237 protein-coding genes, 1 tRNA gene, 4 pseudogenes, 9 riboswitches and 1 other annotated feature (2 of these 252 running past the window's edge) are annotated in these 225,062 nt (G+C 44.5%); of the genes and pseudogenes, 174 read left to right on the top strand and 68 right to left on the bottom strand.

The window, feature by feature from the left end:
• Both bacA and DMO16_RS25170 read right to left on the bottom strand, forming a co-directional pair.
• On the bottom strand, nt 1-698 hold the 5' portion of the coding sequence (gene bacA, locus DMO16_RS11005; protein WP_129477449.1) for an undecaprenyl-diphosphate phosphatase. 106 nt of this gene lie to the left of the window's left edge; 698 of the gene's 804 nt are visible here — the first part of the coding sequence; it begins with the start codon at nt 696-698; its stop codon lies beyond the left edge, outside the window.
• 198 nt (nt 699-896) lie between these two features.
• A complete protein-coding gene (locus tag DMO16_RS25170) occupies nt 897-1,808 on the bottom strand; it encodes a peptidoglycan-binding protein (protein ID WP_074440434.1) in 912 nt (303 codons plus the stop codon).
• Between the two features lie 295 nt (nt 1,809-2,103).
• Between DMO16_RS25170 and DMO16_RS10995 the strand changes: the two genes are divergently transcribed.
• A complete protein-coding gene (locus DMO16_RS10995) occupies nt 2,104-3,054 on the top strand; it encodes an aldo/keto reductase family protein (RefSeq protein ID WP_061967448.1) in 951 nt (316 codons plus the stop codon).
• 89 nt (nt 3,055-3,143) lie between these two features.
• On the opposite strand, the gene DMO16_RS10990 is transcribed toward DMO16_RS10995, so the two are convergent.
• Entirely contained in the window at nt 3,144-3,296 is a 153-nt protein-coding gene (locus DMO16_RS10990; RefSeq protein WP_425590032.1) for a Spo0E family sporulation regulatory protein-aspartic acid phosphatase, read from the bottom strand.
• A gap of 207 nt (nt 3,297-3,503) precedes the next feature.
• Between DMO16_RS10990 and DMO16_RS10985 the strand changes: the two genes are divergently transcribed.
• From DMO16_RS10985 to DMO16_RS10970, 4 genes are all read left to right on the top strand, one after another.
• Nucleotides 3,504-5,063: a Na+/H+ antiporter gene (locus tag DMO16_RS10985; RefSeq protein WP_129477446.1), complete on the top strand. Its 1,560-nt coding sequence runs from the start codon at nt 3,504-3,506 to the stop codon at nt 5,061-5,063.
• Nucleotides 5,064-5,136: 73 nt separating this feature from the next.
• Nucleotides 5,137-5,394, top strand: coding sequence for a phage holin family protein (locus DMO16_RS10980; protein ID WP_061967450.1), 258 nt, complete (start codon nt 5,137-5,139; stop codon nt 5,392-5,394).
• Between the two features lie 113 nt (nt 5,395-5,507).
• Nucleotides 5,508-7,172: a hypothetical protein gene (locus DMO16_RS10975; RefSeq protein WP_129477444.1), complete on the top strand. Its 1,665-nt coding sequence runs from the start codon at nt 5,508-5,510 to the stop codon at nt 7,170-7,172.
• Nucleotides 7,165-9,939 (top strand): DEAD/DEAH box helicase, encoded by a 2,775-nt coding sequence (locus tag DMO16_RS10970; RefSeq protein WP_129477442.1) that lies wholly within the window; start codon nt 7,165-7,167, stop codon nt 9,937-9,939. Before DMO16_RS10975 ends, DMO16_RS10970 begins: the two co-directional genes overlap by 8 nt.
• A gap of 250 nt (nt 9,940-10,189) precedes the next feature.
• Here the strand turns inward: DMO16_RS10970 and DMO16_RS10960 are convergent, their stop codons facing one another.
• Together DMO16_RS10960 and sigY are read right to left on the bottom strand one after the other, a co-directional pair.
• On the bottom strand, nt 10,190-10,501 hold the full coding sequence (locus DMO16_RS10960) for a YxlC family protein (protein WP_129477440.1): 312 nt from the start codon (nt 10,499-10,501) through the stop codon (nt 10,190-10,192).
• On the bottom strand, nt 10,476-11,003 hold the full coding sequence (sigY, locus tag DMO16_RS10955) for an RNA polymerase sigma factor SigY (protein WP_240482185.1): 528 nt from the start codon (nt 11,001-11,003) through the stop codon (nt 10,476-10,478). The genes DMO16_RS10960 and sigY overlap by 26 nt, the downstream gene beginning before the upstream one ends.
• Before the next feature lie 194 nt (nt 11,004-11,197).
• Here sigY and DMO16_RS10950 point away from each other — a divergent pair, with 194 nt between their 5' ends.
• The 4 genes from DMO16_RS10950 to DMO16_RS10935 all read left to right on the top strand — a co-directional run bounded on the left by DMO16_RS10950 (nt 11,198) and on the right by DMO16_RS10935 (nt 14,721).
• Nucleotides 11,198-11,968 (top strand): SDR family NAD(P)-dependent oxidoreductase, encoded by a 771-nt coding sequence (locus DMO16_RS10950; protein WP_129477438.1) that lies wholly within the window; start codon nt 11,198-11,200, stop codon nt 11,966-11,968.
• A gap of 152 nt (nt 11,969-12,120) precedes the next feature.
• A complete protein-coding gene (locus DMO16_RS10945; protein WP_061967465.1) occupies nt 12,121-12,399 on the top strand; it encodes an HU family DNA-binding protein in 279 nt (92 codons plus the stop codon).
• 163 nt (nt 12,400-12,562) lie between these two features.
• Nucleotides 12,563-14,413, top strand: coding sequence for a PAS domain-containing sensor histidine kinase (locus DMO16_RS10940; protein WP_129477436.1), 1,851 nt, complete (start codon nt 12,563-12,565; stop codon nt 14,411-14,413).
• A gap of 47 nt (nt 14,414-14,460) precedes the next feature.
• Nucleotides 14,461-14,721 carry a hypothetical protein gene (locus tag DMO16_RS10935; protein WP_129477434.1) on the top strand — a complete coding sequence of 87 codons (261 nt, stop codon included), beginning with the start codon at nt 14,461-14,463 and terminating at the stop codon, nt 14,719-14,721.
• Nucleotides 14,722-14,857: 136 nt separating this feature from the next.
• Here the strand turns inward: DMO16_RS10935 and DMO16_RS10930 are convergent, their stop codons facing one another.
• Both DMO16_RS10930 and DMO16_RS10925 read right to left on the bottom strand, forming a co-directional pair.
• Entirely contained in the window at nt 14,858-15,148 is a 291-nt protein-coding gene (locus DMO16_RS10930; protein ID WP_129477432.1) for a hypothetical protein, read from the bottom strand.
• A 226-nt stretch (nt 15,149-15,374) separates the two neighbouring features.
• Nucleotides 15,375-16,751 carry an FAD-binding oxidoreductase gene (locus tag DMO16_RS10925; protein WP_061967474.1) on the bottom strand — a complete coding sequence of 459 codons (1,377 nt, stop codon included), beginning with the start codon at nt 16,749-16,751 and terminating at the stop codon, nt 15,375-15,377.
• A 129-nt stretch (nt 16,752-16,880) separates the two neighbouring features.
• Here DMO16_RS10925 and DMO16_RS10920 point away from each other — a divergent pair, with 129 nt between their 5' ends.
• Together DMO16_RS10920 and DMO16_RS10915 are read left to right on the top strand one after the other, a co-directional pair.
• Entirely contained in the window at nt 16,881-17,393 is a 513-nt protein-coding gene (locus DMO16_RS10920) for a BsuPI-related putative proteinase inhibitor (protein WP_129477430.1), read from the top strand.
• 245 nt (nt 17,394-17,638) lie between these two features.
• Entirely contained in the window at nt 17,639-19,798 is a 2,160-nt protein-coding gene (locus DMO16_RS10915) for an ATP-dependent Clp protease ATP-binding subunit (protein WP_129477428.1), read from the top strand.
• Nucleotides 19,799-19,852: 54 nt separating this feature from the next.
• Here DMO16_RS10915 and DMO16_RS25430 read toward each other — a convergent pair whose 3' ends face one another.
• Entirely contained in the window at nt 19,853-19,936 is an 84-nt protein-coding gene (locus DMO16_RS25430; protein WP_353051312.1) for a putative holin-like toxin, read from the bottom strand.
• 310 nt (nt 19,937-20,246) lie between these two features.
• On the opposite strand from DMO16_RS25430, the gene DMO16_RS10910 reads away from it, so the two are divergent.
• The gene (locus tag DMO16_RS10910; RefSeq protein WP_129477426.1) at nt 20,247-20,513 is read left to right on the top strand and encodes a hypothetical protein; all 267 of its coding nucleotides are present in this window, start codon (nt 20,247-20,249) and stop codon (nt 20,511-20,513) included.
• Nucleotides 20,514-20,527: 14 nt separating this feature from the next.
• Entirely contained in the window at nt 20,528-21,157 is a 630-nt protein-coding gene (locus tag DMO16_RS10905; RefSeq protein ID WP_129477424.1) for a hypothetical protein, read from the top strand.
• Between the two features lie 185 nt (nt 21,158-21,342).
• Here the strand turns inward: DMO16_RS10905 and DMO16_RS10900 are convergent, their stop codons facing one another.
• Entirely contained in the window at nt 21,343-22,170 is an 828-nt protein-coding gene (locus DMO16_RS10900) for a GDSL-type esterase/lipase family protein (RefSeq protein WP_129477422.1), read from the bottom strand.
• A gap of 144 nt (nt 22,171-22,314) precedes the next feature.
• Nucleotides 22,315-23,169 (bottom strand): DUF1206 domain-containing protein, encoded by an 855-nt coding sequence (locus tag DMO16_RS10895; RefSeq protein WP_061967487.1) that lies wholly within the window; start codon nt 23,167-23,169, stop codon nt 22,315-22,317.
• A gap of 148 nt (nt 23,170-23,317) precedes the next feature.
• Here DMO16_RS10895 and DMO16_RS24580 point away from each other — a divergent pair, with 148 nt between their 5' ends.
• From DMO16_RS24580 to DMO16_RS10820, 16 genes are all read left to right on the top strand, one after another.
• Complete coding sequence (locus DMO16_RS24580) at nt 23,318-23,707, top strand: hypothetical protein (protein WP_206738091.1); 390 nt, start codon at nt 23,318-23,320, stop codon at nt 23,705-23,707.
• Nucleotides 23,708-24,096: 389 nt separating this feature from the next.
• The gene (locus DMO16_RS10885) at nt 24,097-25,479 is read left to right on the top strand and encodes a glycine--tRNA ligase (protein ID WP_061971403.1); all 1,383 of its coding nucleotides are present in this window, start codon (nt 24,097-24,099) and stop codon (nt 25,477-25,479) included.
• A gap of 50 nt (nt 25,480-25,529) precedes the next feature.
• Nucleotides 25,530-25,634: riboswitch (TPP riboswitch) on the top strand.
• Nucleotides 25,635-25,727: 93 nt separating this feature from the next.
• Complete coding sequence (locus tag DMO16_RS10880) at nt 25,728-26,360, top strand: thiamine phosphate synthase (protein ID WP_061967489.1); 633 nt, start codon at nt 25,728-25,730, stop codon at nt 26,358-26,360.
• A complete protein-coding gene (gene thiO, locus DMO16_RS10875; protein ID WP_129477420.1) occupies nt 26,344-27,474 on the top strand; it encodes a glycine oxidase ThiO in 1,131 nt (376 codons plus the stop codon). Before DMO16_RS10880 ends, thiO begins: the two co-directional genes overlap by 17 nt.
• A gap of 6 nt (nt 27,475-27,480) precedes the next feature.
• The gene (gene thiS / locus DMO16_RS10870) at nt 27,481-27,681 is read left to right on the top strand and encodes a sulfur carrier protein ThiS (RefSeq protein WP_129477417.1); all 201 of its coding nucleotides are present in this window, start codon (nt 27,481-27,483) and stop codon (nt 27,679-27,681) included.
• Between the two features lie 5 nt (nt 27,682-27,686).
• Nucleotides 27,687-28,451, top strand: coding sequence for a thiazole synthase (locus DMO16_RS10865; RefSeq protein ID WP_129477415.1), 765 nt, complete (start codon nt 27,687-27,689; stop codon nt 28,449-28,451).
• Nucleotides 28,451-29,473: a thiazole biosynthesis adenylyltransferase ThiF gene (locus tag DMO16_RS10860; RefSeq protein WP_061967496.1), complete on the top strand. Its 1,023-nt coding sequence runs from the start codon at nt 28,451-28,453 to the stop codon at nt 29,471-29,473. Before DMO16_RS10865 ends, DMO16_RS10860 begins: the two co-directional genes overlap by 1 nt.
• A 7-nt stretch (nt 29,474-29,480) precedes the next feature.
• Nucleotides 29,481-29,585, top strand: a riboswitch (TPP riboswitch).
• 555 nt (nt 29,586-30,140) lie between these two features.
• Nucleotides 30,141-31,430 (top strand): acetylornithine deacetylase, encoded by a 1,290-nt coding sequence (locus DMO16_RS10855; protein ID WP_129477413.1) that lies wholly within the window; start codon nt 30,141-30,143, stop codon nt 31,428-31,430.
• Nucleotides 31,423-32,112, top strand: coding sequence for a thiaminase II (gene tenA, locus DMO16_RS10850; protein WP_129477411.1), 690 nt, complete (start codon nt 31,423-31,425; stop codon nt 32,110-32,112). Before DMO16_RS10855 ends, tenA begins: the two co-directional genes overlap by 8 nt.
• A 23-nt stretch (nt 32,113-32,135) precedes the next feature.
• Complete coding sequence (locus tag DMO16_RS10845) at nt 32,136-32,885, top strand: ABC transporter ATP-binding protein (protein ID WP_129477409.1); 750 nt, start codon at nt 32,136-32,138, stop codon at nt 32,883-32,885.
• On the top strand, nt 32,860-33,660 hold the full coding sequence (locus DMO16_RS10840; protein ID WP_061967503.1) for an ABC transporter permease: 801 nt from the start codon (nt 32,860-32,862) through the stop codon (nt 33,658-33,660). The genes DMO16_RS10845 and DMO16_RS10840 overlap by 26 nt, the downstream gene beginning before the upstream one ends.
• A complete protein-coding gene (locus DMO16_RS10835; RefSeq protein ID WP_129477407.1) occupies nt 33,635-34,645 on the top strand; it encodes an ABC transporter substrate-binding protein in 1,011 nt (336 codons plus the stop codon). The genes DMO16_RS10840 and DMO16_RS10835 overlap by 26 nt, the downstream gene beginning before the upstream one ends.
• A 57-nt stretch (nt 34,646-34,702) precedes the next feature.
• Complete coding sequence (locus DMO16_RS24280) at nt 34,703-34,843, top strand: hypothetical protein (protein WP_156412539.1); 141 nt, start codon at nt 34,703-34,705, stop codon at nt 34,841-34,843.
• Nucleotides 34,844-34,921: 78 nt separating this feature from the next.
• Entirely contained in the window at nt 34,922-35,278 is a 357-nt protein-coding gene (locus DMO16_RS10830; protein WP_164988903.1) for a GNAT family N-acetyltransferase, read from the top strand.
• Between the two features lie 162 nt (nt 35,279-35,440).
• Nucleotides 35,441-35,692, top strand: coding sequence for an HPr family phosphocarrier protein (locus DMO16_RS10825; RefSeq protein ID WP_061967510.1), 252 nt, complete (start codon nt 35,441-35,443; stop codon nt 35,690-35,692).
• A gap of 233 nt (nt 35,693-35,925) precedes the next feature.
• Nucleotides 35,926-36,035: riboswitch (SAM riboswitch) on the top strand.
• Nucleotides 36,036-36,130: 95 nt separating this feature from the next.
• Nucleotides 36,131-36,238, top strand: a riboswitch (SAM riboswitch).
• A 98-nt stretch (nt 36,239-36,336) separates the two neighbouring features.
• Entirely contained in the window at nt 36,337-37,572 is a 1,236-nt protein-coding gene (locus DMO16_RS10820) for a homoserine dehydrogenase (RefSeq protein WP_164988902.1), read from the top strand.
• A 56-nt stretch (nt 37,573-37,628) separates the two neighbouring features.
• Here the strand turns inward: DMO16_RS10820 and yjcZ are convergent, their stop codons facing one another.
• Nucleotides 37,629-37,811: a sporulation protein YjcZ gene (yjcZ, locus tag DMO16_RS10815; RefSeq protein WP_061971408.1), complete on the bottom strand. Its 183-nt coding sequence runs from the start codon at nt 37,809-37,811 to the stop codon at nt 37,629-37,631.
• A 207-nt stretch (nt 37,812-38,018) separates the two neighbouring features.
• Nucleotides 38,019-38,501 carry a glutathione peroxidase gene (locus tag DMO16_RS10810; protein ID WP_129477401.1) on the bottom strand — a complete coding sequence of 161 codons (483 nt, stop codon included), beginning with the start codon at nt 38,499-38,501 and terminating at the stop codon, nt 38,019-38,021.
• Between the two features lie 242 nt (nt 38,502-38,743).
• Between DMO16_RS10810 and DMO16_RS10805 the strand changes: the two genes are divergently transcribed.
• Entirely contained in the window at nt 38,744-41,134 is a 2,391-nt protein-coding gene (locus DMO16_RS10805; RefSeq protein WP_129477399.1) for a M14 family metallopeptidase, read from the top strand.
• 38 nt (nt 41,135-41,172) lie between these two features.
• Here DMO16_RS10805 and DMO16_RS10800 read toward each other — a convergent pair whose 3' ends face one another.
• Together DMO16_RS10800 and DMO16_RS10795 are read right to left on the bottom strand one after the other, a co-directional pair.
• Nucleotides 41,173-42,369 (bottom strand): MFS transporter, encoded by a 1,197-nt coding sequence (locus tag DMO16_RS10800; RefSeq protein WP_061967518.1) that lies wholly within the window; start codon nt 42,367-42,369, stop codon nt 41,173-41,175.
• A 70-nt stretch (nt 42,370-42,439) separates the two neighbouring features.
• Nucleotides 42,440-43,354, bottom strand: coding sequence for a DMT family transporter (locus DMO16_RS10795; protein ID WP_129477397.1), 915 nt, complete (start codon nt 43,352-43,354; stop codon nt 42,440-42,442).
• A 794-nt stretch (nt 43,355-44,148) separates the two neighbouring features.
• Between DMO16_RS10795 and DMO16_RS10790 the strand changes: the two genes are divergently transcribed.
• Nucleotides 44,149-44,883: an MBL fold metallo-hydrolase gene (locus DMO16_RS10790; protein ID WP_129477395.1), complete on the top strand. Its 735-nt coding sequence runs from the start codon at nt 44,149-44,151 to the stop codon at nt 44,881-44,883.
• Nucleotides 44,884-44,920: 37 nt separating this feature from the next.
• Here DMO16_RS10790 and DMO16_RS10785 read toward each other — a convergent pair whose 3' ends face one another.
• On the bottom strand, nt 44,921-45,712 hold the full coding sequence (locus DMO16_RS10785) for a hypothetical protein (protein WP_129477393.1): 792 nt from the start codon (nt 45,710-45,712) through the stop codon (nt 44,921-44,923).
• A 154-nt stretch (nt 45,713-45,866) separates the two neighbouring features.
• Here DMO16_RS10785 and DMO16_RS10780 point away from each other — a divergent pair, with 154 nt between their 5' ends.
• Both DMO16_RS10780 and DMO16_RS10775 read left to right on the top strand, forming a co-directional pair.
• Nucleotides 45,867-46,139 carry a hypothetical protein gene (locus tag DMO16_RS10780; protein ID WP_061967529.1) on the top strand — a complete coding sequence of 91 codons (273 nt, stop codon included), beginning with the start codon at nt 45,867-45,869 and terminating at the stop codon, nt 46,137-46,139.
• Nucleotides 46,140-46,246: 107 nt separating this feature from the next.
• Nucleotides 46,247-46,627 carry a hypothetical protein gene (locus DMO16_RS10775; protein WP_061967531.1) on the top strand — a complete coding sequence of 127 codons (381 nt, stop codon included), beginning with the start codon at nt 46,247-46,249 and terminating at the stop codon, nt 46,625-46,627.
• A gap of 117 nt (nt 46,628-46,744) precedes the next feature.
• Here DMO16_RS10775 and DMO16_RS10770 read toward each other — a convergent pair whose 3' ends face one another.
• Nucleotides 46,745-47,125: a hypothetical protein gene (locus DMO16_RS10770; RefSeq protein ID WP_425590031.1), complete on the bottom strand. Its 381-nt coding sequence runs from the start codon at nt 47,123-47,125 to the stop codon at nt 46,745-46,747.
• 184 nt (nt 47,126-47,309) lie between these two features.
• Here DMO16_RS10770 and DMO16_RS10765 point away from each other — a divergent pair, with 184 nt between their 5' ends.
• Nucleotides 47,310-47,855, top strand: coding sequence for an NADPH-dependent FMN reductase (locus DMO16_RS10765; RefSeq protein WP_061967533.1), 546 nt, complete (start codon nt 47,310-47,312; stop codon nt 47,853-47,855).
• Nucleotides 47,856-48,189: 334 nt separating this feature from the next.
• A complete protein-coding gene (locus DMO16_RS10760) occupies nt 48,190-48,357 on the top strand; it encodes an aspartyl-phosphate phosphatase Spo0E family protein (RefSeq protein WP_090231865.1) in 168 nt (55 codons plus the stop codon).
• Here the strand turns inward: DMO16_RS10760 and DMO16_RS10755 are convergent.
• Nucleotides 48,354-48,542: a hypothetical protein gene (locus tag DMO16_RS10755; RefSeq protein ID WP_061967537.1), complete on the bottom strand. Its 189-nt coding sequence runs from the start codon at nt 48,540-48,542 to the stop codon at nt 48,354-48,356. The genes DMO16_RS10760 and DMO16_RS10755 overlap by 4 nt on opposite strands.
• Before the next feature lie 214 nt (nt 48,543-48,756).
• Between DMO16_RS10755 and DMO16_RS24895 the strand changes: the two are divergent.
• A pseudogene (locus tag DMO16_RS24895) lies at nt 48,757-49,196 on the top strand (hypothetical protein); the annotation flags it as partial.
• A gap of 105 nt (nt 49,197-49,301) precedes the next feature.
• On the opposite strand, the gene DMO16_RS10745 reads toward DMO16_RS24895, so the two are convergent.
• A complete protein-coding gene (locus tag DMO16_RS10745; RefSeq protein WP_129477391.1) occupies nt 49,302-50,771 on the bottom strand; it encodes an aminoacyl-histidine dipeptidase in 1,470 nt (489 codons plus the stop codon).
• Between the two features lie 188 nt (nt 50,772-50,959).
• Here DMO16_RS10745 and DMO16_RS10740 point away from each other — a divergent pair.
• From DMO16_RS10740 to DMO16_RS10680, 14 genes are all read left to right on the top strand, one after another.
• Nucleotides 50,960-51,035, top strand: a tRNA-Arg gene (locus DMO16_RS10740).
• 162 nt (nt 51,036-51,197) lie between these two features.
• On the top strand, nt 51,198-52,109 hold the full coding sequence (gene cyoE, locus DMO16_RS10735; protein ID WP_129477389.1) for a heme o synthase: 912 nt from the start codon (nt 51,198-51,200) through the stop codon (nt 52,107-52,109).
• Between the two features lie 186 nt (nt 52,110-52,295).
• Nucleotides 52,296-53,495, top strand: coding sequence for an ATP-grasp domain-containing protein (locus DMO16_RS10730; RefSeq protein ID WP_164988900.1), 1,200 nt, complete (start codon nt 52,296-52,298; stop codon nt 53,493-53,495).
• A 107-nt stretch (nt 53,496-53,602) separates the two neighbouring features.
• Nucleotides 53,603-54,046: a general stress protein gene (locus DMO16_RS10725; RefSeq protein ID WP_061967551.1), complete on the top strand. Its 444-nt coding sequence runs from the start codon at nt 53,603-53,605 to the stop codon at nt 54,044-54,046.
• 106 nt (nt 54,047-54,152) lie between these two features.
• Nucleotides 54,153-54,272, top strand: a riboswitch (SAM riboswitch).
• Nucleotides 54,273-54,352: 80 nt separating this feature from the next.
• Nucleotides 54,353-54,463: riboswitch (SAM riboswitch) on the top strand.
• Nucleotides 54,464-54,552: 89 nt separating this feature from the next.
• Entirely contained in the window at nt 54,553-55,584 is a 1,032-nt protein-coding gene (locus tag DMO16_RS10720; RefSeq protein ID WP_061967553.1) for a methionine ABC transporter ATP-binding protein, read from the top strand.
• Nucleotides 55,574-56,236, top strand: a complete 663-nt coding sequence (locus tag DMO16_RS10715; protein WP_061967556.1) for a methionine ABC transporter permease — start codon at nt 55,574-55,576, stop codon at nt 56,234-56,236. Before DMO16_RS10720 ends, DMO16_RS10715 begins: the two co-directional genes overlap by 11 nt.
• Before the next feature lie 24 nt (nt 56,237-56,260).
• Entirely contained in the window at nt 56,261-57,085 is an 825-nt protein-coding gene (locus tag DMO16_RS10710) for a MetQ/NlpA family ABC transporter substrate-binding protein (protein WP_129477385.1), read from the top strand.
• A gap of 24 nt (nt 57,086-57,109) precedes the next feature.
• Nucleotides 57,110-58,330 (top strand): M20 family metallopeptidase, encoded by a 1,221-nt coding sequence (locus tag DMO16_RS10705; protein ID WP_129477382.1) that lies wholly within the window; start codon nt 57,110-57,112, stop codon nt 58,328-58,330.
• A 181-nt stretch (nt 58,331-58,511) separates the two neighbouring features.
• On the top strand, nt 58,512-59,336 hold the full coding sequence (locus DMO16_RS10700) for an aldo/keto reductase (protein WP_129477380.1): 825 nt from the start codon (nt 58,512-58,514) through the stop codon (nt 59,334-59,336).
• Between the two features lie 196 nt (nt 59,337-59,532).
• On the top strand, nt 59,533-59,679 hold the full coding sequence (locus DMO16_RS24275) for a hypothetical protein (RefSeq protein WP_156412540.1): 147 nt from the start codon (nt 59,533-59,535) through the stop codon (nt 59,677-59,679).
• A 38-nt stretch (nt 59,680-59,717) separates the two neighbouring features.
• The gene (gene aceA, locus DMO16_RS10695; RefSeq protein ID WP_425590030.1) at nt 59,718-61,001 is read left to right on the top strand and encodes an isocitrate lyase; all 1,284 of its coding nucleotides are present in this window, start codon (nt 59,718-59,720) and stop codon (nt 60,999-61,001) included.
• A 170-nt stretch (nt 61,002-61,171) separates the two neighbouring features.
• Nucleotides 61,172-62,056, top strand: a complete 885-nt coding sequence (locus tag DMO16_RS10690; RefSeq protein WP_061967565.1) for an ABC transporter ATP-binding protein — start codon at nt 61,172-61,174, stop codon at nt 62,054-62,056.
• Nucleotide 62,057: 1 nt separating this feature from the next.
• On the top strand, nt 62,058-63,278 hold the full coding sequence (locus DMO16_RS10685) for an ABC transporter permease (RefSeq protein WP_061967568.1): 1,221 nt from the start codon (nt 62,058-62,060) through the stop codon (nt 63,276-63,278).
• A gap of 104 nt (nt 63,279-63,382) precedes the next feature.
• On the top strand, nt 63,383-63,619 hold the full coding sequence (locus DMO16_RS10680) for a DUF2164 domain-containing protein (RefSeq protein ID WP_129477376.1): 237 nt from the start codon (nt 63,383-63,385) through the stop codon (nt 63,617-63,619).
• Nucleotides 63,620-63,653: 34 nt separating this feature from the next.
• Here the strand turns inward: DMO16_RS10680 and DMO16_RS10675 are convergent, their stop codons facing one another.
• Nucleotides 63,654-64,109: a hypothetical protein gene (locus DMO16_RS10675; RefSeq protein WP_061967572.1), complete on the bottom strand. Its 456-nt coding sequence runs from the start codon at nt 64,107-64,109 to the stop codon at nt 63,654-63,656.
• Nucleotides 64,110-64,263: 154 nt separating this feature from the next.
• Between DMO16_RS10675 and DMO16_RS10670 the strand changes: the two genes are divergently transcribed.
• From DMO16_RS10670 to DMO16_RS25425, 3 genes are all read left to right on the top strand, one after another.
• Nucleotides 64,264-64,923, top strand: coding sequence for a type 1 glutamine amidotransferase domain-containing protein (locus tag DMO16_RS10670; RefSeq protein ID WP_129477374.1), 660 nt, complete (start codon nt 64,264-64,266; stop codon nt 64,921-64,923).
• 136 nt (nt 64,924-65,059) lie between these two features.
• The gene (locus DMO16_RS24270; RefSeq protein WP_061967576.1) at nt 65,060-65,392 is read left to right on the top strand and encodes a hypothetical protein; all 333 of its coding nucleotides are present in this window, start codon (nt 65,060-65,062) and stop codon (nt 65,390-65,392) included.
• A gap of 545 nt (nt 65,393-65,937) precedes the next feature.
• Nucleotides 65,938-66,060, top strand: a complete 123-nt coding sequence (locus DMO16_RS25425) for a hypothetical protein (protein ID WP_425590029.1) — start codon at nt 65,938-65,940, stop codon at nt 66,058-66,060.
• A 215-nt stretch (nt 66,061-66,275) separates the two neighbouring features.
• Here the strand turns inward: DMO16_RS25425 and DMO16_RS10655 are convergent, their stop codons facing one another.
• Entirely contained in the window at nt 66,276-66,857 is a 582-nt protein-coding gene (locus DMO16_RS10655; protein WP_129477372.1) for a hypothetical protein, read from the bottom strand.
• 293 nt (nt 66,858-67,150) lie between these two features.
• Between DMO16_RS10655 and DMO16_RS10650 the strand changes: the two genes are divergently transcribed.
• From DMO16_RS10650 to DMO16_RS10640, 3 genes are all read left to right on the top strand, one after another.
• Nucleotides 67,151-67,915 (top strand): transporter substrate-binding domain-containing protein, encoded by a 765-nt coding sequence (locus DMO16_RS10650; RefSeq protein WP_061971416.1) that lies wholly within the window; start codon nt 67,151-67,153, stop codon nt 67,913-67,915.
• 106 nt (nt 67,916-68,021) lie between these two features.
• On the top strand, nt 68,022-68,630 hold the full coding sequence (locus DMO16_RS10645; RefSeq protein WP_061967580.1) for an amino acid ABC transporter permease: 609 nt from the start codon (nt 68,022-68,024) through the stop codon (nt 68,628-68,630).
• Nucleotides 68,631-68,660: 30 nt separating this feature from the next.
• The gene (locus DMO16_RS10640; protein WP_129480368.1) at nt 68,661-69,383 is read left to right on the top strand and encodes an amino acid ABC transporter ATP-binding protein; all 723 of its coding nucleotides are present in this window, start codon (nt 68,661-68,663) and stop codon (nt 69,381-69,383) included.
• Nucleotides 69,384-69,442: 59 nt separating this feature from the next.
• Here DMO16_RS10640 and DMO16_RS10635 read toward each other — a convergent pair whose 3' ends face one another.
• The 5 genes from DMO16_RS10635 to DMO16_RS10615 all read right to left on the bottom strand — a co-directional run bounded on the left by DMO16_RS10635 (nt 69,443) and on the right by DMO16_RS10615 (nt 72,627).
• Nucleotides 69,443-69,730, bottom strand: a complete 288-nt coding sequence (locus DMO16_RS10635) for a DUF3817 domain-containing protein (RefSeq protein ID WP_061967582.1) — start codon at nt 69,728-69,730, stop codon at nt 69,443-69,445.
• A gap of 96 nt (nt 69,731-69,826) precedes the next feature.
• Nucleotides 69,827-70,249, bottom strand: a complete 423-nt coding sequence (locus DMO16_RS10630; protein ID WP_129477369.1) for a GNAT family N-acetyltransferase — start codon at nt 70,247-70,249, stop codon at nt 69,827-69,829.
• Nucleotides 70,250-70,354: 105 nt separating this feature from the next.
• Nucleotides 70,355-71,605 carry a hypothetical protein gene (locus tag DMO16_RS10625; protein WP_129477367.1) on the bottom strand — a complete coding sequence of 417 codons (1,251 nt, stop codon included), beginning with the start codon at nt 71,603-71,605 and terminating at the stop codon, nt 70,355-70,357.
• A gap of 2 nt (nt 71,606-71,607) precedes the next feature.
• Nucleotides 71,608-72,012 carry a DUF6114 domain-containing protein gene (locus DMO16_RS10620; RefSeq protein WP_129477365.1) on the bottom strand — a complete coding sequence of 135 codons (405 nt, stop codon included), beginning with the start codon at nt 72,010-72,012 and terminating at the stop codon, nt 71,608-71,610.
• Between the two features lie 18 nt (nt 72,013-72,030).
• Complete coding sequence (locus DMO16_RS10615; RefSeq protein ID WP_129477363.1) at nt 72,031-72,627, bottom strand: DUF6230 family protein; 597 nt, start codon at nt 72,625-72,627, stop codon at nt 72,031-72,033.
• Nucleotides 72,628-72,823: 196 nt separating this feature from the next.
• On the opposite strand from DMO16_RS10615, the gene DMO16_RS10610 reads away from it, so the two are divergent.
• Nucleotides 72,824-74,320 (top strand): LuxR C-terminal-related transcriptional regulator, encoded by a 1,497-nt coding sequence (locus tag DMO16_RS10610; RefSeq protein WP_129477361.1) that lies wholly within the window; start codon nt 72,824-72,826, stop codon nt 74,318-74,320.
• 60 nt (nt 74,321-74,380) lie between these two features.
• Here the strand turns inward: DMO16_RS10610 and DMO16_RS10605 are convergent, their stop codons facing one another.
• The gene (locus tag DMO16_RS10605) at nt 74,381-76,477 is read right to left on the bottom strand and encodes a DNA topoisomerase III (protein WP_129477359.1); all 2,097 of its coding nucleotides are present in this window, start codon (nt 76,475-76,477) and stop codon (nt 74,381-74,383) included.
• 183 nt (nt 76,478-76,660) lie between these two features.
• Between DMO16_RS10605 and DMO16_RS10600 the strand changes: the two genes are divergently transcribed.
• The 9 genes from DMO16_RS10600 to DMO16_RS10565 all read left to right on the top strand — a co-directional run bounded on the left by DMO16_RS10600 (nt 76,661) and on the right by DMO16_RS10565 (nt 85,525).
• Nucleotides 76,661-78,337 carry a methyl-accepting chemotaxis protein gene (locus tag DMO16_RS10600; RefSeq protein ID WP_129477357.1) on the top strand — a complete coding sequence of 559 codons (1,677 nt, stop codon included), beginning with the start codon at nt 76,661-76,663 and terminating at the stop codon, nt 78,335-78,337.
• 103 nt (nt 78,338-78,440) lie between these two features.
• Nucleotides 78,441-79,274 carry an aldo/keto reductase gene (locus DMO16_RS10595; protein ID WP_129477355.1) on the top strand — a complete coding sequence of 278 codons (834 nt, stop codon included), beginning with the start codon at nt 78,441-78,443 and terminating at the stop codon, nt 79,272-79,274.
• A 183-nt stretch (nt 79,275-79,457) separates the two neighbouring features.
• Complete coding sequence (locus tag DMO16_RS24265; protein WP_164988899.1) at nt 79,458-79,625, top strand: hypothetical protein; 168 nt, start codon at nt 79,458-79,460, stop codon at nt 79,623-79,625.
• Between the two features lie 106 nt (nt 79,626-79,731).
• The gene (gene msrA, locus DMO16_RS10590) at nt 79,732-80,277 is read left to right on the top strand and encodes a peptide-methionine (S)-S-oxide reductase MsrA (protein ID WP_176716371.1); all 546 of its coding nucleotides are present in this window, start codon (nt 79,732-79,734) and stop codon (nt 80,275-80,277) included.
• A 310-nt stretch (nt 80,278-80,587) separates the two neighbouring features.
• The gene (locus tag DMO16_RS10585) at nt 80,588-81,340 is read left to right on the top strand and encodes an IclR family transcriptional regulator (RefSeq protein ID WP_129477353.1); all 753 of its coding nucleotides are present in this window, start codon (nt 80,588-80,590) and stop codon (nt 81,338-81,340) included.
• A 21-nt stretch (nt 81,341-81,361) separates the two neighbouring features.
• Nucleotides 81,362-82,315 (top strand): sugar kinase, encoded by a 954-nt coding sequence (locus tag DMO16_RS10580; RefSeq protein WP_061967604.1) that lies wholly within the window; start codon nt 81,362-81,364, stop codon nt 82,313-82,315.
• A 19-nt stretch (nt 82,316-82,334) separates the two neighbouring features.
• Nucleotides 82,335-82,967 carry a bifunctional 4-hydroxy-2-oxoglutarate aldolase/2-dehydro-3-deoxy-phosphogluconate aldolase gene (locus DMO16_RS10575; RefSeq protein WP_129477350.1) on the top strand — a complete coding sequence of 211 codons (633 nt, stop codon included), beginning with the start codon at nt 82,335-82,337 and terminating at the stop codon, nt 82,965-82,967.
• Between the two features lie 15 nt (nt 82,968-82,982).
• A complete protein-coding gene (dgoD, locus tag DMO16_RS10570; RefSeq protein WP_129477348.1) occupies nt 82,983-84,131 on the top strand; it encodes a galactonate dehydratase in 1,149 nt (382 codons plus the stop codon).
• Between the two features lie 59 nt (nt 84,132-84,190).
• Complete coding sequence (locus DMO16_RS10565; protein ID WP_129477346.1) at nt 84,191-85,525, top strand: MFS transporter; 1,335 nt, start codon at nt 84,191-84,193, stop codon at nt 85,523-85,525.
• A 47-nt stretch (nt 85,526-85,572) separates the two neighbouring features.
• On the opposite strand, the gene DMO16_RS10560 is transcribed toward DMO16_RS10565, so the two are convergent.
• Complete coding sequence (locus DMO16_RS10560; RefSeq protein WP_061967612.1) at nt 85,573-86,724, bottom strand: amidohydrolase; 1,152 nt, start codon at nt 86,722-86,724, stop codon at nt 85,573-85,575.
• 193 nt (nt 86,725-86,917) lie between these two features.
• On the opposite strand from DMO16_RS10560, the gene DMO16_RS10555 reads away from it, so the two are divergent.
• The 11 genes from DMO16_RS10555 (at nt 86,918) to DMO16_RS10520 (ending at nt 94,850) form a co-directional block, all read left to right on the top strand.
• Nucleotides 86,918-87,367 carry an Lrp/AsnC family transcriptional regulator gene (locus DMO16_RS10555; protein ID WP_241840540.1) on the top strand — a complete coding sequence of 150 codons (450 nt, stop codon included), beginning with the start codon at nt 86,918-86,920 and terminating at the stop codon, nt 87,365-87,367.
• A gap of 56 nt (nt 87,368-87,423) precedes the next feature.
• Nucleotides 87,424-87,579 (top strand): hypothetical protein, encoded by a 156-nt coding sequence (locus DMO16_RS24260; protein WP_164988898.1) that lies wholly within the window; start codon nt 87,424-87,426, stop codon nt 87,577-87,579.
• 25 nt (nt 87,580-87,604) lie between these two features.
• On the top strand, nt 87,605-88,639 hold the full coding sequence (locus DMO16_RS24885) for a TolB family protein (protein ID WP_241840538.1): 1,035 nt from the start codon (nt 87,605-87,607) through the stop codon (nt 88,637-88,639).
• Nucleotides 88,630-89,607, top strand: a complete 978-nt coding sequence (locus DMO16_RS24880; protein WP_241840536.1) for an alpha/beta hydrolase family protein — start codon at nt 88,630-88,632, stop codon at nt 89,605-89,607. The genes DMO16_RS24885 and DMO16_RS24880 overlap by 10 nt, the downstream gene beginning before the upstream one ends.
• On the top strand, nt 89,579-90,229 hold the full coding sequence (locus DMO16_RS10545) for a pyroglutamyl-peptidase I (protein WP_129477342.1): 651 nt from the start codon (nt 89,579-89,581) through the stop codon (nt 90,227-90,229). Before DMO16_RS24880 ends, DMO16_RS10545 begins: the two co-directional genes overlap by 29 nt.
• On the top strand, nt 90,205-91,410 hold the full coding sequence (locus DMO16_RS10540; protein ID WP_061967621.1) for a M20 family metallopeptidase: 1,206 nt from the start codon (nt 90,205-90,207) through the stop codon (nt 91,408-91,410). Before DMO16_RS10545 ends, DMO16_RS10540 begins: the two co-directional genes overlap by 25 nt.
• A 162-nt stretch (nt 91,411-91,572) precedes the next feature.
• Entirely contained in the window at nt 91,573-92,415 is an 843-nt protein-coding gene (locus DMO16_RS10535; protein ID WP_129477338.1) for an STAS domain-containing protein, read from the top strand.
• An 18-nt stretch (nt 92,416-92,433) separates the two neighbouring features.
• Nucleotides 92,434-92,604: a hypothetical protein gene (locus DMO16_RS24255; protein ID WP_156412543.1), complete on the top strand. Its 171-nt coding sequence runs from the start codon at nt 92,434-92,436 to the stop codon at nt 92,602-92,604.
• 155 nt (nt 92,605-92,759) lie between these two features.
• Nucleotides 92,760-93,383, top strand: coding sequence for a YhbD family protein (locus DMO16_RS10530; RefSeq protein WP_129477336.1), 624 nt, complete (start codon nt 92,760-92,762; stop codon nt 93,381-93,383).
• Between the two features lie 13 nt (nt 93,384-93,396).
• Entirely contained in the window at nt 93,397-94,119 is a 723-nt protein-coding gene (locus tag DMO16_RS10525) for a polymer-forming cytoskeletal protein (RefSeq protein ID WP_240482187.1), read from the top strand.
• A 20-nt stretch (nt 94,120-94,139) separates the two neighbouring features.
• A complete protein-coding gene (locus tag DMO16_RS10520; protein ID WP_129477334.1) occupies nt 94,140-94,850 on the top strand; it encodes a cytoplasmic protein in 711 nt (236 codons plus the stop codon).
• A 46-nt stretch (nt 94,851-94,896) separates the two neighbouring features.
• Here DMO16_RS10520 and DMO16_RS10515 read toward each other — a convergent pair whose 3' ends face one another.
• Together DMO16_RS10515 and DMO16_RS24565 are read right to left on the bottom strand one after the other, a co-directional pair.
• Nucleotides 94,897-95,727, bottom strand: a complete 831-nt coding sequence (locus DMO16_RS10515) for a protein phosphatase 2C domain-containing protein (protein WP_241840668.1) — start codon at nt 95,725-95,727, stop codon at nt 94,897-94,899.
• Complete coding sequence (locus DMO16_RS24565; RefSeq protein WP_206738089.1) at nt 95,717-95,863, bottom strand: hypothetical protein; 147 nt, start codon at nt 95,861-95,863, stop codon at nt 95,717-95,719. Before DMO16_RS24565 ends, DMO16_RS10515 begins: the two co-directional genes overlap by 11 nt.
• Before the next feature lie 92 nt (nt 95,864-95,955).
• Here DMO16_RS24565 and DMO16_RS10505 point away from each other — a divergent pair, with 92 nt between their 5' ends.
• Complete coding sequence (locus DMO16_RS10505; protein ID WP_129477331.1) at nt 95,956-96,639, top strand: diphthine--ammonia ligase; 684 nt, start codon at nt 95,956-95,958, stop codon at nt 96,637-96,639.
• Here the strand turns inward: DMO16_RS10505 and DMO16_RS10500 are convergent.
• The 3 genes from DMO16_RS10500 to DMO16_RS10490 form a co-directional block, all read right to left on the bottom strand.
• Entirely contained in the window at nt 96,626-96,877 is a 252-nt protein-coding gene (locus DMO16_RS10500; RefSeq protein WP_129477329.1) for a hypothetical protein, read from the bottom strand. The two genes, DMO16_RS10505 and DMO16_RS10500, sit on opposite strands and share 14 nt — an antisense overlap.
• A gap of 94 nt (nt 96,878-96,971) precedes the next feature.
• A complete protein-coding gene (locus tag DMO16_RS10495; RefSeq protein WP_061967634.1) occupies nt 96,972-97,793 on the bottom strand; it encodes a serine/threonine protein kinase in 822 nt (273 codons plus the stop codon).
• Nucleotides 97,794-97,798: 5 nt separating this feature from the next.
• Nucleotides 97,799-97,987, bottom strand: coding sequence for a hypothetical protein (locus DMO16_RS10490; RefSeq protein ID WP_061967637.1), 189 nt, complete (start codon nt 97,985-97,987; stop codon nt 97,799-97,801).
• A gap of 148 nt (nt 97,988-98,135) precedes the next feature.
• Here DMO16_RS10490 and DMO16_RS10485 point away from each other — a divergent pair, with 148 nt between their 5' ends.
• The gene (locus DMO16_RS10485; protein ID WP_129477327.1) at nt 98,136-98,390 is read left to right on the top strand and encodes a DUF3949 domain-containing protein; all 255 of its coding nucleotides are present in this window, start codon (nt 98,136-98,138) and stop codon (nt 98,388-98,390) included.
• A 60-nt stretch (nt 98,391-98,450) separates the two neighbouring features.
• A complete protein-coding gene (locus tag DMO16_RS10480) occupies nt 98,451-98,984 on the top strand; it encodes a GNAT family N-acetyltransferase (RefSeq protein ID WP_241840534.1) in 534 nt (177 codons plus the stop codon).
• 45 nt (nt 98,985-99,029) lie between these two features.
• On the opposite strand, the gene DMO16_RS10475 is transcribed toward DMO16_RS10480, so the two are convergent.
• Nucleotides 99,030-100,388, bottom strand: a complete 1,359-nt coding sequence (locus DMO16_RS10475; RefSeq protein ID WP_241840532.1) for an alkaline phosphatase — start codon at nt 100,386-100,388, stop codon at nt 99,030-99,032.
• A 333-nt stretch (nt 100,389-100,721) separates the two neighbouring features.
• On the opposite strand from DMO16_RS10475, the gene helD reads away from it, so the two are divergent.
• Complete coding sequence (helD, locus tag DMO16_RS10470; protein WP_129477325.1) at nt 100,722-103,058, top strand: RNA polymerase recycling motor HelD; 2,337 nt, start codon at nt 100,722-100,724, stop codon at nt 103,056-103,058.
• Between the two features lie 77 nt (nt 103,059-103,135).
• Here helD and DMO16_RS10465 read toward each other — a convergent pair whose 3' ends face one another.
• Nucleotides 103,136-103,357 (bottom strand): hypothetical protein, encoded by a 222-nt coding sequence (locus tag DMO16_RS10465; RefSeq protein WP_061967645.1) that lies wholly within the window; start codon nt 103,355-103,357, stop codon nt 103,136-103,138.
• Nucleotides 103,358-103,586: 229 nt separating this feature from the next.
• Between DMO16_RS10465 and DMO16_RS10460 the strand changes: the two genes are divergently transcribed.
• The 19 genes from DMO16_RS10460 (at nt 103,587) to DMO16_RS10370 (ending at nt 128,647) form a co-directional block, all read left to right on the top strand.
• The gene (locus tag DMO16_RS10460; protein WP_061967647.1) at nt 103,587-104,219 is read left to right on the top strand and encodes an SDR family oxidoreductase; all 633 of its coding nucleotides are present in this window, start codon (nt 103,587-103,589) and stop codon (nt 104,217-104,219) included.
• A 125-nt stretch (nt 104,220-104,344) separates the two neighbouring features.
• Nucleotides 104,345-104,800, top strand: coding sequence for a DinB family protein (locus tag DMO16_RS10455; protein WP_129477323.1), 456 nt, complete (start codon nt 104,345-104,347; stop codon nt 104,798-104,800).
• 441 nt (nt 104,801-105,241) lie between these two features.
• A riboswitch (TPP riboswitch) is annotated at nt 105,242-105,352 on the top strand.
• A gap of 137 nt (nt 105,353-105,489) precedes the next feature.
• Nucleotides 105,490-107,247, top strand: a complete 1,758-nt coding sequence (gene thiC, locus DMO16_RS10450) for a phosphomethylpyrimidine synthase ThiC (RefSeq protein ID WP_129477321.1) — start codon at nt 105,490-105,492, stop codon at nt 107,245-107,247.
• Nucleotides 107,248-107,524: 277 nt separating this feature from the next.
• Nucleotides 107,525-107,902 carry a hypothetical protein gene (locus DMO16_RS10445; RefSeq protein ID WP_129477319.1) on the top strand — a complete coding sequence of 126 codons (378 nt, stop codon included), beginning with the start codon at nt 107,525-107,527 and terminating at the stop codon, nt 107,900-107,902.
• 286 nt (nt 107,903-108,188) lie between these two features.
• A complete protein-coding gene (locus tag DMO16_RS10440; RefSeq protein WP_129477317.1) occupies nt 108,189-110,654 on the top strand; it encodes a beta-galactosidase in 2,466 nt (821 codons plus the stop codon).
• Nucleotides 110,655-110,676: 22 nt separating this feature from the next.
• Nucleotides 110,677-111,723 (top strand): Gfo/Idh/MocA family protein, encoded by a 1,047-nt coding sequence (locus tag DMO16_RS10435; RefSeq protein WP_129477314.1) that lies wholly within the window; start codon nt 110,677-110,679, stop codon nt 111,721-111,723.
• Between the two features lie 12 nt (nt 111,724-111,735).
• Nucleotides 111,736-112,500: a sugar phosphate isomerase/epimerase family protein gene (locus DMO16_RS10430; protein WP_129477312.1), complete on the top strand. Its 765-nt coding sequence runs from the start codon at nt 111,736-111,738 to the stop codon at nt 112,498-112,500.
• A 4-nt stretch (nt 112,501-112,504) separates the two neighbouring features.
• Nucleotides 112,505-113,608, top strand: coding sequence for a Gfo/Idh/MocA family protein (locus DMO16_RS10425; protein ID WP_129477310.1), 1,104 nt, complete (start codon nt 112,505-112,507; stop codon nt 113,606-113,608).
• A gap of 16 nt (nt 113,609-113,624) precedes the next feature.
• Nucleotides 113,625-114,251: a YesL family protein gene (locus DMO16_RS10420; protein WP_129477308.1), complete on the top strand. Its 627-nt coding sequence runs from the start codon at nt 113,625-113,627 to the stop codon at nt 114,249-114,251.
• The gene (locus DMO16_RS10415; RefSeq protein WP_129477306.1) at nt 114,251-114,889 is read left to right on the top strand and encodes a prolyl oligopeptidase family serine peptidase; all 639 of its coding nucleotides are present in this window, start codon (nt 114,251-114,253) and stop codon (nt 114,887-114,889) included. Before DMO16_RS10420 ends, DMO16_RS10415 begins: the two co-directional genes overlap by 1 nt.
• Before the next feature lie 73 nt (nt 114,890-114,962).
• Nucleotides 114,963-115,988 carry a LacI family DNA-binding transcriptional regulator gene (locus tag DMO16_RS10410; RefSeq protein WP_129477303.1) on the top strand — a complete coding sequence of 342 codons (1,026 nt, stop codon included), beginning with the start codon at nt 114,963-114,965 and terminating at the stop codon, nt 115,986-115,988.
• A 45-nt stretch (nt 115,989-116,033) separates the two neighbouring features.
• On the top strand, nt 116,034-117,380 hold the full coding sequence (locus DMO16_RS10405; RefSeq protein ID WP_164988897.1) for an ABC transporter substrate-binding protein: 1,347 nt from the start codon (nt 116,034-116,036) through the stop codon (nt 117,378-117,380).
• A 63-nt stretch (nt 117,381-117,443) separates the two neighbouring features.
• A complete protein-coding gene (locus DMO16_RS10400; RefSeq protein WP_129477299.1) occupies nt 117,444-120,440 on the top strand; it encodes an extracellular solute-binding protein in 2,997 nt (998 codons plus the stop codon).
• Nucleotides 120,441-120,450: 10 nt separating this feature from the next.
• Nucleotides 120,451-121,461, top strand: coding sequence for a carbohydrate ABC transporter permease (locus DMO16_RS10395; RefSeq protein WP_241840530.1), 1,011 nt, complete (start codon nt 120,451-120,453; stop codon nt 121,459-121,461).
• Between the two features lie 29 nt (nt 121,462-121,490).
• Nucleotides 121,491-122,363: a carbohydrate ABC transporter permease gene (locus DMO16_RS10390; RefSeq protein ID WP_129477297.1), complete on the top strand. Its 873-nt coding sequence runs from the start codon at nt 121,491-121,493 to the stop codon at nt 122,361-122,363.
• 12 nt (nt 122,364-122,375) lie between these two features.
• Nucleotides 122,376-124,430: a YIP1 family protein gene (locus DMO16_RS10385; RefSeq protein WP_129477295.1), complete on the top strand. Its 2,055-nt coding sequence runs from the start codon at nt 122,376-122,378 to the stop codon at nt 124,428-124,430.
• Nucleotides 124,423-126,750 carry a DUF5696 domain-containing protein gene (locus tag DMO16_RS10380; protein ID WP_129477293.1) on the top strand — a complete coding sequence of 776 codons (2,328 nt, stop codon included), beginning with the start codon at nt 124,423-124,425 and terminating at the stop codon, nt 126,748-126,750. Before DMO16_RS10385 ends, DMO16_RS10380 begins: the two co-directional genes overlap by 8 nt.
• Nucleotides 126,747-127,649: a carbohydrate ABC transporter permease gene (locus DMO16_RS10375; RefSeq protein WP_129477291.1), complete on the top strand. Its 903-nt coding sequence runs from the start codon at nt 126,747-126,749 to the stop codon at nt 127,647-127,649. Before DMO16_RS10380 ends, DMO16_RS10375 begins: the two co-directional genes overlap by 4 nt.
• Complete coding sequence (locus DMO16_RS10370) at nt 127,646-128,647, top strand: carbohydrate ABC transporter permease (protein WP_129477288.1); 1,002 nt, start codon at nt 127,646-127,648, stop codon at nt 128,645-128,647. Before DMO16_RS10375 ends, DMO16_RS10370 begins: the two co-directional genes overlap by 4 nt.
• 38 nt (nt 128,648-128,685) lie before the next feature.
• Here the strand turns inward: DMO16_RS10370 and DMO16_RS10365 are convergent, their stop codons facing one another.
• Nucleotides 128,686-129,915: a glucoamylase family protein gene (locus DMO16_RS10365; protein ID WP_129477286.1), complete on the bottom strand. Its 1,230-nt coding sequence runs from the start codon at nt 129,913-129,915 to the stop codon at nt 128,686-128,688.
• A 145-nt stretch (nt 129,916-130,060) separates the two neighbouring features.
• On the opposite strand from DMO16_RS10365, the gene DMO16_RS10360 reads away from it, so the two are divergent.
• The 8 genes from DMO16_RS10360 to DMO16_RS10325 all read left to right on the top strand — a co-directional run bounded on the left by DMO16_RS10360 (nt 130,061) and on the right by DMO16_RS10325 (nt 136,178).
• A complete protein-coding gene (locus DMO16_RS10360) occupies nt 130,061-130,852 on the top strand; it encodes an SDR family oxidoreductase (RefSeq protein WP_129477284.1) in 792 nt (263 codons plus the stop codon).
• 401 nt (nt 130,853-131,253) lie between these two features.
• Nucleotides 131,254-132,111, top strand: a complete 858-nt coding sequence (locus tag DMO16_RS10355; RefSeq protein WP_129477282.1) for a DUF1028 domain-containing protein — start codon at nt 131,254-131,256, stop codon at nt 132,109-132,111.
• A gap of 118 nt (nt 132,112-132,229) precedes the next feature.
• Nucleotides 132,230-132,673 carry a hypothetical protein gene (locus tag DMO16_RS10350; protein WP_206738088.1) on the top strand — a complete coding sequence of 148 codons (444 nt, stop codon included), beginning with the start codon at nt 132,230-132,232 and terminating at the stop codon, nt 132,671-132,673.
• Nucleotides 132,674-132,776: 103 nt separating this feature from the next.
• Nucleotides 132,777-133,235 carry a GNAT family N-acetyltransferase gene (locus tag DMO16_RS10345; RefSeq protein ID WP_129477278.1) on the top strand — a complete coding sequence of 153 codons (459 nt, stop codon included), beginning with the start codon at nt 132,777-132,779 and terminating at the stop codon, nt 133,233-133,235.
• 72 nt (nt 133,236-133,307) lie between these two features.
• Nucleotides 133,308-133,955, top strand: coding sequence for a GntR family transcriptional regulator (locus DMO16_RS10340; protein WP_129480365.1), 648 nt, complete (start codon nt 133,308-133,310; stop codon nt 133,953-133,955).
• A gap of 15 nt (nt 133,956-133,970) precedes the next feature.
• The gene (locus DMO16_RS10335) at nt 133,971-134,942 is read left to right on the top strand and encodes a DMT family transporter (protein WP_129477276.1); all 972 of its coding nucleotides are present in this window, start codon (nt 133,971-133,973) and stop codon (nt 134,940-134,942) included.
• 78 nt (nt 134,943-135,020) lie between these two features.
• Nucleotides 135,021-135,440: a hypothetical protein gene (locus DMO16_RS10330; RefSeq protein WP_061967675.1), complete on the top strand. Its 420-nt coding sequence runs from the start codon at nt 135,021-135,023 to the stop codon at nt 135,438-135,440.
• A gap of 123 nt (nt 135,441-135,563) precedes the next feature.
• The gene (locus DMO16_RS10325; protein ID WP_129477274.1) at nt 135,564-136,178 is read left to right on the top strand and encodes a hypothetical protein; all 615 of its coding nucleotides are present in this window, start codon (nt 135,564-135,566) and stop codon (nt 136,176-136,178) included.
• Nucleotides 136,179-136,212: 34 nt separating this feature from the next.
• Here the strand turns inward: DMO16_RS10325 and DMO16_RS10320 are convergent, their stop codons facing one another.
• A complete protein-coding gene (locus DMO16_RS10320) occupies nt 136,213-136,719 on the bottom strand; it encodes a cupin domain-containing protein (RefSeq protein ID WP_129477272.1) in 507 nt (168 codons plus the stop codon).
• A 172-nt stretch (nt 136,720-136,891) separates the two neighbouring features.
• Here DMO16_RS10320 and DMO16_RS10315 point away from each other — a divergent pair, with 172 nt between their 5' ends.
• Nucleotides 136,892-137,491 (top strand): nitroreductase family protein, encoded by a 600-nt coding sequence (locus tag DMO16_RS10315; protein WP_129477271.1) that lies wholly within the window; start codon nt 136,892-136,894, stop codon nt 137,489-137,491.
• Between the two features lie 45 nt (nt 137,492-137,536).
• Here DMO16_RS10315 and DMO16_RS10310 read toward each other — a convergent pair whose 3' ends face one another.
• From DMO16_RS10310 to DMO16_RS10300, 3 genes are all read right to left on the bottom strand, one after another.
• A complete protein-coding gene (locus DMO16_RS10310; RefSeq protein ID WP_129477269.1) occupies nt 137,537-138,529 on the bottom strand; it encodes an LLM class flavin-dependent oxidoreductase in 993 nt (330 codons plus the stop codon).
• Between the two features lie 51 nt (nt 138,530-138,580).
• The gene (locus tag DMO16_RS10305; protein WP_129477267.1) at nt 138,581-138,871 is read right to left on the bottom strand and encodes a putative quinol monooxygenase; all 291 of its coding nucleotides are present in this window, start codon (nt 138,869-138,871) and stop codon (nt 138,581-138,583) included.
• Between the two features lie 119 nt (nt 138,872-138,990).
• Entirely contained in the window at nt 138,991-139,416 is a 426-nt protein-coding gene (locus DMO16_RS10300; RefSeq protein ID WP_129477265.1) for an organic hydroperoxide resistance protein, read from the bottom strand.
• A gap of 174 nt (nt 139,417-139,590) precedes the next feature.
• On the opposite strand from DMO16_RS10300, the gene DMO16_RS10295 reads away from it, so the two are divergent.
• On the top strand, nt 139,591-140,025 hold the full coding sequence (locus tag DMO16_RS10295) for a MarR family winged helix-turn-helix transcriptional regulator (RefSeq protein WP_061967690.1): 435 nt from the start codon (nt 139,591-139,593) through the stop codon (nt 140,023-140,025).
• Nucleotides 140,026-140,055: 30 nt separating this feature from the next.
• On the opposite strand, the gene DMO16_RS10290 is transcribed toward DMO16_RS10295, so the two are convergent.
• On the bottom strand, nt 140,056-140,952 hold the full coding sequence (locus DMO16_RS10290) for an AraC family transcriptional regulator (RefSeq protein WP_129477263.1): 897 nt from the start codon (nt 140,950-140,952) through the stop codon (nt 140,056-140,058).
• Nucleotides 140,953-141,086: 134 nt separating this feature from the next.
• On the opposite strand from DMO16_RS10290, the pseudogene DMO16_RS10285 reads away from it, so the two are divergent.
• A pseudogene (locus DMO16_RS10285) lies at nt 141,087-142,415 on the top strand (alpha-glucosidase/alpha-galactosidase).
• A 260-nt stretch (nt 142,416-142,675) separates the two neighbouring features.
• Here DMO16_RS10285 and metG read toward each other — a convergent pair.
• Nucleotides 142,676-144,310, bottom strand: a complete 1,635-nt coding sequence (gene metG, locus DMO16_RS10280) for a methionine--tRNA ligase (RefSeq protein ID WP_129477261.1) — start codon at nt 144,308-144,310, stop codon at nt 142,676-142,678.
• Between the two features lie 104 nt (nt 144,311-144,414).
• Nucleotides 144,415-144,688: a binding site (T-box leader), on the bottom strand.
• A 224-nt stretch (nt 144,689-144,912) separates the two neighbouring features.
• Here metG and DMO16_RS10275 point away from each other — a divergent pair.
• Complete coding sequence (locus DMO16_RS10275) at nt 144,913-146,430, top strand: M36 family metallopeptidase (RefSeq protein ID WP_425590028.1); 1,518 nt, start codon at nt 144,913-144,915, stop codon at nt 146,428-146,430.
• A 40-nt stretch (nt 146,431-146,470) separates the two neighbouring features.
• Here DMO16_RS10275 and DMO16_RS25165 read toward each other — a convergent pair whose 3' ends face one another.
• Together DMO16_RS25165 and DMO16_RS10270 are read right to left on the bottom strand one after the other, a co-directional pair.
• Complete coding sequence (locus tag DMO16_RS25165) at nt 146,471-146,596, bottom strand: hypothetical protein (protein WP_276203830.1); 126 nt, start codon at nt 146,594-146,596, stop codon at nt 146,471-146,473.
• Nucleotides 146,593-147,687 carry a tetratricopeptide repeat protein gene (locus DMO16_RS10270; protein WP_129477259.1) on the bottom strand — a complete coding sequence of 365 codons (1,095 nt, stop codon included), beginning with the start codon at nt 147,685-147,687 and terminating at the stop codon, nt 146,593-146,595. Before DMO16_RS10270 ends, DMO16_RS25165 begins: the two co-directional genes overlap by 4 nt.
• A gap of 208 nt (nt 147,688-147,895) precedes the next feature.
• Here DMO16_RS10270 and DMO16_RS10265 point away from each other — a divergent pair, with 208 nt between their 5' ends.
• From DMO16_RS10265 to DMO16_RS10245, 5 genes are all read left to right on the top strand, one after another.
• Entirely contained in the window at nt 147,896-148,609 is a 714-nt protein-coding gene (locus tag DMO16_RS10265; RefSeq protein ID WP_129477257.1) for a hypothetical protein, read from the top strand.
• An 81-nt stretch (nt 148,610-148,690) separates the two neighbouring features.
• On the top strand, nt 148,691-150,124 hold the full coding sequence (locus tag DMO16_RS10260; protein ID WP_129477255.1) for an NAD(P)H-hydrate dehydratase: 1,434 nt from the start codon (nt 148,691-148,693) through the stop codon (nt 150,122-150,124).
• Nucleotides 150,125-150,257: 133 nt separating this feature from the next.
• Complete coding sequence (locus DMO16_RS10255; RefSeq protein ID WP_129477253.1) at nt 150,258-151,868, top strand: APC family permease; 1,611 nt, start codon at nt 150,258-150,260, stop codon at nt 151,866-151,868.
• A 148-nt stretch (nt 151,869-152,016) separates the two neighbouring features.
• Nucleotides 152,017-152,640 carry a nitroreductase family protein gene (locus DMO16_RS10250; RefSeq protein ID WP_129477251.1) on the top strand — a complete coding sequence of 208 codons (624 nt, stop codon included), beginning with the start codon at nt 152,017-152,019 and terminating at the stop codon, nt 152,638-152,640.
• Nucleotides 152,641-152,799: 159 nt separating this feature from the next.
• Complete coding sequence (locus DMO16_RS10245) at nt 152,800-153,213, top strand: DoxX family protein (protein WP_129477249.1); 414 nt, start codon at nt 152,800-152,802, stop codon at nt 153,211-153,213.
• 40 nt (nt 153,214-153,253) lie between these two features.
• Here DMO16_RS10245 and DMO16_RS10240 read toward each other — a convergent pair whose 3' ends face one another.
• The gene (locus DMO16_RS10240; RefSeq protein WP_129477247.1) at nt 153,254-154,189 is read right to left on the bottom strand and encodes a M15 family metallopeptidase; all 936 of its coding nucleotides are present in this window, start codon (nt 154,187-154,189) and stop codon (nt 153,254-153,256) included.
• Between the two features lie 262 nt (nt 154,190-154,451).
• Here DMO16_RS10240 and DMO16_RS24250 point away from each other — a divergent pair, with 262 nt between their 5' ends.
• The 6 genes from DMO16_RS24250 (at nt 154,452) to DMO16_RS10215 (ending at nt 158,373) form a co-directional block, all read left to right on the top strand.
• A complete protein-coding gene (locus DMO16_RS24250; RefSeq protein WP_156412545.1) occupies nt 154,452-154,601 on the top strand; it encodes a hypothetical protein in 150 nt (49 codons plus the stop codon).
• A gap of 153 nt (nt 154,602-154,754) precedes the next feature.
• Nucleotides 154,755-155,390: a pyridoxamine 5'-phosphate oxidase family protein gene (locus tag DMO16_RS10235; protein ID WP_425590027.1), complete on the top strand. Its 636-nt coding sequence runs from the start codon at nt 154,755-154,757 to the stop codon at nt 155,388-155,390.
• Between the two features lie 249 nt (nt 155,391-155,639).
• Entirely contained in the window at nt 155,640-156,134 is a 495-nt protein-coding gene (locus DMO16_RS10230) for a DinB family protein (protein WP_061967722.1), read from the top strand.
• Between the two features lie 211 nt (nt 156,135-156,345).
• A complete protein-coding gene (locus DMO16_RS10225) occupies nt 156,346-157,572 on the top strand; it encodes a threonine synthase (RefSeq protein ID WP_129477243.1) in 1,227 nt (408 codons plus the stop codon).
• 30 nt (nt 157,573-157,602) lie between these two features.
• A riboswitch (SAM riboswitch) is annotated at nt 157,603-157,706 on the top strand.
• Between the two features lie 148 nt (nt 157,707-157,854).
• The gene (locus DMO16_RS10220) at nt 157,855-158,046 is read left to right on the top strand and encodes a Fur-regulated basic protein FbpA (protein ID WP_061967728.1); all 192 of its coding nucleotides are present in this window, start codon (nt 157,855-157,857) and stop codon (nt 158,044-158,046) included.
• A 126-nt stretch (nt 158,047-158,172) separates the two neighbouring features.
• Nucleotides 158,173-158,373, top strand: a complete 201-nt coding sequence (locus DMO16_RS10215) for a hypothetical protein (RefSeq protein WP_061967730.1) — start codon at nt 158,173-158,175, stop codon at nt 158,371-158,373.
• 34 nt (nt 158,374-158,407) lie between these two features.
• On the opposite strand, the gene DMO16_RS10210 is transcribed toward DMO16_RS10215, so the two are convergent.
• Nucleotides 158,408-158,827, bottom strand: a complete 420-nt coding sequence (locus DMO16_RS10210; RefSeq protein WP_061967732.1) for a universal stress protein — start codon at nt 158,825-158,827, stop codon at nt 158,408-158,410.
• 21 nt (nt 158,828-158,848) lie between these two features.
• Nucleotides 158,849-160,039, bottom strand: coding sequence for an MFS transporter (locus DMO16_RS10205; protein ID WP_129477241.1), 1,191 nt, complete (start codon nt 160,037-160,039; stop codon nt 158,849-158,851).
• 194 nt (nt 160,040-160,233) lie between these two features.
• On the opposite strand from DMO16_RS10205, the gene DMO16_RS10200 reads away from it, so the two are divergent.
• On the top strand, nt 160,234-160,665 hold the full coding sequence (locus tag DMO16_RS10200; RefSeq protein WP_061967735.1) for a MerR family transcriptional regulator: 432 nt from the start codon (nt 160,234-160,236) through the stop codon (nt 160,663-160,665).
• A gap of 38 nt (nt 160,666-160,703) precedes the next feature.
• Here the strand turns inward: DMO16_RS10200 and DMO16_RS10195 are convergent, their stop codons facing one another.
• Nucleotides 160,704-161,339: a flavodoxin family protein gene (locus DMO16_RS10195; RefSeq protein ID WP_129477239.1), complete on the bottom strand. Its 636-nt coding sequence runs from the start codon at nt 161,337-161,339 to the stop codon at nt 160,704-160,706.
• Nucleotides 161,340-161,487: 148 nt separating this feature from the next.
• Entirely contained in the window at nt 161,488-163,131 is a 1,644-nt protein-coding gene (locus DMO16_RS10190; RefSeq protein ID WP_129477236.1) for a M4 family metallopeptidase, read from the bottom strand.
• A 507-nt stretch (nt 163,132-163,638) separates the two neighbouring features.
• On the opposite strand from DMO16_RS10190, the gene DMO16_RS10185 reads away from it, so the two are divergent.
• The 5 genes from DMO16_RS10185 (at nt 163,639) to DMO16_RS10165 (ending at nt 167,173) form a co-directional block, all read left to right on the top strand.
• Nucleotides 163,639-163,872: a hypothetical protein gene (locus DMO16_RS10185; protein ID WP_129477234.1), complete on the top strand. Its 234-nt coding sequence runs from the start codon at nt 163,639-163,641 to the stop codon at nt 163,870-163,872.
• A gap of 106 nt (nt 163,873-163,978) precedes the next feature.
• A complete protein-coding gene (locus DMO16_RS10180; RefSeq protein WP_061967745.1) occupies nt 163,979-164,470 on the top strand; it encodes a hypothetical protein in 492 nt (163 codons plus the stop codon).
• Between the two features lie 61 nt (nt 164,471-164,531).
• Nucleotides 164,532-165,374: an STAS domain-containing protein gene (locus DMO16_RS10175; RefSeq protein ID WP_129477232.1), complete on the top strand. Its 843-nt coding sequence runs from the start codon at nt 164,532-164,534 to the stop codon at nt 165,372-165,374.
• A 117-nt stretch (nt 165,375-165,491) separates the two neighbouring features.
• Nucleotides 165,492-166,466 (top strand): ring-cleaving dioxygenase, encoded by a 975-nt coding sequence (locus DMO16_RS10170; RefSeq protein ID WP_129477230.1) that lies wholly within the window; start codon nt 165,492-165,494, stop codon nt 166,464-166,466.
• Nucleotides 166,467-166,537: 71 nt separating this feature from the next.
• The gene (locus tag DMO16_RS10165) at nt 166,538-167,173 is read left to right on the top strand and encodes an FMN-dependent NADH-azoreductase (protein WP_061967754.1); all 636 of its coding nucleotides are present in this window, start codon (nt 166,538-166,540) and stop codon (nt 167,171-167,173) included.
• A 43-nt stretch (nt 167,174-167,216) separates the two neighbouring features.
• Here the strand turns inward: DMO16_RS10165 and DMO16_RS10160 are convergent, their stop codons facing one another.
• Complete coding sequence (locus DMO16_RS10160) at nt 167,217-168,038, bottom strand: MBL fold metallo-hydrolase (protein WP_129477228.1); 822 nt, start codon at nt 168,036-168,038, stop codon at nt 167,217-167,219.
• 139 nt (nt 168,039-168,177) lie between these two features.
• Between DMO16_RS10160 and DMO16_RS10155 the strand changes: the two genes are divergently transcribed.
• From DMO16_RS10155 to DMO16_RS10100, 12 genes are all read left to right on the top strand, one after another.
• Nucleotides 168,178-169,533, top strand: a complete 1,356-nt coding sequence (locus tag DMO16_RS10155) for an amino acid permease (RefSeq protein WP_061967760.1) — start codon at nt 168,178-168,180, stop codon at nt 169,531-169,533.
• Nucleotides 169,534-169,598: 65 nt separating this feature from the next.
• Entirely contained in the window at nt 169,599-170,405 is an 807-nt protein-coding gene (locus DMO16_RS10150; RefSeq protein WP_241840528.1) for a DUF2935 domain-containing protein, read from the top strand.
• A 190-nt stretch (nt 170,406-170,595) separates the two neighbouring features.
• Nucleotides 170,596-171,129, top strand: coding sequence for an RNA polymerase sigma factor (locus tag DMO16_RS10145; protein WP_129477224.1), 534 nt, complete (start codon nt 170,596-170,598; stop codon nt 171,127-171,129).
• 5 nt (nt 171,130-171,134) lie between these two features.
• On the top strand, nt 171,135-171,638 hold the full coding sequence (locus DMO16_RS10140; RefSeq protein ID WP_129477222.1) for an anti-sigma factor family protein: 504 nt from the start codon (nt 171,135-171,137) through the stop codon (nt 171,636-171,638).
• Nucleotides 171,639-171,649: 11 nt separating this feature from the next.
• Nucleotides 171,650-172,483 (top strand): hypothetical protein, encoded by an 834-nt coding sequence (locus DMO16_RS10135; RefSeq protein WP_061967771.1) that lies wholly within the window; start codon nt 171,650-171,652, stop codon nt 172,481-172,483.
• Between the two features lie 133 nt (nt 172,484-172,616).
• The gene (locus tag DMO16_RS10130) at nt 172,617-173,750 is read left to right on the top strand and encodes an MGDG synthase family glycosyltransferase (protein ID WP_129477220.1); all 1,134 of its coding nucleotides are present in this window, start codon (nt 172,617-172,619) and stop codon (nt 173,748-173,750) included.
• 30 nt (nt 173,751-173,780) lie between these two features.
• Entirely contained in the window at nt 173,781-175,463 is a 1,683-nt protein-coding gene (locus DMO16_RS10125; protein WP_129477218.1) for a DUF6044 family protein, read from the top strand.
• Nucleotides 175,464-175,493: 30 nt separating this feature from the next.
• On the top strand, nt 175,494-176,507 hold the full coding sequence (locus DMO16_RS10120) for a glycosyltransferase family 2 protein (RefSeq protein WP_129477216.1): 1,014 nt from the start codon (nt 175,494-175,496) through the stop codon (nt 176,505-176,507).
• Nucleotides 176,479-177,051, top strand: a complete 573-nt coding sequence (locus tag DMO16_RS10115) for an undecaprenyl-diphosphatase (protein WP_129477214.1) — start codon at nt 176,479-176,481, stop codon at nt 177,049-177,051. Before DMO16_RS10120 ends, DMO16_RS10115 begins: the two co-directional genes overlap by 29 nt.
• 168 nt (nt 177,052-177,219) lie before the next feature.
• A complete protein-coding gene (locus tag DMO16_RS10110) occupies nt 177,220-178,200 on the top strand; it encodes a cation diffusion facilitator family transporter (protein WP_061967782.1) in 981 nt (326 codons plus the stop codon).
• A 54-nt stretch (nt 178,201-178,254) separates the two neighbouring features.
• A complete protein-coding gene (locus DMO16_RS24245) occupies nt 178,255-178,848 on the top strand; it encodes a hypothetical protein (protein ID WP_164988896.1) in 594 nt (197 codons plus the stop codon).
• A gap of 133 nt (nt 178,849-178,981) precedes the next feature.
• Nucleotides 178,982-179,467 carry a peptidoglycan-binding domain-containing protein gene (locus tag DMO16_RS10100; protein ID WP_206738087.1) on the top strand — a complete coding sequence of 162 codons (486 nt, stop codon included), beginning with the start codon at nt 178,982-178,984 and terminating at the stop codon, nt 179,465-179,467.
• Nucleotides 179,468-179,766: 299 nt separating this feature from the next.
• On the opposite strand, the gene DMO16_RS10095 is transcribed toward DMO16_RS10100, so the two are convergent.
• Both DMO16_RS10095 and DMO16_RS10090 read right to left on the bottom strand, forming a co-directional pair.
• Nucleotides 179,767-180,420, bottom strand: coding sequence for an ArsR/SmtB family transcription factor (locus DMO16_RS10095; RefSeq protein WP_241840526.1), 654 nt, complete (start codon nt 180,418-180,420; stop codon nt 179,767-179,769).
• A gap of 63 nt (nt 180,421-180,483) precedes the next feature.
• The gene (locus DMO16_RS10090) at nt 180,484-181,743 is read right to left on the bottom strand and encodes an MFS transporter (protein WP_164988895.1); all 1,260 of its coding nucleotides are present in this window, start codon (nt 181,741-181,743) and stop codon (nt 180,484-180,486) included.
• Nucleotides 181,744-181,879: 136 nt separating this feature from the next.
• On the opposite strand from DMO16_RS10090, the gene DMO16_RS10085 reads away from it, so the two are divergent.
• Nucleotides 181,880-182,770: an alpha/beta fold hydrolase gene (locus DMO16_RS10085; RefSeq protein ID WP_241840524.1), complete on the top strand. Its 891-nt coding sequence runs from the start codon at nt 181,880-181,882 to the stop codon at nt 182,768-182,770.
• The gene (locus DMO16_RS10080; protein WP_061967793.1) at nt 182,767-183,480 is read left to right on the top strand and encodes a GNAT family N-acetyltransferase; all 714 of its coding nucleotides are present in this window, start codon (nt 182,767-182,769) and stop codon (nt 183,478-183,480) included. The genes DMO16_RS10085 and DMO16_RS10080 overlap by 4 nt, the downstream gene beginning before the upstream one ends.
• A gap of 35 nt (nt 183,481-183,515) precedes the next feature.
• Here the strand turns inward: DMO16_RS10080 and DMO16_RS10075 are convergent, their stop codons facing one another.
• The 3 genes from DMO16_RS10075 to DMO16_RS10065 form a co-directional block, all read right to left on the bottom strand.
• Complete coding sequence (locus DMO16_RS10075) at nt 183,516-183,698, bottom strand: hypothetical protein (RefSeq protein ID WP_129477204.1); 183 nt, start codon at nt 183,696-183,698, stop codon at nt 183,516-183,518.
• A gap of 129 nt (nt 183,699-183,827) precedes the next feature.
• Entirely contained in the window at nt 183,828-184,106 is a 279-nt protein-coding gene (locus DMO16_RS10070; RefSeq protein ID WP_129477202.1) for a hypothetical protein, read from the bottom strand.
• A 121-nt stretch (nt 184,107-184,227) separates the two neighbouring features.
• A complete protein-coding gene (locus tag DMO16_RS10065) occupies nt 184,228-185,100 on the bottom strand; it encodes a VanW family protein (protein WP_129477200.1) in 873 nt (290 codons plus the stop codon).
• A 208-nt stretch (nt 185,101-185,308) separates the two neighbouring features.
• Nucleotides 185,309-185,421, top strand: a riboswitch (SAM riboswitch).
• A 193-nt stretch (nt 185,422-185,614) separates the two neighbouring features.
• On the opposite strand from DMO16_RS10065, the gene DMO16_RS10060 reads away from it, so the two are divergent.
• From DMO16_RS10060 to DMO16_RS10025, 8 genes are all read left to right on the top strand, one after another.
• Nucleotides 185,615-186,385: an ABC transporter ATP-binding protein gene (locus DMO16_RS10060; RefSeq protein WP_129477198.1), complete on the top strand. Its 771-nt coding sequence runs from the start codon at nt 185,615-185,617 to the stop codon at nt 186,383-186,385.
• A 19-nt stretch (nt 186,386-186,404) separates the two neighbouring features.
• On the top strand, nt 186,405-187,256 hold the full coding sequence (locus DMO16_RS10055) for an ABC transporter permease (RefSeq protein ID WP_061967804.1): 852 nt from the start codon (nt 186,405-186,407) through the stop codon (nt 187,254-187,256).
• Between the two features lie 30 nt (nt 187,257-187,286).
• Nucleotides 187,287-188,621, top strand: a complete 1,335-nt coding sequence (locus tag DMO16_RS10050) for an LLM class flavin-dependent oxidoreductase (RefSeq protein WP_129477196.1) — start codon at nt 187,287-187,289, stop codon at nt 188,619-188,621.
• Between the two features lie 32 nt (nt 188,622-188,653).
• Complete coding sequence (locus tag DMO16_RS10045) at nt 188,654-189,658, top strand: aliphatic sulfonate ABC transporter substrate-binding protein (RefSeq protein WP_129477194.1); 1,005 nt, start codon at nt 188,654-188,656, stop codon at nt 189,656-189,658.
• Nucleotides 189,659-189,685: 27 nt separating this feature from the next.
• Nucleotides 189,686-190,057, top strand: a complete 372-nt coding sequence (locus tag DMO16_RS10040; RefSeq protein ID WP_129477192.1) for a hypothetical protein — start codon at nt 189,686-189,688, stop codon at nt 190,055-190,057.
• Nucleotides 190,057-190,644 (top strand): NADPH-dependent FMN reductase, encoded by a 588-nt coding sequence (ssuE, locus tag DMO16_RS10035; protein ID WP_129477190.1) that lies wholly within the window; start codon nt 190,057-190,059, stop codon nt 190,642-190,644. Before DMO16_RS10040 ends, ssuE begins: the two co-directional genes overlap by 1 nt.
• Nucleotides 190,641-191,780, top strand: a complete 1,140-nt coding sequence (gene ssuD, locus DMO16_RS10030) for an FMNH2-dependent alkanesulfonate monooxygenase (RefSeq protein WP_129477188.1) — start codon at nt 190,641-190,643, stop codon at nt 191,778-191,780. The genes ssuE and ssuD overlap by 4 nt, the downstream gene beginning before the upstream one ends.
• Before the next feature lie 330 nt (nt 191,781-192,110).
• Nucleotides 192,111-192,437, top strand: coding sequence for a DUF2325 domain-containing protein (locus DMO16_RS10025; protein ID WP_061967818.1), 327 nt, complete (start codon nt 192,111-192,113; stop codon nt 192,435-192,437).
• 9 nt (nt 192,438-192,446) lie between these two features.
• Here the strand turns inward: DMO16_RS10025 and DMO16_RS24240 are convergent, their stop codons facing one another.
• Nucleotides 192,447-192,617: a hypothetical protein gene (locus tag DMO16_RS24240; RefSeq protein ID WP_164988894.1), complete on the bottom strand. Its 171-nt coding sequence runs from the start codon at nt 192,615-192,617 to the stop codon at nt 192,447-192,449.
• A 195-nt stretch (nt 192,618-192,812) separates the two neighbouring features.
• Here DMO16_RS24240 and DMO16_RS10020 point away from each other — a divergent pair, with 195 nt between their 5' ends.
• Complete coding sequence (locus tag DMO16_RS10020; RefSeq protein WP_061967820.1) at nt 192,813-193,739, top strand: S66 peptidase family protein; 927 nt, start codon at nt 192,813-192,815, stop codon at nt 193,737-193,739.
• A gap of 73 nt (nt 193,740-193,812) precedes the next feature.
• On the opposite strand, the gene DMO16_RS10015 is transcribed toward DMO16_RS10020, so the two are convergent.
• Complete coding sequence (locus DMO16_RS10015) at nt 193,813-195,183, bottom strand: DUF2254 domain-containing protein (protein ID WP_129477185.1); 1,371 nt, start codon at nt 195,181-195,183, stop codon at nt 193,813-193,815.
• Between the two features lie 404 nt (nt 195,184-195,587).
• Here DMO16_RS10015 and DMO16_RS10010 point away from each other — a divergent pair, with 404 nt between their 5' ends.
• A complete protein-coding gene (locus DMO16_RS10010) occupies nt 195,588-196,721 on the top strand; it encodes a hypothetical protein (RefSeq protein WP_129477183.1) in 1,134 nt (377 codons plus the stop codon).
• Between the two features lie 51 nt (nt 196,722-196,772).
• Here the strand turns inward: DMO16_RS10010 and DMO16_RS10005 are convergent, their stop codons facing one another.
• A complete protein-coding gene (locus tag DMO16_RS10005; RefSeq protein WP_061967826.1) occupies nt 196,773-197,627 on the bottom strand; it encodes an STAS domain-containing protein in 855 nt (284 codons plus the stop codon).
• A gap of 425 nt (nt 197,628-198,052) precedes the next feature.
• Here DMO16_RS10005 and DMO16_RS10000 point away from each other — a divergent pair, with 425 nt between their 5' ends.
• From DMO16_RS10000 to DMO16_RS09990, 3 genes are all read left to right on the top strand, one after another.
• A complete protein-coding gene (locus tag DMO16_RS10000) occupies nt 198,053-198,628 on the top strand; it encodes a beta-class carbonic anhydrase (RefSeq protein WP_129477181.1) in 576 nt (191 codons plus the stop codon).
• A gap of 35 nt (nt 198,629-198,663) precedes the next feature.
• A complete protein-coding gene (locus DMO16_RS09995) occupies nt 198,664-200,301 on the top strand; it encodes a SulP family inorganic anion transporter (RefSeq protein WP_129477179.1) in 1,638 nt (545 codons plus the stop codon).
• 167 nt (nt 200,302-200,468) lie between these two features.
• Nucleotides 200,469-201,314: a YitT family protein gene (locus tag DMO16_RS09990; RefSeq protein ID WP_129477177.1), complete on the top strand. Its 846-nt coding sequence runs from the start codon at nt 200,469-200,471 to the stop codon at nt 201,312-201,314.
• 57 nt (nt 201,315-201,371) lie between these two features.
• Here the strand turns inward: DMO16_RS09990 and DMO16_RS09985 are convergent, their stop codons facing one another.
• Both DMO16_RS09985 and DMO16_RS09980 read right to left on the bottom strand, forming a co-directional pair.
• Entirely contained in the window at nt 201,372-201,698 is a 327-nt protein-coding gene (locus DMO16_RS09985; protein WP_129477175.1) for an ArsR/SmtB family transcription factor, read from the bottom strand.
• Nucleotides 201,695-202,129, bottom strand: coding sequence for an SRPBCC family protein (locus DMO16_RS09980; RefSeq protein WP_061967838.1), 435 nt, complete (start codon nt 202,127-202,129; stop codon nt 201,695-201,697). The genes DMO16_RS09985 and DMO16_RS09980 overlap by 4 nt, the downstream gene beginning before the upstream one ends.
• 168 nt (nt 202,130-202,297) lie before the next feature.
• Between DMO16_RS09980 and DMO16_RS09975 the strand changes: the two genes are divergently transcribed.
• Together DMO16_RS09975 and DMO16_RS09970 are read left to right on the top strand one after the other, a co-directional pair.
• Nucleotides 202,298-202,510 carry an alpha/beta-type small acid-soluble spore protein gene (locus DMO16_RS09975; RefSeq protein ID WP_061967841.1) on the top strand — a complete coding sequence of 71 codons (213 nt, stop codon included), beginning with the start codon at nt 202,298-202,300 and terminating at the stop codon, nt 202,508-202,510.
• Nucleotides 202,511-202,656: 146 nt separating this feature from the next.
• Nucleotides 202,657-203,376, top strand: a complete 720-nt coding sequence (locus tag DMO16_RS09970) for a TraR/DksA C4-type zinc finger protein (RefSeq protein WP_129477173.1) — start codon at nt 202,657-202,659, stop codon at nt 203,374-203,376.
• A 45-nt stretch (nt 203,377-203,421) separates the two neighbouring features.
• Here the strand turns inward: DMO16_RS09970 and DMO16_RS09965 are convergent, their stop codons facing one another.
• Nucleotides 203,422-204,255: a deoxyribonuclease IV gene (locus DMO16_RS09965; protein WP_129477171.1), complete on the bottom strand. Its 834-nt coding sequence runs from the start codon at nt 204,253-204,255 to the stop codon at nt 203,422-203,424.
• Between the two features lie 215 nt (nt 204,256-204,470).
• On the opposite strand from DMO16_RS09965, the gene DMO16_RS09960 reads away from it, so the two are divergent.
• The 3 genes from DMO16_RS09960 (at nt 204,471) to DMO16_RS09955 (ending at nt 206,014) form a co-directional block, all read left to right on the top strand.
• Nucleotides 204,471-204,917 carry a YndM family protein gene (locus DMO16_RS09960; protein ID WP_129477169.1) on the top strand — a complete coding sequence of 149 codons (447 nt, stop codon included), beginning with the start codon at nt 204,471-204,473 and terminating at the stop codon, nt 204,915-204,917.
• A gap of 139 nt (nt 204,918-205,056) precedes the next feature.
• Nucleotides 205,057-205,218: a hypothetical protein gene (locus tag DMO16_RS24235; RefSeq protein ID WP_164988893.1), complete on the top strand. Its 162-nt coding sequence runs from the start codon at nt 205,057-205,059 to the stop codon at nt 205,216-205,218.
• Nucleotides 205,190-206,014, top strand: coding sequence for a prohibitin family protein (locus tag DMO16_RS09955; RefSeq protein ID WP_061967851.1), 825 nt, complete (start codon nt 205,190-205,192; stop codon nt 206,012-206,014). Before DMO16_RS24235 ends, DMO16_RS09955 begins: the two co-directional genes overlap by 29 nt.
• Before the next feature lie 55 nt (nt 206,015-206,069).
• On the opposite strand, the gene ppc is transcribed toward DMO16_RS09955, so the two are convergent.
• Nucleotides 206,070-208,829, bottom strand: coding sequence for a phosphoenolpyruvate carboxylase (ppc, locus tag DMO16_RS09950; protein ID WP_129477167.1), 2,760 nt, complete (start codon nt 208,827-208,829; stop codon nt 206,070-206,072).
• A 581-nt stretch (nt 208,830-209,410) separates the two neighbouring features.
• Between ppc and DMO16_RS09945 the strand changes: the two genes are divergently transcribed.
• From DMO16_RS09945 to DMO16_RS25415, 5 genes and pseudogenes are all read left to right on the top strand, one after another.
• On the top strand, nt 209,411-209,680 hold the full coding sequence (locus DMO16_RS09945; protein ID WP_061971433.1) for a CD3324 family protein: 270 nt from the start codon (nt 209,411-209,413) through the stop codon (nt 209,678-209,680).
• 139 nt (nt 209,681-209,819) lie between these two features.
• On the top strand, nt 209,820-210,470 hold the full coding sequence (locus tag DMO16_RS09940; RefSeq protein WP_129477165.1) for a FusB/FusC family EF-G-binding protein: 651 nt from the start codon (nt 209,820-209,822) through the stop codon (nt 210,468-210,470).
• 208 nt (nt 210,471-210,678) lie between these two features.
• Nucleotides 210,679-211,647, top strand: a complete 969-nt coding sequence (locus DMO16_RS09935; protein ID WP_061967858.1) for an ABC transporter ATP-binding protein — start codon at nt 210,679-210,681, stop codon at nt 211,645-211,647.
• Nucleotides 211,640-212,267 (top strand): annotated as a pseudogene (locus DMO16_RS25420) (ABC transporter permease); the annotation flags it as partial. The gene DMO16_RS09935 and the pseudogene DMO16_RS25420, both read left to right, overlap by 8 nt.
• Before the next feature lie 74 nt (nt 212,268-212,341).
• Nucleotides 212,342-213,154 (top strand): annotated as a pseudogene (locus DMO16_RS25415) (glycine betaine ABC transporter substrate-binding protein); the annotation flags it as partial.
• Between the two features lie 35 nt (nt 213,155-213,189).
• Here DMO16_RS25415 and DMO16_RS09925 read toward each other — a convergent pair.
• Complete coding sequence (locus tag DMO16_RS09925; protein ID WP_129477161.1) at nt 213,190-213,732, bottom strand: GNAT family N-acetyltransferase; 543 nt, start codon at nt 213,730-213,732, stop codon at nt 213,190-213,192.
• Between the two features lie 172 nt (nt 213,733-213,904).
• Between DMO16_RS09925 and DMO16_RS09920 the strand changes: the two genes are divergently transcribed.
• Nucleotides 213,905-214,720, top strand: a complete 816-nt coding sequence (locus DMO16_RS09920) for an STAS domain-containing protein (protein ID WP_129477159.1) — start codon at nt 213,905-213,907, stop codon at nt 214,718-214,720.
• 50 nt (nt 214,721-214,770) lie between these two features.
• Here the strand turns inward: DMO16_RS09920 and DMO16_RS09915 are convergent, their stop codons facing one another.
• From DMO16_RS09915 to DMO16_RS09905, 3 genes are all read right to left on the bottom strand, one after another.
• Complete coding sequence (locus tag DMO16_RS09915) at nt 214,771-215,112, bottom strand: YolD-like family protein (RefSeq protein ID WP_164988892.1); 342 nt, start codon at nt 215,110-215,112, stop codon at nt 214,771-214,773.
• Nucleotides 215,113-215,235: 123 nt separating this feature from the next.
• Nucleotides 215,236-215,664, bottom strand: coding sequence for a cell wall hydrolase (locus DMO16_RS09910; protein WP_061971436.1), 429 nt, complete (start codon nt 215,662-215,664; stop codon nt 215,236-215,238).
• 127 nt (nt 215,665-215,791) lie between these two features.
• Complete coding sequence (locus tag DMO16_RS09905; RefSeq protein ID WP_061967869.1) at nt 215,792-216,871, bottom strand: NADH:flavin oxidoreductase/NADH oxidase; 1,080 nt, start codon at nt 216,869-216,871, stop codon at nt 215,792-215,794.
• Between the two features lie 242 nt (nt 216,872-217,113).
• Here DMO16_RS09905 and DMO16_RS09900 point away from each other — a divergent pair, with 242 nt between their 5' ends.
• Nucleotides 217,114-217,521 (top strand): hypothetical protein, encoded by a 408-nt coding sequence (locus DMO16_RS09900; RefSeq protein ID WP_061967871.1) that lies wholly within the window; start codon nt 217,114-217,116, stop codon nt 217,519-217,521.
• A 55-nt stretch (nt 217,522-217,576) separates the two neighbouring features.
• Here DMO16_RS09900 and DMO16_RS09895 read toward each other — a convergent pair whose 3' ends face one another.
• Nucleotides 217,577-218,212, bottom strand: a complete 636-nt coding sequence (locus DMO16_RS09895) for an FMN-dependent NADH-azoreductase (protein ID WP_061967874.1) — start codon at nt 218,210-218,212, stop codon at nt 217,577-217,579.
• A gap of 142 nt (nt 218,213-218,354) precedes the next feature.
• On the opposite strand from DMO16_RS09895, the gene DMO16_RS09890 reads away from it, so the two are divergent.
• Both DMO16_RS09890 and DMO16_RS09885 read left to right on the top strand, forming a co-directional pair.
• Nucleotides 218,355-218,717: a winged helix-turn-helix transcriptional regulator gene (locus DMO16_RS09890; protein ID WP_129477155.1), complete on the top strand. Its 363-nt coding sequence runs from the start codon at nt 218,355-218,357 to the stop codon at nt 218,715-218,717.
• A 138-nt stretch (nt 218,718-218,855) separates the two neighbouring features.
• Complete coding sequence (locus DMO16_RS09885; protein ID WP_164988891.1) at nt 218,856-220,970, top strand: PAS domain S-box protein; 2,115 nt, start codon at nt 218,856-218,858, stop codon at nt 220,968-220,970.
• A 15-nt stretch (nt 220,971-220,985) separates the two neighbouring features.
• Here DMO16_RS09885 and DMO16_RS09880 read toward each other — a convergent pair whose 3' ends face one another.
• Both DMO16_RS09880 and DMO16_RS09875 read right to left on the bottom strand, forming a co-directional pair.
• The gene (locus DMO16_RS09880; RefSeq protein ID WP_129477151.1) at nt 220,986-221,894 is read right to left on the bottom strand and encodes a phosphotransferase; all 909 of its coding nucleotides are present in this window, start codon (nt 221,892-221,894) and stop codon (nt 220,986-220,988) included.
• A 25-nt stretch (nt 221,895-221,919) separates the two neighbouring features.
• Entirely contained in the window at nt 221,920-222,558 is a 639-nt protein-coding gene (locus tag DMO16_RS09875; RefSeq protein WP_164988890.1) for a LysE family translocator, read from the bottom strand.
• A gap of 156 nt (nt 222,559-222,714) precedes the next feature.
• Here DMO16_RS09875 and aldA point away from each other — a divergent pair, with 156 nt between their 5' ends.
• The 4 genes from aldA to ybaK all read left to right on the top strand — a co-directional run.
• On the top strand, nt 222,715-224,166 hold the full coding sequence (gene aldA / locus DMO16_RS09870) for an aldehyde dehydrogenase (RefSeq protein WP_129477147.1): 1,452 nt from the start codon (nt 222,715-222,717) through the stop codon (nt 224,164-224,166).
• Nucleotides 224,167-224,277: 111 nt separating this feature from the next.
• Nucleotides 224,278-224,415: a hypothetical protein gene (locus DMO16_RS24230; RefSeq protein WP_156412548.1), complete on the top strand. Its 138-nt coding sequence runs from the start codon at nt 224,278-224,280 to the stop codon at nt 224,413-224,415.
• Nucleotides 224,416-224,661: 246 nt separating this feature from the next.
• A complete protein-coding gene (locus DMO16_RS09865; RefSeq protein WP_061967884.1) occupies nt 224,662-224,859 on the top strand; it encodes a hypothetical protein in 198 nt (65 codons plus the stop codon).
• Nucleotides 224,860-225,023: 164 nt separating this feature from the next.
• Nucleotides 225,024-225,062: the beginning of a Cys-tRNA(Pro) deacylase gene (gene ybaK, locus DMO16_RS09860; RefSeq protein ID WP_129477145.1), read on the top strand. The gene runs 438 nt beyond the window's last position; the window shows 39 of its 477 coding nt (coding positions 1-39); the start codon lies at nt 225,024-225,026; its stop codon lies off the right edge, out of view.

Here is a 225,062-nt window from a genome sequence, read left to right as displayed (position 1 = left end):
ACAACCGCTACGATAAAGGCCGTAACAAATCCTGTAACAAAAAACGGGAGGTCGCTTGCGCTTAAGTAATCCCAGCTTTTATAGAGGTCGAGTCCGCTGGCCGCGATCATGATCGGCACCGCAAGAATAAACGTAAAATCAGCCGCCGTTCGATGGCTTAATCCCATCAAAACACCACCGGAAATGGTAGCACCCGACCGTGAGAAGCCCGGCCACAATGCAAGACACTGAAACAAGCCGATGATAAAGGCCTGCTTATACGTAATCTGGTCAAGAGTAGCCGCTGTAATCTTCTTTTTTTTCTTTTCAGCATAAATCATCAGCAGTCCGCCGACAATCAAGCTGAATACAACCGTACTTGTTGAGAACAAATACTTTTTTACGGCATCGTGAACAAGAAGTCCGATCACAACTGCAGGCAGCATACCGCAAAAGATATGAATCAGATTCAAATGGCCCTTTTGCCCATCCTCAGATTCGATTTTGCCCACACCGAGAAGGCTCCACAGCCTTTTCCAGTAAAGGACTACAACAGCCAGAATGGAACCAAGCTGTATCACAATTTCAAACGTTTTTGCTTTATCTCCTGTAAATCCTAAAAAGTGCCCTGCGATAATTAAATGTCCAGTGGAAGAAACCGGAAGAAACTCGGTCAGTCCCTCAACCAGACCCATAATAATGGCAATCCAAAGAAACAATACATTCACCAGCCTGTTCGTAAATTAATCAAACACTTACCTATTATAAAAGAAAACCGCTAAAAAACATATAAAGATTATGTGACAACGTAAGCTTAAAAAGCGGCCTAGCGGTCCGGCTCACGTTAAACTCTTCGATGGAGCATCAAAAAAAGAGGCGGCAAGCGGCCGCCTCTCTTAATTAAAGGTTTTTTCTGATTAATCAAGAACAGTAACTTTAACTGTTTTTCTTCCCCATTGGTTGGCAGTATCGTTGGAAGGATAGAATACGTCGATTCGGTTGCCATTGATCGCTCCGCCAGTGTCAGCAGCTGTTGCATAGCCATATCCTTCAACATACACTTTGGAATTTAAAGGAATAACATCAGGGTCAACGGCAATGACTTTTGCATTAGGGTTAGATTTAAGGTTTGTCCCATTCGCCGTTACACCGCTGCAGCCGTTGCAGCTTGCTGTGTAAGCCGTTGATTCCACAGAAATGGTTTTACCCTGCTTTTTCTGTGCAGGTGCTTTTGTTTCTTGTGCTTCAGCTTTTGGAGCAGGAGCAGTTGCAGTTTTCTGTGCCGGAGCAGCAGATTGAACCTCTGTTTTTACACGAACGCCATTATCGCTGTAGAGCGCCTTAATGGTTTGAGGTCCGGTGATTCCGTCAATACCGATTCCTTTAGCAGTCTGGAAAGCTTTAACCGCTCTTACGGTAACAGGTCCATAAATTCCATCAACCGTATAGTTGTAGAAACCTTGGTCCTTTAATTCGCTTTGCAATCCGGAAACAGCATAGCCTTTGCTGCCCTGTTGCAAAAGATTGGATTTATTTAAAGAAGATTGAAGCAGCGTTTCTGCTGTTTGTTTTCCTGTAATCCCATCTACTTTGAGTCCGTTTTTCTTTTGAAAATCCTTCACGGAAGCCGTTGTGATATCTCCATAGTAACCTGTTGTATCTGTATAATGGAAATATCCTTTATCTTTAAGCGATTGCTGTAATTGGTGTACGTCTTTATCCCACATGCCTTGTTTTAATGTATGGTCCCCTAACGCGGCTTCCCCTACTATTGGAGAACTCATGATTACTCCAGTGATCGCTCCTGTTGCAATTACTTTTTTTAACATATGTACCTCCTAAAGTACGAAAAGTTTTAGTTAAAAAGGATATGATTTCCTTGATAGCCACAATTGTCATTGTACAGGTAGAGTATGACAGGCAGGTTAGAGTAAGGTAACAAAACCGTTACATAATTATTTCAAGATAGTAGTAAATTCATCCAGTTTTGAGAGAATTATCGGCTGTTTGTCCTACCAATAGGGGATATTTTGGATATTTCAAGCTGTAATTCTTTATAATATTTAGAAAACTGGTAAACTTGTACTGTACCTATTTTTCTAAAAAGAAAGGTGGAAAATGATTATGGAATACCGTCGTCTTGGGAGTACTGGATTAAAAGTAAGCGAGATTTCTCTGGGAAGCTGGCTGACCACTGCGGGCTATGTAGCCCGGGAGAATGCAGAAGCCAGCATACATAAAGCATTTGACCTTGGAATTAATTTCTTTGATACCGCAAACGTATATATGCGCGGAGAAGCAGAAAAAGTCGTGGGAAGCGTTTTGAAAGGCTACCAGCGCGATTCATATGTTTTGGCTACAAAGGCATTCTGGCCAATGGGGGACGGCCCGAACGACCGGGGTCTTTCGAGAAAGCATGTGATTGAGCAGTGCAATGCCAGCCTCGAGCGGCTTGGATTGGATTATGTGGATATTTTTTATTGCCATCGCTATGACAAGGAAACTCCTCTGGAGGAAACGCTGCGGGCTATCGATGATTTGATCCGCCATGGCAAAGTGCTTTATGCCGGGGTGAGTGAGTGGACTGCAGAACAGATTTCAGAAGCGGTACACCTGGCGGATAAAAAATTGCTGGACCGTATTGTTGTCAGCCAGCCTCAATACAATATGTTTGAGCGTTATATTGAAAAAGAAGTTATTCCGGTGAGTGAAAAACACGGCATCGGCCAGGTGGTATGGTCGCCGCTTGCGCAGGGCGTTCTGACTGGAAAGTATAAAATCGGGGAAGAGGCGCCAAAAGGAAGCCGGGCCGCGGACGAGAACAGCAAGAAAATGATATCCGGCCATCTGACCGAAGAAAAACTTCAAAAGGTGGAGAAATTAAAAGGAGTGGCAGAGGAGAATGGAATTACTGTCGCTCAGCTTGCACTCTCTTGGATTCTTCGTCAGGACAATGTATCAAGTGCCATTGTGGGTGCAAGTTCACCGGATCAGCTGGAGGAAACCGTAAAGGCTTCAGGAGTCAAACTCTCTGCCGAATCACTTGAACACATAGAGGAAATCCTTCAAAATTAATAGGGGATTAATAGAAGATTATCATTAAAAAAACGGCGGGAAGTGGTCTCCCGCCGTTTTTTTGCTTTTAAATTTTTGGGGTTGGTCCATTATTGTCTTATCAAAGAATTTGGTTTTTCCTCTGTTCGGGAAAGCAGATTAAGCAAATGATCAAGTTCCTGGCTGCATTTCACAGTAACCTCTGCCGTCAAGCCATAGGTCTTTCCAAGACATAGCAAAACTTCCCGCTTTTTTTCAATCATTTGTAATAACATCTTTCATTCACGACTTTCATGAGGGATTTTGTCACAAAAACAAGTATGAAGGAAAACGCCTTTGAAGGAAAGAGCTTTGCTAAAAATAGTCAAAAAGTTACAAAATACCTTTTCTCTCACGTTAAATCCGTTTAAAGGGACGCAAAATAGTAAATGGATAGAAATAAAAGCTTTTATAGGAAAAGAGGCAACGTCATGGAAGAAAGGTTACATATTATTGTCATTCTTTTGGGTATTTCGGTGTTGGTGACGGCGCTGGCAAAAAAACTAAAAAGGCCATACCCTATTGCACTGGTTGTCGTAGGCGCTTTAATCGGTCTTATTCCCATTGAGAATTTGGAACCTATCAAAAATTTAACACAGGAAGGGGATATCTTCCAGTTTGTCATTATTTCTCTTCTCCTTCCCACGTTACTGGGAGAAGCTTCTTTGAAGTTGCCTTTTTCCCATCTGCTTGAAAATAAAGTGGCCATTGTCCTTTTGGCCCTGGTAGGTACTCTGATTACATGTGTGCTCGTGGGATTTAGTTCTTATTTATGGCTCGGCCTTGGTCTGCAGGCGGCTTTTGTATTCGGTGCCTTGATGAGTGCTACAGACCCCGTTTCAGTTCTTAGTATCTTTAAATCCATGGGCGTTAACAGAAAACTTTCTATCATTGTAGAGGGTGAAAGTTTGTTTAATGATGGAATGGCTGTCGTTTTATTTACGATTGCTTCTGCATATCTGCCTGCTTACCTGAAAATGGGAGCGACTGGAGGACTGTACGGCTTTGGTATTTTTATAAAAGTCGCTCTTGGCGGTATTGCGATTGGAGCCGTAATGGGTTATATCTTTTCCAAGCTCACCAGCTTTTACGATGACTATCCGCTGGAAATCCTGTTTTCGGTTCTCCTTTTCTATGGAAGCTATTTGCTTTCAGAGTTTTTTGGTTTTTCAGGTGTTATTGCTGTTGTTACCAGTGGACTCATATTAGGGAACTACGGAGCCAAAATTGGTATGAGCCCAATTACAAAGATGAATATCAACTCATTTTGGGACGTGACGTCACTTTTGGCCAATTCGATCGTTTTCTTGCTTGTCGGGCTTGAAATTGCAAATATAAATCTTAATGACAAATGGGAAATCATAGGAATTGGAATCCTGATTGTATTAGTTTCGAGAGCCGTGGTTGTTTATGGAATGTTAATCTTTGTTAAGGATATCCCTTCCAAATGGAAACATGTGGTCAATTGGGGAGGCCTGCGTGGGTCACTGTCTATTGCACTTGCATTAAGTTTAACCCAGGATTTTAAAGGAAGAGATGAAATCATTGTTCTTTCCTTTTCCATTGTATTCTTTTCCCTTCTTGTTCAGGGCACAACAATCAGCTATTTAATCAAGGCTTTGGGTATCCGTAAGCAGGCTCCAGCTATTCAGAAAAATGAAGTTTTGTTTACAAGCTATCATCGCTCACGCCGAGCTCTGAAACATCTTTACCGCTTACAGGATGATGCTGTCATTACTCCTGTAACATTCAGAAAGATGAAGGAAAGCTATGAACAGACAATTAATGAAGCGAAAAATCAAATGGAAAAGCTCTTGCGCGATCATCCAGAGCTTGAGAAAGAACTGGAAGAAAAGGCGCTGGCAGAAGCATTGGCTGCCGAACATGAGGCAGTTGATATATTGGCCAGAAGACTTCTCATTTCAGAAGAACTGGCTGAAATAGAAAAAGATAAAATTCTGAACAGACTGGGAAAAAAGGATTTGGAATAAAACGGGCAAATGAATAAGCAAATCTAGTAAACTTCCATATACTATTACAGCTTTGAGCAAAGGCGGTGATAGAGTGGATATCTTAACTTTTTTGCTTCAGTATTTGAATCAGCACTCATTATTTTTAATTCCGGCATTGCTGGTCATTGACTTTGGATTGAGGCGCGCACCTTTTCTAAAAAGGGAATACGTGTTTTGGGTGTTCCTGGGGATTTCGGTGCTCCTCTCCTTCTGGAATTTTGGAGTAAACATACATTCGTTTGTAAATGGTGTCACCAATGCAGGGGTGGTCCATTCAACATTATCATTGATAAAAAAAATCAACCTTTAGAAAATGGGCAGAAGTGTCCATTGTTTTTTTGTTTTTGGCAAGAAAAAGCACAACATTGAATGGAACCTCCGGAATTTTGATATAATGGAGGATACTATGTTACGGAGGCTAACATGTTAAGTAAGCAAATCCCTAAAGACGTTGTGTTGAACCTTGGAAAAACGGTGTTGTTTCATTTTAGCAGTGAAGCGATCCAGGATGGCTATGCGCTTTATCAGAAAGGCGCTGTATATAATATAAATGTAAAAGAAGAAACGGTTGTGACCGGGCGTGTTTCGGAAGATGGGGAGCATGAGGTAAGCCTTAACCTTCACCGTTTTCTGGAGAGCAGCTGCAGATGCGGGCAACCGGAACCGTGTGCTCACATTATAGCTGTTTTCTTTCAGCTGTATGCTTCCTTTGGTCCTCCTTATCAACTGATACTGGAATGGAAAAGCCAGCGCGGTAAACTGAAGGACCAAGAGCAGAGCAGTTTGGACCGACCGCCTATGGTAACAGAAGTCCCTCATGTTTCTGAAAAACAAGCAAAAAAGCGGATCCAAAATGTGCTTTCGGTGGAAGAATGGAAAAGTGTGTTTGATCAGCGATTTGAAGACTTTGAACGAATCAAAATGCAGAATATGACCTTTAAAGAGCTGGAAAAGGGAGAAGGATATACATTTACGCATATTTATAGAGAATTCTATCCCGGTTTATTAAATTCTGCGACCTTTTTGGATGATGATATAGGTAAGCTGTATCGTTTCCATGCCCAGCTTGAAACATTTCTCAGACTGACGGAATATGAAAAACAATTTGGCATTCCTGATTATTTACACTCTCACTTCCACTTGAATCTCAAACAGCTGGTGGATGGCATGTTCAAGACGGCCATGGAGATGGATGCTCGGCGCCTGAGGAGTGAGCATCTCGATTTGATTGAAGAAAGTTTACGAGAATTCCAGAATATCTTTAAGCTCCCTTCCCGATACTTTGATACCATCTTTCGGGTATTTCAGGTTGGCTGGGCGACCATTTACTATGTGGAGAAATGGGCAGTGTCCTATGAAAAACAGCTGCTTGATGAGAAAGAAAAAGGCTCGCGGGCCCAATTCCTTGATATGGCGCTCGTTCATTTTGCCTTTCTGAGGGATGACCTGAAGGAGGCATTCAAGAGGATGGAGAGCACAGAGCAGTTTTCATCCCGCCATGCGTTAATTTGGCTTGAGCTTCTTTTCCATTGGGAAAAATGGGAAGCTCTTTTGAAATGGCTCCTTGCTCTGAAGCCTGAATTCTACCGGAAAACCAAAGATTATTACAAAGATGCTTCCGTACGGGAAGAATTTCATCAGTATATCGAGTTCTTTTGGAAGTATGCTCAGTATACAGGGGAGGAAAAAGAATATGAGGAGATGCTCGTTGATTGCCTTCCTGTCACCTTTTATGAATATAACGAGTTTTTGCATGTTCAGCAGGACTTCAAGCGGTGGGTGGAGCTTCAGCTGTTAATGGGCTATTCTCCCTCTCTGATCAATTCCGCAGATTTAAAAGATGTGGAGCAGCTGGAGATGGATGTCCTGTTGCCGATTTATCACCAATCCGTTGACCGGCTCATCCGCGAGAAAAACCGTAAATCTTACAAATTGGCCATTCGCTTTCTGAAAAAGCTGCAGTCCATTTATAAAAAATTGGATCGTTCATGGCAGTTTAATGAATATATTGAAAAGCTGTCTGCCCAATATGGACGGCTTCGTGCTTTTCAGGAAGAGCTGAGGAAAGGAAAATTCATTCATGATTGATGTGACCGCCATTGTCATTCATACAAAATGGCTGGATGAAAAAAGAATGATGTTCTGGTGTGAAAAGAAGGGAAGCCGGATTCATGTCGATGATTGGATGCCGCTGTTGTTCGCATGGCATCATGAATCCTACTACGGCACCTTTGTTGACCGGGATGATGAACAGAATATCTATGTTTCTGCTGAAGATGCCTTTCGCCTGTTCACCAATCACCCCCGATTTTTCCTGAAGAAGAGCAATTGGACGCAAGATGCTCAATCGATGATGGATGAAGCCGAATGGGTCCTTTCTTCATTGGAAGATAACGGGGTAAAGCCAAGTTTTACCGCTTGGAAGAAGGGGCTTTGGAAATGGGAAATCGAAGGCAGTTCAAGAGAGCTGTCAGATTGGGCCAATGCCGCCGTTGATGGGCTGGCGTTAACGGAACCGGAAAGGCTGGATGCGGATCCTGCCTTTTTTGACCGTTTCCCGTTTGAGCATCTTTTGGAAAAAAACGCTTTATACGAAAATCTTTCGGAAGAATCGTGGCTTGTCAAATTAGGATGGAAAAAGGATGAGAAACCGTTTGATTTGCTCTTTGAGCTGCAGGAACCTCCTGAAGATGACCGGTTTTGGAATTTACAGGTGATGCTGGAGGACAAAGAGAACGGTGAAGCCCATAAATGGAATGACGGCGAGCGACTTCCAAGAGAGAACTGGGCTGCCTACGAAGAACGGATCGGCGAGGATTTGGCGTTTGCGGGAACACTGGTGCCTTTTTTAAAAAAGAAGGATGGCTCCTTTAAACACAAACTGACCGAAAATGAAGCCTGGGATTTTTTAAATGAAAAAGGAGAATGGCTGGAAGAGGGAGGGTTTAAGATTCTCCTTCCGTCATGGTGGGAAGCACTAAAGGATCTCCAGCCTGACATTAAAGCCAAGGTGAAAAATTCGTCGGGCTATGCACCGTCCTTTTTGGGGCTGGATGCTATTGTTCAATTCGACTGGAAGGTATCGACCGGTGATATTGAATTAAGCGAAGATGAATTCATGGAGCTGGTTGACAGCAGACGTCGTCTGGTGAAAATCAAAGGCAAATGGTTTAAGCTGGATCCGGCTTTCATCCGTGAGGTCCGGCAAGTCATGAAAAGTTTCAACCGCAAGGGGCTGCAGCTGAAGGATGTCCTTGAGCAGCATCTTCTTCAAAATCAAAAAAACGGCAGTCAGGAAGAGCCTTCCATGCTCCGGTATGTCAATATCGAGCTGAACAGTGATCTCTCCCGAATGGTGGAGCAGCTGTCTGAGGTAAGAGAAATTCCGATTCAGCCATTAGCTCCCGGGTTTAAAGGAAGTCTTCGTGACTATCAAAAAGTCGGCAGTTCCTGGCTGCAATTTTTAAGAAAGTTTGGCTTGGGTGGCTGTCTGGCTGACGACATGGGGCTTGGGAAAACCATTCAGACCATCGACTACCTGCTTCATACCCGAGAAGGGAAACGAAGCGGTAAGCTCCCGGTGCTTTTGATCTGTCCCACGTCTGTTATTGGAAACTGGCAAAAAGAGCTGCAGCATTTTTCACCGAGCCTGAACGTTTTTCTTCATTATGGTTCATCGCGGGTCAGGGGAGAACACTTCATGGAGGCGATCAGGGATGCGGATGTGGTTTTAACGTCCTATACGACAGCACAGCTTGATCAGGATGAATTTCAGCCTGTGATGTGGGATGCCATTATTCTGGATGAAGCCCAAAACATCAAAAACAGTTTTACCAAACAGTCCAGGAGTATCCGACGTTTGTCCGGACGTCATAAAATTGCGCTTACCGGAACACCTGTGGAAAACCGCCTTCTGGAGCTTTGGGCGATCTTTGACTTCCTTAATCCCGGTTACCTTGGCAGTGAAACGGCATTTCGTAAGAGGTTCGTTATTCCTGTTGAACGGGAGCATGACAATGACCGGCTGAAGCAACTGCAAAGTCTCGTACAGCCCTTTCTGCTAAGAAGGACGAAGAAGGATCCCCACGTTCAGCTGAACCTGCCGGATAAACAGGAAATTAAAGAATACGTGCACCTTACAACTGAACAGGCAACTCTTTATGAACGGATCATTCAGGATACGTTTCAGCAGCTGGAGCAAGAGAAAGGAATGAAGAGAAGGGGATTGATTCTAGCCCTTCTTGGCAAACTGAAGCAAATTTGTGATCACCCGGTTCTCTATTTAAAAGAAGAGAAAAAAACAAGGCTTGAAGAACGATCAAGCAAATTCTCGAAACTGATGGAGCTTTTGGAGGCCATTAAGGAGAAGGATGAAGGCTGCCTGATCTTTACTCAATTTTTATTTATGGGAAATCTGATCAAGGATTACATCGAAAAGCGGTGGAATGAAGAGGTGCCTTTCCTGCATGGAGGGATTCCAAAAGCAAAACGCGATGAAATGATTGAACAATTTCAGGCCAAAAAGCATAACGTCTTCGTTCTTTCATTGAAAGCAGGCGGGACAGGGCTGAATCTTACAGAAGCCAACCATGTTATCCACTTTGACCGCTGGTGGAATCCGGCAGTGGAAAACCAGGCGACAGACCGAGCCCACCGGATCGGACAGAAAAAATTTGTGACGGTCCACAAAATGATTACGCTTGGAACGCTGGAAGAGCGCATTGATGAAATGCTTGAAAGCAAAAAAGAATTAAGCGAAAAAGTCATCACTAGCGAAAATTGGATCACTGAACTATCCACCCAGGAATTACGGGAACTTTTTGTATTGCGAAAAGAATGGGTGGAAAAAGAATAAAAAAAGAGGAGCTTACGCTGGTGTATGCTCCTCTTTTTTTAACTTCACGACGACGTTCTGCGGAATATCCTTCTGGCAAAGATCAAATAAAAAAGAAGAGGGAGAGGACATTGAATCAGCCCCCACAGGGACCAAAACCAATAGCGGTATCCCCGTTTTCTGCCATCAAGGAAGAGGAAGGTACTCTGGCACAGCAAAACGAAAATCAACAGGATGAGTAACCAAAGGGGCAGCCCATGAAACTCGGATGTCATTCCACTTCACCTTCCTTTTTACGAGGATAGAACAGGAACAATACGGCAGCCACTAAAACCGGAACCTGCAGCAGCAAGAAGAAAACCGGAAGGCGTATGAGCATGACCGCGACACAACATAAAATCACTGCGGCCGTCAGAGCGAAATAGAACAGCTCCCTGATAAGCTGTTGGTGAATTCGCTTTTTTTCTTCAGTAACAAGCTGTTCAAAAAAGGCAAGGTCAGGTATTGGGGGACTTTCCCATTTTTCTAGTCTTGAAAGCTCCTCTGTGAGCTGGTGTTTAAGCTTCTCCTCGTTTTCTTTCATGGTCTTCCAACTCCTCTCTGATGAATTTCACCCCGTTGTGAACCCTAGATTTCGCAGTTCCTGCCGGAATCTTCAGCATTCTGCCAATTTCGTCATACGTGTACCCGTAATAGTGCTTCAGGATTAAGGGAATCCGGTTTTCTTCATTTAGTACGCATAAGGCATCTAGCAACTCCGACCACTCTTCGTTGCTGGCTGCTGCTTTCCATTTTAAGCTTCGGGCTTGCTTGATCTGCTCGTTGTATTTTTTCTCAGTCTTCTGTTTTCTGATCTGATCCATATACAGGTTAGAAGCAATAGAGATCAGCCAGGAAGAGAATTTGGCTTTTTCCTCGTACAGTTCGATTTTTTGTATGCATTTAAGCATGGTTTCCTGAACAAGATCCTCAGTCACCGACCGGTTCAGGGTGATTTTTAAAAGGTAGTGAAACAAGATCGAATAATTTTGCTGCAGCAAAAGAGAAAGAGCGTTCTGGTTCCCTTTTTTTGCTTGTTTAATCAAGTCCTTTTCCTCCATAAATGGCTCTTTCCTCCTTGCTCCTTTAGATTCATGAATCTAAAGATATGACGTGTATGGCACTCCATTCGTTCACCAGAGCCATAAAATAATGCAGTTCCAACTGAATGTGCTAAAATAAGAATGGTTTGATTATTGAAAAAACAATCGCGAGGTACTAATCAGAGAGGAAGATTGTAATGTATTTGCCATCCTTTTCATTGATAGAAAAAACAGCGATGATTACAGGCGCCGGACGGGGAATCGGCAGGGCGCTGGCCATCGGTTTTGCGGAAGCCGGAGCAGATGTTATTTTGGTCTCCCGTACACAGAAGGACTTGGACGAAGTGGCAGGCGTCGTTCAGGAGATGGGGAGAAAAGCGTATACGTATGCGGTCGATGTCACACAAAAACTAGAAATACAGTCTTTGTACCATTCTCTGGATACAGACCGCATTCCTCTACATATTTTGGTTAATAATGCCGGTATGAATATCAGGAGCAAAGCACTCGATGTGACAGAGGAAGAATGGGATACCATTATCAATACAAATCTTCGATCTGCTTTTTATTTTTCTCAGGAAGCAGGAAAGCGGATGAAGGAAGCCGAATATGGCCGAATCCTGAATATTTCCTCGGTCGGGGGCCATGTGGCATTGCGCACCGGGGTGGTTTATGCCTCTACCAAAGCCGCACTCATTCAAATGACCAAAAACCTGGCACTTGAATGGGGAAGATTTGGAATCAACGTCAATGCAATCGGCCCCTGGTATTTCAAAACACCGCTGACCGAAAAGCTGCTTGCAGATGAAACCTACTTTAACGATATCCTGTCCCGCACTCCGCTCAACAGAGTCGGTGAGCTGCAGGAGCTGGTTGGGCCGGCTGTTTTTCTCGCTTCGGATGCAGGTTCCTACTGTACGGGGCAAACCTTGTTCGTCGATGGCGGTATGACCGTATACGGATTTTAGCAGACTGAGAATCTCGAAACCCTGAGTATTATGGGCTCAGGGTTTTTTTGCTTTCGAAGAAAAACAAGGAAAACATGTATAAAACATGAAGAAAGGTTAATAATGGTAGCAAATGCAACACATTTAATTGCTATTTTAGGAGGTCTTTTATCATGAGAAAGCAAGATTTAGTCGACGCAGTAAAAGCGGCTACAAGTATGAATAAAAAGGAATCAACACTTGCGGTGGAAGCTGTACTTGATGCCATCACCAATTCATTAAAGCAGGGAGAAAGTGTTCAGCTCATCGGGTTTGGAACCTTTGAAACTCGTAACCGAAACGCCCGAAAAGGACGTAATCCTCTGACAGGCGAAGAGATTATGATTGCTGCAAGCAGTGTGCCGGCGTTCAAGCCTGGAAAGTCATTAAAAGAAGCTGTAAAAGCAGTATAAAAGAACCCCCCATTCACGGGGGTTTTTTTCTTTTGTCATAAAAGAGCGATTTGTTCCTCATTTTGTCGGTCGATTCATGAAGGAAAACGCCTTCTTTGTATCTAATATAAAGAGAGATTAATGACAGAAAACGACAGACTGAAAGTTGAGGGTGTGGACTTTTATGATATTAACGGGTAATGAGCTTCTCCCAAAGCTTGGTGTATTTAAGAAGTTAATTGATGTACTCCCGGAGTTCATCTGTTTGAAAAACGAGGAAGGCGAATGGCTTGTAGCCAATGAATTCGCGTTGCAAGTGTGCGGTGTCGACCGGAGTTCATATAAAGGACTGCGAGCTGAGGAGCTCTCGTGCTTCCTTACGCCTGATACCATCCGGCGCTGCCATGAAACGGACCAAAAAGCATGGGAAACGGGCCGGCCGATTAAAATCCAGGAGGAAGTGCTGCAAAAGGATGGTTCCTACATTATTCTTGAATTGATTAAACAAGCAACATTTGATGATGAGGGCAATCCTCTGTACCTGTTTGTAACTGGGCGTGACATCACTCAGCACAAAGCGAAGGAAGAGGAGCTCAGTGTGGCCCTTGAACTATTAGAATCGGTTCTTAAAGGAACGACCGATGCGATATTAATTGTGGATACAAAGGAAAATCCAATTAAAGTTAACCATTCATTTGAAAAATTATTTGGCTGGAAAGAAGACGATCTGATTTCCGGAAGAGTGGATACTGATGTGATTATCCCTTCTGAATATAAACCAGAATCAAAAAGTATCATGAGCCTGCTGGCGGAAGGAAGTACTGTGCCTTCCTTTGAAACCCAGCGGGTATGCAAAGAAGGGACAAAGATCGATGTTTCGATTTCTTTCTCGGCCATTCGAAATATGCAGGGGCAAGTGATTGGCTTTTGTTTGATTTACCGGGATATCACGCCTCAAAAAAAAGCGGAGCGGGCTCTGCGGGAAAGTGAAGCCAAGTACCGGGTAATTGCTGAGCATTCCAAAGATCTGATCGCTGTGGCTGATTCTTCGGGAAAACTTCTGTACTGCTCACCTTCACATGAAGGATTGCTCGGCTTGACCAATGGTATCGATGAACTGAATGAGGTCCTTTTTTCAAGAATTCATCAGGACGATTGGGAATTCTTGCGTGCCACGTTTGCCAAGGCAAGAAGCCAGAAGAAACCCTTCACGTTCGAGTTCCGGCTAAAAATAAGCAGCGGGGATTGGGTGGTCATGGAAACCAATGCCGTCCCGGTCTTGAACGAATGGGATGAGATAGAGAGCTTTGTAACCATTGCACGGGATATAACAGCAACCAAAGAAACCGAAGAGCTTATAAGGAAGTCTGAGAAGCTGTCTGTTCTCGGTGAGCTCGCGGCAGGAGTCGCCCATGAAATACGCAATCCCCTGACATCTCTTATCGGCTTTGCACAGCTGCTGAAGGAATCAGATGAAGAAATGAAAGACAAGTATATCGGAATCATGCTGACCGAATTAAAACGAATCAATGATATTGTCGGTGAGCTGATGCTCGTGGCGAAGCCCCAGGCCGTTCATTTTGAAAACAGTTCACTCAAAGATATGCTCGAGAGCGTGGGACGGCTCCTGGATACGCAGGCCATTATAAAAAATGTCCAAATCCAACTGAACACATTCGGGGATATCCCACCGGTTTATTGTGTGGAAAACCAATTGAAGCAGCTTTTTATCAACCTGTTGAAAAATTCAATTGAATCCATGGACAAGGGAGGGCTGATCAGGCTGACTCTAATAAAAGCCAAAGGAAATGTGATGGTCGAAATTGAGGACCAGGGTTCCGGTATCCCTAAAGACCGGCTTGAAAAACTGGGTGAACCCTTTTATACGACAAAGGAAAAAGGAACAGGCCTTGGGTTAATGGTCTGCTATAAAATCGTTAAAGAGCATTTTGGTCAAATCCAATTTGAGAGTGAAGAAGGAAAAGGGACGAAGGTTCAGGTGAAATTGCCCATTTACCCCCTTTCCGTCGTTTAAAAGAGGCTAAAGGGGACATAATGGTTGTTAAAAAGGCAGGAACCTGTATGTCTCCTTATCATATTTTTTTCGTTTACCGCATTCATGATTTAAATTACCTTCATGTACATGGAATGGAAATGGCCACGAAGAAGCTGTTTACAGTTCTCTTATATTCGCCAAACGATGCCATTGATCTAACCGTTCAGACCAGCCACTTGCCAGCAGAGCTCCTGAGCGTTTTGGAGGAAGAAAAGGCCAGGATTGATCAGGGATATTATGATCTGGCACAGTGGGAGTACCAATCGTACAATGAACAACTTCATTAGAAGTTCCAGCCGGAAGTGGAAACCAAAAGCGTCTTGTTAATAAGGCACTTTTGGTTTTTTGTGCCCCATTTCTCTTGAGTGGATTTTTCATTTATAACGGGGGATAAACGCCGTTATCTTTAAACGTGGCAATCATTTAGAGCGCCTGCCTTTCAATCGTTTTGTTTAAAGCGTGTTCTATAGCAGTCAGTTCGACCGGAATGATCGCTTCAATATCTTCATACCTTTGAAAGTTGTTTCCTTTTAAATCAGGAAGAATATCCTGCCGGATGAAGTTACTGCCCACCATGGAAAAAAAGTAACCCACGTAGTAAGGCGTTAAACTCTCTTCATGACTTAAATAATGGAAATCACTTGACTGTTTGAACTGCTCAATAACAGAGTTGAAACTTTTGCACGGTTTGCCTTTACTCTTAAACCATTTCATCTTTATCACCCGGATTTCTTGTTTCATTCTTTTTATTTTCAGACCAAGGTTATCCAAAAAAGACCCCTTCCGAGGCGGAAGGGGTCTTTAAACTTATCTTCTTCTTTTTACAAACAGGTAAATGAGAATGACAATGAGTATTAGAATGATTAGAGTTTTCACGAATGAGATCCTTTCATGAGTAATTTTTACTCTATCTTTACCCAACTCATCCTCTCTTTAACCTTTAAAATAAAACCTTGCCCGGATTCATGATGTTGTTTGGATCAAACTGCTGCTTGATCATTTTCATCAGCGGCAAAGTGTCACTATGCTCCTGCTGTAAGTATTTCATTTTTCCGATACCGATTCCATGTTCTCCGGAACAGCTTCCTTTTTTGGAAAGTGCATATTCTACAATTCTTTCGTTGATCCGGTTCGCTTTATTTGTTTCTTCCTGGCTATTTTTATCAAACATGAGAATGGAATGGAAATTGCCATCTCCTACATGGCCGAGCACTCCGCCAGGGAGGCCCTCACTTTCAATCAGTTCACGTGCATAAATGACTGCGCCGGTTAATTCCGAAAGCGGCACCACCACATCCGTCAGCATCATTTCCCTTCCGGAAAAGCCATGCTTGAATGCATAAGCCAGGTGATGGCGAGCTTCCCAAAGCTTTGCTTTTTTGATGGAATCAGTTTCGAAAATCAGTTCTTCTGAACCATTGGCCGAGAGCAATTCTTCTGCAAAGGCTACATCCTGGGCAATTCCGCCTTCATTGCCATGAAACTCAAGAAACAGGGTGGGTTTCTCCGGATAGGAAGTATCGCTGTGCATGTTCACCTGACGGATGGAGGGCTCATCCACAAGCTCTACACGTGCCAGAGAATTCCCGGAAGACAAAAGGGAGACCGCTCCGTCAACTGCTTCTTTCACGCTAGGGAAAACGGCCCTGCCTGCCACGGTTGTTTCCGGAATGCCGTATACCTTTAGTGTGAGCTCTGTAAATACGCCAAGGGTTCCTTCCGATCCCACAAACAAGCCTGTGAGATGATAGCCCGATGAAGATTTTGCCGCCAAACCTCCTGTATGAATGATGGAGCCGTCGGCAAGAACCACTTCGAGATCTCTGACCTGTGGACGCATGATGCCGTAGCGGACGCTTGTTGTGCCGCTTGCATTCGTGGCGGCCATTCCGCCCAGGGTAGCATCCGCTCCCGGATCTACCGGAAAGAACAGTCCGTATTTTTTTAAAGCCTGATTCAGCTGTGTTCTGGTTACTCCCGGCTGTACTTTAACGAGAAAATCTTCGGGCCTGACCTCCACTACCTGGTTCATATTTTGAAAGTTAATGGAGATGCCGCCTTGAAGTGGGATGCAATGACCTTCAAGGCTCGATCCCACGCCAAACGGAACAACAGGAATTCTATGTTCATTGGCGAATTTTACTATAGAAGATACTTCTTCGGCTGAGTTTGGAAACACCACGACTTCCGGAAGCACGGGAGAATGATGAGATTCGTCTTTGCTGTGCTGGCGAAGAATGGTTTCATTGCTTGTGGCTCTTTTTTCATCCGTTAGTTTTCTCATTTCTATAAGTAAATCCTCATGTGTTGCCTGCATGTAAAAATCCTCCCTTAGGTGTATGTTGATTATTCTCTTCTTAGGGTAATTTATAGATGAAAAGCGAAAATCCTTTTTATTCTGTTAAAAAAACAAAAATCAGCCAACACTATTAGGTGAGGTGATGACATGAAAAAATGGCTGTTGATACTCAGCTTTACATTGCTTTTGGGCGGATGCGGAACAACAGAAAAAAATGAAGCGGACAAGGGGGAGCCAGTCATGGGAGACGGGAATAAACAGGAGCAGCACAAGGACAAGCCCGGCAGAGACCACAGCGGGGGAATCGTTGCGGGAGCTATTGAACCAAAGCTTTCGGTTATGGAGCAAAACACAGGCAGCACGCTCTTGCGTTATGAACTAAAAAACCAGACTGAACAAATAAAAACCTTTGAATTTACAAGCGGCAAAAAGTTTGATTACATCGTCAAAGATGAAAGCGGGAAAAAGGTATATCAATATTCACACGATCACATGTTTACCCAGTCTCTTTCCAAGATCACCCTGAAACAAGGTGAAACGTTCACGCAGGACATTATGGTAAAAAACTTGCCAGCGGGCACTTATACGATCGAGATATGGCTTACGGCGAAAAACGAAGAAAACGATTATCGGCAGAAAAAAACATTTGAAATACAGTGAGAATCCGCTCTTATGGAGCGGGTTTTTTTATGCAGCAAGGGGAAATGCAGATTGTTTGATTTTTTATTTATTACGGAGTACACTCATAAAAATAATCAAAATAAAACGTACTTTAAATAAGCAAATATAAATTTTTTTGAGCAAAGGACTTGAAAGTCAAAGAAGGTCAAAGTATAATATGGACATAAGGTCAAAGATAGTCAAAGTCAAACAACGACCTAACATTCTGAAGGAGGACATGCTTTATGAAATGTGAACAGTGTAAAGTGAATCCTGCGACAATTCAAATGAACGTTTCTTTTAATCAACATAAACAACAGTTAACACTATGTGCAGATTGCTATCATAAAATTACTCAGTCTATGAATACAACAGGAGGTATGAATCCGATGAACCAATTTTCATCCTTCGATGATTTCTTTAAACAAATGATGAATAACGGCATGAACTCAGGGTTTTCAGGCCAGCAACAATCCCAGCAGGCTCAGCAGCAAGGTGGCGGAAGAGGCAGGGGCGGAGGCTTCCTTGACCAATTCGGCCGCAACATCAGCCAGGCCGCAAAAACCGGTCTTATTGACCCTGTGATCGGCCGTGAGGAAGAAATAAACCGTGTGATTGAAATTTTGAATCGAAGAAACAAAAACAATCCGGTTCTTATTGGGGAACCAGGGGTTGGTAAAACAGCCATTGCTGAAGGATTGGCATTGAAAATTGCCGAAGGTACAGTACCATCCAAACTTCTTTCCAAGGAAGTCTACTTGCTTGATGTAGCTTCTCTTGTAGCAGATACAGGTATTCGCGGACAATTTGAAGAGAGAATGAAGCAGTTGATTGCTGAGCTGCAAAAGCGTAAAAACATCATTTTGTTCATTGACGAGATCCACCAAATCGTCGGTGCAGGATCAGCCGAGGGATCAATGGATGCCGGCAACATTTTAAAACCGGCACTTGCCCGCGGTGAACTTCAACTGGTGGGTGCAACGACACTGAAAGAGTATCGCAAAATCGAAAAAGACGCGGCATTGGAGCGCCGATTCCAGCCGGTTATCGTTAACGAGCCAACTCCTGAAAAGGCATTTGAAATTCTTAAGGGACTTGCTTCCAAATATGAGCAGTACCATGAAGTGACGTTTTCAGAAGATGTTTTAAAAGCGTGTGTAACCTTGTCTCACCGCTATATCCAGGACCGTTTCCTTCCGGATAAAGCGATCGATCTTATGGACGAAGCCGGTTCCAAAATCAACTTGCTTCATTCAGGCAATGATACTTCTTCCATTGAAGAGCGTTTAGAGGAAATTTCAAAAGAAAAAGAACAGGCAGCAATGAATGAAAACTATGAGCTTGCTGCAAAACTTCGCCAGGAAGAGCTTCAATTGGAGGCAAAATTGAACGAGAACGAAGGCAAAGAAAGAGCCGCCGTTACCCTTGAAGACATTCAATCCATCGTAGAGCAGAAAACAGGTATCCCAGTTAAAAAGCTTCAGGAAGACGAACAGGCGAAAATGAAGGACTTGGCGAAAAACCTTTCCCAAAAAGTCATCGGACAGCAAGAAGCGGTTGAAAAAGTATCCAAAGCCATCCGCAGAAGCCGTGCGGGTCTGAAAGCGAAGAACCGTCCAATCGGATCCTTCTTGTTTGTCGGTCCGACAGGGGTAGGTAAAACCGAATTGACCAAGTTACTCGCAGAAGAATTGTTTGGTGATAAGGAAGCCATGATTCGTCTGGACATGAGTGAATACATGGAGAAACATGCCGTGTCCAAGCTTATCGGTTCACCTCCTGGATATGTCGGCCATGATGAAGCCGGACAATTGACTGAAATGGTCCGCCGCAAGCCTTACAGCATTATTTTGTTGGATGAAATTGAAAAGGCGCATCCGGATGTACAGCATATGTTCCTGCAAATCCTTGAGGATGGCCGCTTAACCGACAGCCAGGGCCGTACTGTATCCTTTAAAGATACAGTCATCATCATGACGAGCAATGCCGGCAGTGGTGTAAAGCAAACCAAAAAGTTAGGATTTACCAACGAAATCGCGGAAGTACAAAAAGAAACCAATATTCTTGATGCCATCGGTTCCTACTTCAAACCGGAATTCCTGAACCGGTTTGACAGCATTGTACAGTTCCAGTCTCTAAAGGAAGATGACCTTGTACAAATTGTTGAACTGATGCTTGCCGATCTGAAAGAAAACCTTGTAGATCAGGGAATCACGATCGAGTTTACCGATGAAGCGAAGAAGAAAATTGCTGAATTGGGCTACCATCCTGCATTCGGTGCAAGACCGTTACGCAGAGTAATCCAGGAAAAAGTAGAAGATGCCGTAGCAGATGTATTACTGGATCAGGAAGAAAACAAAGCGTTAAAAGTGGATGTTCGTGAAAATGAATTAGTCGTAGAATAAAAAAGAGCCATGCGTACAGACGCATGGCTTTTTTGTATAATTATGTGGGTAGACTTAATCATTGTCCTTGGAGCGAATAATGGTCAGCACTAGCATGGAAAAACCAATCATCAACGACATTGCTTCGAATACTGTCATACCATTCCCTCCCCATGATTGTTGGGCTAGAACGTTTTATTCGAATGAGCCGCAGTCCCTGTCTTATATATTCCTATTTTATCCCGATTGCCAATATATAACAAGAATCGTTATAACTATTTCAAAACTTTCCCAATAGTTCGATGGTACCGATTTACCAACCAAGAAATCAGTAAATTCAGATAAATTAAAGATTTGATATGATTTCGGGACTTTTTTACCATTACCGATTTCTGGCTAATTCTGCTGCGATACGACTGGCGGGAATTCTGGAGGTGCGTTTGTTACAATAGAGCGGGGAGGAATGCCTATGCTGAAATATAAGCTGAACGTACTGGATTTTTTTGAGGTAAAGGAGCATTATATTGAAGGAACAAAGGAAGTACACATTGACACAGTGATTCTGAATGAAGATGGAAGCGATTTTTACCGGGGAACTACAGCTGTCAGGTTTAACACGCATGGCATTTATCCGCAATTGGACACCTTAAAAGGAATTTTTGAAGATAAAAACAGTTTTATGGATTTTGTCAGTTATTTGCGCCGCTACATTAAACAGCAGGTGCGGTATTTGTAGGAAGGAGTAACAGCGTGAAGTATGTATGGTATGCAAGCTATGGATCAAACATGAATAAAGACAGGTTTTCCTGTTACATAGAAGGAACGCAGGCAGAAGGAAGCTCCGAACCGGAAAGAGGGTGCAGGAACTGCAATCCTCCACTGGAAGATCGTTCGGTTGAAATGGAATATCCGCTTTATTTTTCAAAGCAGGAAAGCAAATGGGGAGCAGGAGGGGTGGCCTTTATCGGGCATCAGCCTGCTGCTTCTTCAAAAACCATCGGCCGAATGTACTTAGTCACCGAGGAGCAGTTTATGGATGTTGCTTCACAGGAGAATGGAATTGACGGGCTAGAGTTCGATTTTGAAAAGATTAAAGAAGCCCGTTTTCTTCCTTTGACAGAGGGCTGGTATGGCACCATTGTTTATCTTGGAGATTGTGATGGCTACCCGATTTTCTCTTTTACCTCCAATCATGATATGGGGGAGGAAGAATACGTGGCTCCAGCTCCTGGGTATCTTCGTACCATTGCCAAAGGATTGAAGGCCATGGGAATGACCGATGATGACATACTGGATTACCTGGGGGAGAAAAACGGCCTTAAGAGCGTTAAAACGAGAGAGCAGATCAAGAAGGATTCGGGACTAGCGGAAAGGTCTTAGTTATATTGGTCTGTTATTGAATGTTAATGGTAAAATAGGCACCAAGACGCAAGTCTCTGGATGCTTACGAAATGGGGGAATAGGTGAGATAATGTAATCCCCTATACATATGAGATGCCTTGACCAGGGCATCTCTATTTTTTTGCCAATACCAATAAGCACTGTCCCAAATGAGGACAGTGCTTTCATTTTTGCTGATAAGGTGCTTCTAATGTTTTAATCATTTGCTTAGCAATCATTTCATGGCCTTTATCATTGGGATGAATGGCATCGTAAATCCATTTTTTTCTGTTTTCAGGTTTCAATACCTCACTGCTCGGGATGACAATCGATGGTTTATTGTTTGCAGTGGTTTCGTAGGCGATCAGATTCCAGTCATTCAATAACTTTTTCGTGGCAGGAAAAAAGGTCTCCTCTGAGTCTACCGCGTTGTACAATTCGTTGTAAACAAGGATGGCGTCAGGATTTTCTTTTCGAATGATGGAAAAGATCTCAACCAGATTATTCTGATAGGATGATTTAACATTGGCATAATCCTGCAGCGCTTTAACCGGACCTTCCTTTAATGCGAGTGTAACGAGATCATTGCCCCCAATATTGATCGTTATCAAATCTGCCGAATGAATCCGCTCCTTCATATCAGGGGTGGATAAAAATCTGAGCAGGTCTCCGCTTGTTGCCCCGGATATACCCTGGTTATCCAGAATCGCTTTCTTTCCGGTAAGCGAGGATATTTCATCGTTGGCTATTTTGATAAATCCACCTTCCGTCGATCCCCGTCCCTGTATGACTGAATCTCCCAGGGCAAGATGATGAATGGCCTTCCCGGGAAGATTTCTTAAGTGGCCGATATAGGAAACATTATGGGATTCAGGCTTATCGGCTGAGTCCTGTATAGCGGCATTTTGTGCTTTCAAACGGTCAATTTTAAATTGAGGATAATAATACCATCCTCCGACAGAGACAACTATCAAACCTAAAAGGATGAGCGCCAGCCATAGCCATTTCTTCATATGCTGCCTCCTTTCAAGGTCCCCATTTTAAACCATTTCTCCCTCTCCTATCAATATATTAGCATGAAAGAAACATATGAGAGCGGTCTCACACCGGATCAATAAAACAACATCCCGGCTCTTTTGTGCCGGGATGTTGTTGTTTTAAGGGTCGAGCCTTCTGAAGCGTGCTTCAAAGAGCAGGTAAACGCCGTAGGCAACGAGACCGAGAGCTACTATGGTCAGGAGAACCTGCCCATAGGGCTGTTTAACAAGCTCCGCAAGTGCTCCGTCCAGTCCTTTCGTTTCATCAGGGTCTGCCTGGACGGCTGCACGGATGAGAAAGATGCCCATAATGGCAAAGACGATTCCGTGGGCGGAAATTCCAAATTTGCCAATGTAACGTGCTGTTTTCCATTCTTTTTGATTCATTTCTTCGCGCTTCAGTTTGTTTAAATATTTTTCCTTATAGGCCTTATAAAAATTAAAGATTCCTACCCCGATCAGAATGGCGCCAAGGAGCCCAATGATGAACTGGCCAAAAGGCTGAGCAAGAACTTTGGCTGAAAGTGTCTGGTATTTCTCGCTGGAGGAACCACTGCTAGCTCTGAATATAATCTTGATGGCACTTCCGCATAAGCCGAAATAGACACCTGCAACAATGAGGTAGCTTATGCGTGCCATCCATCCTTTTGCATCCTTCCCTTTGTGCTCGGGATCAAAGATTGCCATGATGACTTCCCACAACGCATAGCCGGCAAGCCCGACAGCGAGCACTGCAAGCAGAATGGAGCCAAAAGGCTGCTTGGCGATCGTGTAAAGTGCACCAGAGGAAGTAGCGAGTTTCCCCTCCAAACCGAATGCAGTCATAACCGCGAGTACTCCAATGAGAATGTAAACGGCACCTTTCGACAGGTGGCCAAACCGGGCCATGCGAACGATCCATGGCTCGGCTTCTTCTTTGTATTCTTCAGCTTTTCTTTCAGCGTGCTCTTTGTGCTGTGACAAATCTTTATCCATATGGGTGCCCCTTTCAAAGGTTCTATGTACTTAGTACCCATTTTCTCCAATTCATCAAACTAGCAGACAGCTGTCCAAACCCATATTCCATAATTTGCATACCATAGAAAGAAACCTTATGCAATTTAATCTAAAGGGAGGGTTATATATGAAAGAACATTATTATGGGTTATGCTGTCAATATATGGGTCAGGATGTTGAAATCACCACCACCGATGGAAATCGATACGTAGGAACCATCCAAAATGTTGATGCAGAAAATGTGTATTTGCTTCCCCATCAGGATGATGGAACAGGAAGGTTCTTTCCGTTATTGGGTGCAGGGCTGATCGGTCTTGGACTCGGTACGATTGCCGGATTTGCACTCGCTCCGCGTCCGCCAGTTGCCTTTGGCTACGGTTATGGGTACGGTGGTGTGGCTCCCTTTCCAGGCGCTTATGGAGGCGTACCGGGAGGATTTGGCGGCTACCCTGGTTATTATGGCGGCTACCCTGGTTATTATGGCGGCTTTCCGGGTGGCGGCTTTGGGGGCTTCTAATGCACGTATGAAAAACTCATCTGCAAAAACGATGAGTTTTCTTTTTTTTACTGAACAGAATAAAAGTTCTGGATACCGTACAGACTTGACATTATGGCGGAAAAACTGTACTATTTTTTCCATAATCGAAGATCATAACGCAATGACAGACCAATAGTATCTGAGCCTCTTTAGAATGAAGCGAACCGGGGATGGTGAAAGCCCGGTCAAATGTTCAGAGAAACGGAAGTCTCGAGCCATTAATTGACCAAAGCGGATGCAATAGTGATTGCATCAATTGGGGTGGAACCGCGTGAGTACAGCTCTCGTCCCTGGACAAACAGGATTTGTCTATGGGCGGGGGCTTTTTTGGTTTTCAAAAAGCAAATGCGAATAAAGGAGAGAATGACATGAGTGTGACAATGGAGCAAGTCGTCAACATGGCGAAACAGCGCGGATTTATTTTTCCGGGATCTGAAATCTACGGAGGACTTTCAAATACTTGGGATTATGGCCCGCTCGGTGTGGAGCTGAAAAACAATGTAAAAAAAGCCTGGTGGAAAAAGTTTGTTCAGGAGTCCCCTTACAATGTAGGTCTCGATGCTGCAATCCTGATGAATCCACAAACATGGGTGGCTTCAGGACACATTGGAAACTTCAATGACCCAATGATAGACTGTAAACAGTGTAAAGCACGCCACCGTGCGGACAAGCTCATTGAAGATGCGCTTTCCGAAAAAGGCATTGAAAAGATTGTGGATGGATTGTCATTTGATGAAATGGAAAAATTGATTGAAGAACATAACATTGCCTGTCCTGAATGCGGAGCACATGATTTTACTTCCATCCGCCAATTTAACCTGATGTTCAAGACATTCCAGGGGGTAACAGAGTCCAGTACGAACGAAATCTATCTTCGCCCTGAAACAGCGCAGGGGATCTTTGTAAACTTTAAAAACGTTCAGCGTACCATGAGGAAAAAGCTGCCGTTTGGTATTGCACAAGTAGGCAAAAGCTTCCGAAACGAAATCACGCCAGGAAACTTTACATTCCGTACTCGGGAATTTGAACAGATGGAACTTGAATTCTTCTGCAAACCGGGAGAGGAATTGAAATGGTTCGATTTCTGGAAGCAATACGCCCATGATTTCCTATTGAATCTTGGCATGAAGCAGGATAAGCTTCGCCTTCGTGATCATGAATCCGAAGAGCTTTCTCACTACAGCAACGCGACGACAGATTTTGAATATCAGTTCCCATTTGGATGGGGCGAGCTCTGGGGAATTGCTTCCCGCACCGACTTTGACTTGAAGCGCCACAGCGAACATTCCGGAGAAGATTTCAATTATATTGATCAGGAAACGAACGACCGTTATGTTCCGTATTGCATCGAACCATCGCTTGGAGCAGATCGTGTCACCCTTGCCTTCTTGATTGATGCTTATGAAGAGGAAGAGCTGGAAGGCGGAGACACACGAAATGTGCTTCATCTGCACCCTGCCCTTGCGCCGTTTAAAGCAGCGGTACTGCCACTTTCCAAAAAATTATCCGAGGAAGCGCGTGAAGTGTTCGCAGGTCTTGCCAAGGACTTTATGGTGGATTATGACGAAACCGGATCAATCGGAAAACGGTACCGCAGACAAGATGAAATCGGAACGCCGTTTTGTATCACGTATGATTTTGATTCGAAGGAAGACCAGCAAGTAACAGTTCGTGACCGTGATACAATGGAACAGGTGCGTATGCCGGTATCCGAATTGCGTGCGTTTCTCGAGCAAAAAATCAGCTTCTAATCACTTTACATTTTTTTCGGTCGTGGTAAGATGAAAATAACTTCATATTATAGCAACACTGGGGGAGCCTTCCTGGCTGAGACTGAACGCATTGTTCTAAACCCTTTGAACCTGATCTGGATGATGCCAGCGTAGGGAAGTGCCACTGCACAGCTTTGACAGCTGCTGCAGCTGATTTGAAATAACAGTGAATCAGCCACTCTTTCTACGCAAAGAGTGGTTTTTTTGTATGGAAATGAGGAATGGAAATGTACCCATTGGAGTTCCATGTCATCACGGACGGCAAACAGAGCGAAGACCGTATTCTTTCAGTGTCATCCATCCTTGCCCCCCATGTGACAGCAATACATATCAGAGAAAACAGCCAGGCTGCAGGCGACATTTACAGTTTGTCCGAAAAGCTGAAGCAATGTGGGATACAAAACGAAGCCATTTATATGAATGACCGTGTGGATGTTGCGGTAGCTGCAGGACTCGGCGGCATTCATTTAAAGGAAAGCAGTCTTGCGCCAGATGTGGTCAGGCATCATTTTCCTTCTTTTAGAATCGGTCAGTCAGTCCATTCGAGGGATGGGGCGATCCAGGCAGAACAGAAGGGGGCAGACTATCTTTTCTTTGGTCATGTTTTTTCAACCGAAAGCAAAAAGGATAAAGAGCCAAGGGGACTTGATCAATTGCAGGAGGTGGCCGAAGCGGTCAGCATTCCGGTTCTCGCCATAGGAGGAATTTCTCCGGAGAGAGTTGGCGCCATTGTCAGCGCAGGAGCATCGGGCATTGCTGTCATGTCAGGAATCTGGAAGGCGGAAGATCCAGTTTCGATAGCCAAACAGTACAAAGCAGTTTTAATGAAAGAGAGTGATCAGGATGCGCAAACATTATGATGTCATCATCGTCGGCGGAGGGGTCATTGGCAGTTCGATCGCCTACTTTCTTCGCCGTCACACCCCTTACAACGTTCTTGTATTGGAACGAAACAAAATTGGAAGTGAAGCCTCTTCTGCGGCGGCCGGCATGCTCGGAGCCCAGGCGGAGATTCATGAAGCAGGCCCGCTGTATGAGATGGCCAGACAGAGCAGGCAGCTTTTTCCGGAACTAAGTTATGAACTTAAGGAAATCAGCGGTGTGGATATGGAATGGGTGGATAAAGGATTGTTTAAAACAGCCAAAGACAGCTGTGAGGCTGAAAGGCTGCAGGATTTGGCTGCCTTTCACAGGGCTAACGGACAGCCCGCCGAGTGGATGGACGTGGATGAACTTTGTAAAAAGGAACCAAACGCATCAGCGGAGCTGGCGGGCGCCCTGTTTTTGCCGAAGGACGGTCAGGTGAATGCTCCCAAGCTGACTCAGGCCTACGCCCAGGCCGCTGTAAAGCTGGGTGCCGATTTTATGGAGTATACAGAGGCTGCTGGCTTCGAATTTGCCCAACTGGGAACAGGCGTGCAAACCAGCGCAGGCACGTTTTATGGGGAAAAACTGGTGCTGGCTTCAGGCGTATGGACAGGGAGACTTGCTGCCCAGACAGGCCTTCATATGCCGGTCTTTCCCGTAAAAGGAGAATGTCTGTCACTGAATTTTATGGAGCCTGTCATTACCTCAAGCATCATTTCAAAAGACTGCTACCTTGTGCCGAAACAGGGAGGCAGACTGGTGATCGGCGCGACGATGCGTACGGGAACCTATGACCGGAAAGTAACCGCTGAAGCCGTCGGGCAATTGCTTGAGGGTGCGATAAAGGTGGTTCCCGGCATCCGTAATGGAGAATGGGAGAAGGCGTGGAGCGGCTTTCGTCCGCAAACACCGGACGGCCTGCCGTATATGGGGAAACATCCCAACCATTCCAACATTTATTTTGCAGCCGGGCATTTCAGAAACGGAATTCTTTTGAGCCCGATTACCGGGCAATGGATAACCGAGCTGGTTTGCGGAAGGAAAGAGGAGCAAAGTCTGAATGAGTTTGCTCCCGAACGGTTTGTTCTTGAACAAATGAAAGGATGAGGGGACATGAAGCTGATCGTAAACGGAAACACAATGGAAGTTGCCCGGGTTCAGACGGTTGATGATTTAATCAAAGAGCTAAAGCTGGCTGGCAAGGGGGCGATCGTAGAGCTTAATGAAGAAATCTTGAACAAAAGCCAGCATGCCGAAACGGTATTGGCCAACGGAGATAAAGTAGAGATAGTCCATTTGGTAGGAGGAGGATGAGCATTATGCTTAAAATTGGAAACCATGAATTTTCTTCACGTCTTCTTTTGGGAACGGGAAAATTCCCGGATTTTGATGTTCAAAAAGAAGCGGTTAACGTATCAGGTACAGAGATTCTGACATTTGCAGTCAGGAGAATGAATATTTTTGATCCGGAACAGCCGAATTTTTTAGAAAAGCTGGATGCGTCGAAATATACTCTGCTTCCCAATACGGCGGGTGCCAAAACAGCAGAAGAAGCGGTCAGGATCGCAAAGCTGGCAAAAGCATCAGGTTTATGTGATATGATTAAGGTAGAAGTTATAGGAGATTTCAAGACCCTTCTGCCTGATCCGGTAGAAACGCTGAGAGCGTCGGATATCTTGCTGAATGAAGGATTTACGGTTCTGCCTTATGCTTCTGATGATGTACTTCTTGCAAAGAAATTAGAGGACCTTGGCGTGCATGCCATTATGCCCGGAGCTTCACCCATTGGTTCGGGCCTTGGAATCATCAACCCCTTAAATATCAGCCTGATCGTCGAGCAGGCAACGATACCGGTTATTGTGGATGCCGGGATCGGATCGCCGGCAGATGCCGCGTTGGCGATGGAACTCGGCGCTGATGGTGTGCTGCTGAACACAGCCGTCTCGGGCGCAGAGGATCCTGTGAAAATGGCAAAAGCGATGAAGCTTGCGATCGAAGCGGGAAGGCTTGGTTATGAAGCGGGACGAATTCCGAAGAGACGGTATGCCACGGCAAGCAGCCCGCTGGAGGGAATGAGTGTTTAATGAACGATCGCTACTCCAGGCAGATCTTATTTGATCCGATCGGAGAAGGGGGCCAGGAGCTCCTGGCCAATAAGCATGTACTGATCATTGGTGCTGGGGCACTGGGCACTGGAAATGCAGAAGTTCTTGCCCGTGCGGGCGTTGGGAAGATCACAATCGTCGACCGGGATTATGTGGAGTGGAGCAACCTGCAGCGGCAGCAGCTGTTTTGCGAGGAAGATGCAAAATACCGGATGCCCAAAGCGGTGGCGGCAAGAGAACGGCTGGAACAGCTTAACTCTGATATCCAGGTCGAAGGGCTTGTTATGGATGCAGGTGCCGAAGAGCTGAGGGAGCTGACAGAATTTGTCCACCTCATCATTGATGCCACGGATAATTTTGATACAAGGCTTCTGATTAATGATATTTCTCAGGAAACCAAGATCCCATGGATCTATGGTGCCTGTGTGGGAAGCTATGGCCTTTGCTATACCATTATACCGGGAGAGACTCCTTGTCTTAGCTGTTTGCTGGAAAAGGTGCCGATGGGCGGAGCTACGTGCGATACAGCAGGCATTATAGCACCCGCTGTACAGACGGTTGTAGCCCATCAGACAGCGGAAGCGTTAAAGTTGTTAACCGAAAACAAGGAAGCACTCCGGAACAAACTGGTTTCCTTTGACCTATGGAACAATTATTACATGGCGATGGATGTAAGGAAGTTAAAGAAACAGGATTGTCCTTCCTGTGGAAATCATCCAACGTATCCTTTTTTGAATCCCGAAAACCAGACAAAAACAGCCGTGCTCTGTGGAAGAGATACCGTGCAAATCCGTCCCTCTGAGCATGGGGAACGGGATCTGGAGGAGCTTTCCGGGGTGCTGGCACGATTGGGAGGCAGGATTGAACAAAATCCGTATTTGCTCTCCTATCGGGCGGATGAACAGCACCGGCTTGTTTTCTTCAAGGACGGACGAGTTTTAATCCATGGTACGAAAGATATAGCTGAAGCGAAAAATCTGTACTATAGTTTGATAGGATAATTGAATAGCACTCTGCTAGGGGAGCCGGAAACGGCTGAGACTGAACCTTTGTTCTACACCCTTGGAACCTGATCTGGATGATGCCAGCGTAGGGAAGCAGGCTTGCGAAACGGTTTTTAGACGAATCGATCATACAGCCGCCTTCCTCATCTGGGGAAGGCGGTTTTTTATATGCATAAGGATCAGCGATAGAAATCCTCATTGATATGCTGATTGGAGTGCAAGGTGCGAGATCCTCGAAAATGAACTTCACATTTTCTTCGTGCGATGTAACGCTGCTGAAGCGTTCCTTGTCCAGCGGGATATGCATGACAGGTGAGACCAGGTAGGCGTTTTACGCCGGCAAGGTAGGCGTTTTACGCCGGCAAGGTAGGCGTTTTACGCCGGCAAGGTAGGCGTTTTACGCCGGCAAGGTAGGCGTTTTACGCCGGCAAGGTAGGCGTTTTACGCCGGCAAGGTAGGCGTTTTACGCCGGCAAGGTAGGCGTTTTACGCCGGAAAGGTAGGCGTTTTACGCCGACAAAGGCAGGTATTTTACGCCGGCCAATGGGGAGCTTGCGCCGCGGGGCTCAAAAGTAGGCACTTGCGCCGGTCAAAGCGAGCATCCTGAAACGGAAAGCAACTGCTTTCAAGAGCAACAAAGGTTCAGCAGATAAAGGAGGGTGAGCATGAGCAGTATTCAGGACAAGATTAATAAGTTGGCAGATGAAAGAAAAGAGGATTTGATCGAGATTCTTCGGTCGCTTGTGGCCTTCCGGACAGAAAGCCCGCCGGCCAGAAATACTGAGGAAGCCCAGCATTATATCAAATATCTTCTTCGGGACCTCGGGTTTGAGACAGAAGAGTGGGGGCTGTTTCCGGGTGACACGATTGTAACTGGAACCAAACCCGGGAGAAACAGTGAACAGTATCAAAGTCTTATCCTCAATGGGCATATCGACGTGGTAGCGGCAGGAGATGAAGCTGAATGGGAGCATCCGCCGTTTGAATTAAGGAAAGATGGAGATTTTTTGTATGGAAGAGGCACAGCTGATATGAAAGGAGGAATGGCCTCCACACTTTTTGCGCTGCAGCTGTTACGGGAATTAGGCGTCGAGCTGGATGGCGATTTATATTTTCAATCCGTAACAGGAGAAGAAGCCGGTGAAGCTGGAACTAAATCATGCGTCGACCGCGGCATGCAAGCTGATTTTGCCGTTGTGGCGGATACATCCGATCTTGCCATCCATGGGCAGGGCGGTGTGATTACAGGCTGGATCACGATAAAAAGCAAAACCACTCATCATGATGGCCTCCGTTCCCGATTGATTCATGCCGGCGGAGGCATTGTTGGTGCAAGTGCCATTGAAAAGATGATGAAAGTCATACAGGGGCTGCAGGAGCTTGAGCGTCACTGGTCCGTAACCAAGGTCTATCCTGGTTTTTTGCCGGGCAGCACAACGATCAATCCTTCGGTTATTGAGGGGGGAAGGAATGCGGCCTATATTGCGGATGAGTGCAGGCTTTGGATTACCGTCCATTTTCATCCGAACGAGACTTATAGAGAGGTTGCGGAGGAAATTCAGCAGCATGTCCTTGCCGTTGCCCAAGGAGATCCTTGGCTCAAAGAAAATCCGCCTTCCTTTGACTGGGGCGGAAAATCGATGATCGAAGACAGAGGAGAGATTTTTCCTGCTATTGATATTGATGAAAATCATCCGGGGCTCGTCATGCTGAAGAATCAGCATCACCAGGTATCCAAGCAGGAGGCTGTCGTTTCCATGTCACCGACAGTGACAGACGCGGGCTGGCTGGGACAAGCCGGGATACCCACTGTGATTTACGGCCCCGGAAAACTGGAGGAAGCCCATTCGCTAAATGAGAGAGTAGAGCTTCAGCAGTTAATCCATCATGCAAAAGTTCTCGCCGGGTTTATTGAAAAATGGTGCAATACAGAAAGGAGCACTTTAAATGGTTAAGAGTAGCCAGCAGGACCGATTTACCCGCCAGCTCTATGACCGGGTATTGCAGGTATGGGAGCATATCCACCGCCATCCTTTTGTTCAGGGAATTAAGGATGGCTCCCTGCCGATGGAGCGCTTTATGTTTTACATGAAACAGGATTATGTATTTTTGAAGGATTACGCCAAGCTGTTCGCACTTGGAGCGGTAAAAGCAGAAGATACTGAAACAATAAAATGGTTCTCCGGCCTTCTGCATGAAACGCTGCACACAGAGATGGATCTTCACCGCAGTTATTGCAAAGAAATCGGCATCGGTGAGGAGGAACTGGAGAACGAAAAGGCGACGCCTATAAATCTCGCGTATACGAGGTATATGCTGGCAACGTCCCAGCAGGGGAGCCTGGCCGAACTGGTCTCTTGCCTTTTGCCATGCATGTGGAGCTATCACGAGATCGGAACCATGTTGAAAAGGGAAGCAGGAAACCTGTCCGGCCATCCTTATGGCCCTTGGATTGAAATGTACGCTTCTGAAGACTTCGGCAGTCTTTCACGTTGGCTGAAGGATAAGCTTGATGAATGGGCGGAAGGAAAAACCAATCAGGAGCTAGAGGCTTTGCAAAACCATTTTCTAACTACGTCACGATTTGAGTTCATGTTTTGGGACATGGTTTATTACGGGCATGAATGGCCGGTATAGTCCTGCAAAAGGAGAGCGAATGAATGACATTCATGATGAAAAATGTTTCTTACAGCATGAAACAAGGCGGGCAGTACAGACCCATCTTAAAGAACATAAATCTCTCAGCGGCGGCAGGAGAATTTGTCTCCATTATTGGCAAAAGCGGCACAGGAAAAAGTACAATGCTTAAACTCGCATGCGGTCTGGAGAAGCCGGATGAAGGGGAAATCCTGATTCAAAATGAGCCATCCGTCCCGGGGGCATCAGGCTATATGCCTCAAAAGGACCTTCTTCTTCCCTGGCGTACGGTCATGGATAACCTGCTTCTGTCACCAGAGGTTCAAAAGCAAAGAAGGGAAAAGAGAAAAGAGGCGGAAGCTCTCCTGGAACGGGTGGGACTGTCCGCATTTGAGAAAGCCTATCCACATGAGCTGTCCGGGGGAATGCGTCAGCGAATCGCTTTTTTGCGCACATTGTTGACGGGAAAAGAGGTGCTTTTTCTGGACGAACCATTTGGCGCTCTTGATGCCATGACCAAAAAGGATATGCACCAATGGATGGCTGCGCTATGGAGAGAACTGAACAAAACCATCGTACTGGTCACACATGACCTCCACGAATCGGTTTTTTTAAGTGACAGGATTATTGTTCTCCACCCATCCGGTGAGACGGAAGAAATCATGGTTCAGCTGCAAAGGCCGAGAGAGACATATCTATCCCCTGAAATAACAGAGCTGATCAATACATTGGAGAGCAGAATTACACATGAATCGTATCAAAGCATTTTTTAAGGATTATTATTTATTTTTGATGGCAGCCATCCTCCTGCTTGGTGCATGGGAATGGCTTGTGGATACCGGCAGGCTGCCGTCTTTTATTCTGCCGGCACCGTCAGGCATCCTACTGTCTCTTTTTGAGAACAAGGACATATTGCTTTTTCATGCATGGGCCACGTTTAAGGAAACGATCCTTGGCTTCGTTATAGCGGCAGTGGCTGGTGTTTCACTTGCGGTTGCCATGTTTTTTTTCAAATCGTTACAACGAACAATTTATCCCGGGGTATTGATTTCCCAGACCATACCGATTATCGCGCTGTCACCGATTTTTGTCCTTTGGTTTGGCTACAGCATATGGAGCAAAGTCGCGGTTACTGTTTTGATCGCTTTCTTCCCCATTGTGGTGAGCACCTATGACGGCCTGAACCATCATGATCGGGATTATGTGGATCTTTTGCGTTCCATGGGAGCAAGAAGATGGCAGATCTTTAAAAAAGTACAGATGCCCATGGCACTTCCCTCATTCTTTTCGGGCATCAAACTTGCTGCTGTATTTTCAGTCGTGGGTGCAACAATCGGTGAATGGCTCGGGGCAAGTGAAGGGCTCGGCTACTATTCCAGAAGAATGTCAGGCAGTCTGAACGCAGAAGGTGTCTTTTCCGCCATCTTCCTTTTGTCCCTGCTTGGCATGTGTTTCTTTGGGGCAGCAGCACTTGCGGAAAAACGAATGTTCAGATGGAAAGAAATCAGAAAGGATGTACAACATGAAAAAGTGGATAAAACACAGTAAATGGCTGCTTGCAGGGTGTCTGCTTCTCGCACTTGGTGCCTGTTCCTCTTCCGCGACTAAAAGCGGGGAAGGGAAAGATAGATTGAAGAAAGTGAGCGTGATGCTCGACTGGTACCCGAACGCAGTGCATGCCGGAATTTATGATGCCATTGAGAAAGGTTATTTTAAAAAGGAAGGCATTGAGGTGGACGTGAAAATGCCGGCTGAAACCAATGATCCGTTAAAGCTTGTGGCAGCCGGGCGTACGGACCTTGCATTGACCTACCAGCCGCAGGTTGTGCTTTCACGTGCCGAAAACATTCCGGTGGTTTCTCTTGGAGCGATGGTGAGGCATCCGCTTAATCATCTGATGGTGCCAGAGAAAAGCAGCGTTCACACACCTAAAGATCTTGAAGGAAAGAATGTAGGTTATCCGTCTATTCCGATTAATGAAGCTATTGTTAAAACGATGGTAAAACATGACGGGGGAAATCCGGATAACGTAAAAATGACGGATATCGGATGGGATATCATTCCGGCGATGGCTTCTAAAAAAGTTGACGGCATCTCCGGTGGCTATATCAACCATGAACAAATTTTGCTGAAAAAAGAGGGGCACCCTGTCCGATCCATCGATCCAGTAAAATACGGAGTGCCTGATTATTATGAGCTGGTACTTGTTTCGAGCGAAGATGGATTGAAGAAAAACAGGAAGCTTTACCAAAAATTTTGGCGGGCTCTTTCAAAAGGACAAAAGGATGTACAAGAGCATCCGGAGAACGCGTTGAATATTTTATTTCAGCATGAAAACAAAGAGTTTCCCCTGGATCAAAAGGTAGAAAAGAAAAGCCTTCGAATTCTTCTGCCCTTGATGGACAGTGGCAGCAAACCCTTTGGGTATGAGGATCAAAAGTCGTGGAATAAGGTTTCAGAGTGGCTTTATGAGACAGATATGATCAAAAAGAAAATAGATACCCAAAAAGCCTATATTAATCTGGAAAAATAACAGAGTAGACTCCGCCTTGTTTGGTTATGTTAAGTACCAGGCAAGGAGGTGTCCGGCATGGCCAAAAATGAAAAAATCCGCAAGCAAAACGCGGAGCAGCGAAAAGGAAAGGCGGATATTCCGAAGGGAACGTTTGCTGATCCAATTGCCAATCAGGATGATATCGCCGAAATCAAGAACAACAAGGACAGCCAATAACGAAGAACACGCCCTGATTTCAGGAGCGTGTTTTTTTGATTTTGTTGTATGCTAGAAAGAAGAATAGGGGGTGCGGGAATGCTGATATGGGAACAGAGCGGGCTGGAGAAAGTGATGGATGAACTAGAGATTATGAACTCCAATCCATTTTATAATGAGCTGTTTTACGGGAAAGGCAAAGTGGACCCGAAGGATGGCAAGCCGTGGCTGGGTTTCCTGATGGTTGCCAAATCCTGTCAAAACCAGGGATTGGCAAAAAAGCTTTATACGGAATGCGAAAATGAGTTAAGAAAGACGAAGCTCCACGTATTGCGGCTCGGAATCTTAACGGGTAATGCTCCTGCGTTGAGCTTTTGGAGCGGAATGGGCTTCAGAGAAATCGAAATTAAAGAAAACGAGGGGGGGAAAATACATATTTTTGAAAAACAATTTTAACCCTTCTGATGCTCCTCCCTTTTTCCTAAACTGCCAATTTTCCACATATTGATGGTCAGGCGTGCATATCTTCATTGGTATGAAAAAAAGTTAAACTGCCTTAATATGTGCTTAATCATTGCGGGTTAAAATGGCAGGGAAAAGGAATAGGAGTGGAAAGGTATGAAGACATACTGCTTTTTGCAGGAAAAAATGAATTCCAGAACAATATCAAAGCTTGTTCATAAAGCGAACGAATTTGAAGAGTGTCAAATCTATTTCGAATTCGATAACTGCCAGATGAATGCCAAAAGCATGTTAAGCATGAGTAAACTCTCAGGCATGGCTGGCTTGTGCTGTATAACAGCGCAAGGACAGGATCAGCAGGATGCCCTTGAAGGAATACGTGAGATTTGTGCAGGAAAATTAGTGTAGCCTTATGCGCCTGAAAATTCCTGGGACCCTTTAATGGCTTTGGCCATCACTTTTACAGATTTTGCTTTTCATATCGCTGCGAGTGAAAGTTTCAGTGGAACGGTAATCACCAAATCCTTCATCATGGCTCTGGTGCCTTCACTGCTGATCATGTTTTATCTTGAACGGAAAAATAGGTCCAGGAGCGGTTGACGCTCTTCTTCCTCCATGATAAAGTAAGACTAATTTAAAAAAGCTTATCCAGAGCGGTGGAGGGAAAGGCCCGATGAAACCCGGCAACCTTCAGGCAGATTGTCTGAAAAGGTGCCAAGTCCTTCAAAGGTACAACTTTGAGCGATAAGAGATGAAACCGGAATGTAACTCTCTTATCATCGATAAGGGAGTTTTTTAGTACTAAAAAAGTCATTTGCTACATAACATGTTTCAATCTCATATGTACTCTTATCCAGAGCGGCGGAGGGAAAGGCCCTATGAAGCCCGGCAACCTACAGGCATATTGCCTGAAAAGGTGCTACTACCTGCAGGAGAAATCCTGGATGATAAGAGGAGGCCGTGACGCCCTCTTCTTAGGAAGGGGGCTTTTTTCATTTCGGAGCTATTCTCGAGAGGTAAGCTTATCCAATCAAACAAAGGGAGAGATATCATTGAGTGAAATTAAAATTGCATTGCTGGGACTGGGAACTGTGGGAACCGGGGTATATTCCTCATTGTTAAAAAGAAAACCTGAGATTGAACAGTTGCTGGGAAAAAAGATCCGTCTGTCAGGAATATTGATTAAAAATCCGGCAAAACCGAGGTCCGACTTTCAGAAAGCGCCATTATACTCAGAGTTTGAAAAAATTCTGGGTAAAGAGGCGCCAGATGTGGTCATTGAAGCCATCGGGGGAATTGAACCGGCCAAAACGTACATTACCCGGTCACTGGAAGCAGGGTGCCATGTAATTTCCGCCAACAAAGACCTGATTGCCCGTCATGGAGAAGAGCTAACAAGCCTTGCGAAAGCAAGAGGAGCACGCTTTGTATATGAAGCAAGTGTAGGCGGCGGCATCCCGGTGTTAAGGACACTGAGGGAGCTTTTGCGAATCAATAAAGTACAGCACGTGGAGGGAATATTGAATGGAACGTCCAATTTTATTCTCTCGCACATGAGAACAACTGGATCTACGTTCCCGGAAGCTCTGGAACTCGCCCAGCAAAAGGGATATGCAGAACCTGACCCGACGAATGATATTGAAGGGCTGGATGCTTTTTATAAAGCCATGGTGCTGAGTAAGTGGATTTATGGTGAACAGCCGTTATGGGAGGAAGCCGAGGTAAAGGGAATTGGAAATGTGCGTCTTGAGGAAATACAGCTCGCAGAACAGCTTGGACTGCGCCTAAAACATCTGGTGCTCCTGGATGACAGTCTCGAGCTGAAGGTGAAACCGGTGTTGGTAGACAGTGAACATCCGCTTTATGGAGTGGAAGGAGTGGACAATGCGGTCCGTATTCAGACGGATCTTCTTGGCTGTTTAACCTTACAGGGACCAGGTGCAGGGGCTGAAGCAACAGCAAGTGCCATCGTGGAAGATTTTTTATCCCTGTATGAGACGGGCAGCGTTTATCAGGACAAACCGGCCGTATCTGAAGTCGTTCATAAGAAACAGTCCAAAGAGGGAACAACCTATCTTTTGTTTGGTGAAAAAGAACACATTTCGGGAGATACAATTTCTGCACTGCAGCTTCAAGGAGCAGTACTTGATACGGTTTCCCTGCCGGATTCCTCTCTCATCGCGTTCCTGTACGCTGGAGATTTGCCTGTAAGCACATTGCATTTCACCAGCATTTATCCTGTGAGACTCTCGGCTGCAAGCGAGGTTGCTGAGGAAGTTCTATTATAAAAAAATAAAAAGATCCAGGCGGACAACCGCCTGGATCTTTTTTGCTGCTTGAACGATTAGCAGCTGCTGCTGCTTTCACAGCCGCCGTGGCCGTGACCGGACCAGCATGAACAGCCGATGATGATCAAGAGGATGAACAATACGATGATGATCGCAAATCCTCTTCCGCCGCCATAACCGTAACCGCCGTAACCGCCGCATCCGCCGCCATAACCATACCCATAAGAAGCCGTTGACACAGGTACGTTTAACGGAGCGTTAATTGGTGCATTAATCGGTGAGTTTGCATACATTTAAAATTCCTCCTTTAATATCCAATTCCAACATTCTCGATACAGTATATGTAGGAGGCATCACTCGGTCTGGACGTTTGCCTTGTTGGCAAGCCTAATTACCGTGCAATGAAAAACGCACACTTTAGGGGAAACCAAAAGCGTGCGTGCAGATTACTGCGCGAGCAGTGCTTCTATTTCTTTTTTCATATCCTTCGGTGAGGTTTGAGGAGAATGGCGGGATACGACTGCTCCTTGTTTGTTCACCAGGAATTTGGTGAAGTTCCATTTAATTGCCTTTGATCCTAAAATCCCGGGTGCTTCACTGGTTAAGTAGGTAAAGAGAGGGTGTGCATGATCGCCTTTTACATCCACCTTGGCAAACATCGGGAAGGTCACTCCGTAATTCAACTGGCAAAATTCCTGGATTTCCTCTTCATTTCCAGGTTCCTGGCCAGCAAACTGGTTGCATGGGAACCCCAGGATCTCAAGACCCTGATCTTTGAATTCATCGTAAAGCGCCTGAAGTTCCTTATATTGCGGAGTAAATCCGCACTTACTGGCTGTATTGACGATAACCAATACCTTACCTTCATACTCCTGAAGTGATTTTTCCTCGCCCATGATTGTCTTCGCATGATATTCGTAAACAGACATAGCATCCTCCCGTATGTACGTATTAACATTCATAGTAATAGTGTAGTAGTTTTATGGCCGAAAAGAAAATAAAACGCTTTCTTTTTCAGGGACTAATAGCATGGGACCAGGGTTGCTATTTAGTTACATGGAATCATTTTATGGTCAACAAACAATAAAAGACAAAATATTCCTTCAATTCACTTTATACTGTAACTAACTTACATATTTTGCATAACAGTCGATTATTGGAGGCGATAAAATTGAAAAGTCGAAAGACAAAGAAAAAGCTCATAGCTGTGTCGATGGCTGCTGCCATTCTGCTGCCTTTGCAGCTAGCTACCGTCCATGCGGCCAGCCCTTCCACAACGGCAAAGAATGAAGCCATGGTGGTAAAAATCCATCTGAAGAACCGTGCGGACCTGGACAAACTACTAAGCTATGGAATTGATCTTACGGAAAACCTTGACCAGCATGCAGGCCAGGGAATGGAAGCTGACGCTATCCTGACCAAAGAAGAGATGGAAATTTTGCAATTAAGAGGGTACAAGACGGATGTTATTTCCACCCAGCATGAAATTCAAACCTTGAGGCAGGAGCGCCAATTTACGGTTCAGCAGGAAAAAGACCTGGCAGCAGCCAAGGACAAGGTTACCATTTTACGAGCCAACTATTTTACAAGCCAGGGCGGCAAATTCCTGTATGTCGAGGCGAAGACGGATGCAGGCTCTCTCAACTCAACCGTACTTACCGCAACATGGGACAAAGGAAAGAATACGGCACCTGGATCAGGTGGAACAGCAGCGCTTGAACGAATAGAGGACGCGGATGTCTATATGTATCATTCGATGCTGCTGCCAGTGGACACCCGTCCTTCAACCGTTAACATTACGAGCAGTCTTGGCGGCATCATGGAAGCAAAAGTGACTGACTGGATCGGTGGCAAAAAACCAACTCCAGGTAAACATTATGTATCGGATTTTACAGACCATTATATGACCCCAACCGAGCTCGATCAGCGGATCAACAAGCTGGCAAAGCAATTTTCCAGTATTGCGGAAATTGTGGAGCTGCCATATGAGACCAATGGTTACCGCAGAAAGGCACAGACAATAATTGGAGATCAGGCGAATCCCGCTTCGGCTGTCGTCATTACCTCGAAAAAGTGGGGCCATGAAGGCGGAAACAGCATCAGCCTCCAGGCAGTAAAGCAGGAGGGCGCAAATCTTCCGCTGTCCATTGATACAAAGGAAAACACGATTGTTGTCAAACTGGCGACTGATCCCGCCGGACAAAGTTCGAGTAAAGCAAAAGACGTGATTCAAAAAATTAACGCAGAGGCAGGAAGTCTCGTTACCGCCACCTCCTTTAGAGGCAGCAGTGGAGAAGGTCTTGTAGCCTCAACGGAAAAATTGAAGCTCACGGATGGCTTAAAAGCGCCGGAGTCGATTTCGCGCGAACCGCATACAATGAAAGCAATTCGGATCGGAAAACATCGGGATGGCTCGAAAGCCGGCGTTCTCCTTTATTCACAGGAGCATGCCCGTGAGTGGGTGACACCGCTCGTATCCGTGGAAACGGCGGAAAGATTGCTCAGAAACTACAGTACAGACAAAGCGACACGCAAGTTGCTGAATAACCTTGATATTTTTATCGTCCCTTCTGTCAACCCGGATGGAGCCACCTATTCTTTTTATGATTATAACTGGCAACGAAAGAACATGACCAATCATTGCGGCCCCGAGAAATCGGACCCGGCTCTCCGCAATACATGGGGTGTCGACCTGAACCGCAATCACGGAACCGGTTCGGTGTATGATGGGTATCTTGGCTCTTCGACAGATTGTCAAAGCTCGGTTTACGGAGGACCTACAGAGCAGTCAGAACCCGAAGCCAAAAATTTGATCTGGCTGGCCGATGAAAATCCGAATGTGAAGTTTGCCATGAATGTCCACAGCTACGGCGGCTATTTCATGTGGCCTCCGGGAGCGTACAAAGCTCTTGGGAGGGAAACATTGCCGCGTCCGACTGCCGGACAGGAAGCCTTCTTCTGGAGCGCGTCGGAGCGGATTCTGCAGCAAATAAAGGAGTATCGCGGAACGACCATTTTGCCAGGACGCACGGGTCCTGTACCGGATGTGTTGTATTCTGCAGCTGGAAACTCGGCAGATGCCCTGTGGTATAACAATCGCATTTATGCATGGGATTTTGAGGTGGGCGCCGATTTATGGAACGCCCAGGAGAGAAAATGGGAGCCCGTGGGATTTCAGCCGCCTTTTGAGGAAGGACATGAAGAGGCAATGGAATTTGCCAACGGCCTGATCGGAATGCTGGATGTTGCCTATGATTACGAGCATGACAAAAAAGCGCCAACTTCCAAGCTCCACGTGAAGCGCAGTATGGAAAATGCAACGCTTGAATTTTCGACGTCTGAACCCGCAACGATTTACTATACGACCAATAACAAGCGGCCGACTTTCTCATCCAAAAAAATAAAAATCAGCGGTATTCGTGAAGGTGCAGAAAAACCGGTTCTTGAGCAGACGGCAACGGTGAAATGGTTTGCCGTAGATGCGAGCGGCAATATCGAAAATCATTATAAACCTGAGGGGAAAAAAGATAACTACCGCTCCGAAACGGTGAAAGTCAAATAGCAAGGGAAAAGGCAGTGCACGACAAGTGCACTGCCTTTTTAACCTGCTTCTGAAAAACGTTCAGCCCGGGCCCGATAGACCTGGTAAAGAACCAGGGCAATGATTGATAACACGATACCTGAGATATAAGGCAGCCCTGCGGCTTTGGCAAACAGCCAGCCTCCAAGGGGGGGACCGATAATCCGCCCGAGTGAATCGAAGGAAGACAGCAGGCCGGTAACACTGCCGTGCCCCGAGGTGGAGGTTTTTGTCAGAAGGGCCGATACACTTGGCCGAATGACGCCATTGCCAATTCCGAAAATGGAAAGGAAAATAGCAGCAGTCGTGAAGCTGTGGACAAGAAGAATTAAGCCGAATCCGACTGCGGAGAGAACAATTCCCCCCTGAATGACTTTTCCTTCTCCATACTTTTTGGTTAAACGGCCAACAAGTCCCCCTTGCACAAGAGCGCCGGCAAACCCCATGATCATGAAGATGTATCCAAGGTGATTCGTATCAAGTCCCGCTTTCTTTGCGGCGAAATAAGCAAAGGTCGCTTCGAGCCCTGATAAAGAAAGTGAAATAAACAGCTGCAGAACAAAGAGAATCGAAACCTCGCCCTTGAACGCTTCCCACCTGGATGCGCCTTTTACATTTCCGGTTGTTCTCATGTCTTTCGGAAGTGATTCCTTTAATACAAAAAGAACCAGAAAGAACGTAATGAGCGAAGAAGCTCCGGCAAGATAAAAGGGAGTGTTCAGACTGGACTCGGAAAAAATACCGCCAATAGCCGGTCCGAAAATGAACCCAAGGCCAACGGCAGCACCGACGATGCCCATGCCTTTCCCCCGGTTTTCAGGGGTTGTAATATCGGCCACGTAGGCCATCGTTGTCGGCATATTCGCTGAAGACAGAAGTCCTCCGGCAATGCGGGCCGCAAAAAGCATCCAAAGCTGGCTGGAGACAGCCATTAAAAAGAAAGAAACAGCCAATCCTGCAATCCCGATCAGCATAACCGGCTTTCGTCCAATCCGGTCGGAAATCCTGCCCCATACCGGGGCAAACAACAGTTGCATCAAAGAATATACAGCCATCAAAAAGCCGAGCTGAGCAGGACTTGCTCCGACCTTTTCCGCAAAAAAAGGAAGGACAGGAATAATGATCCCGAATCCAACCATTACTAAAAACATCACTAAAAATAAGATTGGCAACGCTTTTTTATTTTCCAATCTCAGAATCCCCCCTGATGAGATCATCCATCTTTTCTCTGATCTTTTATTAACTCTATTAACGTACCTCTTTTGTTTCTTTTAATCAACTTACTGCCTATACATTTTGAGGAACAGAGGCTTCTTTTATGTGATCGGGAACCCTGCTTGTTTTTAAGAAAAGGTACAAGCCGGTGCAAACCAGAAAACCGCCGGCTCCCTGAAAAAGGGAGATGCTTTCATTCAGCATGAAATAAGCCAGGATGCTTGCCCCCACAGGTTCACCAAGGATATTGACGGAAATGGTGGTTGCACTCACATAATTCATCAGCCAGTTGAACAGAACATGCCCGAATACAGTTGGGATAATGGCCAGCAAACAGAAGATGAGCCAGTCGTGGCCACCATATCCAGTCATGGGAATGCCGGCTGCCTCGTTATACAAAGCAAACACAAGGACAGCTGAAATAAACACGGCAAGACTGTAGAAAAAAGAAGGAATATGACGCAATAAGTGCTGTCCGATAAGCATATGTACAGCTACGGCAAGCGTTCCGAAAAGGGAAAGTAAGTCTCCTAGCAAGTTTTCCGCAGAAATCCCGATATCCCCCCATCCAATAAGAGCGGCCCCGCAAATTGCAATCGCCATTCCCATAAGGGAGGCAGAGGATGTGCGTTCTTTAAACAAGAAAAAAGCCCCGATTAAAACAAACACCGGCTGCAATGCCAGAATAATGGTAGAACTGGCCACCGTAGTCAGCTTGAGGGAGCCCATCCACAAAAGGAAATGAAGGGCAAGGAACGTTCCGGATAAAAAAAGAAGCAGCCAATGTTTTGGCTGAATCAGTTTAGCCTTCTTCCATTGATTTTTTGTAAATGGAAGCATGAAAAGAATCGTAAACAGCAGCCGGTACATGCCCTGTACAGACACAGGGGCATCAGAGAGTTTCACAAAAATAGAAGAAAATGAAACGGCAATAATGCCGACAATGAGCGGAATAAAAACCGGAATGGGACATTTTGTTTTTTCCATGGAGGCCTCCAGCATATACGCATTGATCTATAAGACTATAAGAAGTATACAAGATTTCTGCGAAAAAATATCATAAATACGAAAAGATTTTCCATCCGATCCAAATAAAGGCGGGCTCCACACGTGGAACCGGCCTTCTGGCGTTTCAGGAACTATTTATTGTGCTCGTTGTTTATAAGAAAAGTTTCTCGTGAAAAGGCGGTAAAGCACATGAACGGCAAGTACGCCTGCGACCAGCAGGGCAGAAAGGCAAACATCCTTAAGTTCCGTCCGTTTCACAGCGATCCCGATGAACGCCCATACAAAAACGAGTGAATAGAAATTGTCTCTGTTTCTTGAGGTGAAATAAAAGGGCAAGACGATTCCAACGATGAGCATGATAACGGTCCAGGTAACATCGCTGAAGCCCTAACCGTTCCAATTATGAGAAACCAGGAACACGCCCGTATTGACGATTGTAGCTACAGACACCCAGCCGATATAAATCGAGAATGAAAGCCGGGTCCAAACGGAGAAGCAAAGTGGCCAACAGACCAAACATGATCAGCAGAGACAAGCCGACTTGCTCGTAATGCCAGGCAAAAATCCAGGCTAAATTAAAAAGGGAGTCCTGCCGCGCTGGCAATTAAACGTATCGTATCTGATTTCATCATTAGTCTCTTTTCAGATGGCTGAGCATGTCTAAGTAGTACCCTTTTCAAAAAGGTTCAAGCGGATTCAAGGAATAAAGCATCCAAAAGAGAATATGTACTTCAGGCATGAAGTTAAAAAGGAAAGAGCAGGAGGGAAAATGTATGAGAAAACTCGCAAATGGTGCAGCCATGCTCGATGTGAATGTGAACGGAATGTTGATTCATCCCGTCCTTGTATGGGACGAGAAGTCAGCCGTTTTGATCGACACAGGTGTGCCCGGCCAACTGCAGAACCTACGGAATGAAATGGAAACAGCAGGCGTTCACTTCCAAAATCTCACGCATGTTATTCTGACGCATCAGGATATTGACCATATCGGCAGCCTCCCGGAACTGCAGGAAGCACTTGGACAATCTCTTATTGTATACGCACATGAGACCGAACAGCCCTTTATTGAAGGCGATAAGCCTTTAATAAAAACCGATCGCAGCCGGCTGACTGATGAAGAATTTGAGGCTCTTCCCGAGATGGCAAAAGCGTTCTATGAAGTTCCGGCACCAGCTTCCAAGGTGCATATTCCGTTAAAAGGCGGAGAGGAACTTGAATTGGCAAGAGGCATATCTGTTATTTTTACCCCGGGGCATTCACCTGGCCATATCAGCCTCTATTTGAAAAAAAGTAACGTGTTGGTTGCAGGAGATTCAATGTACAGCATGAATGGTGTATTGTACGGGCCCCACAAGGAAACGGCGCTCGACTTGGAAGAGGCCGAGAAATCCATCCAGCACTACGCCGCTTATCATGTGGAACAGGTTGTTTGTTATCATGGGGGGCTCTGCAATGAAAATGCAGGGGAACAGCTCCAAAAATTGATCCATCAAACCCCAAGAGTATAAAAAAGAGCAGTCAGGGTCTTGGCCCTGGACTGCTTTTTTAATTCGCTTTGTGGACACTGCTGCTGACAAGTTCCCATTGCATAAATTTATATTTCCAGATCGAGTCGGCAAAGGCTACAGAATCGCCATTGGCAATTCCAGATATGCGCTGGACGCCCCGCAGTTCAAATACACCGTCTCCGTTTACATCCACAGGGGTCAGCATACTGAATTTATTCGCCGAGACTTTAATCGGTTTAATGAGCGTTCCGTTTTTATACACCTCGGACGTTTCATATTTTTGTCTTCGTTCAGCCAGATTGATGGACGTAATTTTACCGGTGTTTTTAACCAAAATGGTAGCGTAATAACCGTCCGTAAACCGCCCGCTGATCCCGAGTGAAGAAGGAACCGGAATTTCCACTACATGATTGTTCTTTGATGAAACCAGATGAAAGACAGAAGTACCACCCCTTCCGCCGGTTTCAGCTGAAATATAGGTTTCCGGAATACGGTCGCCATTAAAATCAAAGAATTGAATGTTTGGGTGATATCCTCCATCGTTTAAATTTAAAGTGGTAAAACGGCGGGTAGCCCCGTCTTGAAAGATCAGGAAAAGATTTTCCGAATATATATTTTCCTGCTTTTCCTTCTCACCCATTAGCGTAACAGTATCGGGCCGTTTGTCCCCCGTCACATCCATTTTCCGCTGATCGATTACGAAAATGGATGATCCGCTTTTACTATCAATGTTTTCTGTCTGTGGGTCGAGCGGTGTGGCATGTATGGGTGAACCCGCAGTAATCAGCAGGATGAGGAAAAGAAGCAGATTAAAAAAGATGGACTTCACGTGTGTTGCCTCCTTTTTGCCTTCTTGGCTTTAATATGCGGAAAACATTGGCATATCATACCGGGATCAGTTGTTTTATGTAAAAAAAATGAAATGTATTTTACGGGTTAACCGAAGATCGAACTGGGTATAGAAGCGTAAGGAGGTTATAACAATGAAACAAACAGCCAGTATGAAACCATGGATCCTAGTTGGGCTGGGCACCTCTGCAGCAGCGGTTTGGTTATCAGCCAAGCCGAACAGAATCCGCACGAAATTAGCATTCAATAGCATCAAAAGAAAAATAAGGCCTGACTATTCCAGTAAAACAAAAGTGTTGCCTGTTGATAAAGGCGGCCATCCGGATCCCAGTGACTATGAAGATTCAAAAATGGTTTCCGAAGGTTCTGCCTATGGGGTCCAATATTTTAATGAAAAAAAGCAGTGAAATAGTACAAAACGATTACGTTTTATTACAGCATCATGACATCAGCTAAGTTCGCCTCATCCGTATGTTATATTATGTTGAAATAATATACGGATGAGGTGATTTATATGAAAGCAAAAATTTTCATCTTAACTGCAGTCTTTTTGCTGGTCACTTGTACGGCGTATGCAGCCGATTCCATCAGCTTGAAATCATCTGGCGGCGATAAAACATCATCTTCTGCTGCATTTGATGGCTCCTATGCTACCATTTCCATTAAAAAGACTTCGGGTAGCGGAAAAATCAAGCTGGAGCTTTGGAAAAAGCACTTATTCTTCATGGATGAAAAAGTTGGACAGACGGCATGGGTAAGTAGTAACGGAGTAGGTTACCAAAAGGTTTATAATCTCGAGGATTCCGGTAATTATTATCTTAAAGTAGTAGATTCTGGTAAAGCAGGCGGCAGTGGAATTGCCGTCAATTATAAAGCCACCTCATTTTTGCAATGAGATACTTAGAAAAAACGGAAGCGAAGGTCTGCAGACCTTCGCTTCCGTTTTGTAGTTGCTGACAAGAAGATTGGAAAAATGACAAAAGAAGAATATATCATTGTAATCTCCAGTCCGTCATCTTTCTCCAGGGTAAAATTTTTCACCCAGTTCCCAAGATTCTACAAGCTTGTAGGCTGCTTGCTGCGGATAGCCCATCCCATACAAATAAGCCATGGCAGCCGTCTCCCGCAAAGCATGTTCATAGGAGGTTTTTGGCGCCTCGGCCAACCCCCGCTGAACAAACCATTCGACTGACGTCATGGTAGATAATTTTAAGGGATTGTTGTATGGTGTGTAGTAACTTCCTCCGGGCATCCCCGGGTATCCTGCACTGGCTCCTGTCATTCCTCCAGGCATAGCCCCTGTCATTCCACCAGGCATTGCGCCAGGCATTCCACCAGGCGCTGCTGGAAAGGGCATGGGACCGGGGTAAGGTGGATATGGATAAGGCATCACGTTCGATTCACCTCTTCTGTAAATGGCCTTCACGACATTGTAGTGTATGCCAACGCCTACTAAACGGTGCGGGTCGGATGTTTTTCCAACCGAAACACAATGATGCAGAATATTTAACCTAATGTAAATTTTAAGTATAATGGAATGGGTACGATAATATGAGCGCAAAGGCAGGGAAAGCTGAATGAAAATTTTAGTCATGAACGGCAGCCCGACGGCTGAATCACGAACAAGAGGAATAGCTGAATATGCAGCAAACGTTTTGCAGGAAAAAGGGGTGGAAGTGACGTTTTTCGACGCTGGCAAGGATCGTCTTCCATTGTATACAGGTGATACAGCGGAACAGGAAAACGAAGCGGTTCAGAAGTTGATCCAGGCGGCGGATGAAGCACAGGGCTTCTTCATTTGTACACCGGAATACCACAACGGCATGAGCGGGGCGCTGAAGAATGCGCTTGACTTCCTCACAGGCAATCAATTTAAAAACAAACCTGTGGTGATTACTGCGGCTGCCGGCGGAGGAAAAGGCGGTATCAACGCACTGAATAACTTGCGTACTGTTATGAGAGGACTCTATTCGTTGGTCATCGCTGACCAGTTTGTCGCTGATCCTATTCATTTTAATGACGAACGCGAGCTTACAGAAGAACTCGCAACACTTCGTGTGAATTCGTTGATCGATCAACTGATGGACCTTACAAAATTGGTATCATCCAATTCTAAAAACTAAAAACAAAAAAGAGGCAGCTTCCCAATGGAACTGCCTCTTTTTTTTTGATTATTTAAACCAGCTTGAAAGCTCAAAGTACCAGATGACGCCAAGAAAAAGGAATCCAAGCGACAAAACGATGTATTTGACGTATTTCACGAAGATTCTCCTATCTTTTTTATCAGTATGGCCCAAAAAACCAGAGAATAAAAAAGAGTTGGCGTGAAACTTTGTATAGTTTTGTAACTTTATCACTTCTTTTGTTGAATCCCTTCTCAAATGCTTGGTTTTTATAGATAATATCTCTGTGTATCGAATGATGATGTTGGAATTGATAGAAAAGGAGAGCTTGTGCGTGAGTACTACAGAATATCGCTTAAAAGGACTGTTGGAATCAATTGGAGCAAAGAAGGAAGAGCTGATCAGGCTGGCTTTTCTCAGAGGGTTTACGAATCACGAGACGGTTCAATGCAGCCAGGAGCTGGATGGCCTGTTGAACGAATATCAAAGAAATTGCTGTTAAGACAAACTGACAAGCTGCTGGGTTAAAAGGTCAACCCGCGTCAGGATAGCCCGTTTGATCAAGACCGGGTGATCATTCCTGAATTCGCTGAGCAGTCCCCGGATTTCGGTGACCAGGTCCATCTCGCTTTCGAGAAAAGCACCCGGGTTTACTTGCCTGGGGAAGTTAATGACATTATTTTTCATCAAAACACCTCCGCGTAACATACTTCTATTTGCATATATACATTCCATAAAAAAAGCAACATCCCTGCATGAAATTGTAAATGTTTTCAAAAACGTAATTCCAGACTCCATCAGTAAGCAACTAGATTGGCTATAACCTATGGTTTTTTGCCTTTTTCAAAAAAGGGATCCGGGCAAATGTATATGTTTTGCTGCGACCATTATTAAAGGTAAAATGTTGATATGCTTAAAACCTGGGAGGGATACATTGTTAAAACCCTGTTTTGGCTTGGGAGTACATAAGATAGAATAATGGATGAAGTCTGCCAATCAATAAAATCCGCCCTTAGCAAAGTATACAAGAGCATTGATACAGCAGCGGTCTACGGTAATGAAGAAGGCGTAGGATGTGAGATTGTACCTATGGTCAACCAGGTGGAGTACCATCCGGGGCTTGCGCAAATAGAGCTTCTAGCGTTCTGAAAGGAAAGCTGCATTCAGATGGAAGCCTGGAGTCCTTTGATGCAAGGGGAATTCTTGAACCATCCAGTTCTTGCTGAAATTGCAGAAAACCAGGCAAGTCTGTGGCGCAGGTTTATTCTTCGGTGGGATCTTCAAAACGGAGTGGTAACCATTCCGAAATCCGTCAAGGCCCACCGTATCCGGGAAAATTCCTAGGTTTTTAATTTTGAACCTCCCTGACAATTTTGATTTTTAAGAATTGGATAGCATAGAAAAGAGCCGCCGGTAATGATACCGGTTGGCTCTTTTCTATGTTTATCAGTTGTAATAAGCTTTCATTTCTATGAGTGCAGAAACAAGATATTCCCAAGTACGAATAGTTGAAGGAATGCTGAGATGTTCTTCTGGTGTATGAACATCAAACATATCGGGACCCAGGGAAATAGCGTCAATATGCGGCAGTTTTTCGGCAAAAATCCCGCATTCCAGCCCGGCGTGGATTGCTACAATTTCTGGGCGTTTTCCGTAACGTTCTTCATACACTTCTTCAAAAAGCTTCTGAACCTTTGAATCCTTGCGATACGGCCATTCGGGATAATCCGCCTGAGTCGTGAAAGAGGAACCTGTCACCCGGGCTATGACCTCGTTTTGCTTCAGAATCTGCTCTTTTAAGCTTTTTACTGAGCTTCGGATTTCGCTGATAAATGTGATGGTTGATGCGGTGCTTGATACCACACCAAGATTGGTGGAGCTTTCGGTAAGTTCCGCAATCTCCTGGCTCATGGATTGTACTCCGTTTGGAATCAGCATGAGCGAATGGATGACACATCGGGTGGTTTCATCTGAGTAAACCCTTTCCGGCAGGTCGTCAACTTTCTCTACTGTTATTTTAACTTTAGGATCCGATGTTCTTAGTTCCTTTTTGAAAGTGACTTCCCACGCGGCTGCCACCTCCGGAACCCGTGTGGCATGCGCTGCCGGCACATGAATAACAGCCTCTGCTTCACGAGGAATTGCATTGGATTTTAATCCGCCGGAAATGGAAGACAAGTTGAAATCGAACTCTTCAGAAAGGCCATTCAGAAGCCGGCCGAGAAGTTTATTGGCGTTTCCCCTGCTCTTATGTATGGACATGCCGGAATGGCCGCCAAAAAGACCGCCAATCTGAACATGGAAAACGTTTGTGTGCTCCGGCAGAGAATCCCGCTGAATGGGCAAACCTTGAGCAGCTGTGATGCCGCCTGCGCTGCTGACCAGAAGCTTGCCTTCTTCTTCAGAATCCAGGTTAATGAAGATCTCCCCTGAAAAATGTTCAGGGCTTACTTCCAGAGCTCCTTTCATTGTTGTCTCTTCTTCTGTAGTAATAACCACCTCGAGAGGGGGATGAGAAATATCACTGGCATCAAGGAGGGCAAGCGCATAGGCAACAGCAATGCCGTTGTCCGCTCCAAGGGTAGTGCCGTTCGCATACAGCATGTCCCCTTTGATCTGCAATTCAAGCGGGTCTGTGTCAAAGTTATGGACGGTTCCTTTGTTCTTTTCACAGACCATATCCATGTGACCTTGAAGAATAATGGCCGGAACATGCTCATAACCTTCTGTGGCTTCTTTTTTAATGATTATGTTGAGGGCTTCATCCTGAATCACATCAAGATTTCGTTTCGTTGCAAAATCCAGAAGATAATCGCTGACTCCTTTTTCATTACCTGAGCCCCGGGGGATGGAAGAAAGTTCTGCGAAATAATGAAATACGGGGTGTTTTTTTAATTCTGTCAATGTCATGTCCATTCATTTCATCCTTTGTCTTCATTTTTCTGTAATCACATATGTCTAGAGTAGAGAAAGCTGCCGAAATAATCAATGGCACAACACGGTAAACAAATGAATCTTAGTTGCTTGACTCTATTCATTTCCTCTTGTAGAATTATCAGGTAAAGAAGATTACGAGTGCGTAGTTACACCAAGAACAGCATATTGGCTCCGTAGCTCAGTGGATAGAGCGTCGGTTTCCTAAACCGTGCGTCGCAGGTTCGATTCCTGCCGGGGCCGCCACTAGATAAAAACAATACTGGCAGCGCGGTGCTGTCTTTTTTTATGCTTTTACCGGCATAATTTGAACGTTTTCTGAACACTGTAAGAACTTAATGTGACATTTATCACAAACATGTATTAGTTCTGTTAAAATAGAGTCATACTAATGATAGATATGAAAAGATGGTGATCTTAATGGGTGAAAATGCTGCTCCAAGCATTTTTAAAGACTATATACAAATTACAAAGCCTGGTATTATCACTTCAAATTTGTTGGGAACCATAGCCGGCTTTTGTATCGGTGCGAGAAACTTGTCATCTAGCCTCAGTTTATGGGAGTTGTTCTTTTGGACCGTTCTCGGAACTGTTTTTGTTATCGGATCATCTGCCATTGTTAACAATGTTTACGATGCGGATATCGATAAGCACATGGAACGGACAAAAAACCGCCCGATTACCAATGGAAGAATTCCAAAACGGAATGCCATTTTGCTTTCCATTGTAATGATCGTGATTGGCGAATTAATTCTTGGCCTGATGGTTAATCCAATAGCTGCACTGATTGGCTTTACAGGATTTGTATTTTACGGTTTTGTGTATACAATGTCCAAGCGGGTAACCGTTGTGAACACGGAAATTGGCTGTATTTCAGGCGCTACTCCGCCGATTATCGGCTATACGGCTGTAACCGGAGAATTTGATTTGATTGCATTGCTTCTGTTTGTTTTCATGTTTGCATGGCAACCGCCTCATTTCTTTGCTCTTGCGATGAAGCGTGCCGAAGAGTATAAGAGTGTCAACGTGCCTATGCTGCCAAACAAGGTAGGCTTTAAGCAAACAAAGGTACATATTTTAATCTATACCGTGTTTGCTGTTGCAGCTTCGTTGCTTCTGTATTTCTTTAATGTTCTGGGCATCTGGTATTTGATTGTGGCAGGCATTTTGGGAGCAGTCTTCCTGTTCCGTGCCATTCAATCCTTTAAATTTAGAGAAAAAGAAAGCGAACTGGTCTGGTCCGGGAAAATGTTCAAGTTTTCAATTATGTATTTAACGTTAATGTTTGTGACCATGATGTTTGCTCCTCTTTTCGGATAATGTAACCAAATAAAAGAAAGAAAACCCCCTGTTTCGGCAAAAAATCCCGAGGAGGGGGTTTTTTGTGTTAAAGTACAGTAAGCTGATTTTTGCTTGCTGATTAAATCGCAAGCTTAATGGAGTTTAAGGGTATGAAAAAAAAGGTATTGAACATGTAATTGAGGCATGATCAGGAGGTACAAATGCATGCAGAAAAGTAAACCCATCATTGTTCCGCGTTACACCTTTTCAGAAATTTATGGGCCTGACTTGATTTTTAACCCCAGGCCATCGTTTGCCCATAATAAATGGATCCCGGATTGTCCAGTCAAGCTTGATTTATTAACTGGCAGCCAGTTTGCTGTAATGGGAGAAATGCCGGTTATTTGCAGCCGGTCCGTAACAACCAGGCAGGCGATAGATCTATATGAGAGGGCCGGACTGCAGCTTCGGTTTCCCATGCATTATTACTCCACTGAAGAAGATTACCGCAATTTGTTCAAACGGCTTGAGGACGAACGGAAACGGATGGTGGTTCAGCATATTCATCCTGAAGAAGAAATGTCAGCTCTAAACTACTGGATCGACCCGAAGCTGGTTCAGTATTTGAATAATAAAGCAAATCTTGAAGAGCTGGTGCCGGAAGGGCATGCACCAAAGCGTGTGAGTACCACAGCTGCAAAGCTTCATGAACATCTCGAAGCTTTTTCGCTTCCATGTGTTGTTAAAGCAGCGACGAATGAAGCAAATGCAGCAGGCTTTGATGTGTTTATCTGCAAAACTGATGAAGATATCCAAAAGGCTGAGAAGTTTTTTGAAACCTGTGAAGGCATCGTAATCGAAGAGTATTTGGAAATTGAACACAATTACTGTGTTCAGTTTGCTTGTACATTTGATGAGAAGTTGATTTACCTTGGCAGTACTGTTCAAAATATTGATGAAAACGCAAAATATAAAGGAAACTGGGTGGACGAAGATTCTGAACCCGATAGCGAAGTCATTAAAATCGGCAGGCGAATTATGGAAGAGGGCTGTAAAAGAGGCTACAGGGGAATTGCCGGTTTTGATATTGCTGTTACGCCGGATGGAAGAAAGATCGCGTTTGATTTGAATTACAGGGTCAATGGTTCGACGGCGGCTCTGCTTTTGAAGGACAGCATCACTGAGCAGCTTGGGAAAAGGGTAGTCAAATATGTATCCTGGAAATCGTCAGGCGGAATTGAACCGTTATACGACACGGTAAAACAAGCGATTGAAGACGGATATTTTGTGCCGCTTTCCATCTATAACGGAAGCGAAAGTCCCTATGAGGATGCGGATACACTGATTCAGGGACTGGTCCTTGGGGACAGCAGGTACGAGGCTGATCAAAAAGAACATATTTTTGAACGGGCTGGTCTGTCCTGAACCCGTCAACAAAAAAACTCCGATAAGGAGTTTTTTGTGATTGTTTAGTGAAGTGGGGTTAGGGTAATTACTAATAAGAGAGCCATACGGATAAAGGAGGATAAGCAATGAGTAAAATGGTAATCGGGGTATATGATTCAGAAAGCGAAGCGATTGATCGCATTCAAGGATTGGTTGACCAGGGGTACAACGCCAAAGACATATCCATCCTGGCTAAAGACGATGGAACGATGGATCGGGTGGCTGACAAGACCAACGTTTCAGAAGAACATTTGGATGAAGATGTGAACGAAGCAGCCTATGGGACAATTGCCGGGTTTCTTTCCGGTATTGGCGGAGCCATTGCTGTTCCGGGTCTTGGCGTTCCTGGTATTGGGCCGCTCCTCGCCGCAGGGCCGTTTGCTTCCATGTTTTCGGAGGATTCAGAGGAAGACTTAAAAGAGCTCTTAATGTCCCTTGATTTGTCCGAACGAACGGCGGAACGTTATGTTCAGAAAGTGGAGCAGGGAAGTGTAATGGTTTTCCTTGAAAAGGATGCCGTAAAGCTTTAGAATAGGGCAATACATACTAACAATTCCAAGCGGATAGCTCGGAAAAATATTTGACAAATTGAAATCCCTGGTATATGATAGAGCACATCAAGTAAATATGACGTATTTCTTATCCAGAGAGGTGGAGGGACATGGCCCTTTGAAACCTCGGCAGCGGGTTTTTCGTTTTTTGAAAAAATACTGTGCCAATTCCACCAGGTTCCCTAAAGAACCTGGAAGATAAGAAGAGCAAATTTCTATTATGGAATTAACATTCTCTTCTTGTCTTGGAAGAGAATTTTTTATTGCAAAAAAAACTGAATGGTTTTCTTATCCAGAGAGGTGGAGGGACTGGCCCTTTGAAGCCTCGGCAGCGGGTTTCCGGCAAACGGAAATACTGTGCCAATTCCGTCAAGCAGTTAGCTTGGGAGATAAGAAGAGAAGCTTTAATCATTATTAGCTGGCCTCTTCTTGTGTTCACAAGAAGAGGTTTTTTTGTTGGAGCAGTTTGAAGGGGGAACACACGATTGATTCGATTTGAGGAAGTTACCAAGATTTATGAGAGCGGCAAAAACCAGGTCAAAGCACTTAACAATGTGAGCTTTGAAATAGATAAAGGAGAGATTTATGGAGTGGTTGGGTACAGCGGTGCAGGGAAAAGCTCGCTGCTGCGGTGTGTCAACTTGCTTGAGAAGCCTTCCTCCGGACGGGTGCTGGTGGACGGAGAGAACATGGCTGATCTTTCACCGAAAGAGCTCCGGAAAAAACGGAAAAACATTGGTATGATTTTTCAGCATTTCAATCTGCTGAATGCGAAAACGGTGTTTGATAACATAGCAACGCCTCTTTACCTCCAGGGAGAAAAGAAGAGTGCCATTAAAGAAAAAGTAAACAATCTGCTTGAGTTTGTCGGACTTTCCGAACATGGACATAAATACCCGGATCAGCTGTCAGGCGGTCAAAAGCAGCGGGTGGGCATTGCACGGGCGCTGTCTACGGATCCGGAGGTTCTGCTCTGTGATGAGGCCACCTCGGCGCTTGACCCGCAGACCACATCAAGCATCCTCGAGCTATTAAAAAGAATCAATAAGGAATATCACATCACTATTCTGATCATCACCCATGAAATGAATGTGATCCGTGAGATTTGCAGCTCGGTCGCGGTGATGGAGAAAGGTAAAGTGATCGAGAAGGGCAGTGTTTTTGAAGTCTTTTCCCGGCCGAAAACAGAAACCGCACGTCGATTTGTAAGCTCCGTCCTTCAGGATGAACTTCCTGATTCGCTGAAAAACATCTTGAGGAACCAGGACAAAAATCATCAGGTGTTCCGCATTGTTTTTACAGGAGCTTCAACAGGACAGCCGCTTTTATCTCAAATTGCAAAAAAGTTTGATGTCGATGTCAGCGTGCTGTACGGACATGTTACCGAACTGCAGGATGTTCCATTTGGAAATCTCGTAGTTCAGCTGATTGGGGACGAACTGGAAATCCGCAGGGCCGTCTTTTTTGCAGGACAGGGTGATGTGGAAGTAAGGGAGGTTATTGAACATGCCAGTTGATTGGAGTACATTCTGGGTCGACATCCTGGATGCGACCGGTGATACATTGATCATGGTCGGTGTTTCATTATTGGCATCGGCAGTGATCGGCATCCTGATCGGTATTATTCTCGTCGTAACGAGAAAAGGCCACATTCTTGAAAATTTACCTGTGTTTAATGTGCTGAATGCCATTGTGAACGTTCTCCGTTCCATACCGTTTATCATTCTCATGGTAGCCATCATTCCGTTTACACGTTTAGTTGTAGGAACATCCATCGGGACAGCGGCGGCGATCGTTCCGTTGATTGTATACGCAGGGCCTTATATTGCCCGGCTGGTGGAAAACAGCTTGCTGGAAATTGATCCGGGAATTGTGGAGGCTGCAGAAGCCATGGGTGCAACGCCTTGGCAAACCATTTTCCGCATCCTGCTCCCGGAAGCTTTCAGTTCATTGATCCTGTCATTGACCACCGCGACCATCGGTTTGGTCGGTGCATCTGCCATGGCTGGTGCAGTCGGAGGCGGAGGCCTTGGTGATTTGGCTATTGCTTACGGATACCAGCGGTTTGATACGGACGTTATGATCGTAACGGTGGTTCTGCTCATTATCCTGGTGCAAGGATTACAAAGCTCAGGAAATGTGATTTCAAGAAAATTAAGAAGAAGATAGCGAAAGAAAAGGGAGAGATACATCATGAAAAAATATTCACTTATCGTTTTAGTTATCGGGGTGCTGTTGTCGGCTTTCTTAAGCGGATGCAGCGGGGGAAGCAAAGAGGAAAAAGTAAAAATGGGCATTAGTGGATCGGACAGTGATGTCTGGAAATACATTGCGGAAAAGGCTAAAAAGGAAGGAATCGATCTTGAAATTGTGGAGTTTTCTGATTATGTTCGTCCCAACCAGGCACTGGCGGACGGAGATATTGACGCAAACTCGTTCCAGACCATTTCTTACTTTAATTCCTTTAAAAAGGAACATAAATTGGATTTAGCACCGATTGCCACAACCGTAATCGCGCCGATGGGCGTTTACTCTGAAAAATACAAAGACATCAAGGATATACCGGATGGAGCAACCATTGCCCTCCCGAATGAAGCGACAAATATGGGCCGCGGACTTCTCTTGCTGCAAAGCGCCGGTCTCATCAAGCTGGAAAATAATTTTGACGGCAATGGAGATTTGAAAAAAGTTATCGAGAACAAGAAGCATTTAAAGCTTAAGCCTGTGGTTGCCGGACAAACACCGCGCGTGCTTCCGGATGTGGCAGCTTCCATCATCAATAATGGGGTGGCAGTGGACGCAGGAATGAATCCAAAGAAGGATGCTATTTATCTGGAGAGCAAGACCGCCAAGCCTTACATCAACATTATTGCGGTCCGAACAGAGGATAAGAACAATAAGACGCTAAAGAAAATCGCGAAGATTTACCAATCCAAGGCTACTGCCAAGAAAATCAATGACATCTATAAGGGCGCAACCATTCCAACGTTCGTCCCATTAAGTGAAATAGGAGAATAAAAGAGAGAGAAAGGATCTGAGAAAATGACTGTCATCAGCCGTACTGTAGAGGAAATTCAAGAGCTTATCACTGTGAATGTAGAGGAAAATGCAGCAACATACATTGAGACCTCACATGAGATCCATGAAAATCCAGAAATCGGAAATGAGGAAATTTTAGCGTCCAGGCTACTGACCTCATTGCTTGAACGAGAGGGGTTCAAGGTAGAACGTGGTGTAGCTGGCCATGAAACATCGTTTGTTGCCAGCAAGAAATCAGCACTGGATGGCCCAACGATTTCGTTTCTGGCTGAATACGATGCGCTCCCGGGGCTTGGGCATGCCTGCGGTCATAACATCATCGGAACCTCAAGTACGGCTGCGGCGATTGCTCTTGGGTCCGTGATTCATGAAATTGGCGGTGAAGTCAAAGTGTTTGGTACACCGGCTGAAGAAGGCGGGGAGAACGGAAGTGCAAAAGGCAGTTTTGTTAAACACGGACTGCTTGATGGCACAGATGCGGCCCTGATGTTTCACCCGGGTAACGCCAACCGTGTAACGGGAACATCCCTCGCGGTTGATCCGCTCGATTTTGAGTATATCGGTAAACCTGCTCATGCGGCAGCGGCACCGGAAAAAGGCATCAACGCGCTTGACGCCGTCATTCAGCTGTTTGTCGGAATCAACGCTCTCAGGCAGCATGTACCGGATGATGTGAAAATTCATGGGATCATCACTCATGGAGGAGATGCACCGAACATCGTTCCGGAATACGCCAAAGCACGTTTTTACATTCGTGCCGCCACACGCGCCAAGCTGGATGAGGTGACGAAAAAGGTAAAAGGGATTGCTGAAGGTGCAGCTCTGGCCACAGGCGCAACGTTGAATGTGATCGCCTTTCAAAACAAGGTCGATAACCTTTTATTGAACCGTTCCTTTGATAAAGTATTTCAAGAACAACTCGAAAGCCTTGGTGCTGAAGTTGACAGTTCGCATCGAAGCGGTTTGGGATCCACTGATGCCGGCAATATCAGCCAGGTGGTTCCAACCATTCATCCTTATCTGCAGATTGGCCCGGAGAGCCTGGTAGGACATACCGATGAGTTCCGTGAGGCGGCCATTTCACCGGCAGGAGACCATGCGCTCATTCTCGGAGCCAAGGCACTGGCATTAACCGCATTGAAGCTTCTGACAGACGAAGAAGTGCTCTTCGGCATCAAGCAGGAATTTGAAGTGAACAAAGCGAAGGAGATTGCTTCTGTTTAAGGTCTGTTTTTTCTGGATGATTGGATGAATTGAACCGAATTTCGAATAATTGAACCAAAATCTGCTGCTAATTGAACCTGTTTTATTATTCCGACTTCTGGCGGAAAAACCTCTCGAACAAACGGGAGGTTTTTCTTTTTAACATGTGGAGTGGTACGATAATCTCAAGGAGGCGTTACAGATGATAAAAAGCATTTCAGATACAACCGTGCTGCATAACGGTGTTCGCATGCCATGGCTGGGGCTAGGCGTCTATAAAGCGGAGGATGGCCAGGAGGTCATTAACGCCATTCAATATGCGCTCGAAGCGGGATACAGAAGCATTGACACAGCTTCGTTTTACAAAAATGAAGAAGGTGTGGGACAGGCCCTCATGGAGTCGGGTGTTCCAAGGGAAGAACTTTTTATTACCACAAAAGTGTGGAATACGGAGCAGGGTTACGAAACCACACTGCAGTCTTTTGAAGAAAGCAGAAAGAAGCTCGCCCTCGATTATGTGGATCTTTTCCTGGTCCATTGGCCCGTTTCTGGCAAGTACAAAGACACTTGGCGAGCGTTGGAACATCTCTATAAAGAGGGGAAGGTTAAGGCCATCGGTGTTTGCAATTTCGAAATCCACCATCTGGAAGACTTGCTCGGTGACTGTGAAATTGTGCCAATGGTCAATCAGGTGGAGTTCCATCCCCGTCTGACCCAAAAAGAATTGCTGTCTTATTGCAAGGGCAAAAATATTCAGCTTGAAGCATGGCGGCCCTTGTTAAAGGGAGAACTCTTTGATGAGCCTGTATTAGTAGAGCTGGCAAAAAAATATGAAAAGACAGTCGCACAGGTCATTCTCCGTTGGGATCTCCAAAATGGTGTCGTCACCATACCAAAGTCGGTAAATAAGGAAAGAATCTATCAAAACAGCGATATCTTTGACTTTGAATTAAGCAGAGAAGATATGGAACAGATCGACAGATTGAATACGAATCATCGAAACGGACCCAATCCGAACGACTTTTAAAAGAAAAAACAGTAAGATTGTCACAAAAGGCCACCTGTTATAGAACAGATGGCCTATTTTTTATTTTGTTATAAAAAGATGTTGCACATCCTTGTCATTGTGTTATATATTATTTTACAAGATAATAAACTGTTTTATAACAGAATAAAAACACGAAGAGGAGGAAGTTAAATGGATTGTAAAGGATGTCAGGGGCATGGTGAGGAAACTTGCACGGAATGCAATGGTTCAGGGAAGCACAGGAACGGGAATTGCCCGGATTGCCAGGGTGACGGATGCGTATGCTGCAAACGTTGCAACGGAAACGGAATCATTGATTAAAGAGCTAATGGAACGTTTGTGAGGTACATGATCGCTATATTAAATAAGGAGTGAAAAATGATGAATCAAAAAGAAACGGCTGAACAAATCAAGGAGAACTGGAACGACAAGCGGTGGGAAGGAATAGAAAGAACGTATACGGCAGAAGACGTTGCCAGATTAAGAGGTTCGGTTCAAATTGAGCATACTCTTGCAAAAAGAGGGGCTGCGAGGCTTTGGAAATCACTGCAGGAAGAGAACTATGTTCATGCGCTGGGAGCATTAACAGGGAATCAGGCCGTTCAGCAAGTAAAGGCAGGACTGAAAGCGATTTACTTAAGCGGCTGGCAGGTAGCGGCAGATGCCAACCTTTCGGGTCACATGTACCCGGATCAAAGCCTGTATCCGGCAAACAGTGTGCCTAATGTCGTGAAAAAGATCAACCAGGCATTGCAGCGGGCCGACCAAATTGAATTCTCCGAGGGGAAAACGGACACCGACTGGTTTGTACCTATTGTTGCAGATGCGGAGGCCGGATTTGGCGGTGCGCTTAACGTTTTTGAAATGATGAAGGCGATGATTGAGGCGGGAGCTTCCGGTGTGCATTTTGAAGATCAGTTGTCCTCTGAGAAAAAATGCGGCCATCTTGGAGGAAAGGTGCTGCTCCCGACACAGCAGGCTGTGCGCCACCTGATTTCTGCAAGACTTGCCGCAGATGTGATGGGTGTGGATACGATCCTCATCGCACGGACAGATGCCAATGCGGCGAACCTGATTACAAGTGATGTTGATGCGTATGACCATCCGTTTTTAACGGGTGACCGTACAGCGGAAGGATTTTACAGAACAAGTGCCGGAATTGATCAAGCCATTGCCAGGGGACTTGCCTATGCTCCATACGCAGACCTGATCTGGTGCGAGACATCGGAACCGAACCTTGAAGAGGCACAAAAGTTTGCAGATGCGATCCATGAACGTTTTCCAGGTAAAATGCTCGCTTACAATTGCTCGCCTTCCTTTAACTGGAGAAAGAAGCTGGATGATGAAACAATCGCGACTTTCCAGCAGCAGGTTGCAGCGATGGGCTACAAGTTCCAGTTTGTTACTCTAGCAGGCTTTCATACCCTTAACCATGGCATGTTCGAACTTGCGAAGGAATATAAAACTAGGGGAATGGCAGCCTACTCGGAATTGCAGCAAAAAGAGTTTGACAGTGAAAAGGATGGCTATACGGCTACCCGCCATCAACGAGAAGTAGGTACAGGCTACTTTGATGAAGTGGCTCAGGCCATTTCAGGGGGCCTTTCTTCAACCACAGCATTAAAAGGATCGACTGAAGAAGAGCAATTCACGATCACCAATTGAAGTTTAAAAGAATCCTGCTTTCTCTTAAAGGGAGAGCAGGTTTTTTGTGTTGTGAAGTCAGCTTTAAACAAGGACTGTTTGATATTTCCATTTTTGTATGAGAGAATAAAAGGCGTATTTTGCCAATATGCTAGAATGGTAACTTTTGCAGTACATAAGGGGGTTATTTTTTGTCGCTGAATCTGAAGAATGTAGATAAATCATTTGGAAAAACGCATGCGGTTTCCGAGTTTACAGTGAATCTGCCCAAGGGTCAGGTGCTGGGACTGCTTGGACGGAATGGAGCAGGCAAGACGACCACGATTAAAATGATATTGGGTCTTCTTGTACCGGATGCTGGGGAAATTTATTGGGAGGGAGCTCCCTTGGACAGAGAAAAGATTTCGATCGGATATTTGCCGGAGGAAAGGGGCTTGTACCAAAAAAGCAAGGTATCCGATCAGCTTCGGTATTTTGCAGAGCTGGAAGGGATGGACAGGCAGAGCGCTAATCAGGCAATTGACTACTGGCTGGAAAAATTAGAAATCCAGGAGCATAAAGAAAAAAAGGCCTCTGACTTATCAAAAGGCAATCAGCAGAAAATCCAGCTGATCGCCACCCTTATTCATGACCCGGAACTGCTCATTCTTGATGAGCCCTTCAGCGGCCTGGATCCTGTAAATGCCAATATGCTGGCGTCCATTATTGAGGAACAGGTTAAAATGAAAAAAACGGTTATCCTATCCTCTCACCGCATGGAGCAGATTGAAACATTTTGTGAAAAGGTCTGTCTGATGAAGGACGGTAAGACGGTAATCCAAGGCAACCTTAGTGAAATTAAGCAGAATTATGGCTACCGAAATCTGACTCTTCATAACGATGGGGAGCTTGAAAACAAGCTCCAGGAGTGGAAAATTGTATTCGAGAAAACACTCAATGAGGTAAAGCTTAAGGTGCGGGATGAGTCAGAAGCGTTTGAATTGTTTAGCCGGCTGCACTCGGCCCATATCCCGATTCGCTATTTTAAAATGCTTGAACCTACATTGAACGAAATCTTCCTGGAGAAGGTGAAGTAACATGAAAAAATTTGCGGCAATTTATAAATTCCATTTAAAAGAAAACTTGAAATCAAAGGCATTTAAAATCTCAACAACGATCATCTTTGTCGCCATATTGGCATTCTTTGCTTACTCCAATTGGGCGAATCAGAATGACAGCGGGAATAAAGATACCATTGCCGTAATCAATAAGACGGAAAGTAACATAAACGTCAAAGCCCTGAACAAAACATTAGATGAGACAAAGCTGGGATCAGCACAGAAGGATGAGGAAGAGAAGTTTCGAAAAAAGGTGGAGAAAGGCGACCTGGATGGACTGTTGCTTGTCCGCGAGCAAAAAGGGGTCCCGGCCCTGACGTATATCTATAAAAACTTCCCGAACAATGAAGCGGTACCCGTGGTTTCACAAGCACTGCAGCAATCGTATATTGCTGACACGATTGCCAAAAATAAAATCAATCCGAAAACCGCCACATCTCTCCTTTCAACCGTGCAGGTGAAAGAAGAGGTTCTAAAGGATACCAGTAATACGTTTGGAATCGTTTATGTGTTTGTTTTCTTTATGTATCTGTTTATTATTGCATTCGGACAAATGATCGCCACCGCGGTCGCTGCAGAAAAATCCTCAAGGGTTATGGAAATCATGATTCCGAAAGTGAAGCCCATTTTGATGATGTATGCAAAAATTGCGGCCATTTTAACGGGAGCTATCGTGCAACTCGCAATTATTGCTGCAGCCGGATTGATCGCTTATGCCATCGGCTGGCTCGATACCAACGAGCTTTCCATTTTTGGATCGGGAATCGATCTGTCCAACCTGACCCCTGGCGTCATTGCAGCGTTTATCACTTACTTCATATTGGGATACCTTCTGTATGCGATGATGTATGCTGCTGTCGGTTCCATGGTCAGCCGCACAGAAGACTTGGGCGCCTCACAGTTTCCAATCATTATGCTTATTATGGGGGCATTCTTCATCGGAATGCGGTCGCTGTTCGATCCTTCGACAACGCTCGTTGTGGTCAGCTCGTACATTCCCTTTTTCTCACCGATTGTTACATTTTCAAGAATCGTAGCGGGTGAGGCAGGTACACTTGAAGTGATCATCACCATTGCCATCCTGTTAATCTCCTTGTTGTTCATCAACCGGCTGGCAGGAAGAATTTATGTGCATGGGGTCATGCATTACGGCGGAAAAGTAAAATTCAAAGACATGATTCTGCTTGCAAAAGGCAAGTGAGAAAGGAAAGCCGGCAGCATGGGTCTGCAGGCTTTCTTTTTTAAGAGTGAATGGGAGACACACAGGAAGAATGATACACTGATAAAGAATAGAGGAGGCTCATTATGCTTATACAATGGAAAAAAGAACACAAGGATCAGGCAATCCGGGATATTCAGCAGTTTTTCTATGACGAAAGAGGAGAAGAAATCGGAGAGATCGCGGCAGAAAATGTGTTGGATTTTTTTTCCTCACAGCTGGGGCAGCACTTTTATAATCAGGGAATCAAAGATTCATTGAATGTGGTCAGAGACCGGCTTGGGGCAGTGGAAGATGATTTATATGCTCTTGAGCGTAAATGAGTAAAAGCAGCAAGGCTGGCGGCCTGCTGCTTTTTTAAATGTTCAGCCTCACAACGGCACGAAGACGGAAGCTGCCGCTCATCCGGATTCTCTGTGCCTGCTCGGTTGATGCGTATAAGGTGTAAATAGCCAATTCAGCATTATCGCTCAGGGTTTCAGAGCCTGTAAGTGCCGTCGTCTTTTGCATCTGAAGATCCTGGGTGCTATCCTCTGTCTCTGCCACAAGGATGTCAGGATTTCGCCTTATCGTGAGCTTTATTGTTGCAGGTTCACACGGAAAGCCCGCCGTCCATCCGGCCGATGCTTCGATTTCTACCTTGTTTCCTTTGGACAACTGTGTAAAATGCACTGACAGGAGGGGGATTTCTTGATTAGGCGGAAGAAAGTCACTTGGACTGTTCAAGTCAGCTTCTTTGGTGATGGCCAGTTTTTTCTGAAACGTGCTGTATCGTTTCGCATCGGTGGTGCTGTTTCCAAATTTAAACTTCATGCTTGTTCCTCATTCTGCTTTTTTGATAGTTTATGTGAATGAAAGGACAAGGGATTGGACCTGCAGCCCTATGGGATGGGTAACGGATGTTTATCATTTGGGAAAGTAAGGAATAAATACGGGTGCAGATGAAATTAAAAAGGAGTGAAGTGAAATGTCATCCAAAAAGATACTGTTTGTTGTAACCAGTCATGGTACCATCGGAGATCACAAAACGGGTTTGTGGCTTGAAGAGTTTGCCGTTCCATACAATGAATTTAAAAAACAGGGATATGAGATCAAAGTGGCAAGCATCGCTGGAGGCGATGTTCCATTGGATCCGAACAGTCTTGAAGGGGATACAGGACAATTTGAGGAAGCAAAAGCCCTTTTGAAAGATACGCCTCCATTAACGAGAGATGATGCCCATGGATTCGATGCGATCTTTCTTCCGGGAGGACATGGAACCGTGTTTGATTTTCAAAACAGCCACGATCTCCAGGTCGTTGTTTGTCAATTTGCAGAAGATGATAAGGTAATTGGTTCTGTATGTCACGGTCCCTCCGGACTGGTCATGGCTGCCTGCGCAAACGGGGCTCCAATTGTAAAAGGGAAAAAGGTTTCGGCGTTCACCGATTCGGAAGAGGCGGAAATGGATCTTACCGAAGAGGTGCCTTTTCTTTTGGAAACGAGATTGCGCGAACTGGGAGCAGAATTTGTAAAAGGAGAGAACTGGGCGGATTTTGCTGTAGCTGACGGAAAGCTTGTTACCGGTCAGAATCCGCAGTCAAGCTTAAGCGTAGCAAAGAAAGTTATTGAAGTTCTTGAAGCATAACAGCTACTAAAAAAAGCTGTCGGTAACCAGCACACGCTGGAATCTGGCAGCTTTTTTTTTGGCAAAGTTGGGTGGATAAGCGGTGCAATCCTGAATAAGCGGAATAAGATGGTATGTACAAAGGAGGAGATAGAACATGAATCTGGACAAAGACCTAAAGCCAACAATGAATGCTGTTCCTCCCGCTGCCCTCCAAAAAGCGGGCTCCCACCAACCTTATCACTATTTGCTTCTATGCCGGCAATATATGGGCCAGTACAGTGAACTGGAAATGATGGATGGAGAGGTCTATTCTGGACTGTTAAGTTCCTATGATAGTGAAAATCTCTATATGGCTATACCCTTGAACGGGAAAGAGGCGGAAGCCAGCCGTGTCGTGTTCCCTTTTTTTGCAGGCGAACTGCATCCGGGAGTTGGACTTTTCGGCTTTCCTTTCCATGGCATACGACGTTTTCGGCCGTATGCCTGAAGGCCTTTTAGTTCGCGTGGACAGGATTAAATAAAATAAAGGCCGATTATCAGCTTGTCCATAACCTGATAATCGGCCTTTATGTTTGTTTTGCATCTTCTTTTGTAGTTTGTTTTTCGTTTTTCTGGTCCGCAGATCGGCAAGGGCATAAATTCCCCTGTTATCCGAAGGGTTTCTTTTTCCTTCCCTGATCATCCGGTCTCGGAGTTTCCTGGCTTTGCTTTTACTCATGGTTCATCCCTCCTGTTTATAGTATACAGATGATCACGTGATATGTAAGGGCAACCTTTCGTCATTTTCCGGGAAATAAATAGCGGGTTCCTCAACAAATGGGGGATTAGGGGGGGAAGTTAGGAAACAAGAAGAATAATGATATAATCTCCCTAAATTAGTAGAACGGTGTATCAGAAGGGAGAGGATGTGTTGAAACAAAATCTGAATCTTTTTAAGGAAAAAGCCCTTGATTTTACTAGAGTGGGCATACAATTACCGACCCATCGCTCTCCGATAATCCCATTATTTATGTTAATGAAGGCTTCCTGTCCATGGCTGGTTATGAGTATGAAGATGTGATCGGGAAAAATTGCCGCTTTCTTCAGGGGGAAGATATGGATAAAGATTCTGTCAGGGAAATAAAAAAAGCCTTGCAGGATAAGAAGTTCCATTAGATGATCACACTTCATCCCTGATTTTTCAACTGCATCATCTTCTTAAACTGCTTGGCACGGACCTTGTACTAACCGGTATTTCTGCACAACTTGCCATGAAAGCAGGCACCAGCCATGAATTGTATTCCTTGAAAACCTATTTGTCGGTTCAAGAAGCCATTTACGGTTTGAGCAAAATATAAAAAAACAGAGTGCCGGCATCCTGGCGCTCTGTTTTATTTTATATACATCATACGGCTGGCAAGACTCATGCCTTTTGGATATTTGAAGCCAATGATCATCCATAAACCGAAGAAAATGAAGCAGAAAAAAATGAATACAACGAGAAAAATATCCCATAAAAAATGATTTTGAGGCTTCTTGAACTTATATTCAATATGCCAATTTCCATCTCCGAGATTAAGAGTATTATCGACTTTTCCTTTTGCTTTTGAAAATACATAGATGGGAGAAGTGGTGCTTTCATCTCCTTTGACTGGTTTTTGTGAAAAAACAGCCAAATACTCCAGTCCTTCGATCTTTGAGGCAATGGACGAAATTTTTTCTTTGGCGGGTGAAGATAATGTTTTTGAATCCTGCTGATCCAGTACTTTAAAAATTTCATTGGGATTGTGAGAAAATAGAGTGGTGCGTTTATAGTCCTGCCACATAAAAATGGCAAACACCAGAAAGCTTACACTCATAAACAGCAAGGTAGACCGGAGAAGCAAGCGGGTGTAACCAAGGGTTCCCCGTTTTTTTCGTTTTTTCTTTTTATACTCCGAAAGAAGGATAACTTTTGGATGATCCCCCATCATTTTTCGCACCCTCCCTTTAAACAAAGTGAATTATTTATATATTCTACAAAATTTGAAATAATCCTACGATTGGTTACATGGTAATTAGGGTAAATATCTCATGGGACTATTGTTTGGTATCTGAGGATCAAAGCGTTCTAAAAAAAGCAGACGTGAACATATGCCCAGGATAGTACAATCTCTCTAGTACTTTTGTGGCTAGTATTTGAAGATTCAACACGTTACCATTGAATTAGTCAGAACTATCAAACATTAAAAAAGGGGGAAAAGCAGTGAAAAAGTTCTATTTGCCAATGTTGTTAATTGCTGCGATGATTTTGTCGATTGCCGGCTGCGGGTCCTCGACATCCACAACGAAGAGTGGGGATGAGGTGGAACTTAAAGAAGATGGCGTTTTTTCTTTTGTCGTCTCAGGCGAGTTCTATCCGTTCAGCTATTCAGACAAGAATGGTAAGCTTGATGGATTTGATGTTGCAGTTGGAAAGGCTCTTGCCAAGGAAATGGGATTGAAGGCAAAAGTGGACAAGCAGAAATTCCATGGAATTGTTACGGCGGTTAAGACCAACCGGTTTGATGCAGCTGTTGCCAGCCATACTATTACTCCTGAACGAATGAAAGCGGTAAATTTCAGTACACCGTATTATTATTCCGGACCGGTTTTGTTTGTTCAAAAGGGCAGCGGCATTAAGAATGTAAACGACCTTAAAGGCAAGAATATCGCTGTAGCGAAAGGCTCTACATACGAAAGTGAAGCACAAAAATACTCCAAAGACATATCGGTATATGACAGCGATGTAACCGCATTGCGTGCCTTAAGTGAAAAGAAGCATGATGGTGTCATTACGGACTCCATTACCGGCAAACAGGCTATTGCAAAAGGCTTTAAAGTAGAGGAAGCAGAAACGCTTGGCACGAGCGAACAAGCGATTGCGGTATCAAAGAAAGACAAGCAACTGTTAAAAGCGATCAACAAAGCGCTGGAACAATTAAGGAAAGACGGAACATTGAAAGAAATAAGCGAAAAATACCTGAAAACCGATATTACAAAAAAACCATAAAATCGATGAAGAATGTGTGTTACACTGCACATTCTTTTCTTTCAAAAGGAGCTGAACCAAGATTAGACATTTTTTCGAAGTATTTATCGACAGCTATCCGCTCTTTATGAAAGGATTGCTGCTTACCTTACAAATTACGGTGGTTTCCGTATTAATTGGTACGATAGTCGGATTGCTGTTTGCCTTTTTTAAGCTGTCAAACAGCAAAATTCTTAACTGGATTGCCAACGTGTACATAGCGATTATCAGGGGTACGCCGTTGATCGTACAGATTTTCTTCTTTTATTTTGGTTTAGCAGAACTTGGAATTTCTTCTTACTGGTGTGCAACACTGGGGTTGGCGCTGCATAACAGTGCCTACATCGCCGAGATTTTCAGGGGCTCCATCCAGTCCATTAATAAAGGACAGCTCGAAGCAGGACGGTCACTTGGCATGAGCACGGCACTTGCCATGAGGAGAATTGTGCTTCCTCAGGCATTCCGGCGCGCATTGCCTCCGCTTGGCAACCAGTTTATCATCGGACTGAAGGATTCATCATTGGCCGCCTTTATTTCGTCTTCAGAATTGTTTAATGTGGCCACCACCCAGGGGTCAAGAACGTTTGAAGAAATGACGTATCTTTTAATAGTGGCGATTTACTATCTGGTACTGGTATTGTTGTTCACCCTTTTGGTTAATAAACTGGAAGGGAAAATTTCCGGAGGAGACGAGTAGGGGGGAACGAGTGTGGAACAGAGAAAAGTAATGATAAACGTTAACAACTTGAATAAGTCCTTTGGTGAACTGCATGTTCTAAAGGATGTGAATATCGAAGTTCATGAGCAGGATGTGGTGGTTTTAATTGGTGCCAGTGGTTCAGGTAAAAGCACATTGCTCCGCTGTTTAAACTATTTGGAGTACAAGGAGAGCGGCACGATAACAATTGATGGCAAAGTAATTGAACCAGATCAAACGGATTTGAACAAAGTGCGTCAGGAAGTGGGAATGGTCTTTCAGCATTTTAACCTTTTCCCTCATAAGACGGTATTGGAAAATGTAATTGAAGCCCCGGTAATGGTCAAAAAGATTCCAAAAGTAGAGGCGATCGAGGAAGGCAGAGCGCTTTTAAAGAAAGTGGGATTGGCGGACAAGGAACATGTTTATCCATCAAAGCTTTCCGGCGGCCAGAAACAAAGGGTGGCGATTGCAAGATCACTCGCCATGAAGCCAAAAATCATGTTGTTTGATGAGCCGACTTCGGCCCTCGATCCCGAATTGGTTGGTGAAGTGCTGTCGACGATGAAGGATCTGGCGAAAGAAGGAATGACCATGCTCGTCGTAACACACGAAATGGGCTTTGCAAGAGAAGCGGCCGATACTGTGGTGTACATGCATGACGGCAAAATTGTAGAAAAGGGTACACCGAGCGATATTTTTTCCCAGCCGAAGCATCAGCGTACAAAAGATTTTCTTGGAACTATCCTGTAAATAAAAGATAAGAAGGCCAGGCCCGTCTTTGAACCGATCAAAGAAAATGGCCTGGTTTTTTATGCGTTTTTTTTCAAATAGGAGTCAAAAACGAAGGGACCGAAGGGAAGGACCGAAGCAACAAGGGCTCCCATGACCAGAGGGAATGACCAACGGTTTTTAAATGTGGCATAAGCCAGTGCGATCAGATAAAGAACAAAAAACAACCCATGTAGAGAACCGGCAATGGTAACAGCCAGTGGAAGATCGGCAAAGTATTTGAGCGGCATGGCAATGGCAAGCAAAACAAGAAACGAGATGCCTTCAAGTGTTCCAATTAGGATAAAACGTTTGAGGGATGGATTCATACCTGATAACCTCCTGTATCTTATGTCCCTATTAATTTACCATAAGCAAAGGGATTATTGAGCAGGAAATTACAGAGAGTTGTGAATCCTTTTTGTCTATTTTTCTACTAGATACTCAGCTTCCAAATCTTTGTTCAGGTAGCGCGCCATGGCGGTTTTTGCACTTTTCAGTCCTGCTTTTTCATAAAACGGTTCATTACTCGTTGTGGAAATTAAATGCACGCAGGAAATGTCCTTAAGCTGATTAAGAAGGTCCTCCACAACGAGCTTCCCAACTCCCTTTCTTTGAAATTGCGGGTGAATGATCACGTCATAAATGGCTGCATTGAACACGCCATCAGACAGTGCTCTCCCAAGGCCTGCAAGCTGGCTGTCAGCGTAGGCCGCAGCAACATGGCTGCTGTTGCTGTATATAGTTTGCAAAGCTATAAGGGTATGCCGGGTCCAGCCTACTGCGTGGTAAATGGACAATACCTCATTCCAATCTAGTCCTGTAATGTTTCTATCAATCTTGTACACTGTACCTCCTCCTGCTCTATATCATTTGTTTTATTTTAACTTCCATACGCTGTTAATGACAGGAGAAAAAGCAGCCTGGAATCTAGTGCAGGCTGCTGGGTTCTATTATGAAAAGAGGCCGTCCAATGGTTTTAAAAGATCAGGCTGAAGTTTGAGAGAGGAGTGACTCTCCATCTCCTTCTCCATCTTTTTTAACAGGTCAGGATCGGCGAGCAGATCTTTGTTCGTGGAAGATAAGTGAAGGTTCTTTAATAGCTGACTCTGAACAAGCTTAAGCTGTTTGGTCGCAGACTCATTAGTTGGACAGAGGCCAGTGAGCGGAATTTTTTCTTTTTGGGCCTCATCAATGAAGTTAAGACCAAGCTTTTTCGGTACAGATCCATTCAGTATCCCTGCCTTCTGGCAAAGCTGCTGTTTCGTTTGTTGTATGGTTTTCTTGACTTTTTTCTTCTCCTTTTTGGCAGTTTCCTTTGTTTTATCAATGACTTTTGGCACTTTTGTAATTTCTTTTTTTACACCTTGTTTAACTGGATGGGTTACATGCTCCAGTGGTTTTTTTACGTGTTTTACCGGGTCGGACACATCTTCCAATGGTTTTTTAACGTGCTTTACAATGTGTTCGGCATCAGGTTTCTCCTGCTTTTTGTCCGGTTTTTTCTCAGCCTTTTTTATAGGATCCTTTGACAGCTTGGGAAGCGCTTTTTTTATCTCATCCGAAGGTGAAGCAGGCTTTTCAGGCGATTTTTCTTTGTCCTCTTTTTGGTCTTCGCAGGTCAGCGGGAGATGGCCGTTCATGAGCTTATTGACGGCTTCTTTCATTTCCAATAAAGGAAGCGAGGCAAGGTCTTGAAGCACTTTCGGAGCAGCTGGCCGCTGTTGTCCATGATTGCCTTTTACCGTAGTAAGCGTCAGTCTGTCCAATTCTCCTTTTGAGGCTTCCATTTTGTGTATGAGCATGGTTACCTTTTTAAGTCCTGGGTCGGGGATTGGTTTTCCTGCGGTCAGGCATGCTCCCTTTAGTGAAAATGCCGAAGCATCAGCGGTCATATTTGTCATATGAACAGGTCCGTGTGCCTGCATAATTACAGTGACCGGCCCTTCATCGGTCGAAAGTACCTTTGTAAGCTTCATACCATACAGTGTGGCATTACGGTATTGAAAGCGGATCATGGGTTTTGATTTTGTTGATGACGTTTCTCCCATCACTACTTGAGGGAGCATGATTCCGCCCTCCACCCGATCTGCGCTGACCACAAACCCTTCGTCATTTTGCCCGCCTGCTGCCGCTTGTGCGTGATTTGGAACATAGAGCAAGGCCATAACAAGCAAACAGGTCAAGCCTTTTAATGCTCGCATCCTCATTTCGCCTCTACCAGTTCAGGAGACTCATAGCCGGTATAAGCATCACTTTGTTCATCATTCTTCTGAAGAGGGGCAGGAGGGTTCCAGGCAATCATCAGGGATCCCCCGGTAATACCAAGTAATGTTCCGATGAGAAAACCACCCAGAGCTCCGATCACGGACAATATGGATAAAAAGATGGTTATAATCCCCAGCAGTTTGGAGAACTGGGGAAAAATCAGTGCCATGACGCCGAGCAAAAGAATCATGCCGCCAAATAAAATGCCAATTACAGAGACAGTACCTGGCAGGAAAGCTTTCACAATAAGATTCAATGGCACCCACAGGATCAATGCCCCAGATATCAAGGTCAGCAGTGACCCGGTAAAAGGGCGTTCATGTTTCCATTGTCTAACTGACATCTTTATTCCTCCTTGTTGTTAATTGGCTGGTTTGTTGATGCGTTCCACCGTAACTTTCATTCCGTTCATCACAATCTTCTCTTGGAAAAGGTAATGCGTTTTAATTTTTGCATGATTTAGCTCAATGGTTGAAGACATTTGCTGAAACTGTTTCTGCCAGTCACTGCTCTGTTTTTCTTTCAATGCAAGGTTACTGAACTTGGCATCCGCATTGATCACAGAAGCGTCCTGCTGCAGACCGGAGATATGAACCGGTTTACTGGCGGCAATTTTTACACGGATCCATTTGTCCCCGCTAATATTAAAATCTTTATACAGCTGCAGATGATCAATGGTTAAATCCTTAATCAGGTTGGTGCCCTGAGGAGTCGATTTCTCCTTGCTGGATTCACCCATTTTCGGGTAGAAGGTATAGCCGTTTCCTTCCAGGTGATCAAACTCAACATAGAAGTTACCTACTCCTGCCATCGGTATGGCGTAAGCAGTCCCGGATACTCCCATAAAGCTCAGCAGTGTGGCGAGTGCCACCATGCCTGATGCGAAAGCTTTCCAAAACACCCTTTTGTTCACGTTTCCTTTGTTGAGGGTTGTTTTCAATTCGACCGTTTTACCCATCAATATCCCACCCTTTTTAATATGATGAAAGCACTTTAATAATGTAACTGTAAGGTTTGTTTAGTAAGTTGACAATTCCGATAAGTATCGTAATTACGGGGATCCCCCCGACAATTGTCGGGTTAAATGGGCGGATATTGTAAAAAGATTTCGAAAACTATAAAGTGAATGTAAGCAGTGGGAGGAGGGGCTGGATATGGACGAGCTTTTTTTAAATGGCATGGCATTATTGGCAAAGTATGGCGGAGATATATTAAACAACTGGAAAACGATAAAAAGTGAGCTATCCTCTCAGCATGAACAGGACCTCATTACGGAATTTGACGGAATGATGACCTACTCCTTTGAGGAACTGCTGAAAAAGAACGATTGTGAGCATATCAATCAGCTCATACTTGCCATGGTCTCGCAATGGAGAGACCACTATTCCATGGACGTTGACTACAGCCAGGTTATTTTTTTGCTGTCTGCCATTGAAAATATGATTCACCATATTCTTGAACAGGAAGAAAATCCAAGGATCATTGATCATCAGTCCATCCAGTATATTTTCAACAAGCTTTTAGACCATGTTCTGATTCCTTTGACATCGGAAACGAACGGGCATCAGTGGCTGGATACAATGATCACCTCTAACATTATCCCTCTTCATTGGGCTGCGCTGCTGAGAATTGAGGATTTCGAGTATAAATTAATCGAACTGAAAAGTGTGGATACCGGGCAGGACAATCAATCGCTCATAGAAATCTGCAAAACGATGTCCGCCCCCACATCCGAACAGCTGTCCCTTGCTTTGTGCCGCCTGATGAATCCTGGTACGAAACAGCCGAGAGTCATTCCTGTTTCATTTGCCAAAGAAACCTTGCTGCTTTGTGTAAAATCAACCGATGCGGGAAGCATTTCTTCCCAGCGTATTGAATTGATTTCGAACATGTACAAAAAGCAGCTCAAGATGAATACACTTGAAAGTGAAAACGAATGGAAAGATGCTGCTCTGCTATATACACTCCGATTGCTTATGGCACAAACCTGCACCGAAACACTTAAAACAGTTACGGATGGTTTTGTGGATTATTTAAAGTTTGAAAGAAGTGCCCTCTTTCTGTACTCCCCGCGGGTGGAGCGGGTTGTATTTGCGGCTCATCGCAACCTGGGACATAATATTCAGGAAATCCAAGTTGATTTTACTGAGGTTGCTTTTTTAAAGAATCATTTGCAGAAGATTCTTCAGTCCAAGCCCATTTATCTTAAGGATGCTTCCAAGCAGATTCCTAAAGGGCTGGCAGAGCAGTTCAAGGTGGCATCGCTCATCGCCGTTCCGGTATTTACACCTCGAAAAGGGCGTTTTCTCGGGCTGGTATTGCTTGACTGTAACGGAGCGCACTTTGAGGAACCGACACCAAACGAGCAGGCCATGCTCATGAAATTCGGTCAGTATGCAGGAGAGGCTCTTTATAAGCAATGGGGGACGGTTATTCAACTGCTTGACATGGATTCACCCATCTTGACGCCAAGAGAAAAAGAGGTGCTGAAGCTGATGGCACAGGGGGAAACCATTCAGCGGGCCGCTTCACTTCTTCATTTAAGTCATTACACTGTAAGGGATTACGTAGCCGGTATCATAAAAAAATTAAAAGTGAAGAATCGGACAGAGGCTGTTGTGAAAGCCATTCGGATGAATTTTATCGAATAAAAAAGGCCAGAGGCTGCTGATGAGCAATCATCAACGGACTCTGGTCATTATCAATTGGGTTTAATCTTTTTTCTCGAGGGCCGCTTTCAGTGCATCGGCCAGGCTGTTGCCCATCGGGGCCTCTTCCTTTTTCTTGTATTTATTCATCAGCTGGCGTTCCTCACGTTTGGATACGGTCTTTTTACGGTCCTCTGCTTTTTCAACCACGTTGCATGGCCGGCATTGGAAGTAGGTACCGGCTTTGCCGTTGTGAATCTCCATTTTTTTATGGCATTGCGGGCAGCGGCGGTTGGAAAGCTTGGGGTCCTTTCGCTTTCTGAAGCTGCATTCTCTGCTGGAGCATACAAGCATTTTCCCGTCGCGTCCTTTGACTTCCTTCATGAATTCACCGCACTCCGGGCACTTCGAACCAGTAAGGTTATGCGCTTTATAGGTTTGTTCACTGCCTTTAATTTCCTTGACAAGCTGCTTGGTCTGCGTTCTGATCTTCTCGAGGAAATCTTTTGGATTGCCTTTGCCCCGTGCAATATCCTCCAGTTGTTTTTCCCATTTTGCCGTTAATTCCGGCGACTTCAGCTCGCTGTTTACCAAATCAATCAGTTGTTTGCCCTTTGGTGTAGGATGGAGCCGGTTATTCTGGCGGTCAATGGTTTCGGTGCTGAGCAGACGCTCTATGATGTCGGCACGCGTTGCCGGTGTCCCGAGTCCGAATTTTTCCATGCGCGCGAGCAAATCGGCTTCATTAAAGCGGGCAGGCGGCTCGGTCAGTTTTTTCTGCATTCGCGACTCTTTTACACTGAATTCCTGTCCGGATATAAGGTTTCCGAGCGGTTTGCTATGGGAATCTTCCTCATCCTTCCCGGTGATTTTTTTGAATCCGGCGTCAACAACCTTCGTTTCTCTGGCTGAAAAGGATTCGCCTTTTACATCAATCACCGCATGAATGGTTTCTGTCTGGTACGGTCCGTAAAATAATGCGAGAAAGCGGCGGACGATGATATCATACAGCTTCCTTTCATCGGCTGACAGATCACCGAGGTGCGGGGGTTCATCTGTTGGGATGATCGCATGGTGGTCGGACACTTTGTCGTTGTTAAATACCTTTTTGACAAGCACCGTTCCTTTATTTTTCAGGACGGGCTGAACTTCGTCACGATATGCAGAAGAGAGCGCCTGCAGCCTGTCATTCATCGTATTTTTCATGTCCACAGTCAAATATTTGGAATCTGTACGCGGGTAAGTAACAAGCTTATACCGTTCATACAGATTTTGCAGGACACTGGAGGTTTTCTTGGCAGAGAACCCGAAGCGCCGGTTGGCATCACGCTGCAGCTCCGTTAAATCATACGGAAGAGGCTGCTGTTCAGCTTTTGATTTCGTATTCAGGGAAATAACTTTCCCTTTTTCGTTTTTTACAAGCTCTCCAACTTTTTCCGCTTGGGAACGATCAAAAATCCGGCGTTCTCCATTCTTCTCCCACACCGCCTCAAGGGGTCCAATTTTGGCATCAATCGTAAAATATTCTTTTGGCACAAACGCTTTAATGTCTGCTTCGCGTTCCAGAATCATGGAAAGAGCAGGTGTCTGCACACGGCCTGCGGACAGTTGTTCATTGTATTTCGTAGTTAATGCACGTGTGACATTCAAACCGATCAGCCAGTCCGCTTCGGAACGGCATACCGCGGATTGATAAAGAAAATCATATTGATTGGCAGGCTTCAGATTTTTGAAGCCGTCCTTGATGGCCCGATCGGTCTGTGAAGAAATCCAGAGCCGTTTAACTGGCTTTTTCCAGCGAAGTTTCTCAAGAATCCAGCGTGCAACCAGCTCTCCCTCACGCCCGGCATCCGTCGCAATAATAAATTCACCCACATCTTTTCTGCGGGCGAGCTGTTCAATTCCCTTATATTGGTGGCTGACCTGGCGAATGAGTTTTAATCCCATTTCTTTTGGGATAATCGGCAGGTCTTCCATCCTCCAGGTTTTATATTCCTTGTTATAATCCTCTGGCATCTTTAATTCTACTAGGTGGCCGAGCGCCCACGTTACAATGTATTTCGGTCCTTCTATATATTGTTTTGATTGCTTACTGCACCCAAGCACACGGGCCAGGTCTCTGGCAACACTTGGTTTTTCAGCAAGTACAATGGATTTCATAAAATGAATAAGCTCCTTTCTACAACAGCAGTTTCCTAAACTGCATCCCTTATCAGTATAGCCGATTGAAGGCTTCTTCGAAAATGATATGAAAAAACACAGTGACTAAAGGTTAAAAAGATGAAATGATTTCCGATAAAAAAGAAGGTTAACGTAAAAGTAAAAAAATTAGAGGTGCAGCGAATGAAAATCAGAAGCAAATTATTCATTTTATTGGGAACCGCTGTGGTCGCCTTGATGGTTGCCGGGAGTTATGCGTTTTACTCTATTCATGATCAGACCCGGCTTAGCCAGGAACTGGCCAGTAAGCAGGAAATGCAGACAGAGTTTAAGGAGTTTCAATATTGCCTGACAGGCTATTCGAATGATGAACGGGCATACCTTCTTACGGGCAAGAAGGAGTATACAACGGAATTGGCGGATAAAAGGCGCAGGATTGAAGTGCTAAAGAAACGACTTTTTCCTTTGCTGGATGCAAAAACAAAAAAGACTGCTGAGAGAGGACTGACCGGGTATTTTAATTCCAGCACTCGTGCGGTCCAAGCTTATGATGGCGGTGGGAAAGAACTGGCTATGACGGTTCACTTTGTGGATGAAAGAGCCATTAGGAAAAATGTGCTGAATCCTGTTATTGAGAAAATGGTGCAAACGCTTCATAAAGATATTGAAACTCAGAAGCAGAAAAATAAAACGGCGATCAAGATTCAGACAGTTGTTTTTGCGGTTGTCTTGCTTCTTTTAATCGTGGGAGGTTTGGTTTTTGGCAGTATTATCGTGGCCTCCATCGTTCGTCCAATTGGAGTGCTCCACCAAAATATGAAGGAGATCGCAGAGGGGAAAGGGGACTTGACCAAATCCGTAAAGCTTGGCAGAAAAGATGAATTGGGTCAGCTGTCCGACACCTTTGATCTATTTACCTCAAGTCTGCGGAATATGATCATGCAGATTTCAGAAACCACTTCCGAAGTGGCAGCTTCCTCTCAACAGTTGACCGCCAGTGCTGAACAAAATAGCCATGCGGCAAGCCAAGTCACGTTAAGTATTCAGCAAATTGCATCGAATACCGAAGTGCAAACGGAAAAATCAACGGAGACTTCTGAAATGATGGAACAAACGGCAAGCCAGCTCGAGGTTATTTCCAAAAATGCCGTCCTGGCCCGTGACCTGACATCAGCAGCTTCAGAACAGGCCGACGAGGGGCGGATGCATGTCAATCGGACACATGATCAGATGAAAGAGATCGTCGACTCGGTCGATACGGCCCAACAAGGCATTGAGGAACTTAATGCACAATCCGAATCCATTGGAAAAATTGTAACCATCATTACCGAGATTGCCAATCAGACCAATTTGCTTGCGCTAAATGCTTCCATTGAAGCCGCCCGTGCCGGGGAAAGTGGTAGAGGGTTTGCTGTGGTGGCATCAGAGGTACGAAAACTTGCCGAGCAGTCGGGGAGTTCTGCTCAATCGATCAGTGACCTTGTTAAAAAGATTCAGGAGGGGACCCATAACTCCAGTGAATCCGTAAAAATGGTAAGAAACAATGTTTTTGCAGGTCTCACCGTAGTCAAGGAAACCGAAAAGCAATTCCAGCATATCCAGAACGCAACCAATGAAGTGAATCAGCAGATTATGGAAATAACCGGATCGATTGCACAACTGGCAAAAGGAGCAGAACGTCTTTCCTCTTCATCCGAAATTATCGCAGCAGGCGCAAGAGAGTCGTCCGGCAGTGTGCAGAGCATTGCCGCTGCTACAGAAGAACAACTGGCATCCATGGAGGAAATTGCAGCGTCTGCTCATTCGCTGTCCTTTATGGCAGAAGAGCTGCAAATGATGATATCAAAATTCAAAATCTAGCAAAAAGAAGGAGGCCGTTTTTACGGTCTTCTTTTTTAGATAGATATGAAAAAATGCTTAACCGCATAGAATGTAAAAAGTATGAAGGATTAGGGGGACTTAAATGATGATGGCTCTGGAGGAAGGAACGGTGTTGTCAAATGGGGTTCATATCCCATGGATCGGATTGGATTCATGCAGTATAAATAACCCTGAAACAGTAGAAAGAGGAGTGCTTGCAGCCATTAAAGCAGGATACCGGGCCATTGATACTGCGGCATCCTACCAGAACGAACGCGGAATTGGAAACGCTTTATCTTTATCCGGCATGGATAGGAAGCAACTTTTTATTACAGCAAAGTTAAACAGTATTTCTCACGGGTACAATAACACCCTTGCTGCCTTTAATGAGAGCAGAAAGAAACTGGGCGTCGATTATATTGATCTTTACTTGATTCAGTGGCCGGTAAGGGGAGAACTTGAAGAAACATGGAGAGCACTTGAAATTCTGTATAACCGGGGTGATGTGAGAGCCATTGGTGTTTGTAATTTTGAAGAAAATGATCTGAAATTGATCATGAGACGAAGTCAGATTAAGCCGCATGTCAACCAAATTGAATATCATCCGCTAAAGTCTCAAAAACAGCTGATCCATTTCTGTAAGCAGAACCAGATCCAAGTTCAGGCCAGAAACCCGTATTCAAGGGAGGAGCTTTTTCAACAAAAAGTCCTGTTGGACATCGCGGTAAAGCATGAGAAAACAGCGGCTCAGATCGCCATGAAATGGGCTTTGCAGAATGGAATACCGGTTGTTCCTGCATTTTCGTCCATTAACGAAGTCCAGGAAAATATTCAAATGATGTCTTTTACTCTTCCGATTGAGGATATGGTTACTCTGCACTTTTTGAACAACAGCCGGATGACAGGACCGAATACAGGACAGTACTTTTGCGAATAGCGTTTCATATAACCTTCCACTCGTTGGAAGGTTTGTTTTTTTGCCACAATTTCCTTGTCTAAAAGTTGTAAAACGGGGGTAATAAAAATAACAGATAGCCCAGAGCTTATGAAAAATGGAAGTGAAAATAGATTAATTTTTACTGCACCAGGGTATTGTAGAAGGGAAGAGGTGAATACAGCTATGGAATCAATTACAGATTGGCTAAAGGACATACTACTATTTTTGGGCGGTTTTTTAAATGTCAGCATATTGTTGATCATCATAATTGTAATATTCGTCGTTCGTTCGGTCCGACGCAAAAAAAGAAACAGAGAGCATGAAGATTATCTTGGAAAAGATGATAAATAGTCGCAAAGTAAGGCGGTTCATTTAATGGACCGGCCTTTTTTATGGATTTTCCCTCTTGGAACCGATATGATAAAAAGAATTGAGCAGGATAATGAGGGGGATTTTGATGAAGGAAAACAATAAACTGGAAAAAGCAACGTTTGCCGGAGGATGCTTTTGGTGCATGGTCAAGCCTTTTGATGAATTGCCGGGAATCCATGGGATTGTTTCCGGATATACAGGAGGGAATATGGAAGATCCATCATATGAACAAGTGAAAACAGGAACAACCGGCCATTACGAAGCGGTGGAAATTACATATGATCCGGCTATATTTCCTTATCAACAATTACTGGATTTGTATTGGCCGCAAATTGATCCAACAGATGAGGGTGGACAATTTTTTGACCGGGGCAGTCAGTACCGAACCGCGATCTTCTACCATAATGAAGAACAGAAAGATCTTGCACTGGTTTCCAAACAAAAGCTCGAAGACAGCAGCAAGTTCAGCAAACCCATTGTAACCGAAATCTTGCCGGCATCAGTCTTTTATGCCGCTGAAGAGGATCATCAGGATTTTTATAAAAAGAATCCCGCAAAATACAAACAGGAACGAATAGAATCCGGCAGGGATGCATTTATAAAAGAAAACTGGAGCAAAAAAGGCAGCTGATCACAGCTGTCTTATTTTATTGTTTCATAAAAATCTTCATTGAATAATTCATTGAAGTGTTAGGTGCGAGACTCCGGCGGGAAATACGTGACAGGTGAGACCTGGAGGCGCTTGCGCCGCGGGGCTCAGCGCACGCCCCGCGGAAAGGGAGCATCCTGGAACGTAATCAACGACCCTCTAGGCAACAATGAGTTAAGAAAAAGTTTTTTTGGAAAGCGGTTGCAATTCAAAAAGAGGTATGGTAGCTTCTAGATGTCAAAAATCACATACAGAATATTAAATCACATATGTGATGTAGATGGAGGGCAAGATGTCAGTTAAATCAGCTCAGCGGGTACTCCAGGTTTTTGAGTGCTTGACCATGCACACAGAGGGGCTATCCATTAAGGAGATCAGCGAAACCTTGGACTTTCCGCAAAGCAGTACATCAAATTTAATTAAGACCTTAGCAGCTGAAGGCTACCTGAGACAGGACACGCAAAAAAAGTACAAGCTCGGGCCCAAACTCATTGGAATTGGAACCGCTGCCATGGAATCGCTGGATGTCTCGGCGGTAGGTAAGCCTTATCTGAAAACGTTAATGGAAGAAGTACAGGAAACGGTCTTTATGGCGTTGATGGCAGAAGAAGAACTGGTGTATGTTGCCAAAATTGATAATAACCGCTCCATCCGGACCACCGCCCAGCCTGGCAACAAAAAGCCAATATACTGCACAGGGCTTGGCAAGGCATTCCTTTCCTTCATGCCGGAAGAATCAAAAAACAAGCTGCTTGATTCAACAGAGCTGCTTCCGATTACGAGTCACACCATTACAAGCAGGGAACAAATGGAACACGAACTTGCCGAAAGCAGGAAACGGGGCTACGCGATTGATAATGAGGAAAACGAAGAGGGATTATTCTGTCTGGCGGCTCCAATATACGGGGGTGACCGGCAGATGCAGGCTGCGATCAGCGTAGCAGGGCCCAAAGAGAGGATGACTGCCCGTAAAGATCAGATTGCAAAAGTATTGCTGCTTACTTCAAAAAAGATATCAGCTAGTCTCGGCTATTTGGCCAGATAAAAATGACAGGGAGGGCAAAAGATGGATGTGATCAGTATAGGGGAAGCGATGGTGCTTTTTACCCCTGAAACGAGCGGGCCTATGAGGTATGCCCGGGATTATACCTCGAGAATAGCCGGAGCAGAAATCAATACACTCATTGGGCTGGCTAAACTTGAGCATGAAACAGGATGGATTTCCAGAGTGGGAAGTGATGAGTTCGGCGCCATGCTCAAAAACGCCGTAAGAGGCGAAGGGGTGGATGTGAGTGAGGTTGCAGCAGACGATGAGGCACCAACAGGCATCTTTTTTAAAGAAAATGTCTACGGAGACCACGTACGTGTACATTATTACCGTAAACACTCGGCCGCCAGCTTTCTGAATCCGGAAAGCATTAACGAAGCCTACCTGTCAGAGGGCAAAGTGCTGTACATAACCGGCATTACCCCGGCACTGTCCGATTCGTGTTCAAAGGCTGTTTTTCAGGCAATCGAAATAGCCAAAAAGCACAAGTTGACCATTGTCTTTGATCCAAACATCAGGTACAAGCTCTGGACTGAGGAGAAGGCACGAAACACCATCTTGGAGATTGCCGGCCATTCCGATATTGTTTTTCCGGGTACAAGTGAAGGGGAATTTTTATTCGGAACAAGCCATCCGGAGAAAATAGCAGATGCGCTGCACGAGCTTGGACCAGATACTATTGTTGTAAAAAAGGGTGAAGAAGGCGCCTACTATTCCTGCCTTTCAAAAAAGGAACAGGGGCATGCCGAAGGTTTTCGTGTGAAACAGGTAATCGATCCGGTCGGGGCAGGTGACGGATTTGCGGCAGGAGTGGTATCGGGGCTGCTTGATGGACTATCCCTCAAAGAATCTGTGACCAGGGGCTGTGCAATCGGAGCTATGGTTACGATGGTCAATGGGGATATTGAAGGTCTTCCTGACCGAAAAACGCTTGAGCTTTTCCTGTCGAGCAAAAGTGACGTAAGCCGTTAAGAAAAGAGGAGGAACCATTTTGTCTGATGTACTTTCATCCATAAAAGAAAATAAATTGGTAGCCATCATCCGAGGTGCAGAACCGAAGAGCGTGCTGAAGATCGCACGTGCGCTTCAGGCCGGGGGTATAAGAACGCTTGAGATCACCCTGAACTCACCAGGGGCGTTTAAAGTGATCGAAGAGGTTTCATCGGAATTGGGAGATGAGCTATTGGTCGGTGCGGGCACCGTTCTTGATCCGGAGAGCGCAAGAATGGCAATCCTTGCCGGTGCGCAATTTATCCTGGCTCCAACCGTTAACTTGAAAACGATAGAATTGACCAAAAGGTATGGAGCGGTAAGTATTCCGGGCGCGTTCACACCAACAGAAATTTTAACCGCCAATGAGCATGGGGCAGACATTGTCAAAGTGTTCCCTGCTTCCATCGGGCCATCTTATATTAAGGATCTGCGGGGGCCGCTTCCCCACATTCCGCTGCTTCCAACAGGCGGAGTGACGCTTGAAAATGTTTCGGAGTTCATGAAAGCGGGTGCGGTCGGATGCGGCATTGGCAGTGCACTTGTGAATACAAAAGAAGAAGTTACAGAAGCGTATTTATCAAAGCTTACTGAAAAAGCACGTGATTTTGTAAACGCCGTATCACGAGATTAATAGGGGGATGAGATCATGAAAATTACAGGATATGAATTGTTTCAGGTGCCGCCGCGCTGGCTGTTTTTAAAAATTACCACGGATGAAGGAATCGTGGGCTGGGGAGAGCCGGTCATTGAGGGGCGTGCAGCCACGGTTAAGACAGCGGTTGATGAATTGATGGAATACTTGATGGGCAAAGATCCGATGCATATAGAGGATCATTGGAACCTGATGTACCGGGCAGGCTTCTACCGGGGAGGCCCAATCATGATGAGTGCCATTGCGGGTATTGATCAGGCGCTCTGGGACATAAAAGGAAAGTATTTTAACGCTCCTGTCCATCAGCTGCTTGGCGGAAAATGCCGTGATTCCATCAAGGTGTATTCATGGATTGGCGGAGACCGGCCAGCAGAGGTGGGTCTTGCTGCCAAAAAGGCACAGGCTGCCGGATTTAAAGCAGTGAAGATGAACGGAGCGGAAGAGCTTCAATATATTGATTCGTATGACAAAGTGGATAAAATTCTGGAAACCGTTGCCACGGTCAGAGAAGCAGTTGGACCGCAGTTTGGAATTGGTTTGGATTTTCACGGACGTGTGCACAAACCGATGGCCAAGCTGCTGGCAAAAGAGCTTGAAGTCTATAAGCCTATGTTTATCGAAGAGCCGGTCCTTCCTGAAAACAATGAAGCGCTGCGCGAGATTGCGAGAGCTACTTCCATTCCAATCGCCACAGGGGAAAGGATGTTTTCCAAATGGGATTTTAAGCCACTGCTGATTGATGGATATGTTGATATTATTCAGCCGGATCTATCCCATGCCGGGGGAATCACAGAGTGCAAGAAAATCATGTCGATGGCTGAAGCGTTTGATGTGGCGGCTGCTCCGCACTGCCCGCTGGGCCCGATCGCACTGGCATCCTGCCTGCAGGTCGATGCAACCTGCCATAATGCGTTTATTCAGGAACAGAGCCTTGGTATCCATTATAACGAAGGCAGTGACATTCTCGATTATATCGTGGACCGTTCCGTCTTTCATTATGAGGAAGGCTATGTCAAGATTCCTGATGGGCCAGGCTTAGGCATCGAAATCAATGAAGACCATGTCAGAAAGATGGCCGAGGAAGGTCACAACTGGAGGAATCCGGTTTGGCGGCATAAGGACGGCAGTATTGCAGAATGGTGAGAATCTCACCATTCTTTGCCTGATCTGTAAGCGCTTCATCAAAGAAAGGGGTTTGCATCATGTACGAACAAAAGAAGGAAAGGCGTACAAGGGCGAGGTACGGGGTTCTTGCTCTTGTTTTTATAAATGTCATCATTAACTATATGGACAGAAGCAATATCTCGGTTGCCGCGACTTCTATGGGAAAAGACCTTGCGTTAAGTTCAGTGCAATTAGGCTTGATTTTTTCAGCGTTTGGCTGGGCCTATTCCGCCCTTCAAATCCCGGGAGGATGGATGGTTGACCGTTTTGGCCCGAGAGTAATGTATGCTTTAAGTTTATGTACATGGTCAATCGCCACCTTATTTCAGGGATTCACGAAGGGGTTTGCCGGTCTGTTCGGCCTCAGGCTTGCGACAGGAGCGTTTGAAGCCCCGGCATTTCCGACGAATAACCGGATCGTCACCAGCTGGTTTCCAGACAAAGAACGTGCTTCAGCCGTTGCCATGTATACGTCCGGCCAATTTGTGGGTCTGGCATTTCTGACACCGGTACTTGCCACCATCCAGCATTATACAGGATGGAGAGGGCTGTTCATTATTACGGGGATCATCGGTATTGTCTGGTCCCTCGTCTGGTATGCGGTTTATCGGGATCCCAATAAAAGCAGAAAAGTAAACAAGGAAGAACTGTCTTATATAGAACAAGGCGGAGGACTGGTCAATCCAAAAGGCAAAGAGAATCAGGAAAAAGAAAAGCTGAAATGGAGCGATTTGAAAGAAACTTTATCCCACCGAAAGCTTTGGGGCATCTATCTCGGCCAGTTTGCCGTCAATTCCACCCTCTGGTTTTTTCTGACCTGGTTCCCTACTTATCTGGTGGAATACAGGGGATTGGATTTCATTAAATCTGGTTTTCTGGCTTCTCTTCCGTTCCTTGCCGCATTTGTCGGTGTTCTGATCTCAGGCTTTGTTTCGGATTACATGGCCAAGCGGGGAGTATCCATGGGCATTGCCCGAAAAACACCAATCATTACAGGTCTTCTTTTATCCATCGCCATTATTGGAGCCAATTATGTGGATAATACAACGATGATTATCTTTTTCATGACCATTGCCTTCTTCGGAAACGGTCTGGCTTCCATTACATGGTCGCTTGTTTCCCAGCTCGCACCGAAACGACTTGTCGGGCTGACTGGCGGGGTTTTTAACTTTATCGGAAGTCTCGCATCCATCATTGTTCCGGTTGTCATCGGATACTTGGCGAAAGGCGGAAACTTTGCGCCGGCACTGGTCTTCATTGGCGTTCTGGCGCTGTTTGGTGCGCTATCCTACATCCTTTTGGTTGGAAAAGTAGAGCGAATTGTGGAAAAGGGCGATGCTGGGAAGCGTTCAAATCTGTCCCATCATGCATAGATAGAAAGAAAAAAGGCAGCGGTCATCGCTGCCTTTTTTCTATGATTCTACTTTTCTTTTGAACGATCATAAACAATAGTACCATTGATAATGGTCATTTCTACCATGCTCCGGGCATCAAACGGATCGCCATCCCAAATGACCACATCGGCGTCCTTTCCTTTCTCAAGGGAACCCACCCGGTCCTCCACCCCGAGATGTTTGGCAGCATTCAAGGTAATGGCCAACCAGGCGGTTTCCAGATCCAGACCGTGTTTAACAGCACTGATCGCGCTCAAAATCAAGCTGTCGATTCCCACTACTGGATGATCGGTGGTGATGGATACCGTCACCCCGGCTTCGTTCAGCTCTTTGAGCGTATGCCATCCTTTGTCAGCCAGTTCAATCTTGCTTCGTGTGGAAAGGGTCGGGCCGACAGAAACACGCACATCATGTTCTGCGATATAGGATGCAATCTGATGGCCCTCAGTACAATGCTCAATCGTCAGGTCAAATCCAAATTCCCTTGCCAGCCGGAGAATCGTGGCGATGTCATCTGCACGGTGGGCATGTGCCCGAATAGGTATTTCCTTTTTCAGGACTTTGATGAGCTGTTCGGTTCCTAAATCAGGTGTGAGCTCTTCACCCTGCTCAAGCTTTTTTAAAGCATGGTGCGCCGCTTTCATCTCCTTGCGAAACAGAGCTGCAATGCCCATTCGGGTAACCGGCGCTTTACCTTTTCCTCCATAAAAACGTTTGGGGTTTTCCCCGAATGCCGCCTTCATACCGGAAGGATTGCGGATGACCATTTGATCAATAACCGTTCCGGCCGTTTTAAGGACCACCATTTCTCCCCCGATAACATTGGCGCTGCCCGGCATTACCTGAACAGTAGTCACACCGGCTTTCCGGGCGTCTTCAAATCCTTGCTCGTTAGGATTAATTCCGTCGATTGCCCGCACATACGGAGTTACAGGATTGCTCGTCTCATTGTAATCGTGCCCGGCTGGGCCGATACCCTCTTCATGAATTCCCAGATGTGTATGTACATCGATCAAGCCAGGCGTTACAAATTTCCCTTCTGCATCGAGAACAGTTCCTGTTTCTGGAAGGTCGATGACTTTACCGATGCCGGCGATTTTTCCTTGATCCAGCAGAACATCCCCTTTATAAATCATTCCTGTACCGGTCATGAGCATTCCATTTTTGATCAAAAGCATGACAAAAATCCTCTCTTTTCAATTTTTTTCAAGAAACACTTGAATAAATATTCTGAAAAAATTATACTATTTAAAAATTACTCATTTCAATACAATTTTCTGAAAAAAGTATAGTTTTTAGGTAATAAATACTAATAATAGTACTAAAATAGTGATCTTTTGAAGTTTTTTATTACTGAAGGGTGGAAATATGGTGTCGGTGGAGATTATTGATACTCTGGATAAGGGAATTATTAAACTTTTATCCAAGGATGGAAGAATGTCATTTACAGAGATTTCGAATCGTTTGAATGTAACCGAGAAGACCGTTCGTTCTCGGTACAACAACCTAGTGGAAAATAACATACTCGAGGTCGTTGGAGTGGTTAACCCGATTTCTCTGGGTGTTAAGGTAGGAGCGATCATTCAGATCAGTGTGGTTCCACCAAATATGGATCAAACCATTCAGCAATTGAACGACATTACCGGCATCCGGTTTATTACATTAACGTCTGGTGAGTACCAATTGCTCGTTCAGGCAAACGTCAGGGATTATGAGGAGATTACCGAGATTGTAAAAAGCATTCATCAACTTCCGGGTATCAATAAAAGCAATGTGATTTTGCAGATGGATGTGTATAAAAATTCATTTGAATATATTTAAGGCCTCCGGGTCTTTTTTATATCAGCATCAGGTTCAGAAAACCTGGAATTCGTCGTATGAAAAAGCAACACGCACATTCAGCGGTACGGGCGGCTCAACAGGATATGGAAGCTTCGCTGGCCGAAAGAAAGCCATTCTTTGCCTCTATTTTGCTTGGAATAGGAACAGGATTCAGTACGGTATCCATACTCTTGCTTATGATTCAACACTAGAACGATACAGAGAGAAGGAGTAAACATGAAACAGGGAGTAAAGGCTGAAGATCTATACCGTTTGCGGTTTGTGAGCGATCCACAAATTTCACCAGATGGGGATAGGGTTGCTTATGTTGCAAAACGGATCAATCAGGACAAAGACTATGAATCTCATCTTTATATTTGCGGGTTTAATTCCGGTGCTTCTCTTCAGTGGACGAACGGGTGCCAAAAGGATTCCAGTCCCCGATGGTCTCCGGATGGCAAAACGCTGGCTTTTGTATCGGACAGGAGCGGCAAGAACCAAGTTTGGCTTATCTCTTCGGAAGGCGGCGAAGCAGTTCAGCTGACCAGCAGTACTCAAGGAGCGGGAAGCCCGGTATGGTCTCCGGATGGAAAGTCCCTCCTGGTGACAGTGACGGTGGGAGAGGAAATAGAAAAGGAAAACGCACTAAAGCCATTGGAAGTCACACACCTGAAATATAAAGCGGATGGAAAAGGCTTGCTTAACGAAGCATACAGCCAGCTTGTGCACATTAATCTGGAGACAAAGGAAGAATTACAGCTGACTGATGGTGCCCATCAACATTTTGACGCAGCATGGTCGCCCGATGGACAAAAAATCGCATATTGTAAAAGCCGGGGGCAGAGGGAAACGATTTCGTATGCTTCAGATCTTTTTGTTCGAACAATGAACGGAAAAGAAGCACGGATTAATCAAGAAACAGGCTCCTTTACCGATCCGGTCTGGTCAACAGACGGAGAACACCTGGCGTTTTTGGGGCAAACGTTTGAATATGGCAGTGCAACACTAGGAGATGTTTACACAGCTGAGGTGGAGAGCGGGAAGGTCTTGTGCCTGACCGGGGAATTCGATGATCATGCCGGAGATGCGATGGTTGGTGATATGCACTTTGGACATCCTTCGCCAAAACCATTCTGGTCAAAGGACGGAAAAGGGCTTTATTTCATTGCAAGCTGTGAAGGCAATGCTCTCTTCATTATGTCTCGACGGAAGGAGAAGTCTCACAGATTACTCAGCAAAAATGCCATCTGTATGGCTACAGCATGGATGTAGAAAATGATTATGCCGTTTTCGCGGCAAGCTCTCCGACTGTGCCGGGAGATTTGTTTTATGCTTCGCTGTCCAATTTGAGCGAAGAAGTAAGACTGACGGATGTGAATGAGGAGCTGCTCTCAAGTATTTCCCTTTCACAGCCTGAGGAATTTACATTTATTAATGATGAGGGCTTTAGGGTGCAAAGCTGGCTTTTGAAGCCGCCTCACTACACAGAGGGAAGCAAGTATCCGATGGTGCTCGAAATTCACGGCGGCCCTCATGCCATGTACGGCAATACCTTTTTTCATGAACTGCAGCTGTTGGCAGCTTCCGGCTATGTGGTGCTGTACAGCAATCCGAGGGGGAGCTATGGCTACGGCCAGCAGTTTGTAAAAGCGTGCATGGAGGATTATGGAGGCGGTGACTACCGCGATTTAATGGCAGCCGTAGACCATGTGGTAACGCACTGTGATTTTGTGGATCCTGATCAGCTTGTGGTTACCGGCGGCAGCTACGGCGGTTATATGACCAACTGGATCGTGGGGCATACCTCCCGGTTTAAGGCTGCTGTCACCCAGCGCTCCATCTCCAACTGGCTGAGCTTTTACAGTGTCAGCGATATTGGCTACTATTTTACAAAATGGGAGATTGGAAATCATCTGTGGGAAGACCCTGAGAAGCTGTGGCAGCATTCTCCTTTACGCCTGAGCAGCAAGGTGGAAACCCCACTTCTCATTTTGCATGGTGAAGAAGATTTCCGATGTCCGATCGAACAGGGTGAGCAATTATTCATTGCCTTAAAACAGCAGGGAAAACCTGTTAAATTTGTCCGGTTTCCAAAGTCCGACCATAATCTTTCACGAAACGGAGACCCGGGATTAAGGGTGAACCGCCTCCAGTATATTGTAAGCTGGTTTGATGATCATCTTGGCCAGGCGGAGCAAGGGGGGAGTTTGCATGAAAACATTGCTGCTGACAGGATTTGAGCCTTTTTTGGAGCACCCGTTCAATCCGGCGGAATATATTGTCCGCCAACTGAACCGAAAACAAATCGGCTCCTATCAAGTTGCGGGAAAAGTGTTGCCCGTAGATTACAGAAGGTCGGCTCTTGAGCTGCTCGATCACTATGAAGCGCTGCAGCCGGATGCTGTTATGATGCTCGGTCTGGCGGCAGGGCGAAACCGGATTACGCCTGAACGGATTGCGATCAATATCAATGACGGGCCAAACGATAATTCGGGCGCAGAGATGACGGATGTTCCGATTGCGGGGGATGGGCCAGCGGCGTATTTTTCAACACTTCCTGTCAGAAAATTTGTAAACCTGTTAAATGAAAGAGGATTTCCTGCTGAATTATCGAATACAGCAGGTGCCTACCTTTGTAATAATGTCATGTACAGTATTCTTCATCACATACATAAGGTGAAGCACAGTATTCCTGCAGGGTTTATACATGTTCCTCCGTCAAACGAGCTGGCGGTGAATGATCGCCGGTTGTCCAGTTGGCCGAAGGAAAACTTGCAAAAAGGCATTGAAATTCTCATTGAATCCTTGGATCAAAAAATAGCGGGAGATGAACGCACATGGAAAAGCTATACGACAGACTGAAGGAATGCTATCCGGAAATGGTGGAAATACGAAGACATCTGCATGAACATCCGGAGCTTTCGTTTGAGGAAGTGGAAACCCCGAAATACATTGCCGCTTATCATGAAAAATTAGGCCATGAAGTTCGCACGGAGGTTGGCGGAAGAGGAGTAGTCGCTGTCTTAAGAGGCGGGAAACCGGGAAAAACCGTTGCACTCCGGGCAGATTTCGATGCACTTCCCATTCAGGAAGAAAATGACGTAGAGTACAAATCCAAAGTGGACGGAATAATGCACGCCTGCGGCCATGACGGGCATACGGCTACGCTTCTGGTCCTCGCAAAGGTGCTGAATGGCATGAGGGACGAGCTTGAAGGCAACATTGTGTTCATCCATCAGCATGCCGAGGAGCTCGCTCCCGGAGGGGCCATTGCCATGATTGAAGATGGCTGCCTTGATGGTGTGGATGTCATTTTTGGCACCCACCTTTGGGCGGTTACGCCGTATGGCCATATTCAGCACAGGACAGGTCCTTTTATGGCTGCCGCTGATAAGTTTGATTTTGTGATCCAGGGCAAAGGAGGACACGGGGCGCAGCCTCACCTCACAAAGGATGCGGTTGTGATCGGTTCGCAGCTGGTAATGAATCTGCAGCAGCTGGTCAGCCGCCGGGTAAATCCGCTGGATTCCGCTGTATTGTCCATTGGCCGGTTTGAAGCAATTAATGCGTTTAACGTAATTGCCGATACGGCCAAGATCACCGGAACCGTACGTACCTTTAAAGAGAATGTGCGGGATTTGATGGAACGGGAAATTGAGCGGGTGGGAAAAGGAACCTGCCTAACAGCTGATGCAGAGTATACGTTATCGTATCAGCGGGGTTATCCGCCGGTTGTGAATCATAAGGATGAGACCGATTTTGTAGCGAGAGTGGCCGGGGATGTGCCGGGAGTAACCGCCGTCGTGGAATGTGAACCTGATATGGGCGGCGAGGATTTTGCTTACTATCTTCAGCATGTGAAGGGCACCTTTTTTTACACCGGCGCACAGGATGCAAGCCGTGATGAAATGTATCCGCACCACCATCCAAAGTTTAACATTGATGAGCGTGCGATGCTTGTGGCAGCCAACACCCTTGGAGCAGCTGCGGTGACATTTTTAAAAGAAGCTGCCATTAAGGAAGAAACAACCGTAAAAAAGTAAGACAGCAGGAAGCTGGAATGCATCAGGGGAGTTTAATATGCATTCCAGCTTTTTCATGCTTGCTTTGTACCCATTCATCGTCTTTAATAAAACTATAGGAATGCTTTTAGTACCAAAGGAAATAGCGACGTCTTGTAAAATACAAAGTAAGGAGCATATCCCATGGAAAAAATATATAAAGATGAAATTACTTCATATATTGTCGGAAACAGGGAAGATTTTCACAGCAAATTGTTAAGCAAGGCAGACGGAGTAGCCTCCAAAATCAGTGAAATCTTGCAAAAAGGCAATATTGATTTGCTGAAGAATGCGGAGAAGCTTGTTCAGTTTGTGGTGGAAAACAGGGAAGCGGAGCTGACCGCTTTTGCCAGGCAAGAAGGAATTGCATGGGCCGAGCATTCGTTGACGCTTCAATTTAAACTGGAATGGGTCCATGCTATCCGCAGGACGATCTGGGATTATTTAAAGGATTACGATGAAGAAGAAAATGCCCATCTTTCCATTTCTGAATTCAGAAAGCTCATTTATCAGATGGAAAAGCAAATCAATGACAGCCTGGACCAATTTCTCAATAGCTTTTTTATCAGTTATTCCGAATATAAAGACGAATTGATTAACTCCCAGCGTAAAACGGTTGAGCATTTGTCGGTTCCCATTATTCCGCTCAGCGCTCATGTCGCTGTTCTTCCTCTTATCGGGATTATTGACGTATACCGTATGTATACGATTGAAGAAAAAGTATTAACCGACATCGCCAGGCTGAAGATCAAGACACTTATACTTGATCTTTCCGGGATTACCGATATGGATATGGAAGTGATTCATCACTTCCAAAAGGTGCTTGATGGCACTTCGCTTATGGGATGCAAAGCAGTGATTACCGGGTTGCGGCCCGAGCTGGTGAGAAAAATGATACAGCTGGGTGTAACCTTTGATGACAAGGCAGAAATGAAGGGGACACTGCAGCAAACACTTCCTGAATATTACAAACCCGAACTATCCTAGGAAAGACGGAGGCAGCTAATGAAAGCAACAAAGCTGCCGATGCCGGCAGGGCTGAGGATTGAACTAGCCAGGGCTGCCGGATGGTGGATGATGAGACTCTTTTTCAGGCATGAAGAACAGAGATCGAGCCCTTGGCTTGTGAACTGGCAAGTTTCCGGTTCTTTTGCAAACGTGCAGATCAGCCCTTAAAATAAATGAATAGACTAAGAGTTTCAACGGCAGGAGCAGGCTCCTGCCGTTTTTTTCATGCTTCTGGAACAAGAAGAAGAGAAATCCATAACATGTATTTACAAACGTAACAGTGTTATGTTACATTCTATTCATAAAAGAAAGGAGCATTTACCTTGAGCAATGAACTGATATCGAAAAAAGATCTGCTGGATCTGACTGGAATCTCATACGGACAGCTGTACCGCTGGAAAAGGAAGAATCTTATTCCTGAAGAGTGGTTTATCCGCAAGTCCACGTTTACCGGGCAGGAGACGTTCTTTCCAAAGGAAAAAGTGCTTGAACGTATTGATAAAATTCAATCGATGAAAGAGACGCTCTCGCTTGATGAGCTTGCGGAACTGCTTTCACCCTTATCAGCAGCAGGAGTGGAATTATCAAAGAATGAATTATTAAAACGAAACATTGTTACGAATAAATCTCTTGAACTGTATATTACTGAAAATGGGATGACTGAGTCGTTCCCGTTCGATCAGCTTCTGAAAGTATTTATTCTGGATAAACTGCTGTCTTCCGGGGATATCAGTCTGGATGAAGGAAGGATGCTTCTCCAGGTTCTGAAAGAGGCCAGTGGAACACTGGGACAAAGCAAACATGAACTTTTACTGATCCGAAAGCTGGGTGTCACATCATGCCTGCTGGTGAACGGTGCAGAAAATATTATAGTGGATCAAGGTTCGAAAGTAACAGTCAGACTGTCTGTAATGAACTGCATAGAAGAACTGAAAACAAATCTGTAGTGGAGGAAAAGTTATGGAAAACGGAATGAAAGGAAACCTTACGATCAATGGATACGGTTCGTCAAATGGCGGTCATTTTAATCAAGTTAAGCTGAATGGACGTGGCATAGTGAACGGAAACCTGGAATGCGTTTTGTTTGAATGCAACGGGTCAGGTGCTGTTCATGGTGATTTAAAGGTGGATAACGGAAAGATCAGCGGAAGCGGTAAAGTAAAAGGCGCAGTGGAAGGAAACAATTTTACCATTGAAGGGCATGGATCGGTATCTGAAGGAGTGAGCCTGTTGAACAAAATGAATATTTCGGGCTCGAGTAAAATCGGAGGCAACCTTCGGGCGGATGAGATCCAAATCAAAGGGAAGGCAACAATTGCAACTGATTGCGAAGCAGAAAACTTTCGGTCGGACGGTCAATTTGCCATCGGCGGGCTGCTGAGTGCCGATCATATTGACGTCAGGCTTTATGGGGAGAGCACTGCTGCTGAAATAGGCGGACAGACCATTAAGATAAAAGGCAAAAAGCGGGGCTTTTTTCAATTGTTTAAACCCTTTTTTCAAACTAAGCTGACGGTAAGTGTCATTGAAGGCGATGAACTTCAACTTGAAAGCACAAAGGCGGAAGTTGTCCGTGGGAAAAATGTGAACATAGGACCTGATTGTGAAATCGATCTGGTGGAATACAAGGAAAGCTTTCTTTGCGACGATGACGCGAAAGTACGGGAGTTTAAAAAAATTTAACCATTGAAAGGAGGATGGAAATGACGAAAGCAAATAATTTAATGATGAATGGGTCCGGAAGTGCAGCGGGCGGTTTGTATAATAAAGTGAAAATTATGGGTGAGGGAACCATCACGGATGATTTTGAATGTACTCTTTTTAAGACGTACGGATCAAGTGAAGCGTCTGGAAATGTTAAAGGCGGAGATATAGAGATCTTTGGCGAAACCGAAGTGAAAAGAAATGTGCAGGCAAGTAATCTGAAGGTATATGGAACGCTCTCAATTGGAGAATCAGCAACGATTGAAAACACGAAAATCCGTGGATCTGTGGACGTCGCCAAAAAATTTACCGGCGATAAAGTGGACCTTAAAGGAAGTATTACGGTGAAAGGCGATTTGGAGGCGGAGGAATTTATCTCCAGCGGACTTTTTGAAGTTTCCGGCCTGCTGAATGCGGATGTTATTGATGTAAAGCTGAGGTTCAGTACGAGTCAAGTTCAGGAGATGGGCGGACAGACCATCCGTGTTCAAAAGAAGGGGGCATTCCTGCCGTTCGTGAAGAATGAAGGCTTTCTGGAAGCCAAGGTAATTGAGGGAGATGATGTCTTCTTGGAGAATACCACAGCTGATATCGTGCGGGGGAAATCTGTACGAATCGGTGCAGGCTGTGAGATCCAGCTGGTCGAGTATTACGATGAGTTCAAGGCTCTTTCGGGATCGATTGTGAAAGAACACCGAAAAATTGGTTAAATAAAAAACGCGATGCAGGCCGATACGGCATCGCGTTTTTCGTTGTTTATTCTTCCCTGAGCTCCGGGGGAATACGTCCATCGCTTGGCTCACTGCCTTCCACCGAACAATCTATCTGCCATGCTATTAATGTTGCACTGTCACGGCCGCGGTTTTCTTCGACAGTTTTGAGCAGATGGTGCACACTGGCGTTGGCGTTTTCAGCTTGCTTAATCACTTGATATACGCTTTCTGCATTCTCATATCCGGCTGTAGGACATTCGATCATGCCATCAGTTGCCAGGAGGAGGATGGTTTTGCCTTTTCTCAGTTCACGGGTGCCTGAACTGAAACAGGGTACCGGTTTTTCAAACGTATTCACCTTTCCGATCCATTCATAAAAGTTCCGCTGGTTTAACTGGTATTGATCAAAAGCGGCAAGTTCCGGGTGGAAGAGATAGAGGACGCAGTCCCCGATGGAAAGCCACCATACATAGTTTTCTTTTCGAAAAACGAGCAGGCAGGCGGTCTCGCCTTTTACCTTCTGACACTCGTTACGAAACTCAGCACTTCTAAAAAATGAAAGTATACGGGTTTCCAGTTCTTTAAAACTCTCAGGAACATCCAGATGGATTGCTTTTAATAAATCCGCTTTGACTCCCTTAAGTCCTTTAATGACCAACTCGGCACTCTCTGCACTATGATGGGCGTCAAGAATGGCTGCAAACTCCCAATCTGCTTTTTCGCATGCCCAAACAAGGCAGCCATCTTCGTTTTTCTTTGCTCCTGAACGAGAATGGCCTCCATACCTTCCGACCATGATATGATAGAGAGCAGAAACATGGGGATGATCGATAAAGGGCTCCTGCCTTCCAACCCAGCTCATTTCATTCATCACCGCTCGCAAGATTGGCCTCCATATGAACTTTCAGCCTTTCGCATCCGATGTAAACATATTCATCTTCGTAGATCATCTTGCCTGCTGTATGTATTGTGCCCTTATGCTTGCTGCAAATAAAACAGGAATCAGACATAATTGGACATCCCCTTTTATTGGTATTTTAGAAAGTATATAGGAATTATTAATAAAAAGGAATAGTTATCCATGCGAAAAGGAGGAAAAGAAATGAGTAAACGATGGGCGCTCTCGTGGAGCGGAGGAAAGGACGCCTGCATGGTGCTTGATCAGCTGATTAAACAAGGAGATCAGGTAGCTTGCCTGATCACGACCCTTCCAAAAGAGATTGGACGGACATTTGGGCATGGTGAAAGAACAGAGCTTATCCAGGCCCAGGCAGAAGCAACCGGCATCCCGCTTGAATGGATCTCTTGTTCGTTTGATACGTATACGTTGGATTTCCTATCAACCTTGAAATCTTTGAAAAATAAATATGAACTGGAAGGGGTGGCGTTTGGCGATCTGTATCTGGACGAGCATAGAGAGTGGGGAGAAAACGTGGCTCAACAGGCAGGACTCATGTCATCATATCCACTTTGGATGGAAAAGGAAGATGCAGCTGCGGCCTTAAAGGTTTTTGTTGACTCAGGATACAAAGCAAAGGTGATCCGGATTTCAAACAGCCGGCTTGATGAAAAATGGCTGGGAAGAGAAGTGGATGCGTCGTTCTTGAATGGGATTCAGGAAACAGGTATCTGTCCGATGGGTGAAGCGGGGGAGTACCACACCTTTGTGTATGATGGCCCTCTGTTCAGGTTTCAGGTTCCGGTAGAAAAAGGCGATATTGTGGAACTGGAAACAACAAAACGTATGGAGCTCACATTGCTAGAAGAGCGTGTTAATAAGGAATAAACCAGCCGGGATAAGAGTAGTAGGGATAAGAAGAAAAGGGATAGGATACAGAGTAGGATAAGTGATAGGGAGATGAATAGTAAGGAAGAGAGTAGGGGGAACCAAATGCTAACGGAACGGGTGGATGGGGAGCGGGAGTGAAAGGGACCGCCGGTACGGCAGGCACAGCTGGTACAGCTGGGACGGATACAACACGTCCGATTGAGTGATCATGAATTTGCCGTTGAAAAAGATACATAATAAATCCTCCGTAATCAGACTTTAACGTAATTTATTCATTATCCAAAAAAAGAGTGAAACACAAAAAGAGAACTGAAAGCCAGTTCTCTTTTTTACATGATTTTGGTTGTCTCTCTGCGGTCACTGATCGACTGTATATGCGCAATAATTTCTTCTGCAGAAATGAAGCTTTCATCGATTTGCAGCAGGCGCCTCAGCATTCCGTGGACTTCCTGGGATAAAGAAAGCTCTTCCTCCCAGCTGTTTTCCTTTTTCGATTGAGGTTCATAACCTGAGTACAGAAGAAAAAGAAGGAAGTGGCCGAGTGCATAAAAGTCACTTGTTACCGATACCTCCCGCATGAGGTTCCGATGCTGTTCTGTTGGTTTGTCCTGACCCTCGGCGGAAAGTTTGCAGGCAAGACCGAAATCGATGATATGCAGCCTGCCGCCAGAAGAGATAATATTGGGAATCCGGAGATCTCGGTGAACGATGCCTTTTTCATGGATCTTTTGAACGATTTTCATTACTTGAGTAAAAATGGCCATCGCATCCTGTTCTGAGTAAACCATACCTTCTGCAAAAATCAAATCCTCAAAATTTTTCCCAGGCACATAATCCATAACAAGGAACCGGTCTTGTTCATTCAGGGATGGGTGATGAACAGCAGGAACTTCTGATAAGGAAAGCTGCTGAAGAATTTGCTTTTCCTTCTCAAAGGATTTTTTTCCATCCTCGGTCCAGGATTTCGTTCTTCGAAGTTGCTTTATTGCCACGTGGTTACCGGTCATGTAGTCGATCGCACGGTACGTAATACCGTAACTTCCCATACCGAGTATCTCTTTAATGGTATACCGCTCAAATAGGAGAGATCCTTTACGGAGCGGCCGGTCTATGATGAACCGGTAAATTGTTTTTGCCCAATGAAAATTCATGTTCTTTAGCTGCTGAAGAATCCGCTTTTTCGACGCTTCCCTTTGTAGTAGGAGTGGCCGTGGCTTTTTCCGTAATGATGCTTTTTGTAGCCGCTGCTGCTGCTGTATTTTCGGTAGGAATGTCTGCGGTGATCACTGCTGCTGTATCGTCTGTGGCTGCTTCCGAGTATGGATTTCAATAATTTTTTAATCATATCGATCAACTCCTTTTTTAACTATACGTGTTCTTGTGCATTTAGTTTCATTTTGACCAAAATCGAAAACAGGCAATCCATAGAAGGGAAGGAAAAAGAAAGCGGGTTTCAGTCATGAATGTTATAATATGGTAAAGGAGGAAGAAATATGATAACGGTTTACTACTTTTTCGGAGGCATCGCCCTTTTATATTTCTTAGTCATGATTCCTGTACAGTATGCTTATATTACCGGCTTGAAGGAAAGAAGCAAAAGCACCGTACTGAATCAGCAAGAGATGTATGACGCGATGCCGGTTCAGGAACAACAGCTTCATTATCACGTACAAGGCAACCTTTTCAATCTTCCATCGGCTCTTGTCGCACGCTTGATATATAAAGTAAAACACGGAAAGTCGCAGTAGTTGTCTTTGGAGCAGATCCTTGATAGTTTTAATAAGAGAGAAGAACAGAGGAGGATCAGCTTGGGTACTTTTACCATTGTTAAACGAGAAGTAAGTAAGGATGTAGTTGCATCTCAGGCTATTGCAGCAGAGACCGATGAAATTATGGGGCTCCTTGTTCGGACCGCTCAATGGCTTCAAAGCAAAGGATCATCTCAATGGAGTGAGCTGCTTGAAGGCAAAGATGTCCACGGAATGGCCCAATCCATTGCAGACGGAGATGTATTTGTTTTTAAAAAAGCCGGCAGGATTGCCGGAGTGGTGATGCTTCCGCTAAGTGCCAGAGAATGGGATATCCAACTATGGGGTAATGAACAGCCGGAGGCCATTTATCTGCATCGCCTCGCCATTGACCGGAGTGTTGCGGGGAAGAACCTAGGGAAAGAAATTCTTAACTGGGTGACAGAAGGAATTGTTTTTGAAGGGAAAAACGTGATTCGTTTAGACTGTATTGCCACAAATGAGAGCTTGAATACGTTTTACCGTGAAGCAGGTTTTACATATAGAGGTACAAGTGATACCGGATTTAACATCTATGACAAACCGAAAAAATAAGAAAAAGCAACCTTCGGGAACTCCCGTTGGTTGCTTTTTTTCTGGTTATTTCCCGGTGTGAACAATCTTGAAGACCTTTTTCGCCTGGTCTGTGTTGTTGATTAATCCCGCAAACTTTTCTTTGCCTGGTCCGTATGCATATACGTTCACATCCTCGCCGGTATGGCCGGTCGTTGTCCATCCGGTATTGGAACGAAGGTCGGCAATTTTCTCGATGGTGGCGTCGATTTTTGTTACATCTTTTGATTTAGCCGCTTCCTTTACACTGTTGATTTCTTCCGGTGTCAGGCTGAGGTCGACATACTTTCCGAGTGTTGCTTCAACATCTGCTCCGGAAGCAATGGTTTCTGAGAGAAAATCGGGAGTACGCTTGAACGCTTTGATCGGCTCAGTGAACCAGTTATATTTTCCGTTGGCCCCGACCGATATTCCGCCTGTCGCATGGTCTGCTGTAGCCACGACAAGAGTATGCTTGTCTTTTTTTGCGAACTGAACCGCAGCCTGGAACGCCTTTTCAAAGTCCTGCATCTCGCTCATGGTGCTGACGATATCATTGTCGTGTTCTCCCCAGTCAATCTGGCTTCCTTCCACCATGAGGAAGAAACCATCTTTGTCTTTATCAAGCTGTTTAATGGCGGAGGTCGTCATGTTCTTGAGTGAGGGCAGGTCATGATTACGGTCAATCATTTTCGGCATTCCGCCTTTTGCAAACAGTCCCAGTACTTGCTCGTTTTTGTTGCGGAGCAATTGATCCTTTGTGGTCACATAGCTGTATCCTGCATTCTTAAATTCATTCACCAGGTTTCTGTCATTGCGAATAAAATTGGATGAGCCACCTCCGAGAAGGACATCGACCTTATGCTTATGGCTGATTTTTTCATCGAAATAATCGTTGGCAATCTCATTCATGTTCTTACGGTTTGGATCGTGTGCGCCGAAAGAAGCAGGGGTGGCGTGAGCGAGCTCAGAAGTGGCAACAAGCCCGGTAGATTTTCCTCGGGCTTTGGCAGCCTCAAGCACTGTTTTTAATTCCTTTTGATTTTTGTCCACGGCAATGGCGGCATTGTATGTTTTTTCTCCGGTGGACATTGCTGTGGCGGCGGAAGCAGAGTCAGTGATATTCTCATCGGGATCATCAGCATAGGTCATTTGTTTTCCAACGAAATAACGGTCAAAAGCGGTTTTTTCCATTTCCATTGTATCTGGATCATCTTTCCAATACCGTAATGCTGTGGTGGCCGAAGGGCCCATCCCGTCCCCGATCATGAAAATAACATTCTTTATTTTAGGTTCTTTCTTGGTGAGGTTCTTTGCATCGCCATGCATCGACATGGAAACGGCTCCGAGCCCGACGGCGGTACTAAGGGCAATAGGAAGCCATTTTTTAAAGCGGTCCTTATTCAATGTCGTTCCCTCCTGTAAAATTTTATATTTATCTGTCAATTTAAGTATATGCCATCCTTAAGAGTTCCCTCAATGGACCATAGGTATTGCATAGAATGTACTAGAGGGACAAAATGGAGTGAAAAAGAGGACATAAAAAAAGAGCCGAACAGGCTTCGGCTCTGGGGTTTATATGTAAATAAAAGGTTGCTTTGTTTATGATAACTGTGCTAAAATAAAGGTTGTGGCTTACGAGTTTAAATAATATTATAACTATCCAAATTTATTATACTATGTAAGCTGATCTGTTGTCAAGTGATATACGAAAAAATTTTTAGATAAAGGAGAGGGGCCATGAACCAGTGGGAAAAAGAATGGCAGACAGAGCAAGAGCGTGTGAATTCCGTTGTTGAGAAGGCTGCTCATAAGATCCGGAGGCTGGAGGCACATCTCGGCGGTAAAAAAGTAGACGTGGTTGACATCCGGAAAAACTTCTGGGAAGACGTGACCGTCAATTTAGAAGATGCCGATGAAGCGATCGAGACTGCGGCGAGCATTAAACAGCAGGCGGAATTGCTTTCAGAACTTGAACGCAGCCACAAAAATGCAGAAGATCAAATGAAAAGCCTGGTGCGCTTGAGTGATTCTCCCTACTTTGGAAGAATCGACTTTAAAGAGAAGAGTGATTCCGATTCTCAGCCGATTTACCTTGGCATTGCCTCTTTTTATGATGAAGAAAAGGATCAATTTTTGGTATATGACTGGCGGGCGCCCATTTCAAGCCTGTATTATGACTATTCTCTGGGCAAGGCGGAATACGAAGCTCCTGGCGGTGTTATTTCAGGTGAGATGGAGCTTAAGCGCCAATATATCATTCGAAACGCTATCATCAAAAGCATGTTTGATACGGGTGTAACCATTGGTGATGAATTGCTTCAGGAAGTATTGAGCCGTCAGGCGAACCCGCAGATGAAAAGTATTGTGGCGACCATTCAGAAAGAGCAGAACCAGATTATTCGAAACACGAAGGGGTCCCTGTTGATCGTCCAGGGTGCTGCGGGATGCGGAAAAACCTCCGCCGCCCTTCAGCGTGTGGCCTACCTGCTATACCGTTACAGAGAAACGCTGACAGCCAACCAAATTGTTCTTTTTTCTCCAAACAACGTATTTAACAGTTATGTATCCAATGTCCTTCCTGAGCTCGGTGAGGAAAATATGATGCAAACGACGTTTCAGCAGTATATTCACCATCATTTGGGAAGCTCCTTTCACCTTGAGGATCCGCTCGAACAAATGGAAGCGGTGCTGACAGCTGGAGAGGGTCCACAGGATCAGACAAGGCTGGCCAGTATCCAATACAAAGCGTCTCTGGACTTTATGGATATGATTGAAAAGCTCATTTCTCGTCTTCGTAAAGAGGGAATAATCTTCGAACCGATCAAATTCAGGGGGAAAGTACTCATCCCGGCTGAGGAGATTAAAGAAAAGTTTTATTCCTACGCTCGATCGGTCTCGATTCCGAACCGGATGAAACTTGTATCCGAATGGCTGGTCCGTGAGGTGCGCAAATTCGAAAAAGCCGAAAGAAATGAACCGTGGGTAGAGGAAAAAATACAGCTGCTCGAAAAGGATGTATACGTAAAGCTGTATCAAAAACTGCAAAAGAAAAAGCAGTACTCAGAAAATACATTCAACGATTTTGAAAGAGAGCAAAAGCTGTTATCGGCTTATGTCGTATCAAGAGCATTTAAGCCGCTGAAGAAAAGGATTAAAGCTTTAACTTTCATTAATTTAAAAGCACTCTATATGGCGTTGTTCAAAGAGGATGGATTGGTTTCACCTGCAGAAGTCCCCTCCAGATGGAAACAAATATGCCTGCTTACTGCAAAAACTCTTGCCCAGGGAGAATTGTATTATGAAGATGCTACTCCATTTTTATATTTAAAAGAACGGATGGAAGGTTTTCAGACTAATACTGCTGTAAGACATGTATTCATTGATGAAGCCCAGGATTATTCACCGTTTCAGTTTGCCTTCATACAACGGCTGTTTCCGCGGAGCAAAATGACAGTACTGGGGGATTTAAACCAATCCATCTATGCGCATTCCACAGGAGACGCTTTTCAAATGCTGTACGACCGTTTTGGCAGGGAGAATACAGAGCAGATTATTCTGACCAGAAGCTACCGGTCAACAAGGCAGATTGTAGAGTTTACAAGAGAACTGCTGGATGAACCGGATAAGGTGGTTCCATTCAACAGGGATGGAGAAAAGCCGGTACTGAAGCAATTTTCCGCTTCTAAAGACCATTCCCGCTCAGTTGCAGATACGATTGCGCATCTTCAAAACGAGAAGGTTAAAACGATTGCCGTCATTTGCAAAACCGAACAGGAGTGCAAAGAGGCCTATGAAGCATTGAAGGAACAGGTAGAGGTAGAATTGATGCTGAAAGAATCGTCCTCGTTTAAGCAAGGAACACTGATCATCCCGTCCTATCTCGCCAAAGGGATTGAGTTTGATGCTGTTCTTGTTTATGACGCGTCAAACGAAGTGTATGGAAAAGAAAGCGAACGAAAATTGTTTTATACCGTTTGCACCCGTGCTATGCATGAATTACATCTTTTCGCCAAAGGAGACCTTTCGCCGTTTTTTGAACGAATTCCTGAGGATACCTTTCATGCTGAAAACTAAATGATCAGTTTGTCGAAGCTTGCCGAAATGGCAAGCTTCTGTTATTTTGCAAAAAAAAACACACCCGAATGGGTGTGTTAATTGGCGGCTAGGACTTTATAGCCAATTTCCTCTAACTCCTGAATATCCTCTTTGCTGGTTACGCAAACGGAATCATCATTAACTCTGCAAACAACTGCTTCATTTTCGTGACAATTCTGTAAGGCGCCTACCACCGATTCGTATTCTTTTCCTTGTATCTCTTTTTGTCCAACTGACCAGGAACGCTGCCGGCAAACGTGATTGACTAACGAAACCATGACGGGACCACCTCCGTATTGGTTTATATAAGGGTAATACCACAATTTTAGCATTTTACTCCTGTACAGGCAAAAAGAAATTTAATTGTAACAATTTATCTTTTTATGGCGAAAATTCAGTTATTATGCAACTGAGCATAACGCAGAGATGAGAAGACAAAAGCAGACTAGGAAAAGGTTTAAGAGGGTATGAAAAGGTTATAGCTAGAGTAGAAGGGAGTTTTGAAAAATGATAGTAGCAGTTGCAGGAGCAAACGGAACAACCGGCAGGCTGATTCTGCAGGAGTTGGCCAGAGCAGGACATGAAGCAAAGGCGATCATACGAAAAAAAGAACAGGCCTCAGAACTCGAAAAGCTGGGAGCAGAAACCAGGCTGGCCGATCTGGAAGGGGATCTTTCAGATGCGATCAGAGGGTGTGATGCGATCATATTTGCGGCAGGCTCAGGTTCCAAAACAGGTCCGGATAAAACTATGGCGGTTGACCGGGACGGGGCCATCAAGCTGATGGAAGAAGCGGAAAAGCAGCAGGTGAAGCGGTTTATCATGCTAAGCAGTATGGGTGCCGGAAGTCCTGAAAAAGGCCCGGAAGAACTCCAGCATTATTTGAGGATGAAGGGTGAAGCAGACGACCGGCTGGAATCCAGCAGGCTTCACTATACCATCGTGAGGCCTGGCGCCCTGACCAATGACGAAGGAAATGGGAAAATAAAAATTGGTGAGCAGCTGGGCCAGGGAAGCATCTCCCGGGCAGATGTGGCGAAAGTCATGGTTCAGTCGCTGGACCTGGAGAATGCCAATCATAAGATTTTTGAAATCCTTGAAGGAGACCAGCCAGTAGCCGATGCCCTTAAATCCCTATAAATAAAGAATGGAAAAGGCATGCTCTTCAGGGCATGCTTTTTTCATTTGAGACCTTCTGCACTGCATTTTGAAGGTGTTTTCTGTTAGTGTAGGGAAAGAAGGTTTTTGAAAGGAGAATAAAAGAAATGAACCAAGAACTTTACAGACAATTCGAAATGACAAGAGGATTTTTCGTAAGAAGCATCAGCAAGATTTCACCTGAACTGGTTGATATTCAGCCACAAGGGTATAACAACACGATACACTGGCACATCGGGCACGTGTTAACCGTTACCGAACAGTTTTTATTTGGTAAAGCTTTTGCTTTGCCCGGGAAATATGTCGAATGGTTTGGCAAAGGCTCAAAGCCGTCTGACTGGCAAGGAGATGTTCCGTCCCTCGAGGAATTGACTCCCGAGCTTGAGAAACAGCTTCTCCGCATCAAGGAAATTCCAGAAGAAGCCCTTGAGCAAAAGCTGGAAAATCCGTTCCTTGGGTTGGAAACGTTCCGGGAATTGGCCGCTATGTCTCTTTTCCATGAGTCCAACCATTTGGGCCAGCTGCATTCCATGAAACTATTGCTCGAACGCACACAGAACTAAAATAACCCGGAGAACCTGTTCATGTTCTCCGGGTTATTTATATACACGCAAAAGGCAGAAAGTTACAGAGGTTTTAAGTTTTATGTAAAGTCATCCACCACAAAACGTTAAGTCAGGAGTGAATGACTGAATGTAAAAAATCGATATCATCTTTAATTTTTTCTTTTAATAGATGATCTCTGCAACGTATATATTCGCCAGTGAGCGTAGCGATTTCTTTCATAAACAAAACAACCTCTGTATGTTTTAGCATGCATTCTCCCTGCCTTTATTTGTAATGTATAGTTCTTCTACTCTGTCCCTTCCTCTTTTTTCGTCAAATTAAACCATGTTCTGCGACATTTTTATGATTTAAGAGAAAAAGGTGTACATCAGCCTGTGACAAAAGGCGGATTGCGTGAAAGTTGAATAGAAGCTATGATAACATGGAAAATAAAATATATTTTCTGCTAGGGGAGCCCGTAGCCGGGCTGAGAGAGGGGAGAACGATCCCTTTGACCCTTTGAACCTGATCTGGGTTATACCAGCGTAGGAAAGTAGGAGTCGAAGATAACGGTGTATTTGTATGTATGTTTCTTTGTCTATCCTGTCGGGTTCTATTCATTAGAACCCGGCTTTTTTATTTTACCCGTTGCTTCGCCATTCCCCGCTGCGTGTAGCTCCGACTTTTAACAAGAGGAGGAAGTGGCATGACAGTACAGAACGAAAAAAAGGTTTCATTGAAATCGCAATTCCCTAACAGTGAGAAGATCTATCAGGAGGGAACTCGTGCCGATATCAAGGTGCCCATGAGAAAGGTCAATCTGAGTACCACCCGCGTTTCTGGAGGGAAAGAGGAGAATCCGCCGGTGCTTCTTTATGACACAAGCGGACCCTATACCGATCCGCTTTATACATCGGATGTTGAAAAAGGACTTCCTGTTTTAAGGAAACCATGGATTCAGGAAAGAAATGATACAGAAAATTATGAAGGACGTAATGTGAAGCCCGAAGACAATGGATATAACGAAAAGAATGAACGGAATGCCTATGCTTTCCCTGTTGCTGTAAAACAACCACTGCGTGCACGAAAAAATAAAAATGTAACCCAGATGCATTACGCAAAAAAAGGCATCATCACGCCGGAAATGGAATTCATCGCCATCAGGGAAGGATTGGAGTCAGAATTTGTCCGCAATGAGGTGGCTTCCGGAAGAGCGATTATTCCGGCAAACATCAACCATCCTGAGTTAGAGCCCATGATTATCGGCCGGAATTTCCACGTGAAGATCAACGCAAATATAGGCAATTCAGCAGTAACTTCCTCCATCGAAGAAGAAGTTGAGAAAATGACCTGGGCGACTTACTGGGGAGCGGATACCATTATGGATTTGTCCACTGGAAAGGACATCCATACGACCAGAGAATGGATTATAAGAAATTCACCGGTACCTGTTGGCACAGTCCCGATTTATCAAGCGCTTGAGAAAGTGAATGGCATAGCTGAAGATTTATCCTGGGAGGTGTACAAAGATACGTTAATTGAACAGGCGGAACAAGGGGTGGACTACTTTACTATTCATGCAGGGGTTTTGCTCCGATATGTTCCATTAACCATCAACCGGGTGACCGGCATCGTTTCGCGTGGCGGCTCCATCCTGGCCCAGTGGTGCCTGGCTCACCATGAGGAAAACTTCTTGTACAGTCATTTTGAGGAAATTTGTGAGATCTGCAAACGCTATGACATCTCCATCTCCCTTGGTGACGGTTTGCGTCCAGGATCGATTGCCGATGCGAACGATGAAGCACAGTTTGCCGAGCTTGAAACGCTGGGTGAGCTGACGAAAGTCGCCTGGAAGCATGACGTCCAGGTCATGATTGAGGGACCAGGACATGTGCCGATGCATCAGATCAAGGAAAACGTGGATAAACAAATGGAGATCTGCCATGAAGCGCCTTTCTATACACTCGGGCCGCTAACAACGGATATTGCCCCGGGCTATGATCACATCACATCGGGCATTGGAGCCGCAATGATCGGCTGGTTCGGAACTGCGATGCTTTGCTATGTGACACCAAAGGAACATTTGGGATTACCCAATAAAGATGATGTGCGCGAGGGGGTAATCACCTATAAGATTGCAGCCCATGCAGCCGATTTGGCCAAGGGCCACCCGGGAGCCATGGAACGGGACAACGCACTGTCCAAAGCCCGTTTTGAATTCAGATGGGAGGATCAGTTCAATCTGTCACTTGACCCGGACCGGGCAAGAGAATACCATGATGAAACCCTGCCTGCACAAGGTGCGAAAACTGCCCATTTCTGTTCAATGTGCGGACCGAAGTTCTGCTCTATGCGAATTTCTCACGATCTGCGGAACATGCCTGAACTAAAACAAGAAGCCGAGAAAGAAATGAAGAAAAAAGCAAAAGAGTTTCAGGAACAGGGCTCCAATCTGTATTTATGAAAAACTGTGAGGAGCTTGCCGAACAGGTGAGGCTTTTAGAAAAACAGCTGAAGGAAATACAGTCCCATTGTTCTCACGTTTTCTTTGAAACCTCTGAATCGGACAAACGGACCTGTGTAAAGTGCAGCTTTACTGAAAGAATTTTTTACCGATTTCCTGAAAAGCATTCCTGAACTAGCCGGTGGATGCATATTTCTGGTAAAGGGCACTAAACTAGATATAGTGTGTTTATACAAAGCACTAGATCAAGAATGCAGGTGAAAACGGAGGAATCGGTATGAATAATTGGCTGCAGAAAGCAATAAACTGGACAGAACAAAGACTGGGACAAGCTTCCGAGGGATTCAGGGAAATTTTCAACAAGGTGAAGCAGGAATCCTCAATGAGTGTGAATGACTTGGCTACATTTATCATGCTCCATCCGGAAACCGTAAAAAAAAGGCGGGAATTGCTAGGGCTTACCTTTGCCACCTATACTTTGAAAATGGGAGAGACGGATTTGATTTTGGAGGCAAAAGAGAATTCGTTGCCCAAAGTACTGGAATGCCTGGTGATCAACAAGAATAAAGTCATTTCCCATTATCGTTCCTATGACAAAAAGAACAAAACAATAATGGCTGTGCCGGATGACATTAAAAACTATCATAGTCACTGAAGAACCGTCTGCCAAAAGGCAGACGGTTCTTCTTATTCAGGACATAGAAAGATTTTTGAGAATATTTTAAAAAGTACTTGTAAGAAAAGAGGAATCATATTAATATTAAATCGAAACGTTTCACTTTTTGCCCTCCTATTTTTTAATCATCAAGAAGACTGATTACCTCAACAATGTAAGCGATTCCAAATAAATGAACCGAACACCTTATTTTTTTACACTGTTTCGAAACGTTTCTATTCATAAATAGAAATTTTTGGAACAGGGGGGAATTGGAGGAAAAGATATGATCGAAATCAAAGAAAAACAAATATGGATTGATGGATCTCCTCAGATCATTATGTGCGGTGAAATTCACTATTACAGACTCGACAGGGGCGATTGGCAGGACCGCATCATCAAACTGAAGCAGGCGGGATGCAATGCGGTGGCCTCGTATATTCCATGGATTTGCCACGAGCCAGTGGAAGGTGAACTTGATCTAACAGGGAAGACCAGACCAGAGCTTGATATCGGTGGATTTATTGATTTATGCAAAGAAAACGGTCTTTCCTTCTTTGCACGCCCGGGACCTTTTATTATGGCTGAGATGAAAAATGAGGGAATCCCTTTTTGGGTCTACGAAAAGCATCCGGAGATCATTCCAGTCACATGGGATGGCCGGGATATCCAAACAAGGACGATTGATTACCTGGCTCCTTCCTTTTTGCAGGAAACACGCCAATGGTATGAAAAAATCATGGGGATCATTGAACCAAGGCTGCTTCAAAACGGAGGCAATGTGATTGCGGTGCAGCTCGATAACGAAATCGGCATGCTCTCATGGGTCAGCAATTCACCAGACCTTACCGATCAGCTGATTGACCACTTTTGCGTGTACCTTGAGAAACGCTACAGCAAAGAACAGCTCAAATTGCGCTATCCGTTTTCACTTGCTTCCACCCAGGAGCGAAACGAACAAATCAGGTCACCGAAAGAAGATTACAGCGCAGAATTAATGAACGATCTGGGTTATTACATGAGGCACCGTTTTTCAGAGTATGTTGCCACACTTCGTTCTTATGCAGAAGAGTTCGGGGTCAAGGATATTCCGTTTGTCGTCAATATTCATGGCACTAGCGGCGGCCGGGGATTCACCTATCCGATCGGCATCAGCCAGCTTTATGAATCCTATACCCAGGATGACGGATACCTGTCAGGCTCGGATATCTATTTCGGCGACCTGAACATGACAACTTTTCAGGATCTCTATTTGATCAATGGCTTTATGGATGCGGTCCACCGGGAAGAACAGCCGCTTACCTCTGTTGAGTTCAATTGCGGTGACGGGAACTTTGGAAGTACATACAGCGACCGGTATGACCCATCTGCGGTGGATTTTAAAATTCGCATGTGCATCGCACAGGGGAACAGGCTGATCAACTACTATCTGTTTACCGGAGGACGCAATTACAGAATGGATCAGGAATTGAAGGATGGAAATGACCGTATCGCCTTTACCGGCGAACGCCATGGATTTGCAGCCCCGGTAAGCCCCGAAGGGGAATTGAACTACACCTATGATCGGATGGCGAGGGTGACAAAAACGGTCATGGCTTCCTCAAACAAGCTCGCAGAAATGGTTGAGGAACATGACGGGGTGTCCTTCGGCTTTATTCCTGACTATTATATGACCGAATCCTTCCATCCGAACAGTAGCAGGATGAAAGAAATGATTCAAAATCTCGAAGCTTACCGGTCAGGCGGGGGATGGGAAATCGTGGCACGGGCTATGCTTTTAGCCGGCTACAGATTTGGTGCAACGGATATCCAGAACAAGCCTCTTGACCCTGAAGGAACTCCCGTTTTAGTCTTGCCGTCTGCCGCTTATATGGCAGCAAACATCCAGGAGAAGCTGGCGCATTTTGTTAAAGACGGAGGAGGCCTGTTGCTTTATGGTGAAGTTCCCACAATGGATATGGAAGGGCAGGACTGTACTATTTTAGCAGATGCCCTGGGCGCCGAACCGCTGGGAACGGTAAAAGAAGAACAGCATTACTATTTGTCTGTTGTTGCCAAAGGATGGGCCGCTCCCCGTCCGGAGGTGAGGGCTAACCGTGCTCACACGTACAGGCTAAGGAGCGGGGAACCCATCCTGACGGTCTACGGAACAGACGAGGTGTGCGGATTTGAAACAATGGCCGGCAAGGGCAAAGCGATCGTTATCGGATCATCCTACAGCTGTGATATCCGGCTGTTCACGGAAGCACTTGAGAGACTCGGGGCGAGTGCCAACCTGATTCATGACTTCAAGGATCACGGCATTTTCATGACATCGACGATCAATAAGGACGGGGAACGCTTTTACCACCTGTTAAACCTTGATGGCTTTGATAAAGAGCTGCACCTGTACCAAAACGGCGAAGTGCTTTTTGGAGGCAAAAAGCTTTTGCTGCAAAGCAAAGACGGTTTGATGCTTCCGGTCAATATGACGTTGAAAAACGGAATAAAAATTCTTTATTCCACGGCAGAAATCAAAGAGATTAAAGACGAAGCCGTAGATTTCCGTTTGACACAGAAGGAAGATGTCATTGTTTTTGAAGGGGCTCCTGAACTCCTGCCGTCAGAGGAATTTGATGTTGTAACAGAAGGAAACCAAACGATTATTACTTCAAAAAAGCACGCGAAGATAGATGACCACCTGATCGTCCAGACCGTTTCAGGTTCAAATGTAATAGGCGATCAAAGAAATGTGGCAGTACAAAAAAATTAATCTTAATTTGGGGGAATCCGATATGGGTAAATTAAAAATTGGTGTAATTGGCTGCGGAACGATTGCAAAATACAGGCATCTGCCGGAATATGACGCAAACCCGGAAGTGGAACTCGTGGCGGTTTGTGATCTGGTGCCGGAGAGAGCAGAGGCATATGCGGAGCAGTACGGTGCGAAGGCATTAAGAGACTACAACGAACTGCTGCAAATAGAAGAATTGGATGCTGTCAGTGTCTGCCTTCCAAACTATCTTCATGCGCCTGTAACTATTGATGCGTTGAATGCCGGCAAGCATGTGCTGTGCGAGAAGCCGATGGCCACTTCCCGGGAAGAAGCGGAGCAAATGATCGAAGCTGCCGCACAAAACGGGAAAAAGCTGATGATCGGCCACAACCAGCGCTTTGTTGCCGCTCACAAAAAAGCGAAAGAACTGATTTCCTCCGGTGCAATCGGAAAAATCTACAGCTTCCGCACGGCCTTTGGACATGCAGGACCTGAGGGCTGGAGTGTGGATGGAAGGGACAGCTGGTTTTTCAGAAAGAGCGAAGCGTTTATTGGCGCAATGGGAGACCTTGGTGTTCATAAGACGGATCTTTTGCGCTTTTTGCTCGGACAAGAAATTACCGAGGTAGGTTCCTTTGTTGTAACCCTTGCCAAAGAAGATACAGACATTGATGACAACGCTGTCTGCATTTTGAAATCCGAAAGCGGTATCATCGGTACGCTTGCTGCCAGTTGGTCATATTACCATGCCGACAATTCCACAATCATCTATGGAGAAAAAGGAATACTTCGCCTTGAAGAAGACCCGGAGTTTTCGCTGATCGCACAATATACAGATGGTGAAGTGGTTAAATATGAGCTCGATAAAATACAGACCAATGATGCGGGGGGCCAGCACAGCTCTCACGTCATCGACGCCTTTGTCCGAAGTGTTGTTAACAATGAAGAACCGCCGGTGAACGGAGAGGAAGGCATGAAGTCGCTGAATGTAGTCCTTGCAGCACTGGAATCGAGCGAAACAAAGGTCATTGTAAAAACAGAAGAAACGACAGCATTGCTGCAATAGGGAGGGGTCAATATGCAAAGAAAAGCCTTACAGCTTTATACGATCAAAGAACTGTGTGAGAAAGACTTTATCGGAACGCTGAAAAACGTGGCGCAGTGGGGATATGAAGGTGCCCAGTTTGCCGGATTTTATGATACACCAGCGGGTCAGCTGAAAAACACGCTGTCTGAACTGGGATTAAAGCCTGCAGGAAGTCATACCGGTCTGGACCAATTAAAAGAAGATTCCCTTAAGCGGCAAATCGAATACAGCCATGAAATTGGGAACGAGCTTATCATTCTGGCTTATTTGACAGAAGAGAACAGACGGAACCTGGATGACTATAAACGGGTGGCCGATACACTGAATAAAGCTGGCGACCTTTTAAAATCCGAAGGTTTGAAGCTCGGATACCACAACCATGATTTTGAGTTTGAAAAGCAGGAAGCGCTTACCGGTTATGAGATTCTCTTATCAGAGACCGATCCGTCACTTTTGTCTTTTGAACTGGATGTGTATTGGGCGGCCTACAAAGGCTATGACGTTGCTCAGTTTATGGAAACTCTTCGTGACCGTCTCGTTACTCTCCATGTAAAAGACATGGCAGTAAAGGGATCAGAGCGCACAAGCACGATTTTCGGTACTGGCGAACTGGATCTTGCGTCCATTGTAGCGAAAGGCAAAGAAATGGATGTTTCCTGGTTCGTTGTCGAGCAGGAGCATTTTGAAACCGATCTGGAGACAGCGGCAAAGGAAAATGTCAGAGTCCTTCAAGAACTTTTAAAGCAGAAAGTGTAAACAGATGAGGAAGACAAAAATCGGAGTCATTGGGACAGGGAGCATCAGTGATGTCTATCTGTCCTCGCCTCAGAAATTTTCAAACTATGAAATTGCAGGGGTGGCAGATTTAAATGTAGAACGTGCACAGGAACAGGCTGTAAAGCACCAGATTCCGTTTGCTGGCAGTGTATCAGAGCTGCTGGAAAAAGAAGATATCGAACTTATTTTGAATTTGACCATTCCGGCTGCGCATAAAGAGGTCAGTATCAAGTCCCTGCAGGCAGGAAAACACGTGTATTCCGAAAAGCCACTGGCTACTACCTACAGTGATGGTCTTCTGGTGATGGAGGAAGCCCGGCGGTCAGGACTTCATGTCGGCACCGCGCCGGATACGTTTTTGGGAGCCGGCCTGCAAACGTGCCGAACACTGCTCGATCAGGGAGTGATAGGGGAACCTGTAGGCGCTTCTGCCTTTATGCTTGGGCGGGGTCCGGAAAGCTGGCATCCGAATCCTGAATTTTTTTACAAACAAGGTGCAGGTCCGCTGTTTGATCTCGGTCCCTATTATTTAACGGCCCTGATTAGTCTGCTTGGCCCGGTAAGCCATGTGGCTTCCATGAACCGGGTAACGGTTCCGGTACGGGAGATTACGAGTGATCCGTTTGCCGGGACAAAAATTAAAGTGGAGGTTCCGACGTACGTTTCATCCCTGCTGCAATTTTCAATGGGAATTAGCGCATCATTTATGACAAGCTTTGATGTTTGGGACACGAAGGTACCGAAAATTGAAATTTACGGAACAAAAGGAACCCTGCTCGTGCCGGATCCCAACGAATTCAACGGGCCTGTTTGTTACATGAATGATGAAACCGAAGGCTGGAAGGAAGCTAACCTTGTAAGTGCCTATATAGACAATTGCCGGGGAATTGGCCTGGCAGACATGATCAGGGGCATAAAAGAAAATCGCCCGTATCTGTGCAGTGGAGAACTTGGCCTGCATGTACTGGAGGTTATGGAAATCATCCTGGAATCCTCTAATAAGAAACGCTTTCTCGAATTGGATACACAGTGCAGCAAACCAGAACCATTGATGGGTCTTCAAACCCAATATAAACACCCGGTCTGAATAAGGAGGTGGAAGCATGAATGCCTTGAAAAAAATGCCTCTGATGGAGGTATGCAATTGGCTGATGCGGATGGCTTACATTAATATTCTCTGGATGGTTTTTACACTTTTGGGTGTGGTCGTTGCCGGATTTTCTCCGGCAACGGCTGCTGCCTTCTCGGTATGCCGGCGCTGGATAAGGTCAGATGAGGAATTTCCGGTCTTTCGTGTGTTTTGGCAGGAATACAAACAAAACTTTGCTGGTTCACAAGCGTATGGCTGGATATCCATTGTGCTGATGGGAGTACTGTATCTGGACTTTTTATATTTTTCCAGCAAATCATCCATCTTGTTTTTTGTTCTTACAGTGATAGCGATTGTTCTGTCCATCATGCTTGCCATGGCCGTTGTGTACATCTTCCCGGTATATACTCATTACCGGCTTAATTTCCTTCAATATTGGAAGTACGCCCTGTCGATTGCCATGGTGCATCCGCTTCAAACCATTTTTACCATGGTGGGGGCCATAACAATCGGCGCCGTCCTGATCAAACTGCCATCACTCCTTCCTTTTTTTGGAGTGAGTGCCATGACGGTATGGCTGACATGGAGAACACAAAAAATCGTAATCAAAATCGATGAAATCAAGGAGGCGGTTTCGTAATGGCACTGGAATCCCATCAATTCACAGGAAAAACAAGGACCCTTCCTTTTTTGCTCTCCAAGCCAAAACGGTATGAAGCCGAAGAAAGCTGGCCGTTGATTCTTTTCCTTCATGGCATGGGAGAAAGAGGAACGGATTTAAATCTGATTAAGCATTACGGCATACCAAGAACCGCGGCTGATGATCAGTCTTTTCCGTTTATAACGGTTTCTCCCCAATGTCCAGGGGATTCGTACTGGACAGAAGAAACAGATACATTAAAAGAACTGATCACACAATGCATTCTCTCATTAAAAGTGGACCCGGCAAGAGTCTATGTGACAGGGTTAAGCATGGGGGGAGCAGGCACATGGAAGCTCGCGATTGAGTACCCAGACCTTTTTGCGGCGGCAGCACCCGTATGCGGAACAAGCTTTCCAGAAAAAGCAGACCGCCTGGCCGGACTGCCGGTTTGGGTATTCCATGGGGACAAGGATGATGTAGTCCCTGTTGCTTGTTCCACTTCCATGGTACAGGCAATGGAACAGAATGGAATGGAAGCAAGATTGACCATTTACCCGGATACCGGACATGATGCATGGACGGAAACCTATCAAAATCAAACGTTATATTCCTGGTTTTTGGAGAACAGGAGATAGATAGCAGAGTATATAAGATGAAGAGAAACGGTTCATGCTGTAATTCGAAACGTTTCAACCGCTGGAGGTTTCAATGGCTACTATAAAAGATGTGGCAAAACTCGCAGGTGTGGCAGTGTCTACCGCCTCTTATGCGTTAAACCAAAGTTCCAAGGTTGCGCCGCAAACCGCCAGAAAAGTAATTGATGCGGCACAAACCTTAAACTATCAAAAAAACGGTATTGCGCGGGATTTGAAAAGAAATAAAACAGATACGATCCTGCTGATCCTCCATAATCTGGCCGGTCCCTTTTATTCGGAACTGGTAAGAGGCGTGCAGGACACGCTTCAATCATTAAACTATGGATTGATCGCCTGCAGCTCAATGGGCGGAAGGAATTCCACGGCGTCACGATTTCTGGCAGAGCGCCGAGCAGACGGAGCGATTATTCTGGCATCCAATTTAGGAGATCAAGAGATTGAGAGGGCCGCAAGAAAAGACTTTCCCATCGTAATCCTCGACCGGTTGATTCTGAATCACGATTCAATCATGAGTGTGATTGTGGACAACAAATCAGGGGGATACAAGGCAGCACAGCACTTAATTGACCGCGGTCACCGCGATATCGCCTATATCAACGGACCCATTGACTCACGGGACAACCTTCAGCGGCGCAAAGGGTTTGAACAGGCGATGGAAGAAGCTTCAATCCCCGTTCATCCCAAATGGCTGCTGCAGGGCGGATTTACAAGGCAGGGAGGCTATCTGGCCACCAAAATGCTCATTCTTCAGGGCGATCTGCCAAGTGCCATCTTTGCTGGGAATGACGAAATGGCGATAGGCGCAATGAATGCCTTAAAAGAAGCGGGAATCAAAGTCCCCAAAGAAATATCGGTCGTTGGTTTTGATGACATTGAGATGTCACGCTACACCTCTCCGCAGCTGACGACGGTCAGCCAGGCCAACTATGAGGTGGGCTCGCTTTCGGCGCATCTTATCTACCGGTCGATTAAAGAAAAAATTGTGAAAAACGATTATATCATGCCAACGGAACTGATCGTAAGAGATTCTTCCCGGGAGCTGATGAAGGGGGTGAGGGGGAACCGGGATAAGGTGTGATTCTCTGGCTGGAAGGTGAATGAAAACAAAATGAGGGGGATTAAGATGAAAAAAACGTATGCAATGTTAATGGCTGTTCTACTTTGTTTATCCGTTGTGCTCGCGGGTTGTTCCGATTCAAAGAAATCAAGCGGGAACCAGGCAGATGCAGACAGTGAAAAAGACGGCAAGAAGGTAACCATCACATATTCAAGCTGGGCAGATCCGGCAGTTGAAAAACGACGCATCGATGCTTTTATGAAAGCGCACCCAAACATTGAAGTAAAAATGAACAAGGCCGTTACCTGGCCTTGGGATGAAAAGCTTGCAGCAGCGGCAGCAGCCAACAAGCTTCCTGATGTATTTTTTGTTTTCAGTGTTCCACCAAGCGTAACGAACGGCTGGCTCGAAGACCTTACTCCTTATTTAAAGAAAGACAAGGACTACAGCAAGGACAAGGTATTCGGAAATCTCACGGAAACCGCCGAGTATAACGGCAAACAATATGCTCTTCCGCAAGGATTGTATGCTAACGGAATCTTTGTGAACAAGGATTTGTTCAAAAAAGAGAATGTTGAGCTTCCAAAGCCGGACTGGACTATTAATGAAATGCGGGAAAAAGCCGTGAAGCTGACAAAAGTCAGTGAGAAACAATATGGTTTTGACGGAGTCGGCGGTTTGCGTGAAACACTGATTCCCCAGCTTGATCCTTCACAGGGCTGGTTAACCTGGGATGGCGAAAAATATAACTTTGATAAACCCGCATTTGTTCAATCCAATAAAATTGTTACAGATATGCTCACCAAGGATAAAGTTTCTGCTGAAATTCTTCCACAGGAAGAGCGGGACAAGGAATTTGGAAAAGGCAAATCTTCATGGAATGTCGGAAAAGCTGCAATGCGCTATGGCGGATCTTCTGATTTCGGCTGGCAGTCCAAAGAATTAAAGTTTGACTGGGATTTCCTTCCGATGCCAAAAGACAAAGGCCAGCGCACTCCGCTTGTAACTGATTATATCGGAATGGCCAAGTCTTCCAAGCATAAAGAGGCAGCGTTTGAACTTGTGAAGTGGATGACCTACTCCAAGGAAGGCTGGGAGAGCCGAATTGAAGTGGAAAAGCCGATTACCAGTTTCCCGCTGATCAACGACAAGAGTGTATGGGAGAAATACCTGAATAGCAAAGAAGTACCAGCCGGAATGAAAAATGTTGTTCCGATGATCCCTGACGGATTTGTGGACGGCTGGAAGTGGCTTCCGGGTTACCAGGAAGTAATGACCAAGATTGTCGGCAACAACTATGAGAAGTTTGTTAAAGGCGAAATCAAGCCAGAAGACATCAGCCAGGATCTGCAAAAGCGTTCAAACCAGGCATACGAGGACGCCAAGAAAAAGATGGATGAAGCTACAAAATAGGCAAGGTACCGGGCTCCCTTCTCTTAGCAGAAGGGGCCTTACCTTCATAAAGGAGTTTTTGCCATGAAATGTAAGTGGGTCCTTCGCCTTGCTGCCCTGCTGCTCATTTTTCAGACCGTATGGTCCCCGGCCCAGACCTTTGCCGAGAAAAATGATACGAAAAGCCTTCTGAATAATCTCTTTGATAAAAAGAAAACAAACGTAGTGAACAAGAAAACAGATGAAAAACCTTCATTCGGAAAACAGGCGGACGAATCCCTGATCTCAAAAATGGTGGAGAGCAGCTATAGCGACGTGCTGGCCCAATGGAAGAAAGCTGGCCTGAAAAGCACATCGGGAAAAACGATGGACATATCGTTAAGCGGGCTTTCCGGGACAAAAGGCCGTACGGAAATGAAGCAAGGAAAGAAAGCTGTTCGGTTTGATGAACAGATGAAAGAACTTTCGATTGCAGTCGAGGTGCCGGAATCGGGCTTGTATCAGCTGTCCTTCGATTATATGCCTCTTAAGGAAAATGTGAATACAGTGGAGCGGGGCATAAAAGTAAACGGAAAGTATCCATTTTTTGAGGCGAGAAGAATTGTATTCGACCGGAAATGGGAAAGCCCTTCCGGAAAATTCCCGCATGATGAAAAAGGGAACGAATATCCCCATGAGTTGAAAGAAGTGAAAAAATGGCAAAAAATCTATGCCATGGATGCCAGTTATTTCGAAGATAAACCACTGCTTTTTTATTTGAAAAAAGGCAAGAACATCGTAAGTCTTGAGTACGTGAGAGAACCGATGCGGCTTGGCCAAATGCATATTTCCTCACCTGTAACCCCTGTAACCTATAAAGACTATGAAACAGACAACGAAGCATACAAAAAGCCTTCCAAAACCATCACTCTGGAAGCGGAACGCTTTACGTATAAAAATGTTCCCTATATTCAGCCCGTTTCTTTGCCGGATGCCAATGTTGAGCCTTATAGCGTCAAGAAGGACCTGCTGAATACGCTGGGTACTCCCGGCGACAAATCCTTTGAACTGGGTGGCCAAAAGGTCACGTGGAAAATCAATGTAAAAGAAGCTGGAACATATCATCTGTCCTTCAAATACTTGCAGGATCAAAAAGTAAACATGCCGGTTTTCCGAACGGTGCTTATAGATGGCAAGATCCCGTTTCAAGAATTGGAGGCCTATCCGTTTTCCTATAACCAGTCATGGAGCAATGAAACCCTGGGCAGTAAAGGGAAACCCTACAATATCCATTTAGATAAAGGAGAGCATACTCTTTCCTTGATCGTCAATGGGCGGCCGATCCAGCGGACCGTGACGTCGGTCCGAAAGGTAATGGACGATATCAAAAAGCTTTCGCTGCGGATTAAAATGGCGACTGGAAACACGGTCGACCGAAACCGTGAATGGGAGATTGCGACACAGATTCCAGATCTGAAACAGAAATTAACCGACAATGCAGACAAGTTGAGCAATGAATACACTTATTTGCAAAAGATTTCCGGAAACAAGCCGGATGCCGCCAGAAATTTGATGATGGCCGCTAACCAGCTTAGAAAACTGGCAAAGAACCCGAATGAGGTACCAGACAAATTAAGCATGCTTGATCAGGGATCAGGGTCAGCCTCGCAGCAGCTTGGTGACCTGCTGGCAGAACTTCCAAACCAGCGAATGCAACTGGACAGAATCTACATATCCAATGGTGAACTTCCGGATCCTGAAGCTGGCTGGGCAACAAAGATTGGCAACCAGGTTTCGAAATTTTTCCTTTCATTTAACCGCACATCACAACCCGAAAAGAAAAAGGAGAAAAAGCTTATCGTCTGGGTCAACCGTCCACAGCAATATGTCAGCATGATGCAGCAGATGGCGGATCAGGATTTTACAAAAAAAACGGGTATCAAAATCTCATTTTCAATTATGCCTGATGAGCAAAAGCTGATTTTGGCAAATGCCGCCAACAAGTCACCGGATGTTGCACTGGGTGTGAGCAATCAGCTTCCATACAACATGGCCCTTCGGGGAGCAGTGCTTGACTTAAAGCAATTCCCCGACTTCCAAACGGTAAACAAACGGTTTTCACCGGGTGCCATGCTTCCCTTTTATTTTGATGACGGGGTTTATGCCATCCCGGAAACCCAAAATTTCTGGGTGATGTTTTACAGAAAAGATATTCTCGATGCGCTTCATATGAAGGTTCCCCAAACGTGGGATCAAGTCCTGAACATGCTTCCGGAACTCCAGCGGTATGGCATGAACTTTTACACTCCGCTGTCACAGGCAGGCGGCTTTAAGCCGTTTCATCTGACGACACCGTATCTGTACCAGTTTGGCGGATCACTTTACACGAAAGATGGAATGAAGGCAGCCATTGGCACGGATGAAGCATTGAAAGGCTTTGAACTGATGACCAAAGCGTTCACCATCTATAGCATGTCCATGCAAGTTCCCAATTTCTACAACCATTTCCGTGAAGGGAATCTGCCGATCGGAATTTCGGATTATGAAACCTATGTTCAGCTGACTTCAGCGGCTCCGGAACTCGCCGGGTGGTGGAAGATTGCCCCTCAGCCTGGTGTGCGTGATGAACATGGCAAGATTCAGCGATGGGCGCCGGGTACCGGACAATCCGCACTCATCTTCAAAAAAACCAAGCAAAAAGACGAGGCGTGGGAGTTTTTGAAGTGGTGGACCTCCCAGGATGTTCAGCAGGAATATGGAACAAAGATGGAAGTGAACTATGGACCTTCCTATAAATGGAACACAAGTAACCTTGAGGCATTTAAAGGGCTTCCGTGGCCGGATGAAGATAAAAAAGTCATTAATGAGCAGTGGAAATGGCTTAAGGATGTCACCCATGTGCCGGGAGATTACATGCTTGAACGGGAAATCAGCAATGCCTGGAACTCGATCGTGTTTGATGGGGAAAACCCAAGAAAAGCACTGGAGGACGCCATTGTTCTTTCCAACCGCGAGATGAAGAAAAAGCAAGAGGAATTTGGCTATTTGAAAAACGGAAAAGTTGTAAAGAAAATCAAGGTGCCTAAATTCCAGGAGAAGTGAGGTGACATGAATGAGTTTACCTGAAATGTCTGTGCAAAGAGAAGAGGAGAGCAATGCTGCTGTTCTGCCAAAGAAGGCGGGAATCTCTGAAGTAAAGCAGCAAACCCGGCGGAAAACCATGTTTCTTCAGAAGAAAAAGTTTAGGGATGAAGGAAGTGCCATGATCTTTATCGGTCCATTTCTGATTCTCTTTATCCTCTTCATTGTCATCCCGGTTATTGCTGCGATTGGTCTGTCATTTACGTACTTTAACACAGTGGAAGCGCCGAAGTTTGTCGGTCTCCAGAACTACGTGAATCTGCTGACACAGGACAATGTATTCATGATGTATGTGCTGCCCAACACGATCAAATTTTCACTGATTGTCGGACCTATCGGCTATGCCCTGTCGTTCTGGCTCGCGTGGCTGCTGGCGCAGATTCCGAAAAAATCGCGCACAGTCCTCACCCTTGTCATCTACTCTCCGTCGATGACAGCAGGAATTGCGATGGCTGTCGTCTGGCTGATCATTTTCAGCGGAGACAGTGCAGGCTATTTAAACAGTATGCTTCTGAAGCTTGGCCTGATCTATGAGCCCATCCAATGGACACAGTCACCGGACTATTTAATGCCGATTATGGTGGTTGTGTCGTTATGGGGAAGCATGGGAGTAGGATTTCTTGCGATGCTTGCCGGTATTTTAAACGTGGATAAGGAACTTTACGAAGCAGCCTATATCGATGGAATCAGGAGCCGCCTGCAGGAAGTTTTTTATATTACCATTCCTTCCATGAAGCCGCAGATGCTGTTTGGAGCTGTTATGGCAGTGGTGGGTACCGTGCAGGCGGGGGTGATCGGTGTACAGCTGTCGGGAGCGAATCCCACTCCGCAGTATGCCGGCCAGCTGATCATTAACCATATCGACGATTACGGATTTATCCGCTATGAAATGGGATATGCTTCAGCTGTTTCAGTAATCCTTTTGCTGATTGTTTATCTTTTTTCTAAGCTGTGCTGGAGGTTATTCGGTGAAAAAGACTGACCCACTTCCACATGAAGGAGCTGAGCCCGATGTCATTTAAGTCAACAAAAATCAACCCGGATAAATTTCATATCAGCCAGTGGAAGTTTTACGTCATTTTGCTGGCTCTGAGCATATTCATGATTTTGCCGATCATTTTCATGTTTTCTCAGGCACTTAAGCCAATGGATGAGCTCTTTCTGTATCCGCCCCGTTTCCTGGTCCATAAACCGACGATGGAAAACTTTACTGATCTGATGTCGCAAACATCCACGACACTGGTGCCGATTACGCGATACTTGTTTAACAGTGTGATCATTACAGGATCTGTCGTGCTGTTAACCTGTCTTGTAAGCGCGATGGCCGGTTTCGCACTTTCAAAAAAGGATTTTATGTTGAAAAAGGTTATTTTTGAAGCCAACATCATTGCGATGATGTTTGTTCCGGCAGCCGTCATGATTCCAAGGTATTTTATTATTGAAAAGCTTGGCTTGACCGACACGTTTCTTGGTCACATCCTGCCGCTTCTCGCTTTGCCGGTCAGTGTGTTTCTCGTCAAGCAATTTGTGGATCAGATTCCCGATTCGCTTCTTGATGCGGCGTCCATTGACGGTGCTAACGATTTTGTGCTGTTCCGGAAGATTATTTTTCCAATGATCAAGCCGGCACTTGCAACAGTGGCGATCCTTGCGTTCCAGCTCGCCTGGAACAACATTGAAACCTCTGTTATTTTCATGAACGATGAAAGCTTAAAAACCTTTGCTTTTTACATGAACACGCTGACCTCAAAACTCGAAAATAACGTGGCAGGCCAGGGGATGGCAGCGGCGGCAGGATTGATCATGTTCATTCCGAACCTCGTTATCTTCATCTTCATGCAAAGTAAAGTAATCAATACGATGGCCCATTCAGGTCTGAAATAGGGGGGAAAGACTGTGGCTAAAAAAATGGTACTCATTTTCATTGTTTTTCTCCTTTGGCTTCCGGGGAAAACCGAAGCTTCTGTACCTTATGATACGTATACGATCAATCCCGACGGTGAATGGATGATTACGCAGGATGCCTACCTGCCGACCGGAATGATCAATGGACTGGCTTCCATCGGAAATACAGAAGGCGTCGGAAAAGAAAAACTTCAGCCTTTTTCACAGCCGGAAGACATCTTTATTGACCGGCATGACCGGATCTATGTTGCGGATGCCGGCAACGGCAGAATTGCCGTACTAAGTCCTGACGGCGAGTACAGCAAGAGTATCGGGAAAGGGGTGCTCACCCAGCCCACCGGGGTTTTTGTGAAGGAGAACGGCCATGTATTTGTGGCCGATTACGGGAGCCAGAAACTGTTTGAGTTTGACGCTCACGGCAAAAAAGTGAACGAGTTTGGAAAACCCGATTCGGTTCTCTTTGGCAAAGACACCAACTTTGTCCCGAAAAAGGTCATTGTGGATAAGCGGGGGAACTTGTATGCGGTGCTTGAAGGATCCGTCGAAGGGCTTGCACAATTCAGTCCGAAGGGAGAGTTTCTTGGGTATTTCGGTGCCAACCAGACCTCCTTTGATTTGAAACGAAAGATTCAGGAGGTGCTGTATACAAAGGAACAGCTGAAAAAACTTGAAAGCAAGCGCCCTCCTTCTGCAAGCAACCTTGCCATTGATGATGAAGGGCTGATTTACACAAGCACCACCGGAACCAAAACAGAAAGTATCAAAAAGCTGAACATCTCCGGCTCCAACCTCATTCCATCGGTAATGAGCAGTACAAGCCTGTCAGACGTCACCGTGGATTTCATGGGGAACATCTATACGGTTGACGGCGAATTTGGCTATATTTACGAATACGACTCAGAGGGCAACCTGATTTTCACGTTCAGCGGAGAGGACAGCGGGAACCAGCGCCTTGGTCTGACAAAGAGCCCTTCAGGCATTGCGGTGAACTCAAAAGGACGCGTGTTCGTGCTTGATAAACAGCGGGGGGCCATCCAGGTTTTCCAGCCCACCGCCTATGCGAATCTTGTGCATAAAGCGATGTCCTTTTACTCGGAAGGCCACTATGAAAAGAGTGAAGGGTACTGGCAAGAAGTTCTTAAGTACAACAGCATGTTCGGGCTGGCTCACCAGGGAATGGGGATGGCGGCTTTGAAGAAAGGGAACTACGAAGAGGCACTCCAACGGTTCTCCATCTCAAAGGACATGGAAGGCTACTCCACTGCCTATTGGGAGATCCGGCGGAAATGGATGCTTGAGCATACTTCATCTTTTATTATTGCCGGTGCTGTCCTTCTCGCCGCCTATTTTATGATGAGGCGATTGTATCGTAAAAAGGGACTAGGCTCCCGTGTGATGAACCAGTGGCAGATCGTAAAAAAGGAAATATACATCTCACAATTTTTGCAGTCCTTCCGGATCATGAGGCATCCGATCGATGGCTATTGGGAGCTCATTCAAAAAGGCAAAGGCTCTGTGTTCATGGCGACAATCCTTTACATTTTACTGGTTACTGTCTATTTCATTGATCTTCTCTATACCAATTTTTTATTCAGTGCAAAAGATCCCGACAATATCAGGATATTTAATGAAGGATGGAAAGTTCTCGCCCCGATTGCCGTCTGGATCATTGCCAACTACCTGGTGAGTACTATCAATGACGGTAAAGGAAAACTGCGTGACGTTTATATTGGAACAGCATACGCCTTTAGTCCCTACATCTTTTTGGGTATCCCGATTGCCATTGTTTCCAACGGACTTACGTTAATGGAATCGGTGCTTTATGATATTGCGCGGTTCGGGATGATGGTTTGGACGGCTCTTCTCATGTTTTTAATGGTCAAGGAAATCCACCGGTTCGAGCTTGGACAAACCGTGAAGAATATCCTTTTAACCTTTGCGGGGATGGGGATTTTGGGGTTGATCGGATTTATGATGTTTGGTTTGACCAACCAGCTGTATGATTTTGTAGATGCTATCCTTTCGGAGGTGAAGGCCCGTGTTTAAATTCACAATGAAAAAAGCAGTGTTTGGTGTGATGCTTGCAGTACTGCTGTTGATTTCAAGCGGCATAACAGGCGCTTCAGGGCTTTTTACCAAAACGAAGGATGTGCCGCCGCAAGAGATACTGAAAAAACATGAGGAACTCTCAGCCGTTGAGCTGAGTTCCAACCGCTACACACAGCCGGACAAAAAACAAAAGGAAGTAACATCCCAATCTATTCCGGCTGAGTACAAAAAAGAAGCAGAAACGCCTTCCCTCGCACTTTATGCTGACAGCAAAACGATGGGCATTATGGTGAAAAATAAAAAAACAGGATATGCTTGGTCTTCTTATCCTGCAAAGGAAACCCTGAAAAAAGAGCAGTTGAACGAGGACTGGAGCATGCTTGTCCGTTCCCCGGTGATGGTCGATTATTTTAACGAAAATGCAGGGCTCGATCGAGGTAGCGTAGCATCGCTTGACGGCCAGGTGGTAAACAAAAAAGCGATCAAAAACGGCTTTCAGTTTACCGTGAATCTTAAGAAATTAAAAACGTCCTTTGATGTGCAAGTAAGCATTGAGGGTGAGGAGCTCGTTGTAAACGTTCCGGAAAAAAGCTGGAGCGAAAAAGATCACAAGCTTGCTAATCTCTATGTCTATCCTTTTATGGGAAGCACCCGGCTTGATGATCTACCCGGCTATATGATGATTCCGGATGGAAGCGGGGCTCTTATCCGTTACCAAAAGCCATCAGTTTCCTATGACGAACCGTTTGTCGGCAGGATCTTCGGTCAGGATTATTCCGTAAATCCTCTAAAAATGGGGGACAACAGGGATATTAATGTAACCATGCCGGTCTTTGGAGCGGTTCATGGCGAAAGGCAGAACGGCTTCCTCGGCATTGTTGAAAAGGGCCAGTACAATTCAGAAATTGTGGCCTATCCGGCAGGGTTGAACACTAACTTTAACTGGATTAGCCCGCGGTTTATCATCCGCAACGCATACTTTCAGCCAACAAGCAAAAATATGGGCGGATACAACACCTACCAAAAAACAAGAATTCAGACAGACCTGAAGATCAGGTACCATTTCCTTCAAAAAGATCAGGCATCTTACACAGGGATGGCCAAGTCCTATCGAAGCTACCTGGAGAATGAAGGTATTCTGAGAAAAACAAAATCTGCAAATAAAGATGTGCCGGCCCATGTTGAATTTCTTGGCGGTGAAATGGAAAAAGGCTTGTTCAGCCGCAAGTATGTGGAGATGACGAAGTTTCAGGATGTTGATGACATTACGAAAACATTAAAAGCGGATGGCCTTGCTAATCTGGATGTGCTTTTACGTGGATGGGGCAATGGTGGCCTTACGGGCAGCAACCCGGAACGGTTTCCCGTTGCCGATCAGCTTGGCGGTGAGAACGGTTTGACCGATCTCGCCCATGTGCTTAAGAACCGGGGGATCGCGCTGTCGCTTCAGCTCGATTACACGTATGGCTATGATGGAGCCAATAATTTCAATGAGAAAACGGAAGCATCACGCAAGATCACGAATCAGGTGTTGATTGAGCGGATTGGAAGCGATCCATTTGAAAAGGAAAAAATCGATTTGGAGCGATATTACATTTCTCCACATAAAGCAGTCAGCCTCGCCAGGGAGGATACAAAAGAAATAAAAAATATCCCTTCAGCCGGCGCAGCACTGGAAAATACGGGTTCCATTCTGTTCTCAGATTTCAAAAAGTCGCAGCCCACAGGGCGGGATAAAGCTGCATCCGATTATATGAAACTGGCAGACCAGCTTTCTAATCAACTTGGAGATTTGGCTGTGTATCAGCCGAACGCTTATCTCTTAAAGCATGCATCAAAAATCTACAACATAGTAATGGATTCCTCGCAATACATGTATGCGACAGACACCATTCCTTTTGTGCAGATGGTGCTTCACGGCTATATCGATTACTTTACTTCACCGCTGAACTTTGCGGCTGATAAAAATGAAACGATCTTAAAGATGGTAGAATCAGGAGCCTATCCTTCGTTTTATTTTACAAAGCAACCGTCTCATCTATTAAGCAAAGGACCGTCAAAATCCATTGGCTCTTCCTATTACAAGGACTGGATGAACGATGCAAAAGAAATTTATGAACGAGTGAAAGAGCCGCTTGGGGAGGTAGCCGGAGAAACTATTGAGAACCGTAAAGTCTATCAGCCAGGAGTGGTTGAAGTGACCTATTCAAATGGAGCAGCCATTCTGGTAAATTATCAATCCAAGGCAGTAAAAGTGGCTGGCCATTCCATTCCGGCAAGAGATTTTCTTTTATTAAAAAGGGGGAGCAGGCAATGACCAACCAACGAAAAAATACGCTGACAGGATTGCTGTTTATCTCTCCCTGGCTGATCGGCTTTCTTTTTTTCATGGCGTATCCGATCTATTCTTCTTTGAAAATGAGTTTTGAGAAGGTATTCATCACACCGGATGGCATTAAGTCGCAATTTATTAAACTTGATAACTATCAGTACGCTCTGTTTAAGGATCCCTATTTTATGGATGAAGTATTTAACTTTACCAAATCGGTGATCATCATGGTGCCAATTGTTGTCATCTTTTCCATGATTGTAGCTCTATTGATCAACCAACCGATCAAAATGAAGGGGATGTTCCGGGCTATCTTTTTCCTTCCTGTCGTGATCTCCAGCGGTGCCGTAATCACTGAGCTGTTTGCACAGGGAGCAGGAACCATTCCTATGGTGGAACAGTATGGCATTGTGAGCATGATCAAGGATTCTTTGGGCCCTGGACTTGCGGATCCGATCATTGAGGTGATCCAGAAGTTCATCCTAATTCTCTGGTTTTCGGGTGTACAGATTCTGATTTTTCTGGCCGGACTGCAGAAAATCAACAGAAGCATATACGAGGCGGCCGCAATCGACGGAGCCTCACCATGGGAAACATTCTGGAAGATTACATTGCCCGGCTTAAAACCGTTTATACTCGTCAACCTGATCTACACCACCGTTGATTTGTTTACCAACTCGGTGAATGACGTCATCAAGCTGATTAAAGAGAATATGTTCAAAATTGAAACCGGGTTTGGTTACGCAACCGCGCTTTCCTGGATTTATCAGGCCCTGATCCTGCTGATCCTTTTGGTTATTGTTTTCTTTTTCCGAAATAAGGAAGGAGAGAGAGAGCGTAAGCTTGGGTACCGGAAGCAGCGTACGAAAAGGGGGACAGTCTCATGAAAACCATAGCAGAACATGAAAAAATAACACCGCCTGCGGGCTCTGTTCTTGCTAAAGGGAGGTACGGAAAAAATCCGTTTCTTCTCCGTGGCAGGCGTCTCTTATTGGGTAAACAAGGGAATGACGGGCTCATTTTTAAGTTTTTCACGTATTACCTGCTTATTTGTATCGGCTTTGTATACTTATATCCTATCCTGTTTATCCTTTCGCAGAGCTTTAAAAGCATGGACGATTTGCTTGATCCGACCGTCATGTGGATACCGCGGGAGTTTAACCTGGATAACTATATTCAGGCATGGCAGGTCCTTGATTTTCCTAAAACCCTGAGCACCACCCTTTTTAATGCCGCTCTGCCGGCGGTGGCACAAACGATTTCTTGTGCGCTTGTCGGTTACGGCTTTGCGAAATTTAATTTTCCGGGAAAACCGGTATTGTTTGTACTGATGATTATTACCTTCATTATCCCGTCGCAAGTGGTCATGATCCCCCTGTATCTCTTGTTTGAGAACTATGGGATGACCGGTTCATCACTGCCGTTTATCCTTCCGGCCATTTTTGCGATGGGGATCAAAAGCACGCTGTTTATCCTGATCTACACCCAGTTTTTTAAGTCGATTCCAGTGGCTCTGGAAGAGGCGGCACAGATTGACGGGGCTGGAAGAATCTCGATCTTTTTCCGAATCGTGCTTCCCATCTCGGTTCCGGCGATGGTCGTTGTGTTCCTCTTTTCCTTTGTTTGGCACTGGAATGAGACATATATGGCGTCCCTGTATCTTGGCGATGCCATGTCCACGCTTCCCTTAAAGCTTCAGGAGTTTAACGATGCTTTCAAAAATATGTTTGGCGGCAGCCAGGCGGCGTCGGCGAAAACGGACATTAATGAATCCATTAAATTGGCGGGCACCATGCTTGTCATTCTACCGCTTCTGGTGCTGTATTTTGTTGCACAGCGATGGTTTGTGGAAGTAACGGATAAAACGGGAATTTCAGGAGAATAAGAAAAATGCCTGCCAGCTTGTGCCTGGCAGGCATTTTTTTATAGGGGTTTTTCGGTGAAACCGGTCAGTTCCAATCCTTTTTTGGCAAATTTATTTTTCATGAACCATTTCCAGACCAGTCCCGTCCGGTGATTTTCGATCATGAGCAGGGAAATGCCTTTATCAATTCCGATGACATCACGGCCATACCAGGGAAGAGAAACATCCAGATTGTAAGCATCCCTGAAGCCGTATTCTCCCCAAAGCTCAGGAACATGATTATAGTAATGCTGCATCGCATCAAGGCTTTCTTTTGGCGTAAAAGGAATGGAACCGATAGCGCCTGCAGGAGGAACGGTCCCATCAGGATGATGCTGGTCATTGGCTCCTGACCGTCCGGAAGGTGGCGCTCCGTAATCCCCTCTGTAGCCGGAAGGGCCATCGCATGCCGTCAGGCCCCACGATTTGGGACCGAAGGTCTTGAAGGTTTCCGATTCATCCATGCAGTATTGACGGTGGGCAAGCGAGGCTTTAACCGAGTTCTCCCACCAGTCCAGGCCGTCCCGGTCCGTCTTGTTCTGTAAATCAAACCAGGCATGGGAAAATTGATAGGTAAACAGAGAGCCTGTCCAAGTATAAATGAACAGAGGAACATCGCCATAAGTGCTGACCTGGCGATGGAAATCGTAAAACATCTCAGAGTCCGCCGGATGTGTAGGAGAAGCCGCCGCGAGAAAATACATCATGAATTGCTCGGCATACATGTCCCAGGCGCCCCAATGGCCGCGTTCAGGTGTATAGCCCATGTAAAACTGGTTGGTCTCCGGATTTCTGTACCACTCCCAATTCACACGTTCATACAGCTGTTGTGCTTTTTCCTTCAACTTTCCGCCAAAATATTCACCGGCCGTAATGGCCCCGCACACGGCAATGGCTGTATCAATGACTGAAACCTCGGAATTATCATACCGTTTGCCCGTTTCCATAGAAAGAAAGTGATAGAAAAATCCGTTCACTTCTTCTGCGTGCTGCAATAGTGTATCGAGTGTCCCCTCGGCACGCCGCTGGGCTTCATCCGTGGTGATCCACTGCCGCTCAGCTCCGATGACAAGCGCTGTTAATCCGTAACCGACCGAAGCGACAGAACACATTTCGGGATCACCCGGCGCACGGTCGCGGATCAATCCGAAACCAGGGCTTCCGGGGTTGCTATTGGCCTCCTGCCAGAAAAACAGGAAGGAATGTTTGCTTTCAAGGTCCATTAATTCTTCATTGGAAAGTGGTGTCATTATTCATCCTCCTCAACAGTTGAAACGTTTCAAATAATAGCTATGCAACCCTCAAACCCAGTGTAACATAAGAAAGTTTCTAAATTTTATAAAAAGTGCAGAATAAGTGGGTATATATGTAATAAATCCAAAGGAGGAGATACATATGGGAACCGTTTATAACCAGGAAGAAGGCAAAGTGGCTGTTGTCACAGGAGGAGGATCGGGAATTGGAAAGGCCTCATGCATTGCATTTGCGAAAGAGGGGATGAAGGTCTGCGTCCTGGACGTCAAAAAAGAGCGTGCGGAAGAAACCGCAAAGGAAATCAGGGAGTCCGGCGGGGTAGCCATTGCTGCAGAAATGGATGTTACAAACGAAGATCAGGTGAAGGCAGGCATTGAAAAAGCGGTAAAAGAATGGGGCAGGCTGGATGTTCTGTATGCCAATGCCGGAATCAATGGAACTCTTTCCTCCATTGAGAAATTTAATCTGGAAGACTGGAACACGACCATTTCCACCAATTTAACGGGTACCTTTTTAACGGTTAAGCATGCGGTTCCTCATTTAAAAAAAGAAGGTGGAAGCATTGTCATTACGGCATCCATCAATGGAAACCGAAGTTTTTCAGGATTTGGGATGTCGGCATACAGTTCTACCAAAGCAGCACAAGTGGCTTTTATGAAAATGGCGGCGCTGGAACTTGCCCGATATAAAATCCGGGTCAATGCCATCTGTCCGGGAGCTATCTCCACGAACATTGGGCAAAATACCCATCCAACAGATGATGTAAAAGAAATCAGCATTCCTGTCGAATACCCGGAGGGAAATCAACCGCTTGAACATAAGGCTGGTGAGCCTGAACAAGTAGCGGATCTCGCCCTGTTTCTGGCGTCCGAACGGTCCAGCCATATTTCAGGAACAGAAGTTTATATTGACGGAGCAGAAACCCTGCTGTAGACAAGAATTTTTTCTATGGAAGAAAGAGCCCTTGAGGCTCTTTCTTTTTTGCTGAATGATGTGGAAAAAAGAGGAATTAAGATGATTTTGAAGAATTAGATGGAGTAAAAAAACTTTGTAATAGGGAGACGATCAAAGCGAAGGTTTGTTTTTCACCTGGGGGTCATTTAGGAGGTTCTGAATTATCCGATTGTGAAGTGTACCGCTCACGTTCTTTAATGAGCGGCCAGGGATATACTGAAGAGAAACTTAAGGAAATTTTTAATGGCTTTACCATAATAGAAATCAGAAAAATGAAGGCAGTGGAAGAAGACGAGAGATTATTTGGTCTCAGACAGCTTTGTTCAGAAAAGCATAATATCTAGCATTCTTACATATTAAAAGACAGGAGAGATTTTGTAATGACATATTCAATTGTAGGCTTTGATCCTATTGAAAAAGAATGGGGAATTGCGGTGCAGTCCAAATTTTTGGGGGTGGGTGCGGTAGTTCCCTGGGCAAAGGCAGGAGTAGGGGCTGTTGCCACACAGTCCTATGCCAATACCTCATACGGGCCGCAGGCACTGAACGAGATGGAGCAAGGAAAGTCAGCAGAGACAACGCTGAAGATGTTGATCGAAAAGGACGAGCAACGGGAAATGCGCCAGGTCGGCCTGATCGATGCCAACGGAAATGGTGCTACCTTTACCGGGAAAGAATGTTACGACTGGGCGGGAGGAATAACGGGTCCTTATTTTGCGGCACAGGGCAATATCCTGGTTAGTTCAGCAACAGTGGAAGCCATGGGGAAGACTTTCTCTGAGGCGGAGGGAACACTTGCTGAACGGTTGCTTGCAGCCTTGCAGGCAGGACAAGAAGCGGGCGGGGACAGCAGAGGCCAGCAGTCCGCCGCTTTGCTGGTTGTGAAAGACCGGGGCGGCTATGGCGGATATAATGACCGCTATATTGATTTGCGAGTGGAAGATCACCAAGAACCCATTAAAGAACTGAAACGAATCTATAAGCTGCACCAATTATACTTTGCTCCTTCCAAGCCGGAAAATATTATAGAGATTAGTGAAGAAGTGAAGCAGGAAATCAGCAGGGAGCTGCTCAGGTTAAACTATCTGAAAGGCGCATCGGCTGACGACAGCAAGGTGTATAAAGCACTCACCGCCTATATCCACACAGAAAACTTTGAAGACAGGGAACAGGAGAAAGGAAAGATTGATACGGAAGTTTTGACGTATATGAAATTAGATAAAAAGATTAAAAAGTAGTACAATCTTACCAATTAACGTTATTTTGCAAAAATTTTTAAAAAACAGGTTTAAAATTCAGATTGTTTTTTGTATGATAAGACGATAAACATATAAGTCATTTTTTGGGGGAAAGATGATGCATTCATGGAAACGGAGATTACAGAACCATAGAGGCATGGAGTTTGCTTTGTTTTACCTTGTACTGCTGTTTGGAGTAGGTGCGTATCAAACCATTAAAGTATTTATGAATATCGATTTGTATTCCGAGCAAGTGCTTTTCGGTTTGTCGTCCCATTCCTTTATTGCAGCTCTTCTTTTTTTCTGGGCGGTTGTCAGCATTTTTTGGATCACAGCTCTGCGTGTTCTTGATTGGGCACACCGCACTTCACTGACAACGACCAAAAATGCGCTTTTCGGTTCCGCTGTTTTATTTTTAGGTGTTCCGATTGGCATTTCCATTCAAATCTACAGCGCGATGGCCTTTAGTCCGCTTTTAAGCTCGATTACTGAGGCGCTGCTCATTACGACCATTATCTCTTTTGCGATTGGTATTTCAGGAAAATACAGAAAAACAGCATAATCAATAAAAAACCGGTTGACGCCGGTTTTTTTTGTTTTTATAAAGGAAGGTGCAAACCTGGTGAGGAAATAGAGTTGCAAGCTGATTGGCAGGAGGAAACTAGATGATGGAACTCAGGAAAGTCGATCGTGATAATTGGGAAGAAGCATTACGATTGAAGGTGATGAAAGAGCAGGAAAAACTGGTACCGTCAGTCGCAGTCTCTCTGGCTAAAGTGTATATCAAACCCGACGGTGATGACGTTGAATATCTGCCTTTCTCCATTTATGTTAATGACAGGATGGTCGGCTTCATTATGCATGCGTATGTGCAAAAGACAGAAAACATGTATTGGATTAATGGCTTTCTTATTGATGAACAGCAGCAGGGAAAGGGATATGGAAAGCAAGCGTTGAATGCAATGATTTCCTGGATTGAAAGGAAATTTCCACATTCTATGGAAACACGGTTAACCGTAAACAGGGAAAATAAACTTGCCAAAGCTCTTTACGAGAAGTTGGATTATGTGCCGACAGGAGAAGAGTATGATGGAGAAATCGTTTACAGACGAAAACGGGTATAAGCTTTTGAAATCAGTTTCGCAGGAAGCTGATTTTTTATTGAGCATTCAATTGATATGCGATATATTGGTTTTATGAAAAACATTCAACGAATTAAACGACAATCATTGCGGGATGAAGTGTATCAACATTTAAAGGAAGCGATTCTCTCACTGGAGCTGGCACCAGAAGAAAGGCTCAGTGATAAGGATTTAGCCGAACAATTTGGAATCAGCCGGACACCGGTAAGAGAGGCGCTCAAACGACTGGAAGATGAGGGCCTGGTGGAAGCGATGCCAGGTTCTGCGACACGGGTAGCCCCGCTTCATAAAGAGGAGGCAAAACATGCCTTTACCGTAGTCGCAGCTTTGCATGCACTTGCAGCCAGGTTGGCCGTTCCTGTTTTCCATAACGAGGATGTTCAAAAACTGAAGGAATACAACCAAAGTCTGAAAAAAGCAATGGAAGAACAAAACGTAAGTGCTGCAATTGCAGCGGATGAACGTTTTCATGAAGTGTTTTTGGAGACCGCCGGCAATCCGGAGCTTAGAAAAGCCCTGGAGTCCAGTACGGTAAAAATCAGGCGGCTGGAGATGGCACAATTCGGTTCATTAAAGGGAATTCAATCTGTGAAGCAGCATGAGCAAATCATCTCTGCCTGCATAGAAAAAGATAGGGAGAAGACGGCACAGTTAACGGAAAAGAACTGGCTCAGTCTTGGAGAACTGCTCATACAAGAATAAAACAGAGGTGTTGTCATGCGTCCGGTATTGATTGGTATAGGTTCAGCGTTCTTTTTTGCCTTTACATTTATACTCAATTCATTAATGGAAGTTTCGGGAGGAAGCTGGATTTGGAGTGCTTCACTCCGGTATTTGTTCATGGTGCCGTTTCTTTTTATTATTGTGGGCATTAGAGGGAATTTACGGTCTCTTGTACAGGTGATGAAGGAAGACCCAAAAGCTTGGGGAATTTGGAGTATGGTTGGGTTTGGCCTTTTTTACGCACCCATTTGCTTTGCCGCGGCTTACGAGCCGGGATGGCTCATTGCCGGGACCTGGCAGATTACCATCATCTCCGGATCACTCTTAGTGCCTTTTTTTAAGGAACAGGTTCAAACACCAAATGGGATGGAAGCGGTACGGGGGAAGATCCCATTTAAAGGCCTTTCGATGTCGCTCATTATCCTGCTCGGTATTGTTTTATTGCAGCTGGAGCAGGCGAGAACATTGTCGTTTAACGATGTTCTGCTTGGTGTCCTTCCTGTGATTCTGGCTTCATTTGCTTACCCGCTTGGAAACCGGAAAATGATGGAGGTCTGCAGGGGAAGGCTTGATGCGTATCAGAGGGTGCTCGGTATGACACTGGCAAGCTTGCCATTATGGATCATTCTCTCTGTAATAGGGATAGCAACTGTAGGGCCGCCTGCCAAAGCACAAATCTTACAAACAGGAATTGTGGCTCTCTCTTCAGGTGTCGTCGCAACGGTGCTGTTTTTTTATGCGACTGACCTGGTACGGGGAAGCATGCAGCAGCTTGCAGCGGTGGAAGCGACTCAGTCGGCAGAGGTTTTGTTTGCGGCAGCTGGCGAGATTTGGCTGCTGTCACTGCCGCTGCCAACTGCTTTAAGCTGGCTTGGCATGTTTTTGGTTATGCTTGGCATGGTGCTTCACAGCTATTTCTCCCGTTCTTCTGTAAAGGAGACGCTAAGAAAGGCAAGTGCATCGTGATAAAAGGAAGTTCTTTCCTTGCCTACTTTCTGGATAAATGGGGTAATATTCTGATAAAAAGGAAGGGATGACAAAATCATGGCTTGGTTGGAGAATCATCTTCTGCTTGTTATTCTGGCTGTCGTCGCCATACTTGTATTTATATTCTTGCTGAAGCTTGCTGTACGTGCTGCTATTGTTTTTGGCATTATTGCACTCATCGCCATTGTTGTATTTGGAGTCAGCCCGGGAAAAATTGCGGATATTGGTAAAGAAGGCGCAAATTCCGCCTCGAAAGCTTATGAAAAAACGATTGAACCTGTGATTAACAAAGAGCTGGGAAATGCCAAACATGTGGAAAAGAAGGACGGAAGCTTTGTCATCGAGAGCAAAAGCGTAAAGATTACTGGCAGGGATGGGGATGACAAAGCCAGAGTGAAATACAACGGGAAGACATACAATGTGGATATGAACGTGATCAAACCGATCAGAAATCGTATAGAAACAACCAAGCAATAATAGGTTATAGCGTTCAGGCCCGGAACAAAGTTTGTTCCGGGCCTTTCCATGTCGCGGAATCATTCATATTTCTGGAGGGAGTGGCAATAATTTATAAGAAGGAAGAAACAAAGAGGTGTTGTTATGAAACGAAAATGGGTGCTTATGCTCAGTCTGGCTTACACCGTTTTTATGGCGGTTTTGTTTTTTTACTATTTCTCAAAAGGAACAACGCACAGCTATCAGGTCGCGATTGGAGGAGTATTATGCGGCGCCATTCCGCTTGTGCTGGCGAAGTTCACGAGACTCGCGTTTAACCTTTCGATTACACTTTCCTATCTTGTGTTTCTTTTTGGCTCCCAATATTTAGGATCCATTCTTCATTTTTATGGATTGGGATGGTGGGATACCTTTCTTCATTTGCTGAGCGGGGCGCTGCTGGCATTTGTGGCCATCGCTCTTTATGAACGACTGGTCCACAGGGAAGGAAAAACAGAAATCTCCCCCTGGCTTCTGTTTTGGTTTGTGTTTTCTTTTGCCGTGTTAGGCGGGGTAGTGTGGGAAATGTATGAATTCAGCATGGATCAGCTGTTTCACATGACACTGCAGGGCGGAGGCAACAGCGATACAATGGTGGATTTAATCGCGGATACGACAGGTGGTTTAGTGATTGCCGTCATTTCTCTCATCAAAACGAAATCGAAAATAGGAAAACCAACGCTGAAAAAAGAGCCGCTGCCGCCAGAATCAATGGCATAAGAAAGGCCCGAATCGCTAATGATTCGGGCGCTTTTTATTTTACCTGCCAATACTGGAGCAAAGGGCCGTCTGTTCCGAATAAAGGGTCTGTTTCAGGAAGCGGAACCGCACCAATCTCCTCAAGAACACGTGGACGTTCCCCGTCAACACCCCGCATCAGGTTATGGTCCATCCCCTCTGGATAGGCACCGGCCACTTGAAAATCGGAGCTGGAATCCACATTCATATGTCCGGTTCCCGCAGGGAGAACAAGTACATCTCCGGTATGAATCTGAAGTTCCTCACCTGATTTACCACCAATTTTAACTGTGGCAAAACCCGAAACCACACCCAGGGCTTCATGAGTATTGCTGTGATAGTGGTGAAAGTCGTATACTCCTCCCTGCCAGCTGTTCAGCCAGTTGTTGGAAAGGAAAATTTCTTCTGCCTGCTGAGGTTTTTCGGATAAAACACCTTCATAAAACAAAACGGGCAGACGTGGGTTGTTGGGAATAAAGCCATCGTCCTCAAGAAAATACGTTTTAACTTCATATGTTTTCATGGTGAATCCTCCTCATTAGGGTTTTAAAAAGAATTCCCGCTATTGATCAGAATTAACCATGCTAATCGGCTAATTTATTTATTTCTTTGTACTTGACGTAATTAAATATAATAATTATACTAACTTATATAAAGTAATTAAAATTAAAAATTGTTGGAGGGAATACACCATCATGGCAAAGGACTTTTTGAAATCTGTTGAAGATCGACGCACGTATTATGGAATCAGTAAAGAAACAGTGGCTTCCGATGAAAGAATTCAGGAGATTGTGGAGCATGCAGTAAAGCATACGCCTTCTTCATTTAACTCTCAAAGTGCACGTGTTGTTGTGCTATTGGGTGAAAATCATGACAAGCTATGGACCATTACGAAAGAAACACTGCGCAAAATGGTGCCTGCAGACAAATTTGCTCCAACCGAGGATAAAATGAATGCTTTTGGCAGCGGATATGGTACGGTATTGTTCTTCGAAGACCAAAAAGTGATTGAAGGACTTCAGGAATCATTTGCAGCCTATGCGGACAACTTCCCAATCTGGTCTCATCATTCTTCAGGGATGCTTCAATTGGTTATCTGGACTGCTCTTGAAAACGAAGGCCTTGGGGCTTCACTTCAGCACTACAATCCACTTATCGATGAAGAGGTTAAACGGGAATGGAATGTGCCTGAAAGCTGGAACCTTATTGCACAAATGCCGTTTGGCAAACCTGCTGCAGTACCAGGAGAAAAAGAATTCCAACCGCTTGAAGACCGCGTGAAAATCTATAAATAATTAAAAAGAGACCCTAAAAAGGTCTCTTTTTTGTGCAATGAAGTATTAAAGAAAAATATCTGCCAGCCTCTCATACGATTTCTTTCGTTCTTCAAAGGAATATAGATTGGTCAGTACCATAAATTCATTCGTTTGATAACGTTCAGCCAGGCTTTCCAGCTGGCGTTTTACCGTTTGGGATGAGCCAATTACCATTCGCTTTCTATTGATCTTGATTTTTTCCCGGTCGGCTTGTGAAAAGGAATAGGCATGCGCTTCCTCCAGGCTCGGTATTCTGCTGTCGAGCCCTTTTTCCACACGAAGAAGCCATAAATCCTGGCTTAATGCGAGCTCTGCCGCATGTTCATCACTCTCCCCGCAAATAACAAAGATGGCCGTGATCCCTGCCGGTTGTTTAAGAAGTGGGGAAGGAGCGAAGTTTGAATAGTACGCTTTGTATGCCTCCTGTCCACGGTCAGGGTGGATAAAATGCCCGAAAACATATCCAATTCCGAGTGAAGCTGCCTGCAGTGCGCTGTTTTCTCCGAGACCGAGCTCCCAAACCGGGGGAGGTGAAGGAACAGACGGGGATGCCTTTATTCCGTAATACGGATGATCAGAAGGAAGAGATCCTGATAAATAGTAAGTTAGGTCCAGAAGCTGACGGGGATATTGCGTCATGCTTTTTTTGATGCTGTCCGTCAGAGCCAGCCTCGTTTTCATCGTTCCTCCAGGTGAACGCCCCACGCCGAGGTCAATTCGCCCGGGATACAATGCTTCAAGCTGCAAAAAGGTTTCTGCCACTTTAAAAGGGCTGTATTGTGGAAGCAGCACTCCGCCCGAACCCACCCGGATGGTTCTTGTCCGGGCCGCGATATGTGCCATCATAATCTCAGGAGCTGTACTTGCCAGCCCTTTTGTACTGTGATGTTCAGCAAACCAGTAGCGCTTGTAGCCCCATTGTTCGGCAAGCTTTGCGAGCTCTGCACTTTGAAGCAGGGTCTCAGATGCGGTTTGCCCTTTAGGAATAGGAACTTGATCAAGTATGCTTAAGTGCATGAAGAATATGCCTCCAAGTATCGTCTTTTGTAGTCAGTCAAAAGGCTGCTTTCAATCGATCTGATTCCACTTATGAACCTGACGATCATGTATAAGAGGTTCGATGTTGGTCCGATAGGCTTTGTAATGAGCGGTATCCATATGGCGGTCGATGGACTCCTGGTCGCTCCAAAGTTCGTACAGCATAAACGTTTGTGGGTCAGCCTGTTCTTGATGCAGGTTATAGTGAAGACATCCTTCTTCATTTCTGGAATACTTCATGACTTCGAGCAAAACATCCTGTGTTTGTTGTTCTTTTCCAGATTTGGCTTTCAATGTAGCTAAAACAGCAATGGCACTCATTATATTTATTCCTCCCGTTTTTGGTTGTTTAAGCTACTATACCGGACACGAATTAAAAAGTCATTTGATTTGCCCATGAAAAAGCCAGTCTCTAAAAGGTTAGAGACTGGCCTTAATTATTATTCTGCTGAAACGTGGAGAGTAACCGCAATATTTCCGCGAGTCGCTTTAGAGTATGGGCAAACCTGGTGAGCCTGTTCGATCAGTTTCTCTGCTTCCTCCTGGCTTGTTCCGTTCACTTTGGCATGTAAAGCTACGGCAAGGCCAAAGCCCCCATCTGTATCTTTTCCGATACTGACTTCTGCTGTCACGCTGGATTCAATCCGCTTTCTTGCCTGACGGGCTACAAGCTGAAGGGCACTGTCGAAGCATGCGGCATAACCGGCTGCGAATAATTGTTCTGGATTGGTTGCACCTGCTTCTTCTTTTCCGCCAAGAGATTTTGGCATGGACAATGAAAAGTCGATGGTGCTGTCACTGGATTTAACTTTACCCTGTCGTCCACCGTTTGCTGTTGCTTTTGCTGTATATAATGCATCTAACATAAAAGATCTCTCCTTTTTATCATTTGTGTTGTGCACAATTTAATTGCTTGGTGCTAATCTATCACACGTTTTACTGATTGTCAAAAATTAAATTTTTCGAAATTTAATTTGACGCATTTTTTTTTGTCATTTATAGTGTAGTAAGGAATTGGAAAGGGAAAAGAGGAGTTAGAAATGGAACAGGACCCATTAAAATTGGAAAATCAAATCTGCTTTATGGTTTATGCTGCAGCAAGGGAGATAACCAAACAGTATCGTCCGCTTCTGGAGAAACTCGATGTAACCTATCCGCAGTATCTGGTTTTGCTGGTGCTTTGGGAACAGAGGGAAGTGTCGGTCAAAGAACTGGGAAAGAAATTGTTCCTTGATTCGGGTACGCTGACACCGATGCTGAAGCGTATGGAGTCTCATGAGCTGATTCTTCGGCAGCGTTCAAAACAGGATGAGCGGAGTGTAATGGTCTCTCTAACCGAAAAGGGGGAAGCCCTGCAGGAGGAGGCGGCATGCATACCAGGTGCCTTGCTCGAAAATATGAATCTTGATGACCAAGAGCTTTTCCAATTAAAGAAATCACTCGGAAAAATACTCAATAGCATACAGGAAGACTAAAAACCTCATTCCATCTTGAATGAGGTTTTTTTAATCCAAAAATACATTTGTAAATTTGCGGTGTCTGGTGCGTTCACGAAAACTGCTCGGCGATTCACCAGTATACCGTCTGAATACCTTGCTAAAGTAATTCGAGGTATCAAATCCGCTTTGGCGCGAGATTTCCTTTACCGGGATGGTGGAATTCGACAGCCAGGCCATCGCCTGTTCGATTCTTTTCTTTGTAACGTACTGCATGGGTGTCGTCTGGAGGTGGGATTGAAACAGTTGGATAAAGTAAAACTTAGACAAGCCGGCCACAGCAGCCAATTCCTCCAGATGAAGCGGCGAGCTCATATTTTGATGGATATGTGTAATGGCCCGCTGCAGGCTTTCCGGCATGGGGACGGTATCCTCGGTATACCCCTGGCCAAAACGGTGCAATGCCATGATAAACTCATAGGCGCGGCTTGAGGCCATATAGGCATCCTTGATTTCTTTGTTGGCAGCTTCCTGGTTGATTTGATGAAGAAGCTGGATCACGCGGGAAGAGTAGGGGATCTTCTGGACGGGTCCCCTTTTTTCCGTGAATGCCTCCCAGCACATTTTGGTGCTTTCGCCCACTAGAGTGATGAACATGAATTCCCATTCACTGCTCTCATCAGGCAGCAAATATTCGTGGTCACTTGGAACATCCACAAGGAACGCGTCTCCCGGTAACAGCGAATAGGTTGTTTCATTCACCCTGATCCTTCCCTCCCCCTTTGTTGTGTATTGAAAGATAAATGTGTTATCACCATCATTCCGTGTATTCCCATTCCACCGATAGACGGAAGAGGTTTGGAGCTCCCATCCTGCATACCACCGGTCGGCAGGCATGGAAATATCCTTTTTGCGGTATTGAAATACGCTATTGCCGTATGGCTTCTCTAACACCTGGTTCAGCAATTTATTACCCTCCAAAAACAGTATTTTACCATTGATAATAGAATGTAAGCGATTTAATATTGGGTATAACAAATATTCTTACAAATATCTTTGGAAAAACGATAACAATAAATTGCATGTTGGAGGAGAGCGTAATGAAAAAGATTACCTTTATCGGAGCGGGAAGCACCATTTTTGCTAAAAATGTATTGGGAGACTGCATGCTGTCACCTGCGCTGCAAAGTTTTGAATTTGCGCTGTTTGATATTGACCCTAAACGTCTCAGCGAATCAGAGGCGATGCTGAACCAGCTTAAAAAGAACCTGAAATCTGACGTTATAATTAAGTCGTATACGGAGAGAATTCCCGCTTTATCAGGTGCTTCCTATGTCATTAACGCAATTCAGGTGGGTGGCTAAAAACCAAGCACAGTGATTGATTTTGAAATCCCGAAAAAATATGGCCTGGAGCAAACGATCGCAGACACCATTGGGATCGGCGGGATATTCCGTGCCTTGAGGACAATCCCGGTTATGCTTGATCTTGCAAAAGACATGGAAAATGTATGCCCTGACGCCTGGCTTCTGAACTATACCAATCCGATGGCTTCCCTTACAGGTGTTGTTTTACGCTATACATCCATAAAGGCTGTAGGGCTATGCCACAGTGTGCAGGTATGTACAAGAGACTTACTGGAATCGCTGGATCTTCCGGCAGATGGCATAGAAGAGCGCATTGCGGGGATTAACCACATGGCTTGGCTTTTGGAGATCAAGCGCAACGGAGAAGACCTCTATCCGGAAATCAAGCGCCGTGCAAAAGAAAAGCAAAAAGAAAAGCACAATGACATGGTGCGCTTTGAGCTCATGGATAAATTCGGCTACTATGTAACGGAGTCTTCAGAACATAATGCGGAGTACCACCCTTACTTTATTAAAAGAAATTACCCTGAACTGATAGAAAAATTCAATATCCCGCTGGATGAATATCCAAGACGATGTGAGCAGCAGATCGCAGACTGGGAAAAAATGCGCGACAGCATCGTGGATAATGAACAGCTGACCCATGTGCGTTCACATGAATATGGATCAAGGATCATCGAAGCAATAGAAACGAATCAGCCGTTTGTGTTTGGCGGAAATGTGCTGAATGAAGGAAACTTAATCTCCAATCTTCCGTCAAAAGCGGTCGTAGAAGTTCCATGTGTCGCCGACCGGAACGGAATCAAACCATGCTATATGGGTGAGCTTCCTGAACAGCTGGCCGCCCTTAACCGTACGAACATCAACACGCAGCTGCTGACGATCGAAGCAGCAGTCACAGGAAGCCGAGATAATCTGTACCAGGCAGCATTTTTGGATCCTCATACCGCTGCAGAGCTTTCACTGGATGACATCGTTGCGCTATGTGACGATCTCATTCAAGCTCACGGTGACTGGATTCCGGATTTTCCTAAGGAAGAGGCAGAAGCCATTAATTCATAATCCGTAAAAAATTTAAAATGGGATTAAAAGCTCATAGCAGTGCAGAGTAAAACGGGTGAAAATCTTCCACTCGTTTTTCACCTGATCGATTTTTTAACAATCGGTGCCCTCTTTTATGTGACGTCTTTTCTTTACTTCATTGGTGGGGTTATCCTTTGGACGAATCAGATCTTGAAGATGGATTAAACACATGAATCAAAAAGCTGTATAAACAACGAAAGGAACGAACCGATATAAACGGTTTCGTTCCTTTTTGTGTGTTAAAACTCATTTCCCAATCGTTTGAACTCCTCATCAATTTGCTTAAGGTCAATTCGTTCAAACAGCGGGGATACTTCGGAAACCACAATATCTTTCGGAGTAACCATCTCCCAGGATGTACCGTCGAGCTTGAGCGTCTCACGTACTTTTTGACTGGAAAAAGGCAAAAAGGGTTCCAGGAGCTGAGCGAGATTGGCAATGATAACGACACAGGTGGCGAGTGTACCGTTGACCCTGCTTTGATCTTTATCTTTGATTTGCTTCCAGGGCTGCTGCTCATCAAAGTATTTATTGGCAGAACGGATGTAGGAAAAAATCTCGTCCAGTCCTTCTCTAATGCGGGACTCTTCGATGAGGGAGCCAATTCTATCATAGAGAGGAGGCAGCCCGTCTCTTGCAATGTTGGCGATTTCTCCATCGGGAACCTGTCCATTGAACGACTTTTCGATAAACTTCAAGGTTCGGTTAACGAAATTTCCGTAGGCTCCAAGCAGCTCGCTGTTGTGGCTGTAAATAAACTCACGCCATGAAAAATCTGTGTCACGATTCTCTGGTGCATTGATTGTCAGAAAGTAACGAATGGAATCGGGATGATAGCGTTCTAATAGATCAGGAACCCAAACCGCCCAGTTCTTGCTTGTGGACAGCTTCTTCTTTTCCAATGTCAAATATTCATTGGAAACAATATGGCGGGGAAGGGCAGGATTCCCGATTCCATGGAGGATCGCCGGCCAGATAATGGTGTGAAAGGGAATGTTGTCTTTGCCGTGGACATAATAGGTTACGGTATCCTCCTGCCAGAACGGAGAATCATCTTTCCCTGTTAATTGCGCCCATAGCTTACTGGCAGAGTAATATCCCGATACAGCTTCAATCCATACATAGACTTTCTTCTTTTCATAGCCTTCAATCGGAACAGAAACACCTACGGAAAGGTCACGCGAGACGGCCCGGTCGATCAGCCCTTCCCGCAAATAACGTTTGGTCAGCTGAATGGCATTAGTCCGCCAGGTGTGCTTCTTTTCCGCTTCTTCCACATCGTTTTCCAGTACCTGCTGAAAGGAGCGAAGAGCAAAGTATAAATGCTCGGTCCGCTTGAAGACGGGTGGCTTGCCGCAAAGCTTGCACGTTCTGTCAAGGAGGTCTGAAGGATCAAGAATCGTCGAGCAATTGTCACATTGGTCTCCCCGTGCATGGCTTCCGCAAACCGGACAGGTGCCTTCAACATAACGGTCAGGAAGAAATTGTTCGTAGGTTTCGCAATACGCCTGTTCGATTTCTTTTGGATAAATGTACCCTCTCTTATAGAGAGAAAGAAAGATTTCCTGAACGATTTTGTGATGATGAGGATGATCTGTGCGGGTATAACAGTCATACGAGAAACCAAGCGCGTTAAAGTTATTTTCAAACTCCGTGTGATAGCGGTCCGCCACTTCCTCAGGCGTTATGCCTTCCTGTCTCGCCCTGATCGTGATAGGTGTTCCGTTGCAGTCGCTGCCTGAGACATACAGCACCTTTTCACTCTTTAACCGGTAATAGCGCGCCAATATATCTCCGGGCAGCAAGCTTGCAATGTGCCCGGTGTGAAGAGATCCATTCGCATAGGGCCACGCTCCTCCAATAAAAATAGCCATCAGTATTCCTCCTCATTGTTGAGCCCGGTCTCTACTACCCTTTCCCGAAACTCCTTTTATTCATACTAAACAACAGAAAAACCCCGCCCATATCTAAAAAAACAGATAAGGACGGGGCCGGTCTGCCCGTGGTACCACCTTTATTCATGAGAGGCTTGCGCCTGTCATCTCAGCAAGTACGGAGTGAGTAAAAAGAACACTCTTATACTGTGGTTTTGATAACAAGTGCCACCACTCGCTGCTCCCTACTCACAAGGTTCTGAATTCAGGACAGAGCTCTGAGACCATGTTCGAATCTTCATTAGTGCTTCTTTTCAGCTGCCGAAGCTCTCTGTGTAAAAATGGTGAGATTCTACTCTTTCTCATCATCGCCTTTTCAATAAAGGAATTGTTTCCTTATTATAGCAGGTTATTCTCTTTCAGTGAAAGCCTTTGTATATTCGGGTAAAAGAAGTACTTTTATATTTTTGAAAAGTACTTTCCCCTGATTGCTCAATATCCAAAACTTGTAAAAATAGCTCATTGTGTCTATTGCCTGGTTCTATTTTCACAGCGTACAATTAAGCTGTCTGAAAATTTAAAAAGAATAGGGGAAAAAAGAGATGATGAGAAAGAAAATGATCTGGTCCGCTGCAGCAGCCCTCGTAATTACATTGGGAGTGCCTGTCTGCCAGCAAGGAAGTCCCATGGCTCAAAGTTCAATGGTTAAAGCACAAGAAATCAATGCGAAAGCAAGAGCAGATGCCTATTTAAAAGAACAAGCGGGCGCATTAAAGCTTCCTCAGGATCTTTCCGGTCTTTCTTATGTCAATACTGTGCAGACAGAGGCGGGGAGCTACGTGAGATACCAGCAAACGGTCAATGGGTACCAAGTATTCGGCAGACAGCTCGCAGTAACAGTGGATCCTTCAGGAGAAATTTCTCTTGTGGTCTCGGACTATATTCCCTACACATCAGTAGAGCGGGTGGAGGACAAGCTTTCCAAAGGGCAGGCAGAGTCCAAAGCTCATAAGTTGATAGGAGACAAAGGAGAGGGAGATTGGGGAACGACAAAGAATACGTTTGGGTATGTGATCCAAAATAGAAAGGCCATACCAGCATACAAGGTTATTGTGCATGCAAAAAAACCTTTTGGCGCATGGGAAACCATCGTTCACGCAGGAACAGGGAAATTGTTGAAAAAGAAAGACTTAAACCAAAAAGCGATAGGATCGGGACAAGTATTTTATCCGAACCCCGTAGAGTCAAGCGGAAGTGCCTCCAATCTTGCAGATAATAACGATGCCGATTCCCCGGAATTAACCGCACAGCTTAAACCGGTGGCGCTGCAGGGACTTGATGGATCAGGTACACTTACAGGTGATTTTGTTAATGTTTATTCCAAAGCAAAAACAAATAACAAAAGCAATGTTTTCCGTTATACCCGTTCCGATGACCGGTTTGAAGATGTAATGGCCTACTATCATATCGACCGCCTGCAGCGTTACATTCAGTTGCTCGGCTTTACAAACATCAATAACCGCTCCATAACAGCCAATGTGAATACATATAAAGGAGATAACTCTTTTTACAGCCCGACCAAAAAGGATCTGACCTTTGGATCAGGCGGTGTGGATGATGCGGAGGACGCAGGGGTTATTGCCCATGAATATGGTCATTCCATACAGGATAACCAGGTTCCGGGGTTTGGAGATTCCATTGAAGGAGGCTCCATGGGTGAAGGCTTTGGGGATTATCTCGGTGCTGTTTATGAAGACGCACTTTCCGGAAAATCCTTTGGCAGAGCTTGTGTAGCCGAGTGGGATGCGACCTCGTATTCCGCAGGCGATCCCCCTTGCCTGCGCAGGCTCGATGAAAACAAAGTGTACCCGAACGATGCGATAGGTGAAGTTCATGCCGACGGGGAAATCTGGTCTCAGCCTCTTTATGAATTGGCAAATGCAATGGGACGGGATGCTGCCACTAAAATCATTTTGCAGTCTCATTGGTCGCTGACTCCAAATGCATCCTTCAATGACGGTGCACGTGCCATTAAACAGGCAGACAAGCTCCTTAACCGCGGGAAAAATGGAACGTTGATTGATCGGATCTTCAATGCCCGGGGATTATCTACAAAATAATGAATGCATCAAAAAAAAGAGCCGCCGGCTCTTTTTTTGATTAAAGATGTGTTGGAGTGTCGCGGATGACGCCGTGCTCGGCCTCTAAGCTTCCGTTACTTGCAACTGCGCCGATAAGCGCGGTCAAAACCAAAAATGTTCCCAAAAGAATTTTTGCTTTTTTCATCGTAAATACCCCATTTCTTCGATTTTGGTTTTAGCGCGGAACGCCTGGTAAAAATAAGTACTGGCTTTTTCAAATTGTTTTTCATGATGAAGAAGGGTAGCAAGAGATTCTGTATAGTCCTGCACAAAACCCCAAAGCTGTTTTTCTTCAAAGTATTTCAAATGCTCAATAACAATCTGTTCAATTTCCCTGAAAGGAAGATCAGAGTACTGGGCATTTAAAATTTGCAGGTGATGGAGATACTCTTCATTTTGAACGCTACTGCACACATCCATGCCTTGATGAAGATAATAAAATCCATTTTCCTTATCATTCATCTTGAAGTATTCACGTGCAAGCAGAAAGGAAAGCTTGTGAGGGATAAACTTTTTACTGTATAGTTCGCCCAGATGCCGGATGGCGATATCGGATAAATTTTGTTCAGAATAAAGAAATCCCAGGTTATAGCGAATAAAGTTGAGCAATTCTTCGCTTTTAAATTTTTCTGCGATATCCAGTGAATCTAAAAAATGCTCTTCTGCCTGTTCATATTGTTTGAGGCTGAGGCTGCACAAGCCCAGGATGTTTTCACAATCAGCGCATCTTAAATCATTCTTTGAAACTTCTTCGAACGTCTCCCTGGCCATTTTTGCATAACTGATGGCAAGCAAAAATTTGCGGGTATGGTAGAAGGCGGCAGCCGCTTTATAATAGAATTCGGCTACTTCAATTTTATCCTCCACACAGCCTAAAAAACGCTCGGCGATCTGATAACTGGAAACAGCATCCACGTGCCGGTTCATGCTGGATGCAAACATGCCGTTAAAAAAGTGATAATAAAATGCCATTTCAGGGGAAAGTTGTCCTTCAAGCAGTTCCAGTTGCTTCAAAAGGACTTCGGTGTCGTCATACCTTTTATGGATGAGTGTATACCGCGTCTCCAGCAGAGAGTGCCATAGCAGTTCCTGATGATCCAATTCGGCAGGATCAAGCAGTTCCTGTATCTCAATATTTAATTCCTCGACAACTGCCAGATTCCGATCCCTCATACTTACATTCCATCGACTGAGCAATTCAATGACTTCAGACGCCTTTTCTGTTTGTAATATCATGATAACTCCCCTTAAGAAGGTTATATAAAAATAGTAGCATATAATGGAAAAAGTAAAATTGGGAAAGTGAACCGGAAAATATTATAATAAGTGAGGGGTTTTTGATCTCATTTTCCCAAGTTTTTATAAAATTTCGATTTATTTGTTTGGCACATGGTGTTTATGATTGTTGCTGCCGTGGTATGTAGCTATGAGGAAGGTGTAAGTAATGTATAAGTTTTTAGTGGCCATACCGCTTCTTCTGTTGGGGATATGGCTTGGATACGAAGGTCAGGATAAGGCGGAAACCTCCGAAAAAAAGGAAACGGCAAAGGATTCTCAGTCCATCCACACGCTGTCCAGTGTAATTGTTTCTACCGATCAATTACATAATACGGACCAAAGGATTTTGTTTGAGCAAGTCATTTCAACGGATCAGCTTTTTCAGAAGCAGCCGGTAAAAAGACCTGAAGTTAACCGGAAACTGACTGAAAACGTAAAGGTTGCAAAGGCTGAACCTAAATCAGCAGAATCAAAGCCAGAAAAAAAGGAGCAAAAAAATACTGGTAAAGAGAAACTAAAAGGTAAAAAACAGCTTGCTGGGAAGGTAAAAAAGGATAACGGTAAACACAAAGGTAAGCAAAAAGGTAAGCAAAAAAAACAAATCAAAAATATAAAAGAAAAAGAATCTCCACTGCCTGATAAGCACCCGTCAAAAGTAAAGCCGGAAAAAGCGGAAAAGAAACCGAAGAAACCGGAACCCCTGCAAAAGGCAAATCCAAAGGATAAACCGGCTGTCGAGAAGCAGCCGGATCCGGCAGGAGATGAAGAAGCAAATGATCCTGGTGATGAAAACGGGTCGCTGCCAGCAAGCGAAAATAATGGAAATGATCAGCAGGATGACTCAAATCCAACAGCCATGGAAAAACAGGATACTGAATAAACAAAAAAGCCTTTATTAAAGAAAAGGCTTTTTTAATTCCAAAAAAATCAGCTGTTTATTGAATGATTGGAGGCACTCTATATGTATATATTTACCGGAACTGAAATTAAACAAATCGATCAAGTTGCCCAAAAAAGCGGGCTTGATGTTTTCGCATTAATGGAAACCGCCGGGAGAGCCTTGTTTGAGGAAATGAAGAAGCACATCGGCAAAACAGACAGGATCCTGATCATGTCAGGGAAAGGAAACAATGGCGGTGACGGAATTGTGCTGGCCAGGTATTTGCAGCAGAATGGCTATTTATGTGAATTGGTTTTTCCTGCAGGAAAAACCAAAAGTGAAACCGCACTGAAGCATTTTGCCCACTATACCTCTTGCGGACTTAAAGTATCGGAGATTGAGGGGACATACGATGTTATTGTTGATGCCATTCTAGGGGCAGGAGCGACTCCTCCTTTACAAGGTGAAATACAAAAGGTGATCCGCTGGGCCAACGAACAGCATGCGCTTAAAATTGCAGTTGATCTTCCAACGGGTGTATCGGCAGATGAAGGAGGAGCCGACGAAGCGTTTCAGGCTCATTATACGTACTGCCTCCATGGCTATAAGCCTTCCGCTTTTTTGGAAGGCAGCACGGATTTTTATGGAGAGAAAAAGGTCCTTTCCATTGGCTTGCCTCAAGAATCGAAATGGCGGGTATGGACGGAAGAACAAATGAAACAGACCTTTCAAAAAAGAGAGCAGGGTGCTCATAAAGGAACGTTCGGGACTGGCCTGCTGCTTGCGGGTTCAGATGAAATGCCGGGAAGTGCTCTTCTTGCAGGCATTGGCGCATTGAGGAGCGGGATAGGAAAACTGATGATAGGGACAAGCCGGTTTGTGGCAGGTATTCTGGCAGGCCGTATTCCGGAAGCCATGTACGCGCACGACGGGCTTAAAAAAGTAGTGGACGGTCAGGTGCCAAAAGGAATGAAAGCATGTGCCATTGGGCCTGGGCTTCCAGATCAAAAAGCCATCGAAGGGGCATTACAGGTTTTGTTTCAAACCGATCTTCCCCTGATTATTGATGCAGGAGCACTTGGAGAACGCCAATATCCGAGCAGGAAAGCTGATATTATCTTGACTCCTCATCCCGGAGAATTCAGTAAAATGACAGGAGTTCCGGTACCTGAAATTCAAAAAAACCGTCTGCATTTTGCCCTAAAGTATGCACAGGATCAAGGAGTTATTACCGTATTAAAAGGAAGAAATACCGTCATTGCCTTTCCGGATGGAGATCTATTTGTCAATGAAACTGGAAATGCGGGTCTTGCCAAGGGAGGCACCGGCGATACATTAACGGGTATGCTGCTTGCTTTTGTCTCTTCGGAAAAAGACATCAAATCGGCCGTGGCAAATGCTGTTTATTTTCATGGCTGCTGTGCTGACCTCTGGGACAAAACAAAAGCACAGCGCGGATTATTGGCCAGTGATGTAAGTGAACTGCTTCCCGAAGTCATGAAGAATTTTGAATAACCAGAGCAAGAGAAAAAGAGGTTTTAAACAGGGGGTAAATGGATAACTATTGATTATGTATGTTTTGTCAGATTAAGTCGAAAAATATCGGAGGAGGAGAAGAAGGGTAACGGAAATTACTAAGGAGGAAATTATGTCTGACCAAGGACCATTCAAAAAATCGATATCATTGTTAGATCTTATACTCATTGGACTAGGAGCTATTTTCGGATCAGCCTGGCTGTTTGCTGTAAGTAATGTGGCATCAAAAGCTGGACCGATCGGCAGTTTCTCATGGATTATCGGCGGCGTTATCGTTCTCCTCATCGGGTTTGTTTATGCCGAACTCGGCGCGGCTCTCCCGCGAACTGGAGGTATCTTAAGATATCCTGTTTATTCTCATGGACCGCTGGTAGGCTATTTGATTTCTTTTATCACCATTGTAGCCTACACAAGTTTAATATCAATTGAGGTTACAGCAGTACGACAATATGTTGCCTATTGGTTCCCGGGCCTGACAAAGTCAGGATCGGATTCCCCCACAATCGCAGGGTGGCTGCTGCAGTTTGCTCTGCTATGCTTATTCTTTCTTTTAAATTATTGGAGCGTTAAAGCTTTTACCAAATCCAATATTATTATTTCGATCTTTAAATATTTTGTTCCGCTTACCATTATTACCGTGCTAGCGTTCCATTTTAAATCAGGGAACTTTTCGGTAGAAGGTTTTGCACCATTCGGTTTTCAGGGAGTTCAAGGAGCCATATCAACGGGCGGTGTGATGTTTGCCTATCTTGGTCTTCATCCCATCGTTTCAGTGGCTGGAGAGGTGAAAAATCCACAGCGGAATATTCCAATCGCGCTGATCGTATGTATTGTGCTCGCGGCCATCATCTATACACTTCTCCAGGTTTTGTTTATTGGAGCGATTCCAACCGATATTCTTTCAAACGGATGGCCCAAAATTGCACAAGAGTTTTCGCTTCCCTTCAAAGATATTGCAGTTGCACTTGGATTGGGCTGGCTTGCCACCATTGTCGTGCTGGACGCCATTATCTCTCCAGGTGGGAACGGAAATATTTTTATGAATACCACATCCCGCCTTGTGTACGCCTGGAGCAGGACGGGGACGCTCTTTAATGTCTTCTCAAGAGTAAATGAAAAGACAGGGATTCCACGGCCATCATTGTGGCTGTCTTTCGGAATGGCGGTTTTTTGGACGCTTCCGTTTCCATCCTGGAATGCGCTGGTTAACGTATGTTCCGTTGCATTGATCCTTTCTTATGCGATTGCTCCGATTTCTTCGGCAGCCTTCCGCATTAACGCCAAACATCTTCATAAGCCTTTTACGTTAAAGGGAATGAATATTATTGCACCTTTATCGTTTATCTTTGCCACGTATATCGTTTACTGGTCGGGCTGGAAGACGATTTCGTGGCTCATTGGCTCGCAGCTCCTCATGTTTATTATTTATTTGTTACTCTCCAAATATGTTCCGAAAAAGGATGTCAGCCTTGCTCAGCAAATTAAGTCATCCTGGTGGCTCATTGTCTACTACGTAATGATGTTGCTAATCTCTTACATCGGATCGTTTGGAGGCGGCAAAGGAATATTGAGCAATCCATGGGATTTGATTATTATCGCCGTCGGTGCGCTAGCCATTTATTTCTGGGCGAAGCATTCAGGTCTTCCGAATGCTATCATTGATAATGATGACGAAGATCTTGCGGGGGATGAGAATCCAGAGTTAAAAGGACCTACGGTATAGAGGTATAGAGCTATGTAAAGAACGGAATAGTCTTCTCTGACTATGGGGAGGCTCTTTATCCATTTAAAGCTTTTAAAGTTGACAAGTGTGTCGTAAAGAATTATATTTTTGGTTGCAAATGCAGATAGGAATACTGGAGGGAATATACATGACATCACGAGAGTTTACATATGTGCTAAATGAACGGCATTCCGTTAGAAAATATGATCCTGAAGCAGAACTGACAAAAGAGGAGATCACAGAATTACTAGAGGATGCGGCAAAGGCTCCATCATCATGGAACCTGCAGCATTGGAAGTTTCTTGTGATTCATGACCAGAAAGCCAAGGAACAATTATTGCCGATTGCCTACAATCAGCAGCAGGTGGTAGAGGCAGCGGCTGTTGTCGTAGTTTTGGGTGACCTTGAGGCAGACCAAAATGCTGACAGGGTCTACCAGGGGGCAGTAGATGAAGGTTACATGTCAGAGGAAGTAAAATCGACTCTTGTGAGCCAGATTAAAGACGCTTATGCTACAAAACCTGATATGGCAAAGGATGAAGCCATTCGTAATGCTTCTCTTGCATCTATGCAGCTTATGCTGGCAGCGAAAGCCAGAGAACTTGATACTTGTGCGATGGGCGGATTTAACGCCGAGGAGCTCGTCAAATCATTTGATATCCCTGAAAGGTATCATCCTGTCATGTTGATTTCCGTTGGAAAAGCGGTAAAGCCTGCTCATCAGACGGCACGCTTTCCCATTCAGGAAGCCATCGTCTGGAATAAATTTTAATACGTGAGCCATAAAAAACAACTTTCCTATGGAAAGTTGTTTTTTATATATACTTTTATATATATAATTACTTGACGTAAATTAGTTATTTATTTAAACTAGCTAACATTAAGTAATTTAGTAAGACAAATATTAATTAGTTGGAGGTTATTTGAAACGATGAGAGGGAAGGATGCAGGAGCATTTATTTTAAGAATTTTTATCGGGATTGCTTTTTTAATTCACGGAGCTTTAAAATTTCAGGGGGGAATTGGAAATACAGCAGGCTGGTTTGAAAGTATCGGTTTACCTGGCCTTTTAGCCTATGTCGTTGCGGTTATTGAGCTGGCAGGTGGGTTCTTAATGATTCTGGGATTGGGAACCCGGTTGGTCGCCTTTTTGTTTGCCGTGGTACTGATCGGTGCGATCCTCACGGTAAAAGCACAAGCGGGCTTTACCGGAGACGGCAAGTCAGCCGGATATGAACTTGATTTAACCTATTTGGTCATCTCTGTATTTTTGTTGTTGAATGGCAGCCGTTTGTTGTCAGTAGGTGCCTTATTCCGAAAAAATAAAACCGTTCATTACCAATAAAAAAAGTACCAGCTGGATAAAAGCTGGTACTTTTCTACGTTCATTCGCCGTTTGTTACAGGAACAGCGTTAAAATATTCTTCGAGTGTTTCATGCTTGGCTACAATCTTTTTGGAAACGGATGTTCCGACGTAACGTATATGCCAAGGTTCGTACTTATAGCCTGTGACGTTTTCCTTGCCTTCGGGATACCGGATAATAAAGCCGAAATCAGGAGCATTCTTTGCCAGCCACTTTGCTTCTGAGGTGCCCCCGAAACAATCCTGTGCAGGGCATTTGCCCCCATCGCCAGCTACATCAATGGCTAATCCGGTTTCGTGCTCACTGGTGCCGGGCAATGCGCTGTATGAGCGGGCTTTTTCGTAGCCATCCCGTTTGACATAGTTGTTAAAAAGAGCCGTTTGGGTGGCATGTGAACGGTAGGCGGATACGCCGGTAAGGTTAATCCCGTCTTTTTTTGCAGCCGCAAACATGTTTTCAAGAGCCGTTGCAGCTTCTTTGCGCATCATTCGTTTTTCAATTTTCTCACTGAAAATAAAAGGAACATCTGGATACACAAGGTCTGCCGGCTTATAGTCTTCCGGAAGCTTCGAACGCTTGTTTACAAGAACCGGGATGCTTTCAGGGTGCGCAACAACAGAAACACTTTCGTCATTCTTGGCTGGAGGCTTTGGCTTTTTGTGATCCTGAGTCGGTTCGCTTGGATCGTTCTTCTTTTGCTCTTGTCCGTCCTTTGGTTCAGGATCCTGGCTTACTTTTCCTCCATTATTTTTTGAATCATCGCTTGGCTTGTTTTGATCTGCACTTTTCTGATCTTCATTTGTTTTGGACTGATCCTTATCTTTTTGTGTTTCTTTTGCATGGTCTTCAGTATGATGAGATGTGCTTTCTTTTTGGGAAGGCTCATCATTTGAGCAGCCTGTAAAAAGAACTAAACTCAAGGCTAAAGATATGCCAGACACCAATTTCACTTTCATATGTAAAACTTCCTTTCAGATGACGTTCAAAAAAATACTTTACCATCATTTAAGATGAATGAAAAGAGGAATTTGACCTTATTATAACTTAAATTCCCACAAGACCCACGGATGAAACCGAACGTTATATGAACTTCTGATGATTCAATGAACCCATTCGTTAAACTTCCATAAAATAAATCATTAAAATGATTAATTTTTATGTTTATCCCCAGTATAGAGAGGGAATAGAGTTAGAAACTTGTTAAGGAGGGATGGACAAATGGAAATCAATCAAGTTGAGCAGCCCGTTTCGAAGCAAATAACGCAGTCCGTTCCTAAGCAGCCGTTATTAAGGGCAGCGGGGACATTGGAAAAACCGGATGAAAACAGAAAACCAGAGTATGAATTGACCTTTCTAAACCCAAATTGATCTTTCAGGAGACTATGCCAAGGTTGAATTAAAAGGTCTGAACTCAAGTTTCACAGGAGTTCAGGCCTTTTATTATGGGTTAAAAAAGATATTCCAGCAGAGAGCACTCCGTGTTATCCTGAATATGGAAGAAAGTCCAAAAGGGGGATGGCGATGGAGTTCCAGGAGGTTATTACGACCGAAGAGCAATTTGAAGAGCTGCAAGCCCAATGTGGCAGCCCCAGTATCCGCGCAGCCAATAAAGTCATTGAACGGTTGGATGCAAACTGTGTACATTTTATTTCAAAGTCTTCATTTCTTTCATTGGCCACTTATGGTGCGGATGGGCGTTGTGATGTTTCACCCCGTGGGGATCAGCCAGGCTTTGTAACCGTATTGAATGAACACTACTTGTTCATTCCTGAGCGCAAAGGAAATAATCGGTTGGATTCAGCAAAAAATATTATAACCAATCCTGCAGTCGGATTGCTGTTCATGATTCCGGGCATGGGAGAAACCTTGCGAATTAATGGCAAAGCGATGTTATGCCGTGATCCCAAACTGTTGGAGCAACACGCGGTTAACGGAAATCCTCCGCTTTTCGGTGTGGTTGTAAAAGCAGAGGAATGTTTTATTCATTGCGCCAAGGCTTTTATCCGTTCGGGAATCTGGAATCCGCAAACGTGGCTTTCCAGGGAAGAACTCCCTTCTGCAGCCGCGATCATGGCAGCCCACATGAATATACCGGCCATGGGTGAGGAGCAAGTGGCTAAAGGATTGGAAGTGAGCTATCAAACCCGTCTATATTAAAAAAGAATGCCCTTTGGCATTCTTTTTTAATTGGCTATTTTTTAGGATGAATAACGTTTGAAGGCATGATTCCAGCCCTTGTTTGGTAATGGAAGTAACATAGTAGCTGTACTTGTCGGCTTCCTCATCGGTAAAGGTATTTGGATCATTTTCTTTTAAAAATTTTTTTGATTTTACAAAAATAAAGGAAAATCCTAGAGTGCGGGAGAAGAAAAGTAGAACGTATTCAGAAACGGGGAGGCGGTCCATGTGACGCTTAATGAAGAAATCAGAAATGAAGTGCTGGAAACGGTAAGTAACTTAACGGACGACCAATTAAATGAGCCGGAAGAAAAGGGAAGATGGTCCATTATGCAGACTCTCCACCATCTCTACCTCATGGAACGGTCAGTGGCCATCATTGTCTCCAACCGTCTGAAAAGCAAAATAACAGCTCCTGCCGAGAGGAAGCCGATTGACAGGACGGTGGATCGCAGTGTGAAAGTAAGCGCGCCAGTTTTTGTGGTTCCCACGAAAAAGTACATGACGCTGGAAAAAATGAAAAATAAATTGGAAGAATCGAGAAACGAGCTGAATAAGGTAGCTGCCAGCGCAAATCAGGAAGAGCTGAAACAAAAATCTTATCCGCATCCTGTTTTCGGACCGATGCCGTTGGAGCAATGGATTCCATTTGTCGGATATCACGAAAAAAGGCACTTGGAGCAAATAAAGGAAATCAGGGACAAGGTGGTGGCCAGAACATAAAAGAACCTAATATAAAACTAAGTTGACTTATCGGGATACCTACCTTAAAATGATACACAACAAAAACACAATATGAAAAGCTGATCAGAAAACTGAAGGCACTTCTTTGCGATGCAGGGCAGTGTCTCTTTTACTGTGCTCTGCGGAGTTGCAAAAAAAGGATTTCAGCAACTAGCTCCAGGCTTTTCTCAACTTTGGAGGAGTTTTCGATATGTCATTTAGCTTTGTAAGCCATCTTGTATGTCCAAAATGCTCTAAAACCTATGATCACAATAAGCTTCACCAGCTTTGTACCTGTGGATCGCCGCTTCTTGTGGATTATGACCTGGAGAGATTGAAAGAGGAAGACGTCATTATTGATCAAGCACGCAATGATCTTTGGCGTTATCACAAGCTGTTGCCGGTTACGAGTGAGGAACATGTTGTTTCTCTCGGTGAAGGAATGACTCCTTTATTGCCGATGCCCGAACTGGGCGCAGAATTGGGAATCGAATCGTTATTTATGAAAGACGAAGGTCTCATACCTACGGGTTCATTCAAAGCAAGAGGAGCAGCGGTAGGTGTTTCAAAAGCAAAAGAACTGGGAGTGGCCCAGCTCGCTATGCCCACCAATGGGAATGCGGGAGCCGCATGGTCGCTTTATTGCGCGAGAGCAGGAATTAAACCAACGATTGTAATGCCTGTCGATGCACCTGTCATCACCCGGAAAGAAACGGCAATTTCCGGAGCTGAGCTTTACCTTGTGAACGGCCTGATCAGTGATGCGGGAAAAATGGTTGCCAATCTGGTAAAAGAAGAGGGACTCTACGATGCTTCGACATTAAAGGAACCATACCGGATCGAGGGCAAGAAAACGATGGGGTATGAAATTCTTGAGCAGTCCGGAAGCAAAACGCCAGACGTCATCCTGTATCCTACCGGCGGTGGTGTTGGTCTTATTGGTATTTACAAAGCATTAAAGGAATTTAAGGAACTTGGTCTTTTTAAAGGAAACCAGTTCCCGCGCCTTGTAGCCGTTCAGGCAGAGGGATGTGCTCCCATTGTGAAAGCTTGGGAGGAGCATAAAAATGAATCTGAATTCTGGGAGGACTCCAAAACAGCAGCGTTCGGAATTAATGTACCGAAAGCCATTGGAGACTTCTTAGTTCTTGAAGCCATTTATGAAACTGAAGGATGTGCGGTAGCCGTTTCAGAAGAAGAAATTCAACAAGCGTTGGGCCATGCGGCTGAACTGGAAGGAACTTTCATTTGCCCGGAAGGAGCAGCTACATTTGCTGCAGCCAAAAAATTAAGAGACAAAGGATGGATTCAGCCAGGGGAGCGCGTACTTTGCCTGAATACCGGCCAGGGGATCAAATACCCGGATACTGTGGAAGTTGATCCGCTTGTACTCCAGCCGGGCGAGGATCTTCAAAGAAACAAAGAGAACGTTAAATAATAAAAAATAAAATAAAATAACGGTTTAATGTTCTTATGAAGAGAGGGGGAGGGAATGGCCCGGTGAAGCCTCGGCAGCGGACTCGTTTAGAGTACTGTGCCAATTCCACAAGCGTATTGCTTGAAAGATAAGAAGAGCCTCATACTTTGATATCCGCCTCTTCTTGCTTACTATTATGCAGGAAGAGGCTTTTCCATTTTGAACACCTGCTGATTGGTCAACCAAAGGCGCCATGTCAACATATGACATGCGTTTATTTTTTGTCCAAAAGGAGGAAAAACCATGGGAAATCAATTTCGTAAAGCAGTAGAAAGCAAAAGAAACCAGCTGATGACAAGCCTCATCGAAATGGGTGTGTACAAGAAAGAAGAACGGCATTTGTTTCAGTTGACCTTGACCGACCTGGAAGAAGAATACGGCAAAGCCGTCACCGATAAAAAAATACGGCAAGAAAAGGATGAATTAACCTATTGAAGATACGTGCTTTCTTCAATCCCCGTTTTTTGTTTGCAAGGCGTATTTATGTATTCATTTGATAGTGGACATACCAATGGGCGTTGTGGTGTACTAAGGTGAGCAGAAATATTGGAGGAAATGATAATGAACGAACATTTGGCCAATGAAATTCTATCTGATTTGCGAAATGGAAATCTCAGTGAATATATTGTGATAAAAGAGGAATTTCCTTTATTTCGTGATGTTCTTGTAAAGCAGGAGGACAAAAAGGCATTTAGAGGAATTATTGTTCCGGGCGGCGGGGGAGACATTAAATATTTTTACCAGCCAGGCTGGACAGCATAAAAAAATCGGCTCCTTTTTAAAGGAACCGATTTTTTTATTTTACGATGATGACAGGGCAGTCTGCCAATTGGGCAACACTGTGACTGACACTTCCGAGAAGTGCTTGTTTTATTAAGCCTTTTCCTGTGCTTCCGATGACGATTGCATCATAGCCATGCTCGTTTGCATAAGAAGCAATCACATGGCCGGGATCTCCCTGGAATGTGTGAGTTTCATAATGGATTCCCGATTCGGAAAGAAACTTCACTGCCGGAAGCAATAATTCCTTATCTTCTTCCTCAATCAGTTCATCAAGGTTTATGGTCATTACCGGCTCTTGCATGGGAAGGTTTTTATTCACATGAACGATGGTCACCCGTCCGGATTCGAATTTTTTTGCCAGTTCTGTTCCGTGCATCAGTGCACGGGCGGAAGAAGGTGAGCCATCAAAAGCGATTAGAATTTTATTGTACATAAGTATGACCTTCCTTTTTTATTAGTGAGATGCTGTATCAACGTGTGCTAAGTGTTTACGTCCAAATGCAACGACAAGCATGGCAAACAGGACAAAGATTGCTCCGGTTACAAAAGGAACATGAGGCGAATACGTTTCTGCCAATTTGTTTGCCAGCCATGGGCCGATGGCTCCTCCAATAAATCGGACAAAGCTGTACGCTGCTGAAGCGGTTGCCCGTTCAACAGGTGCTACCTGCATCACAGCTGTTGTAATTAATGTGTTATTTGTACCGAGGAACAAGCCGGCCACAATAACAGCAATGATTACCACAATGGCATGATCTGTCCAAATCCCCATGGAAAGCAGGGTCAAAGCAAACAATACAAGCATGGCACACATGGATTTAACAGTACCAAATCTAGCTTGAATCTTCGGTGCTACAAATACAGAAGTAATCGCAAGGCAAAGTCCCCATCCAAGGAAAACGTAACCTAAGCCGTGTTCATCCAAATTCATAACAAATGGAGAATAAGCCATCAAAGTGAAGAATCCGATATTATAGAGAAAAGCCGTAAGTCCTAGTCTGAACAACCCTGGATATTTTAAGGCTTTAATCGGATCAAGGATTGAACTTTTCACTTTTGGTTTCGGTACCTGAGGCATTTTAATCAGTAAAGCAAAAAAGGCGATGACCATCAAGACACTGACACCGTAGAAAGGTCCGCGCCAGGAAATGGAACCGAGTTCCCCTCCAAGAAGAGGCCCGACGGAAATTCCCAACCCAATCGCGGCTTCATAAAGAATGATGGCTTTTGCTGTTCCGCCGATGGATAACCCAACAATGGCTGACAGGGCGGTAGCAATAAACAGGGAGTTTCCAAGGCCCCAACCGCCACGGAATCCAACAATTTGAGAAATCGCGTTGGATGAACCTGCTAATGCTGAAAAGACAATAATAAGTAAAATACCCGTTAATAACGTCCATTTAACGCCAACCCGGCTGGAAACCACACCAGTAATCAGCATTGCAACACCGGTAATCAGGTTATAACTTGAAAATAACAACGAAACCTGGCTCGGAGTTGCGTTAAGCTGCTTGGCGATAGCAGGGAGAATCGGGTCGACCAATCCTAATCCCATAAACGAAATAATCGTGGCAAAAAAGATGACCCAGATGACCAGTGGCTGTTTGTCTGACTGATCCTGGATCTCAAGCGTTTCTTGACGCATGCTGTAAAACCCCTTTTTATCAAATTTAGTTAATAAAGTTAAATGTAGTGCACGCAAAATAAAATCAATACTCACAAATTATAATATAGGTTAACCTTTACGTCAACGTAACTATTTCCTTTTTTATATTGATTTATGTTATTTTGAATATAGAGTTTTGGAATACAACGTTTTTTTAAAGGGAGATTTTTGAAATGACGGGTTTAAAAATAGATGAAGTAGCAAAACAAAGCGGGCTGACAAAACGGACCATCCGTTACTACGAACAGATCGGGCTGCTGTCTTCACCGCCCCGCAGTGAGGGAGGGTTCAGGCTATATTCACAAGACCATGTTAATTTTTTGAAGAAGATTACAAACGCCAAAGAAGTGATGGGTTTTTCTCTTGCTGAACTTCAGGAATTTATTAAGCTCAGCGACATGCTCGAACATCAGCGGCATGACTACAGACAGGTAAAGGGTACAGAATTGCAAAAAGAAAAGCTTGAAAAGGTTCTTCATACTGTAGAAGAGCAGTTAAAGCTTTTGGAGCAGAAAAAGAAGACTATCTTAAAGGTTGAAGGTGATCTGGTTTCTCTCAGGGACCGTGCAAAAGCAGCACTTATTCGTTTTGAAGAGGAAAAATAAAAAAGCCAGCAGACAGGCCGGCTGATGAAACAATTCGTTTAATGGGTTTGTTGGATGACATTTCCCTCTGACGGAATGGGATTTTCCCTGAGTAATCGAGCAAAGTGATACAGGTTGTACCCCATAATTTCGGCATGCTGCATGGTAAATTCATTTTCATATCCTTTTGCTTCAATATAAGAAGGTCCAGGGCCAGCTTCTCCTACCCAATAGGTGTCAACATTCGGGGGGATAGTAAAGCCGATGTGTGAGAGTGCATAGATCACGGAGCGGCTCACATGTTTTGCCCCGTCCTCATTGCCCGTGACTACAACTCCGCCTACTTTATTATAGAAGATATATTGACCTTGCTCGTTGGTTTCGCTGCTTGCTCCGTAAAGACGTTCGATCAAAACGGTGGTCAGACTGCTTTGCTGACCAAGCCAGATCGGAGAACCAATAACCAAAATATCGGCTTCTTTTACTTTTTCATAAATGACAGGCCATTCATCCTGATCGCTGATCGCCTCTCCCGTAACGCCATATTCGATATTATAATCAGCAAGTGTAACAATTTCTGTTACCATTTCTTTTTTATCAAAAATTTTCACCACTTCATCAATTAAAGCCCTGGTATTTGACGGTTGATTGCTTTTATTTAATGTACAATTAATCACTAGTGCCTTCAAAGTCATTCTGAGTTCACTCCTTGTCCTCCATTTTTACTTCTATATCTGTACCCGTTTTTGTTTTATAAAAACATCGAGCCGTTTTATACAAAACATCAACACAAACAAACCGCAGGCTTCCAATAGGCCGCCTGCGATGGGATATCATTTTTATTTAATTTACGCCAACATTGGTCCAGGCTGTTTTTACTGCATTGTATTCCGTGCTGGTGCTTCCGTATAAATCCGTTGTTGCACTAAGTAATGCGGCACGTGCACTACTGAAATTGGTCGATGGTGTCATGTAGCGGGTCAGTGCTCTGTAATAAATTTTCTCGGCTTTCGCTTTTCCAATAGCAGTAATCGTATTGTAGGCGGCTTTGTTAGGAATTCCGCTGTTCGTATGCACCCCGCCATTGTCGCTTGACGTGTTCACATAACCGCTCATGTGGTCAGGCTGTCCGTAAAGTTTTGGATTGGATAAACTGCGCAGACCGTCTCCTGCTGTGCCTGGTGTATAAACATCTTCTCCCATCAGCCAGTCGTTTGGATCAAGGAAATAGCCGAACACATCGGACATGGATTCATTCAGCGCCCCGGACTGATAAGAGTAATTGAGTCCGGCTGTACGTTCTGTTACCGCATGCGTTAACTCATGTGCTACAACATCAAGAGCTCCTGATAGTGGACGGAAGACCTGTCCATCTCCATCCCCATAAACCATCTGTGAACCATTCCAGAACGCATTGTTATAGCCGGAGCTATAGTGAACAGTAGACCTTATGGTAGAGCCTGCATTGTCAAAGCTGTTGCGGCCATGCGTATTTTTATAATAATCATATACTTTGCCGGCATAGTAGTTGGCATCTACATCCGCGCCCTGGTTGGAGGCGGTCCAAGCGTTGTTTGTATCTGTTGAATAAACACCGGGAAGGCTTGATCCGTTTCTTGCTGTATACGTCTCAATCACACCAGACATGGCTTTAGTAGTGTCATACAAATAGTAGGTGCCGCCAGAAAGGTAGGTGTTCAGCGTTTTATTGTCGCCAAGAACACCGTAGCCTGAACCGGTAGTAGGTCCGTCACTATTCACGGCGTTAAAGCTTTTCAGGACTTTGCCGCTGTTCGCATCTACATATACCTGCCAGTTTGCAGGATAAGGATCAATGAATTGAAGCGCCACCCGGTAGGCGAGCTTGAATTGATTTTGGTCCTTGAAGATGATCAGTTTTGACTTTTCGACCGTGTCGCTGAGCTTTGCCCCTTTAAAAGCAAGCGGTTTGTTTTTCTCTTTTTTCGGCTGTTCCCCGATATGTTTCCAGGCAGCATTTATCGCGTTGGTTTTGGTGAGTTTTTTGATTGATTCTATATTTTCAGGAAGGTTGGCATGAACATCTCCATTAATCGCCGTGATTTTTCCTTGTTGATCGGTATGGACCATGAACACTGCTCCATCAACAGGTACTCCATTGATGGATTGGTTGAACACATAATGGGTCATGCCCAGGTTGTCCTTTTCTTTCGAAATGAAATTAAGATGATGAGTTGCATTGAATTGAAATAATTGTTTATTGCTGTCAATAAAGGCGAGGACGTCTTTCTCGGTATGGTATGTACCTTTTGAAAGTTTCCCTGCAATAAAGGAAGGAATGGCTTTGTCCTTGGATGTGGTGACTTGGACTTGAGGAGTAAGGGTTTTGCTATTCTCATGAAGAACAAGTTTTTGTGATTTTGTTCCAGGTTCGTTGGCTGCTGCTGCCTGATAGGCGGAACTGAACAACAGACCGGCAGATAGTAAAGCAATGAAACCTTTTTTCATAAAATACCCTCCTAATGTTCTTTATAGGGGGCGCCCTTACTCACATAATAGCACAGGTGAATATTTACGGTATTGGGAAATAAAGTACGATTTTCTATTAAATTCCTATATCTCCGGCAGGTTGTTTTCCCAAGTGTCAAGACACCAAAAATAGAGTATAATTTTTTGTCATATTTCATCATAAATATTGGTTTGTCGGAAGCCGTTGGAGGAGAATGGTAGAGTGAAGAGGATGAAGAAGATTATGCCAGGAGAGAGGAAGTTCTTCTTGGATTTAAAAAAAAGCTATTAGCCAAAGATAAAGGATTTTAAGCGACAGTACGCCGTAATTGGGCAATGCTGTTTTTTTATAATCATGACTTTTTTCCTAAAAATAATATAAAGATATAATTATTCCCATAATCTCTTTAAACGAAACCCGAAATATGTTATAATTTAAAGAATCAATAAAAAATATTTGGGTTTTTTCGCTTTTAGCCCCTCATATTGGAAAGGGGATTGATGACCATGAATCAATCTAAAATTCAAGAGATGTTGGTCGATTTAAAAGCAAAACAGTACATTGAATCAGAAATAACCCACACACTAAGTCAAAATAACATTCCTTTACTTTCAATCAGCTACAGCAAAAGAGAACATGTTTTTCAACTAAAATATACCGACAATCAAGAAATCGTTTCATTTGCAAACGTAACTGCCGCAATGGATGCGATAACCGCAGAATTTTGCAGACATAAATGAACACCGTGCTTTCACGGTGTTTTTTTTTGGATAATAGGCGGGATTATATTACTAGTCTCGGGTTATGGTATAATCAGGCGAAATTAATTATAGAAAGAGGCAAAGCATGCTATCATTCGAAGAAAAAATAGAACTTATTGAAACCCACTTTCCACAATTGACCAGGAAAAATATTTCACTCGGACGAGTCAATTACCACTTGGAAGAAAGTAAAAGAGATAAGAAAATAGTCGTACAGCAGCTGCATCCGAACGGAAATGGCTTTGTTTATGCAGGCCATCTCGACCGCCGGCAAAAGAATGACAAGGAATTGGTTAATATTCGCGACTACAGCTCAGAGGACCTTATTTCACTCATTTCAAATTCTATAGACTATTTAAGCAGCGAAAAACCAGTGGCTGCAACTGAACCGGAAATCCCTGTAAAAGAAACATGGACAGGCGGCGCCGACAATGAAAGGCTTCTTCTCGTACATGAGGATGAACTATGGAATATTTATGCAGGCCTGAATCTTGAAGCGGCGTTTGAATCGTATATAGAAGCACATGATTATCTTGTAGAAGAAGGATTTGAAAAAGTTTCAAGCACCTCCCGCTAGACATCCTTTAATAGGGGAAACTTTTTATAGAGAGATATTTCATTTTACAAGGAGTAATTTAATGAATAAAAATCAAGAATTACATCAATTTCTTTTAAAAAGGGCCAGGAATCTGACCGAGGAATGGTATAATTCTCTCGATAAAACCAGCACTTCCGGCGTGTATACTTCCAATGATCCAACAGTGATAGAAACGCTGAAAGAACAAAATTATGAATTTCATATTCATTTATGCGAGGTTCTTGTAAAGCCTGAGGAGATTTTCTTTAAAGAGTTTGAAGAGTGGATCATAAAAATTGCCAAGGACAATGAGCATCTGCGAACACCTATCCATTTGATCATTAAAGAGTTCATGAGGGTCCGCCAGCAATATTTTGATTATATCAGTGAGTTTGCCGCATTAAACAGGGATACATTGCATCAAGAGGAAATTGATGAATGGAACCGTTTGATGATTAAGGTGTTTGATTCTGTCATGCTGCAATTTATCGAGGAAACCCATAAATATTCCACCGATCGGCTGCGTGCCCAGCAGGAACTGTTAAATGAATTAAGTTCTCCCGTGATTTCATTGAATAATGATACAGCATTGCTGCCTCTTGTTGGGGATGTTGACACAGCGAGAGCCAAATTTATTCTAGAAAATACATTGAACCAGTGTGTACAAAAGCGGATCCGCCATTTGTTTATCGATTTATCAGGGGTAGTCATGATCGATACGATGGTAGCTCACGAACTGTTTCAGCTGATCGATGCCCTGGATCTTGTTGGTGTAAAGACAACATTGTCCGGAATCCGACCGGAGATCGCTACAACTGCGGTTCAACTGGGACTGTCCTTTGACCGTGTATCGGTAACCTCAACGCTGGCCCAGGCGATTGATATTAAAAACCAGGGAAAATGAATACTTAATCACATATAACAACAGCATTTACATTTCGTAATGCTGTTTTTTTGAATTTATAAACCAAGAGGGTATGATATACATAAAGAAAAAATTCAGGCTTTATAAGGAGGAACTATGGAATTAAAAGGGATACACCACGTTTCTGCGATTACGGCAAAGGCAGGAAAAAATTACGACTTTTACACAAAGGTACTGGGCATGCGCCTGATTAAGAAAACAGTGAACCAGGATGATACCTCTGTTTACCATTTGTTTTATGGCGATGAAAAGGGCAATGCCGGAACCGAATTAACATTCTTTGAAATTCCGATGGCAGGAAGAAACCATGATGGTGCCAACAGCATTTCGGAAATTTCGCTTCGGGTAAAAAATGATGAAGCTTTGAACTATTGGAAGAACAGATTTGAAAAAATAAACGTGGTACATGAGGAGCCTTCAGATCGATTTGGCCGTCTCTCGCTCGCCTTTAAGGACGATGAAGGACAGCGTCTTTTACTTGTATCAGACGAAACCAATACAGGAGTTTCTGCCGGTGTGCCCTGGGACAAAAGCCCGATTCCAAATGAATACGGCATCACCGGTCTTGGACCCGTCAGGCTGACTGTACGCACGAAAGAGCTTACAGAGGAAGTCATTACGGAACTTTTGGGATTCCGCAAAAAAGGAGAATACCCGTCGTTTCAACCCGGCCAGCCGGATGTTGTGGTATATGAAACAGGCGAAGGAGGCACAGGAGCAGAGCTTCATATCGAAGAACGGAAGGACTTGGCCCCTGAACGCCTTGGAAGAGGCGGGGTGCACCATGTTGCTTTCCGCGTCCATGATGAGGAAGAGCTAAAAAAATGGATAGAGAAAGTCCAGAATGCCCAGTTTCCAAATTCAGGATTTGTTGATCGGTTCTACTTTAAGTCGCTTTACTTCAGGGAATTAAATGGAATTTTGTTTGAACTGGCCACAGACGGTCCTGGATTTGCGACGGATGAAGATCTGGAGCATCTTGGGGAATCACTGGCCCTGCCCCCATTTCTTGAACCCAAACGTCAAGAGATTGAGGCCAGGTTGAAACCGCTGGATACAAAATTAACATAAATTCACGGTATGTGTTTCCTTTCTTTGTATCATATTAACTCTATACAAATGATAAAGGAAGGGATAACGATATGACGACTATATTATATATTACGGCACATCCCCATGATGACACACAATCCTTCAGTATGGCGGTTGGAAAAGCATTTATTGAATCTTACAAACAGGCCAATCCTTCTGATCAAGTTGTTCATCTGGATCTGTATAAAGAAAATATTCCCCACATTGATGTGGATGTGTTCAGCGGCTGGGGAAAGCTTAGAACGGGTTCTACCTTTGATCAGCTATCACAAGATGAAAAGACAAAAGTACAGCGGCTTTCCGAACTGACCGATCAGTTTGTTGCTGCAGATAAATACATTTTTGTAACGCCTCTGTGGAATTTTTCATTTCCTCCCGTTATGAAAGCCTATATTGATTCTATTTGTACGGCAGGAAAGACCTTTAGATATACGGAACAGGGACCTGTTGGACTGCTTACAGACAAGAAGGCACTGCATATCCAAGCCCGCGGAGGCGTCTATTCGGAAGGGCCTGCGGCAGGACTCGAGATGGGCCACCGTTACATCAGTGTGATCATGAACTTTTTTGGCATTCCTTCGTTTGAAGGCTTGTTTGTGGAAGGACACAATCAATTTCCCGAACGGGCAGAAGAGATTAAGCAACAGGCCATCAATAAAGCAAAAGAAATGGCACAAACCTTTTAACTTCATCAAAAAAGCGAAGGCGTATTCTGCCTTCGCTTTTTATTTAGGTGGAGAACCATTCTCCTTTTAATGCTTTAATATATCTTTTGGCAGATCGTTGGACCGATTGAGAGGCATTTTCCGCCACAACTCTGTGGAACGCGTTGTATAACCGGTTAAAAGGTATGGACTGTGCAGTGCTGGCCATGCGCTCCACGGTGGAAGCCGGAAGTGGAATCAAGTTTGGATAACTGTACATGAAACTGACCCAATTTCTGTCTGCTGCCACCTGGATGATGTCTCCGGTCAGAAGGACTCCTTTTCCTTCATTTCCTTGAGACCAGTGGACGATTGCTCCACCTTTATAATGGCCGCCCAGCCTGTACAGGGTAAGCCCATCACTCAGCTCGAGCGTTTCCCCGGACCAAAATTTTATCATTGGGCTTGAACGTGTGACCCACTCTTTGTCATCTTCATGGATATAAATGGGTGCTTCAAATGCTTCCGCCCATTCCACCTGGGTGGAATAATAATGAGGATGAGAAAGAGCGATGGCATCAATCCCTCCTAATTGCTTGAGGTACGCTATCGTGTCGTGATCAAGATAGGTCAAACAGTCCCACAACAGGTTGAAATGATTACCCTGTATAAGGTAGGCTGTTTGCGAAATCGCATAAGCCGGTTCGGTATGTATGCTGTACAGGCGTGGTTCATCTTCTTGTATGGTATTTTGAAAATTACGCTCTCTCATCTCTTGCAACGTGATCCATGACTGCCCCTGGGGTGAAACATATTGTCGTTCCTCTGTGCAGATGGTGCAGATTTCAGGAGGGTGTTCTGTTGGCGGATATTGGACCCCGCAGGTGCTGCAAATATACGGCTTCATTCGATCATCCCCTTTTTTTATTTCTGTCTGCTTTGATTATAAAGTAAAAAACCTGTATTGATAAGCAATTACTGGCAATGGGAGCATTACATATTCCACCCCAATATACAAAAACTAACGACAGAACAGGGGTGGTTTGATGAGTCAGACAAAATGCAGCTCTCCCTCCGGCCAAAACAGCCGAGGCGGGAATTTAACATGGTGGCAGCTGTCGTTAATGGGGATCGGATGTACCATCGGAACAGGGTATTTTTTAGGATCTTCAATCGGAATTATGATGACCGGTCCATCCATTGTCATTTCTTTTGTCCTTGCTGCACTTGGCACGTATATTGTTTTTAATGTATTGGCAAAGATGACAGCAGAAGATCCGCAAAAAGGATCCTTTTGCGCCTATGCAAAAAAGGCATTTGGCCATTGGGCTGGGTTCAGCTGCGGCTGGAACTACTGGCTCTCCAATATCCTGGTCATGGGCAGCCAGTTGACGGCACTTTCCATCTTGTCGCGCTTTTGGTTTGAACAAGTACCTTTGTGGGTTTTTGCCTCAGGGTATGCGATTCTTGCTATCATCGTTGTATTAACCGGGACCAATGGCTTTGACAAAGTTGAGAATATCCTTGCCGTTGTAAAAGTGGCGGCTATTTTAATGTTCATTATTATAGCAGGGGCAACGCTTCTTGGCTGGCTGGATGGCGATGTCAAAAAGCCAGGTCTTCCTGACAGCCCAAGCGATTTTTTTCATGATGGATTTCCGGGGTTTTGGTCTTCGCTGATCTACGCATTTTATGCGTTTGGCGGCATTGAGGTCATCGGGCTGATGGCCATGCAGTTGAAAAAGAAAGAAGACGGACCCAAAGCTGGTAAAGTCATGATGTTCGTTTTGGCTGCGATTTATGTGGTGTCCATGGGGCTGGCAGTCACCATGGTTTTTCAAGGGGCGTTTGACGATAAGGAAAGTCCGTTTGTGACCGCTCTTGACGATTACCATCTTGCCTTTTTTCCGCATGTATTTAATGGAGCGATCATTATAGCAGGTTTTTCCACCATGACTGCTTCCCTTTTTGGTGTGACCAACCTTCTTTGTACAATGTCAGAAGATGGTGATGCTCCGTCACTGTTCAGCAAGAAAATTAAAAAACTGAAGGATTTGCCGTTAGCCTCTCTGGGACTTGGGGCCGCAGGTCTCCTTGCTTCCATCATCACCGCATTGTTAATGCCGGGAAAGATTTATGAATACATCACGACTGCAGCAGGAATCCTGCTTCTTTATAACTGGCTGTTCATTATTCTTTCTTCCATGAAAATGTTAAAGCAGAAGATGTGGAGCAAAGTGTTTTCTGTTGTGGGGCTTCTTTTAATTTTGGCGAGCATCAGCGGAACCCTAGCTGAAAAATCGATCCGTCCAGGGTTTTATGTCAGCATCCTGCTTGCCGGCATTATTGGAATCGTGGCTTTTTTTATGCGGAAGGTATGGAAGAGAACCGAAACAAGCTAAATAATCCGGCATAACTGATCTTTTCCTTTGATACATATGAAAGAGGTGCAAAGGAGGAGATGAAGGTGGACCGGCAAACATGGGAAAAAAGCGCAAGGTTTGAGCATCAGTTTTGGCTCCAGGTACTGGGGGATCATGCGCGTTTCTTTTTGGATACCCTGGCTTCGAAGGAAACAAAAGAAATTGAAGCGGCCAAACGATATAAGGAAGGTTTCGACGGACTGCTTCAGCAGGCAAGAGGAAACGCGGATCTCACAAAGCTAACTGCTGCAGCGGAAGAAATGGCGACATCAATCAGGGATTTTAAGCTTCACATGATCAGGAGGCACCTGACAGGAAAAATAAGCATTCATCTTTCACCAACCTTTCTTAATCATATGGTGAATGAGGTGGAAGAGTATTTAGAAATCCTTAAGTATTTAAAAACGGAACAAATGCCGCCGCTCTACCATGAGCTCCATTATCATATGGTATGGCTTCCCGATGCTGCAGGACATGCAGGAGCCATATCCGATACGATGGATGCGGCAGAAAAAGATATAAAAGCGCGAAGCAAGGAATACAGCTCTCATTTTGAACAATTTTATATCAAGGCGGTAGAACTTGCGGGTTATTTAAGGACAAACCTGAAAGAATTTCCGGCCTTGAAGCGCATGAATCAAGAAGTGAAGATGGAGATTATGTTGTTCCGGAAATTTTTAAAAGAAATCGAGGAACTGGAACTTTCGCATGAGGTGCTCGGTACGTTTTCTGCTCTCATGGCCGATCATATGGCAAGAGAAGAATGCTATTATCTCACGAAGGTGGCCATGGCCTCGCAAACGACAGAACCGGGCTGCAATCCTGCAAAACCAAGGGTGGAAGAAAATTGAAAACCTCCTAAGTGGGGGCTTTTTTTTATGTTCATGCTATGTTGATCGTATTGAATGAATTATTTTCGCCTAATACAAAATAAAGGAAAAGAAATTGAAATAAGAATGAACTTATTTCATCATTTGGCGTCTTTTTAACTAGAAACCATTTTTCATAAAGGCAGTCTGTCCAGAAACGGGTGAAAAAAATGTGGACCAAGAACTTCAGCAATTAATCGTAAAAGCTAAGAAGGGAGACCAGGATTCCTTTTCTGAACTTATTCAAAGATATAAAGGAAAAGTGTTCCGGCATGCTTTTGCGATGGTCCATGATCAGATGGAAGCTGAAGATATTACTCAAGAAGCTTTCGTCAAAGCCTATTTTTCAATGGATCAATTGAAAGAGGAGTATGCCTTTTCCTCCTGGCTTACAAGAATTGTTACCAACCTTTGTTATGACCGGATAAAGAAGAGGGAGAAACTCCCACAGTTGCAAATCGATCCAGAACAAACAGAGTTAATGGCGGATACCCACTCGGAAGTTGAAAACCTGCAGTTGAGGATCAATTTGCAGCTTGCCATGCAGAAGCTTACACCGGAGCATCGCACAGTGATTGTTTTAAGGGACATCCAGGGATTTTCTTATCAAGAGATTGCAGAAATACTGGAAATACCAGAGGGAACGGTTAAATCCAGAATTAATATAGCCCGCAAAGAACTGAGAAAAGAATTGTTGAGAGGGTGATCGGGATGCATGAAGAAATACATGAACTTCTATCCGCTTATGTCGATGATGAGTTAGGGAAGAAGCAACGACAAGAAGTGGAAAGGCATATGAGTGACTGCGGGGAATGTAGGGAAGAAGTGGCTCATCTATTGGAATTAAAGGCTTTACTGTCATCTGCTTATGAGGAGTTTGATATGAAAAACAGCAACATGGAGCAAACGGTGATGGCCAGGATCCGTTTTGAATCTACACCTGAGACGCTTCTTTCCCGGGGAGGTATGGCTGCAGCTATTGCGGGGGCCATTGTTATGGCCGCTTTTCTATGGTTCGCCTCATCGGTTATTACGAAAGGGATTCATGTGGGGGTTACTCTTACTTCGATTTCCTTTAGTTTAATACGTTCAGCCTTTACCGTGGCGGGGGCTTTGCCAAATCTGATTGAAGTTTTCTTAGTGCTGGCGCTAATCGTGCTGATAGCATCAGGATGGTCTGTGCGAAGACTACTGGATACAAAGTCAACAGGGTGAGGAGGGCAGCGATGAAAAAGCACCGTATTTTATTAAGCATAACGATTGTTTTCATGATGGCCCTCACACTTGCAGCTCCAACCGTTTATGGTGCTGAAAAGAATGTGATCAAACAAAAAGAAGTGATGGTGCCCGCAAAGCAAAGTGTTGAAAATGTCATTGTTTTTGGACACGATGCGATCGTAAAGGGAAAGGTGAAAACTGCTGTCATTGTTATTAATGGAAATGTAGACATCAAGAAAAAAGCAAAAGTAAAGGAACTGGTCCTTGTCATTGGTGGACATGTCAAACAAGAAGCAGGTTCGAAGGTAACCGATAATATCATCGCCATGAATCTGAACAGTCCATCACAAAACAGCCTTTTTCTTGGGGGGCTGGTCCTGATCAGCGGCTGGCTGCTCAGGCTTATTGCAAGCATTGTGCTGGTTTTCTTAACGGTACTTGCCGGCGTGTCGCTTCACAAACGAACAAACAGCCTGGCAGAAGTAACAAAGGGACAGGCTCCACGTCTGATTTTATCAGGAGCTATTATCAGTGCCGCACTGTTGGTTGTAGGTGTATTGCTCGGTATTACGGTCATTGGAATTCCTGTCTCCATTCTGCTTTTACTTTTACCGGTACTGATATTTATTACGGGGCTGGCCGTCTATAGCCATGAAATAGCGGCCCGATTTTCCGGCTTGGAGAATAAAGCTCCATGGCTTCGATATTTGACTGGTTCTTTTTTGCTGGTGTCCTTGTTCAACTTTCCGATTATCGGCAGTATTTTCTTCTTTCTTCTCTTTTTTCTATCATTGGGAGGAGCATTTAAATTTCTGTTTGAACGCTTTCGAGCTCGTAAATAAGTAAGTTTAAGTCCCTGGCAGGATTTGCCGGGACTTTTTTTAATTTGTAATGAACTTTTTGGACGAACTTCCGTCTTTTTAAGTGTACAAGATTCATTAAATGAAATTTTATTTATAAAATAGGTGATGAAGAATGAGGAAAATATTATTTTTGCCGTTTTTACAGATGCCATCCGGCCATCATCAGGCCGCAGAGGCATTAATCGACATGCTGAAAATCAGAGAGAAGGATATTGTTTTAAAAAAAGTGGACTTGTTAAGCTATATGAATGCTTCCCTTGAAAAAATGGTGACTAAGACCTACTTGAAATGGATTAAACATTTGCCAGGTACCTATGAACTTATATATAAGAACTTTACGTATTCCACTATTCGAAGAGAGTCCTTTAAAGGATACGATCTGTTGTTTTTAAAGGCTATGCACAAGCTTTTGGAGGATGAACAGCCTGATGTGATTATATGCACGCACAGCATCCCGTCCTATCTCGTGAATGAGCTAAAACGAAAAGGGAAATGCCATATCCCTGTAATGAATGTTTATACTGATTTTTTCATTAATGACGTATGGGGAAGACAAGAGATTGATTACCACTTCGTACCCAATCAGGATATGAAAACAATGCTCATGGATGAACACCATATCCCTCAAGATAAAATCATTGTCTCTGGGATTCCGGTTCATGAGCAGTTCCAAAGAAAAGCAACGATTTTATCAAAGGGCAGCAGGAGGAAAGTATTAATCTCCGGAGGGAGCAGCGGTTTGGGTGATATTTATGAATTGATTACTGCCGCTGGTTCTTCCAACGCCTTTGATTATTATGTCTTGTGCGGAAAAAACAAAAAACTATATGAAAAGATCCGATCACTGGGTACGGCAAATATACATCCGCTGCCTTATATTTCATCAAGGAGCGAAATGAATGAATGGTATGACAGAGTAGATGCCATCGTTACAAAGCCCGGCGGAATTACGGTGAGTGAAGCACTTAGGAAAAACTTGCCGATATTTGTACACTCCGTACTCCCGGGACAAGAAGAAATAAATCTCGAGTACCTGGAGGAAAAGAATTTGGTTTTCCGGATCGATAAATCATTGCCGCTGGAATTTCAATTGAAACGGGTACTCCGAAATCAACCTGCCATGAAAAATTGGCAAGCTGCCAAAAATGCTTATGAGAAAGGGCTTGAAATGTTATCGCCTGATCAAATTACGAAATTTATCCAATCTTTGCTGGAGCCGGCTTTTACCTTGAGCCGTCAGGCTTAAAATCATTACATCAAGGCAGGAGTATATCGTATGTTCAGATGGAATCAACTAAAGGAAACCCAATATTTAACTGCGGCAGTAATTGTCCTTCTGATCTATCTTTCACCCCTGTTTATTCTTGGGGAAAATGCTCATATCCGCGTCCATGATAATATGGACTCCAATATCACGTGGTACAAGGAACTAAAGGAGAGTGGCCAGCTGCTTGGACCTCTGAATGCTGTCATTCCACAAGTGATCAATGGTGTGCCAAGAGATGCGTTTGATTCGGAATTCAGTGGCATTGTCTGGCTTCATACCCTCTTTCCATCGATGCTCGCTTATGCTTTTTCGCAGGCTATTACGCGGGTGATCGCGTTCATTGGAATGTACTTGCTTTTAAGGAAGCATTTCATAAAGGAAGAGGGATTAGCCGTTTTACGGGTAGGTGCATCCCTGGCTTTTGCACTTACCCCGTTTTGGCCATCGGGTATGCTCAGCACTCTCGGTATGCCGCTTGCATTATGGGCGTTTTTAAATATTCGAAACCGTACCTCCGGGTCGAAAGAGTGGCTGGTTCTTTTTTGTCTTCCTTTCTATTCGAGTTTTGTATTAGGTTTTTTCTTTTTTCTGGCTTTTATGGCTCTTTTATGGATGATTGACGTATATCGCAGCCGGCAGTGGAATGGGAGATTCCTGTTAAGCATCATTTTTATGGCAGGAATGTATTTGCTCACTGAATACAGGCTTGTCTTTTCCCTGTTATTGCCTCAGCCGCCGACCAACAGAAATGAATTTGATGAATCTGTTCTTGATGGTCCTTCATCCATGAAGCTTATGCTGAAAAATTTTCTTTTGGGCCATACCCATGTCATGACCATTCATACGTATTTTATCCTGCCACTGTTGATCATGGTCCTATGGAATTTGATAAAAGAAAACAAGTGGCGGAATGAAAAAACATTCGTTTACCTTATGATCTTAAATGTACTGCTTTCTGTATGGTATGGTTTTTGGTTCTACAAGGGATGGGAGCCGATTAAAGCCCATATTTCGCTTCTGCGGACATTTAACTTTTCACGTTTTCACTTTTTACATCCATTACTATGGTATCTCTTGTTTGCCATAGGGCTGAGAATTTTCTGGAAGGGTGGAGGGAAAGGGAAAAAAGCCGCTGTTGTATTCCTGATCCTCCAGCTGACTCTGCTTTTTACCTTGAACGAAGAAGTGCGGTATCGTATCGCTGGATATCCCTCGTTTAAAGAATTTTACTCTGTGCAGCTGTTTAAAAAAATTGATACGTATATTGGAAAACCAAAAAGTTCCTACCGGGTGGCAAGTCTGGGGCTTCACCCCGCCATCGCGCAATACAATGGTTTTTACACAGTGGATACGTATAACAATTTTTATCCACTTTCCTATAAACATCGGTTCCGTTCCATTATTGCTAAGGAATTGGACAAAAGTCCAAAGCTCAAAAGCTACTTTGATCACTGGGGAGGCCGCTGTTATTTGTATTCAGCGGAACTGGGAGAACATTATGATTATGAGAAAACATCCACAAAACAAATTCATCAGCTTCAATTAAATATCCAAGCCTTTAAGAAGCTGGGAGGCCGGTATATTTTTTCAGCTGTACCTGTTAAGAATGCCAAGCAAGATCACTTGGTATTGAAAAAAGTGTTCACCGATCCACATTCGGTATGGAAAATTTATCTTTACCAGACGAGATGATTGCAGCACGAGCGAAAGGGAGTGGAACTGATGAATCAACCGGTTGTTACCATTGTTGTTCCCTGCTATAACGAAGAAGAAGTCCTGGGTGAAACAACAAAGCAATTAACCTATTTGCTGGAAGATCTGGAAACAGAGAAATGGATTCATCCTCAAAGCAGAATCTTGTTTGTTGATGATGGGAGCAAAGACGGAACATGGGAATTGATTGAAAAAGAAAGTTTAGTGAATGGGTTTGTTACAGGATTGAAATTGTCCCGTAATGCCGGTCATCAGAATGCGTTGTTAGCCGGACTCATGGAGGCGAAGGAAATCTCCGACTGTGTGATATCGATTGATGCAGATTTGCAGGATGATATCCTGGTGATCCGTGATTTTATTTTAAAATATAAAGAAGGATGCGAAATTGTTTACGGCGTTCGTAAAAAACGGGACACTGATACCTTTTTCAAACGGGTAACCGCTAATGGATTTTACGGTTTCATGAATAAAATAGGCATTGATCTTATTCCTAACCATGCAGACTTCCGGCTGATGAGCAAACGGGCACTTGACGAGCTATGCCGCTATGAAGAAAGCAACCTCTTTTTAAGAGGGATTATTCCGCTGATTGGGATGAAAACAGCCAAAGTTTATTATGACCGGAAAGAACGCCTGGCAGGGGAGACGAAGTACCCGTTAAAAAAGATGCTGGCATTTGCTGCCGATGGAATCACCTCGTTCAGTATCACGCCCATTCGTTTTGTTACCGTGATTGGCTTTATGGCGGTTTGTCTCAGTATGCTTACAGGAGCATACACATTGGTGCATAAAGTAATGGGGAATGCAGCAGCCGGATGGTCTTCACTAATGATCTCCATCTGGTTCATTGGCGGTCTGCAGCTGATGGGAATTGGGGTTATCGGTGAGTATATCGGGAAAATCTTTACTGAAGTAAAAAGGCGTCCGAAATATTCAATTGAAACAAGTCTCAATTTGAATAATGTAGGAAATCAACCGAAAGAAAGGGAAAAAAATGAACTACCAGTGGTTTCAAGATATTAATAATTTGTCCGTTTCTCATCCTGTATTGGATAGTTTTATGATTTTTTTAAGCCAAAAGGCGCTTTATCTCTATGCCCTTGTTCTTTTGGTCCTGTGGTTTACAAATGATTCATATAAAAGATTAGCAATCTATTCAGGAATAACTGGAATTTTGGGGCTGATCGCAAACTATATCATCACACTTCTTTATTATGAACCAAGGCCATTTGTCAGCCATCATGTGCATTTGCTGTTCAAACATGCGGCGGATGCTTCGTTTCCGAGTGACCATACCACAGGTGCGTTTGCTTTATCGTTTGCCGTATTCTTAAGCCACAAAAAGCTTGGAAGTGCAATGCTGGCGGTAGCGGCGTTAACAGGATTATCACGTGTTTGGACAGGACAGCATTATCCTTTTGATGTTGCTGGAAGTATAGTAGTCGCGGGAATCATCAGTATCCTTGTTTATCTGCTGTCCCCTGTTTTTGATCCGTTTGTAAACGTCATTCTTCGTAAATACAATCAAGTTCAATCTACAGTAAAGCAGGCCATTTGGAGCAAATAGCCTGCCGAATACCCTTTCCTTCCTATGGATGAATCGCTAAAATAGGAAAGAAAGGGTTTTTTTAGTATTCAAGAAAGGGAAATTAAGTGTAGGTAAAGAGCAGAGCGGGTAGAATGAAAATGAAATCTATACATAACGCATGACACTTTTGATGAGAGAGAGGATCCAATGGGAAGGTTATTCAAATTATTAAAAAACGGTAACAAATCTGCTTTTTTGGCGGCGATTGTGAACACCATTATTGCGATTATAAAAGGCGGCACCTATATTTACACTGGGAACGTAGCCATGTTTGCTGAAACCATGCACAGCCTGGGGGATGCGGCCAATCAATTTTTTGTATTTATTGGTTCTGCATTAAGCAAAAGAGGTGCGACGAACCGCTTTCCAAATGGATTTGGCAGACTGGTTCATCTGGTTCTGCTTGGAGCCGTTATTATTGTAGGCATTATGTCTTTTGAAACGATCAAGGAAGGTTTTTCACATATTTTTCACCCGACAGAATCCACCGGTTTTGTGATAAATGTTGCCGTACTTTGTGCTGCTGTTGTGCTTGAGGGATTTGTTCTCTTTAAGGCCATGAGGGAGATTATGCATGACGTTGGCGACACAACAAGCGGTTTTGCGGTGTTCTTTAAAAGCTTCGGTCACCTGCCAAAAGCCAAACCGGCCACCAAGCTTGTCTTTATGGAAGATCTTGTTGCGACAGCGGGAGGGATCCTGGCAATCGTCGCCATCGTTATTTCCCATTTTACCCCCTTTCATCAGGCGGAAGGAATTGCTTCTATTATTATTGGTCTCATGATGTTCTTTGTTGTAGGCAAAGTGTTTCTCGATAATGCGGCAGGTGTCCTTGGGGAAGCCGATGAAGAGATGGAAGACAAAATCGGGGAACTCGTTTTGCGTGACCCTGAAGTAAAAGATGTGGTGGAAGTCGTAGTTATCAAAGAAGGTGAGGAACTCCACGTAGAGCTTGAAGTAGAAGTGGATCCTGCACTGACCGTTGCCCAGGCCGACGATATTAAAGATCGGCTGGAAGAAAAGATCCTGCAGGAAAAAGGCGTCACCGATGTCACCATCGAATTTGATGAAGATGACGGCGTACAGCGGTGGGAAAAGCAAAACCCTACAGAGAAATCGGAAGAATAAGCTACATTTTATTAAAAACAAGGGAATTCCGCAGAGGAAATTCCCTTTTTTTATATGTTTACAGAGAAATACAGGCCAAAAGCGGAAGTTGCTGTCCAGAATCGTCAGGTTACTGGCCGTTTTAAACATTTACTGTCCGGCAGGCTTAAAACATGCCAGGCGGGTAGTAGTAAGGATAAAACACCTGTTGAGCTTGCTGTCCTTGTTGCTGTTGACCACCGGGCATACCGGGGAAAAGTCCAGGGAATTGAGGCATCTGCTGCTGTCCGCTCTGCCCCTGCTGTGATTGTCCGCCTTGCTGTCCCTGTTGCTGTTGACCACCGGGCATACCGGGGAAGAGCCCAGGGAATTGAGGCATCTGCTGCTGCCCGCCCTGTCCCTGCTGTGATTGTCCGCCTTGCTGTCCCTGTTGCTGTTGACCACCAGGCATACCGGGGAAAAGCCCAGGAAGCTGAGGCATCTGCTGCTGCCCGCCCTGTCCCTGCGGGAGAAAGCCATGAAAACCAGGTGCCTGCTGGCCTCCGCCCTGGCCGGGGAGTTGAGGAAACATTCGTGGGTTCGAATGCTGCCCATAATATTCATTCATCCAAAAACCTCCTTATTTGCATACAAAATATCCTATTCTTCCTTGCCACACTTGGACACTGATTCCAAAGGCACAGAAGAAAACAGGGCATTGGCCTCAAGAAAGAAAGGGTTCAATTTACGAAAAGGGGGAATTTTCAGAAAGAGGGGAAATTTGTAAGGGGTTTGCACTAGTTAATAAAAGGGAGATGGCATTGTGAAGAAAATAGTAGCCAGTATGGTAATTGTTCTTTTGGCCTGGGGAATTTCCTTTTCTACCGCATCTGCCTCAGCACCCGGGTTTCATCATCCGTCAGACTGGGATAAAAACTCGATTTTACGTAAAGATGCCCGTGGTGTTGAAGTTAAAAACATGCAGTACATCATTAATGTTCTTCGATTTTACACTGACTCCTCCGTCATTGATTCGGATGGAATCTTCGGTCCGAAAACCGAAGCTGCCGTAAAAAAATATCAAAAAACGCATAACTTAATGGTTGACGGCGTTGTGGGTCCTAGAACGTGGGACAGCTTCTCTCAATATATTGAAAAAAGAGGAACCAACACGTACGGAGCAGGCGGTTATATGGCGCTAAGGATTCATTGGAAGTACGACAGCAGCAATTTCTATGCCCCATCTAAGGCATACATTTATGGTAACGGCGATACATTAACCGATTCGTATCGCTTATATGCCAATTAAGGGAAGGGTACATCCCCGACATATTTTCCTTCACTTTAGAGATCTATGACTCTACAAGGTGTTATCTATAAAAAGAGCTCTTCTTTCCCATTCGAAGGAATGGCTCTTATTCTTTTTTTACTAGCGTGAGGGGCTTCACAATTTTTCAAATGTTGATGTAAGGTTTGCACGTTACATACCTCCAGTAAAACAATCTGCAAGGTAATTGAAAGCTATGATGTCTCTATTTGTAGAGCGCCCATTTGGTGCTTTTACAAAAAATAGCCACCCCCAGCATCTCATGCTAAAGGCGGCTCAGTTCATTTCTCTTCCTCGTTTTCCGTTACAATTCCAAGTTCTTCTGCATCCTCAATCCGGTAACTGAGCAAAACGTACTGATAGGTACCAACTTTGTTCGCTTCTTCTTCAGAAGAATAAGAGCGTTCCGGCCAGTCATAGTCTTTTTTATCCTTTTTACCAAGTGCTTTCATGATGACAGGAAAGGATTCACGCCACTCTTTGGTGGTCATGCGGTCACTGGAGGAATTGATGGTAACATGATACGGCATTTCATTGCGTACTACGCCATGTTTCTTTTCTTCCCTCAGCTTGGCGAGCGATTTTTCATATAACTTCAATGCCGGTTCGATGAGCCGGTACGTAAGTGAAAGAGCGACTTCAGGCTGTTCAGCCTGGGCCTGCAGATCTCCACGGTATAATACATCATTCATATTGATAGTTTGATAATATTTTTCTACCAGATTCCCCAGTTGCTTTGTTTCAGCCACTTCCAAAAGCTCGGCATCCTCAAGCTTTTTTACATGGTAATAAAGCCTTGAAGGATGTTCGTTCAACTCAGCAGCCAGCTGTTTAACGGTAATCGGCTGTTCGGAAGCGAGATGAAGGATTCTCAGGCGTCTTGGATCCGAAAAAATTTTCATTAAATCGATTGACTGTGTTTTCCATTGTGCCACGTTGTATCCCACCTAAACATTGTGTTACTAAAAAGAATACCACAATTTAAAGGATGTACGTGATTAATCGATGGTGCGGATGGTTTTGCTTCTCCAAAGAACAGTGAGGACAAACACGGTAAGGGCAATGCTTGAGTACAAAATAATCATGTCGATTGGAAGTCCGCTAGAGAGCAGAGCAGAAACAAGGGCAAAGGAAAGCGGTATAAATCCCATGGAGGCAGTTGACATCAAACTCTGAACTCTTCCCATCATCCGTTTCTCTGTCATTTCCTGAACCAGAGAAGGAGCAATAATATTGGAAATGGACAAGCAGACGCCGGCAAGTGACAAAAGAATAATTCCATGCCAAAGGGCGGTCATCTGGCTCAGAAAGATATTTAAGAAAGAAAGGACGGCAATCAGTGAAAGGCTGATGATCGGCCGTTTTCTTTTGATATTCAAGATCCCGGTAAGAAAGGCACCAGCGACCATTCCAAGAGCGAGCGAGCTTTCCAAATAGCTGAGAGACAGAACATCCCCTTTCAAATGCTGATCCACCATCAAAGGAAGACCGATATTCAGAGGCCCGACAAGAAGCAAATTAACGAAAATGGAGGTGGCCATGGTGAGCAGCAGGTAGGGTGCCGTCTTGACGTAAACAATTCCTTCCTTAAGCTGCCGGAACACCGGTTCTTTCTGCTTATTGTCAGTTGATGGATGATCAGGATAACCGATTTGTCCGATTAGAATGCTGCTGCAGAAAAGTAAAACAGAAGTACAAACAAAGACACCGAAAAACGAGCCGAACTTAATCATAAAACCTGCAATGACCGGCCCAGTCAATAATGAAAGCTGATTGGTCGTTTGCACGAGAGAGTTGGCACGGACGATCTGTTCTTTTTTTACAAGGGTGGGAAGCATAGACTGGTTAGCCGGCCAGAAAAAAGCGTCGAGAACTCCAAAAAGAAGAGCAAAAACACCAAGGAGATAGAGGTTCATACTGCTGTTCAGGATGAGCAGGGCCAATCCAAGGACCAAAAGTCCCCTGGTTGAATTTGTGATCATAATCACGTGAGAACGTTTTAATCTGTCAGCCATTACTCCTCCAACCGACATGAGCAAAACGCGGGGTATGGTGGTTAGCATCATAATAATCCCAAGCTTGGAAGGAGATTTTAGTGCTTGAAGAACAAACCATGTTTCTGAGATTAAATAGATCGAGAAGGACAACCCTGTAAATATACTGGCTATCCATAAAAATAAAAATTGCCGGTTGGAGAGAAGGCCTCCAAATTTTTGTTTTCTTACCGTCTTTGGTTCATGTGCCAAACTGGTCCCCATCATAATTCTCCTTCCAATCAAAATAACATTTTTCGTTAAAATTTATTTTAATGGTAAAAAACATTTTAGTGAAGGAAAATCGTTCGACAAAATTTAGAAAGGAATTCAGTGAGGGAACAGAGAAGTTGCTTTTGTAATGAAATATCAGAGAACAGAGGGAAAGCAAATGAAGAACTGGAAAACAATCATGGTCCCCACAGAGCGGGGCGTATTTGAAGTGTTCAGTAAGGGGAGGGGCGCGCCGCTTTGTGTGTCCCATCTTTATTCGGAATTCAATGAAACGGGAGACCGTTTTGCGGACATGTTCACAGAGTCGCATCAGGTGTTTTTGATTAACTTAAGAGAAGCGGGAAGGTCTGAAAAGGCGCACGAACCGCATCAGCTAAGCATGAGCGAAACGGTGCTTGATCTTGAAGCTGTAAGAGACGAACTCGGGTATCCGACATGGCATTTTGCCGGACATTCTACAGGAGGAATGCTAGGACTCGTGTATGGGATACGACATTCCAAATCCCTTGAATCCTTGATCATAGCCAGTGCTGCAGCAAGAGAGTATGCGTCCTCCTCCCCTTTTTGCATTTATCATCCAGACCATCCGAAATTTGAAAACATGCAGTCGCTAATCGAGCAGTTAAAAACAAATCTATCTGCGGAAGAAAGAAACGATATATCCAGGGAACGGGCAAAATTATCACTACATGAGCCTGGAAGACATGATGAGTATTTTGCAGGGGAAGTCCATAAATCCATGGCCGCGCGCCGGATGGAGTTTTTCTCAAGGGAGATTCTCCTTTTTGATGTAACAAGGCAGCTGCATAAAATCAGTACCCGAACGCTTATCGCATGCGGACAGCACGATGTTCAGTGTCCGATCGGTTTTTCTGAAGAAATGGCGGAACTTATTCCCGATGTGCAGCTGGCTGCTTTTGATAACAGCAATCATTATCCTTTTTTGGAGGAGAAAAAAGCCTTCCAAAACGTGATCAACAAGTTCTATCAACATATGACAGTGGGGGAAGACAGATGAAAGTGATTGACGGAACCCCTGAATATATTCTTATTGAACCGACAGAAGGGATGTTGGACATTAACGAGTGGAAAAAGGGCATCTCAACCATCATCCGAAAAGCTGAAAAAGGGAAAGTCAAAAGAGTAGGCGTAACGCTTCACCGTAACCGAGACCATTATGAATCTTGCTCCGATTACTTGATTTCTTCGGGTTTTGAGCATTATGCATCCAAAGTGAATGTATATCGGGACTTGAAAGAAATGGAAAGCTTTCATCCCTACACCTGGAGAACGCTTGAGGACAGGGGGACGACAGAGAAGGCGTTTATGGAGGTGTGGAGAATGTGCAGGCAGGGATCGGATAATGCAGCATCAACCTTGTCGATGGAGCAGCATCTTCAGTCAGTTAAGCAGGAGCTTGGCAGCGGATGGAAATATTCCTGCAGGATTTTTTATAAAGACCATCAGCCAATCGGAATCGCCATTCCCCATATTGAACCGGGTACAACAAATGAAGGGCGGTTGTTTTACTTTGGGGTCTTTCCCAGTGCCCGGTCAAAAGGAACAGGAAGCACACTGCACAGGCAGGTGCTGGGATGCCTAAAAGAAATGGGTGCAGAATATTATATCGGAAGCACTCATCTCAACAATGAAAAAATGCAACGCGTGTTTGAAAAAAACGGCTGTCACATACATGCCTATACGGAAAGCTATTATAAATATTTTTAAAAAACAGCCCTCCATAAAAGTTGGGCTGCTGTATGTTAATCGGCAGGGTGGCTTTTTAACTGGATACCTTTGATTGTGTTCAGGGCAGCAAGGCCATCGCTTGGACAACCGATTGACTGTTCCATCGGCATCAGAGAAAAGAATACATAATAAAACGAGAAGTACGTGAATTGGTAAAAGAAAAGATTCGCCTCGAAGATGCCTTTCTGTAAAGCCAAACAAAGCTGCCATCTCCCTTATCATGTTACATGTTTTAACTTTTTTCCTAAAATGGTTCATAGCAAACATGTTATTTCATCCATATGAAAAAAGCCCGGCAGAACAGCTGCCGGGCTTTTGCACATTTATTAACCTTGGAATAGTGCCGAATGAAGAACTTCATTGGCAGCCGAAATAATATTGAACATAAATGCGCCCCACCAAAGCATGCGGCCGCGGGAGGATACTTTGCTCCATCTTGCACCATTGCCATGCTCTTTAAAGTAAATAAGGGCTGCTACTGCCGTAATATTAAAGAAAATCATGCTCCACCGGGCAACAGCCATGTACGCCGGGCTGACCAATCCGCCAGCAAGAAGCAATCCGTTGATTAGAAACAGCATATAGAAAAATGGAAGACTTTTCATGTCATCACTCTCTCCAATTGATGATCAAATCCTCATTTATTCTATCATCCTTACCTTCAATTTGGAACGGGTTTGTGCAATGGTTAACAATGTTGACACAATTAATGGAGAGAGGGAGTATTCACCTTTTTTTCTGAGGAAGATTGATCACATCGGAAGAGGAAACGATGACCATAATGCTTCCACCGTATGCTTTTGCACGGATCAGGATGGGCTGATTATAACGGTTCTGAAAACGGAAGTCAGGACCGTACCAGCTTACCGTTGCATCCCGTCCTTTAGGAACATAGGGAACTCTGCGGGTATGGGAATACCGTTGAACAATGTGGAGTCCGGCACGGTCCACAGCATTAAAAAGGGTAGAAGAAACCTGGCAGATGCCGCCGCCTACTCCTTCCGACAGTTCGCCCCGGATAATCACCGGTGCACGCATATACCCTTTTTCCTTTGTTCGGTTTCCAACAACCCTATTAAAAGAAAAGGTTTCCCCGGGAAAAACAACATGATTATCAATGGCGTTGGCGGCCAATGAAATATTATGAATCCGTGAGGTATTGGAGCGGTTAAAGTAGGTCACATACTGGCCGAGGTGATTGGTTCTTATGTTTCCGAGCAGCTCACTATCCACTCGTGGATGGACCGTCAGGCTTGGAATTTCTATCTTTGAGGGTCCTTTACTAAAGAACTTTGCATAAAATTTTTCCTTGAACGCCTCCCGATAAAGCTTCGAACCATTTTGCCCAGAAGATATTCCACCAGTATCATTGATCCGTGCATTGATAGGCGGCCGGTACACCTGTCCTTCCAGCTTGTCCGTAAAGACCTTAAGCTTTTCGGTATCAAGAACAGGGGTCCCAGGAAGCGGCACCGTGAAATCCTTGCGCTGTATGATGGCGATTGTCTGGCCTTGCTGAACGAGTGAGATGCTGTCCGGCGTGTTGACAGGAACCGGCTGCACAAGCAGAAGCATACCCGTTAACCAAGAAAGTAACATAGTCGAAAACCTCCCACCAATTAGTATGATAAGGGCAACTTTTATTTATGTAAGAGATAAACAGAAGGAAGAAATTGAAAGTAGGAAAATTATCATTTTAAAAAGTTTTAATCTGTTTTTTCAGAAAGTTGTTGACATTCAAATGCATACCTGTTTTAATTACAAGTAATCCGATAAGGATTCCCTTTTATCAAAAACTACATACTCTATCTTATTAAGAGAGGTGGAGGGAATTGGCCCTATGAAACCTCGGCAGCGGACTCTTTTCAATTGAAGAGAACTGTGCCAAATCCAACAAGCCGCAAGCTTGGATGATAAGAGAAGCATGAACCGTACTTCTTCTTTACGTCCTTCTGGCACGTTGGAAGGAGTTTTTTTATGTTTTTTCTATAAAGGGAATTTGAACTACTGTACAGATTCTCTAATAAAGTCGACCGGACAACCGGAGACCATTTTGTTTATTAAAATGGCTCCGGTTGTTTTTATTTTGAACAGCTTTATTTAAAAGAGGAGGATGGGGCGAGTGGCATTATTACAGGTCAATGAGGTTGAAAAAAGCTTTGAAACCGTCAATGGCAAGGTTAAAGCGCTGGAAAAAATCCAGCTTGATGTGGAGAAAGGGGAATTTATTACGGTAATCGGGCCGAGCGGGTGCGGGAAAAGCACCCTTTTAAAAATCGTGGCTGGGCTGGATACGGCCCATGAAGGTTCAGTTTTGCTGGATAACCGGAAAGTGACTGGACCGAGCATTGAAAAAGGATTTATTTTTCAGGAACCGCGGCTGTTTCCCTGGCTCACCGCTGAGAAAAATATAGCCGCCAATTTGCCAGTTAAGAACAAGGAGACAAAGGAAAGCGTAAAACAGCTCATCGAACTGGTCCGTTTGAAAGGGTTTGAAAACGCCTATCCAAAAGAGCTCTCCGGCGGGATGGCACAGCGGGTAGCCATTGCAAGAGCCCTTCTTCGAAATCCGAAGGTGCTGCTGCTAGATGAACCGTTCGGAGCGCTTGATGCATTTACCCGCTCTCATATGCAAGAGGTCCTGCTCGATATTTGGCAGAACAACCGTACGATCATGCTTTTTGTAACCCATGATATTGACGAAGCGATCTACCTGGCCACCAGGGTTGTCATCATGAATCCGAGGCCGGGGACCATCCGGGAAGTGATTCCGGTTGACCTTCCATATCCGAGAAAGAAAACTGATGCGTCTTTTCAGGAAATCCGCCAGCGTGTGCTGAGTGAATTTGAAAAAGTAGAAGAACACCAGGCAGCAGCGATTTGATTTAAAAGGAGATGAAAAAATGAGCAATCAAACTGGAGTATTAACGCGATCAGGTGTTGAACACCCCCCATCGGTAAAGGAAACGACTGGTAAAAGAAATCGTAAAAAGTTACCTTTGTTCAATTGGATGCGGGGGCTTGCACTTCCTGTTCTTGTCGTTCTGATTTGGGAAGCTGCTGGTGCCTATGGATTGATTTCGGCTACATTGCTTCCAAGGCCCAGCGAAATCCTGGTGGCATTTAAAGATTTAATCGTTTCGGGCGAATTATACGCTCACTTTAAAATCAGTCTTTTCCGGGCGATTCTGGGATTCTTGCTTGGCGGCGGGCTGGGACTTCTTGCAGGGCTGGCTGTAGGTTTTTCAAGCAAAACCGAACTAACATTGGATCCCACGCTGCAGATGATCAGAACCATCCCCTCCTTGGCGGTGATCCCATTGTTTATCCTTTGGTTTGGCTTTGGCGAATTATCCAAAATCCTTCTCATTTCAAAAGCTGCCTTTTTCCCTTTGTATGTTAACGCGTTTCTTGGAATTCGCGGAGTGGATTCAAAACTGTTTGATGTTGCAAAAGTGCTCGAGTTCAGTAAATGGAAGCAGATTACAACGCTTATCCTGCCAGCCGCCTTGCCAAACATTCTTCTTGGCCTGAGGCTGTCATTAGGAGCCGCCTGGCTGGCATTGGTAGCGGCTGAGCTTATGGGTTCCAGTGAAGGGATCGGCTACTTGATCATGGATGCGCGCCAGTTTTCCCAGACGTCCATTGTTTTTGTAGGGATTATTATTTTCGCTGTATTTGGCAAAGCATCGGATTCATTGGTGAGATATTTCGAGAAGAGACTTCTGAAATGGCGTGACAGCTTTATCGGATGATTTGAAAAATAGTGATGGAGGTGCTTTAACATGGTTCAAACAAAAAGACAGCTGCATCTTAATTTATTCCTGACGGGAATGGGACATCATGAGGCTTCCTGGAGACATCCCGGTTCAGAAACAGGCAATAACCTAAAGCTTTCCCATTATGTAAAATTTGCTAAAAAAGCAGAGGAAGCCAAGTTCGATTCATTATTTCTGGCAGATCGATATGCCGTATCACGACAAGGTGCTAAATACGGTCTGCAGGGAGGCATCGAACCGCTTACACTGCTGTCTGCCCTCGCCGCTGTAACAGAAAACATTGGATTAATCGCCACGGTTTCAACCAGCTTTAATGAACCTTATAACGTGGCCAGACGATTTGCTTCACTCGATCATATAAGCAATGGCAGGGCGGGATGGAATATCATCACCTCTGGAACAGATGGAGAAGCCCAGAATTTCCATTTCAAAAAGATTCCTTCCCATGGTCTCCGATATGAAAAGGCCCGTGAGTTTCTGGAAGTCACAAGCAAGTTATGGGACAGCTGGGAGGATGACGCAATAATTGCAGATCAGGAAGCAGGAATTTTTGCGGATGATCAAAAAGTTCATGAAATCCACCATAAGGGGAAATTTTTCGCCGTTCGGGGCCCGCTGAATATCCCTCGTTCGCCACAAGGAAGGCCGGTCCTTGTCCAGGCAGGATCTTCAGCCGATGGGATTGATTTTGCAGGACAGTATGCCGAGGCAGTGTTCACAGCCCAGCAAACATTGGAGGATGCACAGCGCTTTTATCAGGAAATAAAAGCCCGTGCCACTGCATTTGGACGGTCGCCTGAATCGGTCAAGGTCCTGCCGGGAATATGCCCGATCATAGGAAAAACAGAAGAAGAAGCCAGAGAAAAAGAAGCACAGCTTCATCATTATACCAATACAGAGTTCAGTCTTCATCAACTGTCAAACCGAGTCGGCGTGGATCTATCAGCCTATCCGCTGGATGGACCGCTGCCTCCGCTTCCTGCAACGGATGGGCATCAAAGCAGAACAAAGCTGATTCAGGAGCTCGCACTTCGTGAAAATCTTTCGATCAAACAGCTTCTGCTTCGTCTGGCTGGTGGAAGGGGCCACTACACCATTGCGGGCACACCAACCCAAGTCGCCGATCTATTGGAGAAATGGTTCGAAAACAAAGCAGCAGACGGATTTAATATTATGCCGCAATTAATGAGAGAAGGGCTTGATGACTTTATCACCTATGTCATTCCGATCCTTCAGGAAAGAGGTTTGTTTCGAAAAGAATACGCCGGAACACTCTTAAGGGAACACCTCGGGCTGAAACGGCCGGATACAGATACGATCAATCTTTCGGCACATGCATGACAAAAAGTGGGATAGGGAGAGGAGAAAAAAGAATGAAACTCAAAAAGAAAACGATAGCAGCAGCACTTATGGCGCTTTTAACGATGATGATTGTGCTTTCAGGATGCAGCAGTGAGAAAAAAACGAACGCCGAACAAAAAGGGGATGTAACGGTTAATATCGGTGTGCAGGGCAGTACGGGGGTACTGCCTTATGCAAGGGACACCAAAGCCTTTGAGAAAGCCTTTGAAAAAGAGGGTGTGAAAGTCAAATGGAGCGAGTTCGCGAGCGGACCGCCGCACTTTGAAGCACTGGCTTCCGGACGGCTGGACTTTGGTGCCACAGGTGGAACCCCATTGATCGCCGGACAGTCGGGCAATGTGGATTTTAAAGCGATCGCCGTAACCACGGATGGAAAAAAGGGAAATTCGATCATCATTCCTAAAGAAAGCAAAATCAAAGAGCTAAAGGATTTAAAAGGCAAGAAGATAGCCGTCGCGAAAGGAAGCAGCGCCTATAATTTCCTTTATATGGCACTCGACCAGGCGGGACTGTCCGACAAAGATATTAAAGTTGTTCAGCTGCAGCCCGATGAAGCACGACCCGCGCTTGATAATGGTTCAGTCGATGCCTGGTCCACTTGGGAACCTTATGCCACAACAGCCATTTTTCAAACGGGTGCAAAATCCCTGGCTGACGGAGAGGACCTGAATATTAATGCGCCGAGCTTTCTTGTTGCCAGAACCCAATTTACGAAAGACCACCCGGACTTAACGGTGTTGTTTTTGAAAACCTATGAGAGAGTTATGAAGCAATTTATTGATCATCCGGACAAAGTATCTTCCGATATTGCCAAAAAGGAAAAACTTGACCCCAAGATCGTCAGTACCGTTTTAAAGCGGTCGAACTTAATCCTTTCTCCAACAACTCCGGAGTTTGCGAAAGCCCATCAGGAACAGGCAGATTTCCTTTATAAAGCAGGAGGGATAAAGACAAAGCTTGATACTTCAAAAGTCATTGAAAACAAGTTTATTGAAAAAGCGTTAGAGAATAAATAACCCACAACAGGTATCGGAGGGATAAAAATGGGTGAAGCATCATTAAAAGAATGGCATAAACCACAAAATTTTTTAGCGTCAGCTACCAAAGAACAGCTGTATCTTGTCAATTTGACCGACCTGGAGTTCAGCGGGGTCTGCAGAGAACGGTACGGTGTGAATAAAGGGCTGTATAACACGATAGAGGACTACTTTTCAAAGCAGGGAATCCGCAATATCCTCTACAGGAGGCTGTATATACTGGAATTTTTAAATGATGTCCAAAGCAGGTATACCGAAGGCAAACGTTCGCATCTGACATTTGGCACAGGAGGGCTTGCCAGAGCGCTGCAAACCTTTTTTATCAACAGGAAAAGAAATGCTTCACTAAAACCATTGAAAAAAAAGGAGGAGTTGTAATGGCTGATATTGTTACGATTTCAGGAAGTCCATCGGTAACGTCAAGGACGGGAATTGTCCTTCACCATTTAAGTGAGCTGGCGCAAAAAGCAGGCCTGGAAACTGAATCCTATTCAGTGCTGGATATTCCTCCGGAGGATCTGGTGCTGGGGAACTTTAACAGCCCGGCCCTTAAGGCAATTGAAAAGAGTGTAAAGCAGGCAAAAGCGGTGATTATCGGAACACCGGTTTATAAGGCCGCCTATTCCGGAGTTCTCAAATCCCTTTTGGATTTGCTGCCGCGTGACATTCTTACCGGCAAAAGCGTGCTGCCTATCGCCACCGGCGGGTCGGCTGCCCATTTGCTCAGCATTGATTATGCGCTTAAACCGGTTCTGTATGCAATCGGTGCAAGAAACATATTAAACGGTGTCTATTTAATTGATCAGCAGCTGCAACACAACATTGGGTCAGATGTCAGATTTGATCCCGAAATCGAAAACCGGCTCTTTGTGTCACTGAATGAGCTGATTGATGAGGTCAAGAAAGACATCTATATTAGAGAATTGGAACTCGATTCCGCTAAAGGCAGGGGGACAGGTGCATGAACGTTTACTGGTTTTTGCCCACACATGGAGACAGCAGGTATTTAGGAACATCAAAGGGAGGGAGGCCGATTACGCTTTCCTATCTCCGCCAGATTGCGCAAGCAGTGGATGGCCTGGGATTTAAGGGGGCGCTTCTTCCTACCGGACATTCATGCGAAGATGCCTGGATCACCGCCTCTTCATTAATACAGGCAACAGATAAAATGAAGTTTCTGGTGGCTGTAAGACCAGGATTGATTTCTCCTTCATTGGCAGCCCGGATGACTTCTACGTTTGACAGATTATCAAATGGCAGACTATTGATCAACGTGGTGACAGGCGGTGATCCGGTGGAGCTTGCGGGCGACGGGCTCCATTTGTCCCATAGCGACCGCTACCGGCTGACCGATGAGTTTCTGGAGGTCTGGAGAAAAGAGCTGGCTGGTGAAAAGGTCGACTTTGAGGGGGAACATCTGAAAATTAAAGGAGCCAAGGTGTTACTGCCTTCGCAGCAAAAACCATATCCCCCGCTTTATTTTGGCGGTTCATCGGATGCAGCGCTGGAAGTAGCGGCTAAGCATATTGATGTCTATCTGACATGGGGCGAGCCTCCTGAGCAGGTGAAAGAGAAGGTTGAGAGAGTCAGAAAACTCGCAGCAGCTCAGGGCAGGACTGTCAGCTTCGGAATCCGTCTTCATGTCATTGTAAGAGAAACTGTGGAAGAAGCCTGGGCAGCTGCAGACTCATTGATTCAATATGTGGATGAGGAAACGATTGCCGCCTCGCAAAAAATATTTTCAAGATATGATTCCGTAGGGCAAAAGCGAATGGCATCGCTTCATAACGGAAAAATTGAATCTCTGGAGATTAGCCCCAATCTCTGGGCCGGAATCGGTCTGGTTCGGGGAGGAGCAGGTACCGCCCTTGTCGGTGATCCGGATACTGTTGCCGAACGAATGAAAGAATACCAGTCCCTTGGCATCGATCATTTCATTTTTTCCGGATACCCTCATTTGGAAGAAGCCTATCGGGTAGCGGAACTGCTGTTTCCCAGATTGCCTCTCAACCATGGAGCACAACAAGAAAACACCGCTGCTCACCCGGTAGGAGAATTTGTCGCCAACACTTATTTGCCGTTAAAAAGCAAAGCAGAATGACAAGTTAGATAAGCAGAAACAGAACTCAGACAAAAACACATATTCTTTATGAGTTTTTGCTGCTTACATAAACATCACAACGTTTTTTAATTAATATTGACTTGGAAGGTCTATTTCTATATATTATTTTTAATCGTTTAAATTTTCTGTCTTCTGAGGTATCACAACCTCTTCCTATTCGCAAAAAGCTGTAGGAAGAGGTTTTTATTCAAAAATAAATCCGAGTAAACCGATAAGAGATAAACAATAACGTAAACTGCCCATTGGAAAACCGAAGGCACCCTGTCCAAACCAATACATGAATGGGAATGAAGAAGGGAGTAGGTTTTGATGTCAGCATTATTGATTGTAGGCGGAGATCATCTTGGCAAAATAAAAAAGAGGCTCGAGCACGAAGGTGTAGAGGAAATTATACATGTAAGCGGGAGAAAGGCAAGAATGTCACAAAAGGAAATACCAAGCCATGTGGATCTTGTGTTGGTACTGACGGACTATATTAATCATGAATTTTCGACGGCCATCAAGAAAAAAGCGAATAAGCAAGCAATTCCGGTATGCTATTCGAAACGAGCATGGTGTTCGATCCATCAGTCTCTCGAGAAAGCCGATCTTCTTAAACATAAAAAAAAGACTAGAATAAAAATAGCCTGCCAATAAGGCAGGCTGTTAGTCAGTTGAATCTATTTTCACAATCTCAAGCTGGAAGGGGACACATTCTTCCAGCTGTTCTTTGATACGCTCTGCTTCTTCCCAGGATAAAGGCGCATTGCTGTCCGGCAGTGTATCAAGACTGAACGTCCAGCGTCCGCTGGTTTCGATAATTTTATACTCTTTCATTGAATTTTCCCCTTTCTATTTTATAATTCAGTCCGTAAACTAATAATGGGTCTATGTATTATTTCTACATACCCTCTTTATTCCCCTTTTAGTATTGATTTGAAAGATTTGTCATAAGGGGATAATATTAGTTTATATTACATATACATCAATGATGCATCTCGATGGGAAACTTTGGGGATGGGGAGGATGTATATGGCTGTCAGACCACCAATTCTGCAAAGAGGGGACACCATCGGAATTGTGACGCTTGGAAGCCCGTTGGAGCCTGCAAGAATAAATGAAGGCATAAAAACCCTTCGGGGCCTTGGATTCAATACAGTGCTTGGCAAAAACGTGTATACGAGCACGGGCTTTTTGGCAGGAACCGACCAGCAGCGAGCTGCTGATTTGATGGCGATGTTTTCCAATAAAAACGTGAAAATGATTCTCCCTACACGTGGAGGGGTGGGAGTAGCGGGGATCCTTCCGTATTTGAACTTTAATGTCATTCGTCAAAATCCCAAGATTGTATCTGGATACAGCGATATCACGATCCTGCTTAATGTTCTGTACCAGTACGCGGATTTGATTTCTTTCCAAAGCCTGTTGCTCCTCGACTTTAATCTGGAAACTCCGCCATATAATTATAATCAGTTTTTTTTGGCAACCTCCACCTTTCAATCTCCCCGGCAGATTATAAATCCCCCTGGTATCCCTCAAATCAGCCGAGTGCGCGGAAATGTGACCGGAGAGGTGGTTGGGGGCAATCTGACTTCGTTTGTTGATAATTTGGGAACACCCTTTGAGATTGATACAACAGGGAAGATTCTAATCATTGAAGAAACTCATGAGCCGATCAATACCGTTTACCGGTATTTGAACCACCTTAAAATCGCCGGTAAATTTGCAGATTGTGCGGGAATTGTGATGGGGGAATGCACCTCATGTGAACCTGCTTATGGAGTCACCTATGAGCAGTTAATCCGAGAGGTCATGATTCCCCTTGGAAAGCCTCTCATGACTAATGTAACAACGGCCCATGGTTACTATAAAGCAGCGATTCCGATTGGTGCCAGAGCCAATCTGGATACGGTGAACAACCGGTTTACCATTCTTGAGCCTTCAGTTGGCAATGCGTAAAGAAAAAACCAATCGTAAAAACCGTTAAAATCAACGGTATCAGCGGTTGGTTTTTAGTTTTGGGAGCCATTCCTTAAGGTCCCATATGTCGAAAATCTTTTTCATGCCCGGTTGATTTGGCGATTTCATAAAGGAGGTTGTTAAATTTTTCGCAATCAAGTCCAAATAGAAAATCCTTTTCATACCCTTTAGTCGTATAAACTGCAAATTCCCATATCGCATCATAATCTCTTGGATTGGCTGATTTAGCAATCAAATCAAGCACACTTAAAATTTGGATTCCGACAATCACGTTATCCTCGGAATAATGACGGATGTATCCAAGGCCGTTATACAGATAATAGCTAAAATCTTTTTCTTGAAGAATGACGCGCAAGTGTCCGTCCACATCCACCAGATAAGGATTCAGATTACCTACACAGGAAATGTAGGATAGCAGTTCTCCAAGTTGATTGATGGCATTAGAGGCAGTCTTTGGGTCATAATTTCCTACAGAACGGATGGCAACCTCAACCAGTTTATTAATGCTAAACTCCATGTCCTGCACTTCCGTCTGCCGTTTTCCAAAGCTGAAAAGTGCCAAATATTTGGGTATGTCAATCTCCGCATCTTCTTTCGACCAGTATGAAAGAATGGGGGTGGAGCTAAAAACATAATCTCCAATGGTATATTCCAGTTTGATGATGATGTCATCTTTTTTTGCTTCTTCCATGATTTCAACAAAGTCAATCAACTGTATATAACCGGATCTGTTAGATGAGATCTGCTTTCCTTCCCGTTTTGTCAGCCGTTCAACATATTCCTTAAGTGGCGCTGTATCTTTTACCTTATAAGGATCAATCTCATTCTGAAGCGACCCCTTCACGATGGACATGGATTCTTTTTTCATTTCGTATGTCATTTTGTTCACCTGAAGCCAGGCTACTGCATGATTGATGAAAAAGATAAACGTTCCCATGGACAAGGAGGCGAGTAGAACCGCCACCAGCGGGACGGTGAAAAAGTGATGAGCAAAGTGTTTGTTTAAAACCAGAAAGGAAAACAGCATGTAGAAAAAGCTGCCCGTGAATATTCCCAGGATCCGCTGTGTCGCTTTGCTCGCTATAAAGTTTTTTAATATCCTCGGTGAAAATTGGCCGGAAAAGGTTGTAAATACGACAAGAATCAAGTTGAAGGTAAATGTAGTCAATGTCAGGGTTGCTGCAGTTAGTGTACTGACGAGTGCTTGCGTAAGATCATAATCTACTGCGAAAATGTCCCACATTCTTTCGCCAGTTTGAAATTTATAATCTGCCGTGTAGGAAAGGGCGAGCAATACAAACGAGAAGACGATATACAAAACGGGTGTGAACCATAGGTTCGTCTGGAGCTGGTGTGACAATTCCCTCTCTGAAAGCTGGGTGTATCTTCTTAAGTATTTATCAAGTAACCTGAATCTTGCCATTCAACACACTCCTATGGGATAAATGTCCCGGTTTTCTTTTGTAATCGATACGGAAACGAAAAAACTATGTCTTTCGTTATGTATAGCAGCTATTGAACCCTAGTACACTTTTACCTTTATTGATAGTTTTTACACTCCCAATTTATGTAATGCACACTTGGTATTTTGGCAAGATGGCTATTAAAGGGTAAAATAGAGGGTACAAGAAAACATTATTTTATTTTTAATGAGTTAGCTTGAAAGAAGAAGAGAAGGGAAAGGAGGTTTAATTGGCCCCTCTCTGCAAAAGGGTAAACCCCTAGAAAGAAAGGGAAGCAATCGATATTTATGTATGTAGGAGCACATCTCAAGGTGTACATTTTGCTATTTCTTACAAACAACACACGTTTAGAAAGGACTAGACTATGAATAAAAAGTTATCATCTTTTCTTGGGGGAAGCGGTGAAGCTTCCAAAAAGAGTGATCAAATTCAGAACCGGGAGAGCTGGTTGAAGGTTATTGTAATCGGAGCTTTTGCACTTTTACTTTTTTATAAGATTGCAACCTCGCCTTTCGTTTTCCGCTTCTCAGACTTTATCTCTCTGTTTGCTTCACTTTTTGCGTTAACCATTTCCGTTATGTACTATAAAAAATTCAACGATCTTGTCCGGAAGCTTGAAGAACGTACGACTGATACGGAACGAATGGAAGAACCAGCAGTGGCAGCTCTTCCTGAAGGTATTGTAAACAAAAACGAGGAAGAACCGGCTGTAGAAACTGTTTTTCTGGAAGAAGGAGAACAACTTCCACAAAAAGACGATGAAGCTGAAGATCCTCCCACGGATAATAAACAATCGGTGGAGGTTCAGGCGGAGCAAGCAGAAGAAAGACAGGAAGCCCTTCACAACCCGGAAGGCGACGCTTCGGATGCCGAGAAGGAAACTCTTGAATCCATTGAAAAAGCAGACGCTCAGCCTGTAGCGGAACCTGAACCATTATTCGAAACAAATGAACCGGATGCCGAGGAAGTAAAAGAAGATTCAGCGGTCAATCGCACTGAGCAAGAAGATTCGGTCAATGACTGGACGTATTATGAGCCAAGTGAAGAAGATATGAAAACACAGATGTTGAAAGAAGAAGAATTGAAACAAATCGAGATGGACAAGACCCAGATTTATCAGCAGCTGTACACGAGGGCCAATCTGAATGAAGAGGAAAGAAAGTTCTATCAGGAACAGCTTCAGGAAAAAGAAAAACAGGCTACCAATCTGAAGCAGGAATTGATTCAGTTCACGAACCGGATTTCTCAGGCCATCAACCGTACACCGCAGCTCTTCCAAAAACGGGATTCACGAATCGAAGGTATTGTACGCCTCCTGACTCCCGAATTTGTCAGCGATTCTTCGTTGGGAGAAATCAATGATAAGCTTGATGAATTGGCAGCTACTATTCCCGAAGAAACACTGAGTTCCCTTCAGCGTGAGGGTTATCTGGATGATCGTTATCACTTTACACGGTCAGGATACAGGGAAGCCATTAACGCCAGCAAATTAATTTAAGGATCAAAAAAGAAGTATCCATTTTCCGGATACTTCTTTTTTCTTTAATTTTTAGTTGGTGGTTCGCATAAAACCAAGGTGCTGCAGGGCGAGATGAAGGCTTGAAAAGGTCTTTATGCCCCTAAACTCGACACCGAGAGCGGTCATTGTAAGGGCAAGCTCTGGGCGCAAACCGCTGATTTTGGTTTCAACACCAATAAGCTCCAATGCCTGAATCACCTGATAAATCTTTTGTGCCACCATCGTATCAATGATCGGTACTCCTGATAAATCCAGAATAAGGTTGTTCAATCCAAGGTCCACCGAACTTTTTAAGGCATTGTCCATGAGGATCTGTGCACGGTTTGTATCAATATCCCCAATCATGGGTAGGATGCCTATTCCGTCCCCAAGAAGAACCACTGGAACGGACAACTCATCAATCTCCTTCTCCGCAGTTCTCAAGTTGGAGATGTATTTTTCCATATAAGACGTACTTACCATTTGTACCGCAGTATCCACAACCAGATCAAATCCGGAAATTAGCTCATAAAACATATCGAGATCCAAGTTTTCGTATTTAGCGGCTTTTTTTATAATCAAACCGATTTCGTTTCGGTAAAAATGAACCTCTTCAATCGCATGATCAAGAGGAATATTCAATGAAACAAAAATATCCGCATAATCCTTGCCCCAGTCTTTCAGTTTTTTAGCTGTAATACTCAAAGGAAGCGGGATGGTTTCCCCATATAATTGGATTAGCTGCAACCGCAAGTGCTGAAGTCGGTCTTTATTATTTCCTGCATGCTTATAGTTAAAATGCTCATCCTCGAGAATGGAATTGGATAATGTTTCTTTTTGTTCTAATATCAGCTCACTGATCTCTTGAAGATAAGTAGTTGGTTCATTTTTGATCATTTTTGACATAACAGACTCCTCCTAAAACCTACGCATAGTCTACCCTATATTGTTCGATCATTTTCCGTTTTTTGTAACGTATTGATGAATGACGCTGTTGGTATGTCTAAACAAGGAGAAAACCCTAAGGACAGAAGTTCTATAAATTATATCAACATTCATATACAATTCATGGTTTCACCTCTTTTTTCCTACAGTTTATCCCTCAAAAGCCCCCATTTTTATCGGGTCTCACACATTGGCCCCCAAAATGCAGTATATCCCTTATACCAATGGTCATGACTGATTAGAAATGCCTCTCACTATTGTCATAAATTGTGTATTTTTTCTCAAAGATTGCGCTTTCATACAAAATTTCCTTAATTAAACTGTAAACGTACAGTGATACGTTACACTGTATAATGAGCCCATCAAATAAAAAGGGAGAGAACAACATGTCAACTATTTCTAAGATTATGGAGCACAATCAAACCTTTGTAAAAGATGAAGTGTACAGAGATTTTGAAACAACAAAATTTCCGGATAAGAAGATGGTCATCTTAACGTGTATGGATACAAGGCTCACAGAACTACTTCCTAAGGCGATCGGATTTTGCAATGGTGATGCCAAAATTATAAAGAATGCCGGAGCTCTTATTTCTCACCCCTTTGGAAGCGTAATGAGGAGTATCCTGGTCGCTATCTATGAACTTGGGGCTGAAGAAGTATGTGTAATCGGCCACAAAGATTGCGGCATGTCCGGGCTCCGCCACGATTCCTTTCTTGATAAGGTAAAGGAAAAGGGAATTGATCAAAACCAGCTGGATTTCTTAAGAAGTGCAGGAATAGACCTTGAAAAGTGGCTGACTGGCTTTGACCGTGTGGAAGATAGTGTGGCACACAGTGTAGCGTTGGTTAGAAATCATCCGCTTCTTTCTGAAGGAATAAAAGTACACGGGCTTGTGATTGACCCTCACACAGGTGGATTGACCACTGTTGAAATACAGGAATCTGTAACTGTACAGCATTAGAAAAATAGAGATAAGAGAAGAGAGGGAGAGATTGAATGGGTCTTGTTAACCGTTTTAAAAGCTATACACTGGCTGATTTGAGAAAAGATCTGGTGGCCGGTTTTATTGTAGGGATTGTGGCCATCCCCCTGGGAATGGCATTCGCCATCGCATCAGGCGTTCGTCCGGAAAATGGATTGTATACTGTTATCATCGCAGGTATATTGATCTCGCTTCTCGGCGGTTCCCGCTATCAAATCGGGGGTCCAACCGGCGCGTTTGTTCCGATACTGCTCGGGATCGTGATGCAATATGGTTTTCAAAATCTCATGATTGCCGGTTTTATGGCTGGAATCATGCTCGTCATCATGGGGCTTTTAAAATGGGGTTCACTCATCAAATATATACCCAGGCCGGTCATTATTGGCTTTACGGCTGGGATTGCTGTCATCATTTTCTCAGGGCAAATTTCTAATTTCCTCGGTCTGAAAGATGTGGAAAAGCATGAAGAATTTCATCTCAACATGATGGCGATCTGGGATAAGATTTCAACATTTAATGGGAAAAGTGTCCTTGTCGCCCTTGTTTGCCTTGCCTTGTTGATTGCTGTTCCAAAAATCACGAGCCAGATCCCGCCGGCCCTTATCGGACTTCTTGGATCGACCTTAATCGGATTTTTGTTTTTTCAGGGTCAGATTCCGACAATTGGTACTGCCTTTGGTGATATTCCAAACAAGCTGCCAGAATTTGAGTTCTTTGATTTATCGCTTGAAAAGATTATCTATCTTCTTCCTCCTGCGATTGCGATCGCCCTTCTTGGCGGGATTGAATCGCTGTTGTCAGCTATGGTGGCAGACGGCATGAAACAAGGCTACAAACATGACAGCAACAAAGAACTGGTGGGACAAGGTATTGCAAATATGGTTGCTCCGCTGTTTGGGGGGATCCCGGCAACAGGTGCCATTGCAAGAACCGCCACTAACATTAGAAACGGAGCAATTTCCAAAGTCTCGGGCGTTTTTCACGGGGTTGTGGTGCTCCTCGTACTGCTGCTATTTGCGCCTTATGCTTCACTAATTCCTCTCGCGAGCATGGCTCCCATCTTAATGGTTGTCGCCTGGAATATGAGTGAAAAAAAGCAGTTCATGCATGTGCTGAAAACAAAAACAATGGATTCCGTCATTTTGTTGACCACCTTTTTGCTGACGGTATTCACCGACCTGGCTACAGCGGTTATTGCAGGATTGCTTCTTGCTTTTGTCATTTTTATTACGCGGATGAGCCGTGCTCTTCACATTAAGAAGGGAAAAACAGCACTTACCCACTTGTCGGAGGATGAGAAGGAAGGTATTGAAGTTATTACACTGAATGGACCGCTCTTTTTTGGTTCAACCGATGTGCTTGAAGAATCAGTCAGTGCGAAACAAAAAGAAAAGGTTGTCATCCTTAAGCTGCAGGATGTACCCTATATCGATACCAGTGCCGAGGCTGCCTTGTTGAACATCGTGAAGAAGGTGAACAGACAGAATGGAGAGCTGCTGATTGTGGGACTTCAGCCTGAGCCGAAGCAATTGCTGGAGAGGACAGGACTGACGCACGAAATCGGGCACCACCGGTTCTTTGAACGGATGGAAGAGGCACTGGGCACCGCAAAACAACTGATGAAAACAAAAGTATCTAGCCAAATCTCCTGACAGTTCACCGTCTTTTCCACTGATATGGAAAAGGCGGTTTTCTTTTTGGTTTAGTCTTAAGCCATAAAGATAATATTAAAACAATAGTTATTTCTTTTTATACATGGTAAAGTTCCATGTAGTATTATTAATTTTTATACATAATCGTTGAAAAAGAAGGGTTGCGCATGGTATTAGGTAACAAAATGGTCAGAATTGGTATTGAAGTTATATGCATTATTTTTGGAAGCATGCTGGTCGCGGTAGGGTCGAATACCCTTCTTTTGCCCGCCCATTTGCTTTCAGGTGGCCTCATGGGGATTTGTATGATTATTTACAATGTGACGGGCTGGTCGGTAGGAACCCAATATTTTCTCTACAATATTCCATTGCTGATATTGGCTTATATCCACCTGGGCAGGAAATTTATCGTGTATACCCTGCTTGCGGTAGGCTTTGACTCTTTGTTCTTGCATTTGGTCCCGATTAAAATGATGTGGACCCAGAACATTATCCTTGCAGCAATTTTCGGAGGGGTGGTTTCCTTCGCCGGAGGTGCGATCATGCTTCGTGCTGGCGGTTCAAATGGCGGTCTGGACGTATTGGGCAGGGTCATTGCCAAATACAAAAACTTGTCGATTGCACGGTTCGGTCTGATCATGAATTTTATCATCATTACGATATCGGCTGTGATCTTCAACGTACAAGCAGCCATGTTCACTATTCTTTCCATGTATGTTGGCGCCAAAACGTATGATACGATTCTTACGGTTGCGGAGAGAAGTTCTGTCATGATTGTTACGGACAAAGGAAGTGAAGTGTCCGCCGCGCTGAACGAGGCATTTAACCGGGGAGTTACGTTTTGGGATGGTGAAGGTGCCTATTCACATACGAATAAACAAGTCGTGTTTTGCGTTATTGTGAATATTCAATGGTCCGATCTTGTGGATCTTGTGAAAGAAGTGGATGAAACAGCGTTCATAACTGCTGTTCCGGCTCATAAAATCGTAGGTAACTTTAAAAATATATGGTAAAAAAACCCGCTGGGCTGATTTATTGCGCAATGCTTGCAATAAAACGGCTGGCGGGTTTTAATTTTCTTTTCTTTCGGCAAGATGCTTCAACATCGACATTTTATTTTGCCAGAACTGCTCAAAGTAGGAGAGCCATTGCTCCAGCTCTGAGAGTGGTTCGGCCTGAAGGGTATACCGCTTTTCTCTGCCTGTTTTCCTGCTTAGGACCAAACCTGCTTCATCCAAAATAAGCAGATGCTTAGAAACAGCTGTCCGGCTCATAGGGAACCTTTCAGCAATTTCGGTAACGGCAAGTTCCCTTCCGGCCAGCAGTTTTAAAATTTCCCTTCTTGTGGGATCAGCGATGGCCTGGAAGACATCATGCTTTTTCGGTGAGGTGCTCATTTCTTTTCGGCAGTATCTTTCAAGGTCTGCATGATCTTTGCCCAGCCACCGCTCATATTGTCACGGACAGCAGAAACTTTTTGCTGTGCCTTTGGCAGTATGGCATCCGGATGACCCCAGCCAGAATGGGTAAGGGTAAAATGAGTTTTTCCTTCTTCTTTTTCTTTCAGCTCAAATGTAACGACCCAGCCAAATTGATCCCATGCGAAAGAAAGTTTATTTGGGGGCTCCACCAGGAGAACCTTGCAAGGTGAAGGACCGAATGGTGACTGGATATGAAATTCATGGCCGACATGGGGCTCAAAATCATTTGGCATAAACCAGCTGGAAATGCCCTCTGCTGTGGCTGCCAAGTTCCATACTTTTTCAATGGGAGCATCAATTACTTCTTCATACCGTATATCTTTTGTGCGTTCGATTGATTCTGACATCGTGATTCTCTCCTTTTGGTTTTGAATATGAAACCGATTGGTTGTATAAAGTATATACAACCAATCGGTTTCATGTCAATGCGTTTTAATTTTTTACAAAAATTTCATGGTATTGTTTTTCCCGGAAGAGAGAGAATTTAAATATACCAATTGAGGAGGTGAAAACACATGGCTCAACAAGGTGGAAACAACAACGAACTATTGGTTCAAGGTGCTCAACAAGCTATCGACCAAATGAAGTACGAAATCGCTTCTGAATTTGGTGTACAACTTGGTGCTGACCAAACTGCTCGTGCTAACGGATCTGTTGGTGGAGAAATCACTAAACGTCTAGTTGCTCAAGCTCAATCTCAACTTTCTGGATTTGGTGGACAACGCTAATTTTAGCGAAGACGACAAAACAGAATACTCAATGGACAAGGGCTGCCTATCATCATAGGCAGCTCTTATTTATTTCCAGTATGCTGTCATGGCTTATGTTGCATAATACAGTTGTGGAGAAGTTTACAATCGGAGGTTCAAACAACATGTGGTCACAGCAGAAAATGAATCATTTTAAAAATGTGTTGCTTCAAATGAAGGAGAGCCTGGACAACAGGCTGAATGACAATCGTCATTACGGATCAGAATTAGAGCTGATCAAGGAATCGGTCAGTGAACTTTCCAACTATGACAACCATCCCGGTGATACGGGAACCGAATTATTTGAGCGGCAAAAAGACATTGCGTTAAATGATCTGAATGAAACGGAGCTAAAGTCCATAAACGAAGCGCTCAAACGGATTGACAACGGTGAGTACGGTTATTGTAAAACGTGCGGCCAGCCTATAGCTGCAGAGCGCCTGGAAGCTTTGCCTGCAACCGCGTATTGCAAAGAACACAGCCTTGAGCAGACAGGCTCTTACCGCCGGCCGATTGAAGAAGAAGTATTGATGCCTCCTTATGGGAAATTTGATAATGATGATAAGGATGCAACATTCTATGATGCCGAAGATTCTTGGCAGGATGTAGCGGTTTATGGAACAAGTGAAACACCATCCGATTTCTCCGAGAACGGAATGCTCAATTACAATGAGATGTTTGTAGAATCGGAAGAGAATGTCGGATATGTGGAAGACATTGAAGGGTTTATCGCGACCGACATGGATGGAAGTAATACCCGGATCATACCCAATAAGATGCATAAGGATTATGAACGGTTTTTAATGGATCAAGAACAAACCGATGAAGACTCTGATTATGTATAAAACATGAAACTCCTTATCCTCCATTTAGAGGAAAGGAGTTTTTTATCAATGTGCCAGTTTTTTTATTTGATCGATCTCCTCAGCATGAAGGATGCCTGCATCTGACGGTGTTTCAAGAAGGAGAGGGATCTCTTGTAATATGGGGGAACGGATGAAGGATTGAAACTGTTCGCTGGAGATATACCCATTTTTAAAAATATTCGCATGACGGTCTTTGCCTTCCGCGTAAGGATATTTGGAGTTATTAAGATGAATGGCTGTCAGGTGCTGAATATAACCGAGCTGTTCACCATGTTGCACAATTTCTTCCCAGTTGTCGCCGTTCCAAAGACCGCTGGCAAAAGCATGGCATGTGTCTAAGCAAAAGCCAATTTTTTCAGGATAATGAGTTAAATTGCGAACTTGAACGAGTTCCTCCAGTGTAGTGCCCATTGAACCAGGCCGTCCTGCGTTGTTCTCAAGTAAAACCTTACAGCTTCCTTCCCAATCGTTAAGGACTTCGTTCAGCATAGAAATCATGGTTTGGTATGCAGCAAGAGGATCACTGCTAATCGCGCGGTTTCCAAAATGAACGACAACCCCTACGGCACCACAGGCCTCTGAAATTTCAAGGTCATTGGCAAGGGAGCGGATGATGAGATCTTTTTTGTCAGGATGAGGAGTAAGGCTTGTCGGGTACGGAGTATGGGCGATGGAGATGACATTATGCTGATGGCAAAATTTTTTACATTGCTCGGCGTCATCCCGGTTAAATTCTTTTATTGAAAGACTTCTGGGATTCTTCGGAAAAAATTGAAAGGCATTTGCCCCGATCGAAGCAGCGTGTTTGGCAGCCCCGTAATACCCGTTTCGTATACTTACATGACAGCCTAATCTCATGAGGATTACCAGCCTTTCAATCGTTTTTATTAGCGTAAACTACAGGTGATATTTCATTCTGTTTCAAGTTAATTTCATAATATTTCCTCCATGAAGATACCCTCACGCATATCGGGTTCAGCCTGATTCCGAACCAGATGTAAGTCCAACCAGAAAGTAAGAATGAACCTCCTTTTTTTGTTGCAAACTAGGAACAGAAAAAGGAGGTTTTTAAAGTGGAACAAGCGAAAGTGATTTTACTTAAATTTATTGTTTGCCTCATTGCATTTTCAATTGGATTGGATTTGTTCTTTGATGCAACACTGACCGATATTATTTCCTTTAGTATCACGACCACGGTGGCTACCTATATCCTCGCTGACCGCATTCTTTTGCCGCGGATCGGCCAAGGAAATACCCTGATGGCTGAATTTTTACTGACGTACACCATTGTCTGGCTGTTTGGGTCCATCCTTCTGCATGGTTATCTTCAAATCGCATGGGGAAGTGCCATTTCAGCAGTCATCATCACGGCAGGAGAGGTCTATATTCATAAGTTTTTAGCAAATCATTTGCCAAGCGCTAGCAACAGGGAAGGTGTGCCGTCGCATCCGGGCACAACACCTAAACTTCGGTTTGTTACAGAGTTTGCAGAAGACGAAGATCCAACAAAAAGGAAGTAGAATTATGTGAGTAATTTGGAAGAGGAGCTGTTACAGGCTCTTCTTTTTCTATGTGAATCGGCACATATATCTGGTGAATAACTGGTAGATATGGCATAATTGGAAACTGTTGTAATAGTAGTATAGGGGAGGGAGAAACATGAAAGTACTGATTGGTTCGATCATTGTGGTTCTGGTGATCTGTTTTGGAGTATGGCTCATTTTGTCTCCTTCATTTAAAAAAGTGGGCAATACGGCTCACAAGCTCAGAGAGAATGTACAGGGGGAAGAAAATGGAGAAGAAAAGCAAGAAAGGCCATAACCGCAAAGTACTTGGGGGAATTATCATTGGAGTTGCTTTAATCCTGGCAGTTGGCATTACTTCGTTGTTCATAGAGAAAGTACCCAATGGCTATGTAGGGGTCGTGTACAGCCCGAATGGCGGGGTTCAAGATGATACGTTAGGACAGGGATGGCACTTGGTCGGCTTGTTTGACAAGGTGACGATTTATCCGGTTCGCATGCAGACCGTTAATTACAGCAATATTCAAGTGGCAACATCCGATGGAAAAAGTGTAACCATTGATTTTGCTTACAATTACAGCATCCAGCCTGATAAAGTGGTACAGGTGTTCAATAAGTTCGGTCCGGTGGAAATTGAAGAAATAGAAGGATCTTATTTGCGGACACGGCTGTGGGATGCCGGGCGAAAGGCCATAGCAAAATATTCGGTTATTGATACATACGGTGAGAAATCATCAGAAGCGGCAACTAACGTGCAGAAAATCTTTGCCGAGGATGTTCGTCAGTTGGGCTTTAACGTGAATAATTTGACACTTGGGGTGCCAAAGCCGGATAAATCCACTCAGGCCGCGATTGATAAAAGAGTGGAAGCAGCTCAAGAGTTGGAACGAAAACAAATCGAGCTGAAAATCGCAAAAGCTGAGGCTGAAAAGAAGCAAATTGAAGCCAAAGGGATTGCTGATTATAACGCAATCATCAAGAAATCGATCTCCAAAGAAGTTATTCAAAACAAGTGGATCGAAAAATGGGATGGAAAGATGCCAAAAGCGACCGGAACGAATTCTTTGATTCAGATACCCGTTGACGAAAAATAAGGCAGCACATATTAAAACAAGCCATTCGCTTTTAAGCGAATGGCTTGTTGTTGGATCAACCTGTGTTTCGGAGCCCTGCCGCAATGCCATTGATGGTAAGCAATGCTTCTCTCAGGAGCTCTTCATCGATTTGTTCATTCTCCCGCAGTTTTGAAATTAGCTCAACCTGAAGGAAGCTGAGCGGATCGACATACGGATTTCGAAGACGGATCGATTCTTTAATATTAGGAACATGGTCCATGAGCTGTTCCTGTCGAGTGATGAGCAAAATCGCATCTTTTGTGCGGTTATACTCATTTTCAATTTCCGAGAAAATGCGCTGGGCCATATTCTGGTCATCCACCATTGCGGTATACTCCCTGGCAGCGGTCAAATCCGCTTTCATTAAGGCCATTTGGAGGTTATCGATGGTAGAACGGAAGAACGGCCATTCTTGATACATTTGCTGTAGCAGACGAAGCTGTTCTTCTGTTTCTGTAAAACGCTGAAGTCCTGTCCCCGCCGCATACCAGGCAGGCAGCAGCTGGCGGCTCTGTGTCCAAGCGAATACCCAAGGGATTGCCCGCAAGTCCTCAAAACGTTCGCTTCCCTTACGGCTCATCGGACGTGAACCGATGTTCAGGGAACCAAGCTCTGGAAGAGGAGTTGCTTGTTTAAAATATGTCAAGAAGTCGGGATCATTAAAGACAAGCTCCTGATATTTTTTAAGAGCGGCGGCAGACATCTCGTCCATCATCTTCTCCCATTCCTTGGTGCGGATGTTATTTTGTTCTGCTTCCGATGATATATTAGCGGCGGCCGAAAGAAGGGTGGACGTGGCCTGTTCAAGGCTTCGATAAGAAATGTCATACAGGGAATAGCGTGAGGATAAAACCTCACCCTGCTCCGTAATTTTAAAGCCGTCACCAAGGGTCTCGGCTGGCTGAGAAAGTATGCTTCGATACAATGGTCCGCCACCGCGTCCGAGTGAGCCGCCGCGCCCGTGGAAGAACTTAAGTCTCACACCATATTTTTCGGCGACTTCATGGATTTCCTGCTGAGCTTTATATAATTTCCAGTTGGCTGTCAATGTGCCGCCATCTTTGCTTCCATCGGAATATCCCAGCATGATTTCCTGAACATTGCCGTGCTTCTCAAGCTGTTTGCGATAGAAATCCATAGAAAACAGCTTTTCCATAATGGCGGGGCCTGCAATCAGATCATCAATTGTTTCCAACAGCGGAGCAACGTTTAACTTGCTTTCGATACGGCCGTCCGCGTGAAGCCGGTATACCCCTGCTTCTTTGGCGAGAACAAGCACTTCAAGGAGATCGCTTACGGATTCCGCCATACTGACAAGATAGACTTCAATCGCACGGTCCCCAAACTCTCTGTGGGCTTCCTTGATCATTGTAAATACGTCAATCATCTGCCGGGTTTCTTTTGAATAATCTTCAGTGAAAGGAAGCAGAAGAGGACGGGGATCTTCGAGTACCCCGGTCAGTAATGCTACTTTTTCTTCTTCCTCCAAAGCAGAATAATCATCTGCCAGGCTCACCGAACGGAAGATCTCCGTAATGGCTGCTTCATGCTCGCCGCTATGATTGCGAATATCAAGTGTCGCCAAATGGAATCCGAAAAGCTCTACCTGACGGATCAGCTGGTCAAGATTTTTTAATCGGCTGCCAGCCGGGGAATGCTGCTCAAAGCTTCGCTTGATTTGCAGCAAATCTTCCCTAAATTCATTGGCATGCTGATAGCCTTGCGAATCTTTGCCAACAAGCTTTAACTTTTTCAGCATGATGGCGATTTTTACACGATAGGCCTCATGTTCAACTTTCCATTTTTCATCCTCTTGAAGGAATGCAGCGTCTTTTTTGTTAGCTGCTACAAGTTCTTCAGAAATCTGTACGTGCTTTGTGGACTGGCTCATCTGTTTCATGAGGCTGGTCAGCGCCTGGTGATATTTTCGCAAAGCCAGTTTCCGGTGCTTCGTCAACGTCTCCCAAGTGAGGGAAGGGGTAACATTTGGATTTCCGTCACGGTCTCCACCAATCCATGAACCAAAACGAAGAATGTTCGGTACATGCCACTCTTCAGATGAATAATGCTTCTGTAGCGTTTCCTGGAGCTCCTCATGAATTTGCGGTAGCACCTCAAAGAGTGTCTCATCAAAATAATAAAGGCCATTCGCCACCTCATCCATAACAGTTGGCTTGCGGTCACGAAGTTCATCGGTCTGCCACAGGATGGTAATCTCATTAAACAGTTTGTCCTGCACGTCCTCACGCTCTCTGGAGGTAAGAACGGTTTGATCCAGCTGATGCAGCAAAAGCGCGATCCGTTTATGGATTTCAAGTACACTTCTTCGTGTAGATTCTGTTGGATGTGCGGTAATGATCAATTCCATAGATAGCTTATCGATCACATTTTTTATAAGATCGGCTTCAACCCCATTTTCTTTGAATGAACTGACGGTCGATTCAAGGGAACCCGGCTGGTTCCCGTCAAGAAGCTGATATTCTCTTCGGCGACGGATTCGGTGATTTTGTTCTGCGATGTTAACCAGGTGGAAATAAATAGCAAAAGCCCGAATGACTTGCTGTCTTTGCGGCAATTGCAGAGCAGCGATTTCATTTTTTAGCTCCTGATAGGATAATTGGTCATTGTTTCGAAGAGACTTGGTCATTTCTCTGATTTTTTCCACTTTATCCAATAAATCCTGTCCGCCTTGCTGTACCAGGACATTTCCCAGCAGCTGTCCGAGGAATTTGACATCCCGGCGCAGCGGAGAGCTATTATTTTCAGCTTTAGCGGATTCTAAAGTTGTAGTCATGACTTCACCTTCCTTAACTGTAATCCCTTACTGTTGAATTCTGTACTATTGTTTGAATATTTTGATTGTATGCATTGTACCATAAAAACACTCTTCTTTCCCAGTGTAAAATAATTGAAAAAGAATTCTGTGTGAGTAAAAAAGAGAAAAAAACTAATACAGTTTAGTATGTAAGCGCATACTTAAAAAAACAAAAAAATACCCGGCGGGACAGCCGGGCATCACGTCTAAATATGAAAAGGGGTTGTTGGGATGTCTTTACTATACCAGCTTGTACATCACAATCATGGAATGTGGGACATTTTAGACATTCAACAAAAAGATTCAACAGGTCGTAAGAGAGTTTGTGGGGATTCGAATCAACAGAAAATTTTGGTATGATAAAGAGTAAAGGGGGGTGCATCCGGTTGGAGAATCACAAACGATTGTCCGGGACTTCTTTCACTCATGCAAAGCCTGATAGTAGAAAGGCGATCCTTTGCATGGGGCGAAATATCTAATTGATCGCAAAAAACAGCTTTTCTGGTATTTGGGCTTTGCACCTTATTTTGCTGGAATTCAAAAATAAGGGGCTGGCAAAAATGAAATATTGCAATGCTAGTAAAGTGTTACCTGAGAATCTGATTCTGGAAATTCAAAAATATGTTCAGGGGGAGACCCTGTACATTCCTAAGCGGGAAACTGAGCACCGGAAATGGGGAGTATCGAGTGGCGGGAGGCGGCTGCTTGACCGGCGCAATGCTGCTATCAAAACATCTTTTCGTAACGGAAGCAGCATCGAGCAGCTGGCCGAAGAACATTACCTTTCCACTGAAACCATTAAGAAGATTGTCTATTCTCGAAAAGCATAGTTCAAAGCACTGGTGCATTCTTTCACCAGTGCTTTTATTATGCAAAAAACGCTTCTAAGTCATTTTTTCCATTTTGGACGCTTCTTGACTTTTTTATACTATAAGCAAAAGGCACCAGTAAGGAATGGAGAGATTACGGATGACAGAAGGATTTATTAAAAACGAACAGTTAAATTTCATAAAGAAACAGATTGCCTTGATTAAGGATACGGCTCAAAAACATATGCCTCCATCTGTTTTGAAGGCGATAATCGATATGGCCAATGCCAAAGTTCTTGACCTTTTTCCAAACGCATCATCAGATCAACAAGAAATGCTGGACCTTTCAAGCCTGAAAACAGATGAGCAGTTTGAGGAGTATATTCAGCATCTTTCCGTTTTTTTGCTGCCTTTTCCAAGTGTGACAGAACAGCAATTGAAAAAAATGTTTCCGAAAAATAAAAAGTTAAAGCTGCCGGATTTAACAATGATCGACCACAAAAAGCTGACGTACCTAAGCTGGAACGATCTCAGATCCAATAAAAAGTTTATCGTATATGAATTAGATGAGAAATTGGTCGGCATTGAATGCAAATTTGAGCCGGCGGGTAAGAAGAGCTTTTGCTCATTTTGTAAATGTGCGGGAGAGGTCGCATATATTTCCACTGTAACCAAAGCAAAAAAATCCAAAAATCCGGATTACTACAAGGCCATTGGTAATCTGATCTGCGCTGATAACAGCGAGTGCAATAAAAAAATTACCAACACTGGTTATTTAACCTCCTTTTTAAAAGAATCATTAGGAATCTGAACTCTTTTTGAAAAAAGAGGAATCTTTGTCGTTTTGTAGAAGGCATTACTTGCACAAGGCAGGGAAACTTGCGCAAGTAAAGCCCTGTTTTTTTTTTTTTTTTCGGCCAGACTATCTATGTTTTAATTTCCTCTGCAGCGTGAAAATACATAGAATATGGTTATTTACCAGGAAAGCAGTTAGTAAACAAAAAATAAGGAGCAGGTGAATGATTAGATTTGATAATGTCTCAAAAAAGTACAATGACGGGACCATGGCGGTAAAATCGCTGACCCTGGAGATCAGGGCAGGTGAATTCTTCGTTGTGATTGGGCCAAGCGGGTGCGGTAAAACGACCATGCTCAAAATGATCAACCGGCTGATTAAACTATCAGAAGGAACTCTCTTTATCGATGGAAAGAGAATCAGTGATTACGATATACATGAACTGCGCTGGAATATCGGGTATGTTCTTCAGCAGATCGCTTTGTTTCCCCATATGACTATCCAGGAAAATATTTCGGTCGTTCCTGAGCTCAGGGGATGGAGCAGAGAAAAAATAACAAAGCGAATAGATGAGCTATTGGAAATGGTTGGTTTGGATCCCGATACATACCGCGGCAGGAAGCCAAAAGAACTTTCGGGCGGCCAGCAGCAGCGCATCGGCGTCATCCGGGCGCTGGCTGCGGATCCGGAAATCATTCTCATGGACGAGCCATTTAGTGCTCTTGATCCTATCAGCCGCGAAAAGCTGCAGGATGATCTTTACGATATGCAGAGGCGCATCAAGAAGACGATTGTATTTGTTACGCATGATATGAAAGAAGCGCTAAAGCTGGGAGACCGCATTTGTATCATGAATGGTGGCGAAATTGTTCAAATTGGAACTCCGGAGGATCTCCTGAAGCATCCTGCTGATGAATTTGTTCGGGACTTTGTTGGCGGTAATGAAAAATCCTATAAAGCAGAAGGGGATCTTTCCCGTCTGGCTGCACCTCTTCCAGCGGATGTAAGTTTTTCTGAATCATTGAAAATGATATCTGCGTCTGCTTCATTAAAAGATGCCCTGTTCCTTTTAAAGGATGAAGAAGAGTTGGGGGTTGAGGAAGAAGGAAAAATAATCGGTACCCTCAGCAGACATGCCGTGATTCGGTACCTTTCGGATCATTTGGAGGAAAGGAGCAGCGGCCATGAATAATTTTTTAAACGTGTTTCAAGAAAGGAAGGGGGAACTGGCAAGCGCCCTTCTTGAGCATATCCAAATCTCATTTATTGCACTATTGTTTGCCGTTCTGATCTCCATACCGCTTGGAATCTATCTGACCAAAAAACCAAAAGCAGCTGAACCTATCATTGGAGTCACAGCGGTTTTGCAGACCATTCCGTCCTTGGCACTCCTTGGGTTGTTAATCCCTTTGTTTGGAATCGGAAAAATTCCGGCCATCATCGCACTGGTCGTGTATGCTTTACTTCCCATTCTAAGAAATACATATACCGGTATTAAAGAAGTCGATCCATCCCTGATTGAAGCCGCGAAAGCAATGGGCATGGACAGCGGAAAGCGACTCATAAAAGTGGAGCTGCCCCTGGCTATGCCTGTGATTATGGCAGGAATCCGGACGGCCATGGTTTTGATCATTGGCACAGCCACCCTTGCTGCGCTGATCGGTGCAGGCGGGCTTGGGGATATCATTCTGCTGGGCATTGACAGGAATAACTCGACACTTATCGTGCTGGGAGCTATACCAGCAGCTTTACTGGCCATTCTCTTTGATGTTCTTCTTAGAAGATTTGAGCTTCTTTCATTTAAACGGTCCATGATGACGTTTGGCATCTTGGGCCTGGTGATCCTCTTGATTGCGATCGCTCCGTCCGCTTTACGGGGGGAACAGAAAGAGATCGTCATTGCCGGGAAGCTGGGCTCCGAACCGGAAATACTCATTAATATGTACAAGCTTTTGATTGAGGACGAAACGGATTTGAAAGTTGAACTGAAACCGGGTCTTGGAAAAACTTCCTTCGTCTTTAACGCACTGAAATCTGGCAGCATTGATGTTTACCCCGAATTTACAGGGACGGCCATTACCGAATTTTTAAAAGAAACCGCATCCAGTACAAACAGAGGCAAGGTATATGAGCAGGCACGAAAAGGGATGGATGAAAAGTTCGATATGCAGTTGCTCCGCCCCATGAAATATAACAACACCTATGCTCTTGCGGTTCCGGAGAAAACGGCAAAACAATATGGACTCACTGCGATTTCCGATCTGAAAAAGGTCAGCCAGAATATGAACGCCGGATTTACGCTCGAATTTGCAGACAGGGAAGACGGATACCGCGGCATCCAGAAAAAATATGACCTTACACTCGGAAATGTGAAGACGATGGAGCCAAAGCTGAGGTACAATGCCGTGAAAAAGGGCGACATCAACATCGTGGATGCTTATTCCACTGACAGTGAGCTCGAGCAATACCACCTGAAAGTTCTTCAGGACGACAAGCACCTGTTTCCACCGTATCAGGGAGCACCGCTGTTGCGGAAGGAAACGGTGGAAAAGTACCCCGAAATTAAAAAGGCACTGAATAAGCTCGCTGGGAAAATTACAGACGATGACATGAGGGAGATGAACTATAAGGTAAATGTGAAAGGCATGTCACCGGGTAAGGTGGCAAAGGAATTTTTAGAGGGAAAAAATATACTTTGATGAACAAAAAGACCGCTTTGTGAGGAGCGGTCTTTTTAGATATCTTTATTGATGATGGCCATCATCTGGTGGTCTTCCCACTTCCCGTTGATCCTTACAGATTTTACGGCGATTCCTTCTTTATGAAACCCGGCTTTTTCCAGGACGCGAATGGACCCTTTATTTTGGGGCATGACACCGGCCTCGATACGATGCAGTTTAAGTTCATCAAAGGCATAGGAGACCATTTTTTGAACGATCGAGCTCATGTATCCTCTCCCGTTATAGGTCTGGTCCAGGCAGTAGCCAAGCATACAGCTTTGTACAGGCTCCCTTTCAATTTTAAACAGGGAAGCATCTCCGATTAAATCGCCGGTTTCCTTTGAAAAAATACCAAACGTATATTGCTGTCTAAGCTCACGCATCCGCTCAATCATGTTCAGCCGTTCCTGCTGGCCTTCCAGCGTATAGAATTCAGGGTTTCTTAAGGGAGTGAATGTTTGAAAAAACTCCCGGTTCTTTACCTCGAGCTGAAGCTTATGTTCGGCATGGCCGGAATCCATCGGCTGTAAAAGGAAGGATTCTATTTTTTTACTCATATACTCACCTGCCTTTCTTATATCGTAGCACAGGCAAAAGATTTCATGATAGGTTGCTAACATATTTCTACCTATTATGTCGAAATAAGCTATAATAAGCTTATGTTATTTAGGTGCTTAATATTAAAACACCTATCGATTTAAATATTACTATCTTAATAGGAGAGTAACCATGGACTCTATCAATACCTTGGCAAACTATCTTACCAACCATTCAGCGTCCATTGCTTCAGAAGTCGTTGACGAGATTATTGGGCGCTTTGAATTTTATATTCCGAAAGAGGAAATTATACAGGCAAAACAAATGTATAATGAATTTATTGTGTTTCTGGCAGATTCTCTGGATTGTGAGGAAGGCTCTGCTCCTGAGGTTTTAATGGAGTGGAGCAAAAAGAATGGAGAGACAACTGCCAAAAGCGGGCTTGAGATTTCCCAAATTTTGATGCGGTATCCAGATACACGGATCGTTTTTGCTGATTATATGACCAAGCTGGGGATGGAATATCAGCTTGGCACTCAGGATGTCGTGATGATCATCAAGCGAGTGAACCACATTTTGGATCTGAGTATTAATGAAACGGTTTTTGCTTTTGAACGATATAAAGACCATCTCATTAATGCCGCGCAAAATGAAATCAAAGAATTATCCAATCCGGTTGTTCCGATTCAGGACAAGATTGCTATCCTTCCTCTGATTGGAAAGATAGATGCCGACCGGACGGATCATTTGATCAACCATGTGGTTCCAAGGATTCAGCAGCTGCACATTCACCATTTAATCATTGATTTTTCAGGAATCGTGAACGTTAATACAGAAGTAGCGATGTACATTTTTAATATACAAAGTGTTTTTCAGCTTCTTGGCATTGAAATCCTGATAACGGGGATACGTCCAGAATTAGCCAGCCGGATTGTTCAGGCAGGCATTGATTTTACAACGATTAGGGTATATGGCAATGTAAAGCAGGCTATTGAAAACATCCAATAAAAAAAGGGGACTACACTAAAGGTGTTGTCCCCTTTTTCTACGATATTCATCTACTCCTCAGCTCTGGAAATGTCTTTAATCGCTGAAATGCGCAAAATATGTAGCTGACCGTTTTCATCGATCACTCTCAAGATACGGTTCTTCTCATCCATATAATGGACCATTCCTTTGACTCTGTGCAGATGGCCCCTTTGATAAACGGTAAACAGCAAGGTAAATGAAAATTCCAAGGCTTGAAGGACCAACTGATCCATTTCCTCCAAATGCTGTTCATCCGGCTCCAGCTCTTCTTCTTCGTAATACTCCTCCAGAAAGTAGTTCTTAAGATGTGTTACTGTCTCGGGGAGCATCAAGCTGGTTTTCCATTTTATGTTACCACGGTCCCGAATCACATCACTCATCCTCCTTTCTACCTATAATAACCGAACACACGTTCTTTTTAAACTGGAAAAAATGGACAGTCATGATATAAGGCTGATTTGGAGAAAACTGAGTCTTATATCATGCCCATCCGATTAAAAGGTACTATATACATTGTCACATTCTTCAGCTGTCGGCTGATAAAAACAATGAAGCTTATATCGTGCAACAAACGGCTGGTCATACCAGGTCGGCGGGCAATCGCCCTGAGGCCTGAAATACCAGAGACTATATTTAGCCGGCCAAAAGCGTTCTCCACTAATTGCACGCCTGGCGAGCCGCTTTTCACTGGATCTGGCGGCCTGATAAAAATAGCCATGGGTCACGGCTTCAAATGCGTGGGGCTGGTAAATCATCTGGGGGATGGTTCTGAGGCCTTTAAAGTCGGAACAATTGGCCCGGATTCGGTTGATTCCAACGTTGCCAATCAGCTGCATCCCGCGAACTCCTTCACCTTCACCTTCAGCTCTGAGCAAACGGGCGAGAAGATTAATATCTGAATTACTGGCTTGCACAACAGCCACCGTATCACCTCCATATCGTTCTTTTTTAATATATAAAAAAGAAGGTTGGGCCATAACCATGAAGAGAAGATTTTCCCAGGCAATCAAAAAAGGGCAAGGATGCAGCAGCATCCTTACCCTGATTTTTTTACCATCCCCGCTCATATTGAGGAGGAATATGAAGTTCATTTTTCTTATGCACCGTTTCCGCAGCACGAAGCGGCCAGTATGGATCACGGAGAAGCTCGCGGGCCAAAAGAACAAGATCTGCTTTTTCATTGCGGATGATTTCGTCTGCCTGCATGCCTTGTGTGATCATACCTACTGCCGCAGTTGCAATATCCGCTTGCTGGCGGATTTTTTCTGCAAAAAGGTTTTGGTAACCGGCACCGACGGGGATCGGCGCTTTTGGAACATTACCGCCAGAGCTGCAATCGATAAGGTCTACACCTTCTTGTTTGAGGCGTTTGGAGAGTTCAATGGATTCTTCCAGTGTCCATCCGTCGTCTACCCAGTCGGTAGCTGAAATACGGACAGTAAACGGAAGATTTTCGGGCCATTCTTGGCGCATCACACGAACGGTTTCCAATACAAAGCGGATGCGGTTGTCAAAGCTTCCGCCATATTCATCTGTACGCTTATTGGAAAGCGGGGAGAAAAAGCTGTGAGCCAGATATCCGTGTGCACCATGGAATTCCATCCACTCAAAGCCGGCTTCACGCGCCCTGATGGTGGCCTGTCGGAAGTTCTCCTGAATTTCCTTGATTTCTTCCACGCTCAGTTCTTTCGGTTCTTTGTATCCGTCATTAAATGGGATGGCACTCGGTCCGACCACATCCCAGCCGCCCTGATCATTTGGAACTCCGGCAGCCGGTGCTTCTTTTTCCTTCCATGGGCTGTAGGTGGATGCTTTTCGTCCAGCATGGGCGAGCTGGATTCCTGGTACGGCACCATGCTCTTTCAAAAAAGCAGTGATGCGTTTAAAGGGTTCGATATGCCGATCCGTATAGATCCCCAGGTCTTCGGGTGAGATGCGCCCTCTTGGTTCTACAGCGGTAGCTTCCACGATCACCAGGCCGGCTCCACCGACTGCACGTGATCCCAAGTGTACGAAGTGCCAATCATTCGGTACTCCGTCTTCGGCACTATATTGGCACATAGGTGAGACACCAATGCGGTTTCGAAGTGTAATATCCTTAATGGTTAGTGGAGAAAAAAGATGTGGCATGGACAAGACTCCTCCTGTGGTTTAAGAATTAAAATCAAAATCATGGTAACACAATCCGAATGGTGCGATAAAACAATGTGCTTAGGATTCGTTCAAAACTCATTGTAGTCTGCCCTTTTTAAGGGAGAGATATAACATAGACATGAAATGACGCAAAAACAGAAAAATAGACAGAAACAGGAAGGAAAATTTTGCATGATTATCGAATGTATTGCTTGAATAGAAAAAGGCAGGTGCGATGTATGTCATACTCAGAAAAACTCATTCAAAAGGTAAAGGAAATGTACATATTGGATCATAAAGCGCGTGTACATATTGATAAAGCCCAGCATTCCATTAACGTCTTTTTTGGTGACATGAAATTTAAATTACGATCTGTAGAAGAAAAAACGGATGAAATTAACATTGTGATTAACGAAGCAGTCCCCGGCATCTTTGCCCAAATCATGATTAAACAAAGTGTTCTCTGCTTTGAACGGTCACCCAATGGAATCATTTATATCCAGTTAAAAAACGAAGATAGCGAGACCAAGCTGGATACACTTCAGTGGGATGGAAGGTGTGTGGCCTCTGAACGGTATAACAAAGAATTTACAATTCCCCTGATCAACAGCTATTTGAAAGAGGCTTTTGATCCTGTTCTTTTTTAGGTAAACAAAAAAGGCAGATCTTTGTAAAAGATCTGCCTTTTTTGTTTTATAATTATTAGAAAGTATGTGCTGCATCCTTAGCGCGTGCAACGCCGTTTTCTTTGATTTCTTGTGCTTTTTCAGGCATGGCTGCTTGTCCTTCGATAAATACGCCATCGAAAGAAGGAACACCGAAGAAGTTCATCATGATGCCAAGGTAACGGTGCCCCATTTCTAGTTCTGCTGCAGGGCCTTCAGAGTAAATGCCGCCGCGAGCTTGAATGTGAATGGCTTTTTTGTCGGTTAGAAGACCTACAGGGCCAAGCTCTGTATACTTGAATGTTTTTCCTGCAACTGCAACGGAATCAAGATATGCTTTCATTACAGGCGGGAATGAGAAGTTCCAAAGCGGTGTTACGAATACATATTTGTCTGCTGCAACGAATTGTTCGCTAAGCTGACCCAAACGTTCCACTTTTTCCTTTTCACTTGCAGATAGTTCTTCAAAGCCTTTACCGCTTTGCAATTTTCCCCAGCCGCTGAATACATCCGCATCGATTTGCGGGATATTTTCTTTATAAAGATCGATATGAACGATCTCATCCTCAGCATTCAGATTTTTATATTCTTCGATAAATGCCTTTCCGGCAGCCATGCTAAAGGATTGAGCCTCATCATGAGGGTGGGCAGTGATATATAATACTTTTGCCATTGTTATTTCCACCTTTTCTTGTAAATTTACAACACAGAACATGTGCATGTGTTATTATCACGCTTAGGATTGAATTTGTGAAGTAGGCACATTTATGTGTTATAGTATAAAAAAAGGTACTGTAAAAGTGGAGGCAGCAAGGATGAAGAAAAATCCCGAGCAATGCCAGGTCGTTGTGGCATTGGATATGATTGTTGGAAAGTGGAAACCGATTATTATACAACATCTGCTGAATGGAGATGTGTTGCGTTTTAATGAACTCAGAAGATTAATGCCTGATATCACTCAGCGAATGCTTACTCTTCACCTGCGTGAACTGGAAGAGCAGGATATTGTCCAGCGAAAAGTTTATCCGCAGATCCCTCCAAAAGTGGAATATTCGATTACGGAATACGGAAAAAGTCTGGAGACCGTCATGGATGCCATGCACCAATGGGGAGCTGCCCATGTGGAACATATGGAGATGAAAAAGAAAGAAGATGCTTTGAGCGAGAAGGAAATCTGACAAGATTTCCTTTTTTTAATAGAATTGACACCTCAAAGGTTTGGTCGATACAGAAAATGGGGAGGTTTAATTGTAAAAAAATAGAGGATGAATTTTTTTGATTTGTGGTTCATGATTAGAAGAAAGGGAGGGATAAGGTTGAATGCAGAATGGTTTTTTCAAGTATCCGAAGAAATATATATTGTTTGCAATGAACAAGGCATGATCCAACATACGAACTCAGCTTGGAATAACCTCACTGGCTATGAACAACAGGAGATCCTTCACCGGCCATTAATCAGTTTTTTTCCACCTGAACTGCATGAGCAATTTACACGCTGGAGCAGTGGGCTCCGTACTTCGGAATACGCCCATTTTGATTGCAAGGTTATGGGCAAAACAGGGGATATCAGACATGTGAAATGGACCCATGGAACCATCGTTAATAATCAATTGTTGTATTTAAAAGGTATTCTCTCGCCGATTAGTGATGGAAAAGCCGCGCTTGAACTCCACAAATCCGTCATCGAAAAGCAAGCGGACCCTGCGGTTATGATCGATCTTGAAACCAATGTACTGGCTATAAATCCAGCTTTTGAAGAATTGTTTGGCTGGTCACAGGATGAAATGATTGGACGGACATTGCCTAACATGCCCCCGTTGTTGTATCCCAGTTTCCTTCATTATCTGGAAGTGGCCAAAACCGGCCAAAAAATTGCAAATCTTGAAACACAGAGACTTAAAAAGAATAGAGAGTTGCTAAATGTAAGCGTTACTATTTCTCCGGTTAAAGATGAAAATGGCAATGTAATTGCCTTAAGTGCGGTAACAAGAGATATCTCCAAGCGTAAACAGATCGAGTGGGAATTGGTAAGAAAAACAGCGGAATTGAAGGAAGCCAATAAACGGTGTGAAACGATTCTTGAAAGCATCACGGATGGCTTTTATACATTGGATGAGGAATTACGATTCACATACATGAACAAACCGCTTCAGAAAATGTGGAAAATTCCTGCGGAAGAGCTGCTGGGCAAGGTAATATCGGATGCTTTCCCGGTTGTTCTGCAGCACCCTTTTAAAGAGCATTTCAAAAAAACCATCGAACAACAAGTTCCATGCAAATTTCAAGTGTATTCAGATACATTGGACAAATATTTTGATATTCGGACCTATCCAACGGACAACGGTGTTGCCGTGTTTTTAAAAGACTACACCGAGCTTCAGAACGTTCTCCAGAGACTGCAGGAAAGCCAGGAAATTCTCCGTGAAATAACGGAGAATGCTAAGGAGAGCTTTTGCATCCATTCACCGGACTTCTCCAAAATCTATTTTCTCAGCGCTGGCGGAGAAGATATTTTAGGCAGGCCCTTAGCTGAGATTCTGAATAACCCGGTGCTCGCCTTGCAATGCATTCATCCGGAGGATCAGGAAGCTGTACGCTCTACCGGCGAAAAACGTCCGGAAACGATTATTAACATTGACTACCGGCTGAACCATCCCAAAAGAGGACAGCGCTGGATCCGCTGGCGGCGATATCCTGTATTTCCGGTAAAAGATAAGGTTTTCAAAAACGTCAGCATCTGGGAGGATATCACCGACCTGAAAGAAAATGAACAACAGATTCAAAAAGCAGAGAAATTTGAGATTGTCAGTCAGTTGGCTGCCGGGGTTGCGCACGAAATTAGAAACCCTTTAACGACGATTAAAGGGTTTCTGCAAATGAACCAGCATAAGGTGAATATCCCGTATGAAGAAATTATCATGTCTGAGCTGGAAACGATTGAGCAAGTTCTTCATGAATTTTTAATCCTTGCAAAGCCGCACCATGAAATAAAACTTGTAAAGAAAAATATAGCGCTTATATTGAAAGACTTGCTGAGACAAATGAAGAATGAGCCCTTTCTGCAAAACATTTCAATAATTCCAGACCTGAATGTTGATCTTCCATTTATCAAATGCGATGAAAAACACATTCGACAGCTCATCTTAAATTTGTTCAAAAATGCTTCAGACGCCATGACGAATGGCGGTAAGCTTTGGATATCTTCCTTTGCGGATGAACATCAGGTGAATATCACCATCAGAGATAATGGCCAGGGCATGCCGGCTGAGCGTCTTGACCGGGTTGGAGAACCCTTTTATTCCAATAAAGAAAAGGGAATTGGTCTTGGGCTGATGGTATCCAGGAAAATTATGCAGATTCATGAGGGGACCATTGACCTGAAAAGTGAAGAAGGACGGGGAACGACTGTTATCCTGCGGTTTCCACTATAAAAGAAAAGCTGCCGCTCAGCTTCGAAGAAGGTCGAAGCTTTGAGCAGCAGCTTTTTGCAGGTGCGAATCTTTCATGTCATGAGCATAAAGCAGGAGAAAAGCTGTGGTGTAAAGAGCTTTAAACCGGGCAAGTTCTTTGGTCTCGGAAGTGACTTCACCGTAAATTTGATAAAAGCAATCCCGGCCCTCTGAAGGAAGAAAGCTGTAAACGATGGACAAATCTACAGCGGGATGGCCCACATGAACGTCGCCCCAATCAATAATACCAGCTATCAGGCCTTCATTATTAACGATCATGTTGCGGATATGCAGATCCCCATGGACAAGGAGGGTTTGTCCGCTAATGTCATGAGTAGAGGTGCGTAAGGCGATTCGTATTAACTCATCAACCTCATTGTACAAACCAAGCGATCTTATTTTCTCTAAAAACTCAAGCAGCCTTGGCTTTCGTTTGTGAACATTCAGCCGGTCCAGTTCATCAAAGGGCACACCTGTTTTTAATGCTTTTTCAACAGGATAAGAGTGAAGCACACCTAGAAAGGTTGCAAGGTGAGCCGCTGATTTCACCCGCTGTTCATAAGATAAATTCCCTGGCGGGTGTCCGGGAAGAAGATGATAGCCTGTAAACGCCCAGGGAAACAGATTGGGTTCCGGACGTCCAAAAAAGCAAGGAGTGGCAATGGGAATAGGCAATAGCTCTGCCAGTAGTGGAAGCAAGGCGTTTTCTGTTTTCAAAAGCGGAACGGCAATGGAGCGGCGCGGAAACCGAAAGACATATTGGTCGTTTACGGCATAGACTGTATTGTCAAATCCTTTGCCAAGCTCAGCCACACGGGCTGGCGATAATTGTGGAAACTGAGCTTCGATGAGCTGTTTGGCGAGCAAGGGGGTAACGACGACCTCAGCATCCCATACATTTCCCATAACAATCCTCCTACTGCGAATAAATTCATAGGATTAAATTATATAATTGATAGGAAAAATGGCAAGCGAAACCCAAAAGACACATTCCAGCCAAAATCATGATGGTTCTCATCACGTTCACGCTCATCAGCTTTTTGGAAAAATGAACGGTGAACACCAGATTAAGGTTCCATAAAAATAAGCCCAGTAGTATCGCAATGCTGCAGAGTACAGAAAAAGCAACTGAATGGGTAGCAGTGAGTACATGCAGGGAAGTACCGAATACTCCAAACCAAAAAATTAAGCTGATCGGATTGGCAATGGAAATCATGAACCCTGTCATATAGGCGCCTTTTGGGCTGATTTCTTGAGAAACTGTATATTCGCTTTCTTTTTTTTGAAAAGCATGACTGAAGCTTTGCCAGCATAATAGCGTTAAAAGAACGATTCCGATTAGATACATACTGATCTGCACACCTGATATTTGCATTAAATCCCCCAAGCCAAAGTTAATGCCTAAAAGCAACAGTACATCTCCTGTCAATCCGCCGAGTCCCACACACCAGGAGGCTAGAAACCCTTCCGTTAATCCCCGTCTCATGACTTCAATATTCATCGGCCCGACCGGTGCGGCCAAGCTTAATCCCAATACGATAAAATGAATAAATATCACCCAATCCTTCATTCCCGCCACTCCTTCTTGTCCCTTCACTAATTCTATGCGGGTTGATGGACAGGACATGCCTGACAGTGGATATTTCAAACCACCCCTCATGTTTCATGATATCTAAAATGTGGAAGATAACGGATGTACTTAAAAGAAGTAAGGGAGGATTTTTTAGTGCAACCACATAAGCTTTACATTAATGGTGAATATGTACCTTCCACATCCAATGAGACAATCGATATCCTAAACCCGTCAACCGAAGAGGTGGTATCTTCTATTTATAACGGGACGAAAGAAGATGTTGATAAAGCAATAAACGCTGCGTTTGAAGCGCAAAAGCAATGGGAAAAGGTTCCGAGTTTCAAGCGCGGAAAAGCAGTCCGAAAGCTGGGGGATTTGATTCAGGAGAAAAGAGAAACCTTCATTCAGCTGTTGTCTGAAGAACAAGGCAAACCGTACGTTGCGGCCAGCATGGAGGTCGATACAGCGATTGAGTATTTCCACTATATGTCTGAATGGGCGCGCCGCATTGAAGGGGAAATAATCCCCAGCGACCGGCCAAATGAAAATATATTGATCTACCGCAAGCCAATTGGTGTCGTGGCCGGTATTGTTCCATGGAACTTTCCAGTGTTTATTTTGGCAAGGAAGGTTTCGACCGCACTCATTACGGGATGCTCCATTGTCTTGAAACCGAGCCAGCAAACCCCGAACACGGCAGTCGAGTTTACTAAGCTCATCGACAGCATGAAAGAGGAGATTCCGGCCGGTGTTTACAATTTGGTTACCGGTAAAGGATCGGTGATCGGAAATGCGATGGCCTCCCATCCGAAAGTAGGCATCGTGACGATGACAGGCAGTATTGGTGCCGGGTCAAAAGTTATGGAAGCTGCCTCAAAAAATATTACGAAGGTAAACCTTGAGCTTGGCGGCAAAGCCCCGGCTATCGTAACTCAGCATGCAGATCTTGATTTGGCTGTGGACAAGATCAAGACTTCAAGAATCACGAACGCCGGGCAGGCTTGTACGAACGCAGAACGAGTCTATGTTCATGAAAGTGTGGCTGATGCGTTTGTTGATAAAATGGTTAACGCAATGAGAGATACCACGGTTGGCAAGGCATCAGAAGATCGTACAGAAATGGGACCGCTTGTCAGCCAGGACAGATTGGAAACCGTTCATGAAATGGTGGAGAGTGCCGTGAGCAGTGGAGCCAAGGTGGCAACGGGCGGCAAGCGTGCCGATATGGATAAGGGGTTCTTTTATGAACCGACAGTTATTACGAACGTCACTCAGGAGATGAAAATTATCCAGCAGGAGATTTTTGGACCTGTTTTGCCGGTCGTAACATACAACACTCTTGACCCGGCCATTGAATGGGCCAATGATTCAGAGTATGGATTGTCATCTTCCATCTATACAGAGAACGTGCATGAAGCGATGAGAGCAGCCAATGAATTAAAATATGGAGAAACATTCGTGAATCGTGAAAACTTTGAAGCGATTCAGGGCTATCATGCCGGCCAGAGAAAGTCGGGACTGGGTGGTGCGGACGGCAAGCACGGCATCGAAGACTTCCTCGTGACCCATGCGGTTTATATGGAATACAAAAATGATATTCAGTAATGAAAGTTGAGGAGCCTGGCAGGGAATGCCGGGCTTTTTGATTCATTCTGGAAAAGAAAGCACAATTGTTTAGTATGGACAAGCTGGGAGCATGAAAGCAGCGGGAAGTTTGTGAAAGAATATGTACCTGCATTGTTAAATAAAGCAAAGCTGAAAGAGGATGTTATCGAACTTAAAAAAGAAGGTGTTAAAGTAGAAGAATTATGGCGGGTAGTCCAGAAGGTGTCACTAAAAGGGAATGCCATTTAAGTCATAGTGGTTTAAAGGGATTATGAAATAGAAAAAAGACGTCCTAAAAGAACGTCTTTTTGGCGTTTTGCGGCGAGAGACAGCACTCCACATTGTGCATTGCCTAAAATCGGCGGGTCAATCTCGTCTTATGCAAAATAAGCTCATCGCAAAAATTAGTATACCATGGTTATTGATGAATGTGAAGAGCAATAATAAACAAATCCAGCTCGATTACTAAAGAAGTACGCTTAGGGGGACTTCATTATGAATTTTGCAAGAGCCATTTTTTCTTCTAAATGGTTTGGATATACATTAATTTTCATGTTAATATTTGGTGGTTACTATAAATATGGAATACTTACTGTCATAGGTGTGGCTGCGCTCACATCAACTGCTATATCTTTGATTGCATACAGTATCAAACATATTTCATTAATTGATTTATCCAAAAAGGTAAAGTAACAGCCAAGCTCGTGTACTGCACCACAAATTTTAGACAGCGTCTAAAATTTCGAGGTGCTTTTCTTTTAGGGTGATTTACGAACGTGCAGGTGTATAAACAGGAACGGCACCCAAGTAAGCCGTACATTATAATGGCAGAATACAAGCAAGTGGAGGAGATTTTTATGAAAAAAGTAAAAACGAATGCGATGAGAATTCTGGAC

Source organism: Fictibacillus sp. S7 (assembly GCF_004127935.1).
GTDB lineage: Bacteria > Bacillota > Bacilli > Bacillales > Fictibacillaceae > Fictibacillus_C > Fictibacillus_C enclensis.
Note: the sequence above shows the minus strand (reverse complement) of the source record. Positions and strands in the feature narration are given on the sequence as shown.

What these genes read in the sequence shown, in the direction of transcription:
- DMO16_RS10680 (WP_129477376.1), top strand. Translation starts at nt 63,383, where the DNA reads ATGCTTATACAATGGAAAAAAGAACACAAGGATCAGGCAATCCGGGAT.
- DMO16_RS10175 (WP_129477232.1), top strand. Translation starts at nt 164,532, where the DNA reads ATGAATAAAAATCAAGAATTACATCAATTTCTTTTAAAAAGGGCCAGG.
- DMO16_RS10415 (WP_129477306.1), top strand. Translation starts at nt 114,251, where the DNA reads ATGGCACTGGAATCCCATCAATTCACAGGAAAAACAAGGACCCTTCCT.
- DMO16_RS24280 (WP_156412539.1), top strand. Translation starts at nt 34,703, where the DNA reads ATGGCCAAAAATGAAAAAATCCGCAAGCAAAACGCGGAGCAGCGAAAA.
- DMO16_RS10435 (WP_129477314.1), top strand. Translation starts at nt 110,677, where the DNA reads ATGGGTAAATTAAAAATTGGTGTAATTGGCTGCGGAACGATTGCAAAA.
- DMO16_RS10650 (WP_061971416.1), top strand. Translation starts at nt 67,151, where the DNA reads ATGTTGTTAATTGCTGCGATGATTTTGTCGATTGCCGGCTGCGGGTCC.
- DMO16_RS10640 (WP_129480368.1), top strand. Translation starts at nt 68,661, where the DNA reads ATGATAAACGTTAACAACTTGAATAAGTCCTTTGGTGAACTGCATGTT.
- DMO16_RS10500 (WP_129477329.1), bottom strand. Translation starts at nt 96,877, where the DNA reads ATGTATCTTTTTCAACGGCAAATTCATGATCACTCAATCGGACGTGTT.
- DMO16_RS10605 (WP_129477359.1), bottom strand. Translation starts at nt 76,477, where the DNA reads ATGAAATCCATTGTACTTGCTGAAAAACCAAGTGTTGCCAGAGACCTG.
- DMO16_RS10995 (WP_061967448.1), top strand. Translation starts at nt 2,104, where the DNA reads ATGGAATACCGTCGTCTTGGGAGTACTGGATTAAAAGTAAGCGAGATT.
- DMO16_RS10250 (WP_129477251.1), top strand. Translation starts at nt 152,017, where the DNA reads ATGACATCACGAGAGTTTACATATGTGCTAAATGAACGGCATTCCGTT.
- DMO16_RS09975 (WP_061967841.1), top strand. Translation starts at nt 202,298, where the DNA reads ATGGCTCAACAAGGTGGAAACAACAACGAACTATTGGTTCAAGGTGCT.
- DMO16_RS09925 (WP_129477161.1), bottom strand. Translation starts at nt 213,732, where the DNA reads ATGAGTAAAAAAATAGAATCCTTCCTTTTACAGCCGATGGATTCCGGC.
- DMO16_RS10255 (WP_129477253.1), top strand. Translation starts at nt 150,258, where the DNA reads ATGTCTGACCAAGGACCATTCAAAAAATCGATATCATTGTTAGATCTT.
- DMO16_RS09905 (WP_061967869.1), bottom strand. Translation starts at nt 216,871, where the DNA reads ATGCCACATCTTTTTTCTCCACTAACCATTAAGGATATTACACTTCGA.
- DMO16_RS10945 (WP_061967465.1), top strand. Translation starts at nt 12,121, where the DNA reads ATGAGAAAGCAAGATTTAGTCGACGCAGTAAAAGCGGCTACAAGTATG.
- ppc (WP_129477167.1), bottom strand. Translation starts at nt 208,829, where the DNA reads ATGACTACAACTTTAGAATCCGCTAAAGCTGAAAATAATAGCTCTCCG.
- DMO16_RS24235 (WP_164988893.1), top strand. Translation starts at nt 205,057, where the DNA reads ATGAAAGTACTGATTGGTTCGATCATTGTGGTTCTGGTGATCTGTTTT.
- DMO16_RS10085 (WP_241840524.1), top strand. Translation starts at nt 181,880, where the DNA reads ATGAAATATCAGAGAACAGAGGGAAAGCAAATGAAGAACTGGAAAACA.
- DMO16_RS10810 (WP_129477401.1), bottom strand. Translation starts at nt 38,501, where the DNA reads ATGTCTGTTTACGAATATCATGCGAAGACAATCATGGGCGAGGAAAAA.
- DMO16_RS10585 (WP_129477353.1), top strand. Translation starts at nt 80,588, where the DNA reads ATGTCAGTTAAATCAGCTCAGCGGGTACTCCAGGTTTTTGAGTGCTTG.
- DMO16_RS09900 (WP_061967871.1), top strand. Translation starts at nt 217,114, where the DNA reads ATGTCATACTCAGAAAAACTCATTCAAAAGGTAAAGGAAATGTACATA.
- DMO16_RS10705 (WP_129477382.1), top strand. Translation starts at nt 57,110, where the DNA reads ATGACTGTCATCAGCCGTACTGTAGAGGAAATTCAAGAGCTTATCACT.
- DMO16_RS09880 (WP_129477151.1), bottom strand. Translation starts at nt 221,894, where the DNA reads ATGGGAAATGTATGGGATGCTGAGGTCGTCGTTACCCCCTTGCTCGCC.
- DMO16_RS10610 (WP_129477361.1), top strand. Translation starts at nt 72,824, where the DNA reads ATGGACGAGCTTTTTTTAAATGGCATGGCATTATTGGCAAAGTATGGC.
- DMO16_RS10325 (WP_129477274.1), top strand. Translation starts at nt 135,564, where the DNA reads ATGAAACGAAAATGGGTGCTTATGCTCAGTCTGGCTTACACCGTTTTT.
- DMO16_RS10915 (WP_129477428.1), top strand. Translation starts at nt 17,639, where the DNA reads ATGAAATGTGAACAGTGTAAAGTGAATCCTGCGACAATTCAAATGAAC.
- DMO16_RS10405 (WP_164988897.1), top strand. Translation starts at nt 116,034, where the DNA reads ATGAAAAAAACGTATGCAATGTTAATGGCTGTTCTACTTTGTTTATCC.
- DMO16_RS09920 (WP_129477159.1), top strand. Translation starts at nt 213,905, where the DNA reads ATGGACTCTATCAATACCTTGGCAAACTATCTTACCAACCATTCAGCG.
- DMO16_RS10135 (WP_061967771.1), top strand. Translation starts at nt 171,650, where the DNA reads ATGAAAAAGCACCGTATTTTATTAAGCATAACGATTGTTTTCATGATG.
- DMO16_RS10855 (WP_129477413.1), top strand. Translation starts at nt 30,141, where the DNA reads ATGAGCAGTATTCAGGACAAGATTAATAAGTTGGCAGATGAAAGAAAA.
- DMO16_RS10365 (WP_129477286.1), bottom strand. Translation starts at nt 129,915, where the DNA reads ATGACACCACTTTCCAATGAAGAATTAATGGACCTTGAAAGCAAACAT.
- DMO16_RS10985 (WP_129477446.1), top strand. Translation starts at nt 3,504, where the DNA reads ATGGAAGAAAGGTTACATATTATTGTCATTCTTTTGGGTATTTCGGTG.
- DMO16_RS10525 (WP_240482187.1), top strand. Translation starts at nt 93,397, where the DNA reads ATGGAAAACGGAATGAAAGGAAACCTTACGATCAATGGATACGGTTCG.
- DMO16_RS10260 (WP_129477255.1), top strand. Translation starts at nt 148,691, where the DNA reads ATGTATATATTTACCGGAACTGAAATTAAACAAATCGATCAAGTTGCC.
- DMO16_RS10825 (WP_061967510.1), top strand. Translation starts at nt 35,441, where the DNA reads ATGAAGACATACTGCTTTTTGCAGGAAAAAATGAATTCCAGAACAATA.
- DMO16_RS10060 (WP_129477198.1), top strand. Translation starts at nt 185,615, where the DNA reads ATGGGGCGAGTGGCATTATTACAGGTCAATGAGGTTGAAAAAAGCTTT.
- DMO16_RS10315 (WP_129477271.1), top strand. Translation starts at nt 136,892, where the DNA reads ATGGCAAAGGACTTTTTGAAATCTGTTGAAGATCGACGCACGTATTAT.
- DMO16_RS10715 (WP_061967556.1), top strand. Translation starts at nt 55,574, where the DNA reads ATGCCAGTTGATTGGAGTACATTCTGGGTCGACATCCTGGATGCGACC.
- DMO16_RS10775 (WP_061967531.1), top strand. Translation starts at nt 46,247, where the DNA reads ATGAAAGCAAAAATTTTCATCTTAACTGCAGTCTTTTTGCTGGTCACT.
- DMO16_RS10840 (WP_061967503.1), top strand. Translation starts at nt 32,860, where the DNA reads ATGAATCGTATCAAAGCATTTTTTAAGGATTATTATTTATTTTTGATG.
- DMO16_RS09995 (WP_129477179.1), top strand. Translation starts at nt 198,664, where the DNA reads ATGGGTCTTGTTAACCGTTTTAAAAGCTATACACTGGCTGATTTGAGA.
- DMO16_RS25165 (WP_276203830.1), bottom strand. Translation starts at nt 146,596, where the DNA reads ATGAAAAAAGCAAAAATTCTTTTGGGAACATTTTTGGTTTTGACCGCG.
- DMO16_RS10700 (WP_129477380.1), top strand. Translation starts at nt 58,512, where the DNA reads ATGATAAAAAGCATTTCAGATACAACCGTGCTGCATAACGGTGTTCGC.
- DMO16_RS24240 (WP_164988894.1), bottom strand. Translation starts at nt 192,617, where the DNA reads ATGAAAGAGTATAAAATTATCGAAACCAGCGGACGCTGGACGTTCAGT.
- DMO16_RS10265 (WP_129477257.1), top strand. Translation starts at nt 147,896, where the DNA reads ATGTATAAGTTTTTAGTGGCCATACCGCTTCTTCTGTTGGGGATATGG.
- DMO16_RS10920 (WP_129477430.1), top strand. Translation starts at nt 16,881, where the DNA reads ATGAAAAAATGGCTGTTGATACTCAGCTTTACATTGCTTTTGGGCGGA.
- DMO16_RS10270 (WP_129477259.1), bottom strand. Translation starts at nt 147,687, where the DNA reads ATGATATTACAAACAGAAAAGGCGTCTGAAGTCATTGAATTGCTCAGT.
- DMO16_RS10055 (WP_061967804.1), top strand. Translation starts at nt 186,405, where the DNA reads ATGAGCAATCAAACTGGAGTATTAACGCGATCAGGTGTTGAACACCCC.
- DMO16_RS10950 (WP_129477438.1), top strand. Translation starts at nt 11,198, where the DNA reads ATGTATTTGCCATCCTTTTCATTGATAGAAAAAACAGCGATGATTACA.
- DMO16_RS10140 (WP_129477222.1), top strand. Translation starts at nt 171,135, where the DNA reads ATGCATGAAGAAATACATGAACTTCTATCCGCTTATGTCGATGATGAG.
- DMO16_RS24250 (WP_156412545.1), top strand. Translation starts at nt 154,452, where the DNA reads ATGGAAATCAATCAAGTTGAGCAGCCCGTTTCGAAGCAAATAACGCAG.
- DMO16_RS10535 (WP_129477338.1), top strand. Translation starts at nt 91,573, where the DNA reads ATGGAAAAAATATATAAAGATGAAATTACTTCATATATTGTCGGAAAC.
- DMO16_RS10220 (WP_061967728.1), top strand. Translation starts at nt 157,855, where the DNA reads ATGGGAAATCAATTTCGTAAAGCAGTAGAAAGCAAAAGAAACCAGCTG.
- DMO16_RS09945 (WP_061971433.1), top strand. Translation starts at nt 209,411, where the DNA reads ATGAAATATTGCAATGCTAGTAAAGTGTTACCTGAGAATCTGATTCTG.
- DMO16_RS10295 (WP_061967690.1), top strand. Translation starts at nt 139,591, where the DNA reads ATGGAACAGGACCCATTAAAATTGGAAAATCAAATCTGCTTTATGGTT.
- DMO16_RS10355 (WP_129477282.1), top strand. Translation starts at nt 131,254, where the DNA reads ATGACATATTCAATTGTAGGCTTTGATCCTATTGAAAAAGAATGGGGA.
- DMO16_RS10885 (WP_061971403.1), top strand. Translation starts at nt 24,097, where the DNA reads ATGAGTGTGACAATGGAGCAAGTCGTCAACATGGCGAAACAGCGCGGA.
- DMO16_RS10975 (WP_129477444.1), top strand. Translation starts at nt 5,508, where the DNA reads ATGTTAAGTAAGCAAATCCCTAAAGACGTTGTGTTGAACCTTGGAAAA.
- DMO16_RS10600 (WP_129477357.1), top strand. Translation starts at nt 76,661, where the DNA reads ATGAAAATCAGAAGCAAATTATTCATTTTATTGGGAACCGCTGTGGTC.
- DMO16_RS10305 (WP_129477267.1), bottom strand. Translation starts at nt 138,871, where the DNA reads ATGAGTGCCATTGCTGTTTTAGCTACATTGAAAGCCAAATCTGGAAAA.
- DMO16_RS10520 (WP_129477334.1), top strand. Translation starts at nt 94,140, where the DNA reads ATGACGAAAGCAAATAATTTAATGATGAATGGGTCCGGAAGTGCAGCG.
- DMO16_RS10865 (WP_129477415.1), top strand. Translation starts at nt 27,687, where the DNA reads ATGCTTAAAATTGGAAACCATGAATTTTCTTCACGTCTTCTTTTGGGA.
- DMO16_RS24565 (WP_206738089.1), bottom strand. Translation starts at nt 95,863, where the DNA reads ATGTCTGATTCCTGTTTTATTTGCAGCAAGCATAAGGGCACAATACAT.
- DMO16_RS10895 (WP_061967487.1), bottom strand. Translation starts at nt 23,169, where the DNA reads ATGGATAAAGATTTGTCACAGCACAAAGAGCACGCTGAAAGAAAAGCT.
- DMO16_RS10235 (WP_425590027.1), top strand. Translation starts at nt 154,755, where the DNA reads ATGGAGTTCCAGGAGGTTATTACGACCGAAGAGCAATTTGAAGAGCTG.
- DMO16_RS10245 (WP_129477249.1), top strand. Translation starts at nt 152,800, where the DNA reads ATGAGAGGGAAGGATGCAGGAGCATTTATTTTAAGAATTTTTATCGGG.
- DMO16_RS09935 (WP_061967858.1), top strand. Translation starts at nt 210,679, where the DNA reads ATGATTAGATTTGATAATGTCTCAAAAAAGTACAATGACGGGACCATG.
- cyoE (WP_129477389.1), top strand. Translation starts at nt 51,198, where the DNA reads ATGGTGATCTTAATGGGTGAAAATGCTGCTCCAAGCATTTTTAAAGAC.
- metG (WP_129477261.1), bottom strand. Translation starts at nt 144,310, where the DNA reads ATGGCTATTTTTATTGGAGGAGCGTGGCCCTATGCGAATGGATCTCTT.
- DMO16_RS10635 (WP_061967582.1), bottom strand. Translation starts at nt 69,730, where the DNA reads ATGAATCCATCCCTCAAACGTTTTATCCTAATTGGAACACTTGAAGGC.
- DMO16_RS10420 (WP_129477308.1), top strand. Translation starts at nt 113,625, where the DNA reads ATGAATGCCTTGAAAAAAATGCCTCTGATGGAGGTATGCAATTGGCTG.
- DMO16_RS10725 (WP_061967551.1), top strand. Translation starts at nt 53,603, where the DNA reads ATGAGTAAAATGGTAATCGGGGTATATGATTCAGAAAGCGAAGCGATT.
- DMO16_RS10730 (WP_164988900.1), top strand. Translation starts at nt 52,296, where the DNA reads ATGCAGAAAAGTAAACCCATCATTGTTCCGCGTTACACCTTTTCAGAA.
- ssuD (WP_129477188.1), top strand. Translation starts at nt 190,641, where the DNA reads ATGAACGTTTACTGGTTTTTGCCCACACATGGAGACAGCAGGTATTTA.
- DMO16_RS10090 (WP_164988895.1), bottom strand. Translation starts at nt 181,743, where the DNA reads ATGGGGACCAGTTTGGCACATGAACCAAAGACGGTAAGAAAACAAAAA.
- DMO16_RS10930 (WP_129477432.1), bottom strand. Translation starts at nt 15,148, where the DNA reads ATGAAATGGTTTAAGAGTAAAGGCAAACCGTGCAAAAGTTTCAACTCT.
- DMO16_RS10370 (WP_129477288.1), top strand. Translation starts at nt 127,646, where the DNA reads ATGAAAACCATAGCAGAACATGAAAAAATAACACCGCCTGCGGGCTCT.
- DMO16_RS10190 (WP_129477236.1), bottom strand. Translation starts at nt 163,131, where the DNA reads ATGAAAAAAGGTTTCATTGCTTTACTATCTGCCGGTCTGTTGTTCAGT.
- DMO16_RS10780 (WP_061967529.1), top strand. Translation starts at nt 45,867, where the DNA reads ATGAAACAAACAGCCAGTATGAAACCATGGATCCTAGTTGGGCTGGGC.
- DMO16_RS10925 (WP_061967474.1), bottom strand. Translation starts at nt 16,751, where the DNA reads ATGCAGGCAACACATGAGGATTTACTTATAGAAATGAGAAAACTAACG.
- DMO16_RS10110 (WP_061967782.1), top strand. Translation starts at nt 177,220, where the DNA reads ATGGGAAGGTTATTCAAATTATTAAAAAACGGTAACAAATCTGCTTTT.
- DMO16_RS10330 (WP_061967675.1), top strand. Translation starts at nt 135,021, where the DNA reads ATGGCTTGGTTGGAGAATCATCTTCTGCTTGTTATTCTGGCTGTCGTC.
- DMO16_RS09895 (WP_061967874.1), bottom strand. Translation starts at nt 218,212, where the DNA reads ATGGCAAAAGTATTATATATCACTGCCCACCCTCATGATGAGGCTCAA.
- DMO16_RS10160 (WP_129477228.1), bottom strand. Translation starts at nt 168,038, where the DNA reads ATGAAGCCGTATATTTGCAGCACCTGCGGGGTCCAATATCCGCCAACA.
- DMO16_RS10960 (WP_129477440.1), bottom strand. Translation starts at nt 10,501, where the DNA reads ATGAAAGAAAACGAGGAGAAGCTTAAACACCAGCTCACAGAGGAGCTT.
- DMO16_RS10345 (WP_129477278.1), top strand. Translation starts at nt 132,777, where the DNA reads ATGATGGAACTCAGGAAAGTCGATCGTGATAATTGGGAAGAAGCATTA.
- DMO16_RS10685 (WP_061967568.1), top strand. Translation starts at nt 62,058, where the DNA reads ATGAAAAAATTTGCGGCAATTTATAAATTCCATTTAAAAGAAAACTTG.
- DMO16_RS10025 (WP_061967818.1), top strand. Translation starts at nt 192,111, where the DNA reads ATGTCAGCATTATTGATTGTAGGCGGAGATCATCTTGGCAAAATAAAA.
- DMO16_RS10990 (WP_425590032.1), bottom strand. Translation starts at nt 3,296, where the DNA reads ATGATTGAAAAAAAGCGGGAAGTTTTGCTATGTCTTGGAAAGACCTAT.
- DMO16_RS10655 (WP_129477372.1), bottom strand. Translation starts at nt 66,857, where the DNA reads ATGATGGGGGATCATCCAAAAGTTATCCTTCTTTCGGAGTATAAAAAG.
- DMO16_RS10445 (WP_129477319.1), top strand. Translation starts at nt 107,525, where the DNA reads ATGAATAATTGGCTGCAGAAAGCAATAAACTGGACAGAACAAAGACTG.
- DMO16_RS09970 (WP_129477173.1), top strand. Translation starts at nt 202,657, where the DNA reads ATGTGGTCACAGCAGAAAATGAATCATTTTAAAAATGTGTTGCTTCAA.
- tenA (WP_129477411.1), top strand. Translation starts at nt 31,423, where the DNA reads ATGGTTAAGAGTAGCCAGCAGGACCGATTTACCCGCCAGCTCTATGAC.
- DMO16_RS09875 (WP_164988890.1), bottom strand. Translation starts at nt 222,558, where the DNA reads ATGAAGGATTGGGTGATATTTATTCATTTTATCGTATTGGGATTAAGC.
- DMO16_RS10745 (WP_129477391.1), bottom strand. Translation starts at nt 50,771, where the DNA reads ATGGACATGACATTGACAGAATTAAAAAAACACCCCGTATTTCATTAT.
- DMO16_RS10200 (WP_061967735.1), top strand. Translation starts at nt 160,234, where the DNA reads ATGACGGGTTTAAAAATAGATGAAGTAGCAAAACAAAGCGGGCTGACA.
- DMO16_RS10505 (WP_129477331.1), top strand. Translation starts at nt 95,956, where the DNA reads ATGAGTAAACGATGGGCGCTCTCGTGGAGCGGAGGAAAGGACGCCTGC.
- DMO16_RS10120 (WP_129477216.1), top strand. Translation starts at nt 175,494, where the DNA reads ATGAATCAACCGGTTGTTACCATTGTTGTTCCCTGCTATAACGAAGAA.
- DMO16_RS10125 (WP_129477218.1), top strand. Translation starts at nt 173,781, where the DNA reads ATGTTCAGATGGAATCAACTAAAGGAAACCCAATATTTAACTGCGGCA.
- DMO16_RS10340 (WP_129480365.1), top strand. Translation starts at nt 133,308, where the DNA reads ATGAAAAACATTCAACGAATTAAACGACAATCATTGCGGGATGAAGTG.
- DMO16_RS10180 (WP_061967745.1), top strand. Translation starts at nt 163,979, where the DNA reads ATGCTATCATTCGAAGAAAAAATAGAACTTATTGAAACCCACTTTCCA.
- DMO16_RS10830 (WP_164988903.1), top strand. Translation starts at nt 34,922, where the DNA reads ATGCTGATATGGGAACAGAGCGGGCTGGAGAAAGTGATGGATGAACTA.
- aceA (WP_425590030.1), top strand. Translation starts at nt 59,718, where the DNA reads ATGAATCAAAAAGAAACGGCTGAACAAATCAAGGAGAACTGGAACGAC.
- DMO16_RS10910 (WP_129477426.1), top strand. Translation starts at nt 20,247, where the DNA reads ATGCTGAAATATAAGCTGAACGTACTGGATTTTTTTGAGGTAAAGGAG.
- DMO16_RS10050 (WP_129477196.1), top strand. Translation starts at nt 187,287, where the DNA reads ATGGTTCAAACAAAAAGACAGCTGCATCTTAATTTATTCCTGACGGGA.
- DMO16_RS10935 (WP_129477434.1), top strand. Translation starts at nt 14,461, where the DNA reads ATGTCTCCTTATCATATTTTTTTCGTTTACCGCATTCATGATTTAAAT.
- DMO16_RS10115 (WP_129477214.1), top strand. Translation starts at nt 176,479, where the DNA reads ATGAACTACCAGTGGTTTCAAGATATTAATAATTTGTCCGTTTCTCAT.
- DMO16_RS10795 (WP_129477397.1), bottom strand. Translation starts at nt 43,354, where the DNA reads ATGGAAAAAACAAAATGTCCCATTCCGGTTTTTATTCCGCTCATTGTC.
- DMO16_RS10195 (WP_129477239.1), bottom strand. Translation starts at nt 161,339, where the DNA reads ATGACTTTGAAGGCACTAGTGATTAATTGTACATTAAATAAAAGCAAT.
- DMO16_RS10880 (WP_061967489.1), top strand. Translation starts at nt 25,728, where the DNA reads ATGTACCCATTGGAGTTCCATGTCATCACGGACGGCAAACAGAGCGAA.
- DMO16_RS10625 (WP_129477367.1), bottom strand. Translation starts at nt 71,605, where the DNA reads ATGCGAGCATTAAAAGGCTTGACCTGTTTGCTTGTTATGGCCTTGCTC.
- DMO16_RS10675 (WP_061967572.1), bottom strand. Translation starts at nt 64,109, where the DNA reads ATGAAGTTTAAATTTGGAAACAGCACCACCGATGCGAAACGATACAGC.
- DMO16_RS24275 (WP_156412540.1), top strand. Translation starts at nt 59,533, where the DNA reads ATGGTGAGGAAACTTGCACGGAATGCAATGGTTCAGGGAAGCACAGGA.
- DMO16_RS09940 (WP_129477165.1), top strand. Translation starts at nt 209,820, where the DNA reads ATGACAGAAGGATTTATTAAAAACGAACAGTTAAATTTCATAAAGAAA.
- DMO16_RS10400 (WP_129477299.1), top strand. Translation starts at nt 117,444, where the DNA reads ATGAAATGTAAGTGGGTCCTTCGCCTTGCTGCCCTGCTGCTCATTTTT.
- msrA (WP_176716371.1), top strand. Translation starts at nt 79,732, where the DNA reads ATGAAGGAAAACAATAAACTGGAAAAAGCAACGTTTGCCGGAGGATGC.
- DMO16_RS10390 (WP_129477297.1), top strand. Translation starts at nt 121,491, where the DNA reads ATGTCATTTAAGTCAACAAAAATCAACCCGGATAAATTTCATATCAGC.
- ssuE (WP_129477190.1), top strand. Translation starts at nt 190,057, where the DNA reads ATGGCTGATATTGTTACGATTTCAGGAAGTCCATCGGTAACGTCAAGG.
- DMO16_RS10900 (WP_129477422.1), bottom strand. Translation starts at nt 22,170, where the DNA reads ATGAAGAAATGGCTATGGCTGGCGCTCATCCTTTTAGGTTTGATAGTT.
- DMO16_RS25170 (WP_074440434.1), bottom strand. Translation starts at nt 1,808, where the DNA reads ATGTTAAAAAAAGTAATTGCAACAGGAGCGATCACTGGAGTAATCATG.
- DMO16_RS09865 (WP_061967884.1), top strand. Translation starts at nt 224,662, where the DNA reads ATGAATTTTGCAAGAGCCATTTTTTCTTCTAAATGGTTTGGATATACA.
- dgoD (WP_129477348.1), top strand. Translation starts at nt 82,983, where the DNA reads ATGAAAATTACAGGATATGAATTGTTTCAGGTGCCGCCGCGCTGGCTG.
- DMO16_RS10275 (WP_425590028.1), top strand. Translation starts at nt 144,913, where the DNA reads ATGATGAGAAAGAAAATGATCTGGTCCGCTGCAGCAGCCCTCGTAATT.
- DMO16_RS09980 (WP_061967838.1), bottom strand. Translation starts at nt 202,129, where the DNA reads ATGTCAGAATCAATCGAACGCACAAAAGATATACGGTATGAAGAAGTA.
- DMO16_RS24885 (WP_241840538.1), top strand. Translation starts at nt 87,605, where the DNA reads ATGAAACAGGGAGTAAAGGCTGAAGATCTATACCGTTTGCGGTTTGTG.
- DMO16_RS24260 (WP_164988898.1), top strand. Translation starts at nt 87,424, where the DNA reads ATGAAAAAGCAACACGCACATTCAGCGGTACGGGCGGCTCAACAGGAT.
- DMO16_RS10615 (WP_129477363.1), bottom strand. Translation starts at nt 72,627, where the DNA reads ATGGGTAAAACGGTCGAATTGAAAACAACCCTCAACAAAGGAAACGTG.
- DMO16_RS10425 (WP_129477310.1), top strand. Translation starts at nt 112,505, where the DNA reads ATGAGGAAGACAAAAATCGGAGTCATTGGGACAGGGAGCATCAGTGAT.
- DMO16_RS24880 (WP_241840536.1), top strand. Translation starts at nt 88,630, where the DNA reads ATGGATGTAGAAAATGATTATGCCGTTTTCGCGGCAAGCTCTCCGACT.
- helD (WP_129477325.1), top strand. Translation starts at nt 100,722, where the DNA reads ATGAACCAGTGGGAAAAAGAATGGCAGACAGAGCAAGAGCGTGTGAAT.
- DMO16_RS10860 (WP_061967496.1), top strand. Translation starts at nt 28,451, where the DNA reads ATGAACGATCGCTACTCCAGGCAGATCTTATTTGATCCGATCGGAGAA.
- thiO (WP_129477420.1), top strand. Translation starts at nt 26,344, where the DNA reads ATGCGCAAACATTATGATGTCATCATCGTCGGCGGAGGGGTCATTGGC.
- DMO16_RS10545 (WP_129477342.1), top strand. Translation starts at nt 89,579, where the DNA reads ATGAAAACATTGCTGCTGACAGGATTTGAGCCTTTTTTGGAGCACCCG.
- DMO16_RS10595 (WP_129477355.1), top strand. Translation starts at nt 78,441, where the DNA reads ATGATGATGGCTCTGGAGGAAGGAACGGTGTTGTCAAATGGGGTTCAT.
- DMO16_RS10130 (WP_129477220.1), top strand. Translation starts at nt 172,617, where the DNA reads ATGAGGAAAATATTATTTTTGCCGTTTTTACAGATGCCATCCGGCCAT.
- DMO16_RS10845 (WP_129477409.1), top strand. Translation starts at nt 32,136, where the DNA reads ATGACATTCATGATGAAAAATGTTTCTTACAGCATGAAACAAGGCGGG.
- DMO16_RS10320 (WP_129477272.1), bottom strand. Translation starts at nt 136,719, where the DNA reads ATGAAAACATATGAAGTTAAAACGTATTTTCTTGAGGACGATGGCTTT.
- DMO16_RS10170 (WP_129477230.1), top strand. Translation starts at nt 165,492, where the DNA reads ATGGAATTAAAAGGGATACACCACGTTTCTGCGATTACGGCAAAGGCA.
- DMO16_RS10070 (WP_129477202.1), bottom strand. Translation starts at nt 184,106, where the DNA reads ATGAAAAGTCTTCCATTTTTCTATATGCTGTTTCTAATCAACGGATTG.
- DMO16_RS10455 (WP_129477323.1), top strand. Translation starts at nt 104,345, where the DNA reads ATGAACCAAGAACTTTACAGACAATTCGAAATGACAAGAGGATTTTTC.
- DMO16_RS10225 (WP_129477243.1), top strand. Translation starts at nt 156,346, where the DNA reads ATGTCATTTAGCTTTGTAAGCCATCTTGTATGTCCAAAATGCTCTAAA.
- DMO16_RS10485 (WP_129477327.1), top strand. Translation starts at nt 98,136, where the DNA reads ATGATAACGGTTTACTACTTTTTCGGAGGCATCGCCCTTTTATATTTC.
- DMO16_RS24245 (WP_164988896.1), top strand. Translation starts at nt 178,255, where the DNA reads ATGTTTACAGAGAAATACAGGCCAAAAGCGGAAGTTGCTGTCCAGAAT.
- DMO16_RS10970 (WP_129477442.1), top strand. Translation starts at nt 7,165, where the DNA reads ATGATTGATGTGACCGCCATTGTCATTCATACAAAATGGCTGGATGAA.
- DMO16_RS09990 (WP_129477177.1), top strand. Translation starts at nt 200,469, where the DNA reads ATGGTATTAGGTAACAAAATGGTCAGAATTGGTATTGAAGTTATATGC.
- DMO16_RS10040 (WP_129477192.1), top strand. Translation starts at nt 189,686, where the DNA reads ATGGGTGAAGCATCATTAAAAGAATGGCATAAACCACAAAATTTTTTA.
- thiS (WP_129477417.1), top strand. Translation starts at nt 27,481, where the DNA reads ATGAAGCTGATCGTAAACGGAAACACAATGGAAGTTGCCCGGGTTCAG.
- DMO16_RS10165 (WP_061967754.1), top strand. Translation starts at nt 166,538, where the DNA reads ATGACGACTATATTATATATTACGGCACATCCCCATGATGACACACAA.
- DMO16_RS10065 (WP_129477200.1), bottom strand. Translation starts at nt 185,100, where the DNA reads ATGTTACTTTCTTGGTTAACGGGTATGCTTCTGCTTGTGCAGCCGGTT.
- DMO16_RS24580 (WP_206738091.1), top strand. Translation starts at nt 23,318, where the DNA reads ATGAAAGAACATTATTATGGGTTATGCTGTCAATATATGGGTCAGGAT.
- DMO16_RS10645 (WP_061967580.1), top strand. Translation starts at nt 68,022, where the DNA reads ATGAAAGGATTGCTGCTTACCTTACAAATTACGGTGGTTTCCGTATTA.
- DMO16_RS10560 (WP_061967612.1), bottom strand. Translation starts at nt 86,724, where the DNA reads ATGCTTTTGATCAAAAATGGAATGCTCATGACCGGTACAGGAATGATT.
- DMO16_RS10410 (WP_129477303.1), top strand. Translation starts at nt 114,963, where the DNA reads ATGGCTACTATAAAAGATGTGGCAAAACTCGCAGGTGTGGCAGTGTCT.
- DMO16_RS10005 (WP_061967826.1), bottom strand. Translation starts at nt 197,627, where the DNA reads ATGTCAAAAATGATCAAAAATGAACCAACTACTTATCTTCAAGAGATC.
- DMO16_RS10360 (WP_129477284.1), top strand. Translation starts at nt 130,061, where the DNA reads ATGGGAACCGTTTATAACCAGGAAGAAGGCAAAGTGGCTGTTGTCACA.
- DMO16_RS09965 (WP_129477171.1), bottom strand. Translation starts at nt 204,255, where the DNA reads ATGAGATTAGGCTGTCATGTAAGTATACGAAACGGGTATTACGGGGCT.
- DMO16_RS10395 (WP_241840530.1), top strand. Translation starts at nt 120,451, where the DNA reads ATGAGTTTACCTGAAATGTCTGTGCAAAGAGAAGAGGAGAGCAATGCT.
- DMO16_RS25425 (WP_425590029.1), top strand. Translation starts at nt 65,938, where the DNA reads ATGGCTGGTTATGAGTATGAAGATGTGATCGGGAAAAATTGCCGCTTT.
- DMO16_RS10430 (WP_129477312.1), top strand. Translation starts at nt 111,736, where the DNA reads ATGCAAAGAAAAGCCTTACAGCTTTATACGATCAAAGAACTGTGTGAG.
- DMO16_RS24270 (WP_061967576.1), top strand. Translation starts at nt 65,060, where the DNA reads ATGAATCTGGACAAAGACCTAAAGCCAACAATGAATGCTGTTCCTCCC.
- DMO16_RS10080 (WP_061967793.1), top strand. Translation starts at nt 182,767, where the DNA reads ATGAAAGTGATTGACGGAACCCCTGAATATATTCTTATTGAACCGACA.
- DMO16_RS09890 (WP_129477155.1), top strand. Translation starts at nt 218,355, where the DNA reads ATGAAGAAAAATCCCGAGCAATGCCAGGTCGTTGTGGCATTGGATATG.
- DMO16_RS10020 (WP_061967820.1), top strand. Translation starts at nt 192,813, where the DNA reads ATGGCTGTCAGACCACCAATTCTGCAAAGAGGGGACACCATCGGAATT.
- DMO16_RS10580 (WP_061967604.1), top strand. Translation starts at nt 81,362, where the DNA reads ATGGATGTGATCAGTATAGGGGAAGCGATGGTGCTTTTTACCCCTGAA.
- DMO16_RS10620 (WP_129477365.1), bottom strand. Translation starts at nt 72,012, where the DNA reads ATGTCAGTTAGACAATGGAAACATGAACGCCCTTTTACCGGGTCACTG.
- DMO16_RS10300 (WP_129477265.1), bottom strand. Translation starts at nt 139,416, where the DNA reads ATGTTAGATGCATTATATACAGCAAAAGCAACAGCAAACGGTGGACGA.
- DMO16_RS10375 (WP_129477291.1), top strand. Translation starts at nt 126,747, where the DNA reads ATGACCAACCAACGAAAAAATACGCTGACAGGATTGCTGTTTATCTCT.
- thiC (WP_129477321.1), top strand. Translation starts at nt 105,490, where the DNA reads ATGACAGTACAGAACGAAAAAAAGGTTTCATTGAAATCGCAATTCCCT.
- DMO16_RS10010 (WP_129477183.1), top strand. Translation starts at nt 195,588, where the DNA reads ATGAATAAAAAGTTATCATCTTTTCTTGGGGGAAGCGGTGAAGCTTCC.
- DMO16_RS10490 (WP_061967637.1), bottom strand. Translation starts at nt 97,987, where the DNA reads ATGATTAAAAAATTATTGAAATCCATACTCGGAAGCAGCCACAGACGA.
- DMO16_RS09985 (WP_129477175.1), bottom strand. Translation starts at nt 201,698, where the DNA reads ATGAGCACCTCACCGAAAAAGCATGATGTCTTCCAGGCCATCGCTGAT.
- DMO16_RS10155 (WP_061967760.1), top strand. Translation starts at nt 168,178, where the DNA reads ATGAGTCAGACAAAATGCAGCTCTCCCTCCGGCCAAAACAGCCGAGGC.
- DMO16_RS10210 (WP_061967732.1), bottom strand. Translation starts at nt 158,827, where the DNA reads ATGTACAATAAAATTCTAATCGCTTTTGATGGCTCACCTTCTTCCGCC.
- DMO16_RS10310 (WP_129477269.1), bottom strand. Translation starts at nt 138,529, where the DNA reads ATGCACTTAAGCATACTTGATCAAGTTCCTATTCCTAAAGGGCAAACC.
- DMO16_RS10835 (WP_129477407.1), top strand. Translation starts at nt 33,635, where the DNA reads ATGAAAAAGTGGATAAAACACAGTAAATGGCTGCTTGCAGGGTGTCTG.
- DMO16_RS10215 (WP_061967730.1), top strand. Translation starts at nt 158,173, where the DNA reads ATGAACGAACATTTGGCCAATGAAATTCTATCTGATTTGCGAAATGGA.
- DMO16_RS10710 (WP_129477385.1), top strand. Translation starts at nt 56,261, where the DNA reads ATGAAAAAATATTCACTTATCGTTTTAGTTATCGGGGTGCTGTTGTCG.
- DMO16_RS10335 (WP_129477276.1), top strand. Translation starts at nt 133,971, where the DNA reads ATGCGTCCGGTATTGATTGGTATAGGTTCAGCGTTCTTTTTTGCCTTT.
- DMO16_RS10015 (WP_129477185.1), bottom strand. Translation starts at nt 195,183, where the DNA reads ATGGCAAGATTCAGGTTACTTGATAAATACTTAAGAAGATACACCCAG.
- DMO16_RS10540 (WP_061967621.1), top strand. Translation starts at nt 90,205, where the DNA reads ATGGAAAAGCTATACGACAGACTGAAGGAATGCTATCCGGAAATGGTG.
- DMO16_RS10565 (WP_129477346.1), top strand. Translation starts at nt 84,191, where the DNA reads ATGTACGAACAAAAGAAGGAAAGGCGTACAAGGGCGAGGTACGGGGTT.
- DMO16_RS10240 (WP_129477247.1), bottom strand. Translation starts at nt 154,189, where the DNA reads ATGAAAGTGAAATTGGTGTCTGGCATATCTTTAGCCTTGAGTTTAGTT.
- DMO16_RS10940 (WP_129477436.1), top strand. Translation starts at nt 12,563, where the DNA reads ATGATATTAACGGGTAATGAGCTTCTCCCAAAGCTTGGTGTATTTAAG.
- DMO16_RS10185 (WP_129477234.1), top strand. Translation starts at nt 163,639, where the DNA reads ATGAATCAATCTAAAATTCAAGAGATGTTGGTCGATTTAAAAGCAAAA.
- DMO16_RS09955 (WP_061967851.1), top strand. Translation starts at nt 205,190, where the DNA reads ATGGAGAAGAAAAGCAAGAAAGGCCATAACCGCAAAGTACTTGGGGGA.
- DMO16_RS10670 (WP_129477374.1), top strand. Translation starts at nt 64,264, where the DNA reads ATGTCATCCAAAAAGATACTGTTTGTTGTAACCAGTCATGGTACCATC.
- DMO16_RS10045 (WP_129477194.1), top strand. Translation starts at nt 188,654, where the DNA reads ATGAAACTCAAAAAGAAAACGATAGCAGCAGCACTTATGGCGCTTTTA.
- DMO16_RS10350 (WP_206738088.1), top strand. Translation starts at nt 132,230, where the DNA reads ATGCATTCATGGAAACGGAGATTACAGAACCATAGAGGCATGGAGTTT.
- DMO16_RS10465 (WP_061967645.1), bottom strand. Translation starts at nt 103,357, where the DNA reads ATGGTTTCGTTAGTCAATCACGTTTGCCGGCAGCGTTCCTGGTCAGTT.
- DMO16_RS25430 (WP_353051312.1), bottom strand. Translation starts at nt 19,936, where the DNA reads ATGACAGTATTCGAAGCAATGTCGTTGATGATTGGTTTTTCCATGCTA.
- DMO16_RS24255 (WP_156412543.1), top strand. Translation starts at nt 92,434, where the DNA reads ATGAAAGCAACAAAGCTGCCGATGCCGGCAGGGCTGAGGATTGAACTA.
- DMO16_RS10765 (WP_061967533.1), top strand. Translation starts at nt 47,310, where the DNA reads ATGAAAATTTTAGTCATGAACGGCAGCCCGACGGCTGAATCACGAACA.
- DMO16_RS10460 (WP_061967647.1), top strand. Translation starts at nt 103,587, where the DNA reads ATGATAGTAGCAGTTGCAGGAGCAAACGGAACAACCGGCAGGCTGATT.
- DMO16_RS10495 (WP_061967634.1), bottom strand. Translation starts at nt 97,793, where the DNA reads ATGAATTTTCATTGGGCAAAAACAATTTACCGGTTCATCATAGACCGG.
- DMO16_RS10755 (WP_061967537.1), bottom strand. Translation starts at nt 48,542, where the DNA reads ATGAAAAATAATGTCATTAACTTCCCCAGGCAAGTAAACCCGGGTGCT.
- DMO16_RS10790 (WP_129477395.1), top strand. Translation starts at nt 44,149, where the DNA reads ATGAGAAAACTCGCAAATGGTGCAGCCATGCTCGATGTGAATGTGAAC.
- DMO16_RS24265 (WP_164988899.1), top strand. Translation starts at nt 79,458, where the DNA reads ATGGAATCAATTACAGATTGGCTAAAGGACATACTACTATTTTTGGGC.
- DMO16_RS10205 (WP_129477241.1), bottom strand. Translation starts at nt 160,039, where the DNA reads ATGCGTCAAGAAACGCTTGAGATCCAGGATCAGTCAGACAAACAGCCA.
- DMO16_RS10440 (WP_129477317.1), top strand. Translation starts at nt 108,189, where the DNA reads ATGATCGAAATCAAAGAAAAACAAATATGGATTGATGGATCTCCTCAG.
- DMO16_RS10000 (WP_129477181.1), top strand. Translation starts at nt 198,053, where the DNA reads ATGTCAACTATTTCTAAGATTATGGAGCACAATCAAACCTTTGTAAAA.
- DMO16_RS10800 (WP_061967518.1), bottom strand. Translation starts at nt 42,369, where the DNA reads ATGATCTCATCAGGGGGGATTCTGAGATTGGAAAATAAAAAAGCGTTG.